General features: G+C 74.1%; 183 protein-coding genes, 2 tRNA genes and 3 pseudogenes. 96 read left to right on the top strand and 92 right to left on the bottom strand.

Annotated features, from left to right (window positions below):
* Both H505_RS47755 and H505_RS0117075 read right to left on the bottom strand, forming a co-directional pair.
* A pseudogene (locus H505_RS47755) lies at nucleotides 1–2,172 on the bottom strand (hypothetical protein); the annotation flags it as partial.
* A 403-nt stretch (nucleotides 2,173–2,575) separates the two neighbouring features.
* Nucleotides 2,576–3,103: a hypothetical protein gene (locus H505_RS0117075; RefSeq protein WP_026402968.1), complete on the bottom strand. Its 528-nt coding sequence runs from the start codon at nucleotides 3,101–3,103 to the stop codon at nucleotides 2,576–2,578.
* On the opposite strand from H505_RS0117075, the gene H505_RS0117070 reads away from it, so the two are divergent.
* Together H505_RS0117070 and H505_RS42425 are read left to right on the top strand one after the other, a co-directional pair.
* Nucleotides 3,091–3,468: a hypothetical protein gene (locus H505_RS0117070; protein ID WP_026402967.1), complete on the top strand. Its 378-nt coding sequence runs from the start codon at nucleotides 3,091–3,093 to the stop codon at nucleotides 3,466–3,468. The genes H505_RS0117075 and H505_RS0117070 overlap by 13 nt on opposite strands.
* Before the next feature lie 67 nt (nucleotides 3,469–3,535).
* Complete coding sequence (locus tag H505_RS42425) at nucleotides 3,536–3,925, top strand: NUDIX domain-containing protein (RefSeq protein WP_169528835.1); 390 nt, start codon at nucleotides 3,536–3,538, stop codon at nucleotides 3,923–3,925.
* 214 nt (nucleotides 3,926–4,139) lie between these two features.
* Here H505_RS42425 and H505_RS0117060 read toward each other — a convergent pair.
* A tRNA-Pro gene (locus tag H505_RS0117060) sits at nucleotides 4,140–4,213 on the bottom strand.
* An 81-nt stretch (nucleotides 4,214–4,294) separates the two neighbouring features.
* A complete protein-coding gene (locus H505_RS0117055) occupies nucleotides 4,295–5,215 on the bottom strand; it encodes a metallophosphoesterase (protein ID WP_051300789.1) in 921 nt (306 codons plus the stop codon).
* A gap of 69 nt (nucleotides 5,216–5,284) precedes the next feature.
* Between H505_RS0117055 and H505_RS0117050 the strand changes: the two genes are divergently transcribed.
* Nucleotides 5,285–5,737, top strand: a complete 453-nt coding sequence (locus H505_RS0117050; RefSeq protein ID WP_026402965.1) for a GatB/YqeY domain-containing protein — start codon at nucleotides 5,285–5,287, stop codon at nucleotides 5,735–5,737.
* A 33-nt stretch (nucleotides 5,738–5,770) separates the two neighbouring features.
* Here the strand turns inward: H505_RS0117050 and H505_RS42420 are convergent, their stop codons facing one another.
* Nucleotides 5,771–8,044 (bottom strand): transglycosylase domain-containing protein, encoded by a 2,274-nt coding sequence (locus H505_RS42420; RefSeq protein ID WP_051300788.1) that lies wholly within the window; start codon nucleotides 8,042–8,044, stop codon nucleotides 5,771–5,773.
* 318 nt (nucleotides 8,045–8,362) lie between these two features.
* Between H505_RS42420 and H505_RS0117040 the strand changes: the two genes are divergently transcribed.
* Nucleotides 8,363–8,674: a WhiB family transcriptional regulator gene (locus tag H505_RS0117040; protein WP_026402964.1), complete on the top strand. Its 312-nt coding sequence runs from the start codon at nucleotides 8,363–8,365 to the stop codon at nucleotides 8,672–8,674.
* Nucleotides 8,675–9,018: 344 nt separating this feature from the next.
* On the opposite strand, the gene H505_RS0117035 is transcribed toward H505_RS0117040, so the two are convergent.
* From H505_RS0117035 to bagA, 3 genes are all read right to left on the bottom strand, one after another.
* Nucleotides 9,019–9,978: a DUF1152 domain-containing protein gene (locus H505_RS0117035; RefSeq protein WP_026402963.1), complete on the bottom strand. Its 960-nt coding sequence runs from the start codon at nucleotides 9,976–9,978 to the stop codon at nucleotides 9,019–9,021.
* A 73-nt stretch (nucleotides 9,979–10,051) separates the two neighbouring features.
* Complete coding sequence (gene bagB / locus H505_RS0117030) at nucleotides 10,052–11,206, bottom strand: ATPase BagB (RefSeq protein ID WP_026402962.1); 1,155 nt, start codon at nucleotides 11,204–11,206, stop codon at nucleotides 10,052–10,054.
* Between the two features lie 175 nt (nucleotides 11,207–11,381).
* Nucleotides 11,382–12,377 (bottom strand): ATPase BagA, encoded by a 996-nt coding sequence (gene bagA, locus H505_RS0117025; RefSeq protein ID WP_026402961.1) that lies wholly within the window; start codon nucleotides 12,375–12,377, stop codon nucleotides 11,382–11,384.
* A 256-nt stretch (nucleotides 12,378–12,633) separates the two neighbouring features.
* Here bagA and H505_RS42415 point away from each other — a divergent pair, with 256 nt between their 5' ends.
* The gene (locus H505_RS42415; protein WP_084550364.1) at nucleotides 12,634–13,683 is read left to right on the top strand and encodes a slipin family protein; all 1,050 of its coding nucleotides are present in this window, start codon (nucleotides 12,634–12,636) and stop codon (nucleotides 13,681–13,683) included.
* On the opposite strand, the gene H505_RS42410 is transcribed toward H505_RS42415, so the two are convergent.
* Nucleotides 13,599–14,471 carry an AraC family transcriptional regulator gene (locus H505_RS42410; protein WP_064743652.1) on the bottom strand — a complete coding sequence of 291 codons (873 nt, stop codon included), beginning with the start codon at nucleotides 14,469–14,471 and terminating at the stop codon, nucleotides 13,599–13,601. The two genes, H505_RS42415 and H505_RS42410, sit on opposite strands and share 85 nt — an antisense overlap.
* Before the next feature lie 73 nt (nucleotides 14,472–14,544).
* Here H505_RS42410 and H505_RS0117010 point away from each other — a divergent pair, with 73 nt between their 5' ends.
* From H505_RS0117010 to H505_RS0116990, 5 genes are all read left to right on the top strand, one after another.
* Nucleotides 14,545–14,922 (top strand): DUF4345 family protein, encoded by a 378-nt coding sequence (locus H505_RS0117010; RefSeq protein WP_034518221.1) that lies wholly within the window; start codon nucleotides 14,545–14,547, stop codon nucleotides 14,920–14,922.
* Nucleotides 14,923–14,996: 74 nt separating this feature from the next.
* Nucleotides 14,997–15,155 carry a Sp36 family protein gene (gene sp36 / locus H505_RS49875; protein WP_021591512.1) on the top strand — a complete coding sequence of 53 codons (159 nt, stop codon included), beginning with the start codon at nucleotides 14,997–14,999 and terminating at the stop codon, nucleotides 15,153–15,155.
* Nucleotides 15,156–15,189: 34 nt separating this feature from the next.
* The gene (locus H505_RS0117000) at nucleotides 15,190–15,651 is read left to right on the top strand and encodes a RidA family protein (protein WP_026402959.1); all 462 of its coding nucleotides are present in this window, start codon (nucleotides 15,190–15,192) and stop codon (nucleotides 15,649–15,651) included.
* A gap of 146 nt (nucleotides 15,652–15,797) precedes the next feature.
* Nucleotides 15,798–16,634 (top strand): NUDIX hydrolase, encoded by an 837-nt coding sequence (locus H505_RS0116995; protein ID WP_026402958.1) that lies wholly within the window; start codon nucleotides 15,798–15,800, stop codon nucleotides 16,632–16,634.
* 166 nt (nucleotides 16,635–16,800) lie between these two features.
* Nucleotides 16,801–17,583, top strand: a complete 783-nt coding sequence (locus H505_RS0116990) for an MBL fold metallo-hydrolase (protein ID WP_425248257.1) — start codon at nucleotides 16,801–16,803, stop codon at nucleotides 17,581–17,583.
* Nucleotides 17,584–17,707: 124 nt separating this feature from the next.
* Here the strand turns inward: H505_RS0116990 and H505_RS0116985 are convergent, their stop codons facing one another.
* Nucleotides 17,708–18,424: a Crp/Fnr family transcriptional regulator gene (locus H505_RS0116985; RefSeq protein ID WP_051300786.1), complete on the bottom strand. Its 717-nt coding sequence runs from the start codon at nucleotides 18,422–18,424 to the stop codon at nucleotides 17,708–17,710.
* A gap of 329 nt (nucleotides 18,425–18,753) precedes the next feature.
* On the opposite strand from H505_RS0116985, the gene nth reads away from it, so the two are divergent.
* From nth to H505_RS0116970, 3 genes are all read left to right on the top strand, one after another.
* Nucleotides 18,754–19,410, top strand: coding sequence for an endonuclease III (gene nth, locus H505_RS0116980; protein ID WP_425248256.1), 657 nt, complete (start codon nucleotides 18,754–18,756; stop codon nucleotides 19,408–19,410).
* 64 nt (nucleotides 19,411–19,474) lie between these two features.
* Complete coding sequence (locus tag H505_RS0116975) at nucleotides 19,475–20,131, top strand: NUDIX hydrolase (RefSeq protein WP_034518219.1); 657 nt, start codon at nucleotides 19,475–19,477, stop codon at nucleotides 20,129–20,131.
* 234 nt (nucleotides 20,132–20,365) lie between these two features.
* The gene (locus H505_RS0116970) at nucleotides 20,366–21,547 is read left to right on the top strand and encodes a MarP family serine protease (RefSeq protein ID WP_026402953.1); all 1,182 of its coding nucleotides are present in this window, start codon (nucleotides 20,366–20,368) and stop codon (nucleotides 21,545–21,547) included.
* A 24-nt stretch (nucleotides 21,548–21,571) separates the two neighbouring features.
* Here the strand turns inward: H505_RS0116970 and H505_RS42405 are convergent, their stop codons facing one another.
* The 5 genes from H505_RS42405 to acs all read right to left on the bottom strand — a co-directional run bounded on the left by H505_RS42405 (nucleotide 21,572) and on the right by acs (nucleotide 27,226).
* Nucleotides 21,572–22,021, bottom strand: a complete 450-nt coding sequence (locus H505_RS42405) for a DUF309 domain-containing protein (protein WP_034518216.1) — start codon at nucleotides 22,019–22,021, stop codon at nucleotides 21,572–21,574.
* A gap of 72 nt (nucleotides 22,022–22,093) precedes the next feature.
* Nucleotides 22,094–23,017 carry an alpha/beta fold hydrolase gene (locus tag H505_RS0116960; protein ID WP_026402952.1) on the bottom strand — a complete coding sequence of 308 codons (924 nt, stop codon included), beginning with the start codon at nucleotides 23,015–23,017 and terminating at the stop codon, nucleotides 22,094–22,096.
* A 28-nt stretch (nucleotides 23,018–23,045) separates the two neighbouring features.
* The gene (locus tag H505_RS0116955) at nucleotides 23,046–23,477 is read right to left on the bottom strand and encodes a phage holin family protein (protein WP_026402951.1); all 432 of its coding nucleotides are present in this window, start codon (nucleotides 23,475–23,477) and stop codon (nucleotides 23,046–23,048) included.
* A 148-nt stretch (nucleotides 23,478–23,625) separates the two neighbouring features.
* Complete coding sequence (gene nhaA, locus H505_RS42400) at nucleotides 23,626–24,927, bottom strand: Na+/H+ antiporter NhaA (RefSeq protein ID WP_245592545.1); 1,302 nt, start codon at nucleotides 24,925–24,927, stop codon at nucleotides 23,626–23,628.
* A gap of 331 nt (nucleotides 24,928–25,258) precedes the next feature.
* Complete coding sequence (gene acs, locus H505_RS0116945) at nucleotides 25,259–27,226, bottom strand: acetate--CoA ligase (RefSeq protein WP_026402950.1); 1,968 nt, start codon at nucleotides 27,224–27,226, stop codon at nucleotides 25,259–25,261.
* A 264-nt stretch (nucleotides 27,227–27,490) separates the two neighbouring features.
* On the opposite strand from acs, the gene H505_RS0116940 reads away from it, so the two are divergent.
* The 12 genes from H505_RS0116940 to H505_RS0116885 all read left to right on the top strand — a co-directional run bounded on the left by H505_RS0116940 (nucleotide 27,491) and on the right by H505_RS0116885 (nucleotide 37,864).
* On the top strand, nucleotides 27,491–28,282 hold the full coding sequence (locus H505_RS0116940) for a Fic family protein (RefSeq protein WP_026402949.1): 792 nt from the start codon (nucleotides 27,491–27,493) through the stop codon (nucleotides 28,280–28,282).
* Between the two features lie 79 nt (nucleotides 28,283–28,361).
* Nucleotides 28,362–28,976: a pentapeptide repeat-containing protein gene (locus H505_RS0116935; protein ID WP_026402948.1), complete on the top strand. Its 615-nt coding sequence runs from the start codon at nucleotides 28,362–28,364 to the stop codon at nucleotides 28,974–28,976.
* Between the two features lie 891 nt (nucleotides 28,977–29,867).
* A complete protein-coding gene (gene ssd, locus H505_RS0116930) occupies nucleotides 29,868–30,944 on the top strand; it encodes a septum site-determining protein Ssd (protein WP_026402947.1) in 1,077 nt (358 codons plus the stop codon).
* Nucleotides 30,941–32,092 (top strand): TadA family conjugal transfer-associated ATPase, encoded by a 1,152-nt coding sequence (locus tag H505_RS0116925; protein WP_026402946.1) that lies wholly within the window; start codon nucleotides 30,941–30,943, stop codon nucleotides 32,090–32,092. Before ssd ends, H505_RS0116925 begins: the two co-directional genes overlap by 4 nt.
* Nucleotides 32,089–32,775 (top strand): type II secretion system F family protein, encoded by a 687-nt coding sequence (locus tag H505_RS0116920; RefSeq protein WP_026402945.1) that lies wholly within the window; start codon nucleotides 32,089–32,091, stop codon nucleotides 32,773–32,775. The genes H505_RS0116925 and H505_RS0116920 overlap by 4 nt, the downstream gene beginning before the upstream one ends.
* Nucleotides 32,776–33,567, top strand: a complete 792-nt coding sequence (locus H505_RS0116915) for a type II secretion system F family protein (RefSeq protein ID WP_084550353.1) — start codon at nucleotides 32,776–32,778, stop codon at nucleotides 33,565–33,567.
* A gap of 78 nt (nucleotides 33,568–33,645) precedes the next feature.
* A complete protein-coding gene (locus H505_RS42395; RefSeq protein WP_034518214.1) occupies nucleotides 33,646–33,825 on the top strand; it encodes a DUF4244 domain-containing protein in 180 nt (59 codons plus the stop codon).
* 11 nt (nucleotides 33,826–33,836) lie between these two features.
* Nucleotides 33,837–34,196: a TadE family type IV pilus minor pilin gene (locus tag H505_RS0116905; protein ID WP_026402943.1), complete on the top strand. Its 360-nt coding sequence runs from the start codon at nucleotides 33,837–33,839 to the stop codon at nucleotides 34,194–34,196.
* A gap of 250 nt (nucleotides 34,197–34,446) precedes the next feature.
* Nucleotides 34,447–34,881 (top strand): Rv3654c family TadE-like protein, encoded by a 435-nt coding sequence (locus tag H505_RS52725; protein WP_051300785.1) that lies wholly within the window; start codon nucleotides 34,447–34,449, stop codon nucleotides 34,879–34,881.
* 228 nt (nucleotides 34,882–35,109) lie between these two features.
* A complete protein-coding gene (locus tag H505_RS47750; RefSeq protein ID WP_026402941.1) occupies nucleotides 35,110–36,369 on the top strand; it encodes a hypothetical protein in 1,260 nt (419 codons plus the stop codon).
* A 78-nt stretch (nucleotides 36,370–36,447) separates the two neighbouring features.
* Nucleotides 36,448–36,816: a hypothetical protein gene (locus tag H505_RS0116890; protein ID WP_026402940.1), complete on the top strand. Its 369-nt coding sequence runs from the start codon at nucleotides 36,448–36,450 to the stop codon at nucleotides 36,814–36,816.
* 199 nt (nucleotides 36,817–37,015) lie between these two features.
* Nucleotides 37,016–37,864: a phosphotransferase family protein gene (locus H505_RS0116885; protein ID WP_026402939.1), complete on the top strand. Its 849-nt coding sequence runs from the start codon at nucleotides 37,016–37,018 to the stop codon at nucleotides 37,862–37,864.
* A 19-nt stretch (nucleotides 37,865–37,883) separates the two neighbouring features.
* On the opposite strand, the gene H505_RS0116880 is transcribed toward H505_RS0116885, so the two are convergent.
* A complete protein-coding gene (locus tag H505_RS0116880; RefSeq protein ID WP_084550350.1) occupies nucleotides 37,884–40,169 on the bottom strand; it encodes a DEAD/DEAH box helicase in 2,286 nt (761 codons plus the stop codon).
* 239 nt (nucleotides 40,170–40,408) lie between these two features.
* Here H505_RS0116880 and H505_RS0116875 point away from each other — a divergent pair, with 239 nt between their 5' ends.
* The 4 genes from H505_RS0116875 to H505_RS0116855 all read left to right on the top strand — a co-directional run bounded on the left by H505_RS0116875 (nucleotide 40,409) and on the right by H505_RS0116855 (nucleotide 45,000).
* Nucleotides 40,409–40,762, top strand: a complete 354-nt coding sequence (locus H505_RS0116875; RefSeq protein ID WP_026402937.1) for an STAS domain-containing protein — start codon at nucleotides 40,409–40,411, stop codon at nucleotides 40,760–40,762.
* Nucleotides 40,763–40,773: 11 nt separating this feature from the next.
* Entirely contained in the window at nucleotides 40,774–41,211 is a 438-nt protein-coding gene (locus H505_RS0116870; RefSeq protein WP_026402936.1) for an ATP-binding protein, read from the top strand.
* A gap of 530 nt (nucleotides 41,212–41,741) precedes the next feature.
* Nucleotides 41,742–44,168, top strand: a complete 2,427-nt coding sequence (locus H505_RS42385; protein WP_051300784.1) for a sodium-translocating pyrophosphatase — start codon at nucleotides 41,742–41,744, stop codon at nucleotides 44,166–44,168.
* 361 nt (nucleotides 44,169–44,529) lie between these two features.
* Complete coding sequence (locus tag H505_RS0116855; RefSeq protein ID WP_026402935.1) at nucleotides 44,530–45,000, top strand: SixA phosphatase family protein; 471 nt, start codon at nucleotides 44,530–44,532, stop codon at nucleotides 44,998–45,000.
* A gap of 16 nt (nucleotides 45,001–45,016) precedes the next feature.
* Here the strand turns inward: H505_RS0116855 and H505_RS0116850 are convergent, their stop codons facing one another.
* The 5 genes from H505_RS0116850 to H505_RS49870 form a co-directional block, all read right to left on the bottom strand.
* Complete coding sequence (locus tag H505_RS0116850) at nucleotides 45,017–47,266, bottom strand: FUSC family protein (protein WP_026402934.1); 2,250 nt, start codon at nucleotides 47,264–47,266, stop codon at nucleotides 45,017–45,019.
* Between the two features lie 156 nt (nucleotides 47,267–47,422).
* Nucleotides 47,423–48,622, bottom strand: coding sequence for a phosphoserine phosphatase SerB (gene serB, locus H505_RS0116845; protein ID WP_026402933.1), 1,200 nt, complete (start codon nucleotides 48,620–48,622; stop codon nucleotides 47,423–47,425).
* Nucleotides 48,623–48,687: 65 nt separating this feature from the next.
* A complete protein-coding gene (locus H505_RS0116840) occupies nucleotides 48,688–49,719 on the bottom strand; it encodes an S-adenosylmethionine:tRNA ribosyltransferase-isomerase (protein ID WP_026402932.1) in 1,032 nt (343 codons plus the stop codon).
* Nucleotides 49,716–51,086, bottom strand: coding sequence for an MFS transporter (locus H505_RS42380; protein WP_051300783.1), 1,371 nt, complete (start codon nucleotides 51,084–51,086; stop codon nucleotides 49,716–49,718). The genes H505_RS0116840 and H505_RS42380 overlap by 4 nt, the downstream gene beginning before the upstream one ends.
* Nucleotides 51,083–51,223, bottom strand: a complete 141-nt coding sequence (locus H505_RS49870; RefSeq protein ID WP_157433024.1) for a hypothetical protein — start codon at nucleotides 51,221–51,223, stop codon at nucleotides 51,083–51,085. Before H505_RS49870 ends, H505_RS42380 begins: the two co-directional genes overlap by 4 nt.
* Nucleotides 51,224–51,482: 259 nt before the next feature.
* Here H505_RS49870 and H505_RS0116830 point away from each other — a divergent pair, with 259 nt between their 5' ends.
* From H505_RS0116830 to H505_RS0116810, 5 genes are all read left to right on the top strand, one after another.
* On the top strand, nucleotides 51,483–52,622 hold the full coding sequence (locus H505_RS0116830; RefSeq protein WP_026402931.1) for a GAF domain-containing sensor histidine kinase: 1,140 nt from the start codon (nucleotides 51,483–51,485) through the stop codon (nucleotides 52,620–52,622).
* Nucleotides 52,619–53,296: a response regulator gene (locus H505_RS0116825; RefSeq protein ID WP_026402930.1), complete on the top strand. Its 678-nt coding sequence runs from the start codon at nucleotides 52,619–52,621 to the stop codon at nucleotides 53,294–53,296. Before H505_RS0116830 ends, H505_RS0116825 begins: the two co-directional genes overlap by 4 nt.
* A gap of 36 nt (nucleotides 53,297–53,332) precedes the next feature.
* Nucleotides 53,333–54,118: a PP2C family protein-serine/threonine phosphatase gene (locus H505_RS0116820; RefSeq protein ID WP_026402929.1), complete on the top strand. Its 786-nt coding sequence runs from the start codon at nucleotides 53,333–53,335 to the stop codon at nucleotides 54,116–54,118.
* A 434-nt stretch (nucleotides 54,119–54,552) separates the two neighbouring features.
* On the top strand, nucleotides 54,553–54,879 hold the full coding sequence (locus H505_RS42375; RefSeq protein WP_034518211.1) for a DUF2752 domain-containing protein: 327 nt from the start codon (nucleotides 54,553–54,555) through the stop codon (nucleotides 54,877–54,879).
* A gap of 88 nt (nucleotides 54,880–54,967) precedes the next feature.
* Nucleotides 54,968–55,714 (top strand): RDD family protein, encoded by a 747-nt coding sequence (locus tag H505_RS0116810; RefSeq protein ID WP_026402927.1) that lies wholly within the window; start codon nucleotides 54,968–54,970, stop codon nucleotides 55,712–55,714.
* Nucleotides 55,715–55,816: 102 nt separating this feature from the next.
* Here H505_RS0116810 and H505_RS0116805 read toward each other — a convergent pair whose 3' ends face one another.
* Nucleotides 55,817–56,572 (bottom strand): hypothetical protein, encoded by a 756-nt coding sequence (locus tag H505_RS0116805; protein ID WP_026402926.1) that lies wholly within the window; start codon nucleotides 56,570–56,572, stop codon nucleotides 55,817–55,819.
* A gap of 235 nt (nucleotides 56,573–56,807) precedes the next feature.
* Between H505_RS0116805 and H505_RS0116800 the strand changes: the two genes are divergently transcribed.
* From H505_RS0116800 to H505_RS0116785, 4 genes are all read left to right on the top strand, one after another.
* Nucleotides 56,808–57,308, top strand: coding sequence for a hypothetical protein (locus tag H505_RS0116800; protein WP_026402925.1), 501 nt, complete (start codon nucleotides 56,808–56,810; stop codon nucleotides 57,306–57,308).
* 144 nt (nucleotides 57,309–57,452) lie between these two features.
* Complete coding sequence (locus tag H505_RS0116795) at nucleotides 57,453–58,241, top strand: ABC transporter ATP-binding protein (RefSeq protein WP_026402924.1); 789 nt, start codon at nucleotides 57,453–57,455, stop codon at nucleotides 58,239–58,241.
* 161 nt (nucleotides 58,242–58,402) lie between these two features.
* Nucleotides 58,403–59,182 (top strand): sulfite exporter TauE/SafE family protein, encoded by a 780-nt coding sequence (locus tag H505_RS0116790; RefSeq protein ID WP_026402923.1) that lies wholly within the window; start codon nucleotides 58,403–58,405, stop codon nucleotides 59,180–59,182.
* 102 nt (nucleotides 59,183–59,284) lie between these two features.
* Nucleotides 59,285–59,533, top strand: a complete 249-nt coding sequence (locus H505_RS0116785) for a hypothetical protein (RefSeq protein WP_026402922.1) — start codon at nucleotides 59,285–59,287, stop codon at nucleotides 59,531–59,533.
* A gap of 48 nt (nucleotides 59,534–59,581) precedes the next feature.
* On the opposite strand, the gene H505_RS0116780 is transcribed toward H505_RS0116785, so the two are convergent.
* The 4 genes from H505_RS0116780 to H505_RS0116765 form a co-directional block, all read right to left on the bottom strand.
* Nucleotides 59,582–60,502: a Rieske (2Fe-2S) protein gene (locus H505_RS0116780; protein ID WP_026402921.1), complete on the bottom strand. Its 921-nt coding sequence runs from the start codon at nucleotides 60,500–60,502 to the stop codon at nucleotides 59,582–59,584.
* Between the two features lie 224 nt (nucleotides 60,503–60,726).
* Nucleotides 60,727–61,509 (bottom strand): ABC transporter permease, encoded by a 783-nt coding sequence (locus H505_RS0116775; RefSeq protein ID WP_026402920.1) that lies wholly within the window; start codon nucleotides 61,507–61,509, stop codon nucleotides 60,727–60,729.
* Nucleotides 61,506–62,453, bottom strand: coding sequence for a daunorubicin resistance protein DrrA family ABC transporter ATP-binding protein (locus H505_RS0116770; protein WP_026402919.1), 948 nt, complete (start codon nucleotides 62,451–62,453; stop codon nucleotides 61,506–61,508). The genes H505_RS0116775 and H505_RS0116770 overlap by 4 nt, the downstream gene beginning before the upstream one ends.
* Before the next feature lie 34 nt (nucleotides 62,454–62,487).
* Complete coding sequence (locus tag H505_RS0116765; RefSeq protein ID WP_026402918.1) at nucleotides 62,488–63,153, bottom strand: DUF4097 family beta strand repeat-containing protein; 666 nt, start codon at nucleotides 63,151–63,153, stop codon at nucleotides 62,488–62,490.
* Between the two features lie 242 nt (nucleotides 63,154–63,395).
* On the opposite strand from H505_RS0116765, the gene H505_RS42370 reads away from it, so the two are divergent.
* The gene (locus H505_RS42370) at nucleotides 63,396–64,184 is read left to right on the top strand and encodes a GbsR/MarR family transcriptional regulator (protein WP_051300781.1); all 789 of its coding nucleotides are present in this window, start codon (nucleotides 63,396–63,398) and stop codon (nucleotides 64,182–64,184) included.
* A 24-nt stretch (nucleotides 64,185–64,208) separates the two neighbouring features.
* Here the strand turns inward: H505_RS42370 and H505_RS0116755 are convergent, their stop codons facing one another.
* Entirely contained in the window at nucleotides 64,209–66,443 is a 2,235-nt protein-coding gene (locus H505_RS0116755; protein ID WP_026402917.1) for a molybdopterin oxidoreductase family protein, read from the bottom strand.
* A 125-nt stretch (nucleotides 66,444–66,568) separates the two neighbouring features.
* Between H505_RS0116755 and H505_RS42365 the strand changes: the two genes are divergently transcribed.
* Nucleotides 66,569–67,204: an RNA polymerase sigma factor gene (locus H505_RS42365; RefSeq protein WP_064743651.1), complete on the top strand. Its 636-nt coding sequence runs from the start codon at nucleotides 66,569–66,571 to the stop codon at nucleotides 67,202–67,204.
* Complete coding sequence (locus H505_RS47745) at nucleotides 67,201–68,190, top strand: CU044_5270 family protein (RefSeq protein ID WP_051300780.1); 990 nt, start codon at nucleotides 67,201–67,203, stop codon at nucleotides 68,188–68,190. Before H505_RS42365 ends, H505_RS47745 begins: the two co-directional genes overlap by 4 nt.
* Nucleotides 68,191–68,250: 60 nt before the next feature.
* Here the strand turns inward: H505_RS47745 and H505_RS0116740 are convergent, their stop codons facing one another.
* Together H505_RS0116740 and H505_RS0116735 are read right to left on the bottom strand one after the other, a co-directional pair.
* On the bottom strand, nucleotides 68,251–69,696 hold the full coding sequence (locus H505_RS0116740; protein WP_026402916.1) for a catalase: 1,446 nt from the start codon (nucleotides 69,694–69,696) through the stop codon (nucleotides 68,251–68,253).
* A 74-nt stretch (nucleotides 69,697–69,770) separates the two neighbouring features.
* Nucleotides 69,771–70,205 (bottom strand): Fur family transcriptional regulator, encoded by a 435-nt coding sequence (locus tag H505_RS0116735; protein ID WP_026402915.1) that lies wholly within the window; start codon nucleotides 70,203–70,205, stop codon nucleotides 69,771–69,773.
* 222 nt (nucleotides 70,206–70,427) lie between these two features.
* On the opposite strand from H505_RS0116735, the gene H505_RS42355 reads away from it, so the two are divergent.
* From H505_RS42355 to H505_RS0116720, 3 genes are all read left to right on the top strand, one after another.
* A complete protein-coding gene (locus H505_RS42355) occupies nucleotides 70,428–71,531 on the top strand; it encodes a CapA family protein (protein WP_034518295.1) in 1,104 nt (367 codons plus the stop codon).
* 82 nt (nucleotides 71,532–71,613) lie between these two features.
* Complete coding sequence (locus H505_RS0116725; protein ID WP_026402914.1) at nucleotides 71,614–72,006, top strand: nuclear transport factor 2 family protein; 393 nt, start codon at nucleotides 71,614–71,616, stop codon at nucleotides 72,004–72,006.
* Nucleotides 72,007–72,128: 122 nt separating this feature from the next.
* Nucleotides 72,129–72,710 (top strand): hypothetical protein, encoded by a 582-nt coding sequence (locus H505_RS0116720; protein WP_026402913.1) that lies wholly within the window; start codon nucleotides 72,129–72,131, stop codon nucleotides 72,708–72,710.
* On the opposite strand, the gene H505_RS49865 is transcribed toward H505_RS0116720, so the two are convergent.
* Nucleotides 72,667–73,167, bottom strand: coding sequence for a hypothetical protein (locus tag H505_RS49865; RefSeq protein ID WP_125612411.1), 501 nt, complete (start codon nucleotides 73,165–73,167; stop codon nucleotides 72,667–72,669). The two genes, H505_RS0116720 and H505_RS49865, sit on opposite strands and share 44 nt — an antisense overlap.
* Nucleotides 73,168–73,371: 204 nt before the next feature.
* Between H505_RS49865 and H505_RS42345 the strand changes: the two genes are divergently transcribed.
* The 13 genes from H505_RS42345 to hypE all read left to right on the top strand — a co-directional run bounded on the left by H505_RS42345 (nucleotide 73,372) and on the right by hypE (nucleotide 83,452).
* On the top strand, nucleotides 73,372–74,703 hold the full coding sequence (locus H505_RS42345; RefSeq protein ID WP_245592542.1) for a hypothetical protein: 1,332 nt from the start codon (nucleotides 73,372–73,374) through the stop codon (nucleotides 74,701–74,703).
* Complete coding sequence (locus H505_RS42340; protein ID WP_051300777.1) at nucleotides 74,700–75,275, top strand: hydrogenase maturation protease; 576 nt, start codon at nucleotides 74,700–74,702, stop codon at nucleotides 75,273–75,275. Before H505_RS42345 ends, H505_RS42340 begins: the two co-directional genes overlap by 4 nt.
* Before the next feature lies 1 nt (nucleotide 75,276).
* Nucleotides 75,277–75,654, top strand: a complete 378-nt coding sequence (locus H505_RS0116700; protein ID WP_245592547.1) for a hydrogenase maturation nickel metallochaperone HypA — start codon at nucleotides 75,277–75,279, stop codon at nucleotides 75,652–75,654.
* Nucleotides 75,654–76,214 (top strand): hemerythrin domain-containing protein, encoded by a 561-nt coding sequence (locus H505_RS0116695; RefSeq protein WP_211238483.1) that lies wholly within the window; start codon nucleotides 75,654–75,656, stop codon nucleotides 76,212–76,214. The genes H505_RS0116700 and H505_RS0116695 overlap by 1 nt, the downstream gene beginning before the upstream one ends.
* Complete coding sequence (locus H505_RS0116690) at nucleotides 76,211–77,275, top strand: NADH-quinone oxidoreductase subunit B family protein (RefSeq protein WP_026402910.1); 1,065 nt, start codon at nucleotides 76,211–76,213, stop codon at nucleotides 77,273–77,275. Before H505_RS0116695 ends, H505_RS0116690 begins: the two co-directional genes overlap by 4 nt.
* Before the next feature lie 34 nt (nucleotides 77,276–77,309).
* Nucleotides 77,310–79,115, top strand: coding sequence for a nickel-dependent hydrogenase large subunit (locus H505_RS0116685; protein ID WP_026402909.1), 1,806 nt, complete (start codon nucleotides 77,310–77,312; stop codon nucleotides 79,113–79,115).
* Nucleotides 79,108–79,764, top strand: a complete 657-nt coding sequence (locus H505_RS42335; RefSeq protein ID WP_051300776.1) for a NifU family protein — start codon at nucleotides 79,108–79,110, stop codon at nucleotides 79,762–79,764. Before H505_RS0116685 ends, H505_RS42335 begins: the two co-directional genes overlap by 8 nt.
* Nucleotides 79,761–80,495: a DUF5947 family protein gene (locus H505_RS42330; RefSeq protein WP_051300775.1), complete on the top strand. Its 735-nt coding sequence runs from the start codon at nucleotides 79,761–79,763 to the stop codon at nucleotides 80,493–80,495. Before H505_RS42335 ends, H505_RS42330 begins: the two co-directional genes overlap by 4 nt.
* A gap of 2 nt (nucleotides 80,496–80,497) precedes the next feature.
* On the top strand, nucleotides 80,498–80,707 hold the full coding sequence (locus H505_RS0116670) for a hypothetical protein (RefSeq protein ID WP_026402908.1): 210 nt from the start codon (nucleotides 80,498–80,500) through the stop codon (nucleotides 80,705–80,707).
* A gap of 64 nt (nucleotides 80,708–80,771) precedes the next feature.
* Nucleotides 80,772–80,879, top strand: coding sequence for a DUF6893 family small protein (locus H505_RS52720; protein ID WP_425248255.1), 108 nt, complete (start codon nucleotides 80,772–80,774; stop codon nucleotides 80,877–80,879).
* Nucleotides 80,880–80,910: 31 nt separating this feature from the next.
* Nucleotides 80,911–81,195, top strand: coding sequence for a HypC/HybG/HupF family hydrogenase formation chaperone (locus H505_RS0116660; RefSeq protein ID WP_026402907.1), 285 nt, complete (start codon nucleotides 80,911–80,913; stop codon nucleotides 81,193–81,195).
* 35 nt (nucleotides 81,196–81,230) lie between these two features.
* Nucleotides 81,231–82,361, top strand: coding sequence for a hydrogenase formation protein HypD (gene hypD / locus H505_RS0116655; protein WP_026402906.1), 1,131 nt, complete (start codon nucleotides 81,231–81,233; stop codon nucleotides 82,359–82,361).
* The gene (gene hypE / locus H505_RS0116650; RefSeq protein WP_026402905.1) at nucleotides 82,358–83,452 is read left to right on the top strand and encodes a hydrogenase expression/formation protein HypE; all 1,095 of its coding nucleotides are present in this window, start codon (nucleotides 82,358–82,360) and stop codon (nucleotides 83,450–83,452) included. Before hypD ends, hypE begins: the two co-directional genes overlap by 4 nt.
* A 58-nt stretch (nucleotides 83,453–83,510) precedes the next feature.
* On the opposite strand, the gene hypF is transcribed toward hypE, so the two are convergent.
* The 6 genes from hypF to H505_RS0116620 form a co-directional block, all read right to left on the bottom strand.
* Nucleotides 83,511–85,820 (bottom strand): carbamoyltransferase HypF, encoded by a 2,310-nt coding sequence (gene hypF / locus H505_RS0116645; protein WP_051300774.1) that lies wholly within the window; start codon nucleotides 85,818–85,820, stop codon nucleotides 83,511–83,513.
* On the bottom strand, nucleotides 85,817–86,467 hold the full coding sequence (locus H505_RS0116640) for a D-sedoheptulose-7-phosphate isomerase (protein WP_026402903.1): 651 nt from the start codon (nucleotides 86,465–86,467) through the stop codon (nucleotides 85,817–85,819). The genes hypF and H505_RS0116640 overlap by 4 nt, the downstream gene beginning before the upstream one ends.
* A gap of 10 nt (nucleotides 86,468–86,477) precedes the next feature.
* Nucleotides 86,478–86,699 (bottom strand): HypC/HybG/HupF family hydrogenase formation chaperone, encoded by a 222-nt coding sequence (locus H505_RS0116635; RefSeq protein ID WP_233618003.1) that lies wholly within the window; start codon nucleotides 86,697–86,699, stop codon nucleotides 86,478–86,480.
* The gene (locus H505_RS0116630; protein ID WP_026402901.1) at nucleotides 86,696–87,295 is read right to left on the bottom strand and encodes a D-sedoheptulose-7-phosphate isomerase; all 600 of its coding nucleotides are present in this window, start codon (nucleotides 87,293–87,295) and stop codon (nucleotides 86,696–86,698) included. Before H505_RS0116630 ends, H505_RS0116635 begins: the two co-directional genes overlap by 4 nt.
* On the bottom strand, nucleotides 87,292–87,672 hold the full coding sequence (locus H505_RS42325) for a PadR family transcriptional regulator (RefSeq protein ID WP_051300773.1): 381 nt from the start codon (nucleotides 87,670–87,672) through the stop codon (nucleotides 87,292–87,294). The genes H505_RS0116630 and H505_RS42325 overlap by 4 nt, the downstream gene beginning before the upstream one ends.
* 213 nt (nucleotides 87,673–87,885) lie before the next feature.
* Nucleotides 87,886–88,176: a chorismate mutase gene (locus tag H505_RS0116620; RefSeq protein WP_026402900.1), complete on the bottom strand. Its 291-nt coding sequence runs from the start codon at nucleotides 88,174–88,176 to the stop codon at nucleotides 87,886–87,888.
* A gap of 73 nt (nucleotides 88,177–88,249) precedes the next feature.
* On the opposite strand from H505_RS0116620, the gene H505_RS0116615 reads away from it, so the two are divergent.
* From H505_RS0116615 to H505_RS52395, 5 genes are all read left to right on the top strand, one after another.
* Nucleotides 88,250–88,873 carry a TetR/AcrR family transcriptional regulator gene (locus tag H505_RS0116615; protein WP_026402899.1) on the top strand — a complete coding sequence of 208 codons (624 nt, stop codon included), beginning with the start codon at nucleotides 88,250–88,252 and terminating at the stop codon, nucleotides 88,871–88,873.
* A 51-nt stretch (nucleotides 88,874–88,924) separates the two neighbouring features.
* The gene (locus tag H505_RS0116610) at nucleotides 88,925–89,533 is read left to right on the top strand and encodes an LURP-one-related family protein (protein ID WP_245592541.1); all 609 of its coding nucleotides are present in this window, start codon (nucleotides 88,925–88,927) and stop codon (nucleotides 89,531–89,533) included.
* Between the two features lie 145 nt (nucleotides 89,534–89,678).
* Nucleotides 89,679–90,785, top strand: coding sequence for a ferritin-like domain-containing protein (locus H505_RS0116605; protein ID WP_026402897.1), 1,107 nt, complete (start codon nucleotides 89,679–89,681; stop codon nucleotides 90,783–90,785).
* Between the two features lie 219 nt (nucleotides 90,786–91,004).
* On the top strand, nucleotides 91,005–91,316 hold the full coding sequence (locus tag H505_RS0116600) for a hypothetical protein (protein WP_026402896.1): 312 nt from the start codon (nucleotides 91,005–91,007) through the stop codon (nucleotides 91,314–91,316).
* A 539-nt stretch (nucleotides 91,317–91,855) separates the two neighbouring features.
* On the top strand, nucleotides 91,856–92,509 hold the full coding sequence (locus H505_RS52395) for a septal ring lytic transglycosylase RlpA family protein (RefSeq protein ID WP_157433022.1): 654 nt from the start codon (nucleotides 91,856–91,858) through the stop codon (nucleotides 92,507–92,509).
* A 5-nt stretch (nucleotides 92,510–92,514) separates the two neighbouring features.
* On the opposite strand, the gene H505_RS42315 is transcribed toward H505_RS52395, so the two are convergent.
* Nucleotides 92,515–93,432: an alpha/beta hydrolase gene (locus H505_RS42315; protein ID WP_034518205.1), complete on the bottom strand. Its 918-nt coding sequence runs from the start codon at nucleotides 93,430–93,432 to the stop codon at nucleotides 92,515–92,517.
* A 281-nt stretch (nucleotides 93,433–93,713) separates the two neighbouring features.
* Between H505_RS42315 and H505_RS0116585 the strand changes: the two genes are divergently transcribed.
* Complete coding sequence (locus tag H505_RS0116585) at nucleotides 93,714–94,076, top strand: YkvA family protein (protein ID WP_026402895.1); 363 nt, start codon at nucleotides 93,714–93,716, stop codon at nucleotides 94,074–94,076.
* A gap of 1 nt (nucleotide 94,077) precedes the next feature.
* Here the strand turns inward: H505_RS0116585 and H505_RS0116580 are convergent, their stop codons facing one another.
* Nucleotides 94,078–94,536 (bottom strand): hypothetical protein, encoded by a 459-nt coding sequence (locus H505_RS0116580; RefSeq protein ID WP_026402894.1) that lies wholly within the window; start codon nucleotides 94,534–94,536, stop codon nucleotides 94,078–94,080.
* A complete protein-coding gene (locus tag H505_RS42310) occupies nucleotides 94,533–95,279 on the bottom strand; it encodes an IclR family transcriptional regulator (protein ID WP_034518203.1) in 747 nt (248 codons plus the stop codon). Before H505_RS42310 ends, H505_RS0116580 begins: the two co-directional genes overlap by 4 nt.
* A gap of 1,935 nt (nucleotides 95,280–97,214) precedes the next feature.
* On the opposite strand from H505_RS42310, the gene H505_RS47725 reads away from it, so the two are divergent.
* The 4 genes from H505_RS47725 to H505_RS0116550 all read left to right on the top strand — a co-directional run bounded on the left by H505_RS47725 (nucleotide 97,215) and on the right by H505_RS0116550 (nucleotide 102,576).
* Complete coding sequence (locus tag H505_RS47725) at nucleotides 97,215–97,529, top strand: hypothetical protein (RefSeq protein ID WP_157433021.1); 315 nt, start codon at nucleotides 97,215–97,217, stop codon at nucleotides 97,527–97,529.
* Between the two features lie 102 nt (nucleotides 97,530–97,631).
* The gene (locus H505_RS42300; RefSeq protein WP_034518200.1) at nucleotides 97,632–97,874 is read left to right on the top strand and encodes a TFIIB-type zinc ribbon-containing protein; all 243 of its coding nucleotides are present in this window, start codon (nucleotides 97,632–97,634) and stop codon (nucleotides 97,872–97,874) included.
* Nucleotides 97,875–98,104: 230 nt separating this feature from the next.
* Nucleotides 98,105–99,901, top strand: coding sequence for a fatty acyl-AMP ligase (locus H505_RS0116555; RefSeq protein ID WP_026402891.1), 1,797 nt, complete (start codon nucleotides 98,105–98,107; stop codon nucleotides 99,899–99,901).
* Nucleotides 99,902–99,927: 26 nt separating this feature from the next.
* Entirely contained in the window at nucleotides 99,928–102,576 is a 2,649-nt protein-coding gene (locus tag H505_RS0116550; RefSeq protein ID WP_026402890.1) for an MMPL family transporter, read from the top strand.
* A gap of 11 nt (nucleotides 102,577–102,587) precedes the next feature.
* Here the strand turns inward: H505_RS0116550 and H505_RS0116545 are convergent, their stop codons facing one another.
* Both H505_RS0116545 and H505_RS42295 read right to left on the bottom strand, forming a co-directional pair.
* Nucleotides 102,588–103,820 carry a glycosyltransferase gene (locus tag H505_RS0116545; protein WP_034518198.1) on the bottom strand — a complete coding sequence of 411 codons (1,233 nt, stop codon included), beginning with the start codon at nucleotides 103,818–103,820 and terminating at the stop codon, nucleotides 102,588–102,590.
* A gap of 10 nt (nucleotides 103,821–103,830) precedes the next feature.
* Complete coding sequence (locus H505_RS42295) at nucleotides 103,831–105,864, bottom strand: MFS transporter (protein ID WP_281173445.1); 2,034 nt, start codon at nucleotides 105,862–105,864, stop codon at nucleotides 103,831–103,833.
* A 291-nt stretch (nucleotides 105,865–106,155) separates the two neighbouring features.
* Here H505_RS42295 and H505_RS42290 point away from each other — a divergent pair, with 291 nt between their 5' ends.
* Complete coding sequence (locus H505_RS42290) at nucleotides 106,156–112,719, top strand: type I polyketide synthase (RefSeq protein ID WP_051300772.1); 6,564 nt, start codon at nucleotides 106,156–106,158, stop codon at nucleotides 112,717–112,719.
* Between the two features lie 35 nt (nucleotides 112,720–112,754).
* A complete protein-coding gene (ccrA, locus tag H505_RS0116530; protein ID WP_026402888.1) occupies nucleotides 112,755–114,089 on the top strand; it encodes a crotonyl-CoA carboxylase/reductase in 1,335 nt (444 codons plus the stop codon).
* A gap of 71 nt (nucleotides 114,090–114,160) precedes the next feature.
* On the opposite strand, the gene H505_RS0116525 is transcribed toward ccrA, so the two are convergent.
* Nucleotides 114,161–114,457, bottom strand: a complete 297-nt coding sequence (locus H505_RS0116525) for a helix-turn-helix domain-containing protein (protein ID WP_034518196.1) — start codon at nucleotides 114,455–114,457, stop codon at nucleotides 114,161–114,163.
* 4 nt (nucleotides 114,458–114,461) lie between these two features.
* Entirely contained in the window at nucleotides 114,462–114,785 is a 324-nt protein-coding gene (locus tag H505_RS0116520; RefSeq protein WP_051300794.1) for a type II toxin-antitoxin system RelE/ParE family toxin, read from the bottom strand.
* A 234-nt stretch (nucleotides 114,786–115,019) separates the two neighbouring features.
* Here H505_RS0116520 and H505_RS0116515 point away from each other — a divergent pair, with 234 nt between their 5' ends.
* A complete protein-coding gene (locus H505_RS0116515) occupies nucleotides 115,020–116,339 on the top strand; it encodes a PucR-like N-terminal domain-containing protein (RefSeq protein WP_482146150.1) in 1,320 nt (439 codons plus the stop codon).
* On the opposite strand, the gene H505_RS0116510 is transcribed toward H505_RS0116515, so the two are convergent.
* Nucleotides 116,320–116,547, bottom strand: coding sequence for a hypothetical protein (locus H505_RS0116510; RefSeq protein ID WP_125618665.1), 228 nt, complete (start codon nucleotides 116,545–116,547; stop codon nucleotides 116,320–116,322). The two genes, H505_RS0116515 and H505_RS0116510, sit on opposite strands and share 20 nt — an antisense overlap.
* Before the next feature lie 206 nt (nucleotides 116,548–116,753).
* Between H505_RS0116510 and H505_RS0116505 the strand changes: the two genes are divergently transcribed.
* Both H505_RS0116505 and H505_RS0116500 read left to right on the top strand, forming a co-directional pair.
* Nucleotides 116,754–117,500 carry a GntR family transcriptional regulator gene (locus tag H505_RS0116505; RefSeq protein ID WP_026402883.1) on the top strand — a complete coding sequence of 249 codons (747 nt, stop codon included), beginning with the start codon at nucleotides 116,754–116,756 and terminating at the stop codon, nucleotides 117,498–117,500.
* Between the two features lies 1 nt (nucleotide 117,501).
* A complete protein-coding gene (locus H505_RS0116500; RefSeq protein WP_051300771.1) occupies nucleotides 117,502–118,077 on the top strand; it encodes an NUDIX domain-containing protein in 576 nt (191 codons plus the stop codon).
* A gap of 20 nt (nucleotides 118,078–118,097) precedes the next feature.
* Here the strand turns inward: H505_RS0116500 and H505_RS42285 are convergent, their stop codons facing one another.
* From H505_RS42285 to H505_RS0116475, 5 genes are all read right to left on the bottom strand, one after another.
* A complete protein-coding gene (locus tag H505_RS42285; RefSeq protein ID WP_157433020.1) occupies nucleotides 118,098–118,586 on the bottom strand; it encodes a TetR/AcrR family transcriptional regulator in 489 nt (162 codons plus the stop codon).
* Nucleotides 118,587–118,660: 74 nt separating this feature from the next.
* Complete coding sequence (locus H505_RS42280) at nucleotides 118,661–120,343, bottom strand: DUF4153 domain-containing protein (RefSeq protein ID WP_084550341.1); 1,683 nt, start codon at nucleotides 120,341–120,343, stop codon at nucleotides 118,661–118,663.
* Nucleotides 120,340–121,392 carry a HAMP domain-containing sensor histidine kinase gene (locus H505_RS0116485; protein ID WP_034518194.1) on the bottom strand — a complete coding sequence of 351 codons (1,053 nt, stop codon included), beginning with the start codon at nucleotides 121,390–121,392 and terminating at the stop codon, nucleotides 120,340–120,342. Before H505_RS0116485 ends, H505_RS42280 begins: the two co-directional genes overlap by 4 nt.
* Nucleotides 121,389–122,138, bottom strand: a complete 750-nt coding sequence (locus tag H505_RS0116480) for a response regulator transcription factor (protein WP_026402880.1) — start codon at nucleotides 122,136–122,138, stop codon at nucleotides 121,389–121,391. The genes H505_RS0116485 and H505_RS0116480 overlap by 4 nt, the downstream gene beginning before the upstream one ends.
* Before the next feature lie 94 nt (nucleotides 122,139–122,232).
* Nucleotides 122,233–123,711 carry a glutamate-cysteine ligase family protein gene (locus tag H505_RS0116475; RefSeq protein WP_026402879.1) on the bottom strand — a complete coding sequence of 493 codons (1,479 nt, stop codon included), beginning with the start codon at nucleotides 123,709–123,711 and terminating at the stop codon, nucleotides 122,233–122,235.
* Nucleotides 123,712–123,875: 164 nt separating this feature from the next.
* Between H505_RS0116475 and H505_RS0116470 the strand changes: the two genes are divergently transcribed.
* On the top strand, nucleotides 123,876–125,237 hold the full coding sequence (locus H505_RS0116470; RefSeq protein WP_026402878.1) for a sensor histidine kinase: 1,362 nt from the start codon (nucleotides 123,876–123,878) through the stop codon (nucleotides 125,235–125,237).
* Here the strand turns inward: H505_RS0116470 and H505_RS0116465 are convergent.
* Nucleotides 125,221–126,243 carry an Acg family FMN-binding oxidoreductase gene (locus H505_RS0116465; RefSeq protein WP_026402877.1) on the bottom strand — a complete coding sequence of 341 codons (1,023 nt, stop codon included), beginning with the start codon at nucleotides 126,241–126,243 and terminating at the stop codon, nucleotides 125,221–125,223. The two genes, H505_RS0116470 and H505_RS0116465, sit on opposite strands and share 17 nt — an antisense overlap.
* Nucleotides 126,244–126,399: 156 nt before the next feature.
* On the opposite strand from H505_RS0116465, the gene H505_RS42275 reads away from it, so the two are divergent.
* Nucleotides 126,400–127,029, top strand: coding sequence for a DUF6461 domain-containing protein (locus H505_RS42275; protein ID WP_034518191.1), 630 nt, complete (start codon nucleotides 126,400–126,402; stop codon nucleotides 127,027–127,029).
* On the opposite strand, the gene H505_RS42270 is transcribed toward H505_RS42275, so the two are convergent.
* A complete protein-coding gene (locus tag H505_RS42270; RefSeq protein ID WP_064743650.1) occupies nucleotides 126,974–128,512 on the bottom strand; it encodes an FAD-dependent monooxygenase in 1,539 nt (512 codons plus the stop codon). The genes H505_RS42275 and H505_RS42270 overlap by 56 nt on opposite strands.
* A gap of 50 nt (nucleotides 128,513–128,562) precedes the next feature.
* Here H505_RS42270 and H505_RS0116450 point away from each other — a divergent pair, with 50 nt between their 5' ends.
* Together H505_RS0116450 and H505_RS42265 are read left to right on the top strand one after the other, a co-directional pair.
* Nucleotides 128,563–129,192: a TetR/AcrR family transcriptional regulator C-terminal domain-containing protein gene (locus H505_RS0116450; RefSeq protein WP_026402876.1), complete on the top strand. Its 630-nt coding sequence runs from the start codon at nucleotides 128,563–128,565 to the stop codon at nucleotides 129,190–129,192.
* A 12-nt stretch (nucleotides 129,193–129,204) separates the two neighbouring features.
* On the top strand, nucleotides 129,205–129,822 hold the full coding sequence (locus tag H505_RS42265; protein WP_051300769.1) for a DUF6461 domain-containing protein: 618 nt from the start codon (nucleotides 129,205–129,207) through the stop codon (nucleotides 129,820–129,822).
* Nucleotides 129,823–129,838: 16 nt separating this feature from the next.
* Here H505_RS42265 and H505_RS0116440 read toward each other — a convergent pair whose 3' ends face one another.
* The gene (locus H505_RS0116440; protein WP_034518188.1) at nucleotides 129,839–130,792 is read right to left on the bottom strand and encodes a helix-turn-helix transcriptional regulator; all 954 of its coding nucleotides are present in this window, start codon (nucleotides 130,790–130,792) and stop codon (nucleotides 129,839–129,841) included.
* A 67-nt stretch (nucleotides 130,793–130,859) separates the two neighbouring features.
* On the opposite strand from H505_RS0116440, the gene H505_RS47720 reads away from it, so the two are divergent.
* Both H505_RS47720 and H505_RS0116430 read left to right on the top strand, forming a co-directional pair.
* Nucleotides 130,860–131,066, top strand: a complete 207-nt coding sequence (locus tag H505_RS47720) for a hypothetical protein (RefSeq protein WP_026402874.1) — start codon at nucleotides 130,860–130,862, stop codon at nucleotides 131,064–131,066.
* Nucleotide 131,067: 1 nt separating this feature from the next.
* On the top strand, nucleotides 131,068–131,499 hold the full coding sequence (locus H505_RS0116430) for a VOC family protein (protein ID WP_026402873.1): 432 nt from the start codon (nucleotides 131,068–131,070) through the stop codon (nucleotides 131,497–131,499).
* Between the two features lie 21 nt (nucleotides 131,500–131,520).
* Here the strand turns inward: H505_RS0116430 and H505_RS0116425 are convergent, their stop codons facing one another.
* Both H505_RS0116425 and H505_RS0116420 read right to left on the bottom strand, forming a co-directional pair.
* Nucleotides 131,521–132,393: an alpha/beta fold hydrolase gene (locus tag H505_RS0116425; RefSeq protein WP_026402872.1), complete on the bottom strand. Its 873-nt coding sequence runs from the start codon at nucleotides 132,391–132,393 to the stop codon at nucleotides 131,521–131,523.
* A gap of 38 nt (nucleotides 132,394–132,431) precedes the next feature.
* Entirely contained in the window at nucleotides 132,432–132,971 is a 540-nt protein-coding gene (locus H505_RS0116420) for a dihydrofolate reductase family protein (RefSeq protein ID WP_026402871.1), read from the bottom strand.
* A gap of 109 nt (nucleotides 132,972–133,080) precedes the next feature.
* Between H505_RS0116420 and H505_RS0116415 the strand changes: the two genes are divergently transcribed.
* Nucleotides 133,081–133,734 (top strand): TetR/AcrR family transcriptional regulator, encoded by a 654-nt coding sequence (locus H505_RS0116415; RefSeq protein WP_026402870.1) that lies wholly within the window; start codon nucleotides 133,081–133,083, stop codon nucleotides 133,732–133,734.
* A 30-nt stretch (nucleotides 133,735–133,764) separates the two neighbouring features.
* On the opposite strand, the gene H505_RS0116410 is transcribed toward H505_RS0116415, so the two are convergent.
* The 7 genes from H505_RS0116410 to H505_RS42245 all read right to left on the bottom strand — a co-directional run bounded on the left by H505_RS0116410 (nucleotide 133,765) and on the right by H505_RS42245 (nucleotide 139,378).
* Nucleotides 133,765–134,640 (bottom strand): alpha/beta fold hydrolase, encoded by an 876-nt coding sequence (locus tag H505_RS0116410; protein ID WP_026402869.1) that lies wholly within the window; start codon nucleotides 134,638–134,640, stop codon nucleotides 133,765–133,767.
* Nucleotides 134,637–135,227, bottom strand: a complete 591-nt coding sequence (locus H505_RS0116405) for a DUF1707 SHOCT-like domain-containing protein (RefSeq protein ID WP_026402868.1) — start codon at nucleotides 135,225–135,227, stop codon at nucleotides 134,637–134,639. Before H505_RS0116405 ends, H505_RS0116410 begins: the two co-directional genes overlap by 4 nt.
* 26 nt (nucleotides 135,228–135,253) lie before the next feature.
* Nucleotides 135,254–135,994 carry an MIP/aquaporin family protein gene (locus H505_RS42255; protein ID WP_051300768.1) on the bottom strand — a complete coding sequence of 247 codons (741 nt, stop codon included), beginning with the start codon at nucleotides 135,992–135,994 and terminating at the stop codon, nucleotides 135,254–135,256.
* 356 nt (nucleotides 135,995–136,350) lie between these two features.
* Complete coding sequence (locus H505_RS0116390; protein WP_026402867.1) at nucleotides 136,351–136,899, bottom strand: YceI family protein; 549 nt, start codon at nucleotides 136,897–136,899, stop codon at nucleotides 136,351–136,353.
* A 93-nt stretch (nucleotides 136,900–136,992) separates the two neighbouring features.
* Entirely contained in the window at nucleotides 136,993–138,033 is a 1,041-nt protein-coding gene (locus tag H505_RS47715; protein ID WP_026402866.1) for a hypothetical protein, read from the bottom strand.
* Nucleotides 138,034–138,149: 116 nt separating this feature from the next.
* The gene (locus tag H505_RS0116380; protein WP_026402865.1) at nucleotides 138,150–138,818 is read right to left on the bottom strand and encodes a pentapeptide repeat-containing protein; all 669 of its coding nucleotides are present in this window, start codon (nucleotides 138,816–138,818) and stop codon (nucleotides 138,150–138,152) included.
* The gene (locus H505_RS42245; RefSeq protein WP_051300767.1) at nucleotides 138,740–139,378 is read right to left on the bottom strand and encodes a hypothetical protein; all 639 of its coding nucleotides are present in this window, start codon (nucleotides 139,376–139,378) and stop codon (nucleotides 138,740–138,742) included. The genes H505_RS0116380 and H505_RS42245 overlap by 79 nt, the downstream gene beginning before the upstream one ends.
* A 176-nt stretch (nucleotides 139,379–139,554) precedes the next feature.
* On the opposite strand from H505_RS42245, the gene H505_RS0116370 reads away from it, so the two are divergent.
* Nucleotides 139,555–141,579, top strand: coding sequence for a hypothetical protein (locus tag H505_RS0116370; protein WP_157433019.1), 2,025 nt, complete (start codon nucleotides 139,555–139,557; stop codon nucleotides 141,577–141,579).
* Here H505_RS0116370 and H505_RS0116365 read toward each other — a convergent pair.
* Nucleotides 141,576–142,154, bottom strand: coding sequence for a class I SAM-dependent methyltransferase (locus H505_RS0116365; protein WP_051300766.1), 579 nt, complete (start codon nucleotides 142,152–142,154; stop codon nucleotides 141,576–141,578). The two genes, H505_RS0116370 and H505_RS0116365, sit on opposite strands and share 4 nt — an antisense overlap.
* Nucleotides 142,155–142,368: 214 nt before the next feature.
* On the opposite strand from H505_RS0116365, the gene H505_RS42240 reads away from it, so the two are divergent.
* On the top strand, nucleotides 142,369–144,171 hold the full coding sequence (locus H505_RS42240; protein ID WP_051300765.1) for a protein kinase domain-containing protein: 1,803 nt from the start codon (nucleotides 142,369–142,371) through the stop codon (nucleotides 144,169–144,171).
* Between the two features lie 32 nt (nucleotides 144,172–144,203).
* Here the strand turns inward: H505_RS42240 and sigE are convergent, their stop codons facing one another.
* Entirely contained in the window at nucleotides 144,204–144,770 is a 567-nt protein-coding gene (sigE, locus tag H505_RS42235; protein ID WP_051300764.1) for an RNA polymerase sigma factor SigE, read from the bottom strand.
* Nucleotides 144,771–144,993: 223 nt separating this feature from the next.
* On the opposite strand from sigE, the gene H505_RS0116350 reads away from it, so the two are divergent.
* On the top strand, nucleotides 144,994–146,571 hold the full coding sequence (locus tag H505_RS0116350; RefSeq protein ID WP_026402862.1) for an acyl-CoA synthetase: 1,578 nt from the start codon (nucleotides 144,994–144,996) through the stop codon (nucleotides 146,569–146,571).
* 77 nt (nucleotides 146,572–146,648) lie between these two features.
* On the top strand, nucleotides 146,649–148,199 hold the full coding sequence (locus H505_RS47710) for a serine/threonine-protein kinase (RefSeq protein WP_051300763.1): 1,551 nt from the start codon (nucleotides 146,649–146,651) through the stop codon (nucleotides 148,197–148,199).
* Here H505_RS47710 and rho read toward each other — a convergent pair.
* From rho to H505_RS42215, 3 genes and pseudogenes are all read right to left on the bottom strand, one after another.
* A pseudogene (gene rho / locus H505_RS42225) lies at nucleotides 148,196–149,305 on the bottom strand (transcription termination factor Rho); the annotation flags it as partial. The gene H505_RS47710 and the pseudogene rho overlap by 4 nt on opposite strands.
* Before the next feature lie 426 nt (nucleotides 149,306–149,731).
* Entirely contained in the window at nucleotides 149,732–150,574 is an 843-nt protein-coding gene (locus H505_RS47705) for a hypothetical protein (RefSeq protein ID WP_051300762.1), read from the bottom strand.
* Entirely contained in the window at nucleotides 150,571–152,802 is a 2,232-nt protein-coding gene (locus H505_RS42215) for a PEP/pyruvate-binding domain-containing protein (protein ID WP_157433018.1), read from the bottom strand. The genes H505_RS47705 and H505_RS42215 overlap by 4 nt, the downstream gene beginning before the upstream one ends.
* Before the next feature lie 187 nt (nucleotides 152,803–152,989).
* Between H505_RS42215 and H505_RS0116325 the strand changes: the two genes are divergently transcribed.
* Nucleotides 152,990–153,739, top strand: a complete 750-nt coding sequence (locus tag H505_RS0116325) for an enoyl-CoA hydratase-related protein (RefSeq protein WP_026402861.1) — start codon at nucleotides 152,990–152,992, stop codon at nucleotides 153,737–153,739.
* A 15-nt stretch (nucleotides 153,740–153,754) separates the two neighbouring features.
* Here the strand turns inward: H505_RS0116325 and H505_RS0116320 are convergent, their stop codons facing one another.
* The 3 genes from H505_RS0116320 to H505_RS0116310 form a co-directional block, all read right to left on the bottom strand.
* Nucleotides 153,755–154,399: a LuxR C-terminal-related transcriptional regulator gene (locus H505_RS0116320; protein ID WP_026402860.1), complete on the bottom strand. Its 645-nt coding sequence runs from the start codon at nucleotides 154,397–154,399 to the stop codon at nucleotides 153,755–153,757.
* Nucleotides 154,363–155,679 (bottom strand): sensor histidine kinase, encoded by a 1,317-nt coding sequence (locus tag H505_RS0116315; protein WP_245592539.1) that lies wholly within the window; start codon nucleotides 155,677–155,679, stop codon nucleotides 154,363–154,365. The genes H505_RS0116320 and H505_RS0116315 overlap by 37 nt, the downstream gene beginning before the upstream one ends.
* A gap of 112 nt (nucleotides 155,680–155,791) precedes the next feature.
* Complete coding sequence (locus tag H505_RS0116310; protein WP_026402858.1) at nucleotides 155,792–156,682, bottom strand: helix-turn-helix domain-containing protein; 891 nt, start codon at nucleotides 156,680–156,682, stop codon at nucleotides 155,792–155,794.
* Between the two features lie 150 nt (nucleotides 156,683–156,832).
* Here H505_RS0116310 and H505_RS0116305 point away from each other — a divergent pair, with 150 nt between their 5' ends.
* Complete coding sequence (locus tag H505_RS0116305; protein WP_026402857.1) at nucleotides 156,833–157,630, top strand: aminotransferase class IV family protein; 798 nt, start codon at nucleotides 156,833–156,835, stop codon at nucleotides 157,628–157,630.
* A 3-nt stretch (nucleotides 157,631–157,633) separates the two neighbouring features.
* Here the strand turns inward: H505_RS0116305 and H505_RS0116300 are convergent, their stop codons facing one another.
* From H505_RS0116300 to H505_RS42210, 4 genes are all read right to left on the bottom strand, one after another.
* A complete protein-coding gene (locus tag H505_RS0116300) occupies nucleotides 157,634–158,455 on the bottom strand; it encodes a polysaccharide deacetylase family protein (RefSeq protein WP_026402856.1) in 822 nt (273 codons plus the stop codon).
* Between the two features lie 173 nt (nucleotides 158,456–158,628).
* Complete coding sequence (locus H505_RS0116295; protein ID WP_026402855.1) at nucleotides 158,629–159,033, bottom strand: RidA family protein; 405 nt, start codon at nucleotides 159,031–159,033, stop codon at nucleotides 158,629–158,631.
* Nucleotides 159,030–159,785, bottom strand: coding sequence for an IclR family transcriptional regulator (locus H505_RS0116290; RefSeq protein WP_026402854.1), 756 nt, complete (start codon nucleotides 159,783–159,785; stop codon nucleotides 159,030–159,032). The genes H505_RS0116295 and H505_RS0116290 overlap by 4 nt, the downstream gene beginning before the upstream one ends.
* Nucleotides 159,782–160,780 (bottom strand): sugar kinase, encoded by a 999-nt coding sequence (locus H505_RS42210; RefSeq protein ID WP_211238479.1) that lies wholly within the window; start codon nucleotides 160,778–160,780, stop codon nucleotides 159,782–159,784. The genes H505_RS0116290 and H505_RS42210 overlap by 4 nt, the downstream gene beginning before the upstream one ends.
* Before the next feature lie 98 nt (nucleotides 160,781–160,878).
* Between H505_RS42210 and H505_RS0116280 the strand changes: the two genes are divergently transcribed.
* Genes H505_RS0116280 through H505_RS0116270 form a run of 3 tightly spaced genes read left to right on the top strand, consistent with a single transcriptional unit; the run spans nucleotide 160,879 to nucleotide 165,176 of the window.
* The gene (locus tag H505_RS0116280) at nucleotides 160,879–162,135 is read left to right on the top strand and encodes an amino acid deaminase (protein WP_026402853.1); all 1,257 of its coding nucleotides are present in this window, start codon (nucleotides 160,879–160,881) and stop codon (nucleotides 162,133–162,135) included.
* A complete protein-coding gene (locus H505_RS0116275) occupies nucleotides 162,135–163,721 on the top strand; it encodes an N-acyl-D-amino-acid deacylase family protein (RefSeq protein ID WP_034518181.1) in 1,587 nt (528 codons plus the stop codon). Before H505_RS0116280 ends, H505_RS0116275 begins: the two co-directional genes overlap by 1 nt.
* A gap of 39 nt (nucleotides 163,722–163,760) precedes the next feature.
* Nucleotides 163,761–165,176, top strand: coding sequence for a GntP family permease (locus H505_RS0116270; RefSeq protein ID WP_026402851.1), 1,416 nt, complete (start codon nucleotides 163,761–163,763; stop codon nucleotides 165,174–165,176).
* Between the two features lie 281 nt (nucleotides 165,177–165,457).
* On the opposite strand, the gene H505_RS0116265 is transcribed toward H505_RS0116270, so the two are convergent.
* The 3 genes from H505_RS0116265 to H505_RS0116255 are packed head-to-tail and all read right to left on the bottom strand — an operon-like array spanning nucleotide 165,458 to nucleotide 169,740.
* A complete protein-coding gene (locus tag H505_RS0116265) occupies nucleotides 165,458–166,363 on the bottom strand; it encodes a helix-turn-helix transcriptional regulator (RefSeq protein WP_051300760.1) in 906 nt (301 codons plus the stop codon).
* A 54-nt stretch (nucleotides 166,364–166,417) separates the two neighbouring features.
* The gene (locus H505_RS0116260; protein WP_026402849.1) at nucleotides 166,418–168,061 is read right to left on the bottom strand and encodes an AMP-binding protein; all 1,644 of its coding nucleotides are present in this window, start codon (nucleotides 168,059–168,061) and stop codon (nucleotides 166,418–166,420) included.
* Complete coding sequence (locus H505_RS0116255; protein ID WP_026402848.1) at nucleotides 168,058–169,740, bottom strand: AMP-binding protein; 1,683 nt, start codon at nucleotides 169,738–169,740, stop codon at nucleotides 168,058–168,060. The genes H505_RS0116260 and H505_RS0116255 overlap by 4 nt, the downstream gene beginning before the upstream one ends.
* 232 nt (nucleotides 169,741–169,972) lie before the next feature.
* On the opposite strand from H505_RS0116255, the gene H505_RS0116250 reads away from it, so the two are divergent.
* The gene (locus H505_RS0116250) at nucleotides 169,973–170,386 is read left to right on the top strand and encodes a VOC family protein (protein ID WP_026402847.1); all 414 of its coding nucleotides are present in this window, start codon (nucleotides 169,973–169,975) and stop codon (nucleotides 170,384–170,386) included.
* 20 nt (nucleotides 170,387–170,406) lie between these two features.
* Here the strand turns inward: H505_RS0116250 and H505_RS0116245 are convergent, their stop codons facing one another.
* The 7 genes from H505_RS0116245 to H505_RS0116215 form a co-directional block, all read right to left on the bottom strand.
* The gene (locus tag H505_RS0116245) at nucleotides 170,407–171,102 is read right to left on the bottom strand and encodes a GNAT family N-acetyltransferase (RefSeq protein ID WP_026402846.1); all 696 of its coding nucleotides are present in this window, start codon (nucleotides 171,100–171,102) and stop codon (nucleotides 170,407–170,409) included.
* Between the two features lie 72 nt (nucleotides 171,103–171,174).
* Nucleotides 171,175–173,070, bottom strand: coding sequence for a sugar phosphate isomerase/epimerase and 4-hydroxyphenylpyruvate domain-containing protein (locus tag H505_RS0116240; RefSeq protein ID WP_026402845.1), 1,896 nt, complete (start codon nucleotides 173,068–173,070; stop codon nucleotides 171,175–171,177).
* Between the two features lie 32 nt (nucleotides 173,071–173,102).
* The gene (aroQ, locus tag H505_RS42205) at nucleotides 173,103–173,573 is read right to left on the bottom strand and encodes a type II 3-dehydroquinate dehydratase (protein WP_051300759.1); all 471 of its coding nucleotides are present in this window, start codon (nucleotides 173,571–173,573) and stop codon (nucleotides 173,103–173,105) included.
* Between the two features lie 29 nt (nucleotides 173,574–173,602).
* Entirely contained in the window at nucleotides 173,603–174,619 is a 1,017-nt protein-coding gene (locus H505_RS0116230) for a DctP family TRAP transporter solute-binding subunit (RefSeq protein WP_026402844.1), read from the bottom strand.
* Between the two features lie 64 nt (nucleotides 174,620–174,683).
* A complete protein-coding gene (locus H505_RS0116225) occupies nucleotides 174,684–175,958 on the bottom strand; it encodes a TRAP transporter large permease (RefSeq protein ID WP_026402843.1) in 1,275 nt (424 codons plus the stop codon).
* On the bottom strand, nucleotides 175,955–176,536 hold the full coding sequence (locus H505_RS42200) for a TRAP transporter small permease (protein ID WP_064743649.1): 582 nt from the start codon (nucleotides 176,534–176,536) through the stop codon (nucleotides 175,955–175,957). Before H505_RS42200 ends, H505_RS0116225 begins: the two co-directional genes overlap by 4 nt.
* Complete coding sequence (locus H505_RS0116215; protein WP_026402842.1) at nucleotides 176,533–177,531, bottom strand: zinc-dependent alcohol dehydrogenase; 999 nt, start codon at nucleotides 177,529–177,531, stop codon at nucleotides 176,533–176,535. The genes H505_RS42200 and H505_RS0116215 overlap by 4 nt, the downstream gene beginning before the upstream one ends.
* Before the next feature lie 180 nt (nucleotides 177,532–177,711).
* Between H505_RS0116215 and H505_RS0116210 the strand changes: the two genes are divergently transcribed.
* The 3 genes from H505_RS0116210 (at nucleotide 177,712) to H505_RS0116195 (ending at nucleotide 180,666) form a co-directional block, all read left to right on the top strand.
* Nucleotides 177,712–178,719 carry a LacI family DNA-binding transcriptional regulator gene (locus H505_RS0116210; RefSeq protein ID WP_026402841.1) on the top strand — a complete coding sequence of 336 codons (1,008 nt, stop codon included), beginning with the start codon at nucleotides 177,712–177,714 and terminating at the stop codon, nucleotides 178,717–178,719.
* Between the two features lie 193 nt (nucleotides 178,720–178,912).
* On the top strand, nucleotides 178,913–179,476 hold the full coding sequence (locus H505_RS0116200; protein ID WP_026402840.1) for an RNA polymerase sigma factor: 564 nt from the start codon (nucleotides 178,913–178,915) through the stop codon (nucleotides 179,474–179,476).
* A gap of 2 nt (nucleotides 179,477–179,478) precedes the next feature.
* The gene (locus H505_RS0116195; RefSeq protein ID WP_026402839.1) at nucleotides 179,479–180,666 is read left to right on the top strand and encodes a CU044_5270 family protein; all 1,188 of its coding nucleotides are present in this window, start codon (nucleotides 179,479–179,481) and stop codon (nucleotides 180,664–180,666) included.
* A gap of 123 nt (nucleotides 180,667–180,789) precedes the next feature.
* Here the strand turns inward: H505_RS0116195 and H505_RS49860 are convergent, their stop codons facing one another.
* From H505_RS49860 to H505_RS0116175, 4 genes are all read right to left on the bottom strand, one after another.
* Nucleotides 180,790–181,851, bottom strand: a complete 1,062-nt coding sequence (locus H505_RS49860) for a trypsin-like serine peptidase (RefSeq protein ID WP_026402838.1) — start codon at nucleotides 181,849–181,851, stop codon at nucleotides 180,790–180,792.
* Nucleotides 181,852–181,983: 132 nt separating this feature from the next.
* On the bottom strand, nucleotides 181,984–183,012 hold the full coding sequence (locus H505_RS42195; RefSeq protein ID WP_051300758.1) for an AraC family transcriptional regulator: 1,029 nt from the start codon (nucleotides 183,010–183,012) through the stop codon (nucleotides 181,984–181,986).
* Between the two features lie 168 nt (nucleotides 183,013–183,180).
* Nucleotides 183,181–184,812, bottom strand: a complete 1,632-nt coding sequence (locus H505_RS0116180; protein WP_084550318.1) for a 3-hydroxyacyl-CoA dehydrogenase — start codon at nucleotides 184,810–184,812, stop codon at nucleotides 183,181–183,183.
* Between the two features lie 82 nt (nucleotides 184,813–184,894).
* Complete coding sequence (locus tag H505_RS0116175; RefSeq protein ID WP_157433017.1) at nucleotides 184,895–185,116, bottom strand: hypothetical protein; 222 nt, start codon at nucleotides 185,114–185,116, stop codon at nucleotides 184,895–184,897.
* A 179-nt stretch (nucleotides 185,117–185,295) separates the two neighbouring features.
* Between H505_RS0116175 and H505_RS0116170 the strand changes: the two genes are divergently transcribed.
* Nucleotides 185,296–186,504, top strand: a complete 1,209-nt coding sequence (locus H505_RS0116170) for an acetyl-CoA C-acetyltransferase (RefSeq protein ID WP_026402835.1) — start codon at nucleotides 185,296–185,298, stop codon at nucleotides 186,502–186,504.
* Nucleotides 186,505–186,547: 43 nt separating this feature from the next.
* On the opposite strand, the gene H505_RS0116165 is transcribed toward H505_RS0116170, so the two are convergent.
* Nucleotides 186,548–187,174, bottom strand: coding sequence for a TIGR03086 family metal-binding protein (locus tag H505_RS0116165; protein ID WP_026402834.1), 627 nt, complete (start codon nucleotides 187,172–187,174; stop codon nucleotides 186,548–186,550).
* A 386-nt stretch (nucleotides 187,175–187,560) separates the two neighbouring features.
* Between H505_RS0116165 and H505_RS0116160 the strand changes: the two genes are divergently transcribed.
* Nucleotides 187,561–189,708: a (Fe-S)-binding protein gene (locus tag H505_RS0116160; protein WP_026402833.1), complete on the top strand. Its 2,148-nt coding sequence runs from the start codon at nucleotides 187,561–187,563 to the stop codon at nucleotides 189,706–189,708.
* A 129-nt stretch (nucleotides 189,709–189,837) separates the two neighbouring features.
* Complete coding sequence (locus H505_RS0116155; protein ID WP_026402832.1) at nucleotides 189,838–190,596, top strand: ZIP family metal transporter; 759 nt, start codon at nucleotides 189,838–189,840, stop codon at nucleotides 190,594–190,596.
* Between the two features lie 99 nt (nucleotides 190,597–190,695).
* Here the strand turns inward: H505_RS0116155 and H505_RS0116150 are convergent, their stop codons facing one another.
* The 4 genes and pseudogenes from H505_RS0116150 to dcd form a co-directional block, all read right to left on the bottom strand.
* Nucleotides 190,696–191,544, bottom strand: coding sequence for a glycine betaine ABC transporter substrate-binding protein (locus H505_RS0116150; RefSeq protein WP_233617514.1), 849 nt, complete (start codon nucleotides 191,542–191,544; stop codon nucleotides 190,696–190,698).
* Nucleotides 191,545–191,615: 71 nt separating this feature from the next.
* Nucleotides 191,616–192,344 (bottom strand): annotated as a pseudogene (locus tag H505_RS0116145) (ABC transporter permease); the annotation flags it as partial.
* Between the two features lie 143 nt (nucleotides 192,345–192,487).
* Nucleotides 192,488–193,705 carry a quaternary amine ABC transporter ATP-binding protein gene (locus H505_RS42190; protein ID WP_267898533.1) on the bottom strand — a complete coding sequence of 406 codons (1,218 nt, stop codon included), beginning with the start codon at nucleotides 193,703–193,705 and terminating at the stop codon, nucleotides 192,488–192,490.
* A gap of 232 nt (nucleotides 193,706–193,937) precedes the next feature.
* Entirely contained in the window at nucleotides 193,938–194,513 is a 576-nt protein-coding gene (dcd, locus tag H505_RS0116135) for a dCTP deaminase (RefSeq protein WP_026402829.1), read from the bottom strand.
* A gap of 78 nt (nucleotides 194,514–194,591) precedes the next feature.
* On the opposite strand from dcd, the gene H505_RS0116130 reads away from it, so the two are divergent.
* Nucleotides 194,592–194,665 (top strand) — tRNA-Gly (locus H505_RS0116130).
* The last annotated feature ends 376 nt before the right edge of the window (nucleotides 194,666–195,041 follow it).

Below are 195,041 nucleotides of genomic sequence, written 5' to 3'. Positions count from 1 at the left end.
CCCACCGGCACCCCGACCGCCCGGTCCCCGACCGGCCTCGCCGCCGCCGCGACCGCCGCCGCCCGGCGCCTGCCGTCCGTTCCCGGGCCGCGACGACGACGGGTCGCCGCCGCCCGGACGGGAGTCCGACGGGCGCGAGCCCTCCGGCCGTCCACCGGACGGACGCGACGGCCCGACCCGCGTGGGCGTACGGGGACGGTCCAGCACCCGTCCGGGCAGGTCCGGACGGACGGACGGGCGGCGCGGCTCGTCCGTCCCGGGCCCGCTCGGCCCCGGCCGGACCGCCGGGACGAACGGCGGCACGCGGAACGGATCGTCCTCGGGCTCGTCACCGGGCTCGTCCGCCGGCTCCTCGGGAGTCTCGGGCGGCTCGGGATCCCCGGGCAGAACCGGCGCGTCGGGCCGCTCGGGGTCGCCCGGAAGGCCGGGGTTCTCGGGAGTCCGGGGCGTCTCGGGCGGCTCCGGGGCACCGGGCAGGTCCGGCTCGGGGTCGGCGGGCAGGCCGGGGTTCTCGGGCGTCCGCGGCGTCTCGGGCGGCTCGGGATCCCCGGGCAGAGTCGGCACCCAGGGCTGCTCGGGCGGAGTCGGCACCCAGGGCTGATCGGGCGCGCCCGGCCCGTCCGGACCACCCGGCTGACCGGGCGAGGCGGGCCCTCCGGGGAAGTCCGGCCGCACGGGCGGGTTCACCGGCTCGTCACGCTGGGGAACCTCAGGCCGCGGAAGGTCGCGCTGGGGAAACTCCGGCGGACGGCCACCGTCCTGCGGCGCATCCTCAGGCTGAGGGACGAACGGAGGAGCCACCGGGTCAGGCAGCACAATCGGCTGCCAAGACCCGAACCGGTCCGGCGAACCCTGGCCACTCTGCTCGCCCTGCCCGTCCACACCGCCCCGGCCGCCGTTCTCCCCGGGCTCTCCTTGCCCCTGCTGCTGCCCCTCTTCCTGTCCCTGTCCCTCCTGGCCTTCCTGGCCTTCCTGTCCCCCTTGCTCCTCCTGCTGCCTTTGCTGGCTGTTGTCGTTCTGCAACTCCTTAAGACCGGGCCAGAGCTTTTCTTCGATCTCCTTCGCCCCCTGCAAACGCGACTTCGCTTTGTTCAGGAGGCGTTCCAGCTTGGCGACCGAGTCCGCATCGCCCCGCCGTCTGGCGTCGCTCAGCTTCTTTCGGAGGTCCTCGACGGCTTCCAAGGACGTCTGCAGTTCGTGCCGGTTCCCACGCGGCGTTTCGAGCCACGCCTGATAGGACGCGTAGCCGATTTCGAGGGCGCCCTTGACGTAGGTGAAGGCAGTCTCCCACTTCGGGTCGAGAATGCCGTTGTTGCCGGACTTCTGGTTCTTGTCCCAGGAGCGCTCGAGCGTCTTCTCGACGCCCTTCTTCCAGACGTATCCGGGCTCCGTCGGAGCCTGACTGGACGAGATCCACATCAGGAACCGAGTCCTCAAGTACAGGATCCAGTCTTCAAGATCGCTCGCCGGACCGTACCGTCTCGGACGGTCGCCTCCCTCGCCCGCGGCGGTTTGCCCGTTGGTGCCCGACTGCGGGGCGTCCGGCCTGGAGGGACGCGTCGGCTGCGGCGCCCAAGGCGTGTTCGGCACCTCCCAGGGCGGCGGGGTCCCGGGTGCATCCGGCCCCGCCGGTGCGCCGGGCCCGGCCGGTTGGCCGGTGCCTCCGGTCGGCGGCATCGGCGAGTTCGGCCTCGGCGCCGTCGGGCGCGGCTTTGGGTCTGGTGCCGGACGTGGGTCCGTCGGTGGCCGGACGACCCGGTCCGGCGGGACGAACGGGGGCCGGTCGGGGGCGCCGTCGTCCGTTCGCTTCGCCGCTCGGCGCGGCCCGGTCCGCCGGCTCTCCGGCCGCTGCTTCGGCGTCTCGGGCCGCGCCGCCTCCGGCGCGCTCCGCCGCGGCCGCTGCACATACGGCCCGCCGTAGCGCTCCCGCATCTCCTCGATCTGCTGCCGGATGTCCGCCGGATCGACCCCCGGCACCTTCTTCCGGGTGCCGTTCGAATCGCAGTCCAGCCGGTTGTAGTAGTTGCCGTAGGGCGGGCAGTACCGCCACGGCTCCGAGCCCACCGCCGCATGCGCGGGCGCGGCCGTCATCGCGTCGTAGGCGAGTCCGCCCGCGGTGGCGAGGAACAGTCCCCCCGCCAGCGTGAGCCCCGCTCGCATCGAGTGCTTCATGGACGCCACACCAGCCGTCCGGCCAGGTGTCCGGCAACAGACCGGACACCCCGAACACCCCCACCAGCCCGGCATCACCCAACGTTCACCTGCCCGACACCACCCCGCCACCCACCCCCACCCGCAGCCCCCACCACCGAAGGCCGCCACCCGAACCCCACCCCCGGCATCCGCCGGACAGAGCCCTGACCTGCCCGGACACCCCCGGACACCCGACCAGAACCACACCCGGCAACGAGCCGAGCACCACACACTCAGCCACACCGCCCCCGCCAGCAGCCGACCGGACCGCCCCGTTCACCCCACCCTTCAGCAACTCGGTCCTCAGCCACGGAGAGCACACCGCCGGCGCCCGAGTTCCGCGACCACTACAACGCGGCGTCCCGGCAAAACCTCGACTCGCTCAAGAGAAGGCGTTCTCGTCAGGGTAGAGACGGCCCCACCGCGGCCAACACTTCCGCAGGACCGGCGGACTGTCCTGGTGGCGAGGCCAAAGCCGCAACCGATAGGAGTCGTTGATCACCGTTCCACGGTCCCCGAATCCGCGTCCAGAGACCCGCATGCGGTATAGCCCGGGCGGCAACGACGTACTGGCACTCCTCACGCTGCCATTAGAAGGTTCGAACACGATGCCGCCTCCTGGCGCGTCGAAGTCGATATCAACCTCGTGGTCCCAGTCGGCAGTGTCGGCCGAAGACGGTTCGCCACCCCACATCTCGACCCGCATCGGCGTTTCCCAGTTCCACTGCCCCGGCGTGAGCAGGTCGATGCACCCACGGGAGGAACCTACATAGCGTTTGGCGTCCAATGCGTCGTCTAAGGCATCGTGGAAGACGTTTAGTTCCTCGGGATCGTCAGGCCACTCGATGTGGGAGTAGATGTAAATCTGACCATAGTCGGCGGCGACCACGAGGTCCTGTGCGCTCGTCATCTCAGCGGCAGCTCGCCTTCGTCTTCACCATCGACCCGCACACCGCCGGGTTCTCACGAGACGATCTCCTCCACACCCTCCGGCAATACGGATACGGCGAGATCACCACCTGCGACGCGATGCGGCCGTTGCACACCTACCCCGTCTTCGCCGCGCCCAGATCACCGGTCACCACCTACCGGACCTCCTGCATCCGCTGCGAACCACACGTCGCGGAACACCTGGCCGCCACCTCACTACGGATCCACGTTCCCGCCGACGACGGGCCGGAAGGACGCGCGTACATCGATGCCGCGATCGACACCCTTGACCGAGTCCTGAACTCCCTGTCCTCGCCGACCGGCCGGAATACCCTGCCAGGGTGACCACCGCATCAGGCCTCGACATCCAGCAGTTGCACGCCGACGCCGACCGCGGGGGCACGCCAAACTCGTGGTCGGTGCCATCGTCCACACCGATGGGCGAGTGCTCATCCTGCGCCGTTCCGCCGAGGACGCCTTCATGGCCGGCATCGAAGAACTCCCCTCCGGCGGCGTCGAGCCGGGCGAGGACCTCCTCGCCGCACTCGAACGCGAACTCGCCGAAGAGATCGGCTGGACCGGACCACTCACCCTCGACCCGGGCTTCGTCGCCCACTTCGACTACATCTCCGGCTCCGGCCGCAAAGCCCGCCAGTACACGTTCGGCCTCGCCCACCACGGTCGGCCCATCACCCTTAGCAGCGAACACACCGCCCACCGATGGCTCCATCCCGCCGACCTGAACGATTTCGAAGTCACCCATGAGACCGCTCGAACAATCCGGGACTGGGCTGCCCTATGACGTCGGCCATCGCGACGAGGTGTACCTGGCCGCAAGCCGCAAGCTGACCGAACAGCTCAAGTAGGCCGCAGAGGGGCTTATAAATGTCTCTCGGTGCTGGTCCGGGACGGACTGTGTCGGCGAGTAGGGGTAAGTCTCGCGGACGAATGACGGATAAAAGATCTTGAGGCCGGTCTCCTGGGTGGAGATCCGGCCTCTGATCTGGCGGTTTCTGTCGGGGTGGCGGGATTTGAACCCACGACCTCTTCGTCCCGAACGAAGCGCGCTGCCAAGCTGCGCTACACCCCGGTTGGTGGCTGCCCGGGAGTCGTACGTTTCTCCCGGCGCCTAGACCACTCTAGCGGATGCGGAGGGGTGGTGCGTCCGCTTTTAGCGGGGGACGAGGGTGAGGAGGGAGGCTTCGGGAGGGCAGCAGAAGCGGATGGGGGCCTTCGGGGAGGTGCCGAGGCCGGCGGAGACGTGGAGCCAGGAGCCGCGGTGGCGGTGCAGGCCCTTGACGCGGGGGCGGTCGATGCCGCAGTTGGTGGCGAGGGCGCCGTAGAAGGGGACGCAGACCTGGCCGCCGTGGGTGTGGCCGGCGAGGAGGAGGTCGTAGCCGTCGGCGGTGAAGCGGTCGAGGTTGCGGGGTTCGGGGGAGTGCATGACGCCGAGGTGGACGTCGGCCTGGGGGTCGACGGGGCCGGCGATCTTGTCGTAGCGGTCGAGGTCGATGTGGGAGTCGTTGATGCCGCCGAACTCGATGTCGAGCTCGCCGACCTTGAGGCGGCCGATGCGGTTGTTGAGGTCGAGCCAGCCGGCGGCCTGGAGGGACGAGCCGAGTTCGCGGTACGGGAGGTCGGGTTCGCGCTTCTTCTTGGCGTAGTCGGACTTGCTCGTGCGCCAGACGTAGCGGAGGGGGTTCCTGAGGACCGGGGAGAAGAGGTCGTTCGAGCCGTAGACGAAGACGCCGGGACGTTCGAGGAGGGGGCCGAGGGCGTCGAGGAAGGCGGGGATGGCGTCGCGGTGGGAGAGGGTGTCGCCGGTGTTGACGACGAGGTCGGGTTCGAGGGCCTCGAGGGAGCGGACCCAGCGGATGAGACGGGAGCGGCCCGGGGTGAGGTGCGCGTCGGAGATGTGCAGGATCTTCACCGGGGGGCGGCCGGGGGCGAGGACGGGGACGTCGAAGCGGCGCAGGCGGAACCAGTTCCGCTCGATCACCGAGGCGTACCCGAAGGTCGCGGCGCCCGCGCCCGCGAGGGTGAGGGGCACGGAGTACTTCTTTTGCACGGCTCTCCCTTCTCTGGTTTCCATGCTTCCAGACATGGGCGGCGCGCGGTAATCCCGATGAGAAGGCAGGTGCGGGGCGGGCAGAATGTGACCATGACCCTGAAGGAGAAGCTGGAGACCGACCTGTCCGCGGCGATCAAGGGGCGCGACGATGTGCGGACGCGCACGCTGCGGATGGCGCTCACGGCGGTGAAGAACGAGGAGGTCGCCGGCAAGCAGGCGCGGGTGCTGTCGGACGACGACGTCGTCAAGGTGCTCACGCGGGAGGCGAAGAAGCGCCGGGAGGCGGCGGCCGCGTTCGAGGACGCGGGGCGGACGGAGTCCGCGCGGGCCGAGCGGGACGAGGGCGTCGTGCTGGAGGAGTACCTGCCCGCGCAGCTGGGGGACGAGGAGCTCGCGGCGCTGGTCGCGGACGCGATCGCCGAGTCGGGGGCCGCAGGGCCGCGGGCGATGGGGCAGGTCATGAAGATCGTGAACCCGAAGGTGGCCGGGCGGGCCGAGGGGGGCAGGGTCGCCGCCGAGGTGAAGCGGCAGCTCGCCGAATGAGAAGGGGCCCGGCGGATGCCGGGCCCCCTTTTTTCAGTCGCGTCTGCCGTTGCTCACGTAGAGGATCACCGTGCTGCCGGGGGCGGCCTCGGTGTCCGCGGCGGGCGACGAGGAGACGACCGTGTTGCGGGGGCGGTCCGAGGTCGCGGGGGCGATCTGGACCTTGAAGCCCGCGTCCTCCAGGGCCTTGCGGGCGTTGTTCAGCGGCTGGTTCGCGACGTTCGGGACCTGGGTGGTGTCGCCGAAGTGGCGGGACGGGGTGCTGAAGCCGGGGGCGGGCTCGCCCTGCAGGGCCTCGCTCATGCTGCGCTGCCAGATGGCGCCGGGGGTGTCGGCGCCGTAGACGCCGTAGACCTTGTACTGCCAGGGGCCGCGGAAGTCCCAGTAGGCGACGGCGGCGGCGAGGTTCGGGGTGTAGCCGGCGAAGTCGGCGCAGGTGTGGGCCTCGCAGGTGCCGGTCTTCGCGGCGGACGGACGTCCGATGTTGCGGCCCTTCGGGGTGCCCTTGCTCATGTTCGCGTTGAGGATCGAGTTGACCTTGTCGGCGACGTCCTGCTCGACGACCTGCTTGCACTCGTGCTTCGGCAGCTCGACGCGCTTGCCGGTGTGGTCGACGATCTCGGTGACGGCGAGCGGCGCGCAGTACTTGCCGCGGGCGGCGAACCCGGCGTACGCGGCGGCGAGGTGCACCATGTCGACGTCGTTGACGCCGAGGACCTGGGACGGGACGGGCAGGAGCGGCTGACCGTTGCCCTGCTTCATGCCGAACCGCTCGGCCATCTTGACGGAGTTGCAGAGGCCGACGCGCTTCTCGAGCTGGGCGTAGAAGGTGTTGACGGAGCCCCAGGTTCCGGTCTTGAGGTTGAAGGTGCCCGCCTGGCTGTCGCCCGCGTTGGAGACGGACGGCCAGGTGCCGCCGCCGAGGAGCTCACCGTTGTACTTCTTGCCCTGGTACGTCCCGTAGTAGGGGCATGCCTTGAAGCCGCTGATCGACATCGTCTCGGGCGACTTGATGCTGGTGTTGACCGGGATGCCCTGTTCGAGGGCGGTGGCGAGGGTGAAGACCTTGAAGGTCGAGCCGGCGGAGACGCCGGTGCCGCCGCCGTGCCGGGTGTCGGCCGGGAGGTTGATGGTGGTCTTGCCCTTGCCGGGGCCGAAGTGCTTGCTCAGGCCGATGGCGCGGACCTTGCCGGTGCCGGGCTCGACCATGGCCTCGGCGCCGACGCGGTTGCCCTCGGGGTCGACGATCTCCCGCAGGGCCTTGTCGACGGCGCGCTGCTTGTCCATGTCGAGGGTGGTGCGGACGGTGTAGCCGCCGCGGTTGAGCTTGTTGACGATGGACTGCTGCTCCTTCGCGTCCATCTCCCAGTACTTGCCGTCGGCGAGGGTGTTGAGGACGTCGTACTTCGCGTACTCGCAGAAGTACGGGGCCTGGCTCGTCTGGCAGCCGCCGACGGGCTCGGTGGGGTTCAGCTCGACCGGCTTGGCGGCGGCCTGGTCGGCCTGGGCCTTGGTGATGTGCCCCAGCTCGGCCATCCGCTGCAGGACGACGTCGCGCCGGGCGCGCGCGTCCTTCGGGTTGCGGTGCGGCTCGTAGGCGGTGGGGTTCTGGGTGATGCCGGCGAGCAGGGCGGCCTCGCCGAGGGTCAGCTTGGACGCCGGCTTGCTGAAGTAGCGCTTGGACGCGGCCTGCACGCCGTACGCGCCGCCGCCGAAGTAGGCGATGTTGAGGTAGCCCTCGAGGATCTGGTCCTTGGACATCGTCTTCTCGACCTCGAGCGCGTAGCGCAGCTCGCGGATCTTGCGGCCGACGGTGGGGGCGGTGACCTCCTTGTACTCCTCCTGCGTCTGTGCGCTGTCGACCAGCAGGTTCTTCACGTACTGCTGGGTGAGGGTGGAGCCGCCCTGCGTGGTGGTGGAGCCGACGTTCGAGGCCAGTGCGCGCATCGTGCCCTCGATGTCCATGGCGCCGTGCTCGTAGAACCGGGAGTCCTCGATGTCGATCATCGCCTGCCGCATGATGGGGGCGATCTGGTCGAGCCGGACGGACTCGCGGTACTTGTCGAAGAAGGTGGCGAACGGCTTGCCGTCGGCGTCGTACAGCACGGTCTTCTCGGACGGCGGCGAGGTGTTGAGCTCGCTGTCCATCTCCTGGAAGTTGTTCGCCGCGTCGCGCGCGGTGATGCCCGCGCTCCCGACGCCCGGCAAGGCGACCAGGGCGACCAGTACGCCCGCGACGATGCCCGTTCCCAGCAGCTTGATCAGCGTGGTGAGGGCCTTACCCCGATCCGAATTCGCAACGCGCACGCGCTCTAGGGTACGCGGGACGACAGGTGCATACGGGACACGGCCGCCGCGGGTTCGGTGTCCGGCACGAGAAGTTCCGCCCGTTCTGTGGTCATCGTGACAACCTGGGCGGTGTCTCGCGCGTCAACTAGAGGTAACTAGTCCGTTCCGGCGGTATGGCCCTGGAGGGCTATATCGAGAATGGGCCCATCGGGGACTGTTGAAACGTCCCTCGCTTCCGTAAGTTCTTCCCCACGGCTTTCGTTTGGCGGCCTGACGTCCGCGCCCGTCCGGCCATGGAGCGCAAATCGACACAGACCCTAGGGGAGTGGGGCCAAGATGTGGATCACGGATTGGACCGCCCGCGCCGCCTGCCGTAACGCGGACCCGGACGCTCTGTTCGTGCAGGGTGCGGCGCAGAACCGGGCCAAGCTCATCTGCCGCGGTTGCCCGGTGCGGACGGAGTGCCTTGCGGACGCGTTGGACAACCGGATCGAGTTCGGTGTCTGGGGTGGGATGACCGAGCGCGAGCGACGGGCGCTGCTGCGGCGGCGGCCGGACGTGCGGTCGTGGCGCGACCTGCTGGAGACCGCCAAGGAGGAGTACGAGCGGTCGGCGGACGCCGACGAGGAAGAGCTCGTCGCGAGCTGACGGCCCGTCGGGCGGCCCCGGATCCGGTGCGGATCCGGGCCATGCGGCATTGCAACGGACACGGCGGCGGGCCCGCACCGATCATCGGTGCGGGCCCGCCGCCGTGCACGTCCCGATCGGGTCCGTTCCCCGCGTGATGCGGTGAACTGCTATTTCGGACGACCGAAATTGAACGGTCGGGAACGGCGGGTGCGCGCCATCCGGCGATCGCCGCGCCCGGTCGTGTTCGCGCATGTCGCTGCGTTTGCCGGATGGCCTCGGGTGCGTGCGATGAACGGTCGGCTCGTCCGTCCGGTGGCGCCTTTTCGGTCGCCGAAGTGCATTGCGGACGACCGTTCCGTTCGTCAGTGCGGGTACTGGAGCGGCGGTCGGAAGCGCGGCAGGTCCGCGCGGAAGTCCGCGATGACGGAGTGGATCTGCCGCATCAGCGAGGTGCCCTCCAGCCGGTCGAGGTACAGGGAGCGGCGGGCGAGGCCGTCCAGGTCGACGGCGAAGTACATCGCCATCAGCGGGTTGATGAACAGCTCCCCGCCCCGGGTGCGGTCGGTGAAGCGGACGTCGCCGAACAACCCCCGGACGGCCGCGGCGATCGACCCGTTCACGATGCTGGGACGCGACGGCGTCGACGCCTGCGCGTGGTCCACGGCGTCCAGGTAGAGGGCCGCCTCCCGGCTGTCGAACGGGATGGACACGGCGCCCAAGTACGCGCCGTCCCGGGAGAGGGCCGCGAGGTTCTCCAGAACCTGCGCGTGGTTCACGCCGTGGTAGGCGTCCACACCGAACCCCAGGCAGACGACGAGTTTCTCTGCGACGTCCAGGCCGTGCACCGCCGCGAGGCTCGCCATGTCCTCCTCGGGCGTGCCGAGCCCCGCCTCGTCGCCGCGCATCAGGATGTCGGTGCCGCCGTCCACCAGGACGATCGCGTCCAGCTCCAGCTTCTCGACCAGGTGCGCGTAGGCGGCGCGCAGCGGCCGCACGCCGACCTTGGGGAACGCGTGGACGGTCGAGGGGAGCCCGTGGCGGTCGAGCCAGCGGGCCAGGGCGCCCTCGGGGAAGTACGGGTCGCGGCCGGGGGTGGCGGGCGTGACGGTTGCGACGTCGGCCTCGGCCCAGGCGTCCAGCGGCAGGCCGTCCAGGGAGCTGAACGACAGGTTCGCGAGATGCACCTCCTTGCCGTCGTCCCAGAGGGCGAGGGCGAGGGGCAGCCCGGCGTAGACGTCGAAGCCGCCTCCCGCGCCGGCCACCAGAATGCGGCGCGCGTCGCGGAGGCGCGTGAACAGCGGAGGTTCCTTGAGGGAGAACACGCCGCGAACCTAGACGAACGAGACACCCTCCGGCCCCCGGTTTTCGATCGGGCGCCGGCGTCGCGGAACGGGGTCAGGCGGCGGACTCGTGGTCGCGGGCCGCCAGGTCCTCGCCGACGAGGCGCAGGCCGTCCAGGTCGTGGACGTCCTCGGCCTGCGCGGGCACGGCCGTCACCGGGACGGCCGGGTGCGTGGAGGCGAAGTTCTCGCGGAGGCGCTCCTCGCGGGCCGCGAGCTGCATGCGGTCGGAGTGCAGCCGCAGCAGCGCCGCCGTGAGCGCGTGGTCGCCGCGCTCCTCGAGCGTCTCGGCGGCGGCGAGGCTGCGGGCGGCCGACAGCCCGTCCGCGGCGGACTCGTGCACCCGGTTGACGACGAGGCCCGCGAGCGGCATCCGCTCCTCGGCCAGCCGCTCGATGAAGTAGGACGCCTCGCGCAGCGCGTCCGGCTCCGGCGCGGCCACGACGAGGAACGCGGTGCCGGGCGTCTGCAGCAGCTGGAAGGTCTTCTCGGCGCGCTCCTGGAACCCGCCGAACACCGTGTCGAACGCGGCGACGAACGTCTGGACGTCGCGGAGCAGCTGGACGCCGATGACCTTGTTGACGACCCCGGTGAACATGCCGAACCCGGCGCTGATCACCTTGACGCCGAAGCGGCCGCCGGTCTTCGCGGGCGCCGCGAGCATCTTCATGAACCGGCCGTCGAGGAACCGGCCCATCCGCTCGGGCGCGTCGAGGAAGTCGAGCGCGTTCCGCGACGGCGGGGTGTCGACGATGATGAGGTCCCAGGCGCCGGACCGGTGGAGCTGGCCGAGCTTCTCCATCGCCATGTACTCCTGCGTGCCCGACAGGCTCGAGGAGAGCGACTGGTAGAAGGGGTTGGCGAGGATCTGCTTCGCGCGGTCGGGATCGGCGTGCGCCTCGACGATCTCGTCGAACGTCCGCTTCATGTCGAGCATCATGGCGTGCAGCTCGCCGTCGCCGTCGATCTCGATCTTGCGGGGGTTGTTGTCGAGCTCGCTGAGGCCCATCGACTGGGCGAGCCGCCGCGCCGGGTCGACGGTGAGGACGACGACGTCGCGCCCGCGCTCGGCGGCGCGGACACCGAGCGCCGCGGCGGTCGTGGTCTTGCCGACGCCGCCGGACCCGCAGCAGACGATGATCTTGGTGCGCGGGTCGTCCAGCAGCCGGTCGACGTCCAGCGCGGGCGGGGTCTTGGCGGTCGGGCTCATCGTCGGCTCGTCTCCCTCATCCCGCTCATGCCGTGCTCTCCGTGGCCACGCCCCCCGGTGGGCGGCATGAGCTCGCTCCGCAGGCTCCGCTCCCTCATGCCGTGTTGTCTGTGGGGGGACGACCCCCCACGCCCCCCGGTGGGCGGCATGAGCTCGCTCCGCAGGCTCCGCTCCCTCATGCCGCGCCCTGTTCTCGCAGCGCCGCCGCCAGGTCGTACAGGCCGGCGAGGTCCATGCCGTCGGACAGCAGCGGGAGCGTGTAGCGGGGCCGGTCGATGGACTCCAGGCGCTCCTTCTCGCGGCGCTGCAGGGCGGTGCGGCGGGCGTGCTCGCCGGCCTCGGCGGCCAGCACCCCGGCGACGGCCTCGGCGTCGCGCTCCAGGCCGGCGGCCTTCACCCCGCGGACGATCTCGTCGATGTCGAGCTCGCCGGCGGCGGCGCGGGACCGGTCGTCCTCGGACAGGACGGGCGTGTGCTCCATGTTCACGATGACCGCACCGATCGGGAGGCCGACCGCCTCGAGGTCGCGGATGCCGTCCATCGTCTCCTGGACGGGCATCTCCTCCAGCAGCGTGACGAAGTGGACGGCCGTCTCGGGGCTGCGCACGACCTTCATCACGGTGTCGGCGTGGTTGCGGACGGGCCCGACCTTCGCGAGCCCGGACACCTCGTCGTTGACGTTGAGGAACTTGGTGATGCGGCCGGTGGGCGGGGCGTCCATGACGACGGCGTCGTAGATGAACGAGCCGTCCTTCTTGCGGCGGCGCACGGACTCGCTCGTCTTGCCGGTGAGGATGACGTCGCGCAGGCCGGGGGCGATCGTGGTGACGAAGTCGACGATGCCGAGCCGGGTCATGGCCTTCCCGGCGCGCTTGAGGTTGTAGAACATTTCGAGGTACTCGATGAGCGCCTCTTCGGTGTCGACGGCGAGCGCGTGGACGTCCCCGCCGCCCGGCGCGACGGCGACGCGGCGCTCCTCGTACGGGAGCGGCGGGCAGTCGAAGAGCTGGGCGATGCCCTGCCGGCCCTCGACCTCGACGAGCAGCACCCGGCGGCCGCCGGCGGCCAGCGCCAGGGCGAGTGCGGCGGCCACGGTGGTCTTGCCGGTGCCGCCCTTGCCGGTGACGACGTGCAGGCGCACCCCGTCCCAGTCGGTGTCTCTCGCGCTCACCCGATCGACCATATCGTTCGTCCGCCGCGAGCTTTAGAGGCCGTCGCGTCTCATGCAAGTGATCCCTGACACGATGTGCCCCCCGCTCGGGATTCGCGTGCGAACCGTTGTGTTCCGGCGTGCCCACGGGGTTAGCTGGGAAACGTGACACCGGCTCCCGGGCCGGCTCGTCCGGACGGGTGCGCCCGCACCCGGCGGTCCGGACGGCGTCGCGGGCTCCCGGGGGGCGGCCCCGCGGGAGAGAGGTGCCCGAAAGATGGAAGCGATCATCCTTATTGTGCTCCTGGGCATCGCCGTGGTCGGGCTGATGGTGGCGGGCTCGGCGATCCGGGTGGTGCAGCAGTTCGAGCACGGCATCGTGTTCAGGTTCGGCCAGGTGCAGCGCGGCGGGCAGTTGCGGCCCGGGGCGGTGCGGGCGCCGGGGCTGACGGCGATCGTCCCGGTGGTCGAACGGATGCAGAAGGTCAGCCGCCAGACGATCACGATGGACGTGCCCGCCCAGGAGGGCATCACCGAGGACAACGTGAGCGTCCGCGTGGACGCCGTCGTCTACTTCCGGGTGATCGACCCGGTGAAGGCGATCGTGAACGTCCAGAACTACGGGTACGCCGTGTCCCAGGTCGCGCAGACGTCGCTGCGGTCGGTCATCGGGCAGGCGGACATGCAGGAGCTGCTCGGCGAGCGGCAGAAGATCAACGCCAAGCTGCGGTCGATCATCGACGAGATCACGCAGGACCCGTGGGGCATCCTCATCGAGCGGGTCGAGATCAAGGACGTGTCGCTGCCGGAGGGCATGAAGCGGTCGATGGCGCGGCAGGCCGAGGCGGAGCGGGAGCGGCGGGCGCGGATCATCGCCGCGGACGGCGAGTTCCAGGCGTCCAAGCGGCTCGCCGCCGCCGCGGAGATCATGTCGCAGGACCCGGCGGCGCTCCAGCTGCGGCTGCTGCAGACGGTCGTCGACGTGTCCGCCGAGAAGAACAGCACGCTGATCATGCCGCTCCCGGTGGAGGTCCTGCGGTTCTTCGACAAGATGACGAGCGACGCGAAGAAGACCGTCGAGGAGGAGCCGCGGGAGAAGCCGGACCTCGGCGAGCGGCTCGCGAAGGCCGAGCAGGAGCTCGCGAAGGCCGCCGAGGCGTCGTCCCCGGCGCTGGAGTCGCCCGAGGACGTCCCGCCCGTGATCGGACTGGACGAACCGGGCCGCGCGCGCACGGAAGGGCGTCAGGGCATCGCGGGCGGCGAGCCGGGCGCGACGCCCGCGACGGGGGCGCCGGAGGGCGAGCGGCGCGACCCGCCGCTCGACTGAGCCGTCGGTGCGGCGGGCGGTGCGTCGCCGCGGACGATGTCCGGTCCGACGGCGAGCAGCGCCGACGGCGTGAGGCCGAACGTGGCGTGGAAGGTGCTGCTGAGGTGGGACGGGCTGGAGAAGCCCGCGTCGACGGCGGCCCGGGTGAGGTCGTGGCCCTCGGCCAGCAGCGCGGCGGCCCGCAGCATGCGCGCCCAGATCCGGTAGCGGCGGAAGCTCGTGCCCGTCTGCGCCTTGAACAGGTGCAGGAACCGGGAGACGGACAGGCCCGCTTCCGCGGCCAGCTCGCGTGCCGTCAGGGCGGACTCCGGGGCGTCGAGGAGCCGCCGGGTGGCCGCGCGGACGCGTTCGTCCGATCCCGTTGGGGACGGGGCAGGGGCGGCGCGGGCGAGCCAGAGTGCGCCGTCCGCCGGGTTCCGTTCGTCCAGTCGGTGGGCCAAGCGCACTAGGTCCGCCTCCTGCCGGTGGGTGTGAGCCAGGACGTCGCCTTGGGGCATCTCCGTCCGGCACGCATCGGCGTACGGGGAGGCGGGGTCGAGGTAGCAGAACACCATGCGCTCCCCGTGGGCGATGAGGCGGTGCGGGAGGCGCGGCGGGACGAGGACGCTGCGCGCGGTCAGGTCCGGTCGTCCGGGGACGTGGACGGTGACGGGCGCGTCCACGCCCACGGCGAGGCAGGCGACCGAACCCGAGTGGACCCCGAGGCCGAGCGAGGGGCCCGCGTACAGGGCCTGTCCCGGCCACAGCCAGAGCCCGGCGCGGGAGCACGTTCGTGAAAGCGCGGGCACGGGACGGCGGCACATCCTTTCGGCGACGGGTCCTCGGACCGGGCCCGGAGCCTAGCCGAGTGGAGGTCCCGCCGTGCCCGCCGCCGTTTCCACCGCAGTGATCGTGGTCGTCGCCCTGTTCTTCCTCGGGATGGGCGTGTACGGGCTGGCCGCCCCGGGGGCGCTGATCCGGCCGTTCGGGATCGCGCTGCCGTCCGGGACGGCGCGGGCGGAGGTGCGCGCGGTGTACGGCGGGTTCGGCGTCGCGACGGGGGCGCTGCTGGTCGCGGCGGCGGCCGATGCGGGCGGCGTCCGGTCCGGGGCGGTGCTCGCGGTCGCGTGCGCGCTCGCCGGGATGGCCGGCGGACGGCTCGTCGCGCGGGCGTTCGACCGCTTCGGCGGCTTCTATCCCGGCTGGTTCTACTTCTGGGTCGAGGCGGTCGCCGCGGCCGGGCTCGTCGCGGCGCGCTGAACGGCCCGCCGGGCGGCCCGTGCGGCGGTGGGTTCGCGGGGCCCCGGTGCAAGCAGATCGCTAGGGTGATTGCCATGAAGAAGTGGGAGTACGCGACCGTTCCGCTGCTGGTGCACGCCACCAAGCAGATTCTCGACAACTGGGGCCAGGACGGGTGGGAGCTCGTCACCGTGCTGCCGGGCCCGAACCCGGAGAACCTGGTGGCCTACTTCAAGCGGGAAGTGCAGTCCTAAGCCCGTACGCGGGCGAGTCGAGGAGGGAGTGGCGATGAGCACACCCGAGGAGCGGATCACCGAGCTCGGGCTGGAGCTGCCGGAGGTCGTGCCGCCGGTCGCGTCGTACCTGCCGACGGCGCGGACGGGCTCGCTCGTCTACACGGCGGGGCAGATCCCGCTGGTGAAGGGGGAGCTGGGCGCCACCGGCAAGGTCGGCGCGGAGGTGAGCGCCGAGGAGGCGAAGGCGCAGGCGCGGATCTGCGCGCTGAACGCGATCGCGGCGCTCAAGGCCGAGGTGGGCGAGCTGTCGCGGATCACGCGGATCGTGAAGGTCGTCGGGTTCGTCGCGAGCGCGCCCGACTTCTACGGCCAGCCGGACGTGGTGAACGGTGCGAGCGACCTGCTGGGCGAGGTGTTCGGCGACGCCGGACGGCACGCGCGCAGCGCGGTGGGCGTCGCGGCGCTGCCCCGCAACGTGCCCGTCGAGGTCGAGCTGATCGCCGAGGTCGCCTGACGGACGTCCGGACGCCGGACGGGCCCGTCGGGGAGAACGCTGCTCTCCTCACCCGGATGCTGACTTCGGGTTGACGGAACGGCATTCGGTATGTCCGAATTGGCCGCCATGAGGATCACACGGCCGGCGAGGCGACGGTGAACGGGCTGAAGCTGCCCGCGGAGTTCGTGGGGCGCATCGAGGACATCGAGGCCGGACGGGCCGCGCCCCCGCCCGCGCGGGACGCGGCGACGGTCGTGGTGCTGCGCGACCACGACCGGCACGGCCTCCAGGCGTTCATGCTGCGCCGGGTGCGGTCCATGGCGTTCGCGCCCGGCGCCTACGTGTTCCCCGGCGGGTCGGTCGACCCGCGCGACGGCGAGGCGTCGCTCGCGTGGTCGGGCCCGCCGCCGTCCGCGTGGGCGGCGGCGTTCGGCGCGACCGAGACGGTGGCGCGCGAGCTGGTGTGCGCGGCCGTCCGGGAGACGTTCGAGGAGACGCTGGTGCTGCTCGCGGGCCCGACGCCGGACACGGTCGTCGACGACACCCGCGGGGACGCGTGGGAGGCGGACCGGCAGGCGCTGCTGGATCGTTCCCGGTCGTTCGGCGGGTTCCTCGACAAGCGGGGCCTGGTGCTGCGGTCGGACCTGCTGCGCCCGTGGGCGCACTGGATCACGCCGAAGATCGAGCCGAAGCGCTACGACACCCGGTTCTTCGTGGCGGCGATCCCGGACGGGCAGCGCGCGCGCGACGTCAGCACGGAGGCCGACCAGGTGGCGTGGGTGCGTCCGGCGGAGGCCGTGGAGCGCGGGTGGGCCGGCGAGTGGATGATGCTGCCGCCGACCCTGGCGACGCTCACCGAGCTGGCCGAGTACGAGACGGTCGCGGACGTCCTGGCGGCCGAACGCTCGATCAACGTGTACGAGCCGACGGCGGAGATCGTCGACGGGGAGGCGTTCCTGGTGCTGCCCGAGGACGTCGCGCACTTCTACCCGACCGGGTGACGGGGCCGTCGTGGGCGGCCGGGCGCCGTGGTCGGGCGCGGCCCGCGCGCGGCTGACGCGGGCCGCCGCGCTACGGCTCGCGGGGACGTCCGCGCTGCGGCGCCTGGACCGGCTCGGGTGGAACCCGGCCGGTCGTCCCGCCCGCGTCTCAGGCAGGATGGGCGACATGACCGAGATCGACGGTATGGGAACCGAACGAGCGTTCTGCGTGCTCGCGCCGAATCCGTCCTCGATGACCCTCGACGGCACGAACACGTGGCTCGTCCGCGACCCGGACTCCGCCGAGGTCGTCGTGATCGATCCGGGGCCGAAGGACGACGTCCACCTGCGGCGCGTCGTGCGCACGGTCGAGTCGTGGGGGGCGAGGGTCGGGCTGGTCGTGCTCACGCACGGGCACCCGGACCACTCCGCCGGGGCCGAGCGGTTCGCCGAGCTGGCGGGCGGCGTGAACGTCCGGGCCCTCGACCCCCGGCACCGCCTCGGCGACGAGGGGATCGTCGAGGGGGACGTCATCACGACCGGCGGCGTCGAACTCCACGTGCTGGAGACGCCCGGGCACAGCCACGACTCGCTGACGTTCTGGCTGCCCGCGGACGGGGCCGTCCTGACCGGCGACACGGTCCTCGGGTACGGGACGACCGTCGTGGAGGGGCGGCTCGGGGACTACCTGGGCTCCCTCGACCGGCTGCGGACGTTCTGCGCGGACCGGGAGGCGGCGACGATCCTGCCGGGGCACGGCCCGAAGCTGGACGATCCGCTGGCGGCCCTCGACCACTACATCGACCACCGGCGCGAGCGGCTCGCGCAGGTCGAGGCGGCCGTGGCGGCGGGCGCCCGGACGGCGCGCGACGTCGTGGAGGTCGTGTACGCGGACGTCGACAGGACGCTGTGGCCCGCGGCGGAATGGTCCGTGCAGGCGCAGCTCGACTACCTGGACGAGCGGCGCTGACGCGGCGCGCGGACCCGGTGCGGCGCGCGGGCCGAGAACGGCCCGCAGGGCGCGGACGGCGGGCGGGCCGCCGGACGCGACCGGCCGGTCGCCGCGGTCGTCCGCCGCGGACCGGCCGGTCCCCTCACTTGGAGCGCTTGCGCAGCCGCTCGATGTCGAGGATGACCACCGCGCGGGCCTCGATCCGCAGCCAGTTGCGCTGCGCGAAGTCGGCGAGGGCCTTGTTGACGGTCTCGCGGGACGCGCCGACGAGCTGCGCCAGCTCCTCCTGCGTCAGGTCGTGGTGCACGTGCAGGCCCGCCTCGGACGGCTGCCCGAAGCGCTCGGCGAGGTCCAGCAGGGCCTTGGCGACGCGGCCGGGGACGTCGGTGAACACCAGGTCGGCCATGACGTCGTTGGTCTTGCGGAGCCGCTGGGCCAGCGCGCGCAGCAGCTGCACGGCGACCTCGGCGTGCCCGGTCAGCCACGGGCGGAGCTGGTCGTGGCCGAGCCCGGCCAGCCGGCACTCGGTCACCGCTATGGCGCTGGCGGTGCGCGGGCGGGGGTCGAACAGCGACAGCTCGCCGAACATCTCGCTGGGGCCGAGGACGCTCAGCAGGTTCTCCCGGCCGTCCGGCGCCGTGCGGGTCAGCTTGATCTTGCCCTCCACGACGACGTACAGGCGGTCGCCCGTCTCGCCCTCGTTGAACAGCGTCTGGCCGCGGGCGAGCCGCACCTCGGTCACGTTGGCGCGCAGCGCCTTGGCCCCCTGCTCATCGAGTGCCTCGAAGAGCGGGGCTCTGCTCAGAACGTCCACGTCGCGGTCGGTCACGCTTCTCCTCCTCGAAACACCAACATGCATAGTGTGACGTACGTCCCACCGCGTACGTGAAGGCAGGGCCACGGCGCGCCGTAACGCGGGGGCGTCACTTCGCGGGATCGTCACCACGACCCTGTTCGCCCAGTGTACGGACACCCGGGTGAATGCCATCACACCGGTCTCATCGCACTTAAACGGGCGTGCGGGTGCCGCCCGTCCGGCCGTCCGGGGCCTACCCTGGCGGCATGGCGACGAAAGCGGCCCGACCCTCCGGCGGACGGTCCTCGGACGCCCGCGCCCGGCCGCGGCCCCGGCGCGCCGGGCGGCGCGGGCCGGAGACCCGCCTCGGACTGGTGCGCCGGGCGCGGCGGATGAACAGGATCCTCACGGAAACCTACCCGGACGCGCACTGTGAGCTGAACTTCGGGACGCCCTTCCAGCTCCTGGTCGCCACGGTCCTGTCCGCCCAGACCACCGACAAGCGGGTGAACCTGACCACCCCGGCGCTCTTCGCCAAGTACCCGACGCCCGAGGACCTCGCCGCCGCCGACCCCGAGGACGTCGAGGCCCTGCTGCGGCCCACGGGGTTCTTCCGCGCCAAGACGAAGTCGGTGATGGGGCTGTCCGCGGCGCTCGTCGAGCGGTTCGGCGGCGAGGTCCCCGGACGCCTGGACGACCTCGTCACGCTCCCCGGCGTCGGCCGCAAGACCGCGAACGTCGTGCTCGGCAACGCGTTCGACGTCCCGGGCATCACCGTCGACACGCACTTCGGGCGGCTCGTCCGCCGGTTCGCGTGGACGGAGGAGACCGACCCCGACAAGGTCGAGCGGGAGATCGGCGGGCTGTTCCCGCGCAAGGACTGGACGATGCTGTCGCACCGGCTGATCTGGCACGGGCGCCGCATCTGCCACGCGCGCCGCCCCGCCTGCGGCGCCTGCCCGCTCGCCGACCTGTGCCCGGCGTTCGGCGAGGGCCCCACGGACGTCGAGACGGCCGAGGCGCTCGTCAAGCCCGGCCCGTTCTCGTGACCGCCCCGCCCGCGCCCGGGGGGCGGGCGGGAAGCAAAACGGCCGACACGGAGTTGAGATCAACGTGACCGAGATCGCCTCCTGCCCCGACTGGCTCGACCGTTTCCGCGCCAACGCGGTGCGGCTGCCGGTGCCGCCGCGGTTCCGGCCGGCCCCGGACGCCCGCGCCGCCGCCGTGCTGATCCTGTTCGGCGAGGGACCGGACGGCCCGGACGTGCTGCTCACCGAGCGGGCCGCGACCCTCAACAAGCACGCCGGCCAGCCCGCCTTCCCCGGCGGCCGCATCGACCCCGAGGACGACGGCCCGGTCGCGGCGGCGCTGCGCGAGGCGTGGGAGGAGGCGGGCGTCGAGCCGTCCGGCGTGGACGTGCTCTGCACGCTCCCGGAGCTGTACCTGTCGCGCAGCCGGCACCGCGTCACGCCCGTCGCCGGCTGGTGGCGCGAACCGTCCCAGATCGCCCCCGGGCATCCCGGCGAGGTCGCGACCGTCGCGCGGGTGCCCATCGCCGAGCTCGTCGACCCGGCGAACCGGCTGACCGTCCGGCACCCGTCCGGGCTGAAGCTCGGGCCCGCATTCAAGGTCGGCGGGATGCTGGTGTGGGGGTTCACCGCGGCGCTGCTCGGCGAGGTGCTGGCGGCGGGCGGCTGGGACCGCCCGTGGGACGCCGGCCGCGTCGAGGACCTGCCGCAGGACGTCCTCGACCTCGCCTCCCGCGGCTGACCTGCGCCGCCGCGCACGGCCGCGGGCCGCGGCGCCCGCGCCGTCCGTCCGCGCCGTCCGTCCGCGCCGTCCGTCCGCCGAGCCGCAGGTCAGCGGGCCGCGGCCGGGAGGGGCACGGTCGGTGATCGTTCCGTATCGCCCCAGGTGGTCACGCGGGGCGGGGGAAACTGGTCCGGCGAGGGGACGTGAGAAGGCGACCTCGGGCTATACGGTGAAGCGGTGCTGGACGACCATATGCTCGATCTGATCCTCCTCGGGCTCGTCGTGCTGTTCGGCGTCTCGGGCTACCGGCAGGGTTTCATCGTGAGCCTGCTGAGCTTCGCGGGCTTCGTCGGCGGCGGCGTCGCGGGGGTGCTGATCGCTCCCCCGATCGCGGAGTCCGCGGTGGACGGGGCGGCGCAGCAGGCGCTGCTCGCGATCGTCGTCGCGTTCCTGTCCGCGACGTTCGGGCAGCTCATCGCGTCGTCCGCGGGGGCCGTGCTCCGCAACCGGGTCACCGGGCTGAACGCCCGCACCGCGGACGCGGTCGGCGGCACGTTCGTCAGCTCGCTGTCGCTGCTGATCGTCGCGTGGTTCTTCGGCAGCCTGGTCGCGAACTCGGAGTTCAAGCCGGTCCGCACCCAGGTGAAGGGCTCGTCGATCATCAACGGGATCGACGAGGTGATGCCCGGCCAGGCGCACACCTGGTTCACCTCGTTCCAGGGCTTCGTGAAGAACAGCGAGTTCCCGCAGGTCTTCAACGGGCTCGGCGGCGAGTCGGTGGTCGAGGTCCCGCCGCCGGACGACGCGGTCCTGGCGACCGGCGGGCTGCGGGACGCCCGCAACAGCATCGTCAAGATCGTCAGCACGGCGCCGCAGTGCCAGCGCCGCATCGAGGGCACCGGGTTCGTGTTCGCGCCCGACCACATCATGACGAACGCGCACGTCGTCGCGGGCGCGCGCGGGCCGTCCACCGTGGCGAACCGCACCGGCGAGACCGCGAAGGGCGAGGTCGTCCTGTACAACCCGAGCCGCGACATCGCCGTCCTGTACGTCCCGGGCCTGGACGCGCGCCCGCTCGACTTCGAGATGGAGGCCGAGGTGCGCGACAGCGCGATCATCGCGGGCTTCCCGAAGAACGAGCCGTTCAGCGCGAGCGCCGCCCGGATCCGCGCCCGGCAGACCGCCAAGGGGCCCGACATCTACCACACCGGCCAGGTCGCCCGGGAGATCTACGCGATCCGCGGCAAGGTCGAGCCGGGCAACTCGGGCGGCCCGCTGCTGTCCGCCGACGGAAGCGTCTACGGCGTCATCTTCGCCGCGGCGCTCGACACCCCCTCCACCGGCTACGCGCTCACCGCCGAAGAGGTCGCGGAGGACGCGCGCACGGGCGCGCGCGCCACCCGGCCGGTCTCCACCCAGAGCTGCTCCGACTGAACCCGTGAGCGCCCTACTGGGGCGTCACAGGGTGAGCTTGAGTTCGACCGGGCCGTCTTCGGGCGTGTCCACGAGCGCGCGAGCGCGCCGCACGACGCCTTGGACGTCGATCGCGTGCGGGGGGTCGGCGGCGTACGGCTCCAGCCGGTCCGCGGCGCGGCTCAGCAGGGCCCGCGCGCCCCGCGCGTTGCCGCGGCGCAGGTGGGTGACCCCCACGGCGACCTGGGCCAGCCCCCGCCACAGCTCCCGCTCCGGGTCCGGGGCGTCCTTCCAGGCGGCCTCCAGCACCTCGTGGGCGTGGAAGGGGCGGTCGTCGTCCAGGAGCCGCTGCGCCTCCCGCAGAGCCTCCGACGGCCGCATGCTGAGGTCGTCCGGCATGGTGGGGATCCCGGTCGCGCCGTGCGGCAGCGGACGCCCGTACGCGTCGCGGGGCCGCGCGTTGCGCGGGCGTCCCGATTCGTCCCGATCCCGCATGCCTCCACCGTACGCGCGCGTCTCGCACGTCCGGACGTCCGGGGCCGCGCGGCGCCCGGGGCACGGGGGCGGTCAGCGGTCGGGTTCCGGGTCGGCGAGCCAGCCGAGCAGGTGCGCGTCGAACTCCTCGGGCCGCTCCTGGTGGGGGAAGTGCCCCGCGCCCTCGATGAGCCGCCACCGGTACGGCGCCGCCACGTACTGCCCGGACCCCTGGGCGCTCTCCGGGAGGATGCACTTGTCCAGGGCGCCGTGCAGCTGGAGCGTCGGGGCCTGTACGGGGGCGCGCATACGGTGCGCGTAGCGGATGCCGTCCGGACGGGCCTGCGACCGCAGGAACCACCGGTGGTACTCGAGCGCGCTGTGCGCCACCCCGGGGATCTGCGCGGCCCGCCGGACGAGCCGTTCCGTCTGCGTGTCCGGCCAGTTCGGCCCGGACCACTCGTGCAGCAGCCGGCCGACGAGCGCGGCGTCGTCCCGCACCAGGCGGCGCTCCGGCAGGACCGGGAGCTGGAAGCCGAACGAGTGCCGCGCCGCCCACCCCTGCTCGCGCGGGCTCTCCCGGAGCGACCGCCGCAGCCGCAGCGGATGCGGGGCGCCGGCGACCGCGAGCCGCTGCACGATCTTCGGGTGGTAGACGGCCATCGTCCAGGCGAGCAGCCCGCCCCAGTCGTGCCCCACCACGATCGCGTTCGCCTCGCCCAGCGCCCGGACCAGCCCGGCGGCGTCCCCGGCCAGCGTCACCAGGTCGTACCCGCGCGGCGGCTTGTCGCTGCCGCCGTAGCCGCGCAGGTCGATCGCCGCCGCGCGGTAGCCCGCCGCCGGCAGCGACACGAGCTGGTCGCGCCACGACCACCAGAACTCGGGGAAGCCGTGCAGCAGGAGGACCAGCGGCCCCTCCCCGGCCTCGGCGACGTGGAACCGCGTCCCGCCCGCGCTGATCGCGCGGTGGGTCCACGGGCCGTCGACCTCGATCAGTGACGCGTCGTGCCCGGGCATGGCCCGTCCCCCTGCCTGCCTGCCCCGCTCAGTCCGTCAGCGCGGGGGTGTCGGAGCCGCCGCGATGGCGCAGCGCTCCGGGTGTGTCCTTCAACGTGCGGCGCGTCCGCTTCGCTCCCTCGATCTTGCCGATGAGGCGCTTGGCGATGAGGCCCAGCACGACGGCGAGCAGACCGTACAGGCCCGCGACGATCAGGAACGCCAGCCACGGCCAGATGTCCAGCTCGATCAGCCCGAACGCCAGCGAGATCGACAGCAGGATCACGATGATCCCGCCCATCACCGCGGCGATGACGAGCATCACGCCGCTGACCGCGCCCTTCTTCGCGTCCGACTTGAGCTCCATCTTGGCCAGCTCCATCTCCGCCCTGACCAGGTCGGACACGTTGCTGGACGCCAGCGCGACGAGATCGCCGAGGGACTTGTCCTCGACGCGCTCGCCCGGCGTTGCCTCGGACATATCGCTCTCTCCTTCCAGCGCCCCCGACTGCCACGGCGTCCCAGCCTGGCAGCCGGACGGCGCGTCCGGCCACCCGGTGTCACCGCGTCGTCCCGGCCGGTCGGCCCGGCCGGACGGCCCGGCGAGCGGGTCCGGCCGGTCGGCCCGGTCAGTCGGAGAGCTGCGCGCGGGCGCGCGTCCTCCTCCGGAAGACGACGGTGGCGGCCGCCGAGGCGAGCACGCTCGCGATCAGGACCGCAGTCGTCACTCTCTCCAATTGTGACGGGTCGGTATAGGCCAAACCGCCGATCAGCAGTGAAACGGTGAATCCCACCCCGGCGAGCATCGCGACGCCCGCGATCTCCCGCCAGTGCAGTTCCGCCCCCAGCGTCGCCAGGCCGAACCGCACGGCCAGCCAGGCCCCGCCGAAGACACCGATGAACTTACCGACCACCAGACCGACGATCACGCCCAGGGCGATCCGATCGGTGAACACGTCCCCGAGCGCGGACACGCTGAGCGTCACGCCCGCCGACAGGAACGCGAACACCGGCACCGCGAACCCCGCCGAGAACGGGCGCAGGAAGTGGTCGGCGCGCTCCGCGTTCGTCGGACGTCCGTCCGGGGACTCCCGCGGGCTGGTGAGCATCCCGAGCGCCACCCCGGCGACCGTCGCGTGCACGCCGCTGCGCAGGACGCAGTACCAGGCGAGGAGGGCCAGCGGCGCGTACAGCCACGGCGACCGGACGCCCCGGGCCTGCAGCGTCCCGAACACCGCGATCAGCGCGACGCCGAGGGCGAGCCAGCCCCAGTCCAGCGCGTCGCTGTAGAACAGCGCGATGATCGTGATGGCGATGAGGTCGTCCACGACGGCGAGGGTCAGCAGGAACGCGCGCAGCGGCGCCGGGCACGCCGAGAACGTCACCGCGAGCACGGCGAGCGCGAACGCGATGTCGGTCGCCGTCGGGATCGCCCAGCCCCGCGAGGCGCCGTCCGCGCCCGCGCTGACGATCAGGAAGAGGACCGCGGGGAGCACGACGCCGGCGGTCGCGGCGAGCACCGGGAGCGCGGCGTCGCGCGGGTTGCGCAGCTCGCCGTGCGTGAGCTCCTCGCGGAGCTCCAGGCCGGCGAGGTAGAAGAAGACCGCCAGCAGCCCGCCGGACGCCCAGTGCGCCACGTCCATGTGCCCGATGTTCAGCCAGTGCGGGCTGATCTCGAACTTCTGCAAGTCGTAGTAGGCGTCCGACCAGGGCGTGTTGGCCCAGACGAGCGCTGCCACGGCGGCCAGGAGCATGATGACGCCGCCGACCGTCTCCAGGCGCAGCGCTTTGGCGACCTGCCCGCCGTAGCGGACGGTGGGGCGGAACGGCCAGACCGCGGCCACCGGACGGCGCGAGCCGTCGGTGCCCTCGGTGCCGTTGGAGCGGGCGGAGCCGGTGGTGCGGTCGGGGCGCGTGGACGGGCGCGGCAAAAGGACTCCCGGAGCGGTGGACGGCATGATGAGAGCCGTCCCGCGGGGATGTCACGGGCCGGACCCTGCCGACCAGACTTCCCGGCACACCTTCCTGCACCTTACCCGCAAGATCTCCGACGAATCATCGTGAATCTGTGCGAAATCGCCCACATTCGACCATCGGGTCGACCTTGGGCGGAATCATCCGCGCCGGGCCGATCCGGGGCGAAGGGCGGAACAACCGGTGCGAAGGGCGGACGCGCGAGCGCGGGACGGACGAACGGGGCGCGGGTGCCCGCGCCTCGCTCGTCCGTCCGTCCGTGCGTCGGTCAGACCCTCCGGGAAGGGGTCAGTCGTCGGACTTGGCGCTCGGCAGCTTCTCGGAGATCAGGTCCATGACCGTGCTGTCGGCGAGCGTCGTGACGTCCCCGATGCTGCGGTTCTCGGCGACGTCCCGCAGCAGCCGCCGCATGATCTTCCCGGACCGCGTCTTCGGCAGCTCCGGCACGATCATGATCTGGCGCGGCTTGGCGATCGGCCCGAGCGTCTTCGCCACGTGGTCGCGGAGCTCCTTCAGGAACTCCTCGCCCTCGACGTCGCCGCCCGCGCTGCCGCGCGGGATCACGAACGACACGATCGCCTGCCCGGTCACCGGGTCCGTCGCGCCGACGACCGCCGCCTCCGCGACCTTCGGGTGCGACACCAGCGCCGACTCCACCTCGGTCGTCGAGATGTTGTGCCCCGACACCAGCATCACGTCGTCGACCCGGCCGAGCAGCCAGATGTCGCCGTCCTCGTCCTTCTTGGCGCCGTCGCCCGCGAAATACAGGCCCTCGAACCGCGACCAGTACGTCTTCACGTACCGCTCGTCGTCGCCCCAGATCGTGCGGAGCATCGACGGCCACGGCTCCTTCACCACCAGGAAGCCCCCGCCCCCGTTCGGGACGGAGTCGCCCTGGTCGTCCACGACGTCCGCGGCGATCCCCGGCAGCGGCCGCATCGCCGCGCCCGGCTTGCCCTCGGTCACCCCCGGCAGCGGGCTGATCATGATGCCGCCCGTCTCGGTCTGCCACCAGGTGTCCACGACCGGCGCCCGGCCGGCGCCGATGTGCTCCCGGTACCAGACGTACGCCTCCGGGTTGATCGGCTCGCCCACGCTGCCGATCACCCGCAGCGACGACAGGTCGTGCGCCGCCGGGATGTCGTCGCCCCACTTCATGAACGTCCGGATCGCCGTCGGCGCCGTGTAGAAGATCGACACCTTGTACTTGGCGATGAGCTCCCACCAGCGGCCCTGGTGCGGCGTGTCGGGCGTCCCCTCGTACATCACGCTCGTCGCGCCGTTCGCCAGCGGCCCGTACACGATGTACGAGTGCCCGGTCACCCAGCCGATGTCGGCCGAGCACCAGTACACGTCCGTGTCCGGCTTCAGGTCGAACACCGCGTAGTGCGTGTACGCCGTCTGCGTCAGGTACCCGCCCGTCGTGTGCAGGATCCCCTTCGGCTTACCCGTCGTCCCCGACGTGTACAGGATGTACAGCGGGTGCTCGGCGTCCACCGGCTCCGGCGCGTGCTCGTCGCTCTGCCGCTCCACGACGTCGTGCCACCACACGTCCCGCTCGTGGGCCGCGACCTCCTCGCCCGTCCGCCGGACGACCAGCACGTGCTCGATCGACGGCGTGTCGGCGACGGCCTCGTCCACCGTCGCCTTCAGCGCGGACGGCTTGCCGCGCCGGTACCCGCCGTCCGAGGTGATGACGACCTTCGCCCGCGCGTCGTCGATGCGGGTGCGCAGCGCGTCCGCCGAGAACCCGCCGAACACGACCGAGTGCGTCGCGCCGATCCGCGCGCACGCCAGCATCGAGATCGGCAGCTCGGGGATCATCGGCAGGTAGATCGCGACCCGGTCGCCCTTGCGGACGCCGAGCTCCAGCAGCGCGTTCGCGGCCTTGCTCACCTCGCGCTGCAGGTCGGCGTACGTGAGGGTGCGGGTGTCGCCCGGCTCGCCCTCCCAGTGGAAGGCGACCTTGCCGCCGTTCCCGGCCTCCACGTGCCGGTCGACGCAGTTGTACGCGACGTTCAGCTCGCCGCCCACGAACCACTTCGCGAACGGCGGATTGCTCCAGTCGAGGACCTGGTCCCACGGCTTGGACCACGACAGCCGCTCCGCCTGCCGGGCCCAGAAGCCCTGCGGGTCGGCGGCCGCCTCCTCGTAGGCGTCGGCCTTGACGTTCGCCGACTCGGCGAGATCGGCCGGGGGGGCGAAGCGCCGCGTCTCCTGCAACAGGTTCGACAGTGTCTCTTGGCTCTGGCTCAACGCAGTACTCCTCGCTTGCTGAGACGGGTCGCCCGGTATGCCCACTCCACCAGGAAGGTCCCGCTCTCACAAGCCGTGTTCCCGTGTGTCGAGGGCGCGGGCCCCGGACGCGCCCGCCCCCGATGCTCGCAGTGACGATCGACACACCCCACCTTCCCAGGTGGGGCGCCCCGGAACCGTACGCTCCCCGCGGGCCCCCGGCCCGCGCCGGGGGCGCCCCGGGGCGGCGTCCGGGCGGCGGCGGCCACCGCATAAGGTCGGGCCGTGACCGATGCCCTCGCACAAGTAGCGAACCTCCCCGGCGTGACCGACGCCGTGAACGACGCGCGCAAAGCCGTCGACCGGCTGCTCGGTCACCGGATCCTGCGCCGCCGCAGCGCCGACGTCTCCACCGAATCCGCGCTGCGCGGCGCGCGCGCGACGGCCGTCCTCGAGGGCGCCGCCGTCGACCTCGAGGTCCTGCGCACGACCGACGACCCCGGCGACCCGCTCGTCCACGGCGCGCTGCGCGTGTCCGCCGAACTGGGCTCGCTCGCCGAGACGTGGCGGCACGCGCCCCGGCAGGTCCTCGCGCGCCTGCACGTCCTCGCCGCCGCCGACGCGGTGGACGCCGCCGACCTCGGCCGCCCGCGCTCCGACGGCCGTCCGGTCACCGACGTCCTCGGGCTGGGCGACCCGCCGTCCCCCGCCGAGGTCGCGGCGCGCCTCGACGCGCTCAGCGGGCTGCTCACCGGGACGACGAAGGCGCCGGCGCTCGTCGTCGCGGCGGTCGTCCACGGCGAGCTGCTCACGCTGCGGCCGTTCGGCTGGGGCGACGGCCTCGTCGCCCGCGCCGCACAGCGGCTCACGCTCGTCGCGCGAGGCCTCGACCCGAAGTCGCTCGCCGCGCCCGAGGTCGGCCACCTCGAACTCGGCGACGAGTACCCGGACGCCCTGCGCGCCTACGCGTCCGGCACCCCGGACGGCATGACCGCCTGGATCCGGCACTGCTCGGCCGCCGTGGCCGCCGCCGCCCGCGACTCCCAGGCGATCTGCGAAGCGCTGATGCGCGGCTGATGTCCGTCGCGGGTGCGGGCGCGGTCGCGGGTTCGGGTGCGCCCGCGGGTGTGTCGGAGGCGCGTGTGAAGCTGGCTCAATGGCCGATCGCAAGGACGGACGTCCGGCCGCGCCCACGGAGAGCACGATCAGGGGCGCCGACTGGGACTCGCGCGACCTGACGGGCGAGGAACACGAACGCGTCCTGTTCCTGGACGTCGACATGACCGAGGCCCACGGGACGGGCGCGAGTTTCGTCGACTGCACTTTCCGGGGCGTCCGCTTCAATGTCTCCGCTCACACGGACACCGCGTTCATCAACTGCACGTTCGTTCGTTGCGGTTTCTTCGACTCGACGTTCGACGGCTGCAAACTTCTCGGCAGCATGTTCGACGGCTGTACGTACGACCTCATGAAGGTGCAGGGCGGCGACTGGTCGTTCACCGGCCTGCCGGGTGCCGACCTGCGTCGCGCGTCCTTCACGGACGTGCGTCTGCGGGAGGCCGATCTCACGGGTGCGCGCTGTACCGGGGCGACCCTTCGCGGTGTCGATCTTTCCGGTGCGTGGCTCCGGGCCGCGGACCTGTCCCGGTGTGATCTCCGCGGCAGCGACATTTCGACCGTCGATCCCCGGACGGTCGAGTTGGCGGGCGCGCGGATCGACCCGCACCAGGCGGTCGTGATCGCCGAATCGCTCGGCCTCGACGTCCGCTGAGGTTCCGGAACGCTCGTCCGCACCGTTCCCCGACACGACGAGCGGCGCCTCAGCGCGAGGCGCCGCCGCCAGTCACGTCACACCGGGTTACCAAGCGTGCACCTCGTATCCGTCGGATCGGGTCAAGCCCGTCTCGACGCGCCTCCCGCGGCTGGTCGCGCGTGGGTGCCCGGCTGCCGTGCCCGGACAGATGTCCGTACTTCTGGTGTACGCCCTGTTTGCCCAGTTGGCAAGGCCCATTCGGGAAAATGGCGACTACGCGCCACAACGGCGACGGCCCGCCCGTCGCCGTCCTCCTCGCCTGACATCCGCCATTCCGGACTAACCACAACTATCACCCAGAAAACCGAAATCGATCACGGACGGTGATGATTGCTTTTTGGTTGCGGTGTTCGAAGGATCTTTGCCGTTCCGGTACGCTCCCACTTCCGCCACGTTGCACGCCGCGCGTGCGACGGGACGGTGCCGCGCGGTCGCGGCCGCCCGCCCGGATGGTGTGATCGTTGTAGTCAGATGAGAAAAAACATCATCCGACGGGCGAGTTTGCGACTCGACGGAACTCTCGACGGTCGGGCAGCATATGTTGTATCCGCCTAGACTGGTGATGCAGCGACTTTGCCCGCCCTATAGGACGGGCTTACGTCCGGTTTAGCCTGATCTCCCCTGAGTCTTTCTTGGGAAAGCGGATCGGCTCTACCCCCCCGGAGCCGGATCCGTTCGGCGACCCCCGCTCTCCCCCCCCCGGCGGGGGTCGCCCAATCTCCCGCGGGCGGGCGTGCGGCACCCCTCGGGCCGCCGCCCGCCCGCGAAGTTATCCACAGCCCCGCGAATCCGTGCCGCTCCTCCGGACGCCGCCGCAAGGTGGAGACCTCCGGACCCGAAGGAGCCTCCATGAACCTCGCGGCACTGATCGTCACCGGCGATCCCGGCACCGCCGACGCCCTGCTGCGGCTCGCCGCCGCGGCCGACGCCCACGCGGAGGTCGCCCACGACGTCGGCGAGGCGCGCCACGCCTGGTCGTGGCCCGCGCTCGTCCTCGTCGGCGCCGACGCCGCCGGCGACGTCGCGGCGAGCGGCCTGCCCCGCCGCGCCGGCGTCGTCCTCGTCGCCTCCGCCGCCACCGCCGACGCCTACCGGATGGCCGTCCAGGCCGGCGCCCAGGACGTCGCCGTCCTCCCCGACCACGAAGACTGGCTGATCGGCGCGTTCGCCACCGCCGCCGAACCCGACGCGAACCGCGCCGCCGTCGTCTGCGTCGTCGGCGCCCGCGGCGGCGCGGGCGCCAGCGTCCTCGCCGCCACCCTCGCGGTCACCGCCGCCGGCACCGGCCTGCGCACCCTCCTCGCCGACGCCGACCCCCTCGGCGGCGGCATCGACCTCCTCCTCGGCCTCGAGGAGCACGAAGGCGTCCGCTGGCCCGACCTCGCCGAGCGGCGCGGCCGGCTCGGCACCGCCGCCCTCCGCGACACCCTCCCCGGCGACGGCGACCTGTCCGTCCTCTCCTGGCGCCGCGGCGAACCCGTCCCGCTCACCGGCGAGGCGACCGCGTCCCTCCTGGAAGCGGCGGTCCGCGGCTTCGACCTCGTCGTGGCCGACGTCCCCCGCTACCCCGGCGACCTCGGCCGGGCGGCCCTGCGCGCCGCCGACGCCGCCTACCTGCTCGTCCCGGCCGAGGTCCGCGCCACCGTCGCCGCCGACGGCGTCGCCGCCGCGCTCCGCCGCGAGACCGCCGACCTCCGCCTCGTCGTCCAGGGCCCGTCCCCCGGCGGCCTGACCGCCGACGCCGTCGCCCGAGCCCTCGACCTCCCGTCCGCCGGCGCCTTCGAACGCGACCGCCGCCTCCCGGCCGCCATCGACGAAGGCGAACTCGCCGCCGTGACCCGCCGCGGCCCCCTCACCGACTTCTGCCGCGACCTCCTCGACGACCTGGCCGTCCAGCCCTCCGCGTACCGCGAGGAGGCGGCATGACCCGGCTGTCGGACGCGGTGCGCGGGCGGCTGGCGGACACGGGCGCCGAACCGACGGCCGGCCGCGTCGCCGCCGCCCTCCGCGCCGAGGAGCGCCTCCTCGGCGACCGGGAGGTCCTCGCCCTCACCGACGAGCTCCGCGCGGAGTTCGTCGGCGCCGGCCCCCTCGAACCGCTCCTGCGCTCCCCGGACGTCACCGACGTCCTCGTCAACGGACCCGACGAGGTCTGGGCCGACGCCGGCGGCGGGCTCGTCCGCACCGACGTCCGGTTCCCCGGCGAGCCCGCGCTGCGGCGCCTCGCGCAGCGGCTCACCGCGGCGGCCGGCCGCCGCCTCGACGACGCCGCGCCCTACGCCGACGCCCGGCTGCCCGGCGGCGTCCGGCTGCACGCCGTCCTGCCGCCCGTCGCGCCCGGCGGCACCTGCCTGTCCCTGCGGCTCCCCCGCCGCCGCGCGTTCACCCTCGACGAGCTCGTCGCCGCCGCGACCGTCCCGCCCGAGGGCGCCGCCCTGCTGGCCGCCGTCGTGGCCGCCCGCGCGGCGTTCCTCGTCACGGGCGGCACCGGCACCGGCAAGACGACGCTGCTGAGCACCCTGCTCGGCTCCGCCGGCCCGTCCGAACGGCTCCTCCTCGTCGAAGACTCCGCCGAGCTGCGCCCCGACCACCCGCACGTCGTCCGGCTGGAAGCCCGCCCGCCCAACATGGAAGGCGCCGGGGGCATCACCCTGAACGACCTGGTCCGCCAAGCCCTCCGCATGCGCCCCGACCGCCTCGTCGTCGGGGAGGTGCGGGGCCCGGAGGTCGTGTACCTCCTCCAGGCGCTCAACACCGGCCACGAGGGCGGCTGCGGCACCCTGCATGCCAACACGCCCGCCGACGTCCCCGCGCGCCTCGAGGCGCTCGCGTGCGCCGCCGGGCTCACCCGCGAAGCCGTCCACAGCCAGCTCGCCGCCGCCCTCGACGTCGTCGTCCACCTCGCCCGCGCCCCCGCGGGCGCCCGCCGGGTCGCGGAGGTCGGCGTCTTCCAGCGCGCGCCCGACGGGCTCGTCGCCGTCCACCCCGCCGTCTCGTTCACCCCCGCGGGCGAGACGGTGCACCATCTCGGCGCGGCGGCCCTGGCGGCCCGGCTCCACCCGCACTGGCCATGACGGCCGCGCTCGCGGCCCTGTGCGTCTCCGCCGCGGTCTGGACGCTCGCGGCACCGCCCCGCGCGGCCGGACGCGTCCGCGACGTCCTCGATTCCCGCGCACCCCGGCCCGCCCTCACTACCCACCTGAGGACCCTCCGTGAACGCCGCACCCGCACCCGCCGATGGCGCACCTCGGTCATCGAGCTCTGCGACGGCATGGCCGCCGAACTGGCCGCCGGCAGAGCCCCCGAGGACGCCTTCGGCGCGTCCGCGGCCGTCCTCGACCCGCCCATCGCGAAGGAGCTGCTCGAATGCCGCGACCTGGCGACACTCGCGACCGTCCCCGGCGCCGAGGGCCTGCGCCTCCTCGACGCGTGCTGGCGCGTCGGCTCCGAGCGCGGCGGCACGCTGGCGACCGTCCTGGACGGCCTGGCCGCGGCCCTCCGCGACGAGGAGGCCCAGCGCCAGGACGTCTCCGTCCAGCTCGCGGGCCCCCGCGCCACCGCCCGCCTGCTCGCCGTGCTGCCGCTGCTCGGCATCGCCATGGCGGCGGCCCTCGGCGCACGCCCCCTGTCCTTCCTCTGCGGCTCGCTCCCCGGCCTCGCCTGCCTGGTCGCCGGCGTCGCCCTCAACGCCGCCGGCCTCGCCTGGACGGTGCGCCTGGCCAGGAACGCCGAGTCGCCCCGACCCCCGGGACGCTGAATGCTCACAGCGCTGGCGGCCGTGCTCTGCGCGGCGACGGCCGTCCACCTCCGCACGCGACGCGCCTCCGGCCGGAGGCTCGCCCGATGCTTCCGCACCCCGCGAAAGACCGGCGCCCGCCCGAACGACGCCCGCCCGGACGGCGCCCGCCCGGACGGCGCCCGCCCGGACGGCGCCCGCCCGACCGGCGTACTGCTCCGCCGCACCGCGGCGGCCGCCGCGGGCGTCCTCACCGTCCTCCTGTTCGGCCTCCCCCTCGGCCCCCTGCTGACCGCTCCGGCCGCCGCGGCCGCCTGGTACGCGTGCACCCGCCTGGACGGCGCCGACCGCGCCCGCCGCCGGGCACGGCTCGTCGCCGACCTCCCCGTCGCCGTCGACCTCCTCGCCGCCTGCCTGCGCGGCGGCACCCCCTGGCAGGACGCGGTGGACGCCGTCGCGGGCGCCGTCGGCGGCCCCCTGGGCGACGAACTCGACCGGGTGTCGGCGCAGATCCGCCTCGGCGCCGACCCGGCCGCCGCCTGGCTCGCCCTCACCGGCGAACCGGCTTTGGCTCCCCTGGCCCGCGCCGCCGTCCGCGCGACGTCCCACGGCGCCGCGCTGGCGCCGTCCCTCGCCCGGCTCGCCCGGGACCAGCGGCGCACGGCCCGCACCGCGGCCGCCGCACGCGCCCGGGCCGCGGGCGTCCGCGTCCTCGCCCCGCTGGGCCTGTGCTTCCTGCCCGCGTTCGTCCTCCTCGGCGTCGTTCCCGCCGTGGCCGGCATCGCCTCGACGATCCTCGTCCCCGCGCCATGAGTTATCCACAGCCCCCGCTTCCCCTGACGCCCTCCCACCCCATGCCGGAACCTGAAGACAACCGACACGGAGGACCCCATGAACCCGATGCAGCGCTGGAAGAACAAAGAGGACGCGGGCATGTCCACCGCCGAGTACGCCGTGGGCACGATCGCCGCGGCGGCCTTCGCGGGCCTGCTCTTCAAGATCGTGACCGGTTCGGAGGTCCAGGAACTTCTCTTAGCGATCGTCGAACGGGCCCTCCGACTCGCCGACTGAGGGACCGGGGCATGGCCACGGCGGAGATCGCCGTGGCCCTCCCCGCCCTGGTCTTGGTCACGGCGATCGTCCTGTGGGCGATGGCGGCCGTCTCGACCCAGCTCGCGTGCAACGACGCCGCCCGAACGGGCGCGCGCGCCGCCGCCCGAGGCGAATCTCTCGCCGCAGTCCGAGCGCTGGTCGCCGAGGCCGTCCCCGAGGGCTCGACGGTGACGGTCACCCGCGACGAGGCCACCGTCCACGTCGCCGTGTCGACCCCCGTCGAGCCCCCGGCGGCCGCCCGCCTCCCCGCCCTCGTCGTCCACGCCCACGCCGCGGCCGCCACCGAACCAGGCACCCCACCCCCACCGACCCCGCCCACCACCCCGTGACCACCTGCCCTCACCCCGACCACCCTCGCCGGCACCGCCGGTCCACCCGCCCCCGCAACCGACCCAAGTTCCCGACCGCGCCCCACCATGCGCCCGACCGCGACCGGCCGGGCGCGACCGCCGTCGAGGCCGGTCCCGGCCCCGCCCCACACGAGGCCAAGCCGAGCTGATCCGCCGTCTGAACCGAAAGGCATGCCGTGTTCGAAACCGCCACGACCGGACTCACCGCAAAGTTGATTTTGGAGGGCTCATGTTGGGTGCCGGTGACGGCGTGGGGGTGGGTGGTGAAGGGGTGTGCGGGGGGTTGTTGAGGTGGGGTGGTGGGGCGGGTGAGCGGGGGGTGGGGACGGTGTGGGTGGTCGCCTTTATGGCGGTCATCTGGGTGGGCGGGGTGGCCGCGCTGGCGGTGGGCGGGGTGCGGGCGGCGCGGCATCGGGGGGACGCGGCGGCGGATCTCGCGGCGCTCGCGGGGGCGGCGCACGTGGCGAGCGGGCGTGCGGCCGCGTGCGGGCGGGCGCGGGACATCGCGGCGGCGTCGGGGGCGCGGCTGCGGACGTGCACGGTCCGGGGAGACGTCGTGGAGGTGCGGGTGGTCGTGAGAGTGAAGGGACCAGGGAAGATCGGTGATCTACAAATCGTTTCGCGGGCCAGGGCTGGCCCCGTGGGGGATATGGGCGTAACCTGACGCGACCCAGTTCGTTGAACTGAACGTCAATAGGTCGCGACCGGAGCCACTGCCATCTCACTTGTCACCCATCTGTGACTTTCGTTACCGGTTGGTACGTTACGCTGCCGTAAGCCCCCGCTCATGACTCGGCACAGTGAGCCCCGCGACCCGGACGCAGTCGAAGGGATTGACGCCGTGACCATCATTCGCAGGATCGGTGCGATCGCGCTTGCGACCCCTCTTGCGATGAGCATCCCGGTCATCGCCGCGCCGCCCGCCTCCGCCGAGTCGGTGGTGGTCGCCCCCAAGGACGGCGCCGTCATCACGAGCGGAACCGAGATCACCGCCGAGGCGAACGCCGACCTCAAGCTGGCTAAGGTCGAGCTGCGGGTGAGCGGCCCCGGCGTCGGGGACAAGCTGCTGGACGAGCACTCGCTCGCGGCGGGTGAGCTCTCCGGGACGTTCCCGATCGCGCACAACGGGGCTTACAAGGTCTACCTCACCCACTGGACCGGCGAGCTCGCGGCCAGCAACTTCACCGTGAAGGTGCCCCCGGCGACGCCCTCGGGGGTGTCCGCGGGCGTGTCCGGCGGCAAGCTCGTCGTGAAGTGGGGCATGGGCTCCGAAGCCGACCTGGAGGGCTACACGCTCAGCGGGTCGGGCGTGAAGCCCGCGGCCGGATCGGTGGGCACCTTCTGCAGCGGCGGCCAGTGCTCCGCGAGCCTGCCGCTGACCCAGGAGAACGGCACCTTCGCCGTCGAGGTTCGCGCCAAGCGGTCGGACGGCGCGGGCGGCTCGGTGTACTCGGAGGCCGCGAGCGCGAGCGACGTCGTCGCCGCGGCGAACGTCCCGTCCGCCGGTGGCGGATCGACGTCGCTGCCCGCCACCGGATCGGTGCCGAGCGCCACGACCCCGCTGACGCCGTTCAACGAGCAGTCGCCGATCACGCTGCCGTCCGTCCAGCCCGACGGCGCGACCCCGGGCCTGGTCTACCCGGCGCCGGAGATCGCGGGCGACGCGCCGGTCGCGCAGAACATCGCGTCCACCGACCGGTTGCAGTGGGGCCAGAGCATCGGCATCGCGCTGGTGCTGCTGGTCGTCGCGGCGCACCTGGGCACGTGGACGCGGAGCCTGCGCGTCGCGTCGGCCGCGACGAGCGCCCGCGGGACGGCGGCGCGGATCGCGCGGGCCGGCACCGGGCGCAAGCGGGTCGCCAAGGCGCGGGAGCAGATCGCGCGCGCCGAGGCCGTCGCGAAGACCGGTCCCGCGAAGCCGAAGACGGCCAAGCCCGGCTCCGCCAAGGCCGCACCGGCGAAGGCGCCCGCCGCCAAGGCCGACTCCGCGAAGGGTTCCGCCGCGAAGGCGCCCGCCGCGCCGGGGGCGACGGCCACGATGCCGGCCCGGCCCGGGGCCCGGCGTGCGCCCGCCCGCAAGGGCGGCGACGTCAAGGGGCGGCGCCGTCCGGCGGGCGTCGAGGTGAAGGTGGCGCGCTCGCGGCGCAAGTGATCGGCGGGGGTGGCGACCGAAATGTCCGCGGTCTAGGCTGCGGTGCCAGTCGGACTCCCGGAGAGGAGAACCTCCCGCATGATCTTCCTGGGGCTGGTCCTGGTGCTGGCCGCCGTGCTCGCGGCGGTGGCGGTGGTGCTGGACAACACGGGCGAGGCCGGGCTCACGGCGTTCGGTGACTCGGTGCCCGGAGTGACCGAGGAATGGCACGTGTTCATGGCCGGTGCCGTGGTCGCCGTGGTGTTCATGGCCGGTGTGATGGTGGCGGCGTTCGGGTTCAAGCACGCGATCGAGATGCGCAGGGAACTGCGGGACCTCCGGGACGAGCACGAGGAGTCCCTGCAGACCCTCGAGATGGAGCGGCGGAAGCTCCAGCAGGCGCTGGCGCAGGCCCGGCGCGGCATGGGCGACGAGCCGTCCATCCCGGCCCAGCGCGTCGCCCCGTAGGCCGTACCGCCGGGCGGCCGGCCTGTGCGTCCCTTGAGGGCGGGCGTTGCTGTGAGTATTCGGGGTCGCGCGTCGCTCCGCGCGTCGTTCTGTCGGCGGCCGGCCTGTGCGTCCCTTGAGGGCGGGCGTTGCCGTGAGTATTCGGGTCGCGCGTCGTTCTGTCGGGCATGCTGGCCTGTGTGTGCTGGGGGGCGTTGCCGTGGACGTTCGGGTGGCGCATCGCGCTTTGCTGCGCAGGCTGCTGCCTGAGGATGAGCTTGAGGCTCTCGCCGTGCGCCGGGGGCAGTTCCACCACGTTGTCGTCGGCTCGGCTCGCGTGGTGTGCCTGCCGCGTACGCGGGCGGCGGCGGCGCGGCTGCCGGCGCGGGCGGCCGGGCTCCGCACGCTCGGCGGGCTCAACCTGGGCTTTCGCACACCTGAGCCGCTGCTCGAAGGCGGCGCCGACGGGGTGCCGTTCCTCGTGCTCGACCGCATCCCCGGGGAACCGCTGGACGGTGCCGCGCTGCGCGACCCGCGCGCGGCCGATGCCGTCGCGGCGCAGTACGCCGCGCTGCTGGCCGGGCTGCGCCGCGCCGGTGCCGACGCGAAGGTGCGCGCGGCGCTGCCTCGGGAGCCGGACGACCGGTGGCGCCGGTTCGGGGACGGCGTGCGCGCGGAGCTGTTCGGGTTCATGTCGGACGACGGGCGCAGGCGGGCCGAACGGGAACTCGGGGCGCTCGACGGGCCGCCGCAGGACGGACGGGCGGTGGTGCACGGCGATCTCGGTGCGGAGAACGTCCTGTGGGAGTGGCGGGACGGGCTGCCGCGCCTCGCCGGAGTGCTCGACTGGGACGACGTCGCGCTCGGCGACCCCGCCGAGGACCTCGCGGCGCTCGCCGCCGGGCACGGGGACGACCTCCTGCGACGGCTGCTCGGCCCGGGGAGCGAGGAGGGGCTCGCCTCACGGGTCGCCGCGATCCGTGCGACCTTCGCCCTCCAGCAGGCCCTCGCCGCCGTCCGCGACGGAGACGAGGAGGAACTGGCGGACGGGCTGAGCGGCTACCGCTAGCACGGTCGGGTCTTCCGGGTCAGGGGGCGCCCTTCAGGAGGGCGTCCAGGAGGACGAGGGCGCCTTCCTTGTCGAGGGGGTCGTTGCCGTTGCCGCACTTCGGGGACTGGATGCAGGACGGGCAGCCGGTGGAGCACTCGCAGGAGTCGATCGCGTCGCGGGTGGCGCGGAGCCAGGACGCGGCGTCGGCGTAGCCGCGCTCGGCGAAGCCGGCGCCGCCCTCGTGGCCGTCGTAGACGAACACGGTGAGCAGGCCGGTGTCGGGGTGCAGGGCGGTGGAGACGCCGCCGATGTCCCAGCGGTCGCAGGTGGCGAACAGCGGCAGGAGGCCGATGGACGCGTGCTCGGCGGCGTGCGCGGAGCCGGGGAGGTCGAGGTCGAGGTGAGCGGTCTGCTCCTCCGACAGCGTCCACCAGACGGCGCGGGTGCGGAGGGTGCGCGGGGGCAGGTCGAGGGGCTTCTCGCCGAGCATCTCGCCGGTCTGCAGGCGGCGCATCTGGTACGCGACGACCTGCCGGGTGACGTCGACGGTGCCGAAGTTGAGGGTCGCCTCGCCCCACGCGGACGAGCGGAGCCGCTCGACGATGCCGATGTCGGTGACGTCCCGCGCGGTGGTGGAGTAGTCGGGTTCCGCGGGCTCGACGAGGGCGACGGAGTCGTCGAGGTCGAGGGTCCGGACGATGAAGGACTCGCCCTGGTGCACGTAGACGGCGCCGTCGTGGACGGTCGTGTGCGCGGACGCCTCGTCGACCGTGCCGAGGAGGCGCCCCGTGGACGCCTCGACGACCTGGACGGGCGCGCCGCCGGCGCCGCGGATGTCGGCGAGTTCGACGGCCTTGTCGCGGCGCGTCCAGTACCAGCCGGCGGGGCGGCGGCGGAGGAACCCGCGGCGGACGAGGTCGGGGAGGAGGTCGGCGGTGGCGGGGCCGAACAGTTCGGCGTCGGCCTCGGTGAGGGGGAGTTCGGCGGCGGCGGAGCAGAGGTGGGGTTCGAGGACGTACGGGTTGTCGGGGTCGAGGACGGTCGCCTCGACGGGGGTGCCGAAGATCGCCTCGGGGTGGTGCACGAGGAACGTGTCGAGGGGGTCGTCGCGGGCGACGAGGATCGACAGGGATGCCTGGCCGGAGCGGCCCGCGCGTCCGGCCTGCTGCCAGAGGGACGCGCGGGTGCCGGGCCAGCCGCACACCACGACGGCGTCGAGCCCGGAGACGTCCACGCCGAGTTCGAGCGCGTTGGTGCTGGCAAGGCCGACGAGGTCGCGGGAGCGGAGGGCGGCTTCGAGGGCGCGCCGCTCCTCGGGGAGGTATCCGGCGCGGTAGGCGGCGACCCGGTCGGGGAGGTCGGGGGACACGTCGGCGAGGGCGCGTTTGGCGCCGAGGGCGACGGATTCGGCGCCGCGGCGGGAGCGGACGAACGCGAGGGTCTGCACGCCCTCGACGACGAGGTCGGCGAGGAGGTCGCCGGTCTCGGCGGTGGCGGTGCGGCGGACGGGGGCGCCGCGCTCGCCGCGCAGGTCGGTGAGCGGCGGCTCCCAGAGCGCGAACGTCGCGGGGCCGCGGGGGGACGCGTCGTCCTGCACGGCGACGACGTCCAGTCCGGTGAGGCGGGACGCGGTGGTGGCGGGGTCGGACGTGGTGGCGGACGCGAGGACGAACGTGGGGGACGCGTGGTAGCGGGCGCAGACGCGGCGGAGGCGGCGGAGGATCTGCGCGACGTGCGAGCCGAAGACGCCGCGGTAGCCGTGGGCCTCGTCGACGACGACGTAGCGGAGGCGGCGCAGGAACGACGACCAGCGGGAGTGGGACGGCAGGATCGACCGGTGCAGCATGTCGGGGTTCGTCAGCACGTAGTTGGCGTGCTGCCGGACCCAGGTGCGGTCCTCGCGGGGGGTGTCGCCGTCGTAGGCGGCGGCGCGGACGCGGGTGAGCCGCAGGGCGCGCAGGGAGCGGAGCTGGTCGGCGGCGAGGGCCTTGGTGGGCGAGAGGTAGAGGGTGGTGCCCTCGCGGTCGTCGTCGTAGATCGCGGCGACGGAGGGCAGCAGGTAGGCCAGGGATTTCCCGGACGCCGTCCCTGTGGCGATGATCACAGACCGTCCGGCGCGCGCGTGCTCGGCGGCGGCGGCCTGGTGCTCCCAGGGGGCGTCGACGCCCGCGGCGGCGAGGCGCTCCACGAGGAGCGGCGGAGCCCAGGACGGCCAGGGCGTGCGGCGGCCCTCACGTGCGGGGACGCGCTCGACGTGCGTGATGCGGTCCCGGCGCGTGGGGTCGGCCAGCAGCCGGTCCAGGGGAGATCTGTGCGCGCCCATCAGGTTTTCAGTTTGCCAGCCTGGGCAAAACAACGGGAACGCCCCGGCGCCGGTGGCCGATCCCCCCTGCCCTCGCAGCGGATCAGCAGGTCAGACGGGAGGCGCTGACTTTCGCCCGAGTGGGCGATAACGTGCGTACGCCGTGCCGGAGCGTGGTTGAATCACGGCGATGTCCCGCATGACCGGCCCCCGGCCGGGGATGTCGGGACCGGATTGTGCTGCACGGTGCTGGAGGATCTGTGGACCTGAAGGTGAACGACTACACCACCGACGATGGCCTCACCGTCATCAACGTGGAGGGCGAGATCGACGTCTACACGGCGCCGAAGCTTCGCGAGAAGCTCATCGATCTGGTCAACAAGGGGAAGTTCCACCTGCTCGTGGACATGGAGAAGGTCGAGTTCCTCGACTCGACGGGCCTCGGCGTCCTGGTCGGCGGGCTGAAGCGGGTGCGCGCGCACGACGGCTCCCTGGAACTGGTGTGCACCCAGGAGCGCATCCTCAAGATCTTCCGGATCACGGGGCTGACCAAGGTCTTCGGCATCCACGACTCGATCGCCGACGCCGAGGAAAAGCGCAAGGGCGCCAAGTAGGCGAAGCGGCTGTGGAGACCGTTGAACTGTCCATCAACGCGCGGCCCGTCCACGTCCGGACCGTCCGGTTGATCGTGACCTCCGTGGCGCGCCTCAACGGGGTCGGCGAGGACATCCTGGACGAGGTGAGGCTCGCGGTCGGCGAGGCGTTCTCGCGGGCCGTGGAGGCGCACGTCCGGCACTGCCCGGACGAGCCGATCCGGCTGGAACTGACCGGCGGGGACCGGCGCTTCGAGGTCACGGTGAGCGACACGGTGCCCGGGGACGATCCGGGCGGGCTGCCGTCGGCGCCGGACGCGGACGACCTCGAGTACGGCTTCGGGGAGGGTGCGGCGGAGCTGGGACTGGCCGTCATCGCCGGGCTCGCCGAAGACGTCGACATCTCCGCGACGCCGAAGGGCGTCCAGATCCGGATGAGCTGGCCGGCGGAGGCCGAAGCGATCGTCTGAGCGCCCCCGGCATCCCGAAGGCCCCGCCCCGGCGGGGCCTTCGCCATGCGCGGCCCGAGCGCCCGGCGGACGGGCGGGGCCGCGGCGGTCTCGGTAATGCGGGGGCGGGGTACCGCTCGGGGATCTTGATATGAGATCGTCTTACCGGAAGATCGCGAATCGCCGGCCATTGCGGGCTGCTGTTAAACGGGGTTGTAGTTCGCCCTGAACCGGGTGGCGCGAGTGGTTCGTGTGCGGGGTGTGCCGGATGTCCGGTGTCAAGGTTGCTTTGGAGTAAGAGGATCCTTGCCCGGGTTGACCTGCGGAGATGTGACGGGATTTCCGGTGAAGGTCAAATTCGAGCGTAAATTCCATTGCACGATGATGACGCTTTCGTTAAGCCTCTTGTGCCCTTCTTGATCAGAAGTCGCGTGCGTAGACTCGCGGCACGCGCGTTGCCGCGAGAGGCGTTCGAAATCACGACTTGCGGGGTAAGCGGTAAAGATCGACTTTGACGGTCGAGATCGCAACGCCCCTGTCGAGGAGGACGGATGTCTGGGCTTTCCGTGTCAAGCCCGGCCGGCGCTGAAGTGGATCTCGGCGGCGGCGACCTGTCCCTGGTCGTCGTCGTCGCGGTGATCGCGCTGCTGGCACTGGCCGTCGCCGCGGGACTGGTACGCGATGTGCTGGCCGCGGGCCAGGGCACCGAGAAGATGCAGGACATCGCGAAGGCGGTGCAGGTGGGCGCGGGCGCCTACCTGAAACGCCAGTTCCGCACGGTCGCGGTGTTCGTGGTGCTGATCCCGCTGGTGCTGCTGCTCCTGCCCGCGGACGGGGCGGGCGAGCGCATCGGCCGGTCGGTGTTCTTCGTCATCGGGGCGCTGTTCTCGGCCGTCACCGGGTTCACCGGCATGTGGCTCGCGGTGCGCGGCAACGTGCGGGTGGCGGCGGCCGCGCGGGAGGAGGGCGGCGAGCGGACGGCGATGCGGATCGCCTTCCGGACGGGCGGCGTCGCCGGGATGTTCACCGTCGGGCTCGGGCTGTTCGGCGCGGCCGTCGTCGTCCTCGCCTACCAGGGCGACGCGCCGCGGGTGCTGGAGGGGTTCGGGTTCGGCGCGGCGCTGCTGGCGATGTTCATGCGGGTCGGCGGCGGGATCTTCACCAAGGCCGCCGACGTCGGCGCCGACCTGGTGGGGAAGGTCGAGCAGGGCATCCCGGAGGACGATCCGCGCAACGCGGCGACGATCGCGGACAACGTCGGCGACAACGTCGGGGACTGCGCGGGCATGGCGGCCGACCTGTTCGAGTCGTACGCGGTGATGCTGGTGGCGGCGCTGATCCTCGGCACGACGGCGTTCGGCACGCAGGGGCTGGTGTTCCCGCTGCTCGTCCCGATGATCGGGGTGGTCACGGCGGTGATCGGCATTTTCGCGGTGGCGCCGCGGGCGGGCGACCGGTCCGGGATGACGGCGATCAACCGGGGCTTCTTCATCTCCGCGCTGATCTCGGCGGTGCTGGTCGCGATCGCCGCGTTCACGTACCTGCCGGGGTCGTTCGCCGAGCTGGACGGCGTCACGAACACCGAGATCGCGGCGATGGACGCCGACCCGCGCTGGATCGCGCTCGGCGCCGTCCTCATCGGGATCGTGCTGGCCAGCGCGATCCAGCTGCTGACCGGGTACTTCACGGAGACGCACCGCAAGCCCGTCAAGGAGGTCACGGGCAGCGCCCGGACGGGCCCGGCGACGGTGATCCTGTCGGGGATCTCGCTGGGGCTGGAGTCGGCGGTCTACACGGCGCTGGTGATCGGCGGCGCGGTCTACGGGGCGTTCCTGCTCGGCTTCGGCAACACGACGGTCGCGCTGTTCGCGGTCGCGATGGCGGGGACGGGCCTGCTGACGACGGTCGGCGTGATCGTCTCGATGGACACGTTCGGCCCGGTGTCGGACAACGCGCAGGGCATCGCGGAGATGTCCGGGGACGTCCAGGGCGAGGCGGCGGGCGTGCTGGAGCGGCTCGACGCGGTCGGCAACACCACGAAGGCGATCACGAAGGGCATCGCGATCGCGACGGCGGTGCTGGCGGCGACGGCGCTGTTCGGGTCGTACCGGGAGACGGTGGTGTCGGCGCTGGACGACGCGTCGCGGGACGCCCGGGACGCGCTCGGCGACTTCCAGGCGTTCAGCCTGTCGATCGACAGCCCGAACGTCCTGATCGGGCTGATCATCGGCGCCGCGGTGGTGTTCCTGTTCTCCGGCCTCGCGATCATGGCGGTCGGACGGGCGGCGGGGCGGGTGGTCGTCGAGGTGCGCGACCAGTTCCGCACCAAGCCCGGCATCATGGACTTCAGCGAGAAGCCCGACTACGACCGCGTCGTGGACATCTGCACGCGGGACGCGCAGCGGGAGCTGGCCACCCCGGGCCTGCTGGCGATCATGACGCCGATCGCGGTCGGGTTCGCGCTCGGGTACGCGCCGCTGGGCGCGTTCCTGGGCGGCGCGATCGCGGCCGGGGTGCTGATGGCGGTGTTCCTCGCGAACTCGGGCGGCGCCTGGGACAACGCGAAGAAGCTGGTCGAGGAGGGCGAGCTCGGCGGCAAGGGCGGCGAGGCGCACGAGGCGACGGTGATCGGCGACACCGTCGGCGACCCGTTCAAGGACACCGCGGGCCCCGCCATCAACCCGCTGATCAAGGTGATGAACCTGGTGGCCCTGCTGATCGCGGACGCGGTCGTGACGTACGCGGGCAACGTCCCGCTGCGCGTCGGCGTGACGGTCGGGGCGGTCCTCGTCGTGGTCGCCGCGATCGTGGTCTCCAAGCGGCGGGTCGACCCGATCGCCGAACCGGCCGCCGCGGGCCCCGGGCCGTCCGTCGGCGGCGGCGGCGCCGAGGCCCTCGAGGAGCCGGCGCCCGCGGAGCCGCCGGTCGAGGCCGCTCCGCGCGCGGAGGGCGAGGAGTCACAGGTCAACAAGGCGTGACCGCGCGGCGGGAGGGGGCCGGCCGCCGGGCCGGCCCCCTCCCGTGCGGGTGGTGTCGGGAGCACGGGCGACCGGTCGTACGCTGGACGTGGATGCGGCCCGGCGGTCCGGGCGCATGTGAGGAGACCGGGAGGCGTGGTGGCCGGCGGGAAGTCGACGATGTCAGGGCCCAAGGGGTTCGCCCTTGTGCTCGCCGGGATGCTCGGCATCATGGCGGTGCTGTGGGCGCTCGCCGCCCTCGTTGCTCCCTGACGCGCGCCGCCTGAGGCGCGCCCCTGACACGCGCCCCCTGAGGCGCGGCCCCCGACGCGCGGCCCGTGACGCGCCTCCCTGGCGCGGGGGCCTGCCGTAGGGTGCGGGCATGCCGACCCTGATCGTGCTCCGGCACGCCAAGGCCGAGTCCGGGCTGGACAAGGCCGACATCGACCGCACGCTCGCCGACCGGGGACGCCGCGACGCCGCGGCCACCGGCGATTGGCTGCGCGCGCGCGGACTCGTCCCCGGGTACGTCCTCTGCTCCACGGCCGCGCGCACACGCGAGACCCTGGAGCTCCTGGCGTTCGACGATGCCGAGACGTCGTTCGAGGCGCGCATCTACGGCAACGACCCCGGGACGCTGCTCGACCTCGTGCGGGAAGCCCCCGAGGACGCCGCGACGGTCCTGCTGGTGGGGCACAACCCGTCCGTCCACCTGTTCGTCCACGACCTCGCCGGGGAGTCGCCGGACGCGTTCCCGACGTGCGCGCTCGCGGTCATCGACCTGCCGGGGAGCTGGACGGACGTCCGGGCGGGCGCGGGCACGCTCGGCACCGTGCGCACGCCGAAGGACTGAGCGGGACGGACGGGCGTCAGCGGCGGCCGGTCGCGGCGAACGACGCCTCGATGACCCGCCCGGCGTCGCGGCGCAGCGACCGGATCGCGTAGCGGGTGCCCGACACCTGCAGCAGCGCGTGCCGCAGCGGCGTGAACTCGTCCCGCCCGACGCCCGACTTGATCTCCGCGCGCCGCCGCCGGGTGATCGTCGAGAGGTGGTCGTCGAGGTCGGCGAGCTGCTCGCGGAGCTCCTCGACGGACGCGGCGTCCCCTTCGTCCCGCTGGTCCGGCGGGTCCTCGAGCACCGCCCCGGCCTCTTCGAGCTCGTCGGCGATCCGGTCGAGGATCTCGGGGATCGGGCCGGTGTCGACGGCCTCCACGCGCGACATCCGCGACACCGCGATGAGGTGGTCGCGGACGCGGTGCGCGGCGCGCACGGCGGTGCGGAGCCGCGCGATCAGCTCGGCGTCCGGTACCCGCTCCTGCTCCAGCCGGTCGCGGGTCTCCGCGACGGCCTCCGCGGCCCGCTCCGCGGTGACGATCACGTCGTGCGGCAGCCGCACGTGCTCGCCCGCCAGGACGTCCGCCGTGGACCGGACGAGCGCGGCGTGCGTGTCGGTGAGCCGCCCGAGCTGCACGGGGAGCCGTTCGAGGTGCCCGGCGGGCCACAGCAGCCGGACGGCGAGGTAGGCGAGCAGGGTCCCGGCGACGGTGAGGGCGACGCGCTCCCCCGCGGTGCGCCAGTCGGACGGGACGGAGAAGTAGAGCAGCATCATCGCGAGCGGGGTGCCGAACAGCGCCCAGTACGCGAAGTTGACGGAGCGCATCGCGAACCCGGCGAACGCGAACACCATGACGATCAGCGCGATCGTGAGCTGGCCGGGCGCGAGGGTCAGCAGCACCGCCGCGACGATCGACCCCGCGGCCGTCCCGCCGACCCGCTGGACGAGCCGCTCGACCGTCTCGCCGTAGGTGGCGCGGAGGCTGAGCATCGCGGTCAGCGTCATCCAGTGGCCGTGCGACAGGCCGAGCGCGGCGGCGAGCGCCATCGACAGGACGGCCGTCAGGAAGACGCGGGACACCTGGCGGAACCGCGGCGACCGGGTGGCGACCGCGTTGCGGATCCGCTCCCACGCGCTCAGCGGGTTCGCTTCGGGGATGCGGGGCGGCCCGAACCCGAGCCGCAGCCCGCCCGCGGTGAGGCGCCGCGCGGACGCGACCTCGCCGGCGATGCGGTCGATCGACCGGCGCACCTGCCCGATGAGCGCGACCGCGACGAGGTCCTCCTCGCCCGCGAGGCCGGCGCGGCGGACGCCTTCGGCGGCGCGGCCCATCCGGCGGACGGCTGCGGACTCCTCCCCGCCGAGCGGCGCCTCCCCGGACGTCGCGATCGCGCCCGCGAGCAGCCGCAGCCGGGCGGCGAGCGCGGAGATCGCGGTCTGCGCCTCCATCTTCCACTCGCGGTCCGGCGGGTAGTTGCGGGCGGCCTCCACGACGGCCTGGAGCGTGACGGTCTCGTGCAGGACGCGGGCGAGCGCGTCGATGAGCCGCTCCGGCCGCGTGGGGTCCTCCCGCCCCCGGTCGGACCGGTACAGGCCGAACGTGGTGCGGGCGGCGGTGAGCGACTCGGACGCGGCCCGGCGCCGCTGCTCCCAGTCGGGGAGCCGGGTGACGGCCAGCAGGTCCGGGTTCGTCAGCTCGACGGCGTCCAGCGGGGCGGGGTCGGGCGCGTCGACGTGCTCGGCGACGGCGTCGAGGGCTTCGGCGACCGCGTCGGCGGCGTCGCTCAGCGCGGTGTTCAGCGGACGGAGCCGCCGTGCGGGCCACGGCGCGAGCAGCAGCGCGGTGGTGAACGCGCCGCCGATCAGTTCGAGCAGCCCGACGTCCAGGACGACGTCCGGCTGCCGCGGCCGGATCGCGGCGAGCAGCACGGCGAGCCCGGCGGTCGGCCCGATGCGCGGCACCGCGACGCCGAGCGCGATCAGCGGCGGGACGATCGCGACGGCGAGCCACGTGTTCCCGGCGAGGAACCCGCCGACGGTCGAGCCGACGGCCACCACGACGACGGCGAGCCCCAGATCGCGTGCGCGCGCGCCGTACGGGCCTTCGGGGGTCCGCAGGGCGACCAGGTACGCGCCGAGCGCGACCATCGAGCCCTGCGCGGCGTGCCCGGTGAGCGCGCCCGCGAGCAGCGGCACGGCGACGGCGAGCGCGGCCGCGACCCCGTACCAGGGCGCCGCACTCCCCTCAGCCTGCGCGTACGCTTCGCGCGCACGCTCCCACACCGTTGCCCTCCAAGATCACCGCCCGCACCACCGGCCTACCCTGGTGATCAACGGTACGAACGGTGAACGGCGACTCCGCCCGGTTTCATTCCGCGCAGAGGCCCGCGGTGACCCGGAACACCCCGGTTTCGACCGCCGCGGGCTACAGGGAACGGGTTACAGGGAATCCGCCGCGTCGGCGGCTTCGACTTCCTCGCGGGAGATGCCGAGGAGGAAGACGATCGTGTCCAGGTAGGGGACGTTGACGGCGGTGTCGGCGGCCTCGCGGACGACGGGCTTGGCGTTGTAGGCGATGCCGAGGCCCGCGGCCTGGAGCATGTCGAGGTCGTTGGCGCCGTCGCCGATCGCGACGGTCTGCGCGACGGGCACGCCGGCCTCGCGGGCGAAGCGCTCGAGGGCGGCGGCCTTGCCGGGGCGGTCGATGACGGGGCCGACGACGCGGCCGGTGAGCTTGCCGTTCTCGATCTCGAGGGTGTTCGCGGCCGAGTAGTCGATCCCGAGGTCGTCGACGAGGGCGTCGGTGACCTGGGTGAACCCGCCGCTGACGATCGCGAACTTGTAGTCGAGGCGCTTGAGGGTGCGGACCATGGTGCGGGCGCCGGCGGCGAGCTTGAGCCGGTCGCGGACGTCGTCGATGGCGGCGGCGTCCAGTCCGGCGAGGAGCGCGACGCGCTCGCGGAGGGACCCCTCGAAGTCGAGTTCGCCGCGCATGGCGGCCTCGGTGACCTTGGCGACCTCGGTGAGGCAGCCGGCGTGCTCGGCGAGCAGCTCGATGACCTCGCCCTGGATGAGGGTCGAGTCGACGTCCATGACGATGAGCCGCTTGGCGCGCCGGGACAGCCCGCCGGGCTGGACGGCGACGTCGACCTGGCGCTCGGCGGCCTCGGCGGCGAGACCGGCGCGCAGGGCGTCGGGGTCGGCGCCGGAGACGTCCATCTCGATGCAGGTGACCGGGGTGCTCGCGAGGCGCTCCATGCGGTCGATGTTGGCGCCGTGCGCGGAGATGCGGCCCGCGATCCCGGCCATCGCGGCGGGAGTGAGGGGCGCGCCGAGGACGGTGACGTGCAGGCGTCCGCGCCGCTTCGGGGTGCGCGAGTCGCGGCCCGTGGAGAGTTCGACCTCCATGTCGAGGTCGCTCGCGACGCGTTCGGCGGCGTTCCACACGCCGCCCATGTCGGCGTCGGCGGTGTAGGCGACCAGCACGCCGAGGACGAGCCGGCCGCGGATCACGACCTGCTCGACGTCGACGACGGTGATCGGGAAGTCCGACAGCGTCCGGAACAGGCGCGACGTCACGCCGGGGCGGTCGCGTCCGGTGAGTGTGATGAGCAGCGTGCGCTCGGCTGACCCGTCCATGCTGGGGTCCACGCTACCGGCTCGCGGCGCCGCACCCGGGTGTGACGTCCGCCATGTGAGACGGGTCAGGGCAGGAGCAGGTGGGAATCGCCGAACTCGCGGAACAGGTACCGCTCGTCGAGTGCGGCCCGGTACACGCTGTTCACGAGGCTGTGACCTGCGATGGCGGCGAGCGTCGTCAGGTGTGGTGAGCGGGGCCCGTGCAGGCCGGTGAGGAGCCCGTCCACCGCGCGGACGCCCGATTCGGGGGTGACGACGCGGTCGGTCCATCCCTCGGACGCCTCGACGCGCCCGGACGCGGCGGCCGTCTCGAGCGCCCGGACGGCCGTGGTGCCGACCGCGATGACCCGTCCGCCCTCGGCCCGGACGTGCCGGACGAGCGCGGCGGTCGGGGCGGGGACGGTGTACCGCTCGGCGGGCGGGGGCCCGTGGGCTTCGGGGGGCGCGGCGCCGGCGTGCAGGGTGATCGGGGCGAGCAGGACGCCGCGGGACACCAGGCGCGTGACGAGGGCGGCGGTGAAGGGCCGGGCGGCGCCGGGCATCGCGGCGCCGCCGGACGACGGGTCGTGCGCGAACACGGTCTGGTAGGCGGCGATGGGCTGGTCGTGAGGGACGGCCCCGTAGCGGACGGGCGTGCCGTGGCGGCGCAGGTACGGGACGACGTCGGTGTCGAGGCGGGCGCGCCAGAGGCGGTCGGTGCGGCGGTCGACGAGGGTGAGGGTGGCGCCGCCGGGCAGCGGGATCCACTCGCCGGGCGACCCGCCCGGGTAGGGGCGGGTCGTCGTGCCGGTGAGGCGGCGCAGCTCGACGAGCCAGAGGCGGTCGCCGGCGTCCGGGACGGGGGTGGAGAAGTGGACGCCGATGCGGTCGAGGCGGACGGCGGCGGGCAGCGTCGCGGCGGTGTTGACGACGAGGAGGTCGCCGGGGCGCAGGAGGCCGGGCAGGTCGCGGAAGGCGTGGTGGGACACCTCGCCGGTGGCGCGGCGGCCGACGAGGAGGCGGACGCCGTCGCGGGGCCGGCCGCGCGCCTCGGGCGGCTCGCGTGCTTCGAGGCCGGGGGGCACGGCGAAGTCCTCCGTCTCGGGGCCGGTGGTCATGTCCGGGCCTCCAGGCGGAGCGCGGCGGCGATGCCGAGGGCGGCGACGGCGGCGAGCGCGGTCCCGGCGGCGGTGAGGCCGAGTTCGAGGCGGTCGGGGCCGAACGCGGCGACGAGGGCGCCCGCGGTCCCGACGACGACGGAGGTGCCGAGCATGTCGCCGACCTGCAGCGCGGCGGAGTTCACGCCCTGCTCCTCCTCGCTGGAGCCGGCGAGCAGCAGGACGCTGAGGCTGCCGACCGCGAGGCCCATCCCGGCGCCGCCGATGAGCCAGGCGGGGGCGGCGGCCCAGCCGCCGAGCCGGAGCGCGACGGTGACGGCGGCGATCCCGGCGGTGACGCACACGGCGCCGAGCCGCACGAAGAACGCGCGGGAGCGCTTCGAGCGCCCCTGGTACTGGGACGCCGCGGACCAGCCGAGCGCGGCCACGGTGAGGACGATCCCGGCCTCGGCGGGGCCGAAGCCGTGCAGGGACGTGAGGGCGAGCGGGATGAAGACGTCCGTGCCCATGAACGCGCCGGACAGCAGCCCGCGGGTGAGGATGATGCTCGGCAGGCCGCGGCGCATCCGGAACGTCCCGGCGGGCAGCAGGCGGGGCAGCCCGAACGCGAGCCCGGCGAGCCCCGCGGCGACGGCGGGGACGATCGCCCAGCCGGGCGCGTCGAGGCCGTAGAGGAAGACGGCGGCGCCGACGGCGACGGCGACGGCCGCGACGGCCCGGCCGCCGGGGACGGACGCGCCGGGGGCCCGTTCGGGGCGTTCGGTGCCGCGCAGGGCGCGGACGAGCAGCAGGGTCGGCGGGACCACCAGGGGGATGAGCCCGAGGAACACCCACCGCCAGCCGACGTGCTCGGCGAGGACGCCGCCGACGGCGGGGCCGACCAGCGCGGGCAGCACCCACGCCGCCGACTCGGCCGCGAACACGCGGGCCCGCAGCGATTCGGGGTAGATGCGGGCGACCACGACGTACATCGCGACCATCGCCAGTCCGGTGCCGATGCCCTGGACGGCGCGTCCGGCGACGAACACCCACATGGCGGGCGCGGCGCCCGCGACGGCGAGCCCGGCGACGAACGTGCCCAGGCCGATGAGGAACGGGCGCATCGGGCCGGACCGGTCGATCCAGCCGCCCGCGAGGACCGTGGACAGCAGCCCGGCGATCAGCGTGGCGCTGAACCCCCACGCGTACAGGCCGAGGCCGTGCAGGTCGGCGGCGACGGCGGGCATGACGGTCGTGACGGCCATGGACTCGAACGCCAGCAGGGTGACGACGAAGACGATCCCGAACGTGGGCCCGCGGTAGCCGGGGCCGAGCACGCGCGGTTCGTCCCGCGCCTCGGCGCCGTCGGGGTGCAGGGCGGTCGTCATCGGGCGCCCGCCCCGGCGGCGCGCGGGCCGGCGGCGTCCCGCGCGCCGGAGGCGAGGGTCCCGCCGTCCCGGGCGAGGCCGCGGGCGAGGGGCCGGCCGAGCCCTCGGGGGGCTCCGGTGGTCGGTGCGGTGTGCATACCCCGGGACGCTAGGCGTCCGCGCATGTCAGGGGCATCGGGCGCGGGCCCGGCGGGGGCTCGGCACATGGTCGTAGGTCCCCGGTCCGGCGGCCGCGGCGGGGACCCGGCGGGGCGCGGGCGTCCGGACACGGCCGCACCTCCTCCCAGCGGCTGATTCGCGATGCCCGCGCGTGCGAGTACGGTGCTTGTCAGGCGGGCGGCGGGCGCCCGCCCGGACGCGGGCGGGCCGCCGGAGACGGCCGGACGAGAGGGCGGGATGCGCGACGACGACGGGCGGCGCCGCGGCGAGCCGGGGGCGACCCTGCACGCCGTCAGCTCGGCCGTGCTCGCGGTGACCCGGCACCTGTCCGTCCACGAGGTGCTGCAGGTGATCGTCCGGGCGGCGGCGCAGCTCCTGGACGCCCGCTACGCGGCGCTCGGGGTGCCCGACGACGAGGGCTCGTTCGCCGAGTTCGTCGTCGAGGGCGTCTCCGACGACGACTGGGAGCGCATCGGGCCGCTGCCGCGCCAGCACGGGATGCTGGCGGCGATGCTGCGCGACGGCGCGCCGAAGCGGCTCGACGACATCCGCCGCGAGCCCGAGTTCGAGGGCTGGCCGCACGCGCACCCCGTCCTGAAGGACTTCCTCGGTGTCCCCATCCGCGACGGCGACGACGTGCTCGGCATCGTGTTCCTCGCCAACAAGCGCACCCCGGGCGGCTTCACCCGGGAGGACGAGGAGCTGCTGACCCTGTTCGCCGCGCACGCCGCCATCGCGATGACGAACGCCCGGCTGTACGAGCACAACCGGGAGCTGACGGTCGTCGCGGAACGCAACCGGCTGGCGCGCGAGCTGCACGACGCGGTGGCGCAGAAGCTGTTCTCGCTGCGGCTGACGGCGCGGACGGCGGCCGCGCTCGCCGAGCGGGACGCGGCGCGGACCGTCCGGGAGCTGGAGCAGGTGGAGCGGCTCGCGGCGGAGGCGCTCGCCGAACTGCGCGCGGTGATCAACGAGCTGCGCCCGGCGGACCTCGCGGACGGGCTCGTCCCGTCGCTGCGCAAGCACGTGGCGGTGCTCGACCGGGCGCACGAGACGTCCGTCCGGTTCTGCGGCGACGAGGCGGTCGTGCTGCCGGAGGAGCACGAGGCGGTCGCGTTCCGCATCACCCAGGAGGCGCTGTACAACGCGCTGCGGCACGCGGGCGCGCGGGAGGTGCGGGTCCGGCTGGGCACGGAGTGCGGACAGGCGGTGCTGGAGGTCGCGGACGACGGTTCGGGGTTCGACCCGGGCGACGACCCGCAGAACGGGCTGGGGCTCGCGTCGATGCGGGAGCGGGCGGTGTCGATCGGCGGGGAGCTCTCGGTCTCCTCGGCGGCCGGCGCGGGCACGACCGTCCGGCTGGAGGTGCCGCTGTGACGCCGCGGGGGGCGGTGCGGGCGCCGATCCGGGTGCTGATCGCCGACGACCATCCGGTCGTCCGGCAGGGGCTGCGCACGTTCCTCGGCATCCAGGACGACATCGACGTGGTCGGCGAGGCCGCCGACGGCGCGTCGGCCGTGTCACTGGCCGAATCCCTCGAGCCCGATATCGTGCTGATGGACCTCAAGATGCCGGGCGCCGACGGATTGAGCGCGCTGACGGAGCTGCGGGCACGCGGGGTCTCCGCACGGGTCCTGATCCTGACGAGCGTCACGGAGCGCGGGCACGTGCTGCCCGCTGTACAGGCGGGCGCCGCCGGGTACCTCTACAAGGACGTCGACCCGCAGGCGCTCGTCCAGGCGATCCGGGCGGTGCACGACGGGCACGTCCTGTTCGCGCCCGACGCCGCCGAGGCGATGCTGGCGGAGCCGGCGTCGGTGGACGACCGCGGCCTGGCCGCGCTGACCGATCGGGAACGGGAGGTGCTCGTGCACATCGCGCGGGGAAGGTCCAACAGGGAGATCGCCCGCGCGCTCGTGGTCTCGGAGAAGACGGTCAAGACGCACGTCAGTAATCTGCTCATGAAACTGGGAGTCCAGGATCGGACGCAGGCGGCCCTTTACGCGGTCCGGCATGGTGTCGGAACGGTTGGGGAGGGCGCTCGTGACTGATACAACTCCTCTGACAGGATCGTCATCGAAACTGGTATGAACGTAGCAATCAGGTACGCAGCAGGCAGCGACATCGGGTGCAACCGGGAGAACAACGAGGACTCGGGTTACGCCGGTGCGCGGTTGATCGCGGTCGCGGACGGAATGGGCGGTTATGCCGGCGGCGAGGTCGCCAGTTCGACCGTCATCGGGTCGCTGCGCTCGCTGGACGCCGATGCGCGCGGTGACGACCTTGTCGACATGCTGGGCCGCGCCGTGGCCGAGGCCAACGAGAAGCTCCGCATCGTCCGCGAGGAACGTCCGGATCTGAGCCGGATGGGCACCACGCTCACCGCGATGCTCTGGTCGGGTTCGTCGGTCGCGCTCGCGCACATCGGCGATTCGCGCGGTTATCTCCTGCGCGACGGCGAGCTTTTCCAAATGACGCAGGACCACACCATGGACGAGCTCCTCAAGGCGGAGGCCGAGCAGTCCGGGCAGACGCCCGACCCGGCCGAGACGTCGCGGCTCTCGCACGTCCTGTACCGGGTGCTGGACGGCCGGGACGACCGGGAGCCCGACCTGCGGCTGCGCGAGGCGCGGCTCGGCGACCGGTACCTGCTGTGCTCGGACGGCCTCAGCGGGCCCGTCGACGCGCAGACGATCTACGAGGTGCTGTCGGCCGAGGCCGATCCGCAGCGCGCCGTCGACCGGCTCATCGAACTCGCCCGCGAGAACGGCGGCCCCGACAACATCACCGCGGTCGTCGCCGACGTCATCGAGGCCGAGCACGTCACCGAGCCGGACGCCCCGCTGACCGTGGGCGCCGCGGGGAGCGCGTGATTGCGGCGTCTTGGCGCCAGGCCCCGCGGAGGGCCTGACACCAAGACGCCGCAATGCACACCGGCGGTGCAATGCACACCGGCGGCGGCGGTCGGACGCCGATGCCGCGGCCGGCACCCGTGGCCCGAAGTCACGGCGGAACATCAAAGAGCACGCACGTAGATGGCGTTTTGTCCTACTCTTGCCCAGAGGCTGTCGAGAGCGCGGTCCGCGTAACGGTCCCATCGCGGATCGTGGTCGGGGCTTGACCTGCCTCTGGGTGCACCCTGTATACGGGTCACTCACCTTTTGTCATCGACACGGAGGATCCGTTGGGGGGAGCGCCCGGGGCGGCGGTCACCGGCGCATCGCAAGGTGCACTCGGGGGAATCGTCAGCCGGACCCTCACCGCATCGCGGCACGGCCCCGCGGGGACGCTGCTGCGTGTTGCGGCGATGGCCGTCGCGGCCGTCGGCGCGTCATGGATCCACCGTGTCAACGACCCCGGCGTGCTCTGCCCCTTGCGGGCGCTCACCGGCATCCCGTGCCCTCTCTGCGGAGGGACGACCGTGTTCATCGAGCTCGGAGCGGGCCACCCGGCCCGTGCCCTGCTCGCGAACCCGGTGGTCTTCGCGGGCGCGATCGGCTTCGCCGTCGCGCCGCTGGGCCCGGGGCGGCGGTGGTGGGCACTCGCGCCGAGGACCCGCTCATGGGTTCTCGGAATCGCCCTCGTGGGGTCGGAGCTGTGGCAGCTCGTCCGGTTCGGTGTCCTGCCGGTTTGAGCCGGGGTGCGTCCTCGGTCAGACTTGCGGAGCCCATCGGGTCCGGCGGGCGTCACATAACCACAGGGTCAATCAATAAGGAGCAAGTGTGGGTAACCCCTACGACCCGTACGGTCAGCAGCCGGGCTACGGTCAGCAGCCGGGCTACGGTCAGCAGCCGCAGCCCGGGTACGGCCAGCAGCCCCAGCCCGGGTACGGTCAGCCGCCCGCGCAGCCGGGCTACGGCCAGCCCCCGGCGCAGCCGGGTTACGGCCAGCCCCCCGCCCAGCCCGCCGCACAGCCCGGCTACGGCCAGCCCGCCGCGCAGCCGGGGTACGGCCAGCCGCAGCCCGGGTACGGCCAGCCGGCCGCGCAGCCCGGCTACGGGCAGCCCGCGGCGGAAGTCCACCACCACCACTACGGCACCCCCGGCGGCGGCCAGCTCGCCGAGTGGGGCTCGCGCGCCGGCGCCTACCTCATCGACGGCCTGATCATCGGCGCTCCGGTCGCGGTGCTGTACATCCTCGGCATGGTCCTCGCCGCCGCCGGCGACGCCGGTGTGGCGATCGGCGGCCTCCTGATCCTCCTGGGCTACCTCGCCGCGTTCGCGGCGGGCCTGTGGCTCATCTACCAGGAGGGGACCACCGGGCAGACGATCGGCAAGCGGCAGATGAACATCCGCCTCGTCGGTGCGCAGACCGGTCAGCCGATCGGCTTCGGCATGGCCTTCCTGCGGAAGATCTGCCACGCGGCCGACAGCTTCGCGTGCTACGTCGGGTACTTCTGGCCGCTGTTCGACGACCGCAAGCAGACGTTCGCCGACAAGATCTGCAACACCCTCGTCGTCCGCCACTGAGGCGTTCGCGAGCGAGGCTGCACGAACGGGGCGTCCCCACCAGGGGCGTCCCGCTTCCGTTTCCGGGCCCGGACGGCCGCGCGGCCGGGGGCCGGGTCCCGGCTACGGGACGGGGTCGAAGGCGCTGCTGCAGGCGGCCACGAGCGCCCGCCGGACGGCGCCGTCCAGCAGCCGGAGCGCGTCGCCGCGGCGGTGCATCTGGTCGGCGGTGAGGCCCCGCTCGTCCATCCGGCGGGCCAGGTCGACGACGAGGGACAGCCGTCCGGCGAGGGCGGCGACCCGGTGCGCCCGCTGCGGGAAGCCGGGGGCCAGCAGGTGGTCGCCGCGCCCGGGGTCGCGCAGGTCGACGAGCGCGTCGGCGATCTCCGGGGGGACGCCCGCGAAGTCGTCCACGGTCAGCAGCGTCTCGGTGGCGTCGCGCATCGCGAGGGTGAGCCGCCGGTCGGCCTCCGCGAGGGACGGGACGTCCGGCAGGGCCGGCGACGCGCCGAGGGTGGTCCAGCGCACGCCGACGTAGGAGGAGCCGCGCCGGTCTTCGGCGGGGACGAGCCCGATCGCGCGGTCGCCGAGCACCGCGACGACGGCGGCCTCCGCGTCGATCGCGGCGCGGTTGAACTCGGGCGGTCCGGTGAGGCCGAGCGGGTCGCCGGGGGCGGGGAGCGCCAGCCGGAACGCGGTCAGGCCGCCGATGCGCAGGTCGCCGAGGCCGCGGCGGAGCGTCACCTCGGCCGGCTCGCCGCCGAGGATCTGCGGGCCCGCGGCCTTCTCCACCGCGTCGACCGCCTCGTCGAGGCCGACGTTGCCGGTCAGCCAGGCGTTGCCCCACGCCACCAGTGCGGTCGCTACGTCCTTGATCATTGTCGTTCCCAACACGTCCCAATGGGCATGCGATCCACCATAAGCGTTCGCCCGGCCCGTGCCACCGGACGTAAGGCAGGTCTCTCGTCGCGGTCGCCGTCGTTTCGGGAGCCGCGCGCGCCCGGCGGGCCGCGGGTCAAGCCCGCGGCTGAAGATGGGCATTTATCCGTCTTGACGGCATTGTCGCGCGGGCATCTCGGGCAGACACTCCGGACGTGATCGAAGGAGGCCGCCCATGCGGGCCCTGCTGAACTCGCTGAACGAGGACGAACTGGCGCTCGTCCGCGAGACCGACCGCGAACTCGCGACGATGGACGAGAACGGGCTCATCGACCTGCACGAACGGATCCGGCGCGCCCGGAACAAGTACGCGAAGCTGTACCGGCGCACGGCGAGCGCGCGGGTGGAGGAGTACGGCGGCCGCGGGACGGCGCGGCCGAAGAACCTGCGGAACGCGCAGCGCGCCGAGGTGTTCGAGGACGCGCTGGCTCGGGTGAGCTGGCACCTGGCGCGCGCCGCGCGGCGCAGCGCGGGCGAGCTCAAGGCCCGGCGGATCGCCGACGCGAACCCCGCCCGCGCGGCCGCCCCCGGCACCGCGCCCCCGGACGCGCCGCGGATGACCGCGCGGACCACCGCGCGGCGGCGGCCGACGAGCCAGGACGCGGCGGGGCGGCGGCAGGCCGCGGCGAGCCGGGCGAAGGGGGCCCGGCGGCAGGCCCGGCGCGACAGCGGGTGACGCCGGGCGCGCGCCGTCCCGCGGGAGGCGTCCTTCGCGGACGTCCCGCGGAATCTGTGGAAACCCGGGGGCACGCCGGCCCGGTGTATCGCATAGGTTCTTGTGCGGGAAACGGGATCACCGGATTGGAGACGAAGGCGCGCGATGACCGGCGAGGTGCTTCAACTCCGAGGAGTCGGGGTCAGGCGCGAAGGGGCGACCCTCCTTCGCGATGTGACGTGGGACGTGGGCGAGGGCGAACGGTGGGTGATCCTCGGACCGAACGGCGCGGGCAAGACGACGCTGCTGCAGATCGCGGCGTCGCTGCTGCATCCGAGCGAGGGCACCGTCGACGTCCTGGAGGAGCGGCTCGGCCGCACCGACGTGTTCGAGCTGCGCACCCGCATCGGGTTCGCGAGCACGGCGCTGGCGGAGAAGGTGCCGTCCGGTGAGACGGTCGTCGACCTGGTGCTGACCGCGTCGTACGCGATCCTCGGCCGCTGGCAGGAGGAGTACGACAGCACCGACGTCAGCCGCGCCGTCGGGCTGCTGGAGGCGCTCGGCTGCGCCGGGCTGCTGCGGCGCCGGTTCGACACCCTCTCGGAGGGCGAGCGCAAGCGCGTCCAGATCGCCCGCGCCCTGATGCCCGACCCGGAGCTGCTCCTGCTGGACGAGCCCGCCGCGGGCCTCGACCTCGGCGGCCGCGAGGACCTCGTCGCCCGGCTCGGCGGGCTCGCCGACGACCCGGCGGCGCCCACGATGGTGATGGTGACGCACCACCTCGAGGAGGTCCCCGACGGGTTCACGCACGCGCTGCTGCTGCGCGAGGGGGAGATCGTCGCGCGCGGCAAGGTCGACGAGGTGTTCACGCCCGAGCACCTGTCGGACTGCTTCGGGCTGCCGCTCGCCGTGGAGCGCCGCGACGGCCGCTGGTACGCGCGGGCCGCGCGCTGAGGCACGCGCGGGCCGTGTGCTGAGCCGTCCCGTCCGGGGCGGCGGCGCTCGTCCCGGGTGCCGGGTGTGTCCCTGTTCGGGGGCCCGGTGTGCGCTGCTGAGCAGGGGAGTCCCTACGATCGGGGCCTCGTGGAGTCGTCGGGCACGGGGATGGGACGGATTTGAATCTGCTGGAGGCGGCCGCGGTGTTCGCGGCCGGAGTCGCCGCCGGAGGCATCAACACGGTCGTCGGGTCCGGGTCGCTGATCACCTTCCCGACGCTGGTGACGCTCGGGTTCCCGCCGGTGGTCGCGAACGTCTCCAACAACATCGGGCTCGTGCCGGGCTCGACGACGGGCGCCTACGGGTACCGCGCGGAGCTGAAGGGGCAGCGCGGACGGCTGCTGCGGCTGGGCAGCGCGTCCCTGATCGGCGCCGTGATCGGCGGGCTGCTGCTGCTCGGCCTGCCCGCCGAGGCGTTCCAGGTGATCGTGGTCGCGCTGATCGCCGTCGCGCTCGTGCTGGTGGTGGTGCAGCCCCGGTTGCAGGCGTGGGTGAAGCGCCGCCGCGAGGCCGACGGCGGCGACCAGAGTCCGCACGGCGGGCCGCTGCTGTGGGTCGCGGTGCTGCTCGCGGGCATGTACGGCGGCTACTTCGGCGCGGCGCAGGGCATCATCCTGATCGCGATCCTCGGCATCGCGCTGGCCGACGACCTGCAGCGCGTCAACGCGGCCAAGAACGTCCTGTCGGCGATCGTGAACGGGTCGGCGGCCGTCCTGTTCATCACGCTGTCGGTCTTCTCCGACACCGTCATCGACTGGTGGGCGGTGCTGATGATCGCGGCCGGGTCGACCGTCGGCGGGCTGCTCGGCGCGAAGGTGGGGCGCCGGATCCCGCCGCCGGCGCTGCGCGGCGTCATCGTCGCCGTCGGACTCGTCGCGATCGTGAATCTCGTGCGCTGACCTGCGCTTTTCCGAGCCTTCGGTGCCCTTTGGGAGGGTTCGCGGACGCCCCGGGCGGGTATAAGTCGAATATACGTTCGACGATCGCGGAGGTGGGCGCCGATGAAGGGCGACAGGGTGGAGATCGTGATCGACGCCGGGGGCGAGGGGACGCGGACGTACGAGGTCACGGCGACCCGCGCCGGGCGCCGCGTCGAGATCGAGACGCGGCGCGGCGTCGTGGAGGTCAGCGAGGTCACCCGCACCGGCACGCCCGTCCGCACGGCCCGGTTCATGTCCAGCCGCGTGCTGGCCCTCGTCGAGTACCCGATCGCCGACGAGACCCCCGCCGACGGCGACCCTTCGTTCTAGGGGGCTCGTTTCAGGGGCTCGTTCCAGGGGCGCCGCCGGTCCCGGCGGTCAGCCCAGCGGGCGGACCTGGAGGGTGCCGTTCTCGGTCACGCGCGACTCGAACGACGGCTGCCGCCCGGTGGCCGGGCCGTGCACGACCGAGCCGTCCCGCACGCGGAACGTGCTGCCGTGCCAGGGGCAGACGACGCACAGGTCGGCGTTGTCGTCGCTGACGATGCGGCCCTGGTGCAGCGGCCCCGCGAGGTGGCTGCAGCGGTCGGCGAGGACGTGCACCTCGTCGCCGGTGCGCAGCACGAACAGGCTGATGTAGCCGAGGCTGCGGTGGACGGGCCAGCCGTCGGGCAGCTCGTCGGCCTTGCAGAGGTCGTGCCAGCCGAGCGTCACCAGGTGCGCGACCTTGTCGGCATGGCTGGCGCCGGCGGCCTGCCGGAACGCCAGGTGGCCGCCGAGGTAGGTGCCCGCGAACAGCGCCCCCAGCCCCGCGAACCCGAGCGCGCGGCCCGCGTCGTCCCGTCCCCGGTAGCGCGCCGCGTACGACGCCGAGTACAGCGCCGTCGCGATCGTCATGGCGCCCGCGTGGACGAGCCCGACCCGCTGCTGCCCGCGGTGCAGCGCCGACCAGTCGGCGATGCCGGTGAGCACGGTCGGGACCGCGCCGGCGAGACCGACCGCGACCAGCGCCTCGGAGGCCCGCCGGGTGCCCGGCAGCAGGTCCAGCACGGCCGCCGACGTCCAGCACCCCACGGGGACGTCCGTCAGCGGCGGATGCGCCGGATGGCCGAGCTGGACGCCGTGCAGGGCGTCCTTGACCGGTCCGGGCCGCAGCACCCGCTTCACGCCGGTGGAGAGAACGCGGATCGTGCGGTCGAGCGCGCGGGCGTGCTCGATGCCCTCGGTGACGTCGGTGAGCCGTCCCGCCGCCTGCTGCCGGGACGCGCGCCGGAAGATGTTCCCCGCCCGTCGGTTCATGTCCCTCCTCGCGGCCTGTGATCGGGACGCTCGCCCTGAGGTTAGTTGTCGCGTTCTCCTGCGGCCAACCGGGGGCGGCGGGATGTCCGTGCCGTTACCCCGTGGTGAGGACTACCTACCTGGCGCGGGAACCGCTAAACCGTGGCCCGTCCGGTGCGGTGGCCCCGAACGGCTCAGGGCCGTCAGACCGGCGGGTCTGACGGCCCTGTCGGCCGGTTCCAAGGTCACGCCTTGGTGAAGGTGCTGCGGGCCCAGAGGAAGGAGGCGAGGGCGATGGCGGTGCACCAGCCGGCGGCGATGGCGGCGCTGTCGCCGATCGGGGTGCCCAGGAGGAGGCCGCGGAGGGTCTCCATGACGGGGGTGAAGGGCTGGTAGTCGGCGAACCAGCGGATGGCGGCGGGCATGGAGTCGGTGGGGACGAAGCCGCTGCCCAGGAAGGGGAGCAGGACCAGCGGCATGGGCGCGTTGCTGGCCGCTTCGGGGGTCGGCGACTTCATGCCGAGCGCGACCGCCAGCCAGGTGACGGCGAGGACGAACAGGGTGAGCAGTCCGGCCGCGGCGGCCCACTCGGCGGCGGTGGCGTTGGGGCGGAACCCGATGGCGAACGCGACCCCGACCAGGACGGCCGCGCCGAGGAGCTGCTGCACGACGCTGCCCACCACGTGCCCCGTCAGGACGGAGGCGCGGGAGATCCGCATGGTGCGGAACCGGGCGATGATGCCCTCGGTCATGTCGGTGGCGACCATCACGGCCGTGCCGGTGGCGGCGGTCGCGGCGGCCATGAGCAGGATCCCGGGCAGCACGTAGTCGACGTACGCGTCGCGTCCGCCGCCCGCGCCTCCCAGGCCGTTGCCGAGGGTTCCGCCGAGGACGTAGACGAACAGCAGCAGGAGGATGACGGGGGTGATGATGAGCTGGACGGTCATGGCGGGGTAGCGGGCGATGCGCTTGAGCTGGCGGCGGGTCATGGTGGCCGAGTCGCGCAGGGCGAGGGCGGCGGTGCTCATCGGGCGGTCTCCTTCTGGCCGGTCAGGGTGAGGAACACGTCGTCGAGGTCGGGGGTGCGGACGCTCATCGCGGCGACGTCGATGGAGCGTTCGTCCAGCAGGGCGAGCAGCTCGCGGACGGCGCCGACGCTGCCGTCGGAGGGGACCCGGAGGGTGAGCGCCTCCGGGTCGGCGACGGCGGTGCCGAGGACGCTGCGGGCGGCGTCGAGCGGGTCCGGGCCGGCGAAGGAGAGCTCGATGTGGCCGCCGGGGATGAGCCGCTTCAGTTCGGCGGCGGTGCCCTCGGCGATCAGCCGCCCGCCGTCCAGCAGGGCGATGCGGTCGGCGAGCTGGTCGGCTTCCTCCAGGTACTGGGTGGTGAGGAAGATCGTGACGCCGTCCGCGACCAGGCCGCGGACCATCTCCCACATGGAGCGGCGGCTGCGGGGGTCCAGCCCGGTGGTCGGCTCGTCCAGGAAGATCAGCCGGGGGTCGCCGACCAGGGTCATCGCCAGGTCCAGGCGGCGCTGCATGCCGCCGGAGTAGGTGGAGGCGGGCTTGCGCGCCGCGTCCACCAGGTCGAACCGCTCCAGCAGCTCGGCCGCCCGCCGCTTGCCGTCCCGCCGCGGCAGGTGCCGCAGGTCGGCCATGAGCAGCAGGTTCTCCTCCCCGGTCAGCAGCTTGTCCACCGCCGAGTACTGGCCGGTGACCCCGATCGCCCCGCGCACGTCATCGGCCTGCCGGTCCAGGTTGAAGCCCGCGACCCGCACCCGCCCCGCGTCGGCGCGGGCGAGGGTGGACAGGATCTGCACGGTGGTCGTCTTGCCGGCGCCGTTCGGGCCCAGCAGGGAGAACACCGTCCCATCGGGGACGTGCAGGTCGATGCCGTCCAGCACGACCTTCTCGCCGTTCTTGTCTCGGTAGGACTTGCGCAGCCCTTCGGCCGCGATCGCCTGGTTCGTCATGGGGGACACCTCCGGGGTGCTGGTCGGTCGGGGGTCAGAGGCTGCGGGCGGTGATGTCGCCGTGGTCGGTGGTCGCGCGGATCTCGAGCGCGGCGGTGCCGTCGTTCCTGAGGGCGTTGCCGACCCGGCCGCGGCCGGTCCGGGCGTCCAGGGCGGCCGAGACGCCGGCGGCCGCGGCCACCGAGATGTCGCCGGACCGGGTGGACAGCGTGACCGCGCCGCCGGTGGCCTCGGCGATGCGGATGTCGCCGCGCTGGGTGCTGATCTGCGCGGGGCCGTCCAGCCGGACGACCTCGACGTCGCCGTCGAGCGCGGTGAGGCGCACGCCCGCCGCCTCGTCGATCTTGATCCGGCCGTGCGCGCCGTCGAAGGCGACCTCGCCCAGCCGGCCCACCGCCCGGAACTCCGCGGCGGCGGCGCGGGCCTCGACCCGCGAGCCGGCGGGGAGCTTCACCGTGATCTCCACGGCCCCGGACCGGCCGAAGTAGCGGTTCCCGGCCTCCGGGGCCCGCACCCGCAGGACGCCGTCGGCGAACTCGACCGCGGTCTGCTCGGCCGCCGTCACGTCCCGCCCCTTGGCGGGGTCGGCGGGGCGGACCTCGACCTGGGTGTCGCTCCGGTCGGCGGCGATCATCTGCACCCGCCCGGCCGGGACGTCGACGACGGTCGCGATCGGGGCGGGGGTCTGGAACGTGTTCATTCTTGTCTCCTTCAGGGGCTTCGCCTTGCGGCTCGCTGCTTGTTTCCGACAACGCAAAAGCTACGTTGCCTTCACCATCTTGGCAACAAGATCTTTGCATTGAAACAGTGATTTCGCAGGTCAAACGAAAGATTTCGTTGCGTTGGTTGCTGTTCGGAATGCAACGTGTAGCGTCGTTGCATTGCAATAGGGTGTCGGTGAACGCTAGGGTGAGGGCATCGGAACGACGCGAAGGAGGCCGGATGCCGGGAGGCAGGCTCACCCAGCAGGACCGCCAGCAGATCGCGCTCGGGCTGGCCGACGGCCTCGCCTACGCCGAGATCGCCCGCCGGCTCGACCGGCCCACCTCCACGATCACGCGCGAGGTGATGCGCAACGGCGGGCCCGCCGGGTACCGCGCCGACCTGGCCCACCGCGCGACCGAGCGCCGCGCCCGGCAGCGCAGGCCCGCCGCGAGCAGGGGGACCGGGACGGCCGCGCGGGCGGACGGGCGCGACGCGGAGGCCCTGCGGGAGTACGAGGAGAGGTTCACCGACGTCCTCATGGCGTCGGGCCTGTCCAACAAGATGATGGCCCGGGTGCTGGTCTGCCTCTACACCACCGATTCCGGCAGCCTCACCGCCGCCGAACTCGTCGAGCGGCTGCAGGTCAGCCCGGCGTCCATCTCCAAGACGGTCAAGTACCTGGAGAGCCAGGACCTCGTCCGCCGCACGCGGGACGAGGGGCGCCGCGAGCGCTACGTCGTCGACGACGAGATCTGGTACCAGTCGATGGTCGGCAGCGCGCGGTCCCTCATGGCGCTCGTGGAGGTCGCGCGGCAGGGGCCGCCCGTCCTCGGCCCCGACACCCCCGCCGCCGCCCGGCTGGAGAGCATCGCCCGGTTCGTCGACTTCGTCGGCGAGAGCATCCTCCGCGCCGCCGAGCAGGCCCGCGAGGTCCTCTACGTCAACACGGAGAGGACCGCCTCGGCCGGCGCCGACCCCGGCGCCGAGGGCACGGAGGGTACGGAGGGCGGGCGGCCGTCGTCCTGAGCCCGGGCGCCCGCCCGGCGGGGGTCAGCCGACGCGCTCCAGCGTGACCGGCACGCCGTTGAGCACCGCGGTGCCCGACGGCGGGTCGATCTCCCGCTCGTCGGTGACGGCGTTGACGTTGACGCCCGGGTTCCGCCGCGCGACGCCCGTCCGGGTGCCGGGACGGTCGTGGCCCCAGCCGTGCGGGAGGCTGACGACGCCCGGCATGATCGTGTCGGTCGGTTCGGCGACCGCCTCGACCGAGCCCGCCCGCGACGTCACCCGGACGCCGTCGCCCGCGGCGACGCCGAGCCGGGCGGCGTCGTCCGGGTGCAGGTGCAGCGTGCAGGTGTTGGAGCCGCGGACCAGTTCGGGGACGTTGTGCAGCCAGCTGTTGTTGGACCGCAGGTGGCGGCGGCCGATCAGGACGGTGCCGGTGTGCGGTCCGCCGTCCAGCGCGGCGCGGAGCCGGTCGACGTCGGCGGCGAGCGGCGGCGGGCACAGCTCGACCCGCCCGGATTCCGTGCACAGCACCTCGCCGAGGCGGGGTTCGAGGGCGCCGAGGTCGATGCCGTGCGGGTGGTCGGTGCGCAGCCGGTCGAGGGTGAGGCCGCCGGGGACGGCGCCGAACGCGTCGCCGTACGGGCCGAGCCGCAGCATCATGTCCAGCCGCCGCTCGGTCGGGGTGCCGGAGCCGGCGAGCATCGCCCGCATCTCCTCGGGGTCGCGGCCGCGCACCGGCGACCCCGGGTGCGCGGCGGCCTTCGCCAGCGTCGACGCGATGACCGCGTCGTCGAGGGCGGCGACGTCGCCGTCCGCCCCGGACGCGAGCAGCGCGAGCCGCCCGATGATCTCCGCCTCGCTCGGCCGCCCGTCCAGCGGCACCGCGGGCGGCGAGTAGCGGGCGTAGTTCCGGACGGCGAGCGCGGCGAGCGAGATGTCGTAGTGCGGCGTCTGGACGGGCCGGGGCGGCGGCAGGACGACGCTCGCGTGCCGGGTCGTCTCGTTCAGGTACGGGTCGACCGACACCATGAACTCGAGGTCGGCGAACGCGCGGTCGAGCCGCGCGGAGTTCGGCGCGGACAGCGCCGGGTTCCCGCCGATCGTCACCAGCGCCCGCACCCGGCCCTCGCCGGGCGTGTCGATCTCGTCGGCGAGCGTGGCGATCGGCAGTTCGCCGTTCACCTCGGGCAGGCCGTGGACGCGGCTGCGCCACCGCCCGGTCGTGAACGGCTTGCGCCGCCGGTACGCGGGGACGTGCGCGGCCTTCGGGAACATCGCGCCGCCGGGGCGGTCGAGGTTGCCGGTGAGGACGTTGAGGGCGTCGACGAGCCAGCTGTTCAGCGTCCCGAACGCCTGCGTGGTGGTGCCCATGCGCCCGTAGACGGCGGCGCGCGGCGCGGCGGCCAGCTCGCGGGCGGTCCGCCGGACGGTGTCGGCGGGGACGCCGGTGGCGTCCGCGACCCGTTCGGGCGCGAAGTCGGCGGCGAGGGCGCGCAGGTCGTCGAGGCCGTTGACGCGGGGGCCGTCCGGGCCGTCCGGGAGGCCGGTCACGAGGTCCTCGGCGAACAGGGTGTGGACGAGCGCGATGAGGAAGAACGCGTCGGTGCCGGGGCGGATGAACAGGTGCTCGTCGGCGAGCGCGGCCGTCCGGGTGCGGCGCGGGTCGACGACGGTGACCTTGCCGCCGCGCGCCCTGATCGCCTTGAGGCGGCCGGGGAAGTCGGGCGCCGAGCAGATGCTCCCGTTCGATTCGAGGGGGTTCGCGCCCAGCATCAGCAGGTGGTCGGTGCGGTCGAGGTCGGGCACGGGGATCGCGAGGGGGTCGCCGAACAGGTGGCCGCAGGAGACGTGCTTCGGCATCTGGTCGGCGGTGCTCGCCGAGTAGAGGTTCCGCGTGCCGAGGGCCTTGACGAGCGCGCCGACGTACAGCGGCCCGGCGACCGAGTGGGCCGTCGGGTTCCCGAAGTAGACCGCGACGGCGTCGCGGCCGTGCCGCTCGACCACCTCGGCGAGCCCGGCGCGGACCGCCTCGAACGCCTCGTCCCAGCTCACCGCGACGTGCTCGGACCCCTTGCGGACGAGCGGTTCCGCGAGCCGGTCGGGGTCGCCGTCGAGGCTGCCGAGGGTGGCGCCCTTGGGGCAGATGAACCCCTTGCTGAACGGGTCGTGCTCGTCGCCGCGGACGCGGGTGACGCGGCCCGAGCCGTCCAGGGTGAGCTCGAGACCGCAGAGGGCCTCGCAGAGCGGACAGGTGCGGAAAGCCGTGCGGTCGCCCATCGGGACATCCCCTAACCGAACCGGAATCGGTTTCTCATGATGCCGCGTGTTCGGGCGGAGCGCCATGACTCGGGATGTAATCGATGTCCCCGGAACCCCGATCGGTGAGCGGACACAACACGGTTATGAACCCGCACACCCCCACGGACGCCGAGCTGTGGCGGCGCGCCCGCGACGGGGACGAGCACGCCTTCGCGGCGCTGTTCGACCGGCACGCGCGCACCGTCTACAACTACTGCTTCCGCCGGACGGCGAGCTGGTCGGAGGCGGAGGACCTGACCTCCGTCGTCTTCCTGGAGACCTGGCGCCGCCGCGCGCAGGTGGACGCGCCGTCCGGCTCGCTGCTGCCCTGGCTGTACGGCGTGGCGACGAACGTGCTGCGCAACCACCGGCGGAGCCTGCGGCGGCACCGGGACGCCCTCGCGCGCGTCCCCGCGCCCGCGGCGGCCCCCGACGGCGCGGACGCGGCGGCGGAGCGGCTGGACGCCGAACGCCGGATGCGCGCGGTCATGGGCGCGATCGGGAAGCTGCCCCGCGGGCAGCGGGAGGTGCTCGTGCTCTGCGTGTGGGAGGGGCTCGACTACGCGGAGGCCGCGACGGCGCTGGGCGTCCCGGTCGGCACCGTCCGGTCCCGGCTGGCGCGGGCGCGGGCGCGGCTCCGCGCCGACGCCCCGGCCCCGCCGGCCCCGCCGGACCCGCCGGGCCCCGGGGGCGGTGCGGGAGAGCCGTCCGTCCGCAGCCTTCCGGAGGAGGCCACATGACCGACCTCGCACCGCCGCCGCGCCGCGACCTGCCGCCCGACCGGCACGAGCTGCGCCGCGCGCACCTGCTGACCGAGCTGGCCCCGCCGGCCGCCGCACCGCGCCGCGCGTCCCGCGCCCGCGCCGCCGCCACCGCGGTCGCGGCGCTCGGGCTGGCCTTCGGGACGGCCCTCGCGATCGCCGTCGCGCCCGGGACCGGCCCGCGGCCCGGGCCGTCCGGCCCGCCCCCCATGGCGAACGCCGCGGCGGTGGACGTCCTGAACCGGGCGTCCCGCGCCGCCGCCGCCGGGCCCGTCCTGCACCCGCGTCCCGACCAGTTCTTCTACTTCGAGTCGAAGCAGTACCAGGACGGGACGACCGAGCTGCGGCGCGCGTGGTTCCCGGTCGACACCCGCAGCGCCGGGCTGGTCCGCAACTCCGAGACCGAGGACGGCATGTGGGTGTGCGAGGGCAACGAGGCGTGGCAGGAGCGGGAGACCGCGGCGGGCGCCGCCGGGCGGCCCGTTCCGGTCGACCTCGCGAACCCGCCGGCGGACTGCGGCAACCGGGACGTCCGGGTGCGCGGCCTGCCGTCCGACGCCGCGGAGATGCGCCGCTGGCTCTACCGGAACTCCGACGGCGACAACCCGCCGGACGTCCAGGCGTTCGTCACGGTCGGGGACACGATCCGGGAGCGCTACGTCCCGCCGGAGACGCTGTCGGTGCTCTTCGCGGCGGCGGCCCGGATCCCCGGTGTCACCGTGGCCCGCGGCGTGACGGACCCGGCCGGACGGACGGGCGTCGCCGTGGGGGTGACGTGGCGGGGCGTCCGGCACGAGCTCATCTTCGACGCCGGGACGTACGCGTTCCTCGGCGAGCGCCAGGTCGTCGGCACGGCGAGCACCCGGCGCCCGGAGGACGCGCCCGGCGAGCCCGGCGAGGTGCTCTACGCGTCGGCCGAGCTCCGCACGGCGGTGACCGACCGGGCCGGGCAGATCCCGGAATAGCAGGGCAAGGAAAGGGGCGGCCCCGAACGGGGCCGCCCCTGGCTCACTGTCCGGGAAGGGTCAGGAGCCGTTGACGCCGAGGCCCTGCGCGACGCGGTCGCCCAGGTTCTTCTGGACGTTGCGCCAGTACTCGACCACGCGCTTCTTCATGTCGCCCGTGACCTCCGGCGCGTTCGCGTGCAGGAGGATGTTGTGCACCATGTGGTCGCGGTCGGTCTCCCCGAGGACCTTCTCCCACAGGGCGCGCGGCTGCACGAAGTCGTCGTCCTCGCTGTGCAGCCGGTAGGCGCTGCGGACGATCTCGCCCGCGACCTCGTAGCTCTCGCCCTTCCACAGCTCCGGGTCCGCCTGCGGCCCGCCGACCGAGTTCGGCGCGTACACCGGGTCGCCGGAGTTGTAGAACGCCATCGCGCCGTCCTTGTTGTAGCTGTGGACGGGCGAGTGCGGGCGGTTCACCGGAAGGTGCAGGTAGTTCGCGCCGATCCGGTAGCGGTGGGCGTCCGGGTAGGAGAACAGCCGGCCCTGCAGCATCTTGTCGGGGGACGGGCCGATGCCGGGGACGAAGTTGGCGGGCTCGAACGCGGCCTGCTCGATCTCGGCGAAGTAGTTCTCCGGGTTCCGGTTCAGCGTCCACTTCCCGATGGTGATCAGCGGGTAGTCGCCGTGCGGCCACACCTTGGTGAGGTCGAACGGGTTGAACCGGTAGTCGGCCGCGTCCTCGAACGGCATGATCTGCACCTGCACCGTCCAGGACGGGTGGTCGCCGCGCTGGATCGCGGTGTACAGGTCGCGGATGTGGACGTCCGGGTCCTGGGCGTCGGCCTCTTCGGCGGTGAAGTTCTTGATGCCCTGGTCGGTCTTGAAGTGGTACTTCACCCAGAACTTCTCACCGGCGGCGTTGTACCAGAGGAACGTGTGCGAGCCGTACCCGTTCATGTGCCGCCACGACGCGGGCGTCCCGCGGTCGGTCATCAGCCAGGACACCTGGTGCGCCGACTCGGGCGAGAGCGTCCAGAAGTCCCACTGCATGTTGTTGTCGCGCAGGTGGTTGTCGGCGCGGCGCTTCTGCGAGTGGATGAAGTCGGAGAACTTCTGCGGGTCCCGGATGAAGAAGACCGGGGTGTTGTTGCCGACGAGGTCGTAGTTGCCCTCCTCGGTGTAGAACTTGATCGAGAAGCCGCGCGGGTCGCGGCCCGCGTCGGCCGAGCCGAGCTCGCCCGCGACGGAGCTGAACCGCACCAGCGACTCGGTGCGGGCGCCCTTCTGGAAGAGCTTGGCGCGGGTGAACTGGCTGACGTCCTCGGTGATCTCCAGAACGCCGTACGCGCCGCCGCCCTTCGCATGGACGACGCGCTCGGGGACGCGCTCGCGGTTGAAGTGCGCCATCTTCTGGATGAGGTAGTGGTCCTGCAGCAGCAGGGGGCCGTTCGGGCCGACGGACTGGGAGTGCGCGTCGCTGGGCGCGGGGATCCCGGCGTCGGTGGTGGTGGTCGGCCTCTCGGACATGGGCGCGGTTCCTCTCTGGTGCGTGCTGCTCTGTTGCGTGCTGTTCTGGTGCGTCGTGGCGTGGGAAGTCGTGCTCACCGGGGGCCGGGTCGGCAGGCGGGGCACAGGCCCCAGAACGTGACGTCCGCCTCGTCGACGAGGAATCCGGAGTCGTCGACGGGCTCCAGGCAGGGCGGGTGCCCCACGGCGCAGTCGACGTCCCGGACGGTGCCGCACCGGCGGCAGACGAGGTGGTGGTGGTTGTCGCCGATGCGGCCCTCGAACCGGGCGGGGCTGCCGGCCGGCTCGATCCGGCGCACCAGCCCGGCCGCGGTCATCGCGTGCAGGGCCTCGTAGACGGCCTGCAGCGAGACGCGGCCCACGCGCTCGCGGACCCCTGCGGCGACGGCGTCGACGCCGAGGTGGTTCCCGGCGCGGACGGTCTCCAGGATCGCGACCCGGGCCGCCGTCACGCGCAGCCCGGCGCCGCGCAGCTCGGCGGCGGCGTTCGGCGTCTCGGTGGCGGTCATGCGTCCCAACGTACCCTCACAAACACGAATGATTCAAGAAAACGAATCGTACAGGCTTAGTGGGGCCGCGGTCGCGCGACGATGTGTGGGCGTTGTCTCACCTGCATCACCTTTTCGTCGAAACCGCAGGTCGCGGGGCATCGCACTGCCGGCCGCATGGCATGCTCGTCCCGTCACGGGAGCCCGAGCGGAGGCCGGTCCATGAACAAGGTGCGCGGGAACATGCGGCGGAGCAGGATCGCGGCGGCGGCCGCGGCCGGCGGGATGCTCCTCGCCTCGGCGGCGTGCGGGCTGACGGGCGGCGACACGCCCCCGGCCGCGGGCGCCACCTCCCCGGCGGGCTCGACGCCGCCCGCCCCGCCGCCGAGCCCGTCCGAACCGGCGAAGGAGCCGATCGTGCTGGCGTTCGCGGGCGACAGCAACTTCGAGGCCCAGCTCCGCCCCCGCCTCGCGAAGCCGAAGACGGCGTTCGGGCCGACCGCGGCGACCCTCCGCAAGGCCGACCTCGCGATGGTGAACCTGGAGACGGCGATCACCGAGGGCGGGACGAAGGCCCCGAAGACGTACGCGTTCCGCGCCCCCGCCTCGGCGTTCACCGCGCTGAAGGCCGCCGGGGTGGACGTGACGTCCATGGCGAACAACCACGGCATGGACTACGGGGTGTCCGGGCTGCGCGACTCCATGGCGGCGATCAAGAAGAGCCGCTTCCCCACCGTGGGGATCGGGATGAACGCCGCCGAGGCGTACAAGCCGTACCGGACGACGGTGAAGGGCAACAAGATCGCGATCGTCGGCGCCACCCAGGTGCTCGACGACAACCTCATCGAGGCGTGGACGGCGACCGACACCAAGCCCGGACTCGCCTCCGCCAAGAACGTCCCCCGGATGGTGCAGGCGGTGAAGGAGGCCGCGGAGGGCTCCGACCTGGTCATCGTCCACGTGCACTGGGGGCAGGAGCTCAACCCCTGCCCGCTGCCGCGCCAGAAGACGCTCGCCCAGGAGCTCACCGCCGCCGGCGCCGACATCATCGTCGGCGGCCACGCGCACATCCCGCTGGGCGGCGGCTACATGGACAACGGCGCCTACATCCACTACGGCATGGGGAACTTCCTGTTCGCCTCGGCCCGCGGCCAGAGCGCGCGCTCCGGCATCCTGGCGCTGCGCGTCGAGAACGGCAAGGTCACGAAGGACAAGTGGATGCCCGTCAGCATCCAGGGCGGCGTCCCGATCCCGCTCAAGGGCGCCGCGGCGAAGGCCGAGGTGAAGCGCTGGAACGGCCTGCGCGAGTGCACCGGCCTGAACGCGAAGCCGACCGCCGCCCCCTGACCGCAGGGCCCGCGGTCCGGCGGGGCGACCGGTGGGTAGTGTCGCTCGCACCTGGTCAGCGATTCGAGTACGGAGGTGCGGCATGCACGCGTTCCGGAAGGCCGTGGAGGCGGGCGACGTCGACGGCGCGATCGCGCTGCTGGCCGACGACGTCGTGTTCGTCAGCCCGGTCGCGCACAAGCCCTACGAGGGCAAGGCGATCACGGCCGCGATCCTGCGGGGCGTCTTCCGCGTGTTCGAGGACTTCCGGTACGTGGGCGAGCTGGAGGGCGCGGACGGCCGGGAGCACGCGCTCGTGTTCAAGACCCGCGTCGGCGACCGGGACCTGGACGGCTGCGACTTCCTCCGGCTCGACGACCAGGGGAAGATCGCCGAGTTCATGGTGATGGTGCGGCCGCTGTCGGGCGCGAACGCCCTCGCCGAGGCGATGGGCGCCCAGTTCGACCGCATCGAGCGCGAGGCGCTCGGCGGCTGACCCCGCCCGCCCCGGCGGGGCTCCCCCGCACGGGCGAGGGGCCGGGTACCCGCGAGGGACGTGCCCGCAGGGGCGCGGTCGCGAGCATGGAGGCGTCCTGACCAGCACCTCTGGAGGCCGCCATGACCGTCACCGCCCAGCCCGCCGCCCGCCCCGGCGCGGGCGCGCCCGGCCGCCCCGGCACCGCCCGGCCCGTGCCGCGATGGGCCGAACGGGTCGCGCACCTCGTGCCGCTGACCGTCCTGCCGTCCGGGCTGTGGCGGGTCGCGCTCGGCCTCGGCGTGCCGCTCGGCTTCGCCGAGGGCAGCGACATGACGGACTTCCCGCACCCGATCGGCACCCCGTACGTGTTCGCGCTGAGCCTCCTGTCCGAGTGCCTCGCGCTGCTCACGCTCGGCCTGGTGCGGCCGTGGGGCGAGGTGTTCCCCCGGTGGATCCCGCTGGTCGGCGGGCGCCGCGTGCCGGTGGCGTTCGCGGTCGGCGCGGCGTCGCTCGGCGCGGTCGCGGTGACGCTGATCGGGTTCGCGGCGGCCGCGAACTGGTCGGACGCGATGGCGGCGCCGGAGGCCCCGGAGGGCGCCGCGGCCTGGGTGATGACGCTCGCGTACGCGCCGTTCCTCGCCTGGGGGCCGCTGCTCGCGGTCGTCACCGCCCACTACTTCATGCGCCGCGTCCGGGACGGCGCGGCCGGCGGGGACGCGTGACGGCGGTCGGTTCGGGGGCGAGGCGGCCGGCGACGACGACGCCGTACAGCAGGTGGTCGAGCGCGACGAGCGCCCGCCAGACGCCGTGGCGGTGCGGGGAGTGCTCGACGCCGAGGGCGGGACCCACGACCAGCTCGTAGCCGAGCCAGACCGCCAGCCCGTACGCCGGGCCGGACAGGCGGTGGCCGCGGACCCGGTCCGGCAGCAGGCCGAAAAGCGCGCCGCCGCCCGCCCCGTAAACCCAGTGGAACACTTCGGTCAACGCTTCGCGCTGCCGTTCCGGCAGTTTCCTGACCACTACCGGGGCCTGCTCTTCCACAATGGCCGCAGGCGGGCTCGTCTGCCGCGGCACGGCCGCCGCCGTGACGGTGCGCAGCCCCGTCATCGCCATCGCCCCCACCGCGCCGCGGGCGGCCGCCCGCACGGTGTCCCCGTGCCGCTGCCTGCGCCTTCGCATCCCAGCCCCCGCCGATCGCCGCGTTCCGCGCACCGCGATTACAGCACGGCCGCGCGCCGGACCGGTAGGTGACGCCGTCACTTATCGGCGGGCGCCACTTACCTGGACCGGCGGCCCGTTGATAGACCCGAAAAAGGACGCACGGGGCGTTCCGGTAAGGGGAGAGAGGCGATGGCGGCGACCGGTTTCGAAAGCGTTCGGGCGGTGGCCGACGCCATTCTGTACGAGGGCTACCTGCTGTACCCGTACCGCCGCTCGTCCGGCAAGAACCGGGTCCGCTGGCAGTTCGGGGTGCTCGCGCCGCGCTCGTGGGCGGACGCGCACGGGCTCGACGACACGGGCGTCGCCGGGTCCGCCGAGTCGTGGTGGCAGCAGACCGAATGCCTGCTGGAGGCCCCCGGCGACGCCGCGATCACCTGCCGGCTGCGGTTCCTGCGGATCCAGCGCCGGACGGTCGAGCGCCGCCGCCCCGACGGGACGTTCGAGGACGTCGCCGCGCTCGGCCCGCACGTCCCGTTCGACGAGGCGGTCCCGCACGAGTTCGACGTCGCCGCGCCGCTGGCCGACCTGCTCGCGGGCGAGCGGCGGTTCACCGTCCGGGCCCCGGCGGGCGAGGAGCACGAGGACGTCGAGGGCGGCCGGGTCGTCCGGCGCCGCCTCGACGTCGACGCGACCGTGACGATGTCCGCGTCCCGCCGCGACGCGCCGTTCCCGCTGCACCGGCTGCGGATCCGGGTCGAGAACGGGCACACCGCCGACCGGGCCGCCGCGTCCCGCGACGAGGCGCTGCGCTGGTCGATGCTCGCCGCGCACACGATGGTCGCGACCGTCGACGGGGCGTTCGTGTCGCTGCTGGACCCGCCGCGGTGGGCCGAGCACGCCGCCCGCGAGTGCGTGAACGTGCACGCGTTCCCGGTGCTCGCCGGGCCCGAGGGCGAGCGCGGGCTCGTCCTGTCGGCGCCGATCCTGCTGTACGACCACCCGCGGATCGCGCCGGAGAGCCCCGGCGACCTGCACGACGCGACGGAGATCGACGAGATCCTGTCGCTGCGGACGATGACGCTGACCGACGCGGAGAAGCGGGAGGCGCGGGCCACCGACGCCCGCGCCGCCGCGATCCTCGACCGGGTCGACGCGATGCCGGACGAGGTGTTCGAGCGGCTGCACGGCGCCGTCCGGTCCCTGGGCCCGCTCCCGGAGGCGGCGGACGCCCCGGCGGACGATCCGGCGGACGGCGGGACGGTGCTGGTGGACGGCGTCGCGGTCGGGCGCGGCAGCCGGGTGCGGCTGCGGCCGCGGCCGCACGGCACGGACCCGCAGGACCGCTTCCTCGACGGCCGCACCGCGACCGTGGAGGCCGTCCTCACCGACGTCGACGACGCCCGCCACCTCGCGGTCTCCCTGGAGGACGACCCCGCCTCCGAGCTGAACCGCTGGTACGGGCGGTTCCGGTACTTCGCGCCCGATGAGGTGGAGCCCCTCACCGACGAGCCCTTGGCGGACGAGCCGCTCGCGGACGAGGGGAGCGCGCGGTGACGCGGACGCGCCGGGTGCTCGTGGCGGGCATCGGCAACATCTTCCTGGGCGACGACGGCTTCGGCGTCGAGGTCGTCCGGCGGCTGGACGCGCCGGGCCTGCCGGAGAACGTGGACGTCGCCGACTACGGCATCCGCGGTGTCCACCTCGCCTACGAACTGCTCGACGGCCGCCACGACACGCTGATCATGGTGGACGCCGTCCCGCTGGACGGCGCGCGGCCCGGGGAGCTGGCCGTCCTGGACGCGACCGGCGCCGGCGCCGACCCGGACGGCGCGGACGACGACGGCCCGTTCGGCGTGCCCCCGGTGGACGGCCACGGCATGCACCCCCTCGCGGTGCTGCGGCTGCTGCACCGGCTCGGCGGCCGGGTGGAGCGCGTGCTCGTCGTCGGGTGCCGGCCCGCGGACGTCGGGGAGCGGATGGGGCTGTCCGCTCCGGTGACCGCCGCGCTGGACGAGGCCGTCCGGCTGGTGGGGCGGCTCGCCCGCGAGGAGGCCGCGCGGACGTCCGAGCGGCCCGACCACACGGCCCACATCCGCAGGACCGATACGGAGGCGACCAGTGCATGAAATGGGAATGTGCGACGCGATCGTGGACGCCGCGCGCAGGCGCGCCAGGGGGCGCCCGGTGAGCGGCGTCCGGGTGCGCGTCGGCGGCCATCCCGTCGACCCGGACGTCATCGACCAGGGGTTCCGGCTGGCGGCCGAGGGCACCGAGATCGAGGGCGCGGTCATCGACCTGGTCATGGAGCCGCTGTCGGTGCACTGCCGCGACTGCGGCGGCACGACGCCCGTGGGGTCGGCGGCGCAGCTCGCCGCGTGCCCGGTGTGCGGCGGCGTGGACGTCGAGACGCGGGGCCGCGACGACGTGGTCCTGGAGTCGATCACCGTCGCGGCGGACGCGCCGGACGCCGCGCCCGAGCCCGAACCGGAGCGGGGGAGCGCGTGATGGCGATGGACGCGATCGACCTGCTCAAGCACGACCACCGGATGGTCGAGCAGCTCTTCCGCGACTTCCACGCGGCGGCGTCCGCGACGCAGCGCAACGGCGTCGTCGACATCCTCGTGCGCGAGCTGTCCAAGCACGCCGCCGTCGAGGAGCTGATCTTCTACCCGTTCGCGGCGAAGGCGCTGCGGGACGAGTCGCTGGTGCGGCGGCACCTGGACGAGCACATGGCGGTGAAGGAGGCGCTGGCCGAGCTGGACGCCCTGGCGCGGTCGGACGGCCGGGCCGGCGGGCGCGCGGAGGAACTGATCGAGCTGCTCCGCCGCGACGTCGAGGAGCACCTGGAGGACGAGGAGGGCGTGCTGATGCCGCGCCTCCGCGAGGCGGTGGACGAGACGGCGCTGCAGGACCTCGGGCGGACGCTGGAGAAGGCGAAGGGGACGGCGCCGACGCGCCCGCACCCGCACGCCCCGGACCGTCCGCCGGGGCTCACGGTGGCGGCCCCGGTGGCCGCCGCCTACGACCGGATGCGCGACCGGGCGCAAGGGAGGCCACGGACATGACGCAGACGCGCGAGCGGGGCGGGACCACGGCCCCGGACGGGTTCGACGAGATCCACATCCTGTGGATATCCGAGGGGATGAGCTGCGACGGCGACACGGTGTCGGTGACGGCCTCGTCCCAGCCGGCGATCGAGGACGTCGTCAACGGGGTGATCCCGGGCCTGCCGAAGGTGAACCTGCACAACAAGGTGCTGTCGCCGACGCTCGGCGGCGAGGAGTTCCTCGCGGCGTTCCGGGCCGCGGCGCGCGGCGAGCTGGAGCCGTTCATCCTCGTCATCGAGGGGTCGATCCCGAACGAGAAGATCAACGGGGACGGCTACTGGACGTCGTTCGGCAACGACCCGGACACCGGCGAGCCGATGACGCTGAACACGTGGATCGACATGCTCGCGCCCCGCGCGTGGGCGGTCGTCGCGGCCGGGACGTGCGCGACGTACGGCGGGATCCACGCGATGGCGGGCAACCCGACCGGCTGCATGGGCCTCGCCGACTACCTCGGGTGGGACTTCCGGTCGGCGGGGGCGCTGCCGATCGTGAACATCCCCGGCTGCCCGGTGCAGCCGGAGAACTTCATGGAGACCCTGACCTGGGTGCTGTACCACGCGGCGGGCGCCGCGCCGCCGCCCCCGCTGGACGACATGCTGCGCCCGCAGTGGCTGTTCGGCAAGACGGTCCACGAGGGCTGCGACCGCGCCGCGTACTACGAGCAGGCCGACTTCGGCCGGGACTACAACTCGCCGAAGTGCCAGGTGAAGATCGGCTGCTGGGGCCCGGTGGTGAACTGCAACGTCACCAAGCGCGGCTGGATGAACGGGGTCGGCGGCTGCCCGAACGTCGGCGGCATCTGCATCGCCTGCACGATGCCGGGCTTCCCGGACAAGTTCATGCCGTTCATGGACCAGCCGCCCGGCGGCAGCCTCTCCTCGATGCTGATCAGGCCGTACGGGGGCTTCATCCGCCGGATGCGCGGGATCACCAACCGCACCGCGAACCGGGAACCGCGGTGGCACCACAACAAGGACGTGCTGACCAGCGGCTACGACCCGCGCTACCGCCCGTAGCGCCGCCCGCGACACCGGAAAGAGGGAACGACCCATGGCGCACACCGCGCAGACGAAGCCGGCGCCGGCCGGGGCGACGGGATCCGAGCAGCTCGTCGAGATGTCCTGGGACCCGATCACCCGCATCATCGGCAACCTCGGCATCTACACGAAGATCGACTTCGCGAACCGGCGGGTGGCCGAGTGCCACAGCACGTCCTCGCTGTTCCGCGGCTACTCGGTCTTCATGAAGGGCAAGGACCCGCGGGACGCCGGGTTCATCACCTCCCGCATCTGCGGGATCTGCGGCGACAACCACACGACATGCTCGGTGTACGCGCAGAACATGGCGTACGGCATCAAGACCCCGCCGCTGGGCGAGCTGATCCTGAACCTCGGCGAGGCCGCCGAGTACATGTTCGACCACACGATCTTCCAGGACAACCTCGTCTTCGTCGACTACTGCGAGGCGATGGTCAAGGACACGAACCCGAGCGTGCTGCGGCGGGCCCGGGAGACCGAGGCGCCGAACGCCGGGATCCACGGGTACCGGACGATCGGCGACATCATGGCGGCGTTCAACCCGTTCGAGGGCGCCCTCTACAAGGAGGCCCTCAAGGTCAGCCGCGTCACCCGCGAGATGTTCTGCCTGATGGAGGGCCGGCACGTCCACCCGTCCACGGTGTATCCGGGCGGCGTCGGGACGATGCCGGAGCCGAGCCTCTTCACCGACTACCTCAGCCGGCTGATCGGGGTCGTCGACTTCGTGAAGCGGGCCGTCGCGATGAACGACGACGTGTTCGACTTCTTCTACGAGGCCCTGCCCGGCTACGAGGAGGTCGGCCGCCGCCGCGTCCTGCTCGGCTGCTGGGGCGCGTTCCAGAACCCCGAGGTCGTCGACTACAAGTACGAGACCATGGAGCGCTGGGGCCGCGCGATGTACGTGACGCCCGGCATCGTCGTGGACGGCGAGCTGCTGACCACGAACCTCGTCGACATCAACCTCGGCATCCGCATCCTGCTGGGCAGCTCCTACTACGACGACTGGGTGAACGAGGACCCGTTCGTCACCCACGACCCGCTCGGCAACCCGGTCGACATGCGGCACCCCTGGAACCAGACGACGCTCCCGGCGCCGCGGAAGCGCGACTTCGACGACAAGTACAGCTGGGTGATGAGCCCGCGCTGGTTCGACAAGAACACCGGCGACCACCTGGCGCTCGACACCGGCGGCGGCCCGTTCGCCCGGCTCTACACGACGGCGCTCGCGGGGCTCGTCGACACCCCGTACGTGAAGTCGACCGGGCAGAGCGTGCAGATCAGCCTGCCGAAGGGCGAGTCGCTGCCCGAGACGACCCTCGAATGGCGGATCCCGCCGTGGTCGAACGCCATCGAGCGGAACCGCGCGCGCGTGTACTTCGTGGCGTACGCCGCCGCGATGGCCGTCCAGTTCGTCGAGGAGGCGCTGCAGCGCGTCCGGGCGGGCGACACGAAGGTGTTCGAGGACTTCGACGTGCCGGACGAGGCGATCGGCTGCGGCTTCCACGAGGCGGTCCGCGGCGTCCTGTCCCACCACATGGTGATCCAGAAGGGCAAGATCGCGAACTACCACCCGTACCCGCCGACGCCGTGGAACGGCAGCCCGCGCGACAGCTACGGCACGCCCGGCCCGTACGAGGACGCCGTCCAGGACATGCCGATCTTCGAGGAGAACGGCCCGGACGACTTCCGCGGGGTCGACATCATGCGGGCCGTCCGCAGCTTCGACCCGTGCCTGCCCTGCGGCGTCCACATGTACCTCGGCAAGGGGAAGAAGCTCGAGAAGATCCACTCGCCCATGTTCGGCGCGACCCATGGCTGAGCAGCGGCGGGACGGGCGCCCGACCGGGCGACCGGACGACCGGCGGGACGACGGGCGGCTCGGCGAGGGCGACGTCGCCGAGCGGCTCACCCGCATCGAGGCGGCGCTCGCCGCGCTGGAGCGGACGCCCGGCCGGACGGCGGAGAGCGCGCTCGACACGGTCGCGACCCTCGCCGAGGTGTACGGCGAGGCCCTCGCCCGCGTCATGGACCGCGCCGCGCACGACGCCCGGCTCGTCTCCGCGCTCACCGACGACGACCTCGTCGGGCACCTGCTCGCGCTCCACGACGTGCACCCGGCGCCCGTCGAGGAGCGGGTGGCGCGGGCCCTGGCCGACATCCGCGAGCAGCTCGGCTCGCACGGCGCGGACGTCGAGCTGGAACTGGACGGCATCGAGGACGGCGTCGCGCGCGTGCGGCTCCCGGACGAGGCGGGCGGCGGCGGCTGCGGGAGCTGCGGCGGCGGCGCGGACACCGCCGGGAGGGTCGAGGACGCGGTCCGCGACGCGGTGCTCGGCGTCGCGCCCGAACTGTCGGCGATCGAGCCGGTCCGGGCGCCGTCCGGACGTCCCGCCGCGGCCGGTGCGGGGGCGTTCGTGCCGGTCGAGTCGCTGTTCCGCGCCGTGCCGCCGGCGGGAGGGCCCGCATGACCGCGCTCGAACGCCTCGTCGCGCGCGCGGCCGCGCGCCGCGACACCGCCGCCGGGGAGCGCTGCGACCTGTGCGCCGAACCGATCCCGGACGACCACGGCGGCGGGCACGCGCACGTCCTCGACGAGCGCGGGGACGGGCTGCTGTGCGCCTGCCGCGCCTGCGCGCTGCTGTTCGAGCGGGACGCGGCGGGCCGGGACGCCGAGGGCCGCGGCCACTTCCGGCTCGTCCCGGGCCGCCGGGTCCGGCTGCCCGGCGTGCCGGTGGACGGCCTGGGCGTCCCGGTCGGCCTGGCGTTCTTCATCCGCCACGACGCCGCCGGAGACGGCGACGGCGAGGGCGACGGGGGCGGGAGCCGGATCACCGCGCACTACCCGAGCCCGGCCGGCGCCACCCGCTGCGACGTCGACCCGGCCGCCTGGGCCGCGGCCGCCGAACGCTGCGAGCCGCTGCGGTCGATGGCGCCCGAGGTCGAGGCACTGCTCGTCCACACCGGGTCCGCCGGCGCGGGCGCGGCCGGGCGCGGCGGGCTCGCCGAGGAGCGCTGGCTCGTGCCGATCGACGACTGCTACCGCCTCGTCGCCGCCGTCCGGCGGTCCTGGAAGGGGCTGTCCGGCGGCCGCGACGTGTGGCCCGAGATCGGGCGCTTCTTCGCCGACCTCGCCGTCCGCGCGGGTGAGGGGACGGGCGCCCGCGCCGGGGAACACCCCGCCGAGAAGGGAGTGACGTGACCATGTCCGAGATCAGGGTGGGCAAGCCCCACATCAAGACCGACACGCCGTCGCACACCCGGGGCGTGCGCATGGGCAACAAGGAAGGCAACTACCGCAAGCAGCGGGGCCACCACGAGGACGGCACGGCGGACGCGCGCCGCTCGACCGGGGTCAACCCGAAGAAGCACGACGCGATCCTGCCGATCATGCCCAACCTGCCGCCCGGCTGACCACCGGGACCGGCCCGACCGGATCGACCTACCTACCTGACCGACCGACCGAGAAGGAACGAACATGCGCCTGTGGAAGATCGCCGCGGCCGTGGCCGGACTGGCCTGCTTCGCCATGCTGGTGAAGGAGTACCCGGCCGTGAAGCGCTACATCAAGATGGAACGGATGTGAGCCCGGCCGCCGCGGCCGGAGGGCCGGGCTGATGTGCCTGGGCATCCCCGGGGAGATCGTCGAGCTGCCGGCGGACGGGACGGACATCGCGAAGGTCGAGGTCGTCGGGGTGCGCCGCGCCGTGAACGTCGGCCTCCTCGACGACGAGCGGCTCGCGTGCGGCGACTGGGTGCTCGTGCACGTCGGGTTCGCGATGTCGAAGATCGACGAGGCGGAGGCCGCCGCGACGCTGCGGCTGCTGCGCGGGCTCGGCGCGGCGTACGACGACGAACTGGACGCGCTCCGCGGATCGGACATCGATCTCGGCCGGAGCTGAACCGGAACGGCAACCCGAACGGAAAGGCGCGACCATTGCGGTTCGTCGACGAATACCGCGACGCGGAGCAGGCGCGGATGCTGTCCGCGCGCATCGCCGCCCTGTGCGAGCCGGGACGGCTCTACAAGTTCATGGAGGTGTGCGGCGGCCACACCCACACGATCTACAAGCACGGGCTGGAGGACTACCTGCCGGAGACCGTGCAGCTCGTGCACGGGCCCGGATGCCCGGTGTGCGTGATCCCGATGGGGCGGGTGGACGACGCCGTCGCGATCGCCCGCGACCACCCGGACGTGATCCTGGCGTCGTTCGGCGACATGATGCGCGTTCCGGGCGGCACGGGCTCGTTCCTGGACGCGAAGGCGGCGGGCGCCGACATCCGGATGGTGTACTCGCCGCTGGACGCCCTCAAGATCGCGAAGCGGAACCCGGAGCGGCGGGTCGTGTTCATGGCGATCGGGTTCGAGACGACCGCGCCGTCGACCGCGATGACCGTGCTGCGCGCGGAGGCGGAGGACATCCGCAACTTCTCCGTCTTCTGCAACCACGTGACGATCATCCCGGGCATCAAGGCGATCCTGGATTCGCCGGACCTGCGGCTCGACGGGTTCCTCGGCCCCGGCCACGTCTCGACGGTGATCGGCTGCCGCCCGTACGGGTTCATCGCGGGCGAGTACGGCAAGCCGCTCGTGTGCGCGGGGTTCGAGCCGCTCGACGTCCTGCAGTCGGTGCACATGCTGCTGGAGCAGCTCGACGAGGGCCGCAGCGAGGTCGAGAACCAGTACGCCCGGGTCGTCCCGTGGGACGGCAACCCGCGGGCGCTCGCCGCGATCGCGAAGACCATGGAGCTGCGGCCGTACTTCGAGTGGCGCGGCCTCGGGTTCATCTCGCACTCGGCGCTGCGGATGCGCGACGCCTACGCCCGCTTCGACGCCGAGCGGCTGTTCGACCTGCCGGGGGTGCGGGTCGCGGACCCGAAGGCGTGCCAGTGCGGCGAGGTGCTGAAGGGCGTCCTGAAACCGTGGGAGTGCAAGGTGTTCGGGACGGCGTGCACGCCGGAGACGCCGATCGGGACGTGCATGGTGTCGTCCGAAGGGGCGTGCGCCGCGTACTACAACTTCGGCCGGTTCACGCGGGAGCGCGTGCAGGAGGCGAGCCGGGCATGACCGCGGAGACGTCCCGTGAGGAGCTGGTCCTGGAGCGCATCGAGCGCGCGCGCCGGCGCCGCCCCCGCGTGCGGGAGGAACGGGTGACGCTGGCCCACGGCGCCGGGGGCAAGGCCACGCAGACGCTCGTCGACGCCGTGTTCCTGGAGGCGTTCCGCAACCCCGCGCTGGAGGCGCTCGACGACGGCGCCGTCCTGCCCGTGGACGCCGGGCGGCTCGTGTTCACGACCGACGCACACGTCGTCTCGCCCCTGTTCTTCCCGGGCGGCGACATCGGCGAGCTGGCGGTGAACGGGACGGTCAACGACCTCGCCGTGTGCGGGGCGCGGCCGCTGTACCTGTCGGCGGGGTTCGTCCTGGAGGAGGGCTTCCCGGTGGACGACCTGCGCCGCGTCGTCCGGTCGATGGCGGACGCGGCGGCGCGCGCGGGCGTCGCGGTCGTCGCCGGGGACACCAAGGTCGTGGAGCGCGGCAAGGCCGACGGGTGCTTCATCACCACGTCCGGTATCGGCGTCCTCGAAGGCGCGGGCGCGCGCGCAGAGCTGGGCGCGCGGTCCGTCCGCCCGGGTGACGCGGTGCTGGTGTCGGGGCCGATCGGCGACCACGGCGTCACCGTCATGCTGGCGCGCGGCGAACTCGACCTGGAGGCCGACGTCGCGTCCGACACGGCCGCCCTGCACGGGCTCACCGCCGCGCTGCTCGACGCGGTGCCGGGCGGCGTCCGGATGATGCGGGACGCGACGCGCGGCGGGGTCGCGACGGTGCTGAACGAGATCGCGGACGCGTCCGGGTGCGGCGTCGTGCTGGACGAGGCGGCGGTGCCGGTGCGCCCGGCCGTCGCGGGCGCGTGCGAGCTGCTCGGCATCGAGCCGCTGTACGTGGCGTGCGAGGGCCGGTTCGTCGCGGTCGTGGACGGGACGCGCGCGGACGCGGCGCTCGCCGTGCTGCACGGGCACCCGCTCGGCGCGGGCGCCGCGGTCGTCGGGACCGTCCGGGACGACCCGCCCGGCCTGGTGCTGCTCCGGACGGCGTTCGGCGGCACCCGCATCGTCGACACGCTGGTCGGCGACCCGCTCCCCCGCATCTGCTGAATCGCGCGCCCCGCGTCACCCCCGCCCACGCCCCCGGCTCTGCTCGCCCGGGACACGGTCAGGAAGCGGCTGCGTCCCGGGCGAACCCCTCCCGGTCGCGGGCCGCCGCGACGACCGCCTGGCCGAGGGCGACGCCGCCGTCGTTCGGCGGGACGCGCGAGTGCGTCAGCACCCGGAACCCCGAGTCCTCCAGCCCGGACACGACGCGCTCCAGCAGCAGGACGTTCTGGAACACGCCGCCCGACAGGGCGACCGTGTCCAGGCCCGTGCGGTCGCGCAGCATCCGCACCGCGCGGACGGTCGCCCACGCCAGCCCGTTGTGGAAGCGGGCGGCGACCGCGCCGGCGCCCGCCCCCGCGAGGACGTCGTCCACCGCGCCCCGCACCAGGTCCGTGCCCCGGATGACCAGGTCGTCCGTCACGGCCGCCCGGTAGGCGGCGCGCTCGTGCGGGTCGGCGGCCTGCTGCAGCTCGATCGCCGCCTGCCCCTCGTACCCGGCCGTGTCGCGGACCCCGGCGATCGCCGCGACCGCGTCGAACAGCCGTCCCGCGCTCGACGTCGGGGGCGCGTTCGTCCCCGACCGGGCCATCCGGACGACGTCCGCCCACCGGTCCCGGTGCCGCCCGGCGACGGGCAGCCACGGCGCGTGCTCCCCGAACGCCGCCGCCAGGTAGGCCGCCGCCATCCGCCACGGCTCCCGGACGGCCGCCGCCCCGCCCGGCATCGGCACCGCCTCCAGGTGCCCGGCGCGCCGGTAGCCCGCCAGGTCCGCGACGAGCAGCTCGCCGCCCCACAGCGTCCCGTCGTCGCCGAAGCCGAGCCCGTCGAACGCGACGCCGATGACCGGGCCGTCCGCCCCGTTGTCGGCGAGGCACGACGCGATGTGCGCGTGGTGGTGCTGGACGCCGACGAGGTCGACCCCGTCCAGGTCGAGGGCGTACTTGGTCGACAGGTACTCCGGGTGCAGGTCGTGCGCGACGACCTCCGGGCGCACCCCGAACAACCGGCAGAAGTGCTCGATGCCCTCCCGGTACGACGCCAGGGTCTCGTAGTTCTCCAAGTCGCCGATGTGGTGCGAAAGGAAAGCGTGGTGCGCGCGCGCCACGCAGAAGGTGTTCTTCAGTTCCGCGCCGCACGCCAGCACCGGGCGCGGGAACACCACCGGCGTCCGCAGCGGCGCCGGGACGAACCCGCGCGAGCGCCGCACCGGCAGCGCCCGCCCCCGGAACGACCGGACGACCGAGTCGTCCGCCCGCACGTGGATGCGGCGGTCGTGCAGCAGGAACCCCTCCGCGAGGCCCGCGAGCCGCCGCAGCGCCTCGCCGTCGTCCGTCACGATCGGCTCGTCCGCCACGTTCCCGCTGGTCAGCACGATCGGACGGGCGAGCCGCGCGGCGAGCAGATGGTGCAGCGGCGTGTACGGCAGCAGCACGCCCAGCTCCCGGTTCCCCGGCGCGACGGCCGCGGCGACGCGCGCGCCGCGGCGGCGCGGGGCGAGCACGATCGGCCGCGCCGGGGACGCGAGCAGCGCCTCCGCGGCGGCGTCCGCGTGCACCAGCGCGCGGGCGCCCGCCAGGTCGGGCGCCATCACCGCGAACGGCTTGCGCTCCCGGCGCTTGCCCGCCCGCAGCCGCGCCACCGCGTCCTCGCCGTCGGCCAGCGCCGCCAGGTGGTACCCGCCGAGGCCCTTGACCGCCACGATCCGGCCGTCCAGCAGCCACCCCGCCGCCGTCCCGACCGGATCGCCGGGCACCGGCCGCCCGTCCGCGCCGACCGCGCGCAGGTCCGGCCCGCAGTCGGGGCAGCACACGGGCTGGGCGTGGAACCGGCGGTCCCGCTCGTCCCCGTACTCCCGGGCGCACGCGCCGCACATCGCGAACGCGTCCATCGTCGTGCTGCACCGGTCGTACGGGACGTCCCGGACGATCGTGAAGCGCGGGCCGCACCGCGTGCAGTTCGTGAACGCGTACCCCGCCCGCCGCCCGTCCGCGGCGAACGTCTCCGCGAGGCACGCGTCGCAGGTCGCGGCGTCGGGCGAGACGAGCGCGGCGGGCGCCCCGCCCTCGCTCGGCACGATCCGGAAGCCCCGGTCGCCGCGCGGCGGCAGCGGCTCGGCGACGACGCGCTCGACGACCGCGAGCGACGGCGCCGCCCGGCCGCCGAGGTCGCCGACGAACCGGGCCAGCGCCGCCGCGTCCCCCTCGACCTCCGCGAACACCCCGGACGCGTCGTTGCCCACGAACCCCGACAACCCGTACGTCCCGGCCAGCTCGTGCACGAACGGCCGGAACCCGACGCCCTGCACGGTCCCCTCGACGCGGATCCGGAGCCGCCCCCGCCCGTCCGCGCCCTTCTCGCCGAGGCTCACAGCCGGCCGTCCAGCGCCCGCTGCAGCAGCTCCCACAGCACGTGGTACACGGTCGTCTGCGCCTCCTGGATCCGGTGCACCGACGCCGACGGCACCGTGAACAGGTGGTCGACCGTGCCCGCCTCCGCCATCGCGCCGCCGCCGTACCCCGCGAACCCGACCGTCGCCATGCCCGCGCGGCGCGCCTCCGCGAACGCGCCCAGCACGTTCGCCGAACCGCCGCTCGTCGAGAACCCCACCGCGACGTCCCCCGCACGCCCGAACGCGGCGAGCTGCCGCGCGAACACCACCGCGAACCCGACGTCGTTCGCGAGCGCCGTCAGCGCCGCGACGTCCCCGGTCAGGCAGACCGCCGGGACGGGCCGCGCGCCGCGCGGCGGCCGCATGCACAGCTGCACCAGGTCCTGCGCGTCCGTGCAGCTCCCCCCGTTGCCGAACGCGTACAGCCGCCCCCCGCCGATGACCGCCGACGCGACGCGCTTCGCGCACGCGACCAGCTCGTCCGCCAGCGGGCCGGCCAGCTCCTCCCGCAGCGCGACGATCTCCGCCGCCTTCTCCTCCGTCGACCGGCGCACCTCGGCCAGCACCGCGTCGAGGTCCGACCCGTTGTCGTACAGGAACGGGTACAGCGTCTCGATCCCGCTCACGCGCCCTCCCTCACGGCGACGCCTCCACCGCGATCGCCTCCCCCGCGTGCACCAGCACGACGTCCCCCACCCGCGCGTCGACCAGCGCCACGCTGACCTCCTCCGGACCGGCGGCGGTGTCGACGACCGCCAGCCCGTCGCCGAGCAGCTCCCGGACCCGCACCCGCACCGCCGCGTCCGAGCACGTCACGCACACCCCGTCGTGGCACTCCGGCACGCCCCCCGCGCTCACCGGGACGTCTCCCTCCGCAGCGTCCCCGGATGCTCGAAGAACACGTGCACCAGCTCCCACAGCAGGTGGTAGACGGTCACGTGCACCTCCTTCGCGACCAGCGGGTCGTCCGTCCGGGCCCGCAGCACGTGGTCGACCGGCCGGCCGGCGTCGCCGTCCCCGCCGGTCAGCGCGACCGTGAGCAGCCCCATCTCCGCCGCGGCCGCCAGCCCCCGCCGCACGTTCGCGCACCGGCCGTCGGCCGACAGCCCCAGCGCGATGTCGTCCGGCCGGGCCAGCGTCCGCAGTTGCGCCGCGAACACCTCGTCGAACCCCTCCGCCAGCGCGACCGCCGTCAGCGTGGCCGCGTCCCCCGTCAGCGCGAACGCGGGCAGCGCCCGCTTGCCCACCACCACCGGATGCACGAACTCGACCGCCACGTGCTGCGCGTCCGCGCACGGGCCGCCGTTGCCGAACACGATCAGCCGCCCGCCCGCGTGGAACCGCACCGCCATCGCGTGGCAGGCCCGCGCGATCGCCTCCGCGTCGTCCGCGACCGCCCGGCCCGGCTCCGTCCGCCGGTCGAACGCGTCCCGGACGGCCGCCCGCGCCGTCACGTCCACGACACGGCCCGCGGCTCGCGCGCGGCGCCCGGGGCCGCCGCCCGCGCCGCCGAGTTCCAGCGCGCCAGGAACGAGGTGATCACCTCGCCGAGGTGCGCGAGCCGCGGCGCCCACGCCTCCAGGTCGGCGACGCCCTCCGGCGTCAGCTCGTAGCGGCGGCGCGCCGGGCCCGCCTCCGACGGCACCCACGTCGACTCCACCAGCCGCGCCCGCTCCATGCCGCGCAGCACCCGGTACGCGTGGCCCGGCTCCACGTCCGACACCCCGAGGCAGGACAGCCGGTCGATGAGGTCGTAACCGTGCCCGGGCCGCTCGTAGATCAGGAGCAGCAGATAGGGATGCAGGAGGCCGCGCGCCTCGCAACCGTTCATGGACATCTCCTCATGGGACGCCACGCGGGTGATCATGCTCGTGGAGGGGCACTACCCGGGGCCCGGCACGGAAAACCCCAGTGTGATCACATGATCACGCAGTGTGTCCGGCGACGCCCCGCGAAGACGGCGGACGGTGCTCGCCCGACCGTGCTCGCCCCGACCGTGCTCGCCCCGACCGTGCTCGCCCCGACCGTGCTCGCCCGGACGGTGCTAGGCGTCGCGGGAGTCGACTTCGCCGAGTTCGAGTTCGATGAACGCGCCGATCATGGCGCGCCACACCGGTTCGGCGACGTCCGGGGACAGGCCCGCGTCCGCCGCCCGCGACCGGGCCAGCGCCACGACCTGCTCGACGCGGTCGGGCGCGCGCACCGACCGCTCGTCCGTCTTGAACGCGGCGGCGGCGCGCACGAGCGCCTGCCGCTCGGCCAGCAGCCGCACCAGCTCGGCGTCGATGCCGTCGATGCGGTTGCGCACGTCCGCGAGGGACCGGGGGGCGTCCATCCGCCGATCATCGCATGCGGCGCGGGGTCGGCCGGGTGCCCCGGGTGCGGCGGAATGGGGGGACAATGGCAGGGTGACCGAGATCCGCACTCCGCTCCGCCGCCGTCCCGCCCAGCGCCGCAGTGCCGAACGCGTCCAGCGCATGCTGGACGCCTGCGCGGAGATCCTCGACGAGGACGGCTACGACGGGCTCACCACCACGCGGATCGCGCAGCGCGCCGAGGTGGCGATCGGCTCGGTGTACCAGTTCTTCCCCGACAAACGGGCGGTCGCGCAGGCGCTCGCGCAGCGCAACCTGGAGGAGTTCGGGCGGCGCGTCTCGGCGCGACTCGCCGAGGGCGGCTTCACCGAGTGGTCCGACACGGTCGGCGCGATCATCGACATCTTCGTGGAGATGCACCGGACCGTTCCCGGGTTCCGGGTGCTGCGGTTCGGGGACGTCGCCGATGTGCACCTGCTCGACTCCGACGCCGACAACAACGCGGTGGTCGCCGACCGGCTCCGCACGCTCATCGTGGACACGTTCGGCGTGCGCGACACCCCCGAGCTGGCGACGGCGCTGGCCATCGCGGTGGAGGCGGGGGACGCGGTGCTGAAGCTGGCGTTCCGGCGCCGCCCGGACGGCGACCCGGTGATCGTCGCGGAGGCCGAGCGGCTCATCCACGGATATCTCGCCGCGCACATCCGCGAGTCCTGAGCGGGCGCGCCCTGGTATGGCAGACTCCGGGCGAAACAGAAGAAGGAACAGGTGGTTCCGGTGGACGACGAGCGGTTCCAGGCGCAGGCGCGGCTGCTGATCCGGCAGCGGATCCGGCTGATGGTGAACCAGTACGAGGTGCACGCGGAGGCCCCCGGGGGCGGCGAGGGCGAGCTGCTCGCGTTCGCGCAGCAGAAGCGGATGGCGTTCAAGGAGCAGGTCACCCTGTACTCGGACGACTCCAAGACGACGCCGATCCTCGGGTTCAAGGCCCGCAAGCGCATCGACCTGGCCTCGGCGTACGACATCACGGACGCGCAGGGACGGCCGATCGGCGTGTTCCGCAAGGACTTCAAGAAGTCGCTGCTCGCCTCCACCTGGCACCTGGAGCAGCCGGGGCTCGGCGTGGCGACCGGCAGCGAGCGCAACAAGGCGGTCGCGCTGGTGCGGCGGGTCTGGCAGTTCATCCCGTTCGTGGACGCCGTCCCGTTCGCGTGGCCGTACCACTTCGACTTCTACGCGGGCGACCAGGTCGTGTTCTCGGTGGAGAAGAAGATCGGGATCCGGGACCGGTACGTGGTCGACATCCGGGACCCGCGGCTCGACCGGCGCCTGGTCATCGCGCAGGCCGTCGCGCTGGACGCCCTCCAGTCGCGGTAACGGGGGCCGCCCCGGGGCGGCCCGGCTTGGGCCCGGGGTATGGATCTACCCCCGCTTTACATGTTACGAAGGGATGTAAAGCGGTGGGCGGAACCAGACCCCAGCGCCGCGACGGCGCGGCGCGTCCCCCGAGGAGGACCCCCCGGTGAGTTCCTACGACTTCTACACCGAGCCCGTCTCCACGGACACGTGGAACGTCCCCATGGCGGGCGACACCCGCTTCACCTGGGAGTACGACGAAGGCCGCGACCGGCTGCTGAGCCTGTACCAGAAGGGCAAGGACAAGCAGTGGGACGCGCAGAAGCGCATCGACTGGGACCTCGAGGTCGATCCGATCAACGTCGCCGGCCTGCCGGAGAACTTCAACCCGCTCTTCGGCTCCGACATCTGGGACAAGATGACCCAGAAGGAGAAGGACGAGTTCGGCCGGCACCAGAGCTCCTGGCTGTTCAGCCAGTTCCTCCACGGTGAGCAGGGCGCGCTGAACGTGTCCGCGCGGATCGTCCAGAGCGTCCCGGACCTCGACTCGAAGTTCTACGCCGCGACGCAGACGATGGACGAGGCGCGGCACGTCGAGCTGTACGGCAAGTTCGTCCACGAGAAGATCGGGATGTACTACCCGATCAACCAGGACCTCGCGAAGCTGCTCGCGGAGTCGCTGGAGGACAGCCGCTGGGACCTGCCCTACCTCGGCATGCAGGTCCTCATCGAGGGCCTCGCCCTCGCCGCGTTCGGGCTGTACCGCGACATGTCGACGAACCCGCTGGTCAAGCAGCTCCTCGCGTACGTCATGCAGGACGAGGCGCGGCACGTCGCGTTCGGCCGGCTCGCGCTCAAGGACTACTACGCCGAGCTCACCGACAAGGAGCGGGCCGAGCGCGAGGAGTTCGTCGTCGAGGGCTGCTACCTGATGCGCGACCGGTTCAAGGCGCGCGAGGTGTTCGAACAGCTCGAACTGCCGATGGACAAGTGCATGGAGTACGTCGACAACTCCGACATGTACACGCTGTACCAGTCGCTGTTGTTCAGCCGCATCGTCCCGTGCGTCCGGGACGTCGGACTGTGGGGCGACAAGGTGAAGAAGGCGTACGCGGACATGGGCGTCCTCGACAATGCCAAGGCCGACCTCGAAGCGCTGATGCGGCAGGACGAGGAGATCGCCGAGAAGGTCGACGAGGAGCGCTACGCCACCGAACTGGCCGGTCGCAAGCAGGAGGTGGACGAGGCCATCACGCTCGGCGCGTCCGACTGACCGGACGCCGGAGAAAGGCGGGGGCGTTCCCGGAACGCCCCCGCTTCGGGCGTAATGTCAATGATCCCTTTCCGTGGATCATTATGGACTTCCCCAATTCGCCGCCGCATTTCCGCGCGGCCCCTCCCGGGTGTACTAGCGTGCCCGACTGACGGTGCGCCGCACCAGCGGACGCACGAACGTCCAGGGTCGAACACCTGACAATTCCCGGGGGGAACAATGAACCGGTCCGCCACAGGGCTGCTGCGTGCCCGCGTCCTCGCGCCGGCGCTCGCGGCGTCCGCCGTCCTCGCCGCGCCCGCCGCCGCGCAGGCCGCGCCCGCTCCGCGCCCCGCCCCGCCCGCCGCGGGGCACCACCACGCGCCGACGACCGAGGAGCACCTCCTCGGCCGGGCCGGCGAGGTCGTCAAGGGGCTCGGCCGCGACCTCGGGACGACGGAGGGCCGCGTCGTCGAGGTGCTGAAGGCGGACGACGGCGCCGCGAAGCAGCCGTCCGGCGGGGCGAAGCCGCCGGTGCGCGGCCTCCGGTGACCTCCGGCGGCACGGCGGGCGGGGCGTTCCGCGGAACGCCCCGCCCGCCCGTTATAGGGCCGAGATCGACTGTTCCATGCGGAGTAAAGACGATCTTGAAATGGGGTCACCCGGCGAAGTTGATCGACTTCCGAGGGCAAAAGTGCGGGTGACAAAGCCCACAAACATCGGCCTTCGGTCTTGATCTAGGCGGTACGCGACGTACGGTCTTGGACTTGTGCGGCGCCATCGAGATCCAAAGTGAAAAGAGAGAAGCGCCGGACCTGAGCGACGTGACCGGGAACCTGCCCGGCACGGCGCCGCGGGACCGGCGAACTCGCACCGCCGCACGCACCGGACGCCGCAGCATCGGCCGGCAGCCGTCGAGAACGGCGCGGGCGCGGGCGTGCAGCGGCACGCGGAGGGCGCGCGGAACGGGGACGTCGACGTCGCCCGGACGCGCCCGAGGACGGCGGTAGACCGCCGGGCGTCCGGGGTCCTGTCCCCGAACAAAGGAATTGCCCGTGCGTGGCAAGCGTGCTCGTGTACGCATACCTCAGGTGCGCATCCGCACCCTTCTGATCATCTCCGGGGCGGCCGTGGCCGTCCTCACGGCGGGCGCGTTCGCGTTCGTCAAGACCGGCGCCCCGGCGGGCGCGGCCCAGGCGGCGAACGGACTGCCGCAGGCCGAACCGTCCGAATCACCCGAACCATCCGGATCGTCCGCGCCGCCCGGCGGGCAGGCCCCGGGCGCGAAGCCGGCGGAGCCGGCGAAGCCGCGGACGCCGGCGGCGCCGGAGCGGGATGACGAACCCGACGCCGTCGCGGCGCGGATCGCCCCGCCGAAGCCGAAGAAGACCGAGACGTCCAGGTCGAGCGGCTCGGGCGGGTCCAAGGAATCGGGCGGCTCGGGAGGAAAGGTCCTCGACTCCGGCTCCTGCAAGGCGTCCTACTACGGCGAGGGCCAGATGACGGCCAGCGGCGAGCGCTTCGACCCGGGCAAGCTGACGGCGGCGCACAAGACGCTCCCGTTCGGCTCCAAGGTCCGCGTGACCAACAAGAGCAACGGCAAGTCGGTCGTCGTGCGCATCAACGACCGCGGCCCCTACGCGGGCGGGCGCTGCCTCGACCTGTCCGAGGCGGCGATGAAGGACATCGGCGGCACCTCCTCGGGCGTCGTCTCCGTCCGCTACGAGGTGCTGTCCCGCGGGTAGCCGCCCTAGCCGAGGCCGCTCGCGGCCGCGTGCCGCTCCCGCTCCATCCCGTCGCCCCGGGCGTCGCCGGACTCCGCGTCCGCGCCGTCCGGGGCGTCGGTCGTGGCGAGCCGGTCCCGGAACCAGTCCGACAGGGCGCCGTCCACCCGGACGGCCTCGGTGATCGGCGGGCGCGCCTCGGTGCCGGGCTCGGCGGCGAGCGCGTGCCCCATCCGGAACGACACCGTCTCCACCGCCGCGCCGTGCCGCTGCAGCGCGTCCCGCAGCCCGGTCAGCTCCCCGGACGGGACGACGCGGTCCTTCGCGCCGCCGACCAGCAGCAGCTCGGCGTCCCGCGCCGCGATGTCGCCCGCGAGGGCGCCGAGGTCGAGCCGTTCGGCGAGCGCGACGGACGCGTCCGGCCACGACCGGTCGCGGCCCGCGCGCTTCTCCACCGCCCGCGCCGCCCGGGACGGCGCGACGACCGGCGCGACCGCGGCGGCCGCCGCCACGGCGACGTCCCCGCGCGCCACCGCCAGCAGCGCCGCGGCGCCCCCGGTGCTGAACCCCGCGAGCGCGACGGGCCCGTCCGGGACCCCGAGGTCGCGGCGCAGCCCGTCCAGGACCTCCGGCAGCCGCCCCGCCGCCTGCTCGACCGCCGTCCCGTAGAGCCCGATGCCGGACTCGTCGAGGATCGCCGCGCTGCCCAGCCCGCCGGGGAGCTGGGCGGGCAGGTCCAGGTAGGCGCGCCACACCGGCACGCCCGTCAGCGGGATCGACGCGGCCAGCGCCTCCGCCGTCCGCGGCGGGTCGAACCCCGGCCAGACCACCATCAACCGGACCGGGCCGGACGCGACCGCGTCCACGGCCGTCGGGGGCAGCGCGACGTACCGGCCGCCTGCGACGGTGCCGTGCACGGGCCGGTTCGGACGATCGCCGCTCATCTGCTCAGCTCCCTGCGGTGCTCGGCGGGCGGTGCCGGTCGCGTGGGTGAGGGGAGTCGCACCTCCCGTGACCCCATGCTCGCAGTGCGTGGCCGAACGCGCGGCCGAATCACCCGACTTCGACGTCCAGGGTGATGAACACCTCACCGCGATCCCCGGACCATCGGTGAGGCCCGGGTCACAGCGGATCCGGGGGAACAAAACCGTCAGACATCACGTCATAGGTAAACGCGGGCGCCGCGGGGGCGCGCCCGCACCGAAGCCACCCGAGGGGAGCGCCAGTGGACGGAAAGCGCCGCGCCGCCGCCGCCGGCCAGGCATGGCAGATCTACAGCGAGACGCTCGACCCGCAGGCCCCCGGCCTCTGGGAACGTACCCGCGCCGTCCCTCGGATGATCAAGGCCGTGGTCCGCGGCGACTACAAGGGCATGTCGTACCGGACGCTCGGCCTCGTCGCGCTCGGCGTCGTCTACATCCTGTCGCCGATCGACGCGATCCCCGAGGTCCTGCTCGGCATCGGCCTCGTCGACGACGCGGGCGTCGCGCTCTGGCTCGCCGCGTCCCTCGTCAAGGCCGCGGGCGACTACGTCGCCTGGGAGCGCGGCGGCCGCCCCCGCGTCGTCGTCGGCGAACCCGTCGACTGAGTCACGCCCCGACCGGCCCGTCGCCGACCGCCGCGAGCAGCACGATCGGGAACTCCGCGTCGGCCTGCCCCGTCGCGACCGCGAGCCACCGCCCGTCCGGACGCCGCCACACGAGCATGCCGAGCGTGTAGGCGGCGAGCAGGCTCTGCGGATCCCGGCTCTCCGCCTCCCCCATCGCGAACGGCGTCAGATCCACCTTCCGAGGGTCGCCCCAGCGCTCCCGGAGCGCCGCGACCAGCGCGTCGTGCGCCGCCCCGATCTCCTCCTCGGCGGCTTCGACGACCTCCTCGCTCCGGTCGTCCCAGAAGTCCCGGCTGGCCTCCAGGACGCACCAGTGGTATCCAGGCCCGCTCCACCGCTGCCCGCTCCACCGCCGCCCGCCCGCCCTGGTCTCCGCCTCCGGGAAGGGCGCGGCGAGCATCCCGTCGACGACCGCGAGCCGGTCGCCCGTGCCGGTCAATCGACCGGCCCCAGCTCGCGGGCGAACCGCTCGGCGGCGTCCAGCATGATCGGCACGACGTCCGTGACGGTCTCGCGGGTCAGCCGCCCGGACGGGCCCGACACCGACAGCGCCGTTAGCGCGGGCGCGCCCCGCAGCGGAACCGCCACGCACCGCACCCCGACCTCCTGCTCCTCCTCGTCCAGCGCGTACCCCCGCTCCCGGACGCGCGCCAGCTCGGCGATCAGGGACTCCGGGTCGGTGAACGTGCTCGGCGTGTGCGCCGCCATCCCCGTCCGCGCCAGGATCTCCCGCACCTTCGCCTCCGGGAGCTGCGACAGCAGCGCCTTCCCGACGCCCGTGCAGTGCGGCTGCACCCGCCGCCCGACCTCGGTGAACATCCGCATCGAGTGCCGCGACGGCACCTGCGCGACGTACACGGCCTCGTCCCCTTCCAGGACCGCCATGTTCGCCGTCTCCCCGACCTCGTCCACCAGCCGCGACAGCACCGGCCCGGCCCACGAGCCCAGCAGCCGGCCCGCGCCCTCCCCGAGCCTGATCAGCCGCGGCCCCAGCGCGTACCGCTTCGACGGCTCCTGGCGCACGTACCCCCGGTTGACGAGCGTCCGCATCAGCCGGTAGATCGTCGGCATCGGCAGCCCGGACACCTCCGTCAGCTCCGACAGCGCCATCTCGCCGCCCGCGTCCGCCAGATGCTCCAGCAGCTCGAACGCGCGCTCCAGCGACCGCACGGACTCCGCCACGCGGCGCCTCCTCTCCCTCGCGAACCCGGCCCATTCTACGGAAACCCTCTTTCGCCTTGCGAAAGATGATCTGGACGGGAGTGAAGCACGGTACTCCTGGCAATAACCCTCTACGTCCGGCGCCGTGCCGCCGACCCCCCGGGAAACCGACAGAACGAGCGAGAAGGGGAACCGGTGGGGCGGATCAGAACGCGCTGGATCGCGCTCATCGCGGGCACCGCACTGCCGCTGGCGCTCGCCGTCCCCGCCGCCCGCGCGGTCCCGGACGTCCGCCTGCACACCGAGGTCACCGTGCGCGGCGGGACGACCCTCGGCCACCACTACGCGCTGACCTACACCGTCCGCGTCCGCGCCACCGGCGGCACCGCGCACCGCGCCGCCCTCCGCCTCACCACCGGCCGCCCCGCCTTCTGGACCCCCCTCGACTGGAAGTGCGAGACCGCCGGCCTGCGGGAACTGCGCTGCCCCCTCGGCGACGTCGCCGAACGCCCCCACGTGCGCGAGGCGAACCTGCACATCCCCGTCGCGTCCGTCCGCGACCGTATCAACGTCCAGGCCGTCGCCACGGCCGACAACGCCCCACCCGACGCCACCCGAGCCGTCCTGGCCCTCACCCCCGACTGCCAACCCACACCAACCCCCCCACCCGACATGTCCGGCCCGACGAGCGCGCCCGGCGCGCCCGGCGCATCCGGCGCATCCGGCGCGCCCACCTCCGGATCGTCCGCTCCGTCCGCCCCGTCAGCTTCCGCCCCGTCTGCTTCCGGGTCGTCCGGCTCGGGGGCGTCCGCCTCCGCCTCGTCCGCCTCCGCCCCGTCAGCTTCCGGGCCGGCCTCCTCGGGATCGACCGACCCGAGGGCGTCTGCTTCCGGGCCGCCCGCTTCTGGGCCGACCGCCGCCGGGGCGGGGGACGGGTGTGAGGCCGTGGTGCTTCCCGCTCCCAAGGGCGAGACCCCCCATTCCCCTGGCGACACCCCGTCCGGTACCCCGTCGGGACACGACGGGACGAACGTCGGCCCGTCCGGCGCGGAACCCGGCGGCGAGGCCGGAGACGCCGGACCGCCCGGCGGTGACACCACGCCGACCGACAGCCCGTCCGGCACCGGCTCAGGCGGCGGCGAGAGCGGCACGAGTGGGACGTCCGGGAGCGGCACCGGCGGTGGCTCGGGTAAGGGCGGCAGCCAAGACTCGAACGGTGGCTCGGGCGCGGGCGGCGGAACGGGCGCAGGTGGTGGCTCTGGTTCGGGGAACGGTTCGGGCTCGGGTGGCGGTCCGCATTCGGGCGGCGGCTCCCACTCCGGTGAGGGGTCGGGTTCGGGCGGTGGTTCCGGCTCGGGCGGTGGTTCCGGGTCGGCGTCGAGTGGCGGTTCCGGCTCGGGCTCAGGCGGTGGCTCTGGCTCGGGCACGGACGGCGGGCCAGCGGGGAGCGGATCGGGTAACGGCTCGGCCCACGGTGGCGGGGCGGATGGTGGCTCGTCCGGGAGCGGGGCGGGTTCGGGCGGCGGCTCGGGTTCGGGCGGCGGCTCGGGTAGTGGGTCGGGGTCCGGCGACGGCTCGGGTTCAGGTAGCGGATCAGGCTCTGGCGATGGGACGGACGGTGGCTCATCTGGGAGCGGTTCCGGTTCCGGTTCTGGCTCGGGCAATGGCTCGGGTTCGGGTAGCGGTTCGGGTTCCGGCTCGGGCGGTGGCTCGGGCGGTGGCTCGGGCTCGGGTTCGGGTAGCGGTTCGGGCTCTGGCGATGGGGCGGACGGTGGTTCGTCCGGGAGTGGGGCGGGGTCCGGCGGTGGCTCGGGTTCGGGGGGTGGCTCCCACTCCGGTGAGGGGTCGGGATCGGGTAGCGGCTCCGGGAACGGGGCGGGCTCGGGCGGTGGGTCGTCCGGGCAGGGGGCGGCGGGGGGCGTTGACGGGGGCGGGGATGTGCCTTCGGGGGCCGGGGTGCCCAGTGGGGGCGACCGTCCGGGGCCGTCGGTGCCGGAGGAGGCGCTGCCGGTGCTGCCGGTGCTGCCGCTGCCGTCGCTGACGCCCACGGCGCCGGTCGTGCTGCCGCCGCCGAGTGCGCCGTCGGCGGCGGAGCAGGACGAGATGACGCTGCTGTCGCCGGCGGCGCTGGGGCGGGGGAGCGGCCGGGACTGGGCGGTGGTGATCGGGATCGCGGCGGTGGCGGAGCTGGCGCTGCTGTGGGCGGCGGCGTGCGTGGGGCTGTGGCGGCGGCGGTCGGCGTGGGTGCGGGTGGTCCGGGCCGGTGGGTGACGGCAGGTCCTGTGCGATGAACCCGGTCGTGCCAAAACGGGGACGGCGTCATAAGCTGACCCGCTGACGGCCAACACCGTCTTAACGGACAGGGGATCCGGTATGTCAGAAGCGACGATGCAGTGCCCGAAGTGCGCGACGAAGCTCGACACGCACGAACGCAACGGGGTCGTGATCGAGGAATGCCCGGGATGCCAGGGTGTTTTTCTCGACCGCGGCGAACTGGAGCAGTTGATCGACGCCGAGAGCCGTTACCTCGCGGAGTTGCCGGACGGGGAGAATCCGGACACGACGTACCAGGGGCGGCATCGCCGGGGGATCATGCAGCAGATCTTCTCGCGGTGATCGATGGGCCGGGCACAGTGGGTGATCGGGCGTTTCCGTTTGTCATCGCCGTGACAAACGGAGTGTCCGCCAATGTGCCCGGCGGCTAATATCGCGCGATGGCTACCATCGGGTAGCTTCACGGTCATTCGCCGGTAGCCGGACGCCCGCAGAGGCCGTCCGGGCCCACCCTTCGCGGGCGGCGCCCGTTTCGAGCGGCCCGCCCGGCCCGTCCCCCCGGGAGAACTTCCATGGCACTGGGCTCGCTGCTCCCCGAACTCCTGCCCGGCGGCGCCGGGCGCACCCCGCTGATCGAGCGGCTCGCGAGGTGGGCGAGAGAGAAGCCGGACGCCCCCGCCTTCACGTTCGTGGACTACTCGCTGGACCCGTCCGGCGTCCACATCACCTACGACTGGGCCGAGACGGACCGGCGGGCGCGCGCGCTGGCGGTGCGCCTGCGGCAGGCGGCGGAGCCGGGCGACCGGGCTGCGCTGCTGCTGCCGCAGACCCTCGAGTACATGATGGCGATGCTCGGCGCGCTGTACGCGCACGTGGTGGCGGTGCCGCTGTTCTCGCCGGACCTGCCGGGCCACGCGGACCGGCTGATCGGCGCGTACACCGACGCCGAGCCGACGGTGATCGTCACGTCGCGGAACGCGCTGCCGCACGTGGAGAAGTTCCTCGCGGACCACGACGTCCCGCAGCCGAAGGAGATCGTGTTCGCGGAGGAGGTCGACCCGGCGCTGGGCGAGGGCTGGACGGACGAGCCGTTCGGGTTCGACGACCTCGCGTACCTGCAGTACACGTCGGGTTCGACGCGGCGGCCCGCGGGCGTGGAGATCACGCACGGGAACGTGACGGCGAACGCGATCCAGCTCTGGTCGGGCTGGGCGCCGGAGAAGCCGGACCCGGAGCTGGTGAGCTGGCTGCCGCTGTTCCACGACATGGGCTTGATCGCGACGATGGCGCTGCCGCTGGTGCGGGGCGACCACGCGATCTACACCGATCCGGTGTCGTTCATCATGAACCCGCTGCGCTGGATGGAGCTGATCGCCGCGCGGCCCGGCAAGAACGTGTACACGGCGGGCCCGAACTTCGCGTACGAGTACGTGGCGACGTCCGCGACGCCGGAGAAGCTCGAGGGGCTGGACCTGTCGGGGCTGACGACGTGCCTGAACGGCGCGGAGCCGATCCGGACGTCGACGCTGTCGATGTTCGCGGAGGCGCTGGCGCCCGCGGGGCTGCGGCCGGGCGCGCAGGCGCCCGGGTACGGGCTGGCGGAGGCGACGGTGTTCGTGACGGCGGCGGCGGACGACGCGCCGCCGCAGACGATCGCCGTCGACCGGGAGGCGCTGACGGGCGGTGAGCTGCGGCTCGGCGACCCGGACTCGGACCGGACGAGCACGCTCGTGTCGTGCGGGCGGCCGTCGGGGCAGCTCGTCGCGATCGTCGACCCGGACGCGCGGCGGGAGCAGCCGGACGGGCGGGTCGGGGAGATCTGGGTGCACGGCCCGAACACCGCGCCGGGCTACTGGCGGAACTCTGAGCGCAGCCAGGACACGTTCGGCGGCGAGCTCGCGGAGCCGGGGGAGCTGCCGGCGGGGCCGTGGATGAAGACCGGCGACTACGGCGTGGTCCACGAGGGCGAGCTGTACGTGACGGGCCGCATCAAGGACCTGATCATCGTGGACGGCCGCAACCACTACCCGCAGGACATCGAGGTGACCACGCAGGAGGCGCACCCGGCCGTCCGTCCGGACCACGTCGCGGCGTTCGCGCTGACGGGCGCGGACACCGAGCGGCTGGTGGTCGTCGCCGAGCGGAACCGGCGGGTGCCGCTGGGGCGGCTCGACCCGGAGGAGGTCGAGGCGGCGGTGCGCGCGGCGGTGAACGTCGAGCACGAGATGAGCGTGCACGACTTCGTGCTGATCGAGCCGGGCGGCGTGTCCCGGACGTCCAGCGGGAAGATCGCGCGCGCGGCGACCCGGCAGCGCTACCTTGACGGCGTGCTCCCGACGACGGCGGCGAAACTCGCGTCCCGGAAGTAACGGGTCACCTCGACACAAGGAGGACCATGCTCGCGGGGCTGGGGCGGCTCATCCACCGGCGGCGCTGGCTCAGCCTCGTCCTGATCGTGCTGCTCACCGCCGCCGCGGGCGCCTGGGGCATCGGCGTCCTCGGGAAGTTCAAGGAGGGCGGCTTCGAGGACCCGGACGCGTCCTCGACGCTCGTCGCGAGGCTCGGCGCGACGTACTTCGGCAGCACGAACCCCGACGTGATCGTCCTGTACTCCAGCGACACCATGACGGTGGACGACCCGGAGTACATGGCGAGCGTGCTGACGACGGTCGCGCGGCTGCCGAAGGCGCAGGTCAGCGAGCTGATCTCGTACTGGGCGCTGGACGGCGAGGCGGCCGAGTCGTTCGCGTCGCAGGACCGGCGCAAGACGTTCGTCGCGGTGAAGCTGGCGGGCGACACCGGCGCGGAGAAGCTGGAGAACTACGAGCTGATCAAGGACCGGCTGGCCGCGCCGGGCCTCGACTCGCGGCTCGGCGGCAGCGTGCCGCTGGGGCAGGAGTTCGGCTCGCAGGTCGTCGCGGACATCGTCCGCGCGGAGCTGATCACCGCCGGGCCGCTGATCGTCCTGCTGGTGATCCTGTTCGGCGCGATGGTCGCGGCGACGCTGCCGATCGGTGTCGCGGTGTTCTCGATGATCGGCGGCTTCGCGGTCCTGCACGCCGTGACGTACATGACGGACGTGACGTCGTTCGCGCTCGAGGTCGTCACGATGATGGGCGTCGGTCTCGGCATCGACTACTCGCTGTTCATCATCAGCCGGTTCCGTGAGGAACTCGAACGCGGGATGGCGGCGCAGGACATCCCGCCGGGCAAACCGTGGAAGCGGGTAAAGGGCCGGCGCGCGCGCAGGGCGGCCAAGAAGGAGTACAAGCAGACTCTGCGGCCGGTCCGGGAAGCGGCGCTGGCCACGACGATGGCCACGGCCGGACGCACGATCATGGTGTCGGGCGTGACGGTGTCGGCGGCGCTCGCCGGGCTGCTGCTGTTCCCGCAGATGTTCCTGCGGACGATCGGGCTCGCCGGCATCGCGACCGTCATGGTCGCCGTGTTCGGCGCGACGGTCCTGCTCCCGACGCTGCTGGCGCTGCTCGGCACGCGCGTCGAGGGCGGCCGGATGCCGTGGCGGCGCCCGTCCGCCAAGCGCGCGCGGCGCGACCCGGACAGCGGCTTCTGGTTCCGTCTCGGGCACAGCGTCATGAAGCACCCGCTGCCGTACTTCGCGGTGGTGCTCGCCATCCTGGCCGTGATGTTCCAGCCGTTCCTGAACGTCCAGTTCGGCAGCATCGACGCGCGCGTCCTGCCGCAGGAGAGCCCGACCCGCGCGGTCGTCGAGACGATCAAGGCGGAGTTCCCGAACGGGTCCGCCGAGCCGATCGACGTCGTCGTCTCCGGCGACCTCATCCCGCGCAACTGGTCGCCGGCCGAGGGCGACGTGATCCCGCCCTACCTGGACGACTTCCGCAAGGAGCTCGAGGAGCTGCGCGGCGTCGTGTCCGCCGAGTTCAGCGGGTACTCGGGCGAGTACGGGGGCGTGCGGATCTCCGTGACGCACCGGTACGAGCCGATGGACGAGCAGGCGCAGGAGCTGGTCCGGTTGATCCGCTCCATGCACCTCACCAAGGACGGCTACCCGATGCACATCGACGTCGGGGGCAGCACGGCCGCGCAGATGGACCTGATGGACAGCCTCATGGAGTCGCTGCCGAAGATGGCGCTCGCCGTCGGGCTGGCGACGTTCGTGCTGCTGTTCATGTTCTTCGGGTCGATCGTGCTGCCGCTGAAGGCGATCGTGATGAACGTCCTGTCGATCGGCGCGTCGTTCGGCGCGATCGTCTGGGGGTTCCAGTACGGGCACCTGGCGGGCCTGCTGGACTTCACGCCGACCGGCGGCGTCGAGGCCACCAGCATGATCCTCATCCTCGCGGTCGTGTTCGGCCTGTCGATGGACTACGAGGTCTTCCTGCTCAGCCGCATCCGCGAGGAGTGGGACCTCACCCACGACAACCGCACCGCCGTCGCGTCCGGCATGCAGCACACCGGCAGCATCATCACCAGCGCGGCGCTGCTGTTCCTGGTGGTCATCGGCGCGTTCGCGTTCGCCGGGATCACGGTCGTGAAGCTGATCGGCGTCGGCATGTTCGTCGCGGTCGTCGTGGACGCGCTGCTGGTGCGGTCGCTGCTCGTCCCGGCCACGATGCGGTTCATGGGGTCGGCGAACTGGTGGCTGCCGAAGCCGCTGCGGGGCCTGCACGCGAAGATGGACCTGCGGGAGAGCAGCGGCGGCCCGGCGGCCGCCGGGCCGGTCGGGGTGGCGCCGCCGCTGCCGAAGGAGCAGCCCGTCCCGTACACGCTGCACTGGACGAAGCCCGCCGCGCCGTCGAAGCGGTCGCGGAAGGCGGGCAAGTCCGGCCGCCCGAAGCCCGCGCCCGCGCCGGGCGTCCCGCCCGCGCCCGGGGCGGTGCCTCCGCCGGGCACCGGGAACGGGCGCGCCGCCGGGAACGGTGCGGACGGACGGACGGACGGGCGGGGCGCGCCGTGGGCGCCGTGGGCGGACGGGCCGCCGCAGCCGCGGCGCCCGCGCCCACCGCGCGAACGGCGCGAGATCGTCCGCTCGCCCGACGGCACCGGCTGGACCTGGAAGTAGCCGCCCCCGCGTCAGTTCAGGAGCGGCTCTAGGGCTTCGTGCGCGCGCGCGAGACCGTCCTCGGCGCGGATGCGGCGGCCGGCGCGGTCGGCGCGGTCGGCGATGTCCGGGTCCTCGACGGCGGCGCGGATCCGGGCGGCCAGCCGCGGGACGGTGAGGGCGCGGAACGGCAGCGGGGACGGCCCGGCGCCGAGCGCCGCGACCCGCTCGCCCCAGTACGGCTGGTCGCCGAAGAACGGGCAGACGACCGTGGGGGCGCCCGCGCGCAGCCCGGCGGCGGTCGTGCCCGCGCCGCCGTGGTGGACGACCGCGGCCGTGCGGGGGAACAGCCACGAGTGCGGGACGTCGCGGACGGCGAACACGCGGTCGTCCGAGGTGTCCGGGTCGCCCTGGACGATGCCGCGGACGCCCGCGAGGCGCAGCGCCGTCCGGACGATCCGGTCGGTCATCGCGGGGTCCTTCGGGACCATGCTGCCGAAGCCGACGTAGACGGGCGGGGGCCCGTCGTCGAGGAAGTCCGCGAGGTCCTTGGGGGGCGTCCAGGCGGGCTCGTCGAGGAACCAGTAGCCGGTCATGGCGAGGCTGTCCGGCCAGTCGCGGGGGCGGGGGACGACGGTGGGGCTGAAGCACGCGAGGGCCGGGCGGTCGTCGGCCGCGTTGCGCAGCGGCAGCGGGGGCAGCCCGAGGGACCGCTCCCGCCACGGGTTGATGAAGGGGCGCGACAGCAGCCAGGAGAGCTGGTCGACGGCGTGGTAGCTCGCCCGGTTGGCGTACGGGCCGAGCAGGCGCGCGCGCGGGACGAACGGGTGCGGGAACGCGCCGGTGGCGCGGCTCGGCTGGAAGTGGATCATCGCCCAGGGGATGCCGAGGTGCTCGCCGATGTGCCGGGGGAGCGCGCCGAGCGTCGGCCCGAGGACGAGGTCGGCGTCCTTGCGCGCGACGTCGAGGCACTCGGCGAGGAGCCGTTCGGCCATCGGCCCGAGGATCCGCCGGAAGCCGCCGAGGAACTTCACCGGGTTGCGGCCGCCCGCGAGCAGCTCCTGCCCGGCGTCCGACTCGAGGATCTCGGTGGGGTCGGCGGTCAGCGGCGCGAAGCCGAGCCCGGCGCGCTCGGCGAGCGGGGCGTAGCGGGCGCTCGCGACGAGGGTGACGCGGTGGCCGTGCGCGCGGAGGGCGCGGCCGAGGGCGGCGCAGGGCTGGACGTCCCCGCGCGAGCCCGCGCCGTAGATCACGATGCTGCTCACGTGCGGCTCCTCACCAGGCGTCGTCGCGGGGGCCGGGCGGCGGCGGGGCGGGCGGCCCGGCCGGCGGCTCCTCGTCGGGGGTGTACGGCCGGTACCAGCCCGCGGGCGGCGGCGGCGTGCGGCGGGCGCCCGCCGGGTCGTCGGGGCCGAGCGAGACGCCGTCCCGCACGGTGCCGGGCCGGTCGTACCAGACGTCGTCCGCCGGAACGGACGGGACGGACGGCGCGGGCTCCGCGGGCGGGGCGGCGGCGCCCGGCGGCGGGGGCCAGGCCGACGGCGCGGACGCCCGCTCCGGCGGCGCGGGGGTCTGCTCCGGCGGCGCGGGGGCGGGCGCGGGGGCCGGGGCGGGGTCGTCCCAGTCGTTCCACCAGTGGGGCCCGGGGGTGGGGTCGGGCATGCTCTCGTCCTTCCAGGGGGCGGCGAGCCGGGCGTCGGGGGCGTCGCCGCCGGACGGGACGTCGCGCGGTTCGGCGGCCGCCCGCGCGGCGGCGCCCGCGACGGGGCGGTCCTCCGCGGCGGGGGCCCCGGCGCCGACGGGGATCGGGTCGGGGGCGGTGGCGCGGGCGGGGGACGGGACCGGGGGCGGCGCGGCGGCGGTCCGGGTGCGGCGGCGGCGCGGCGGCGGGTCGGCGACGAGCGGGCGCTGCTTGCCGTGCTTGGGGCCGAGCCAGCCGCGCCGGCTGGGCAGGGTGAGGCCGCCGATGAGCCCGCCGACCAGGACGAGCGCCGCGCCGAGGATCAGCCCGGACGAGGTGCCCGCGCGGAACGTCTCGAGTTCGGCGGCGCCCGCGCCCTCGGCGGGGACGCTGTGGATGAGCAGCCCGACGATCGCGATGCCGAACGCGCCGGACGCCTCCCGGATCACGTTGATGACGCCGCTCGCGACGCCCGCCCGCTCCTCGGGGACGGCCTTCAGCACGTACATGACGAGCGGCATGCCGAGGGCGGCGCCGACGCCGACGAGCATGACGCCGGGCATCAGGTCGGCGTAGCCGTCGCCGCGCTGGATCGTGGAGAACAGGAACATGCCGAGGGCCATCAGCGCCATCCCGCCGCCGATGGCGGGGCGCGGGCCGATCTTGGCGGCGAGCAGGAACGCGACGGGCGTCAGCACCATGATCGTGATGGCCGGGGGCAGCATGACGAGCCCGGCCTGGGGCGGCGAGAAGTCCAGGAAGCGCTGCAGGAACGTCGCGGAGTAGAACATCATGCCGTTGAAGCCGATGCCGTAGAGCATCTGCGACAGGAGCCCGCCGGTGAAGACGCGGTTGCGGAAGAACCGCATGTCGATCATCGGGTCGGGGGCCCAGCTCTCGACCATGACGAAGCAGACGAGCGCGATGGCGCCGAGGGCGAAGACGGCGAGCACCGACGGGTCGGTCCAGCCGTGCTTGTTGCCGGTCTCCAGCGCGTAGATGAACGCGAACAGCATCGTCGCGGAGATCAGCACGCCGGGCAGGTCGACGCGGGCGTCCTTGTTCTCGCCGTGCCCGGTGAGGGTGAACATGCCGAGCAGGATCACCAGGACGCCGGGCACGATGTTGATGAGGAAGATCCAGCCCCAGTGCCAGTGCTGGACGATGATGCCGCCGATGGTGGGGCCGAGGGCGGTGGCGCTGGACGCGGCGGCGATCCACACGATGTTGCCGATGGAGCGCTGCTTGTCGGTGCGCCCGACGGTGACCATGACCTGGGTGGCGGGCAGCGCGAGCGCGGCGCCGGCGCCCTGCGTGATGCGGGCCAGGATCAGGACGTCCGTGGACTGCGCGAGCCCGCAGACGGCGGACGCCGCGGTGAACACGATCATTCCGGACGTGAACGTGAGCCGCGGGCCGTAGACGTCCGTCAGCCGGCCGCCCGCGATCATCAGGCACGAGAACATCAGGATGTACCCGGTGGCGACCCAGTCCTTGGCCGAGTCCGACATGTCGAGGTCGGCCATGATCGTGGGCAGCGCGTTGAAGACCACCGTGTTGTCCATGGTGATCATGAATGCGCTGACGGCGACGACCGCCAGCGCCCATCGGTATCTGCCCCGGGTCAACGGTGGACGCGGCGCGACCTCCCCCGCGCGCGGGAAATCGGCCGCTACCCCCTAAAATGTGTCGCGACTATTGTTACTTTTGGTTCATTCCTCGTTACCCATCACATCTGTCGGATGGGCGTCTCAACTATCCCATCAGGCCACAATGGTTACTACCGAGTCTTGTCATCGCCGTGACAAGTGGCTGCGGAGAAAAGTGGTCTGGGTGCGCATCGTGAGCCGGGCAGAGTGGGACAAAGTGGGTCCCTCGCTTCGATGAACGATCCCGGTTTCATGGGGGGAACCCACCGCATGTCAAGCAACGATCGTTCCGGAGCCGCGCGGGACATCCCGCAGGATCGGGCTCGGATCAGCGAGGATTCGATTCGCCGGCACCTGATCGAGCAGATCGCGCGTCGCTCCCGGACCACCGCCGACCAGATCGATCCCGACCGCCCGCTCGAGGAGTTCGGGCTCGCCTCCCGCGACGCCGTCGCGATCGCCGGCGAGCTCGAGCAGATGCTCGGCCGGTCGCTCCCCGCCACCCTCGTCTGGGAACACCCGACGATCGACAAGCTCTCCGCGGCCCTCGCGTCCGGCGCCGACCTCGCCGCCGCCGCGAGCGCCGCACCGGCGGCGCCGTCCGGCCCCGCCGCCCCGTCGCCCGCCCCCGCCGCGGACGAGCCGATCGCCGTCGTCGGCATCGGCTGCCGCTTCCCCGGCGGCGACCGCGACCTCACCGGCCCCGCCGACTACTGGCGGTTCCTCACCGGCCGCGGCGACGCGATCCGGGAGGTCCCGGACGGCCGCTGGGACCCGTTCGACGACGGCTCCCCCGAGGTCGGCGACCTGCTCGCCCGGACCACGCGCCTCGGCGGCTTCCTGGACGACGTCGCCGCGTTCGACGCCGCGTTCTTCGGCATCACGCCGCGCGAGGCCGCCGTCATGGACCCGCAGCAGCGGCTCGTCCTCGAAGTCGCCTGGGAGGCGTTCGAGCACGCCGGGATCGGCCCGGCGTCGCTGCGCGGCAGCCGCACCGGCGTGTTCGTCGGCGTGTCCGCGCCCGAGTACGCGGCGTTCACCGCGTCCGACCCGGCCGCCCTGGAGCCGTTCACCGCGACCGGCGCCGCGCTCAGCATCATCGCGAACCGGCTGTCGTACCTGCTGGACCTGCGCGGCCCCAGCATGATCGTCGACACCGCGTGCAGCTCGTCGCTGGTCTCGACGCACCTCGCCGTGCAGGCGCTGCGGCGCGGCGAGGCCGACGTGGCGCTCGCGGGCGGCGTGAACCTGCTGCTGTCCCCGACCGTCACGATGACGTTCGACCTCGCCGGGGGCACCGCCGCCGACGGGCACTGCAAGGCGTTCGACGCGTCCGCCGACGGGATGGTCCGCGCGGAAGGCTGCGGCGCGGTCGTGCTGAAGCGGCTGTCGGACGCGCTCCGCGACGGCGACCGCGTCCTCGCGGTCGTCCGGGGCAGCGGCGTCAACTCCGACGGCCGCTCCAACGGGCTCGTCGCCCCCAACTCCGAGGCCCAGCGCGCGCTCCTGCGCGACGTGTACGCGTCCGCCGGGATCGACACCCGCGAGGTCGACTACGTCGAGGCGCACGGCACCGGCACGTTCCTCGGCGACCCGATCGAGGCGAAGGCCGTCGGCGAGGTCCTCGGCGCGGGCCGCGCCCCGGACGAGCCCCTGCTGCTCGGCTCGGCGAAGTCGAACCTCGGGCACATGGAGTCCGCCGCGGGCGTCGCCGGGCTGATCAAGGCGGTCCTCGCGCTGCACCACGGGACCATCCCGCCGAGCGCGCACTACCGCGAGCCGAACCCGCACATCCCGTTCGACGACCTGCGGCTGCGCGTCGTCGACGAGGAGACGCCGTGGCCCGACCGCGGCCGCCCCGCCCGCGCGGGCGTGTCCGGATTCGGGTTCGGCGGGACGAACGCGCACGTCGTCCTCGAAGCGGCGCCGGCGCCCGAACCGCGCGTCCAGCCCGCGGCCGTCCGCACGTTCCCGCTCTCCGACACCGCCGACGACCGCGTCCGCGACCACGCGTCCGCCCTCGCGTCCTGGCTCCGCGACACCGACGCCGGCGCCGCCGCCGCGCTCCCCGACCTCGCCCGCACCCTGCACGGCCGCGCCGGACGCGGCCGGGCCCGCGCCGCCGTCGCCGCCCGCGACCGCGCCGGGCTCGTCGACGGGCTCACCGCGCTCGCCGAGGGACGCCCCCACCCGGGCGTCGTCACCGGCTCGGCGCTCGGCACGCCCGGCCGTCCCGTCTGGGTGTTCTCCGGGTACGGGGCGCAGCGCGCGGGCATGGCGCGGCGGCTCCTGGAGGAGGAGCCCGCGTTCGCCGAGGCCATCGACGACCTCGACGGGCTGTTCGCCGAGGAGGGCGGCCCCGCCCTGTGGGACCTCCTCGAATCCGGCGCGGAACCGGGCGGCCCGGCCGAGACCATGCCCGTCCTGTTCGCGATCCAGCTCGGCCTCGCCCGCATGTGGGCGTCCTACGGCGTGACGCCCGCCGCGGTCATCGGCCACTCGATGGGCGAGGTCGCCGCGGCCGTCGTCGCCGGGGCGCTCACCCCGCAGGACGGCGTCCGCGTCATCTGCCGCCGGTCCCGCCTCCTCACCCGCCTCGTCGGCGGCGGCGCGATGGCCGTGCTCGGCGCGTCCGCCGCCGAGGTCGGGCGCCTCGCCGGCGACCTGCCCGAGGTGTACGCGGCCGTCCACTCGTCGCCGAAGCAGACGGTCGTCACCGGCGACGCCGGCCAGGTCGCCGAGATCGTCGCGCGTGCCGAGGCCGAAGGGCGCCTCGCCCGCATGGTGAAGGCCGAGGGCGCGGGCCACTCCCCGCAGGTCGACCCGCTGATCCCCGAACTGCGGGAGCTGCTCGCCGGCGTCGGCGCCGAACGGGGCACGCCCCTCGCCGACGGGATCGTCCTCTACACCACCGCCCTGGACGACCCGCGCGCCGTCTCCGCCGCCGACGCGACGCTCGACGCCGGGTACTGGGCCGCGAACCTGCGCAACCCCGTCCGGCTGACCGACGCCGTCGCCGCCGCGTCCGAGGACGGGCACCGCACGTTCGTCGAGGTCAACGCGCACCCGATCCTCGCGCACGCCGTCGGCGAGACCCTCGACGGCAGCGGCGCGCTCGTCACCTGCACCCTCAAGCGGGCGCCGAAGGGCCAGGAGACCGACGACACCGTCACCTTCCACGCGCAGCTCGCCCGCCTCGCCGCGCACGGCCTCGCCGTCGCCGCGCCCGCCGACGGCGCGATCACCGACGTCCCGTCCTCGCCGTGGCGGCACGAGCGGCACTGGGTCGACCTGTCCGCGCGCGCCGACCGGGGCCGCGACGAGCACCCGCTGCTCGGCGCGCACGTCGAACTGCCCGGCGAGGACCGGCACGCCTGGCGCGCCGACGTGGGCCTCGCCGCCCGCCCGTGGCTCGCCGGCCTCGCCGTCCACGGGCTGCCCGTGCTGCCGGTCGCCGCGTACGCCGAGATGGCCCTCGCCGCCGGCGCGAGCGCCCTCGGCACCGGCGCCGTCCGCGTCAACAGCCTGTGGATCGAGCGGCCCCTCGCGCTCGCCGAACACACCACCGTCACCACCACCTGGACCGAGGACGAGCAGCGCGTCGAGATCCACGCCCGCACGCCCGCCGGGACCTGGACCCGGCTGGCCAGCGCGGACGTCGGCGAGGACGACCGCCCGCCCGCCGCCGAACCCGCCGCGGACACCGGCGGCCTGCCCGAGGTGCCCGCCGCCGAGCGCGGCAGCCGCCACTACCGCCTGCACCCCGAGGTCCTCGACCGGTGCCTCGCCGTCCTGTCCGCCGAGGCCGCCGCCCTCGCGGGCGACGGCGTCTGGCTCGCCGAGACCATCGGCGGCCTGCGCGTGCACGGCCCGACGCACCGCGGCGGCCGCGTCCGCGCGACCGCCCGGCACGGCGAGGACGGCGTGCTCGGCACGGTCGTCCTGCACGGCCCCGGCGGCGAAGTGCTCCTCGAGGCCACCGGCATCGTGCTCCGCCGCACCGAGCGCCCCGACGTCCCCGTCCCCCTGCACGACAAGCTCGTCGAGGTCGTCTGGGACGAGACCGCGGCGCCCGGCCCGGCCCCCGAGGACGGCGGCGCGTGGCTGCTGCTCTCCGACGAGGACGACGCGCTCGCCGCGGCCGTCGCCGCCGGGCTCGAGGAGCGCGGCCGCACCGTCATCCGGCACCGGCCCACCGCGGCGCCGCCCGACGACCACCCGATGGACGAGCACCGGGTCGCGGGCGTCGTGCTGGTGCCGTCCGCCGGGCTCGTCGACGAGGACCTCGTGCTCGCCGTCGCGCGGATCAGCCGCACCCTCCCCGACGGCCCCCGCTTCTACGTCGCGACCCGCACCGCCGTCCCCGTCCTGGACGGCGAGGCCGGCGAGCCCGCGCACGGGTTCGTCCGCGCGCTCACCCGCGTCCTGGCGTTCGAGCGGACGGTCCAGCGCGCGACGCACGTCGACGTCGACCGGCCCGCCGACCTCGTCGCCGAACTGCTCGCGGACGGCGACGCCCGCGAGGTCGCGTGGCGCGGCGGCGCCCGGTACGTCGCGCGGCTCGCGCCCGGCGCGGTGCCCGAGCCGCCCGCGAAGCGCAAGCGGATCGTCCGGCGCGGCGGCGCGTACGTGATCACCGGCGGGTACGGCGGGATCGGCCTGGTCACCGCGCGGCTGCTCGCCGAACGGGGCGCGGGGCGGATCGTGCTGTCCGGCCGCCGCGGACCGGACGACGCCGCCGAGAAGGTCATCGCGCGGCTGCGCGAGAGCGGCGTCGACGTGGGGATCGTCCTCGGCGACATCGCGGCGCCCGGCACCGCCGAGCGGCTGGTGCGGGTCGCGCAGGAGGGCGGCGTGCGGCTGCGCGGCGTCGTGCACGGCGCCGGCGCCATCGACGACCGGCTGATCGCCGACCTCGGACCGGACGATCTCCACAGGGTGTGGACGGCGAAGGTGGAGGGCGCCCGGCGGCTCAGCGAGGCCACCTGGGACCTCGACCTCGACTGGCTCGTCATGCACTCGTCCGCCGCCGCGCTGCTCGGCTCGCCGGGGCAGGGCGCGTACGCCGCCGCGAACGCCGCGATCGACGCCCTCACCGCGTACCGGCGGGCGCACGGCCGCCCCGGCACCACCGTCAACTGGGGCACCTGGTCCCAGGTCGGCGGCGCCGCCGACCTCGCCGTCGCGGTCATCGAGCCGATCAGCCCCGAGGAGGGCGCCGAAGCGCTCGAAGCCCTGCTCGTGCACGACCGTCCGGCGACGGGCGTCCTGCGGTTCGACCCCGCGACCGCGGTCGGGCTGTTCCCCGAGATCCGCACCATGCCGTACTTCGCGGCGCTCACCGAGGCCGCCAGCGGCGCGGACGACGACACCGGCGACTGGCCGGGCATCGACGCCCTCAAGGAGCTGCCGCCCGCCGAGGCCCGCAAGGCCATCGCCGCGCAGGTCCGGTACCGGATCGCGTCCGTGCTCGGCTTCGAGCCGCAGCGCCTCGACCCCGCGGTGCCGCTCACCGACCTCGGGCTCGACTCGCTCGTCGCCGTCCGGATCAAGAGCGGCGTCGAGCACGACCTCGGCCTCACCGTCCCCGCGTCCGTGCTGCTGCAGGGCGCCAGCGTCAACGTGTTCGAGGAGTGGGCGGCCGGCGAGCTCGGCCTCGCCGGCGCGCCCGCCCCCGCGCAGGCCGCCGCGAACGCCGAACCCGGCTACGTGATGCCCCGCGACGCCGCCGAACGCCTCGCCGTCCGCATCTTCGAGGACGTCCTCGAAGTCGACCGGGCCGGCGTCACCGCGGACTTCTTCGCCGACCTCGGCGGGACGGACGCGCACGCCGACCGGCTCGTCGCGACGATCGCGAAGGAACTCGGCCGGGAGGTCACCCGCGGCGAACTGCTCGCGACACCCACCGCCGAGCACGTCGCGGAGTTCATCCGCGCCGCCGACGAGGAGGCCGCACGGCAGACCGTCCGTCCGCTGAAGGCATCCGGGACGCGGCGCCCGCTCTTCATCGCCCACCCGGCGGGCGGCACCACCGCCTGCTACCGGCAGCTCGTCGACCTGCTCGGCGACGACCAGCCGGTGTACGGCCTCGAACGGTTCGAGGACGCTCCGTCCGTCGAGGAGCGCGCCGCCCGGTACGTCGCGCACCTGCTGGAGGCGCAGCCCGAGGGCGCGTTCCGGCTCGGCGGCTGGTCGTTCGGCGGCGTCCTCGCCTACGAGACGGCGCGGCGGCTCCGCGCCGCCGGACGCGACGTCGAGTTCGTCGCCCTGTTCGACGCGGGACTCCCCCTCGCCGTGGACGACGAGTCCGACACGCTCGCGCGCCGGTTCGCGGCGTTCGCCGACTACATCAACGAGACGTACGGCCTGGACGTCGCCCTCACCTACGAGGAGCTGTCCGGGCTGGACGAAGAGGCGCAGTTCGCGCTGGTCATGGAGCGGGCGGCGCCGCTGGTGGATCACATTCCGCCGGCCGCGCTGACCCATCAGCTCACGTCCCACCAGGACACCCGATCCCTGGAGGCGTACCGGCCGGGGCCCTACGACGGCCGCGTCATCCTGTACTACGCGCCCGAGGAGACGCCCTGGGCCGTCCGGGACGCCCGCTACGTGCTCGACGGGACGAACGGTTTCGGCGGGCTCTGCTCCGACCTGGAGAAGGTGACGATCCCGGGCGTGCACCACCTCAACCTGCTGGATCCCCCCGGCGTGCGGACGCTCGCCGCGGACCTGGAGGACCGGCTCGCCGGGCGCAGGCCCGGCGCGGTCCCGCGCAGTGAACCGCCGGAGGCCGCGGGCGCGGCCGCGCGCCGCCGGCCCACCCCGGCCCGCTGAGGGCCTGCCCCACCCCGTCGTTACGGAGGACACCCATGGCTCAGCCCGGCTCGTCCCACCCGCTCCTCGACGCCGTCCGCGGCGGCGCCAGCGGTCCCGAGCTGCAGGAGATCGACCTTCCGACCCGCTTCCGCGCAGCCTTCACCCGCAAGGACGAGGTGGGGATCTTCGAAGGCGAGACCGACAAGGACGTGCGCCGCTCGCTGCACGTCGACGAGGTCGAGATGCCCGAACTCGCCCCCGACGAGTGCGTCGTCGCGGTGATGTCCGCGGCGATCAACTTCAACACCGTCTGGTCGGCGATCTTCGAGCCGGTCCCGACGTTCGCGTTCCTGGAGAAGTTCGGCCGCCAGGGCTGGTACGGCGCCCGGCACGACCTCCCGTACCACATCCTCGGCTCGGACGGCTCCGGCGTGGTCGTCCGCACCGGCGAGGGCGTCCGGAACTGGAAGGCCGGCGACAAGGTCGTCCTGTCCCCGTTCTTCGTGGACGAGGAGGACCACGGCTCCTACGACGACGGCATGATGAGCGAGAGCCAGCTCGCGTGGGGCTTCGAGACGAACTTCGGGTCGCTCGGCGAGTACTGCATCGTCAAGGCGAACCAGCTCATCCGCAAGCCGAAGCACCTCACCTGGGAGGAGGCGGGCTCGAACACCCTGTGCGCGGCCACCGCGTACCGGATGCTCGTCGGCCCGCACGGGGCGCGGATGAAGCAGGGCGACGTCGTCCTGATCTGGGGCGCGACGGGCGGGCTCGGCTCGTACGCGACGCAGCTCGTCCGCAACGGCGGCGGCATCCCGGTCGCGGTCGTGTCGTCGCCGGAGAAGGCGGACATCGTCCGGGCGCAGGGCTGCGAGCACATCATCGACCGCAGCGAGCTGAACCTCGGCGAGCAGGGCCTGCGGAACCCGAAGGCGGGCCGCGTCCTCGGCGAGGCGATCCGCTCCCTCGTCGGCGAGGACCCGGGGATCGTGTTCGAGTACCTCGGCCGCGAGACGTTCGGCGCGTCCGTCTACGTGGCCCGCCGCGGCGGCAAGATCGTGACGTGCGGCTCGTCGACCGGCTACCGGCACGAGTACGACAACCGCTTCCTGTGGATGCGGCTGAAGAGCATCATCGGCTCGCACGGCTTCAACTACCACGAGGCCGTCGAGATCAACCGGCTCATCTCGCTCGGCATGATCCACCCGACCCTGTCGAAGGTGTACGGCCTCGACGAGGCCGGCGAGGCGACCCGCGCCGTCCAGACGAACGCGCACGTCGGGAAGGTCGCGGTCCTGTGCGGCGCGACCGCCGAGGGCCAGGGCGTCGACGACCCGGCGATGCGCGAGCGCATCGGCGAGCACAACCTGAACCGCTTCCGCCGCTGACACGCCCCGCCCCGGGCGGCGCCCCCTCCCCCCAGGCGCCGCCCGGCCTCCCCTCCCGCGCGACCGCGTTCTCAGGCGGCGTCGGTGAACTGCACGGTCAGCTTCGCTCCGAGCGCATGGGCGATGCGGTCGAGCACTCCGATGGTCGGCGTGGGCCCGCCAGCTTCCAGCCGGGAGAGGGCGGGCTGCGTCATGCCGGCCCTCCTGGCGAGTTCGGCCTGCGACCAGCCCATGGCCTGGCGCCGTTCCCTGACGGCGTTTCCCAGTTCGAAGGCGATGCGGGCCTCCTCCCGTCCGGCGCGGACCTCGTCGTTGTCGCGGCCCGCGCCCGGCACCCAGCGCGCATGGGGGCTCTGCTGCTCTCCCATTGCCTCACACCTCCCTGATGTAGTCCGTCCGTGCATGGCCGTGCTCGTCCTGGCACACCTTCATGGCCCGCACCGCACGCTCGATCTCCGCGACTTCGCGGTCCTGCGTCTTGTAGAACACCGTGAGCAGGATGACTCGCCTCCCTGGCGCGAGCCAGTAAGTGATGCGCACCTGACGTGGATGCAAGTGGATGCGGAGCTCCCGCAGCCCGCCGCCCAGATGCCGCGACCACGGCTCGCCCAGCGTTTCGGCGTTCTCTGCGAGGATTTCGACGAACTGTTCGACGCGGCCGTACTCGCGGTCGGTGAGCGAATCCAGCCATGTCATGATCTCCGGCTCGATCTCGACGTTGTAGAGGCCTATGCATTGGACGCTATATGCATCGGATGCTATCAAACGCGTGTTTACGCAAGGTGATCCCACGTGGACGCAGCGGAGATGTGAGATGTCGTCGGGAGGGGCGGCCGGTTCTGGTCGGATGTCGACCTAGACTTTCGCCCTGACCGGTCCACGGGTCATGATTTGCCCCACACTGGTCTCATAAGTAGGTAATTACCCCGTGTGTGTGGCGCGGAACGCAGGGGAACCGAGCGGCGGGGAGGGTACGTGTCGGACGACGGTTCGAGCGCCACCGGGCGACCTTGGGCGGATCTGCCCAGGGAGTTGGCCGATCACATGCGGCCGCACCTCGACGAGGTGGCGGACGACATGATGCAGGAGATCCAGACGCGGGTCCGCGAGTACGACCGGCCGGGCGACGGGGCCTACTCGGGCACCCTGCGGCAGGCCGTGGAGCGCGTGCTGCACTACTTCGTGGACCGGGTGGCGGATCCGGACCACGAGCCCGCGTCCGTGACCGACTTCTTCCGCGCGATCGGGCGCGGCGAGGCCGGCGAGGGCCGCAGCCTCGACGCCATGCAGACCGCGATGCGGGTGGGCGGCATGATCGCGTGGCGCCGGATCACCGAGGGCGCCGACGCGCTGCGCGTCCAGCCCCGCACGCTGGGCGCGGTCGGCGAGGCGCTGATGCTGTTCCAGGACGAGCTGGCGCACGCGGCGGCGGAGGGCTTCTCCCAGGCCAAGGCCGAGGTGGCCGGGGAGATGCAGCGGCGCCGCAAGCGGCTGCTCGACCTGCTGTTCGCCGACCCGCCGGCCGGGGCGGAGGCCGTCGCGGACCTCGCGGCGGCCGCGCACTGGCCGCTGCCGCGGACGGTCGCGGCGGTCGCGCTGGGCCGCCAGGTCCGCGACGACCGCGGGACGGCGTTCCCGCCCGACGTGCTCGCCGACCTGACCCGCCGCACCCCCAGCCTGATCATCCCGGACCCGGACGGCCCCGGCCGCGCGAAGCTCGTCGACCGGGCGCTCGCCGGGACCCCGGCCGTCGTCGGCCCGACCGTCCCGGTCATGGAGGCGGGCCGCTCGTTCCAGTGGGCCCGCAAGACGCTGTGCCTGGTGCAGCGCGGCGTCATCGAGGGCGACGGGGTGGTGCGCAGCGTGGAGCACATGTCCACGCTGATCCTGTTCCAGGACGAGGGGCTCACCACGGCGCTCGCGGACCTGCGGCTCGCGCCGCTGGCGCACCTGCGGCCGAGCCAGCAGGACCGGCTCGCCGAGACGCTGCTGGCGTGGCTGCAGTCGGGCCGCAACGCCAACGAGGTCGCGATGCGCCTGCACGTGCACCCGCAGACCGTCCGGTACCGGCTGCGGCAGCTCGAGGAGCTGTTCGGCGACCAGCTCCTGGACCCGGACCTGCGGTTCGACCTCGAGATCGTGCTGCGCGCCCGCGCGCTGCTGGCGGCGGGGCCGGGCGAGCACCTGATCCCGTCCGCGAAGGCGGCCGTGGGGGACAGCGGCGAGGTCGTCAGCTTCCGGCGGACCTGACCCGCAGCCGCTCGGCGGTGGCGACCCGCTCCGCCAGCCGGGTCTGCGCGTCGCACAGCAGCCACAGCTCGCCCTCGTCGAGGGCGACGATCTCCTCCAGGCAGCCGTTCAGCAACTGGTAGTCCGTCAAGGGCGTCACCCGGGTGGCGCGCAGGCCACGGTCCGAGCGTTCGCTGTGCCAGCCGGGCATGCACATGGACACCGACATCACCGCGGACTCCTTGGTCGGCCTATGGTAGGACTACCGTAGGCGGCCGGGGGCCGTGTCACAACGTGTTCGGCAGAACACGGACAGAGATTGTCGCGGTGCCCGGCGCGGCTCGGGAGCGAGGTGAGCCTGACGGTACCGGCCCCGGGCCCGGACGCGGTATGAGATCGTGAGATCGACGTACGCAGTTCGGAGCAGGATCGGGTATGCCGCGACCCCCCACGAAGGCGCAAGCGATCACCAGTGCGCTGGCCGCCCGGATCGTCGAGGGCGAGCTCGACCCGGGCGCGTGGCTGCCCTCCGAGCGCGAACTCGCCCGCGAGTTCGGCGCCGACCGCTCCACCGTCCGCCGGGCGCTGCGGATGCTCGCCGGGCAGGGCCTCGTCCGCGTGGAGCACGGCTCCGGGGTGCAGGTCCGCACCGCCGGGCGGATCCGCCGCGCGGCGTCCGACATCACCCGCCAGGTCGGCGGCTGGCGCGGCTTCCACGTGTCCGCGCAGAGCACCGGCACCCCCTTCACCCGGACGGACGTCGCGGAGGTCGCCGCGGACGAGCGGCTCGCGCGGCGCCTCGCGGTGCCCGCCGGGACGCGGCTGCTGCGGCGCGCCCGCGTCCAGGGCGTGGAGGGCGAGCCGCCCGTGCAGACGGCCACGACCTGGGTGCCGCTCGACGTGGTGGAGCGGGTCCCGGTCCTGCGGGAGGTCGACACCGGGCCCGGCGGGATCTACTCGCGGCTGGAGGAGGCGGGGCTCGCGATCGTGTTCGAGGAGACGGTCACCTGCCGGCTGCCGCGCGCGGAGGAGCAGGAGGTGCTGGAGATCGGCCCGGAGCAGCCGGTGCTGACGCTGTGGCGCCGCGCGCACGACCAGGACGGCCGCGTGGTCGAGGTGACCCACCGGGTGGTGGCGGGCCACCGGCACGAACTCATCTACCGATACGGGGCGGGAGTCTGACATGTCCGACCTCCAGGAGGGCGACGGGGCGGACGGCGGGCGCCCCGCCGTGCGCCGGATCGCGTCGCGCGTCGTGTACGAGAACCCGTGGATGGTCGTCCGCGAGGACGAGATCGAGCGGCTCGACGGCTCGCGCGGCATCTACGGCGTCGTCGACAAGCCCGACTTCGTGCTGGTCGTCCCGGAGGAGAACGGCGGCTTCCACATGGTGGAGGAGTACCGCTACCCGATCGGGCGCCGGACGTGGAACTTCCCGCAGGGCTCGGCGCCCGGCCGCGCGCACGTCGAGCCCCTGGAGCTGGCCCGCCGGGAGCTGGCCGAGGAGACCGGGTTCACCGCCGGACGGCTGCGCCGCATCGGCTACCTGAACTGCGCGCACGGCACGAGCGGCCAGGGCTTCACGGTCTTCCACGCGACCGACCTGACGCCCGGCGAGCCGGACCGGGAGGTCGAGGAGCAGGACATGCGGCAGCGGTGGGTGTCGCGCGCCGAGTTCCGCGAACTCGTCGCGACCGGCCGGATCACCGACGACTCCACCCTCGCCGCCTACGCCCTGCTCGCCATCGCGGCCGGCTGACGCCGGACGCCCGCGGCGGGTCAGCGGGCGGGCCGCAGCGCCGTGCCGAGGACCGCGCGGATGCGGTCGGGGTCGGCCTCGCCGTCGCCGAGGAGGACGGCCGTGCACAGGCCGTCGGCCAGCGCCACGAACGCCGTGACCGCGTCGGGGTCGTCGGTGCGGGTCCGGGCGAGTTCCGCGACGTTGTCGCGCCAGCTCCGGGCGGCGGGGCGCAGGGCGGGCCGGCGGGCCGCCAGGGTCGACAGCTCCCGTTCGGCGAGCGCGCGCTCCCGGCCGTCCCCGCCCGATTCGGCGATGAGCCGGGCGAGGCCGCCGACCGGGTCGTCCGCGGACTCGATGAGGCTGCGGATGCGGCGGGTGTACTCGTCGGTGACGCCGGTCAGGGCGGCGATCAGCAGGTCGTCCAGGGTCGCGAAGTAGTAGAGGGTGAGGCTGGTGGTGATCCCGGCCTCCTTGGCGACGGCGCGGTGGGTGACGCCGGCGGCGCCGTCGCGGCGGACGACCGCCAATTGTTGGACGGAAAAGGGGCGCCGTCCCCCCGGAACGGCGCCCCTTCGCCTTCGCGGCCTTCCGGCCCGGCCTCCTAGTCCCCCGGCGCCGGCGTGCGGGTCAGGTTGTCAGGGGTCGACAGCCGATAGCAGATGACGGGGTCGTTCGCGTCGCGGACCACCGGGCTGCGGTCGAGGAGGTCGCGGGCGCGGGCGCGGGACAGGTTCGCGGCCGTCGCCGGCTCGTCCTCCGCCAGGTCCCCGGCGACCTGCCGCAGGGCGCACGACCGCAGCGGCTCCGGGAGGCGGTCCAGCGCCGGGACGGCGTCGGCCGACAGGTTCCCCAGGTACAGCACGTCGATCTTGCCGGTGGCCGCGAACCGGTCGACGTTCCGCTCCGCGATGAACGCGTCCGGGTTGAGCGCCGCGAGCGCGAGCAGCGCGGCGGCGCCGCTGCCCGCGACCGCGCGGGGCAGCAGCGACCGGCGGTACCCGAACACCGCGCCGACCCCGCCGAGCACCACGACCAGCCCGAGCCACATCTCGAACGCGTGCACCCACAGCCGCATCCGCGTCCAGCCGAACGCCTCCTCGTACAGGTACAGGCGCCGCAGCGCGACCGCGACGACCACCAGCGTCAGCGCGCACAGCAGCCCCAGCAGGACCCGGACGCTCACCCGGTCGGCGCGCGCGGCCGACGGGGCCCACGTCATCGCCAGCGCGATGACGGCGATCACGAGGACCGTCACCACCACGAGCTGGAAGAAGCCCTGCCGCGCGTACTCGGCGTAGGTGAGGCCGGTCTCCGCGAGCAGCGCGTCCTTGTCGGCGGCGAGGAACACCCGGGCCTGGACGGCGCAGAAGGCGAGGAACAGCAGGTCGAGCGCGGCGATCGGGACGATCCACGACCAGCGCCCGGCCGGGGCGGGGCGCGCCGGGGTGAGCATGTGCAGCGGCGGCGGCGCCTGCGCGAGGTGGACGCCCGCGAGCGCGGCGAGCATCGTGGCGACGAACGCGAACGTGTAGACGAACGTGCTGCCGCCCGAGATGTCCGGGATGAGGCCGGCCGCGAGGTCGCCGAACGCCGCGTCCGCCCCCGCGAAGAGCGCGCCGAACACCAGCAGCAGCCCGGCCGCGATCAGCCCGGTGCGGATCACGGGCCAGGTCACGCCGCGTCCCGACGACGCCGCCCGGCTCACGCCGCGCGCCGCCCACGGCAGCATGCGCAGGGCGGCGAACGGGTAGGCACCACCGCCGCCGATCAGCTCGACCCACGACCGTCCGCCCGTCGCCGCGTACGAGGCGACCGGCATGGCGAGCAGCAGCGCGAGCACCGTGATCCAGTCGGCGTCGCGCACCGCGGCCACCCCGACCAGGGCGAGCGCGAGCAGCGCGAACGCGGCCGCGGTGAGGTTGGCGCGGCGGACGCCCCGGCGCCGGCGCGTCGCGGGCGCCACCAGCCGTCCGGCCCGCTGCGCGGCGGCGGCCGCGACGGCCGCGACGGTCGCGGCGACGATCGGCAGGCCCACGCCGTAGGAGTTCTCCAGCATCATCGGGCCGAGCGTCAGCGCGCCGACCGCGCCCGCCCCGGCCGCCGCCGCGACGAACGCGGGGCGCAGCGGCTCCGGCTGCTTCCAGCGCCGGTACATCCGCTGCGTCTTCGTCGGCTTCAGGAAGTACGGCGGCGGCACGGGCCCGTACACGCGCTGCGGCCGCGGCGGGCCGGCGGGCGGCGGGCCCGGGGGCTTCTTCTGCAAGGACACCGGCGTATCGGTCATGCGGAACCTCCGGGGTTCGGGGGGATGACGACGCGGATGCGGCAGCCGGCGGGGACGTCGAGGACGGTGATCTCGCCGCCGTGCAGGTCGGTCGCCCAGCGGGCGATGGCGAGACCGAGCCCGGTGCCGCCACCGGGCGTGCCCGCGCGCGGGCCGGACGCGGCGCCGCGCGAGAAGCGTTCGAACACCCGCGCCCGCTCCTCGGGCGGGATGCCGGGGCCCCGGTCGGCGACCTCCACGACGAGGCCGCCGGACGGGCCCGCGGCGCGGGCGGTGAGCGTGACGGGCGTGCCCGCCGGACCGTGCCGGGCGGCGTTGTCCAGCAGGTTCGCGACGATCTGGTGCAGCCGGTCGCGGTCCGCGACGGCCTGCAGGCCGGGCGGGACGTCCGTCTCGAACACGGCCTCGGGGTGCCCCGCGGCGGCCTCCGCGACGACGTCGTCGACGAACGCGGCGGCGTCCATCCGGTCCGGTTCGAGCGGCGTCGCGCCCGCCTCCGCGCGGGACAGTTCGAGGAGCTGCGTGACGAGCCGGCCGAGCCGCTCGGTCTGGTCGAGCGCCGACTCCAGCACCTCGGGCGACGCGGGGGTGACGCCGTCCGCGACGTTCTCCAGGACGGCCCGCAGCGCGCTGATCGGGGTGCGCAGCTCGTGCGAGACGTTCGCGACGAACTCGCGGCGCTGCCGCTCGACCTCCGCGAGGTCGGCGGCCATCCGGTTGAACGCCTCCGCCAGCTCCCCGACCTCGTCGCGGGACGTCGTCCGCACCCGGCGGCTGTAGTCGCCGCGGGCCATCGCGCGCGCCGCCGCCGTCATGGCGCGCAGCGGCGCGGTCATGCCGTGCGCGATGAGCTGGATGACGCCGAGCGAGATCAGCACCGTCACCGGCAGCGTTTCCCGCGCCCGGAAGCCCAGGCGGTAGCCCCACAGGACGGTCAGCACCGCGACGCACGTGGTCACGACGACCACGACGCCGAACTTGACCCGGATGGAGCGCAGCGGGTCCAGCGGCCGGGGCAGCCGCGCCCACAGCCGCCGCACCGTGCTCATGTCGCGTCCTCCAGGCCGTACCCGACGCCGTGCACCGTGCGGATGAGGCCCTGCCCCAGCTTGCGGCGCAGCGCTTTGACGTGGCTGTCGACGACCCTGGTTCCGGACGCGTCCGTCCAGTCCCACACCTGTTCGAGCAGCACGGCGCGGGTCAGGACGGTGCCGCGGTTGCGCACCAGGCACGCGAGCAGGTCGAACTCGATCGGGGTGAGGTGGACCTCGCGACCGTCCCGGCGGACGCGCCGCGCCTCCGGGTCGATCTCCAGGTCCCCGACCCGCAGCGGCTCCGCCCGGCGCGCGCCGCCCGCCGGTCCGCCGTCGCCGCGCGGCTCCGGCTCCGGCGCCGGGCGCTCGACGCGGCGCAGCACCGCGCGGATGCGGGCGACCAGCTCGCGCATGCTGAACGGCTTGGTCACGTAGTCGTCGGCGCCGACGCCGAGGCCGACGAGCAGGTCCGTCTCGTCGTCGCGGGCGGTCAGCATCAGCACCGGGACGGGACGGTCGGCCTGCACGCGGCGGCACACTTCCAGGCCGTCGAAGCCCGGAAGCATGACGTCGAGGACGATCAGGTCCGGCCGCCAGTCCCGGGCGCGCTCGACGGCGGCGGGGCCGTCGGCGGCGGTCGCCACCGCGAACCCCTCCGCCGCGAGGCGGTCCGCGACCGCGCGGGCGATCGTCGGTTCGTCCTCGACGACGAGGACGCGCTGCGCGGGGGCGTCCGTCCCGCGGTTGCCGTGGTGCGTCACGGCACCCGACTCTAGAAGCCCGCTATGGAGGCCCTGGGGGCGAAATGTGCGGATCCTGTGAAGATGGCGGGCCCGACGCCCCGCTCAGGGCCGGCTACGCCCCGACCGGCCACGTGTGGACGGGCTCGTTGCCCCGCATGTGCGCCGCGTACGCGCGCGTCATCATCCGCAGCGCGTCGTGCCGCGACGTCCCGGACCGCTCGATCTCCTCCACGGTCGCGACCTGCCAGGCGGCGCCCGTCCGTCCGGTCACGCACCGGCGCTCGATGATGCCGAGCAGCCGGTCGCGGCGCGCCGGGTCGACGCCCCACCGGTCGAGGCCCTCGTAGGCGAGCGGCAGCAGCCGCCGCAGCACCAGCTCGGCGGCCGGGACATTGCCCATCCCCGGCCAGTACATCGTGGCGTCCATGCCGTCCCGGGCCGCGCGGTGCAGGTTCTCCTCCGCGGTGTTGAACGACATCCGCGTCCACACCGGCCGGTCCTCCTCCGCCAGCATCCGCACCACGCCGTAGTAGAACGCGCCGTTCGCCACCACGTCCGCCGCGGACGGCCCCGCCGGGAGCACCCGGTTCTCCACCCGCAGGTGCGGGCGGCCCTTGAACACCGCGTAGATCGGACGGTTCCAGCGGTAGACCGTTCCGTTGTGCAAGGTCAGCTCGCCCAGCTGGGGGACGCCGCCCTCGTCCAGTACGGCGAGCGGGTCCTCGTCGTCGCACAGCGGCAGCAGCGCGGGGAAGTACCGGGTGTTCTCCTCGAACAGGTCGAACACCGACGTGATCCAGCGCTCCCCGAACCACACCCGCGGCCGGACGCCCTGCGCCTTCAGCTCGTCCGGGCGGGTGTCCGTCGACTGCTCGAACAGCCGGATCCGGGACTCCTGCCACAACCGGTGGCCGAACAGGAACGGCGAGTTCGCCGCCGTCGCCACCTGCGGGCCCGCCACCGCCTGCGCCGCGTTCCAGTAGGCGCCGAACTGGTCCGGGCTGACCTGCAGATGGAACTGGACGCTCGTGCACGCGGCCTCCGGGGTGATGTTGTCCGCGTGCATCCGCAGCGGCTCCGCCCCGTCGATCGCGATGTCGAACTCCTCGCCGCGCGCCGCGAAGATCTGGTCGTTCAGCATCTTGTACCGCGCGTTGGCCGACAGCGTCTCCTCACCGATGTCGCTGCTCCGCAGCGTCGGCAGGATGCCGATCATCACGAGCCGGCCGCCGACCTCCTGCGCCCGCCCGTCCGCGTGCAGCAGGTGGTCGAAGACCTCCGACTCCAGCTCGCCGGCGCCCTCCCCGCCCAGCTCCCGCGGCGGGATGTTGATCTCCAGGTTGAACTGGCCCAGCTCGGTCGCCCACGCGGGGTCGGCGATCGCCTTCAGCACGTCCGCGTTGCGCATCAGCGGGTCGCCGACCGCGTCGATCAGGTTGAGCTCGATCTCCAGCCCGATGTGCGGGCGCCGGAAGTCGAACTGGGACTCGCCCAGCATGCGCGCCAGGACGTCCAGGCACCTGAGTACCTTCTCCCTGTACCGCCGCCGATCCTCGCCGCTGATGTTGGCCGAGGCCACGTCCCTGCCCATGTGTCCGTCCCTGGTGCTCTGGGGGGAACCGTCATAAAACGGGATGTCCCCCTTAGCAGGGGTGAAAACTTGTCGCCGACGTTTCGGGCCGCCGATTCGTGACCGCTCGGTAGCATGCGGGTCAAGCCCCGGTCACGTGACACTCTGTGATGATGGGAGTGCCCTTGCGGATGCGCCCCCGGTCGATCAGGACCCGGGACACCGTCGTCGCCGCCGTGATCGCCGCCCTCGTGTTCGGCGCGTCCGCCGTCGGAGTCGACGTCGCCGTGCGCACGACCGTCCACGCCGAACTCCTCCAGCGGACGCAGGCGGACGCGCGCCGCGTCAGCGGCGGCCTCCGCGACGGCACCCTCCCCGCCCCCATCCCGGACACCCGCGGCGACATCGTGCTGCAAGTGGTCGAACCGGGCGGACGCGTCCGGAACGCCAACGCGGCCGCTACGGACGGTCCGCCGGTGAGCACACTCTGGCCGTCCAGTCACATGCGGGTCCGCGACTACACCGAATGCCGCGGCTCCTGGCCGAACCGCGACTGCTCCGTCGTCGAGGCCATCCGCGTCAGCACCGCCCCCGACTCCCCGGTCGTCTACGCCGCCCACCCCCTCCCCGCCCACCTGCACAACGGCCTCCTCGAAGCGGGGCTCGCCCTCGGCGTCCTCGCCCTCGCCGCCCTGGCCGCCTGGGTCACCTGGCGCGTCGTCGGCCGCACCCTCGGGCCCGTCGAGGCCATCCGCGCGCAGCTCGCCGAGATCAGCGCCACCGACCTGTCCCGCCGCGTCCCCCAGCCGTCCGGCCGGGACGAGATCGCCCAGCTCGCCCGCACCGCCAACGCCACCCTCGACCGGCTCGAGAAGGCGGTGGCCCGGCAGCGGCAGTTCGCCTCCGACGCCTCCCACGAGCTGCGCACCCCCATCGCCGGCCTCCGCGCCAACCTCGAGGACGCCGCCGCGCACCCGGACGACAACGACCTGCGGGCCGTCGTGAAGTCCGCCCTGCGCGACACCGACCGCCTCGAGTCGATCGTCACCGACCTCCTGCTCCTCGCCCGCATCGGCACCGGCGGGACCGTCGCCCACGAACCGGTCGACCTCGCGGAGCTCGCCGCCGCCGAGCTCCGCCGCCGCACGTCCGCGCACGAGGTCGCCACCGACCTCGCGCCAGGCGTCGCCGTCTCGGCCGTCCGCGTGCAGCTCGTCCGGCTGCTCGGCAACCTCCTCGACAACGCCGAGCGCTACGCCGACACCCGCGTCACCGTCGAGGTGGGCCGCGCCGACGGGTGGGCGCTCCTCACCGTCGCCGACGACGGCCCCGGCATCCCGCCGTCCGACCGCGAACGCGTCTTCGAGCGCTTCACCCGCCTCGACACCGCCCGCAGCCGCGGCGCCGGCGGCACCGGCCTCGGCCTCGCCATCGCCCGCGAGATCGCGCACGCCCACCGCGGCACCCTCACCGTCGCCGCCGCCGGCACGGGCGCCCGCCTCACCCTCCGCCTCCCCCTCGCCGACCGGGTCACGCCTCCTCGGTGAGGACGTCCTCGACGGGACGGCGGACCGAGTGCGGCGCACCGCCCTCGGGCACGCCGAGCCGCAGCAGCATCTGCGGGTGCCCGCCGTCGCAGAACCGCAGCCGCAGCACGGTGCGCAGCTCGGGGACCTGCAGCGACTGGGTGTGGAACGCGGCGGCCAGGCCGTACCCGGCGGCGCGCAGCAGCATCCGCTGGAGCGCCTGCCCCGCGCGGAGGCGGTCCACGGCCGTGTCGCCGGGCGTCGTCAGCAGCACCGCGTCCCCCGCCCGGGCCGTCCCGCCGCCGTCCGCGGGTTCGGCGCCCCAGTCCCGGCCGCCCGCGAAGTCCCGGGAGGGGAAGTGCGGGGCGGTCCGCGGAGCGTGCCGGGGGTAGGCGGCGGGCGGGACGCCGTCCCGGCGCGGCGCACCGGGCGGCGGCGCCCAGCGGGCGATCTCCGCCGCGTAGTCGGGCAGCCGCCGCTGGATCTGCTCCGCGGCGTTGGACAGGGCGGCGACGGCCGTCTCGTCTCCCGTGTCGCCGAGCCGGACGAGCCCGGCGCCCTCCTGTCCCGCCGCGTGCCGCAGCGCCGCGACCGCCTCCGCGGGCACCGGTTCGGGCCCGAACCCGCCGCGGTGGCTGCGGCGGCGCCGGACCTGCGCGTGCTCCCGCACCACCTCGTCGCCCGCGGGCCCCGCGCCGGGTTCCACGTCGATCTCGGCCAGCAGGGTCGGACGGCCCGGGACGGGCAGCGGCCGCACCAGGAACCCGTAGCCCCGCACCCGCAGCGCCAGCCGCAGGGTGTACAGGGCGGCGCCGCAGCTGATCAGCAGCTCGCGGCCCGCCGGGTCGACGACGTCCAGCCGGCGGCCGGCGTCCGCGTGCAGGCTGATCCGCGTCCCGCGCACCCCGAACCGCCACGGCTGCGTGTTGTGCACCGACGGCGCCCACACCGCGTCCTCGACGGCGTCCCGGACGTCGGTCGGCACGCCGCCGGACCCGGCGGGTGCGCGCGTGTTCCTCGTCTGCATGATCACTGTCCCCTCTCCGGCGGAAGCCCACCATCCGGGGGACGGCCCCCGGTAGGGCCGAAGGTCCGTCGCGGACGGGACGTTCGGCGCGCCGCGCGCCCCGGGGGCGTCCCACGTTCGTGAGAAGCTGCCTGTTCGTTCCCGAAGGAGGACGAGATGGCCGACCCCCTCGCCCCGTTCCACTGGCTCGACGAGCACGGCGGCGCCCTCGACGACATCTTCTGCGTGTCGTTCCTCCGCGGCGTCGCCCCCGCGGAGGTCCTGCGCCGCTTCGGCCCGGACGGGACGGTCGGCCGGGAGATGTCGTTCGGGGACCTGTCGGACACGGTCGCGGAGTTCCTCTCGACGACCAGCGGCGGTTCCGGCGGGCACGTGGGGGTGCTCGAGGCGAGCGGCTGGAGCGTCGCCGTGGAGCTGTGGGGCTGGTTCGGCGCCCAGGACGCGGGCGGCCTCTCGGACGGCTGCGAGGTGGTCGCGGTCTCCCGGCACGACTACGCCGAGGACGCCTTCTGCTACGCCGTCGACGGGGAGGTCGTGACCGGTTTCGTCCCGCACAGCCCCGCCCGGCGCTGGGGCCGCGACCCCGACCGGCTCAACCCGCTCCTCCGCGAGCTCGACCTGCCCACCGACCCCCTGGACGACGACGAGTGGGAGGCGTCCTGGGACCGCCTGTTCGAGCACAAGATCGCCCGCGTGTTCGCGCTGGCCGCGAAGCTGACCGGCGTCCCCTTCACCCGCCCCCTCCTCGACTTCCCGCTCCTGGTCGGCCCGACGACCCGGCGCTGACGCGGCCGCCGGACGGACGCGCCTCGCCGGGTCCCGCGAAGCGCCCGGCCACGGCGGCCGCCAGGCCGTCGGGGTCGGCGGTGTCGGCGGCCCACGCGACGTGCCCGTCCGGCCGGACGAGCGCGGCCCGGACGCCCGCCCACTCCGCGCCGGCGCCGGCCGCCGGGCCGGAGTGGACCGTCAGCCGGTGCGCGTCCGCGGGCGGCGGCGCGTCGCCCGCCAGGTCGAGGAGGACGTGGCGGCCCGCGTGCAGCAGCGTGAAGAGGGTCGTGCCGGCGAGCGCCAGGTCGGGGGCGCGGCGCCCGGTCAGCGGGTGCGCGCCGGGCGGGGCGGGGTAGGCGACGCCGAGGCCCGTCAGCCGCAGGGCGAGCGCGTCCGCCAGGTCCGGGACGGCGGCGACGAGTCCGCCGAGCAGGGCCCGCAGCGCCTGCCCGTCGGAGTCGAAGGCGGTCATCAGCGCGGTCTGCGCGCGGGTCGCGAGGAGCAGGTCGGCGCCGACCGGGTGCCGTTCGGCGTGGTAGCCGTCCAGGAGGCGGCCGTCCGGGGCGTCGCCGCGGACGGTCGCGGCGAGCCGCCAGCCGAGGTTCGCGGCGTCCTGCAGGCCCACGTTCAGGCCGACGCCCCCGGCGGGGAAGTGCATGTGGGCGGCGTCGCCCGCGAGCAGGACGCGTCCCGCGCGGTACCGGTCGGCCTGCCGCGCCGCGTTGCCGAAGGTCGACAGCCAGTGCGGGTCGCGCATGCCGAGGTCGCCGCCGGCGATCCGGGCGACCTTGGCGCGCAGCCCGTCCAGGGTCGGGTCGCCCGGCCAGTCGGCGCCCAGCCATGCGGGGTCGGTGCCGACGACCCGGTGCAGCGTCTCCGTCAGCGGCACCACCATGACCCCGCCCGCCGGGCCGGAGACGCTGAGCGCCCCGCCCGGCGGGGGATCGTCCAGGACGACGTCGGCCAGCCAGCCCCACGCGGTCGCGGGGGTGCCGGGGAAGCCGATGCCGGCCGCGTCCCGCACCGTGCTGCGCGTCCCGTCGCAGCCGACGGCGTACCGGGCGTCGAGGACGTACGGCCCGGCGGGGCCGGCGGCCTCGATCCGCACCCGCTCGCCGTCCTGGGTGAGGCGGACGGCCCGGTGGCGGCGCAGCACCCGCGCGCCCATGGCGACGGCGTGCTCTTCGAGGAGCTCCTCGGTGCGGGCCTGCGGGAGCGCGAGCGTGAACGGGAAGGGGGTGTCGAGCCCGCCGAACGGCAGCCGCTCGTCGAGGGCGCCGAAGTGCCCGCCGGGGATGCGGCGGCCGTCCGCCAGGAAGCGGTCCGCGATGCCGCGGGACGCGAGGAGCTCCAGCGTGCGCGGGTGGACGGTCAGCGCCTTCGACCGCGCGTCGCGTTCGGCGCGCGCCTCCAGCACCGTGACGTCCGCTCCGCCGAGCCTCAGTTCCGCGGCCAGCCACAGCCCGACCGGCCCGCCGCCGACGATGACGACCTGTTCCACGCGTACCTCCTTGGTCACTGACCAACAACGGTCCCCAGTACACTAGGTCGGTGACCAAGACGCAAGGGGGCGACGGCCGGCGCGACCCGCTCGGACCCGGCGAGGTCGTCCGCGCCGCCCTGGACCTGCTGGACGAGCGGGGCGCCGCGGGCGTCTCCGTCCGCGGCGTCGCCGACCGGCTCGGCGTCCGCATGAACACCGTCCTGTGGCACGTCCGGAGCAAGGCGCGGCTGCTGGAGCTGATGGCGGACGCGATCGTCGCCGGCGCGCCCCTCGACGGCCTGCCCGCCCGCGGGGACGAGCGCGCCCGCGGGCTCGCGCACCGGTACCGCCGCGCCCTGCTCGCCCACCGCGACGGCGCCGCCGTCGTCGCGGGCACGTACGCCGCGGAACCCGCGACGCTCCGCTTCGGGGACGCCCTGATCGGCGCGCTCCTCGACGGCGGCCGCCCGGAGCGCGAGGCGGCCTGGACCGCCTGGAGCCTCATCTACTTCACGCTCGGCCTCGCCCAGGAGGAGCAGGCCGCCCCGGACGCCCTGGCGTCCGAACTCGGTGAACGCGTCGACCCGGAGCGGCACCCGGCCCTGGCGCGGGTGCTCCCCCACTTCGCCTCCACGGCCTTCGACGACCGCTTCGACCACGGCGTCTCGCTGATCCTGCGCACCCCGCCCCCTTCGTGAGACGGTGGCGGAATGACCGATCCGCTCGCCCCGTTCCGCTGGCTCGACGCCCCGGAGGACGGGCTGGACGAGGTCTTCTGCGTGGCGCTCTTCCCCGGGCTGACCCCGTCCGAGGTGCTGCACCGGTTCGCTCCCGGCGAGGCCGGCCGGGAGGTCGCCTTCGCCGAGCTGTGGGACGTCGGGGACGAACCGGCGCTGGAGGCCGAGGGCGGGCAGGTCGGCGTCGTCCAGGCGAGCGGCGGCAGCGCGGCCGTCGAGATCGGCGGCCGGACCGCCGTCCTGCCGGAGTGCTCCGCCCGCCTGTCGCGCGGCTGCGAGCTGGTCGCCGTGGCCCGGCACGATCACGCCGAGGACCGGTTCGTCTACGCCGTCGACGGTGAGGTGGTCTGCGGATTCGTCCCGCCCCTGCCGAAGGACGGGTGGGGGAGCGACCCGCACCGCATCGACGCGGCGCTGCGCGGCCTCGGCATCCCGACCGACCCCGGCGGCGACCGGCGCGCCGAGTTCGCGCGCCTGCACCCGGACAAGCTTCCCCGGACCTTCGCGCTCGCCGCCGAGCTCACCGGCATCCCGTTCACCCGCGAGCTCACCGCCTTCCCGTTCCTGACCGCCCCCATCACCGTCCGCTGACCCCGCCCGAGGGGCGTCAGCCGGGTCCGGCCAGGGCGGCGAGGCGGCGGGCGAGGCGGGCGGCGGCGGCGCGGAGCTCCGGGGGGTCGAGCACCTCCGCGTCGAACCCGAGCCGGACGATGTGGAGGGCGAGCCGGTCGAGGTCGTCGCCGCCCGCGACGAGGACGCACCGGCCGCCGCCCTCGTCCTCGACGCGGCCGACCTGCGGCGGGATCAGCTCCCGGACGCGGTCGGCCGCCGCGTGCACCCGGACGCGCGCGACGTACCGGTAGGGCCGCTCGGTGACGGAACGCTGCACGTACGCGACCGGGTCGGGATGCTCGCGCGGCCGGAACCGCCAGGTCGTCGCCGCGACGCCGCCCATCCGGTCGAGCCGGAAGGTGCGCCAGCCGTCCCGGTCGACGTCCCAGGCCATCAGGTACCAGCGGCGGCTGGTGGCGACCATCCGCACCGGCTCGACCGTCCGTTCGCGGTCGCCGCCGCCCCGGCCCGCGTACCGGAACCGCACCCGGACGGTGTCGCGGCACGCCCGCGCGAGCGTGACGAGCAGGTCCGGGTCGACCTCGACGCCGGGGCCGACGAGGGTGTCGGTGGCGCCGCGCACCGCGCCGACCTCGGCGCGCAGCCGCGGCGGCATGACCTGGTCGAGCTTGGCGAGGGCCCGCAGCGCGGCGTCGCCCGTCCCGGCGACCGTGCCGCCGGACGCGAGCCGCAGCGACACCGCCGTCGCGATCGCCTCCTCGTCGTCGAGCAGCAGCGGCGGCAGCCGGGCGCCCGCGCCGAGCCGGTAGCCGCCGCCGACGCCCGCCGCCGCGTGCACGGGGTAGCCGAGCGCCCGCAGCCGCTCGACGTCCCGGCGCACCGAGCGGTCGGTGACGCCCAGTTCGGCGGCGAGTTCGGCGGCCGTCCAGGACGGGCGGCGCTGCAGGAGAGCGAGCAGCCGCAGCACCCGCTCGGTCGTCCCCTCCACGGTCACGCGGCCATCGTCGCACGATCGCGGAACGTACCTGTCCGCGATTGGGGGAAGACTCGGGGCCATGACGTGGAATTCCCTGCTCAGAGAGCAGCTCACCTGGCACCGGGACCACCGGTTGCGGGCGCGCCTCGACGGGCTCACCGATGACGAGTACTTCCGGGAGCCGGTGCCCGGCTGCTGGAACCTGCGGCCGCAAGGCGCCGGCCACCTGTCCGAGGTGTCCCTGCTCCGCGACCTCTACCTCCACACTCGTCGGGAGGCGAGCTGATATGGACGTCCAGATCACTTTCGACTGCGCCGACCCGGCCGCGCTCGCCGCCTTCTGGGCGGAGGCCCTCGGCTACCGGGTGCAGGAGCCGCCGGCGGGCTTCGCCACGTGGGACCAGGCCCTGGAGGCGTGGGGCGTGCCGCCCGAGAGGCGCAACGACGCGTCCGCGGCGGTCGACCCCGCGGGCACCGGTCCGCGGCTGTTCTTCCAGCGGGTGCCGGAGCCCAAGCGGGTCAAGAACCGCATGCACCTGGACGTCCGGGCCGCCCCGGGGCTCGAAGGCGAGGCGCGCATGGCCGCCCTGGAGGACGCGGCCGCGCGCCTCGTCGCCCGCGGCGCGACCCGGCTGGAGCGGCACGAACCCGAGCCGCCGATGGGCTTCGGCCACATCGTGATGGCCGACCCCGAGGGCAACGAGTTCTGCCTCGACTGACGCCCGTCCCGCCGCCGCGGGTCAGGCCGGGACGGCGCGGACGAGTTCGGCGTGGATGATGTCGGCGCAGGCGGCGGCGTCGACGGCGAGGCCCTGGTGGTCGCCGGGGAAGGCCAGCGGCTCGACACCGAGCCGGTCGGCCAGGACGCGGGACGACAGCGCGGGGACGCCGTCGCCCGAGGCCGCGCCGACACCGACGGCGACCGGCACCCGGGCGGCGCGCAGCGCGTCGAGGTCGGGCGTGAAGCGCAGCACCGGCAGCAGCACGTGGGACAGGAAGAAGTCGAGGTTGCCCTGGATGCGGCCCATCATCTCCAGCGCCTCGGGCGGCATCTGGGAGGGGTCGGGCATCGCCGGGGGCGCGGCGTTCTCCCCGTCGACGGTGGTGATGAACTTGCCCATCGCCGCGCCGGCGCCGTGCTCGCGGTAGGTGTCGTGCACGTCCTGGAAGGCGGCCCGCCACCGGTCGCGGTCGGGCAGCAGTTCGGGCAGCGGCGGCTCGTGCACGATCAGGGACCGGACCTGTCCGGGGTGGCGGGCGGCCAGGGCCAGGGCGGTGAGGGCGCCGCCGCTGTTGCCCAGCACGTGGGCGGGCCCGCCGCCGAGGGCGGCCAGCAGGCGGTGGGCGTCGTCGGCGAAGACCGCGACGCCGGTGTCGGCGGGCGGTCCGGTCAGCGTGCTGCGGGACAGTCCGCGCTGGTCGTAGGTGACCACGGTGTAGCGGTCGGCCAGCGCGGCCGCCACGGCGGTCAGCGCGCCGGCGTCGGCGGGCCCGCCGGGGATCATCAGCAGCAGCGGCCCGGCGCCCCGGACCTCGTAGTGCAGGCGCGCACCGGGCACCTCGAGCGTCTTGGTCTCGGCTTCGGTCCGGACGAGGGGCTGGACGTCGTTCATGGCGTGCTCCGTTTTCGTTCGATCGGGTGGGGGGTAGGTCAGGCGGGACGGTAGGTCAGGTCGAGGACGCCGTTGGCGAAGGCGGCCGACCGGGCCAGCTCCAGCGGGATCGGCGGGGCGCCTTCGGGGAACAGGCGCATGCCGGTGCCGACGACCAGCGGGTGGACCAGCAGCCGCAGCTCGTCCAGCAGGCCGGCCGCCAGGAGGGTGCGCACCAGGCTGATGCTGCCCGCCACGGTGATCGTGCCGCCGGGCCCGTCCTTGAGCTTCCCGACCGCCGCGGCCGGGTCGCCCTCGATCAGGACGGAGTTGCGCCAGGCGACCTCCCGCAGGGTCGTGGACGCCACAACCTTGCGGATGCCGTTGATCGCCTCGGCCAGCCCGCCGGTCTGGTGCGGCCACACCGCGGCGAACGCCTCGTAGGTGACCCGGCCCAGCAGCAGCGTGTCGGCCTCGGCGTACATCCCGCCGACCGCCTCGCTCATCTCCGGGCCGAGGTACGGGAAGTGCCACTTCTCCGGCGCCTCCACCACGCCGTCCAGCGAGACGAACAGTCCGGCCACGATCTTCCGACGCAATTCCCCACCTCCTGAGCAGGTGAAACGCTATGTGGATGCCGTCCACATCGGGGTGTGGAGGGATCATGGCATACTTAAGTGGACGCTGTCCACTTGAGAGGTTGCGGTCATGTCCGAGCGCTCCGGCAAGCCCACCCGCGACACCTACCGCCACGGCAATCTGCGCCAGGCGCTCCTGGAGGCGGGCACCGAGCTGGCCCGTGCCGGGGGCCCGGACGCGATAGCCCTGCGCGAGGTGACCCGGCGGGCCGGGGTCGCCCCCAACGCCGCCTACCGGCACTTCCCGAACCGCGACGCCCTGGTACAGGCGGTGTCCCTCCAGGCCATGGGCGAGCTGGCCCGCGCCATGGAAGAGGACCTCGCCGCACTGGATCCGGTCGACGACGCGGCCCGGGGCGCCCGTGCGCGCTTCCGCGCCGTCGGCACCGGCTACCTGCGCTTCGCCCGCGCCGAACCCGGGCTGTTCCGCGCCGCCTTCTACGTCCCCGACGACATGGCCCGGGCGGAGGCCGCCGCCTCCGCGGGCCAGAGCGGTCTGACCCCGTTCCAACTGCTCGGCGCCGCCCTGGACGAGCTGGCCGCCTGCGGCCTCATGCCGCCGGAACGCCGCCCGGGAGCCGAGTTCCTGGTCTGGTCGTGCGTGCACGGCCTGGCGGTCCTGCTCATCGACGGCCCCCTGCGCGGGCTCTCCGACGAACTCGCCGGCCCGGCCGTGCACGACCTGATCGACCTCGTCGAGAAAGGTCTGCGACCGGACCCCTAGAGCCGGTCCGGGCCGCGCCGCCGCGGGCGGCTAGCGTGCGGCGGCCGTCCGGTCGAGGAGCCGGGTGAGGACGTCCGCGGGGTGCGTCCACAGGAGCGCGCCGCCGATCCCCGGGACGACGCGGCGGTGCGCGCCGGGGATCCGGGACGCGAGGAACGCCCCGTTGTCGGGCGAATGGGACGTGTCGTGCTCGCCGTACCAGAGGTCGACCGGGACGGCGATGTCCGCGAGGGCGAACGGCCAGCGCCCCATGGCCAGGACCGTGTCGCGCGCGTACCCGGCCGCCGCGCCCTGCGCGAAGCCCTCCGCCAGGGCCCGGCGGTAGGCCGCCGCGAAGCCGGGCTCGGTGTAGACGGCCAGGTCGCATTCCGGGGCGCCGCCCGTCACCATGCCCCACATGGCGTCCGCGCCGAAGCCCGCGAAGCGCGCTTCGGCGGCGGCCGGGTCCGCCGCGACGGCCTCGACGAGCCCGCGCAGTTCGGCGGGGAGCCCGGCGGCGAACTCGGGTGCGGCCACCTCGTCCGAGCCGGAGACGACGGCCAGCCCGGAGACAGCGCCCGCGGCCGCGCAGGCCAGCGCGAACGGGGCGCCCTGCGAGTTCCCCACCATCGCCGGGCGGCCCAGCCCGCGCCGCTCCGCGAGTTCCCGCACGTCGGCGGCGAAGTCGGCGAACGTCCGTCCGGGGGCGGGCGTCGACGCGCCGAGGCCCGGACGGTCCAGGGAGACCAGCCGGACGCCGAGGCCGTCCACGGCGCCCGCACCGAACCCGAGCCGGCGGCTCGTGGCCGCGCCCGGGGACAGCAGCACGGGGACGCCGTCCGGCGGGCCCCACTCGGCCCAGCCGAACGTCCGCCCGTCCGGCAGCCGGGTCTCGCCGGTGCGGGCGGGGTCGGCGACGTACGTCATCGCGGCGGGTTCCTTTCCAGCTTCCGGCGCTCCCACCGGTTGGGGTGGCGGACGACGACGCCGCCGAGGCCGCCGGTGCCGCTGAGGCGCACGAGCGGCGTGCCGGGGAGCCGGTCGGGGGTGGTCTTGTCCCGCAGCCCGCCGAGGCCGCCGTCCACCCCGCCGCTGTCGACCGCCCACCCGTCGGGGACGACGATGACGACGCCGGCCGTCTGGCCGTCCACGTCCACGAGGACCTCCGGCAGCGGGCACCGCGTCCGGGTGAAGTCGATCTTGACGCCGCCCATGCCGCCGTGCGCGGTGATGCGCGGCGGCACCTCCCAGCGCCCGGTCCGCGCGGCCCCGTGCATCCCGCCCTTGAGGACGAGCGGAGCGGCCGCGACGACGGGCGGCAGGTCCGCGGTGAGCGGTGCGAGGTCGGCGTGGGTGCGGGCGGTCAGCGCCGCCTCCAGCCGGGTCTCGAGCTCGTCGAGCTCGATCCGGCCCTCGGCCGCCGCCTCGCGCAGCCGCTCCACGGCGGCGTCCCGCTCGGCGTGGGAGACCCGCAGGTCGGCGCGAGGGGAGCGATCCGGGACGTCTGCGGTCATGGGCCGATCATACGGGCGATCGGCACCTACCGGTCTGCGTCCGGGGGCGGCAGCGGGGTCTCCTTGGCGGGTCGCTGCAGGAGGGCGTGCCCGGCCGCCGCGACGGCGGCGCCGACGAGCGGCGCGACGATGAACAGCCACACCTGCTCCAGGGCCGTCCCGCCCGCGACGAGCGCGGGCCCCAGGCTGCGCGCCGGGTTCACCGACGTCCCCGTGATCGGGATGCCGACGAGGTGCACGGTCGTCAGCGCGAGGCCGATCGCGACGCCGCTGACGGCCGGGATGGCGGTCGTGCTCGTCATGGCGAGCACGGCGAACACGAACAGCGCGGTCAGCACGACCTCGGCGAGGAACGCGCCGCCCGCGTCGATCCCGATGAGGCTGGCCTCGCCCCACCCGTCCGCGCCCAGCCCGGTCTCGGACCGGACGTACGCGGGCGAGTTCGCGAACGTCCCCCACAGCAGCAGCGCGCCGAGGATCCCGCCGGCGAACTGGGCGATCCAGTAACCGACGGCCTCGACCGGGGTCATCCGCCCGGCGAGGAGCACGCCCAGCGTGACGGCCGGGTTGACGTGGCAGCCCGAGACCGGCCCGATCGCGTACACCAGCACGAGGAGCACGAACCCGAACGCCAGCGCCGTCGCCACGACGCCCGCCGCGGGGCTCGCGCCGGCCAGGGCGAACCCGAACGACAGCGTCGCCACGCCCACCGCGAAGTAGACGAGGAGCAGCGTCCCCACGAGCTCCGCCGCGAATTTCCGCGCCACGTTCCGACCTCCCCCGATGCGTGCCGCCGACGGGGGTACCCCCGCCCGCGCAAGATCAACTCGACGCCGCGAGGCTTGGCCGCCGCTTGGCCGGCCGTTGGGACCCCGTGCGTCCGGGGCGGCGCCCAAGGGGGCGTTCACCGACTCGAGGAGGTCGCGGCGTGACCGAAGAGTTCGTCCATACCGGCCATCCCCGGAACCAGATCGTGGAGTTCGGCGGACTCCTCGTGCTCGACGCGCTGCCGTCGCGGGAGAGCCGGGACCTGCGGGAGCGCGCCGCGGGTCACGCCCGCCGAACGGGAAAGGGGCCGTCCACCCGGTGGGTGGACGGCCCCTCGCCGCGCGGGAGGCGCGGGTCAGGCGCGGACGGCCTGGATCTCGAGCTGGATGTCGACCTTGTCGCCCAGGAGGGCCTTGTCGCCGCTCAGCGGCACGTTGAACTCGATGCCCCAGTCGCGGCGGTTGATCTGCGTGGTGGCGGAGAAACCGGCGCGGGTGCCGCCCCACGGGTCCTCGCCGACGCCGTGGTACTCGACCTCGAGGGTCACCGGGCGGGTGACGCCGCGGATCGTCAGCTCGCCGTCGACGTAGTGGTCGCCGCCCTCGGAGCGGACGCCCTTGGTGGCGAACGTCATCGTGGGGTGGTTCTCGACGTCGAGCACGTCGGACGAGCGGACGTGGCCGTCCCGGTCGGCGTTGCGGGTGTCGATCGACGCCATCGTGATCTCGGCGGTCGCGGTCGTCTCCGACAGCTCCTCGGCGACCTGGACGGCGCCGGAGAACTCGGTGAACGAGCCGCGCACCTTGGTCATGAGGTGGCGGATCGTGAACGTGACCTCGGAGTGGCTCGGGTCGATGTTCCAGGTACCGGCGGTCAGCTCGGGCGCGACGGCGGCGATGCTCATGAAGTGCTCCTAGTGCTTGAAAGTTCAACGACCTGTTCGCAGGTTAGTTGAGTGTTCAAACACTGTCAAACCCCGTGATTGTTCCCGGGATGCTCAGGAATGTCCGCCGGAGCGCAGGGCGCCCAGGAACCGGGCGTTCGACTCCACCGCGCGGGCGGTCAGCTCCTCGCGGGCCAGCCGGACCGCCTCCAGCCCCGCGTCGCGGGCGAGGTCGGGGTGCCCGGCGAGGCCCGCGGGCGCGTCCGGCGGGAGGGCGGCGTCGGCCGCCCGGAGGCACTGCTCCCACTCGCGGTGCGCGCGGACGGCGTCGTCGACGGGCTCCAGGTACGCGGAGACCTGCGCGATCACCTCCGCGTCGGCCCGCCGCGCCGCGGCGACGGCCGCGGCCTTCGGCCGCAGCGCCTCCCGCACCCGGTCGGTGGCGGCGTTCGCCGCGAGGTCGTCGATCTCGGCGACCAGCGGCGCCCGGTCGCGCATCCGGGCCGCCATCGCCCACTCGGCCTCGTGCAGCGCGGCCAGCACGGGCGCGGCGTCGAACGCGGGGGCGAGCAGCCGCCCGGCCTCCGCGACGCGCTCCCGCGCCTGCCGGACGTCCGCGAGCCGCGCGCGCTCGACGGGCCCGAGGTCCGCGGGGTCGATCGCGCGGTCCCGTCCGACCACGTGCGTGACGCCGCGGGTGCCGAAGGCGAGGAAGATCGCGTACGCGAACCCGTGCAGGATCCCGAACGGGGCCGTCACCGTCCCGAACGCCTCCGCCAGGGCGATCGCCCACACCGCCCAGACGCCGAAGAAGCACCCGATCAGCGCCGCGCTCTGCGCCCCCGTCGCCCGCCGGTCCGACGCGCCGGCCGGGACGTACGCGAACGCCGCGGCGATCCCGGCGGCCGCCGCCCAGCCCGTCCCGCCCGCCCGCCGCGCCGCCTCGACGGCGGCCACCGCGCCCACCAGCACGAGCGCGCCCACCAGCACGCGCTGCCGCAGGAACCGGTACGAACCGGGCGCGGTGCCGGGCCGGTCGAGGAGGAGCGCCCCCTCGCCCGCCCGCAGCCGCGCCAGCGTCCCGGCGGGCAGCAGCGGGTCGAACACCATCCCGTCGGGCACGGTGCCGTGGCACCGGATCCCGTCCCGTCCCATGCGTCCTCCCGCCCCGGCGGCGTCCAGGGCGGGATCGCATCATGCGCGGGTGTGCACCCGGGCAACGGCCGGTGAAGCCCGTCCGTCCACAGGGTGTGGACACGCCCGGACGGCGGTCAGTCGGCGATCGTGATGCCGAGGGCGGCGGCGAGGGACGGCAGCACGCTGCGGGCGTCGGACGGCGCCAGCACCGCGCCGTCGAGGCTCTCCACGCCCGCGACGTCCCACAGGTCGCAGCCGGTGAAGCGGGCGCCGGTCAGCGTGGCGCCGTCGAACCGGGCGCCCGCCATCCGGCAGTCCTCGAACCGGACGCCCGGCAGGTCGGCGCCCTGGAAGTTCGCCTCCCGCAGGTCGCAGTCCCGGAACACGACGTTCTTGAACCTGCTGAACCGGTAGTCGCTGAGGTCGGCGCGGCACTCCTCGAACAGGACGTCCCGGAAGCCGCAGTCCGTCCACGACGTGCCGGTCAGCCGCGAGCGGACCAACCGCGCGCTGAACGCCCGGGAGTCGAACAGCCGCAGGTTCGCGAGGTCGCAGCCGGTGAGCGCGACGTCCGCGAAACCCGCGCGCCGCAGCGTCCCGGCGGCCAGCCGCGTGTCGGTGAACCGGCACCGCTCGAAGTCGACCCCCTCCACGTCGTGCCCCACGAGGTCGACCGCGCCCCAGGCGAGCGCGATGTAGGTGCGGTCGTCCCGCAGCTCGTCGTTCAGGGGGTCGGCGGGGGCGAGGGACGCCGGGATCCGGGGTGCCTTCGGTTCCTTCGGCACGGTGGTACGCGACGGCATGGCCGCGACCCTACCCGCCGCCGCGCCGCCCGGTACCCGATGTACAGCACGGCGACCGCGGCCAGGAGGGGGACGCCCGCGAGCCCCGAGGCGGCGCGGACGCGGTCGAGGGCCGCACCCGACGCGCGTCCGGCCAGCAGCAGCCCGCAGCCCCAGCACGCGGCCGCCGCCAGGTTGGCGGGCGCGAACACCCGGTAGGGGACGGACGCGTCCGCCGCCATCCGCGGGAACACCGTCCGCAGGCCCCCGGTGCAGTGCGCGGCGAACGCCGCGGCCCGCGGCCGCGCCCCGATCCGCTCTGCCGCGGACGCGTAGCGGGACCCGAGGAGGCGCGGCACGAGGCGGGTGACGCGGCCGGCGGCCGGGCCCCGGCGCCCGCGCGCGTAGCCGTAGTGGGCGCCCGCGGCGGTGGCGAGCACGACCGTCCCGCACACGGCCGCGAAGGACCGGCCGCCGTGGGCGGGGTGGGTGAGGAACCCGGCGGTCAGGACGGTCGCCGCGCCCGGCAGCAGCAGCCCGGCGAGCAGCCCCGACTCGGCCGCGAGCAGCAGCGCCAGCACGGCGAGCAGCGCCGGGAGGGGGAGCTCGGCGAGGCGGTCGAGGAGGCCGGTGATGGGCGCGGCTCCTTCCGGAGGGGCGTACCCGAGCGTACGGCGCGCCGCACCTCCCGCGCCCGCATTGGCCGGTACCGGGCGGGACGCGGGTGCGGCGCGGGCGGTGCGCCCAAGATGAAGGCATGCGGCGACGGGGGTTGGTGTGGTGCGGGGCGGCCGTCCTGTTCGCGGGCCTCGCCGTGCTCTTCGGACTGGACGCGCCGCCCTCCCTGGGCGAGCAGGCCGACCGGTGGGGCAGCGTCACCGGCGCGTCCGCGGGCGTCTTCTCCGCCGTCATGGCGTTCCTCGCCTGGCGGCAGAGCCGGCCCGCCCCGGAGGATCCGGCGGTACTGCTGGACCGGGCGCTCGACCAGCTCACCGAGGCCGTCGACCGGCAGTGGCGGGACGAGGCCGCCACCCGCAGGATCGGCGACAACGACCGGCTGCTGACGCTGCGCTGGACGGTGCGCGGCCCGGCCCCGTCGTCCACCGCGTCCGACGTCCGCTACCTGCGCGGGCCCGACCACGTCGTGGCCGCCTACCGCGCGACCGGCACCCGGCGGCTCGTCCTCCTCGGCGGCGTCGGCAGCGGCAAGTCCGCCCTGGCCGTGCTGCTGACCCGCGGGCTCGCCGCCGAGCGCGCCGCGGCGCGGGCGGCGGGCGCGGCCGACCCGGGGCCGGCACCGGTGTACTTCTCGATCGCGTCCTGGAACCCGGAGGTGGACGGGCTGCGCACCTGGCTGGCGCGGCGCCTCGCCGACGACTACCCGTTCCTGCGCGGCCGCGACCTGGGCAAGGACGTCCCGGCGCGGCTCGTGCGCGGACGCCGCCTGGTGCTCGTCCTGGACGGGTTCGACGAGATCCAGCCGGAGCGGCGCGCCCGCGCCCTGCAGAAGATCGAGGAGGCGGACCTCACCGACCTGGTCCTCACCTGCCGCCCCGGCGAGTACGAGGAGGCGAGGACGGCGAGCGGCGCGACCGTGGCGGGCGCCGCGCACGCCGCGATCGAGCCCCTCACCGTGCACGACCTGGACCTCGACTTCTTCGCCCACGGCTACGCCCCCGCGCAGGCGCAGCGCTGGGTGCCCGTCCTGGAGCGCGTCCGCGCCCGGCCGCGGGGGCGGCTCGCGCAGGCCCTGCGGAGGCCGCTGACCGCGGCGCTCGCCCGCGACATCTACCGGGACCCCGCCCGGGACCCGGCCGAGCTGATCCGCCCGAACGCGTTCCCGACCGTCGAGGCGATCGAGCGGTACCTCGTCCGGGAGCTGGTCCCCGCGCTGTTCCGGCCGCCCCCGGACGGCGGGGGCGGCCGCTGGGACGCCGAGCGGGCGGAGCGCTGGCTGCGCCTCCTCGCCCGCGAACTCCCCTCCCCGGACCGGCAGATCTCCTGGTGGGAGCTGTCGCGGCTGGCGCGGACCGCGGACCGGGCGCTGTCGGCGGTGTTCAGCGCGGCCGTCATCGGTCCCGCGCTCGGCCTCGGCTTCGGACTGCTGTGGGGGCCGTGGGCGGGGCTGGCCATCGGCGCCGCGGGCGCGCTCCTGATGGCGTTCGCGGCGGCCCGGACGCTGCCCCCGCCCTCGGGCCTGTACCTGGGGCGGATCCGGAAGCTGTGGGCGCCGCTGATGGGCGGGCTGGAGGTCGGCGCCGTCGCGGTCGTGGTCTGCAGCATCCGGGAGGGCCTCGCGTTCGGCGTCCCCGCCGGCCTGTTCCTCGGCATCCCGGTCGGGTTCGTCTACGCGTGGGCCGCGCCGGACGCGACCGTCCGCCCGGTCACGCCCCGCCTGCTGCTGTACCAGGACATCCGGGTCGCGGCCGTCTTCGGGCTGACCTACGGCGTCACCACCGGCGGCGTGGTCGGGTACGCCGTCGACCCGCTGTACGGGGCGGCGTTCGGCCTGTTCTGCGGGCTGTCGGGCGCCTTCTTCTACGGGCCGGTGTGGCTGCTGGCGTTCCGGGTCGACAACGTCGGCGTCATCGCGTGGACGCACTACACCTTCGCGCGGCTCGTCCTCGTCCCGCGCGGGCGGCTGCCCTGGCGCACCCTGGCGTTCCTGGAGGAGGCGCACCGGCGGGGCGCGTTGCGGCAGGCCGGGGCGGTGTACGAGTTCCGCCACCGCGACGTCGCGGAGGCCCTGGCGGCCGGCGACGGACCGGCGTCCCCGGCCTAGCGCCCGAGCGGGCGGCGCGCCCGGTAGACCACGGCGGGCGGCACGTTGGCCCACACGACCGGACTGACGGACACGTCCGCGAAGGTGTCCGCCAGCAGGGCCGCCAGCCGCCGCGCGGCCGGGACCCGCAGCGCGTGGACGTAGGCGTACGTGGTGAAGCACCCGCCGTCGGACAGCGCGTCCCGGACGGCCCGCATGGTCGCGCGCTGCCGCTCGTCCGGCAGCACCGCCCACGGGAGGGAGCTGACGACCGCGTCCGCGCGCCCGTCCGCGACCGCCGCGCCGAGGTCGGCGGCGTCCGCGCACACGACCTCGACGTCCGGCCACCGCGCCGCCACGAGCCGGGCGAGCCGCGGGTTGATCTCCACCGCGACGTGCCGCGCGGGCCGCCGCCGCCGGATCCGCGCCGTGACGGCGCCCGTCCCCGGCCCGAGCTCGACGACGGTGCCGCCCGCGGGCACGGCGCCCGCGAGGACGTCCGCGAGACCGCGGCCGCTGGGCGCGACGGCCCCGGTCCGCAGGGGGTTCCGGACGAACTCGCGCAGCAGGACGACGGTCTCCGGCAGGTCTCTCATGCGCCCGAGTCTCGCGGGGATCCCGCCGCCGCGATAGGTCCGCCGGGTGAGGACGGCGGTACGCGTCGGCGGTACGCGGCGGCGGGTTCCGCGGCGGCGGTGCGGATCGCCGGGTTCCGTCCGTCCGCATCAGCGTTTTCGGCCGTGCCGCAGGTGGGAGGAAGCCGGTGCGCTGTGCCATGGTGCCGCCTTGGGCGCCGTTCGGGAGGTATGCGTGGGCGACTGGCGGGTCTCCGGGTTCACCGAGGTGATGGAGCTCGGTCGCGGCGGGCAGGGGCGCGTGGTGCTGGCCCGGCACGCGACCGCGGGCACCCCGGTCGCGATCAAGTACGTGGCGGCGGCGGACCGGGAGCCGCTGCGGCACGAGGCGCGGATGCTCGGGACGGTCGACAGCCCGCACGTGGCGCGGCTGTACCGGCTGGTGGAGAGCGACGAGGGCGTCGCGCTGGTCATGGAGGCGGTCGAGGGCGTCACGCTGCGGGAGGTGCTGGCCCGGCACGGGGAGCTGGCGCCGGAGGCGGCCCTCGCCGTGCTGAAGGGGTCGCTGTTGGGGCTCGCGGCGGCGCACGCGGTCGGCGTGGTGCACCGCGACTACAAGCCGTCGAACGTGATGGTCCCGGCGGACGGGCGCAGCAAGCTGATCGACTTCGGGGTGGCGGTGGCGTCCGGGGCCGCGTCGGCGTCGGGCACGCCCGCGTACATGGCGCCCGAGCAGTGGCGCGGCGAGGCGGTGTCGCCCGCGACGGACGTGTACGCGGCGACGTGCGTGTTCTTCGAGTGCGTGACGGGGCGGCGCCCGTTCGCGGGCGCGGGCGGGCACCTGTCGGAGGAGCCGCCGGCCGAGGACGTCGCCGAGCCGCTGCGCCCGCTGGTCGCGGCGGGGCTCGCCAAGGACGCGGCCGGACGGCCGGTGAGCGCGTCGGCGTTCGTCGAGGAGCTGGAGCGGGTCGCGGGCGAGGCGTACGGGGACGGCTGGGAGGACCGGGGCGTGCGCGTCCTGGCCGGTGCGGCGGTCGCGCTCGCGTCGCTGTTCCCGCTGGCGGCCGCCGGGCTCGGGGCGGGCGGCGCCGCGGGCGGCGCGGTCGCGGGCGGCGGCGCGGCCGGTGCGGCCGGTGCGGCGGGCGCGGCGGGCGGCGGTGCGGCGGCCGGGGGCGCGGCGGGCGGTTCGGCGGGGTCGGCCGCGTCGGCGTCGGCCGGGTTCCTCGCGAAGGTCGGCGGCGCGAAGGCCGTCGCGGCGGCGGGGGGCGCGGCGGCGGTCGTCGCGGCGGGCGGCGGCGTCGCGGTGTGGCAGGCGGGGGACGACGGCCCGCCGCCGCGCGCGTTCAACGCCGGGGAGGTGACGCCCGCGTCCGCGACGATCGGCGAACCGGCCCTCAACCTGGCCGAGTCGACCGTCCGGTTCATGCAGGTCAGCGGGCATTCGGATCCGGCCGTCCAGCAGCGGATCAACGCGGCGCTGCGGGCGCCGGTCGACCAGTCCGTCGCGGACTACCGCCGCTTCCTGGAGCAGGCGGGCGGGCTGTCGAACCAGGCGGTGCCGGGGCCGCCGCAGCCGATCGAGATGCGCTCGGACGTCGTGTACCGGGGGCCGCGGCTGCTGTCCGTCCGGTACCTGGTGAGCGTCCCGGTGTTCGCGGGCGGCGGCCGGCACATCACGCCGAAGGCCGTCAACGTCGAGCTCGCGACGGGCCGCCTGCTCGGGCCGGACCAGATCTTCACCGCGGCGGCGCTGCGGGAACCGAAGCTGGCGGGGCTGTCGCGGCGGTTCCCGCCGCCGCCCGAGACGCCGGACTGCGGCTACCGGACGCTGTCGGAGCGGACCGGGTTCCCGGCGGTCCATCCGCTCTCCGGGGTGTCGTTCTCGCTCACCAAGGACCGCGTGGAGACGGTCTTCACGCCGGACGAGCAATGCCTCGCGTTCGGGTTCTTCAAGACGAGGTCCGTCCCCTACACGCAGGTCGAGGACGTGATCCGGCCGGAGGTCCTCGACCTCGCGACCGCGACGACCCCGCCCTGACCGGCCCCTCCCGGGCCGGGCGGCCGCCGGGGTCAGGCCCCGGCGACGGCCTCGGGGACGGCTTCGGCGGCGGCTCCGGGGACCTCGGCGGGACGGCGGTGCTCCAGCGCGACGCGCAGCTGGGCGCGGCCCCGGTGGATCCGCGAGCGGACGGTGCCGAGCTTGACGTTCAGCGTCGCCGCGATCTCCTCGTAGGTGAGGCCCTCGATGTCGCACAGCACGACGGCGGCGCGGTACTCGGGGGCGAGCCCGTCGAGGGCCCGCTGGATGTCGGCGTCGAGGTGCCGTTCGTCGTACGCCTGCGCGGGGCTCGGCTCGCGGCCCTGCAGCCGCTCGGCGGCGTCGTCGGCGAGCGCGTCGAAGCGGATGCGCTGCTTGCGGCGGGCCCGGTCGAGGAACAGGTTCGTCGTGATCCGGTGCAGCCAGCCCTCGAAGGTGCCCGGACTGTACGAGGACAGCGAACGGAACACCCGGATGAAGACGTCCTGGGTCAGGTCTTCGGCGTCGTGCCGGTTGCCGGTCAGGCGGTACGCCAGCCGGAACACCCTTGTGGAGTGCTCGGTGACGATCTCCTCCCATGTCGGAGGCGTCCACGCCATTGCGCCTGGGCTCACCACTACCCCCGTCTGATGCTGAATCGTTACGACCAAGCATGCCGGTACCCGGATAAGAGGCGTGTAAGGACGAACGGCGTGGCCGGATCCGGGCGCGTTTTGTGATCCATCTCTCCGGACCCGTTGGCCTGGGTCATTGAGTACTTACCGGCAACCCGAGCATGATTCGGAACGACCTTCTCACCCACCCCGAAAGGCGAGGACGGCCATGGCGCGAAGCTACAACCTGGCGGATCTGCTCGAGATCCTTGCGGAGGCGGGGCCGGACCGCCCGGCGCTGGTGGCCGGGGACGAACGCCGCACGTTCGCCGGACTGAGCGCGCGGGCGAGCCGGGTCGGCCACCACCTCGCCGACGCCGGGGTGCGGGCCGGCGAGCACGTCGCGATCCTCGCCTACAACCGGGCCGAGTGGGTCGAGGCGATGCTCGGCGTGTTCAAGATCAGCGCGGTGCCGATCCCGGTGAACTACCGGTACGTCGCGGGCGAACTGCGGCACGTCCTGTCCGACTCCGACTCGGTCGCGCTCATCGGCGAGCGGTCGCTGCTGGGGCGCGTCCAGGAGGTCCGCGCCGACCTGCCGAAGCTGCGCCACGTCGTCGTCCTGGAGGACGGCGGGACGGACGACGTCCCCGGCGCCGTCGAGTACGAGGCGGCGCTCGCCGCGGCCGACCCGTCCGACGACTTCCCGGCCCGCTCCAACGACGACCGGTACATCATGTACACGGGCGGCACCACGGGGTACCCGAAGGGCGTCGAGTGGCGCTGCGAGGACATCTTCTTCGGCGCCCTGGGCGGCGGCAACGTCCTCGGCGACCCCGTCTCCAGCCCCGAGCAGCTCGCCGAGAACGCTCAGCAGGACGGGATGGCCGTGCTCGACTGCGCGCCCGTCATGCACGGCGCCGGGCAGTGGGTCGCGTTCATGGGGCTGTTCAACAGCGCGAAGGTCGTCCTCTACACCGACCACGCGTTCGACGCCGACAAGGCGCTGCGGCTGGTCGCCGAGGAGCGGGCCAACGTGCTGATGCTGGTCGGCGACGTGATGGCGCGGCCGGTCGCGAAGGCCCTCGCCGCCGGGAACCACGACACGTCGTCGCTGCTCGCCGTCGCGTCAGGCGGGGCGCCGCTCACCGAGGGCGCCAAGGCCGCCCTCCAGGAGCACCTGCCGAACGTGATGTTCCTCGACAACTACGGCGCCTCGGAGACCGGCGCGTGCGGCCCGTCCGTCGGCGGCAAGGAGGGCACCGCCCGGTTCATGATGAAGCCCGGCATCACGGTCCTCGACGACGATTTGAAGGTCGTGGCGCCCGGCGAGATCGGGAAGCTGGCGCGCAGCGGGCACATCCCGCTCGGCTACTACAACGACCCGGAGAAGACCGCCTCGACGTTCTTCACCGACGCCGACGGCACCCGCTGGTCCGTCCCCGGCGACTTCGCGAGCCTGGAGGAGGACGGCACGATCGTCCTGCTCGGCCGCGGCTCACTGGTGATCAACACCGGCGGGGAGAAGGTGTACCCGGAGGAGGTCGAGGTCGCGCTCAAGGACCACCCGGACGTCTACGACGCGGTCGTCGTCGGGCTCGCCGACGAGCGGTTCGGGCAGGTCGTCGCCGCCGTCGTGGCGCCCCGCCCCGGCGCGGAGGTCACCCTGGACGAGCTGACCGAGCACTGCCGGGGCCGCCTCGCCGGGTACAAGCTGCCGCGCCGGCTGACGGTCGTGGACGAGGTGCAGCGCACGGCCGTCGGCAAGTCCGACTACAAGTGGGCCAGGAGCGTGCTGACCGCCTGACCCCGGGGCCGGACGGTCAAGGATTCATGGGGCCGCGCGGGGCGTGGCTTGGGTGCGTTCCCGCGCATAACCTCCCCATGACCGAGGACCGCCCGGTGCCGCTCGCGCGGCGGTACCGCCTGCTCTCGATGGTCGGCCGCGGCGGCATGGGCACGGTGTGGCGCGCCCGCGACGAACTCCTCGGCCGGGACGTCGCGGTCAAGGAGCTGCGCGTGCCCGCCCGCGCCACCGGCGCCGAGCGCGCGGCGCTGCGCCGCCGGCTGCTCACCGAGGCCCGCGCCACCGCCGCGCTCCGGCATCCCGGCGTCGTCGCCGTCCACGACGTCCTCGTCGAGCGCGGGCGCCCGTGGATCGTCATGGAGTTCCACGAGTCGCGGTCGCTCGCCCGGCTGATCGACGAGCGCGGCCCGCTCGGCGTGCGGCGCACCGCCGAGATCGGCGCGGCCGTCCTGTCGGTGCTGCGCGCCGCGCACGCCGCCGGGATCCTGCACCGCGACGTCAAGCCCGCGAACGTGCTGGTCCGCGACGACGGCCGCGTGCTGCTCACCGACTTCGGCCTCGCCCTGCACACCGACCGCCCGCACGGCGAGGACGTCCGGGACGAGCCGGACGCGCGGGACGTCCGGGACGCGGTGGGCGCCTGGGTGGCGGCCGGCGGCGGGGCGGCCGGCGGCGGGGCGGTCGCGGGGATCGAGGGGTCGCCCGCGTACCTGCCGCCCGAGCGGGTCAACGGCCTGCCGGGCGGGCCCGCGTCCGACCTGTGGTCGCTCGGCGCGACCCTGTACGCGGCCGTCGAGGGCGAGTCCCCGTTCCTGCGGTCGCACGCGCTCGGGTCGATGGTCGCGGTGCTGCTCGGCGACTACCCGCGGCCCGCGCGGGCGGGGGCGCTCGCCCCGGTCATCGAGGGGCTGCTCCGGCACGACCCGGACGACCGGCTCCCGGCGGACGAGGCCGCGCGGCTGCTGGACGCGGCGGCACGGCCGGACGTCCCGCTCGTCCCGCGCCCGCGCGCGCCCTGGCGATCGGGTGAACCCGCGCGGCGGCCGCGTCCCCGCCCCGGCGCGGTCGCGAGCGTCGCGGCGCTCGCCGTCGTCGCGGCGGGGCTCGGCACGTGGACGGCGCGGTGGGCGGCGGCGGGCAGGGGCGACGCGCCCGTCCCGGCGGCGGACCCGTTCGTCGAGCTGGCGCTCTACCGGGAGGTGGACGCCTACACGGTGCGGGTCCCGGCGGCCTGGCGGGTGGAGCGGCGCGGCGCGGTGATGCGGTGGCGGGACGGCGCGTCCGGGCGCGGGCTGCGCATCGCCCCGGCGTCCGGCGACCCCCTCGCGGGGCTGCGGGCGGCGGAGCGGGCGCTCGTCGCGGACGGGCGGCGCCCCGGGTACGTCCGGGTGCGGCTGGGGTCCGGGCCGGGACCCCGCGGCGGCGCCGAATGGGAGTTCACCTGGCAGGGCGCGGGCGGCGGGCGGCACGCGCTGTGCACTCGCACGGCCGGGTACGAGCTGTGCTTCTCCGCGCCCGAGTCGCGGTGGCTGCCGGACCACCGCCTCTTCGACCGGATCCTCGCCTCGTTCCGCCCGGACGGCGATACGGCGGAACCTGCGGAACCCGCGGACTCCGCGGAGCGCTAGAGCGTCTGCTGGAGGCGGAGCAGGAACTCGGCGTTCGACGACGTGCCCTTCATCTTCTCCAGCAGGTGCTCGACGGCCTGCTGCCGGTCGAGGCCGGACAGGGCGCGGCGCAGCCGCCACGTCAGCTCGAGCTCCTGCGGCGACATGAGCAGCTCGTCGCGGCGCGTCCCGGACGCCTCCACGTCGACGGCCGGGAAGATCCGGCGGTCGGCCAGGCCGCGGTCGAGCTTGAGCTCCATGTTGCCGGTGCCCTTGTACTCCTCGAACAGGACGTCGTCCATGCGCGACCCGGTCTCCACGAGCGCGGTCGCGAGGATCGTCAGGGACCCGCCTTCCTCGATGTTGCGGGCGGCCCCGAAGAACTTCTTCGGCGGGTAGATCGCGGTGGTCGCGACACCGCCCGCCAGGATGCGGCTGCTGGACGGCGCGGCCAGGTTGTAGGCGCGGCCCAGCCGGGTGATCGAGTCGAGCAGCATGACGACGTCGTGGCCCTGCTCGACGAGCCGCTTGGCGCGCTCGACGGCCAGTTCGGCGAGCGCCGTGTGGTCCTGCGCGGGCCGGTCGAACGTCGAGTGCAGCACCTCGCCCTCGACCGTCCGCTGGAGGTCGGTGACCTCCTCGGGACGCTCGTCGATCAGCACGACCATCAGGTGCGCCTCGGGGTTGCCGCGGGCGATGCCGTTCGCGAGCGCCTGCAGCATCATCGTCTTGCCGACCTTCGGCGGCGACACGATCAGCCCGCGCTGGCCCTTCCCGATCGGCGCGACGAGGTCGATGATCCGGGTGGCGAGCGGGCCGGTGTCGAGCCGCAGCCGCTCGTCCGGGAACAGCGGGGTCAGCGCGCCGAAGTCGGGACGTCCGGCGGCCTCGGCGGGCGGGCGCCCGTTGACGGTCTCCACGCCCGCCATCGCGCGGAACTTGTCGCGGCCCGACTTCGGCGGCCGGGCCGTGCCCGCCACGATGTCGCCGGGCCGCAGGTGGTGCGCCTTGACCTGGGCGAGGGAGACGTGCACGTCCTCGGGCCCCGCGAGGTAGCCGGAGGTGCGCACGAACGCGTGCTTGTCCTGGACGGCGAGGATGCCGCTGAACGGGACGAGCGGTTCGTCACCGGCCGGGCGCCGCTGCCCGCCCTTGCGGGCGGACTGCGCGGGCACGGCGTGCCCGCGCGGGCTGCTCGTGCCGGGGGTGCGGCCGGTGCTCAGGGTGGAAATGGACATTCGTGTCCCTTCTCCGGCAAATGCGGACGAAAAACCGCGCGCCGGGGGTCGAAGCCCCGCGTACGGCGGCGGCTTCCGCGGCGCGTACGCGAGAGGAAATGTGAGAAGCAGCTCGGTTCACCGGGCTGACGTCGGCTCCCTAGGTGCGGCGGTCCGGGCGAGTCGCGACCGGACGGTCGATCACCGGGCGCTCAGATGGCCCGGGCGGGGAAGAAAACGCCTCCGCCGCCTGCCTGCGGCGAACATTGGACGCTGCTTCGACATTACAGCACGTACGGCCGTTTCCGCATTCCCGGGGCCGCCCGAATTCACCGCTCACCCCGGCTGCACCGACACCACCCGGAACGTCGCCCGGTCGACCAGCCCGTCCTGGAGGCACCCCCGCATCCGCCGCAGCCCGTGCTCGCCCAGCGCGGGACGCACCACGATCGCGTACCGGCCCTCGCCCAGCGGGACCGCGCCGCCGCCCTCCGCGTACGGCCGCGTCGAACCCCGGCAGTACTCCCACAGCCGGTCGACCAGCGCGTCCACGGACACCGCGCCGGTGTCGCCCCGCGTGTCCGCCTCGACGACGAGGGTGCTCGCGGCCGCCGCGACCGGACCGTCCGGCCGGTCCTGCGTCAGCTCCGCCAGCCAGGTGACGGCGAACCCCGCGACGAGCGCCCCCGCGAGCCCGAGGGCGACCGCGCGGCCGCGTCCGTCCGGCCGCGGCTCCGGCGCGCCCGCGAGGACGCCGCCGCCCGGCGGCGCCAGCCCCCGCGGGAGCCCCGCGTCGCGGCCGAACGCCCCCGACACCCGCTCGACCAGCGCGGCCAGCCCCGACACGATGATCCCCGCGCCCAGCAGGACCGGGATGAACACCCGGTACCGGTCGTCCTCCTCCAGCCACCGGAACCGCGGCGCGTCCGCCCCGCCCTCCGCGTACCGGCCCCGCGGGACGGGCGCCGGCTCGGCCCGCAGCTCCGCGAGCCCCCGCTCGATCCGCGCGAGCCGCCGCGCGCCCGCCGCCGCGATCCCCACCACCAGCGCGATCAGCAGCAGCACCCCGGACATCAGCGCCCGCTGCCACTCCCACCGCACCAGGTAGACGACCACGTACGCGGCCGTCGAGAAGACCGTCACGGCCAGCACCAGCCACCCGAGCCGCCGCGCCGTCATGCGACCGACTCCTCGTCCGCGCGGTCCAGCGTCTCGACGCGCCCGGTGTCGCCGTCCACCAGCAGCCGGGTGCCGGACGGGAACCGGTCGACCGCCCCGCGCAGCCCCACGACCGTCGGCACCCCCATCTCCCGCGCGAGGATCGCCAGGTGCGACAGCGGGCTGCCGGTCTCGGCGACGAGCCCCGCGAGCGCCGGCAGCCGCGGCGCCAGCGACGGCGCGAGCGTCCGGACCACCAGCACCGCGCCGGGCGGCGGCTCCTCCGGGCCCGCGTGCACGAGCCCCGCGCCGCGCCCGCCGCCCGCGGGCCGCGCCCCGTCCCCCGGCGGCGGCGCCTCCGCGACGATCCGCTCCCCGGCCAGCCGGAACGCCGCCGGCAGCGGCGCCGTCCGCGGCGGCGCCGGGCGCCGCTCCAGGTCGGCGGGCAGCGCCCCGCCGCGGAGCGCCGACACCAGCTCGTCGAACCGCAGCGCCCGCACCAGCCCGGGCCGCGCGAGCGCCCCGCCGTCCGCGAAGCGGACCCCGGCCGTCCACGCGAGCCGGGCCCCGAGCTCCTGCACCCACCGGATGCGCATCCGCAGCGCCTCCCGAGGCGGCAGCACCGGACCGTCGGCGCCCGCCCCGGACCGACCACGCGCGCCGAAGGCGCTCGCGGCGTCGCGGGACCCCCGCGTCCCGCCTTCGGCACGCGCGCCGGCGTCGCGGGGCGCGCGGGTCGCGGTTGCGGCGTGCGTGCCGGTGGTGGGGTCGTCTTCTCGGGGGTCTGGGGCCCGTCGTCCGGGTTTCGGACGTGCGCCGGTGTCGTGGGGTGGGCGGGGCGTGGGTGCGGTGGGGTCGGTGGGTGGGGGGAGGGACGGGGTGGGAGGTATCGCGGGCGGGGTGAGGGTGAGGACGCCCGGTTCGGACGCGACGATGCGTGCGTCGGCGTGGCCCCGGGCGCGGCCCCGCGCCAGTGCGGCCAGGCCGTGGCCCGCGGCCGTCGCGCCGCCGTCGCCCGTCCCGGGCGCGGTGAGCGTCCCGGCGAGGGCTTCGAGGCCGTGCAGGGCGGTGAGGGTCGCGCGCGTCCAGTGGAGCGCGGCGGCCAGTTCGGCGTCGGTGAGTTCGTGCAGGGACGGGACGGCCGCCAGATCGGCGTCGACGCCCGCGGCGATGTCGGCGGCGAGGGCGGGGAGTTCGGCGCGGAGCCGGCCGACGCGCCATGCGGCGCGCAGGCGGCGCAGCGGCGGCAGCGGGTTCAGCGGGTCGAGGCGCCGGCGGCGGGCCGGTTCGGCGCCGAGGCGGCGCAGGTCGGCGGCGGCGCGGCCGCCGACGGCGCGGACGGTCGGGGCGCGGCGCAGCGCCCGCCGGGAGACGGCGCCCGCGGTGGCGAGGGCCTCGCCGAGGCCCCGGTCGAGGGGGACGAGCCAGAGGTCCTCCTCCAGGGGCGACAGCGGGTCGGGGAGGGTCTCGGCGACCGGGCCGGGGCCGAGGAGGACGGCGCCGCGCGGGGGGAGCGGGGCGAGCGCCGTCACCGGGCGGCTCTGCAGCAGCCACAGGCGGCCGTCGTGCCCGAACGCGAACTCGACGTCCTGCGGGCCGCCGAACACGTGCGCCGTCCGCGCGGCCAGCCGGGCGAGGCGGCGGAGCTGGAGCGGCGTGAGCGGGCCGCCGTCGCGGTCGGCGCCGACGAGGCGGCCGCGGCGGGTCAGGTCGTAGCGGGTGCCGTCGACCTCGCCGCCGACGAGCGCCTGCGGCCCGCCCGGCGCCGCCGACACGATCACCCGGTCGGTGCGCCCGTCGACCGGGTCGGCGCCGAACATCACCCCGCCGGACGCGGCGTCGAGCTCGGGCTGGACGAGCACCGCCATCGTCCCCGGGCCCGTCGCGGACGCGGCGACCTCGTCGACCGCGCGCCGGAAGTCCGCCCACCCGGCGACGCCGAGGACGGACGTGAACCGGCCCGCCATCGAGGAGACCTCGCCGTCCTCCAGCGTGGACGACGACCGCACCACCAGGGCGCGCTCGCCGTCGCGGCTCAGCCGCGCCCACGCCGCCCGCAGGTCGCGGGTGTCGGCGTACCGCTCGTGCCGGTCCACGCACGGCACGGGGATCACGAACCCGGGGAGGACGGGCAGGTCGTGCCCCGCGGCCCGCGCGAGGTTCGCCGCCTTGGCGCCGGCCCGGTCGGGCACGGTCGCCAGCGGATCGTCCAGGCCGATCGTCCAGAAGGCGCGTGTGCTCTGCTGCACCACGGACTCCGTTTCCTCAAAGCCGCCCAGTTACAAGAATCCGCTGAGCGGCGGCGGAATTCCTCCCTCACAGGGGGTGTCTCGAAATCCGTCTGGAGTGTGTGGCGCGGGCGTAAGGAAGTCCTTCTGTAGGTGGAGGGCGACCCTGGTACGGGCGAGGGTCGGGGGTCCCCTTTACGATGCTCGGGTGCTGCACTGCAAGGTCGCCGGGGGCGTCGGGACGATCACGATCGACCGTCCGGGCAAGCGGAACGCGATGTCGGCCGACATGTGGCGCGAGCTGCCCCGGATCCTCGACGGGCTCGCCGCGGACGCGTCCGTCCGGGCGGTGGTGCTGACGGGCGCGGGCGGGAACTTCTGCGCGGGCGCCGACATCGGGGAGCTCGACGCCATCCACCGGGACGACGACACGCACCTGTCGACGGTCGCGGAGCGGGCGCTCGCGGCGTTCGGGAAGCCGACGATCGCGGCGATCGAGGGCGTGTGCGTCGGCGGCGGCTGCCAGCTCGCGGCGGCGTGCGACCTGCGGTTCGCGGCGGCGGGCGCCCGGTTCGGGATCACCCCGGCGCGGCTCGGCATCGTCTACCCGGCGGCCGCCACGGAGCGGCTCGTCGGGCTGGTCGGCCCGGCGGCGGCGAAGCACCTGCTGTTCTCGGCGGAGCTGATCGGCGCGGACGACGCCCTGCGCATCGGCTTCCTCAACGAGGTGGTCCCCGACCTGCCCGCGCGGATCGCGGACTTCACCGCGACGCTCGCGTCCCGGTCCCTGCTGACGCAGTGCGCCACGAAGGACATCGTGGACGCGGTCGCCGCGGGCGGCGACGTCCGCGGCCGGGCCGCCCGCTGGCTCGCGGAGATGGACGGCAGCGGCGAGCTGCGGGAGGGCGTCGCGGCGTTCCTGGAGCGCCGCGCCCCCGAGTTCCCCTGGACGCCCTAGCGGTTCAGGTGGGCCCTAGCGGTTGAGGTAGGCGAGGACGGCCAGGACGCGGCGGTTGTCGTCGGCGGTCACCGGCAGGTCGAGCTTCGCGAAGATGTTCGCGGTGTGCTTGGTGACGGCCCGTTCGGTGACGACGAGGCGTTCGGCGATGGCGGCGTTCGAGCGGCCCTCCGCCATCAGTTCGAGCACCTCGGTCTCGCGGGGCGTCAGCCGGGCGAGGGGCGTGCCGCGGGTGCCGCCCGCGATGAGCCGCGACACGACCTCCGGGTCCATCGCGGTGCCGCCCGCCGCGACCCGCCGGACCGCGTCGACGAACTGGGCGGCGTCGAACACCCGGTCCTTCAGCAGGTAGCCGATCCCGCCGCCGCCGTCCGCCAGCAGCTCCCGCGCGTACAGCTGCTCGACGTACTGCGACAGCACCAGCACCGGCAGGCCCGGGACGTGCCGGCGGGCCTCCAGCGCCGCCTGCAGGCCCTCGTCGGTGAACGACGGCGGCAGCCGCACGTCGACCACCGCCACGTCGGGGCGGTGGTCGAGCAGTGCCCTGCGCAAGGACGGCCCGTTGTCGACGGCCGCGGCGATCTCGAAGTCGTGCGCCTCCAGCAGGCTGACCAGGCCCTCCCTCAGGAGGGCGAGGTCTTCGGCGAGGACAACGCGCACGGCAGCTCCAGGGTCACGATCGTCGGTCCGCCCGCGGGGGAGTTGAGGGCGAGGACGCCGTCGAATGTACCGATCCGCCGCTCGACGCCGCGCAGCCCGGTGCCGCCGTCGAGGGACGCGCCGCCGCGCCCGTCGTCGGTGACGGAGATCCGCAGCATGCCGTCCTCGTGCCGCACGTCGATCCACAGCCGCGTCCCGCCGGAGTGCTTCGCGGCGTTGGTGAGGATCTCCGACACCGCGAAGTACGCGGCGGACTCCACCGGCGGCTCGGGCCGCCCGTCGAGGTCCACGGCGACCTCGGCGCGCATCGGGTGGTCGAGGGCGAGCGCCTTGACGGCGTCGCCGATGCCGCGGTCGGCGAGGACGGGCGGGTGGATGCCGCGGACCAGGTCCCGCAGCTCGTGCAGGGCCTTCGCGGACGACTCGCGGGTCTGCGCCAGCAGCATCCGCGCCTTCTCCGGGTCCCGGTCGAGGAGGTGCTCGATCGCGCCGAGGCTCATCCCCATCGCGACGAGCCGCGCCTGCGCCCCGTCGTGCAGGTCCCGCTCGATCCGCCGCAGCTCCGCCGCGGACGCGTCCGCGGCCTCCGACCGCGACTCCGTCAGGTGCCGGACCCGCAGCGCCAGCCGCGACTTCTCCGTCGGCCCGAGCAGCGTCTGCGCCCACCGCCCGTACACGCCGAGCATCCGCGGGCCCAGCAGGAGCCCGGCGGCGATGAACACGGTCGCGAGGGCGACGGTCGTCGCACGCGCGCCGGCGTCCGTCCCGTACCCGGTCGTGACGTGGACCCACGCGTACCAGTCGCTGCCGCCGGCGTCCGCGATCACTCCGCCCGCGAATCCGGCGAGGAGGCAGCCCCAGATCCCGTACAGGATCAGCCAGCCGGGCAGCGCGGCGGTGAAGAACACGACGGCCGGGTCGGCGAGGAGCCACAGGTAGTCGCGCCACGTCGCGGGGTCCTGAACCCGGGCGGTGAACAGCCGCACCCGCCCCTTGATCCCGTCCTCGCCCGGCGGGGGGTCGGGCAGGTACGGGCGGTCGATGCGGACGCCCGTCCACCGTTCGACGAGCCGCCGGTACACGTCCGCCGTCCGGCGCGCGAGGTCCACCGCGGACGGGAACAGCAGCACCCCGATCGCGAACGAGACCATCGAGAAGGCCGTGAGGAACCAGGCCCCCACGAAGAACGCGGGGACGCCCAGGAGCCCCAGCCGGAACCCTCGCCACGGAGCGCGCGCGTGGGCCTGCCACCGCGTCTCTCCGACCAGTTGACCGTTCACCGGTTCCTCCGTCCGCCTCGGCATCGTCACCGAGTCAAGTCTCCGGCGGACGCCTCCATGGCACAGTGTGCCCGGACACCGGACAGGGGGTGTACTCAAGTACACCCCCCGGCTAGGACGCTCCGCCGCCCCAGCTCGCGAGGAACCGCAGGTGGTCGGCGGCGGCGGACCCCGGCGGGGCGTGGTGGACGGTCAGCGTCTGCTCGGAGCCGTCGGGCAGCCGGAACGTCTCGAACGCGAGGTCGAGGCCGCCGACCAGCGGATGCCGCAGCCGCCGCGTCCCGTGGGCGCGCTCCTCGACGTGGTGCCGCGCCCACAGGCGCGCGAAGTCCGCGCTGTGCAGCGACAGCTCCCCGACGAGCGCCGCCAGCCGCGGGTCGTCCGGGTGGCAGGTCGCGTCCCGCCGCAGGGCGCCGACGGCGTCGGCCGCCTCCGCCTCCGGGTCCGCGAACGGGGGGTCGGGCCGCAGGAACACCAGGCGGGCCAGGTTGCCGCCGGCGAAGTCGCCGAACAGGGCCGCGGCGGGCGCGTTCCACGCGAGGACGTCCGTGCGGCGTCCCGTCACGTACGCGGGCGTCCCGTCCAGGGCGGCGAGCATGGCCCGCAGCCCGGGCCGCACCTCCTCGGCCTCCGCCTCGCCGCCGTGGTGGCGGCACCGGGCCAGGTGGTTCAGGTGGGTGCGCTCGGTCGCGGTGAGCCGCAGCGCGCGGGCGAGCGCGTCCAGCACCTCCGCGGACGCGTTGTGGGCGCGGCCCTGCTCCAGCCGGGTGAGGTACGCGACCGACACCCCGGCGAGCTGCGCGAGCTCCTCCCGCCGCAGGCCCGGCACCCGCCGGTGCCGCCCGAACTCCGGCAGCCCGACCGCCTCCGGCGTCAGCCGCCCGCGCCGGCTCCGCAGGAACTCGCCGAGCTCGACATGCGGATCCAGCGAAGCGGACGCGGACGGCTGCGCGGGCGCCGCGTCGGGGGTGTCGAACTCCTGCGTGGCCTGACGATCGTCCATGGCGTCCATTGTCGCCGGTCGCGCGCCCGGCTGCCTGACCCTGCCAGTGGCAGGACCGGCGGTCGCACGACGGACGGGGCACTGGCCGCGCCCGTCCGGCGGCGGCAGAGTCGTCCCCGACAGCAGCCGCGAGACATGGGGGGAACGACGATGAGCGAGTACGTGGCGCACCTGGACGGACGGACGGCGACCGCGGCGGAGCTGAACCCGCTGGCGTTCGCCGGATACGCGCACTTCACCGCGATGCAGGTGCGCGGCGGCGGCGTCCGGGGCCTCGACCTGCACCTGGAGCGGCTCCGGAACGCGTCGGTCGAGATGTTCGGACGGGCGGTACCGGACGAACGCGTCCGCGAGCTGCTTCGCACGGCGCTCGCGGACGGCCCGGCGGACGTGTCGCTGACGGCGACCGTGTTCGGTGCGGCGGGCGAGTTCACCGCCGCCGACGCCGAGCCCCGCGTGCTCGTCCGCACCGGGCCGCCCGCGTCCGGACCGGAGGGCCCGCTGGCGCTCGCCGCCGTCGAGCACGAGCGGGACCTCCCGGCGGTGAAGCACGTCGGCGAGGTCGGCAAGACCTACCACCTGCGGCGGGCCGCCGCGCGGGGCTTCGACGACGCCGCGTTCGTCGACCGCCGGGGACGGTTCAGCGAAGGCACGATCTGGAACCTCGCCTTCTGGGACGGTTCGGCGGTCGTGTGGCCGGACGCCGCGATGCTGACCGGGACGACGATGGGCATCGTCCGCCGCAGGCTCGACGCGCTCGGCGTCCCGCAGCGGGTCGCCGCGGTGACCCCCGCCGACGTCCCGTCCCTCGCCGGGGCCGTCGTCATGAACTCGTGGACACCGGGCGTCGCGGTGCACCGCATCGAGGACGCCGCGCTCCCCGAGGCCCGCGACTTCCTCGCGCTCCTCCACCGGGCGTACGGGGACGAACCGCTCACGTCCCCCTGACGGTCAGAGCGTCGCGAAGGTCAGGCCGCGCCGCTTCAGCACCGGGATCGCCTTCCGCAGCCCCTTGATCGTCTGCGCGCGGTCGCCGCCGCCGTCGTGGCACAGCAGGATGTCGCCGTCCCCGGCCTCCAGCAGGCGGTCGCGGACGCGGCCGGCGCCGGGGCGTGACCAGTCCCGGGGGTCGATGGACCAGTCGATGGGCAGCATCCCGTACTCGGCGATCACGTCCATGACCCGCTCGGTCCAGTTCCCGCCCGGCGCGCGGAAGTAGCCGGGCAGGACGCCCGTCGCGTCCGCGATGCGGTCGTGGGCCTCCACGACCTCCTCGCGGACCTCGCGCGCCGACAGGCCGCCCATGCTCAGCGGATGGTGCATCGTGTGGTTGCAGATCTGGTGGCCCGCGTCGGCGATCCGCCGCGTCAGCGCCCGGTGCTCGGCGACCTGCTCGCCGATGATGAAGAACGTCGCGCGGACGTCGTGCTCGGCGAGCAGGTCGAGCATCCGCGGCGTCCACTCGGGGTGCGGCCCGTCGTCGATGGTCAGCGCGATCGTCTTCGCGGGCGGCGGCGGCGACAGCTGCGTCAGCTCCCGCACCGGGTCCTCCAGCGCCGCCAGCCGCCCGGGCGTCCAGCTCGCGGGACGCAGCGTCGGGTGCGGGGTCGGCGCCGGATCCACGGCCGGGCTCGCCGGGACGACGTCCGCCTGCGCCGTCCGGTAACCGTGCCGGGGGCGCACCTCGTCGGCCGCGAGGGCGAGGCCCGCGACGGCCCCCAGCAGCCAGAGGGCCCGACGGCGGGACGTCCCGGTCGTCTCGTCGTCCACCACGCGTCCAACGGTATCGGCGGACGGGACCGCTGTGATCATTTTCGTGGTGAAAGGGGAAGATGGACCCCGTGACGAGCGCGGCACCGGAGATCGGCCCCGCGCTCGGGCCGTTCTGCCGCGTCTTTGCCGGCGAAGGGGACGTCGACGGCGCGACGAACCGGGCCTGCCGGGCGTTAGTCGACGCAGGCGAGGGCGTCGATCTCCACCAGCATGGACGGGTGGGGGAGTTCGACCGCGACGGTGGTGCGGCAGGGGAGGACGCCGCTCGGGCAGTTGGCCTTGACGAACTCGCCGTACGCCTCGTTCATGGCGGGGAAGTCGTCGCGGGTCTTGAGGTAGACGCGGAACATGAGGACGTCCTCGACGCTCGCGCCGCCGGCTTCGAGGACGGCCTTGAGGTTCTCGAGGACGCGCGTGGTCTGGGCCTTCACGTCGCCCTCGTGGACGTACTCGCCGGTCTCGGGGTCCTGGGGGCCCTGGCCCGACACCTGGAGGAGCGGGCCCTTGCGGACGCCCTGGGAGAAGGCCCAGGCGGCGGCCGGGGCGCCCGTCGTGGTGATCTGCGTCTTGTCGCTCATTCCGGGTTTCCTTCCGTGTGTCCGTAATCGGTGGAGATGGCGCGGGCGGTGGCGAGGAGGTCGGGGAGCAGGGCGAGGACGCCGTCCCGGTCGAGGACGACCTCGGGCACGGAGATCGAGACGGCGGCGACGACGCGGCCGGACGCGTCGCGGACGGGGGCGCCGACGCAGCGGATGAACGTCTCGTGCTCGGCGTCGTCCATGGCGTGGCCCTGCTCGGCGACGCGGTCGAGTTCGGCGAGCAGCTCGCCGGGGCCGGTGATCGTGTGCTCGGTGAAGCGCGTGTACTCGAGCGATTCGGCGATGCGGCGGCGGCGGGGCGCGGGGAGGTCGGCGAGGAGGACCTTCGCGATCGCGGTGGCGTGCAGCGGCATCGGCAGCCCGACGCGCGAGTACATGCGGATCGCGTGCCGGGAGTCGTACTTGGCGAGGTAGATGACGTCGTCGCCGTCCAGGACGCCGAGGTGGATCGTCTGCCCGGTGGACTCGTTGAGCCGCGCGAGGTGCGGGGCGGCGACGTCGCGGATGCCGTGCTGCTCGAGGGACGCGCGGGCGAGCGCGAACATGCGGGAGCCGAGGTGGAAGCGGTGGTCGCCGTCGCGGTGGACGAACCGCTCCGCTTCGAGCGTCCGCAGGAGGCGCATGACGGTCGTCTTGTGGACGCCCGCGGTCGCGGCGAGTTCGTCCAGGTTGCGGGGGCCGTCGCCGAGTTCGATCAGGATGCCGAGCGCGCGCGCGAGACTCTGGCTCATGGGGTCGTCTCCTCCACCGGGCGGGTGATGCCCGAGGCGCGCACGGTGGTGCCCGCCCACGCGTCCGGGGACGCGGAGAGGAGGGCCTCCACGAGGTCCGGCGGGGGCGGGGGCCCGTGGTCGCCGGGCACGACGAGCGTGGCGGCGGCGGTGAGGTGGCCGAGCCGGAGGCGGCGCCGCGGGCCGTACCCCCGAAGGGTAGCGGCCAGGTATCCGGCGGCGAAGGCGTCCCCGGCGCCGACCGGCTCGACGACCTCGACGCGCAGCGCGGGCTCGGTGACCGCGCCCTCGCGGGTGACGGCGACCGCCCGGTGCGCGTCGTCCTTGACGACGAGCGTGGACGGTCCGGGGAGCAGCGCGCGGAGCGCGTCCGGGTCGGAGGTGCCGAGGACGGCGGCGGCCTCGTCGGCGCCGAGCATGACGATGTCGGCGGCGTCGAGGAGTTCGCGCAGGACGGACGGGTCGCGGTGCCGCCAGAGCGCGGGGCGCCAGTTCAGGTCGAAGCTGACGAGGTGGTCGCGGGGGCGGGCGAGGAGCGCGCGGGCGAGGGCGAGCGCGGAGTCCGAGAGGGCCGCGGTGATGCCGGACAGGTGGACGAGCCGCGCGCCGGCGATCAGCGGCCCGGTGACGGGGTCGTCGAGCATGCCGGGGCCGATCGCCGAGCCCGCGGAGCCGTCCCGGTAGTAGTGCAGGACGCTGCCGGACGGTCCGGCCTCCTTGACGTACAGGCCGGTGGGGCGCTCGGGGTCGACGGCGGCGCCGCGGACGTCGACGCCGGAGGCGGCGAGCTCGCGGACGACGCGGCGGCCGAACCCGTCGTCGCCGACGCGGCCGGCCCAGGCGGCGGGCACGCCGAGGGCGACGAGGCCGCGGGCGACGTTGGCTTCGGCGCCGCCGCAGGACTGGCGGAACGCGGGGACGTCCTCGAGGGGTCCCGGCCGCTCGGGCAGCAGGACCGCCATCGTCTCGCCCACGCAGACGGCCGTCGGTTCCATCGCCCTCTCCACTGTTGACCGGTTCCGGGCGGTGATGTTACAACCACTGCAGCACATAATGCAATGTACGTTGCATACAGTGCAATGAGGGAGGTCAGATGGCGGAGAGCATCGACGGTGCGGCGGTGGACGCGCTCGGGGACGAGCGGCTCGACTGGCGCTTCAAGGCGGTACCCGCGTCCGCGGACGGCATGTCGGTCGCGGACGTGCGCGCCGACCCGCTCCCGCTCGACGCGTTCGGCACGCCGCTGCTGACCCTCGACGCCGGCGCCCTCGACCACAACGTCGCCGCGATGGCGGCCTGGACCCGCGACGCCGGGGTGGACCTCGCCCCGCACGGCAAGACGACGATGGCCCCGGCGCTGTGGCGGCGGCAGCTCGACGCGGGCGCGTGGGGCATCACGCTCGCGAACCTCCCGCAGCTCCGGGTGGCGCGCGCGTTCGGCGTCCGGCGGCTGATGCTCGCCAACGCGCTCGTCGACCCGGCCGGGCTCGCGTGGCTCGGCGCGCAGCTCGACGCCGACCCCGCGTTCGCGTTCCTGTCGTGGGCCGACTCGGTCCGGACGGTCGAGCTGATGGACGCGGCGCTGCGGGCGGCGCGCGTGAGCCGCCCGGTGGATGTCGTCGTGGAGCTCGGCGGCCCGGACGGACGCACGGGCGCCCGGGACGTCGCCGAGGCGCGGGCGGTCGCGGACGCGGTCCGCCGCGCGCCCACCCTGCGGCTCGCCGGGGCGGGCGGCTACGAGGGCGCGTTCGCGCACGACGCGTCCGACGGCAGCCGCGCCGCCGTGGACGCCTACCTGCGCCGCGTCGCGGACCTGCACCGCCGCCTCGACTACGAGACGGACGAGCCGGTCGTGACGGCCGGCGGCAGCGCCTACTTCGACCAGGTCGTCGAGGTGCTCGGGCCGCTGCACGGCCGGACCGTCCTGCGGTCGGGCGCCTACGTGATCCACGACGACGGCTTCTACCGGGGCATCTCGCCCTTCGCGCGCGGGACGTCCGGGGCGGGCCTGCGGTCCGCGATGCACGGCTGGGCGCGCGTCGTGTCCCGCCCCGAACCGGCCCTCGCGCTCCTCGACGCCGGCAAGCGCGACGTCCCGTACGACGAGGGGATGCCCGAACCGCAGCGCGTCCGCGGCAAGGGCGCCGCGCCGGTGGCCGGGGCGCGCGTCACCGCCGTCAACGACCAGCACGGCTTCCTGCGGGACGCGGCCGTCGAGGTCGGCGACGTCGTCCGGCTCGGCCTCTCGCACCCGTGCACCGCGTTCGACAAGTGGACGCTGATCCCCGTCGTGGACGACGCGGACGCCGAGCATCCGCGCGTCGTCGACCTCGTCAGGACGTGGTTCTGATGACGGTCGTGAGGGGCGCGACGGTCGTGGACGGCACCGGCGCGCCGGGCCGCGTCGCCGACGTGCGGATCGCGGACGGCCGCATCGCCGAGATCGGCGACCGGCTGACCGGCCCCGGCCGGACGATCGACGCCGCCGGGCTCGTCCTCGCGCCCGGCTTCATCGACATGCACGCCCACTCGGACCTGGCGCTGCTCACCGAACCCGACCACGTCGCCAAGGTGAGCCAGGGCGTCACGCTGGAGGTCCTCGGGCAGGACGGCCTGTCGTACGCGCCCGCCGACGACACGACGCTCCCGCAGATCCGCCGCACCATCGCCGGCTGGAACGGCGACCCGGACGGCTTCGACTGGTCGTGGCGGAGCGTCGGCGGGTACCTCGACCGGCTCGACGCCGGTATCGCCGTCAACGCCTGCTACCTGGTCCCGCAGGGCGCCGTCCGGATGCTGGCGATGGGCTGGGACGACCGCGCGCCCACGCCCGCGGAGCTCGACCGGCAGCGCGAGCTGGTCGCGGACGGCATGCGCGAGGGCGCCGTCGGGATGTCCAGCGGCCTCACCTACACGCCCGGCATGTACGCGGACGGCGACGAACTCGCCGAGCTGCTCCGCGTCGTGGCGTCCCTCGGCGGGTTCTACGCCCCGCACCACCGCTCGTACGGGGCGGGCGCGCTGGAGGCGTACGCCGAGATGGTGGAGCTGTCGCGCCGCACCGGCTGCGCCCTGCACCTCGCCCACGCCACCATGAACTTCGGCGTCAACAAGGGCCGCGCCGGGGAGCTGCTCGGGCTGCTCGACGCCGCCGTCGCCGACGGCTGCGACATCAGCCTCGACACCTACCCCTACCTCCCCGGCTCCACCACGCTCGCCGCGCTGCTGCCGAGCTGGGCGTCGGCGGGCGGCCCGGACGCGCTGCGCGCCCGGCTCACCGACCCGGACGAGCGCGCCCGGATCCGGCACGCGATGGAGGTCGAGGGCTCCGACGGCTGCCACGGCGTCCCGTCCGAATGGGAGACGATCGAAATCTCCGGCTCCCCGGACCCGCGGGTCGTCGGGCGGACGATCGCCGGCCTCGCCGCCGAGACCGGGCGCGCGGCGTTCGACGTCTACTGCGAGCGGCTCCTCGCGGACGACCTCGCGACGACGATCCTGCAGCACGTCGGGCACGAGGAGAACGTCCAGGCGATCATGCGGCACCCGTGCCACACCGGCGGGTCCGACGGCCTGCTGGCGGCGGCGAAGCCGCACCCGCGCGCGTGGGGCACGTTCCCCCGCTACCTCGGCCGCTACGTCCGCGAGCTGGGCGTCCTGTCGCTGGAGGAGTGCGTCGCGCACCTCACCGGCCGGGCCGCCCGGCGGCTGCGGCTGGCCGACCGCGGGCTCGTCCGGCCCGGGTACCACGCCGACCTCGTGCTGTTCGACCCGGCGACGGTCCGCGACACCGCCACGTTCGACGAGCCGCGGCGGCGTCCCGACGGCGTCCCGTACGTGTTCGTCGGCGGGACCGCGGTCATCGACGACGGCGCCCGCACCGGCGCGCTCCCCGGGCGGTCGCTGCGCCGCGCCCCGGACGGCGCGACCCGCTGAACCCCCCGCCACCCCTCGCCCACCCCCGGAAAGGTCACCATGGTCCACTGGCTGCAACATGAGACGGGCGGCCTGCTGCTGCTGTGCGCCCTGTCCATCGCGGTCCTGCTCTTCCTGATCATCAAGGTCAAGCTGGAACCGTTCATCGCCCTCGTCGTCTCCGGTCTCGCGCTCGCGCTCGTCGCGGGGCTGAGCGTCGAGCAGATCGTCGGGACGGCGCTGAAGTCCGGCGACTCGATCCTGGAGACGGGGTTCGGCGGGCTGCTCGGGCACATCGCGCCGATCGTCGGGCTCGGCACGATCCTCGGCGCCGTCCTGGAACGGTCCGGCGGCGCGGACGTGCTGACGCGGCGGCTCCTCGGGCTCGTCGGCGAACGCTTCGCCCCCCTCGCCATGGGCCTGGCCGGCCTCATCTTCGGCATCCCCGTCTTTTTCGATGTAGGCATTTTTGTCCTGGCACCTCTGATCTACATCACGGCGAAGCGGGGCGGGCGGTCGCTCGTCCTGTACGCGATGCCGCTGCTCGCCGGGCTGTCGATGACGCACGCCTTCCTGCCGCCGCACCCGGGCCCGGTCGCCGCGGCCGGGCTGCTCGGCGTCCCGCTCGGCTGGCTGATCGTCTTCGGCCTGATCTGCGGCATCCCCGCGTTCCTGGTCGCGGGCGTCGCGTGGGGCGCCTGGATCGGCAAGCGCGTCATCGTCGAGGTCCCCGACGAGTTCGTCGTCGGGGAGAAGAAGGGCCCGGAGGCCGGCGAGGACGGCGGGACGCCCGCGAAGGCCCAGACGGAGCCGTCGCTCGGCGCCGTGCTGCTCATCATCGCCGTCCCGCTCCTGCTGATCCTGCTCGCCACGTTCGGCACCGTGTGGTGGGAGGACGCGGCCGTCCTGCCCGTCCTCACCTTCCTCGGGAACCCGGTCGTCGCGCTCACCATCGCCGTGCTCCTCGCGATGTACCTGCTCGGCATCCGGCGCGGCATCACGGGCGCCGAACTGCGCGACACCGCGACCGCGTCGCTGCGTCCCGTCGGCATGATCCTGCTGGTCATCGGCGGCGGCGCGTTCTTCGGCAAGGTCGTGTCGGAGACCGGCGTCGGGGAGGCCCTCGCCGGGACGCTGTCGGACGCGGGGCTGCCCACGATCGTGCTCGCCTACCTGATCGCGTGCGGGCTGCGCATCGCGCAGGGCTCCGCGACCGTCGCGATCGTCACCGCCGGCGGCATCGTCGCGCCGCTCGTGGAGAGCGGCGGCCACTCGCAGGCGGGCATCGCGCTGATCGCCATCGCGATCTCCGCGGGTTCGATCATCGCGTCGCACGTCAACGACGGCGGCTTCTGGATCATCTCCCGGTACTTCAACATGTCGGTCCGCGACACCCTGAAGACCTGGACCGTCCTGGAGACGATCCTGTCCGTCGTCGGCTTCGCGATGGCGCTGCTCGTCAGCGCGTTCGTCTAGCCGCCGGACGCCGGAGCCCGTCCGGCTCCCGAAATCGGTGCATTTCCCGGACACGCCAGGTCATGGAGGTGTTACCGTTGCGAACGCATCGGGGGCCGGACGTCCGCGCCGCGCACGCGGCGGGACGACCGGGCGATCACGGCCCGGCGCAGCCGCGCGGTGACGATCCGTCGAGCGGGACGACCGCGGGGGCCGAACCGCGGCGACGGGCGTGCACCCGCGCGTCCTGACCCCGTCGCCGGGCCCGATCGAACACACCCGTCCGGCACCCGTCCGGGCGGTCAGGGCAGCAGCCCGGCGCGCCGCGCCGCCGCCACCGCCTCCATGCGGGTGTGGCTGTCGAGCTTGCGCATCGCCGACCGCAGGTAGCTCTTCACCGTCTCCGGCACCAGCCCGAGCCGCGTCGCCGCCTCCGCGTTCGTGCAGCCCATCGCCACGTACGACAGGACGTCCAGCTCGCGGGGCGACAGCACCGGCCGCGGCGCCCGCCCCGCGTCGGCGTCCGCCGCCGGCTCGGCCAGGCCCGCCGCGGCGAGCCGCAGCGTCGCCTCCCGCAGCCGGTCCCGGGTGACCGGATCGTCCACCCGCTCGGCCAGCGCCCGCAGCTCCGCGTGCACCGCGCGGACCTCCTCCCAGCGGGCCGCCGAATCCTCCTCGCCCGGCCGCAGCCGCGTCAGCGCCTCGTCCGCCCGGTCCCGGACGGCGAGGTCCTGCTCGACGTCGCGGGCGGTCTGCATCGCCGCGCCCACCACCCGGTCGGCCAGCCCCAGCGGCTCCCGCAGCGCCCCGTACAGGACGCCCCGGACGCGGCGCCGCACCACGATCGGCACCGCCACGATCGACAGCAGCCCCTCGCGGCCCACCGGCCGGTCGTAGTCGTGGCTGATCGTCGCCGCGCGCGGGTAGTCGCTCACCCACGCGGGGCGGCCCAGCGCCATCGCCTTGCCGCCCAGCCCGTAGCCGTGCCGCACGACGAGCCCGTTCAGCGAGTCGGTGCGGCCGCCGACCAGTTCGGTGATGCGCAGCCGGTCCCGGCCGGTCAGCGCGCCGCCGAACACCATCGGCAGGCCCGTCGCGCGGTGCAGCGCCAGCACCGCCGCCCGCACCGCGCCCGCGTCGCCGCCCCGCGCCGGGTCCGGTCCCGGGACCGGGCCCGCGGGACGCCCTTCCGATGACCGCGCCTCCATGTGTCGAGCATGCACCGGAAGGGGCCGTCCCGTAACCCTGATGACGCTGATCGTTCAGGCGTGTCGCACGGCCGCGGCGTCGCCGAGGCCCAGGATGTCGACGGCTTCCGCCCGCATCTGGACCTTCCGCACCTTTCCGGTGACCGTCATGGGGAACTCGTCCACGATGTGCACGTACCGGGGGATCTTGTACCGGGCGAGCTTTCCGTCGCAGAACTTCCGGAGCGCCTCGGCGGTCAGCGGCGGCGCGCCGTCCCGCAGCCGCACCCACGCCATCAGCTCCTCCCCGTACCGCTCGTCCGGGACGCCGATGACCTGCGCGTCCACGATGTCGGGATGGGTGTAGAGGAACTCCTCGATCTCCCGCGGGTACACGTTCTCGCCGCCCCGGATCACCATGTCCTTGATCCGGCCGGTGATGTTGACGTACCCCTCGTCGTCCATCACCGCGAGGTCGCCGGTGTGCATCCAGCGCGCCGCGTCGATCACCTCGGCCGTCTTCTCCGGCTCCTCCCAGTAGCCGAGCATGACCGAGTAGCCGCGCGTGCACAGCTCACCGGGCGTCCCGCGCGGGACCGTCGCGCCCGACGCCGGGTCGACGACCTTGACCTCCAGGTGCGGGTGGACGGTCCCGACCGTGGACACGCGGCGGTCCAGCGTGTCGTCCGCCCGGGTCTGCGTCGACACCGGCGACGTCTCCGTCATCCCGTAGCAGATCGCGACCTCCGCCATCCCCAGCCCCTCGATGACCTGCTTCATCACCTCCACCGGGCACGGCGACCCCGCCATGATCCCGGTGCGCAGGCCCGACAGGTCCGCCGAGTTCAGCGACGGCTCGTTCAGCACCGCGATGAACATCGTCGGCACCCCGTACAGGGACGTGCACCGCTCCGACGCCGCCGCCTGGATGGTCGCGCGCGCGTCGAACGCGGGCGCCGGGATCACGACGCAGGCGCCGTGGCTCGTCGCCGCCAGGTTCCCCATCACCATGCCGAAGCAGTGGTAGAACGGCACCGGCACGCAGACGCGGTCCTCCTCGTCGTAGCCGCACAGCTCGCCGACGAAGTAGCCGTTGTTGAGGATGTTGTGGTGCGACAGCGTCGCGCCCTTCGGGAACCCGGTCGTCCCCGACGTGTACTGGATGTTGATCGGGTCGTCGGCGCTGAGCGTCGCGCCGATCTCCGCGAGCACCGCGGCGTCCGCCGCCCGCCCGGTCTCCAGCAGCCCGTCCCACTCCGCGGTGCCGATCAGCAGCACGTCCGTCAGCCGCTTGCAGCGCGGCCGCACCTGGTCGATCATCCCGGCGTAGTCGGACGTCTTGAACACCGGCGTCGCGACCAGCGTGCGGACGCCCGCCTGGTTCAGGACGAACTCCAGTTCGTGCACCCGGTAGGACGGGTTGATGTTCACGAGGATCGCGCCGAGCTTCGCCGTCGCGTACTGCACGAGCATCCACTCGGCGCAGTTCGGCGCCCAGATCCCGACCCGGTCGCCCTTGCGGATCCCGCGCGCGTGCAGGCCGAGCGCGACCGCGTCGACGTCGGCGGCGAACCGCGCGTACGTCCAGCGCCGGTCGGTCGCGTACTCGACCACCGCGTCCCGGTCGGGATGCAGGGCGACGGTCCGGTCCAGGTTCGTGCCGATGGTGTCGCCGAGCAGCGGCGCCTTCGACGCGCCGGACGCGTACGAGAGCGTCATCGCAGGTCCTCCTCACGGAACTCGCCCTCGGGCCGGTCGTCGGCGCCGGGATGCTTGTCGATCTCGCTCGTCCGCAGTTCCACGCGACGGATCTTGCCGGAGATCGTCTTCGGAAGCTCGCCGAATTCCAGCAGGCGGACCCGCTTGTACGGGGACAGCTGCGCCCGGCTGTGCTCGAAGATCGCCTTCGCGGTCGCGGCGTCCGGCGCCCAGCCCGCCGCGAGCGTCACGTACGCCTTCGGCACCGCGAGCCGCACCGGGTCGGGCGACGGCACCACGGCGGCCTCCGCGACGGCCTCGTGCTCGATCAGCACGCTCTCCAGCTCGAACGGGGAGATCTTGTAGTCGGACGCCTTGAACACGTCGTCGGCCCGCCCGACGTAGGTGATGTAGCCGTCCGCGTCGCGGGAGCCGATGTCGCCCGTGTGGTAGTAGCCGTCCGCCATCGCCTCGGCCGTCCGGTCCTCGTCGCCGTGGTACCCGACCATCAGCCCGAGCGGCCGGTCCTCCAGCTCCAGGCAGATCTCGCCCTCGTCGCCGGGCTTGCCCGTCACCGGGTCGATCAGCGCCACCCGGTAGCCCGGCACCGGCCGCCCCATCGACCCCGGCTTCACCGGCTGCCCCGGCGTGTTCGCGATCTGCACGGTCGTCTCCGTCTGCCCGAAGCCGTCCCGGATGGTGCGGCCCCACGCGTCCTTCACCCGCTCGATCACCTCGGGGTTCAGCGGCTCGCCCGCCGCCACCACCTCGCGCGGCGGGGTGCCCAGCCGGCCCAGGTCGGCCTGGATCAGCATCCGCCACACGGTCGGCGGCGCGCAGAAGCTCGTGACGCCGCACCGCTCGATCGTGTCGAGCAGCCGGTCCGCGTCGAACCGCGTGTAGTTGAAGATGAACACGCACGCCTCGGCGTCCCACGGCGCGAAGATGTTGCTCCACGCGTGCTTCGCCCACCCGGGCGACGAGATGTTCAGGTGGACGTCGCCCGGCCGCAGGCCGATCCAGTACATCGTCGACAGGTGCCCCGCCGGGTACGACGCGTGCGTGTGCTCGACGAGCTTCGGCTTCGCGGTCGTCCCGGACGTGAAGTACAGCAGGAGCGTGTCGCCCGACATCGTCTGCCCGTACGGGACGAACTCCTCGGCGAGCCCGTACGCGTCCGCGTACGGAACCCACCCGTCGACGGGCGCGCCCACCGCGATCCGCGTGAAGTCGCCCTCCAGCCCGGCGAACTTCCCGGCGTGCTCCGCGCCCGCCACCACGTGCTTCGCCGCGCCGCGCGTCACCCGGTCCTGCAGGTCGGCGGGCCCGAGCAGCGGCGTGCAGGGGATCATCACCGCGCCGAGCTTCATCGCGGCGAGCACCGTCTCCCACAGCTCGACCTGGTTGCCGAGCATCAGGATCACCCGGTCGCCGCGCCGCACCCCGTTCTCGCGCAGCAGGTTCGCGACCTGGTTCGACCGCCGCGACAGGTCGGCGAACGAGAACTTCGCCTCCGTCCCGTCCTCCTCGACGATCCACAGCGCGGGCCGGTCGTTCCCCTCGGCGATCCGGTCGAACCAGTCGACGGCCCAGTTGAAGCCGGTCAGCACCGGCCACCGGAACCGCTCGTACGCCACCGCGTAGTCGTCGCGGTTCTCGAGCAGGAAGTCGCGCGCCCCGCGGAACTCGACTGCCGGCATGTGGTCTCTCCTCGTGGCCGGACGAACACCTCGGGAGCATCGTTGGCCAACCGGCGTGACCCACGCCACCCCCGAACGGGGGTACTCCTCCCCCGCCCGCGGCGTCCGGGCCACCGGATCGATCAGGAATCGAGAAGCGCCCGCTCCCTGCGCGTTCGTAGCGTGAGCCGTGGACGGCGGTCGGGAAGACCGCTCCGACACGACCGGCAACACGACCAGCAAGGAGACGGACATGAAGGCGCACGTGAGCTCGATCCTCCTCGGCGTCCGCGACATGGAGGCGTCCAAGCGGTTCTACACCGAGGGCCTCGGCTGGAAGATCAAGGACGACTGGGGCGTCTCGGTGTTCTTCGAGTCCGACGGGGCGTCGCCCGTCGGCTTCTACGGCCGCGACGGCCTGGCCGAGCAGGTCGGCACGAGCCCCGAGGGCAGCGGCTTCAGCGGGCTCGTCCTCACCTACGTCGTCCGCAGCGAGGCCCGGGTCGACGAGGTGATGGCGGAGGCCGAGAAGGCCGGCGCCACGGTCCTCAAGCCCGCCGGTCCGCTGCCGTGGGGCGGCTACGGCGGCACCTTCGCCGACCCGGACGGCTACATCTGGAGCCTCGGCTACAGCGACCAGGGCACCGACCAGCCCTACGCCGAGTAGCCCCGGCGGCCCGGCGGCGGTCAGGGGACGCGGAACCCGCGGAAGGTGACGGGCTTGCGGACCGCGAACCCCAGCCGCTCGTAGAGCGTGACCGCACCCGTGTTCGCGGCGGCCACGTGCAGGAAGGGACGTTCGCCGCGCGCCGCGGCGCGCGCGACGAGCGCCCGCACCAGCCGCGCGGCAAGGCCGCGCCCGCGCGCCTCGGGGGCGGTGCAGACGGCGCTGATCTCGGTCCAGCCCGGCGGCCGGAGCCGCTCGCCCGCCATCGCCGCCAGCCCGCCGTCCCCCTGGACGCCGACGTACGCGCCCAGTTCGCGGGTGCGCGGCCAGAACGGCCCCGGCCGGGTCCGTTCGGCGAGGTCGAGCATCTCGGGCACGCGGTCCGCGCCCAGCACGACGACGTCCGCGCCGGGCCCGTCCTCCGGGGGAGGCCCGTCCCAGACCATCTGCAGCCCGTCGAGGACGAAGACCGGCTCCCAGTCCGGCGGCGGGACCGCCGGACTGCTGAACATGTCGGCGAGTCCGCCGCGGCCGAGCAGCCGGGCGAGGTCGTCCCACTCCGCGGCGTCCGGGTCGGCGGACACCGCGGCGAACGTCGCGACGTCCGGCACGTAGGCGGCGGCCCGGCCGAGCCGGCGGGCGAGGTGCGCGTGGCGGCCGCGCAGCGACGCGCCCACCGGGTCGTCGAGTGCGGCGTCGCCGCGGTCTGCCGGCATGTCGCGCCTTCCGTTCCGTCCGTTCCGCGCAGGAGGCTACTGCGCGGCCGCCACCGGACGGACGGGCCCCGATCACCGCGCCCGGGCGCGGGCGGCGCGGTGGGCCGCGCGGTGGGCCGCCATGCGGACGGGCGCGTTCGCGGCGCCGTACCCGGTGTAGCCGGGCGAGCGCTGGACGAACTCGAAGAAGACCCGCGACCCGAGGATCGGCGTGCAGAGGTGGAAGTACTCCGCGTCGCCGTCCCGGTCGTAGAAGACGTCGTTCTCGCGGAGGGCGCGGAGCAGGTCCGGGGCGAGCGGCATCCGGGCGTCCAGGTCGTCGTGGTAGTTGCCCGGGACGGGGAGGATCGGGGCGCCGCGCTCGCGCAGGGCCCGCGCGGTGCGGAAGACGTCGCCGGTCGCGAATGCCACGTGCTGGGGGTCGGGGACGGCCGGGGCCCAGGCGCCGCGGCGCAGCAGCGTGCCGTCGAGGACGAGCCGCAGCCGGCGGGCCGGGTCGGTGACGGCCCGGCTGCGGACGAGCCCGAACGGCGCGGCGAGCTCGGCGTCGTGTTCGGGCGCGAGACCGAGCAGCGACCGGTAGAAGAGCGCGGCCTCGTCGAACGCGTCGAAGGGCTGGGCGAGGGCGAGGTGGTCGATCGCGGTGACGCCGGTCCGGGCCTCCCCGGGCGCCCCGGAGAGGATGAAGTCGCCGCGCCAGCCGTCCGGGGCGCCCGTCCGGCAGAAGAAGACGGCGGTGCCGTCGGGGGCGGCCACCGAGGTCAGGTCGGCCTCGGCCGCGCCGCGCGTCCGCGGCAGGACGGGCGCGAGCAGCGCGGTGGCGCGCGCCGCCGCACGCTCCGGGTCGGCGGTCTCGACGGCGAAAGCGCCGATCGCGGCGCCGCCCGCGTCCGGCGGGCCGGCGGCGTTGAGCAGCACCCGGGCCCCGCCCTGCCGCCACAGCTGCACCGGCTTCGACCGGTGCTGCCCGACGTGCGCGAACCCGGTCGCGGCGAGCGTCCGGGCCACCTCGGTCCCGGCCTCGGCGTCGACCGCCAGCTCCACGAAGGCGAAGCCCTCCGGGGCGGGCGCCGCCGGGGGCGCGGCCCGGACCCGGGCGGCGGGCGCGGATCCGTGCCGGACGAGCGGCTCCCCGTGCGGCTCCCCGTGCGGCTCCTCGCGCGCGAGCGACTCCTCCAGGACGATCAGCGAGCGCATCGCGTCGACGGCGGCGCGGTCGGGCGGCGCCTGCCGGAAGACGTCGTTGAAGACCTCCAGCGACAGCGGACCGGTGTAGCCCGCCGCGAGCACCCGCGCGGTGAAGCCGGTGAGGTCGAAGGAGCCCTGCCCCGGGAAGAGCCGGTGGTGGCGGCTCCACTGCAGCACGTCCATGCGCAGGTGCGGGGCGTCGGCGAGCTGGAGGAAGAAGAGCTTCCCGGCGGGGAACCCCGCGATGCCCGCGATGTCGCCGCCGCGCGACAGGACGTGGAAGCTGTCGAGGCACAGCCCCAGCGCGGGGTGGTCGGCGCGCAGGACGAGGTCCGCCGAGTGCTCCCACGTACGCACGAACCTGCCCCAGGCCAGCGCCTCGTAGGCGACCCGGACCCCGTGCTCGGCGGCGAGGTCGGCGAGGGCGCGCAGGTGCCGCGCGGCCAGCGCGTCGTCGTCCACGGCCTCGGGCGCGACCGACGAGCACACCAGGACGGTGCCCGCGCCGAGCCGCCGCGCCAGCGCGAACTTGTGCGCGGCGCGGCGCAGGTTCCGCCGGTGCAGGTCCGGCGGGACGGCCTCGAAGTCGCGGAACGGCTGGTAGAGCTCGACGGCCAGGCCGAACTCGGCGCAGCGCTCCGCGACCCGCTCGGGCGGGAGCGGGCAGCCGAGCAGGTCGTTTTCGAAGATCTCGACGCCGTCGAACCCGGCGGCCGCGGCGGCGCTCAGCTTGTCCTCCAGCGTGCCCGACAGGCACACCGTCGCGATCGATCGTCGCACGGCGGGTCCCTCCCTTCCCGGGGGCGGCCGGTTCACGGTCCGCCGGGCCGGCCGTCGCCGCCGGCGGGGTCGGCGGCGCGGCGGGCCGCGAGCCACCGCAGCGCCAGGAGGTACCCGTCGATGCCGCAGCCCGCGATCACCGCGGCGGCGACCGGCGAGATGTACGAGTGCCGCCGGAACGGCTCGCGGGCGTGCACGTTCGTCAGGTGCACCTCGACGAGCGGTGCCGTCAGCATCGCGCAGGCGTCGCGCAGCGCGACGGACGTGTGCGTCCACGCCGCCGGGTTGAGCACGACGGCCGCGCCGTCGTCGGCGGCCTCGTGGATCCAGCCGAGCATCTCGTGCTCGGCGTCGGTCTGCCGCACCGCCGCCTTGATGCCCAGCTCGCCGGCCGCCGCGCGGCAGGTCTCGACGAGCCGGGCATAGGTGGCGGTGCCGTACTTGTCCGGTTCCCGTACCCCGAGCCTGCCGAGGTTGGGGCCGTTCAGCACGCGAACCTGCACGGATGGGTCCTTCCTTGGGTCGGCGGAGGTCAGGGCGCGGCGGGGGCGGAGGCGCGGACCGCCTTGTACAGCTCGGCCTGCTCGCCCTCCAGGTGCTCGGTGAAGTACGCCCCGGCCTTCGCGGCGAACGCGGCGCGGTCGACGTCCTCGACGACCGCGGGCTTCCCCGCGCTCCGCCACTCGGCGAGGATCTTCTTCTCGTCCTCCTCGATGCATTCCCGGTTCGCGGCGCGGGTGTCGGAGACGGCCTTCTGCAGCGCCCGCCGCTGCTCGGCCGAGAGCTCTCGCCAGCGGTCGTCGTTGATGACGATGAGCTGGGAGCCGGTCTGGTGGCCGGAGAGGCTGACGTGGCTCTGGACCTCCGCGAGGCTCATCGACGCGATCGTCGGGATCGGATTCTCCTGGCCGTCGATGATCCCGCGCTGGAGGCTGAGGTAGAGCTCCTCGAACGCGACCGCGGTGGGGGCCGCACCGACGGCCTTGGCATTCTCCAGGTAGATCTCGGAGTCGGGGAACCGCATTCGCAGGCCCTTGAGGTCGCCGGGTTCGCGGATCGCCGAGTTGGCGGTGAAGTGCCGCATCCCGAAGAACCAGACGTCCAGGACGCGGGCCCCGGTCGCGGTGACGAAGTCCTTCTTCAGCTCGGTGCCGTGCTCGCCGTCGAAGAAGGCGAACAGGTGGTCGGGGCCGTCGAACGCGTACGCCATGTCCAGGACGCCGACGGGGGCGAAGCTCCCGGCGAGCGCGGCCGACCCCTGCACGTCCATGTCGAGGTCGCCGCTCTTGACGGACGTGAAGCGCGTGGCGTCGTTGCCGAGCTGGCTGTTGGCGAACGTCTCGATCTTCACGCCGATGTCCCGGCCGTTGACCGCGTCGGCGACGGCCTGGATCCCGCAGCGGGTGTGCGGGTGGTCGTCGGTGTAGCTGTTGGCGAACGACAGCGTGACGGTTCCGTCGCCGCCTCCGCCGTTCATCGCACTGCAACCGGCCGACAGGACGGCCGCGGCGGCCAGGACCGGCAGCGCCTTTCCGGGTGTCTTGAGCATGTGCCTGCTCCTCAACGGGGGTGGGGGTGGGGTGGGGGCGTCGGGGCGGGGCGGGGAGCGGCCGCTACAAACCGAACAGGTCGGGCAGGAAGGTGACGGTCCCGGGGACGAACGTCACCAGCATCAGGACGGCCAGCAGCGGGATCAGGAACGGCAGGGTGCCGCGGAACACCTCGTGGACCGGCACCCCCGAGACCGGGCTCATCACGTAGAGCACCGCGCCGATCGGCGGCGTGAGCAGTCCGATCATCAGGTTCATGATGACGACCACGCCGAAGTGCATGGGGTCGACGCCGAACTCGGCGGCGATCGGCAGCAGGATCGGCACCGTGATCACCAGGACCGAGATGCCCTCCAGGACGGCGCCGAGCACGATCATCAGGAGGTTGACCAGCAGCAGGAACACGAGGGCGTTGTCGGTGAGGCCCAGCATGGCGTCCGCGACCGCCTGGGGCACCCGCTCCCGGGCGAGGATCCAGCCGAGCAGCCCGGACGCGCCGACGATCAGGGTGATGGACGCCGTGATCTCCGCGGTCTCCCGGGCGATGCCGAACAGGTCGCGCCGGCCGATGCGGCGGTAGGCGGCGCCGAGCACGAGCACGTAGGCCGCCGCCGCGGCGGCCGCCTCGGTGGGGGTGAAGACACCGCCGAGGATGCCGCCGAGGATGATCACCGGGGCGCCCAGCGGGCCGAGGACGCGCCGCCCCGCGGCGCGCAGCCGCCGCCACGAGAACGCCTCGCCGCGCAGGTCGTCCCGCTTGCGCAGCACGACGTACACCATGATCGCCATGCCCGCCGCCATGAGGAGCGCGGGACCGATCGAGGCCGCGAACAGCGCTCCGGTCGAGACGCCGGCGATGCCCGCGTACACCACCGCCGGGATGCTCGGCGGCATGACCGGCCCGAGCAGGGCGGAGGAGGCGCTGAGGCCGACGGCGAACCGCGGCGGGTAGCCCTTGCGGACCATGTGCGGGATCTCGACCTTGCCGAGGCCGGCGGCGTCGGCGAGCGCCGAGCCGCTCATCCAGGAGAAGCCCAGGCTCACCCCGATGTTGACGTAGCCGAGGCTGCCCCGGACCCGTCCGGCCGCGGCGAGCGCGAACTCGAACAGCCGGTCGCCGAGCCCCGCGCGGTTCGCCACGACGCCGACGAGGATGAACAGCGGGACGGCCAGCAGCGGGAAGCTGTTGAGCGCCTCGGTCGTCTGCCGGACGCTGAGGCCCGCGGAGTAGCCCTCCAGGGACACGTACGTCAGGCAGGGGCCGAGCAGCGCGAACGCCACGGGGACGCGCAGCAGCAGGAGCGCGGCGATGGCGGCGGCGAGCAGCGTCATGCTCATGTCGGCCGCCCCTCCTCTCGGGGGTCGGGACCGGCCTGCGCGTCCCCGGCGCCGTGCCCGGACGTCCCGTCCGCCTCGGGCTCCGGCCGGAAGACGGCGACGACCGCGCGGACGGCGGTGAGGGCCAGCCCGATGAGCGGGATGACGTAGAAGAGGCGCATCGGCATGCCGAGCGCGGGCGAGGTCTGCGCGTCGCCGGACGTGACCAGCACCCACGCCTCGTAGAGCAGGTTGAGGCACACGATCGCGACGGTGGCGTTGGCGACGGCGCCGACGGCGCGCAGCAGCCGGGGCCCGGCCACGATGTCGATCACCTTGAGGGCGACGTGGCCGTCCCGGGCCATCAGGTGGCCCGCCATCGCGAAGGTGAGCCAGACGAACGCGAACCGCGCGAGTTCGCCCGTCCAGACCCAGCCGCCGCCGGGCAGGTAGCGCTGCACGGCCTGGAGGAGCATCAGCCCGCCGATGAGCGCGAGCAGGAGACCGGCGGTGGCGACCTCGGCGAACGACAGCGCCCGCAGGACGCGGCCGGGACGCCGTCCGGGAGGCCGGTCGGGCGGCGCGGGGGTGTCGGTCATGGGCGGTCCTCTCCCCAGCCGGACAGGTCGATCCAGGACTTGCCGGGGGCCGTGCGGGCCTCGGCGAAGGCGCGCTCCGCCTGCTCCGGCGGCACGCCGGGCCGCAGCACGCCCGCGAGGCGGGGGGCCGCGCCGGCGACCGCCGCGACGGTCGCGGCGAAGTCGTCCGGGTGGTCGTAGATGAGCGAGCCCCGCACCTGGAGCTGCCGCCGGGTGAGCTCCATCGTCGACAGCCCGAACGGCTCGTCGCTCATCCCGATCACCATGACGGTCCCGCCGGTCGCGACCCGGCGGGCCGACGTCTCCCAGGAGGCGGGGACCCCGGCGGTGTCGAACACGAACGGGAAGGCGCGTCCGCCGCCGGGCGCGACGGGGCGGGCCCCGATCCGCTCGGCGAACGCGACCCGGTCGGCCCGGGAGTCGGTGACGGACACCCGCGCACCGGCCTCCAGCAGCGTCAGGCAGGTGAAGAGCCCCTGCGATCCGGCGCCGACGACCAGGCACGGGGTGCCGGGCGCGACGCCGGCGCGGCGGACCGCGGACCGGGCCACCGCGTACGGCTCGACGCACGCCAGGATCTCCGGGCCGACCGGGGACGGCAGCGGCCAGGCGAACCGCGCGGGGACGGCGACCCGCTCGGCGAGGACGCCCGGCACCGTGATGCCGGGGCTGCGCCTGCGCTCGCAGCCGGAGGTCATGCCGCGCAGGCACGGCGGGCAGGCGAAGCAGCAGTAGTTGGGTTCGATCACCACCTGCTGCCCGGCCCGCCGGTCGGCGACGGCCGCGCCGACGGCGACGATCCGACCGCCGCCCTCGTGGCCCAGCACCCAGGGCCGGCCGGGGGTGGGGCGGGTGCCGTCGTGGACGGCGAGGTCCGATCCGCACAGGCCGACCGCGGTCATCTCGACGACCACGTCGTGCGGACCGGGTTCCGGATCCGGCCGGGAGCCGACGACCTCGGCGCGCCGGGGTTCCGTCAGGACGATCGCCCGCATGTCATCCGTTCTTCGCTGCCGGGCGGCACGGCCGTGTGACCTCCGCCACAGGGGGAGATGTGCGGTTTGACAGTAAATTCGTGGTCAGCGCTATGGCAAGCGGTTGCCAAAACTTTCCATCACGGCGAGACTGGTGCGGGCGGCGGGGGCCGCACGGCGGCGGTCGAGCGGAGGGCGACGATGGCGGAGGGCAGGCCGGCGCGGCCGACGATCTACGACGTGGCGCGGGAGGCCGGGGTGTCGCCGTCCACGGTGTCGCGGGCGATGTCCAATCCGGGACGCGTCAACGCCGCTACCGCGGCCCGGGTCGCCGACGTGGCCGCCCGGCTCGGCTACCGCACGAACACGCTGGCCCGGGCGCTGCCCTCCGGCCGGACCGACACTCTCGCCCTGTTCGTCTCCGATATCACCAACCCCCACTTCTTCGGGGTGATCCGGGGCGCCGAGCACCAGGCGCGCGCCGCGGGCTGCACCCTCATCGTGGGCGACACCGAGGAGTCGCCCGAGGTCGAGGCGCGCAACATCGAGCGGCTCGGCCCGTCCGTCGACGGCTTCGTGATCGCGGCGAGCCGGATGTCGGACGAGGAGATCGCGAAGCTCGCGGCCGGGCACCGCCTCACGCTGGTCAGCCGGCAGGTCGCGGGCGTGCCGAGCGTCATCGTCGAGCACGCCGAGGGCACCCGCCAGATCGTCGAGCATCTCGCGTCGCTGGGGCACCGCTCGATCGCCTTCCTCGCCGGGCCGCCCCGCTCCTGGCTGGGCGCGCGGCGCTGGGAGGCGCTCGCGGCGGCGGCCGCGCGGCACGGCATCGCCGCCCGGCGGATCGGCCCGTTCGCGCCCACCGTCGCGGGCGGCGCCGCCGCGGCCGACGCCGCGCTCGGGACGGGCGCGACCGCGGCCGTCGCGCACAACGACCTGCTCGCCATCGGCGTGCTGCGCCGGTGCGCCGAGCGCGGCGTCGCCGTGCCCGCGGACCTCAGCGTCGTCGGCTACGACGACATCTTCGGCGCGGACTTCTGCTCGCCGCCGCTGACCACCCTCGCCGGCCAGTTCGAGGAGTCCGGCCGCACCGCCGTCGACATGCTGCTGGCCGTGCGCGACCGCGACGGGGTCCGCCCCGCCCGCGACCAGGTCGTCCTGGCCTCCCACCTCGCCATCCGCCGCTCCACCGGCCCCGCCCCGCACTGACCCGGGGTCCGCCGGCGGCGGGTGCGATGCTGGCGGGCGCGCTGGTCGGCGCGCTGTTCGCCGCGCTCGTCCTCCGCCCGTCCGGCGGAAAGCGAAAGCGGGGCGCGGGACCGGCGGAGTACGGGTGACGACCATCCCCCCGGAGGTGTGACATGCCCGACGATCCCCGCCCGCGGACCCCGCGGACGGTCCCGTGACCGCCGCGCCCGAGATCGACGACGCCGCGCTCGTCACCGCGTCCCTCGACCACCCCGACCGGTTCACCGACGTCTACGACCGGCACTTCCCGGTGATCCACCGGTACGTCGCCGGACGCCTCGGCGCGCAGGCCGCCGAGGACGTCGTCGCCGAGACGTTCCTCGCCGCGTTCCGCCGCCGGGCCGCGTTCGACCCCGCGAAGGGCGACGTCCGGCCCTGGCTGTTCGGCATCGCGACGAACCTCGTCGCGCAGCACCGGCGGGCCGAGACCCGCCGGTACCGGGCGCTGGCCCGGCTCGGCGCCGAACCGGACGCGGGCGGCCACGAGGACCGCGTCGCGACCGCCGTGTCGGCCGCGCGGATGCGGCCGGGCCTCGCCCGCGCCCTGGCCGGACTGTCCCGCAAGGAGCGCGACGTCGTGCTGCTCGTCGCGCTCGCGGACCTGTCCCACCAGGAGGTCGCGGCCGTGCTCGGCATCCCGTTCGGCACGGTCGGGTCCCGGTTGAGCCGGGCGCGCAAGAAGCTTCGGGCGGCCCTCGCCCCGACGCAAGGAGACTGACCATGGACGAGATGAAGGCGATCGCCGAGATGCTGAACGAGCCCCCCAACCAGCGGACCGAGGACGAGGGGCGGCGCCGCCTCCGCCGCGAGATCGCGGACCCGTCGGCGGGCCGCCGCGCGCGGACCCGGTTCGGCTGGCCCCTCAAGGCCGGCCTGGGCATCGTCGCGGCCGGCGCCGCCGCGGCCGTCGCGGTCTCCGCCGTCGGGACGGGGACGGCGCCCGCCGAGAGCCCGGAAGCGGGCGCCCCGCAGGGCGAAATCGACCTCGGCCGGCAGGCCGTCCTGGTGGCGGCGGAGAACGCGGCGAAGCAGGAGACGGGCAAGTACTTCTTCACCGACCACGTGTCCGGGCAGTCGTACGTCGTGCCGGCCGAGACCGGCGCGTACGCCATCGACGGCGCGCGCTCCGCGACCTTCGTCGCGGCCGGGCTCGAACCGGGCGACGACGTGACGTTCTACGAGCAGTTCCCCGGGCCCCGCATGTGGAGCCCGCAGGACGGGGCGGCGTGGAAGAAGGCCGGCAGCCCGTCGAAGATCAAGGTGTGGTCGAGCGACAAGTGGCTCACCTTCGACATGGCGGAGAAGGCGCCGTGGAAGCTCGACGGCACCAACACGCAGCAGGAGTGGCTCGGCAAGTACACCCTCGAGAAGCTGCGGAACCTGCCGACCGACCCGGAGAAGCTCGCCGCGGAGGTGTTCGACGGGACGACCCCGGAGGCGGGGCGGATCGACGCGAGCGGGGGCAAGCTCCCCGCGCACATGAAGACCGAGGAGTTCGTCGCCGCCTCGAAGATCCGGGCGGTCGGGTGGCGGCTCAGCGACCTGCCGGTCCCCCCGAAGGTGCGGGCCGCGCTGATGAAGGCGCTGATGGCCCAGCCCGGGGTGCGGGCCGTCGGCGAGACCACCGACCCGCTGGGCCGCAAGGGCGTCGCGCTGACGTCCGGGAGCCGCTCCTACGAGGTCACCGGTGAGTTCGGCACGCCGCCCGAGCAGCAGGGGACCTACAGCAGCCGCCAGGAAATCGTCTTCGACAAGGCGACCGGGAACGCGCTGGCCATGCAGGAAGTGCTGACCGAGCCGGGCGGCCCCTACAAGGACCGCAAGCCCGGCTTCATCATCAACTACACCGCCATCCGCGACACGGGCTGGAGCGACACCGAGCCGACCCCGCCGCGGAACGCCTCCTGAGGCCGGACGGGCCGGCCCCGGAACCGGGGGGGCCGGGACCGGCCCGTCCGTCCGGCGCACGCACCGGCCGCGGCCCGCCGGTGCGTGCGCCGCCGCCGTCAGTCGGTGCGGACGGTGTCGCCGTCAGTCGGTGTGGACGGCGTCGCGGACGTTGATGGCCGCCGTCCCGAGCGTCGGGCCGTACTCCCACGGGTCGTTCCCGTAGTGCCAGGCGTTGTGCCCGATGATGTAGCCCCAGCCGCGCGAGAGCGGCATCTCGGTGATCCACGGCCCGCCGCTGGACCCGCCGCCCATGTCGCAGCCGATCCGCTTGTAGAGGGCGTCCGTCGCGGCGTAGCCGACGCAGAACCGCAGCTTGTTGGAGCTGATCCCCGAGCGGGCCGGGTGCGTGTTCTGCGGGTAGCCGAACGCGCGCGTGTCGTGGAACGTCGTCTCGTTGTAGGTCTCGCCGAACCGGTAGCCCTGGTAGCCGACCACGTCGCCGACCCGGCGGCCGTTGTTGAGGTTCAGCGCGATCGCGGCCATGTCGTACCGGTGGTTCTTGCCGTCGAAGTAGCCGTTCGGCGCGGCCCACGACCGGCCCGTCCACGTGCCGAACGGGCGCTTGCCGTCATGGAAGTCCGGGACGAACGCGAAGTTCGAGTACCAGTTCTTGCTGCCGTCGGTGACGCAGTGCCCGGCCGTCCAGATCGTGTTGCGGTTGGACGAGTTGATCGTGGCGGCCGAGCAGTAGTAGCCGGAGCCGTTGCGCGTGTAGTAGAGCTTCCCGACCGTCTGGGCGGGCATCCGCCCGTGGTCCGCCCAGACCTTCGAGGTGGAGAAGTAGGTCAGCGCCTTGGTGTCGAAGGCCGGACCGCCGGCGCCGGACGCCGCGGGCATGCGGCCCTCGCCGACCTCCGGCTCGGCCGCCGGCGGCTCCGCGGCGGCGGCCTGCGCGGACGCGGCGGCCTCGGCGGGGGACACCGCGGGGGCCGGCGTCGGCTCCGCGGCGGCCATCCGCTCGGGCGTCCAGTACTCCTCGACCTGCGCGGCCGACCGCGCCGCGCCCGCGCCCGCCGCCGTGCCGGTCGCGGGGTCCCAGGGGCTCGCGGCGGGCGCCTCCGGGCGCGTGTCGGCGGCCGCGGCGGGGGCCGCGGCCGCCAGCGCGAGCAGGGCCGTTCCGAGAACGGTGAAACGTCGTGTCATCACATGTTGATCTTCGGCACGATCGGGGGAGAAGTCCTTGCCCGTCCGTCGACGGTTCCTTGACGATGCGTCCACGGGGCGTCCACGGGGCGTCCACGGGTGTCCGGGGGACGACGGCGGGTGCAGGAGCGGCTACGCCTGCGAACCGAGGGCGCGGTGCCGGTAGTCGCTGGGCGGCAGCCCGAACGCGTCGCGGAACGCCCGGGAGAACGCCGAATGGTGTGTGAACCCCCACATGGCGGCGATGCGGTGGACCGGGACGGCGCGCAGCGCGGGATCGGCCAGCGCCAGCCGGGCGCCCTCGAGCCGCCGCAGCCGGATCCAGGCGGCGACCGTGCGGCCCTCCGCGCTGAACAGCCGGTGCAGGTAGCTGACGGAGATGTGGTGCGCGGCGGCGACGGCGGCCGGGGTCAGCTCCGGGTCCTGCAGATGCCGGTCGATGAACGCGTGCGCCCGCAGCAGCAGCGTCCGCCGGCGCACCTCGGGCGACGCGCCCCCGCCCTCCCCGTCGTCCTCCCCGTCCTCCCCGTGCTCCTCCTCGTCCGCGTCGACCGCGTGGTCGAGCAGCGCCGAGGCCAGGTCGGCCAGGACGGTCGCGAGGCGCGGGCCGTCGGACGCGCGGTAGGCGCCGGGGTCCGCGAGGATGGCCGCCAGCGTCCCCGCCAGCAGCCCGCCGACGCCGTCGCGCCCCGGCAGCGGCGGCCCGATCGCCCGGCCGAGCCGGTCCGCGGGGACCGACAGCAGCCGCTTCGGGACGACCACGCCGACCGCTTCGAACGGGCCCGGACCGCCGGCCGCGCGGACCGTGGCGGGGCGGGACGCGTCGTGCGCCGACCACTGCGCGGGCCCGTACCGGAACACCCGGCCGCCGCAGGCGACCTCGACGTGCCCGCGCAGCACCAGCGACAGGTACAGCGCCCCGGGGTCGGGCCGCCGGACGCGGCGCGGCGTCCGGCGGGCGCCCGCCGGGCTCGTCGCGGTCGCGTGGACCGTCACCGCGTCCGGGCCCGTGCCGAGGCGCAGCGCGCGCCCGCCCGTGCCGGGCCGGTCGCGGCCGCCGCCCGGCTCCCCCGGGACCGGGGACCGGCCCGCCGGCTCCCGCCCGCGGCCGATCCGGTCCGCGCGGGCCGCGTCCGCCGTCCGGAACACCGTCTCGAACAACCGAACCTCCGTGTCGCCGCCTCCCGCGCCGGGCGGGCCGGCACGGGAAGATCATCGCGACTCAGAGACTCGGGAGCCAGCGGGTACCGGACGCCGAACGCGCGGCGGCCCGCGGCCGAACGGCGGGCGAACTCTCGCCGCCGGCCGTCCGCCCCGGGCGGCGGCCCGTCAGGAGAGCAGGTCGGCGGGGCGGGTGCCGGTTTCGGTCAGGGGGAGGCCGAGGCCCGCCCGCTCCGTCAGCCACGTGGACGGCCGGTAGCGCGGGTCGCCCGTGCCGAGCGACAGCCCCTCCAGGATGTCGAGGACGGTCTCGGCGCCCACGTGGTCGCCCCACTCCAGCGGCCCGCGCGGGTAGCCGAGGCCGAGCCGGACGGCCGTGTCGATGTCCGCGGGGCGGGCGAGGCCCTGCTCGGCGATCCCGCACGCGACGTTCACGACCGACGCCAGCAGCCGCTGCGCGACCGGCGCCGGGCCGTCCCGGACGACGCTCACCGGGCGTCCCGTCGCCGCGAGCGCCGCGACGGCCGACCGTCCCGCGGCCCGGTCGACGGCGGGGTGCACGCCGAGCGTGAGCCGCGTGAAGAACCCGCCGAGCGGGTCGACGCTCAGCGTCCGCTCCGGCGGCAGGCCCTCCCGGACCGCGACCGCGCCGCCCGGCTCGCCGTACGGCGTCACCAGCACGACCGCCCGGTCCGACGGCCCGTCCCCGGACTCCACCTCGACGTCCGCCGCCGCCAGCAGCGCGCCCAGCGTCTCCCGGGCGCCCGGCTCGCCGCCGCCCGCCGCGTCCTCGTGGATCCACACGGGGCGCCGCTCCGCGTCCGCGGGCGGCGTGATCTCCGCGGGCTCCCGCTTCGCGCCGCCGTCCGGGTACGCGTAGAAGCCCTCACCGGTCTTGCGGCCGAGCAGCCCCGCCTCCAGCCGGGCCCGGCCCACCCGCGACGGGCGCAGCCGCGGCTCGGTGTAGAAGCCCGTCCACACCGACTCCATCACCGGGTGCGAGACGTCCATGCCGGTCAGGTCGAGCAGCTCGCACGGCCCCATCTTGAGGCCCAGGACGTCCCGGGCGATCCGGTCGACGTCGACCGGCTCGGCGGCGCCCTCCGCCAGGATCTGCAGCGCCTCGGTCACCAGTCCGCGGCCCGCGTGGTTCACGAGGAAGCCGGGCGCGTCCGGCGCCCGCACCGGCTCGTGGCCCAGCCGCCGGACGAGCGCCGCGAGCGCGTCCGGGATCCACCCGGCCGTCCGCGCGCCGGGGATGACCTCGACCAGCCGCATCAGCGGCACCGGGTTGAAGAAGTGCAGGCCCGCGAGCCGCGACGGGTCCGCGAGGGCCGCCCCGATCGCCGTCACCGGCAGCGAGCTGGTGTTGGTGGCCAGCACGGTCTTCGGCGGGCACGCCTTCTCCAGCGCGGCGAACAGCTCGCGCTTGGTGTCCATGTCCTCGCGGACGGCCTCCACGACGAGGTCGCACTCGCCGAGCGGCGTCAGCGGCTCGCCCACCGGCCGCAGCCGCTCCTTCGCGGCCGCCGCGTCCGCCGCGGTCATCCGGCCCTTCGCGACGAGCCGGTCGAACATCCCGGAGACGTGCTCGACGGCGTCCCGGACCGCCTCCGGCCGGACGTCCGCGAGTTCGACGGTCACGCCGCCCGCCGCGGCGAGCTGCGCGATGCCGCGCCCCATCGCCCCGGCGCCGATCACCCGGAGCGTCCGCACGTCCCGCGCCCACCGCTCCGCCGCGCCGTCCCGTCCCGCGCCGTCCGGCTCCGCGCCGTCCCGTCCCGCGCCGCCGTGCACCATGCCGTCTCCTCGCACCCGTCCGTCCGCAGGACGATGCTACGGGTGCGCCCGGTGCCGGATCCGTCCCGGTGCGTCCGGCGGGTCAGTAGCCGCCGTCGTCGTCGTCCTGCTGCTCGTCGTCGTTCCTGTCGTCCTGCTCCTGCTCGTTGTCGCCGTCCTCGCCGCCGCCCCCGCCGCAGCCCGCCGTCACGGCGGCGGTGGCGCCCAGGACCCCGGCCACCGCGACCGCCGGCAGCGACGCGGGCGCCAGCGCCGTCACCACGGCGAGCAGCGCCTTGAGCAGTTTCATCGGCAACCCGGCCATCGAGCCCCCCACATCCGGTCGGACACGTCCGGTCGGACGCGCCACGGGGGTGCTACCCCGGGCGCGGCCGGTCTCACGCGCCCGGACCTCCACTGGGCGGAAGCCCCGCGGCCGTCCGGGCGGAATGACCCCATAACCTGCAGAGTGCGCCGCCACTTGTCGAGTTGAGGAGCGTGCCCATGCGCGAAGCGGTCATCTGCGAGCCGCTGCGGACCCCCATCGGCCGGTTCGGCGGGGTGCTGAAGCCGGTCTCCCCGGCCGAACTGGCCGCCACCGTCATCCGGGCGCTCGTGGCGCGCACCGGCCTGCCCGGCGACGCGGTCGACGAGGTGATCCTCGGGCAGTGCAACCCCAACGCCGACGCGCCCGCCATCGGCCGCGTCGCCGCGCTCGACGCCGGGCTGCCCGTCGAGGTCGGCGGCACCCAGCTCGACCGCCGCTGCGGCTCCGGGCTCCAGGCCGTCCTGGACGCCGCCATGCAGGTCCAGACGGGCGTCAGCGACGTCGTCATCGCGGGCGGCACCGAGAGCATGAGCAACGCGCCCTTCTACACGACCAAGGCGCGCTGGGGCGTGCGCGGCCCGTCCATCGACCTGCACGACGCGCTCGCCCAGGGGCGGGTCACCGCGGGCGGCGTCCGCCACCCCGTGCCCGGCGGCATGCTGGAGACCGCCGAGAACCTGCGGCGCGAGTACGGCATCGGCCGGGAGGAGCAGGACGAGCTGGCCGTGCGGTCGCACGCGCGGGCCGTCGCCGCCCAGCGGGACGGACGGTTCGCCGACGAGATCGTCCCCGTCACGATCCGGGGGCGGAAGGGCGACACGGTCGTCGACACCGACGAGCACCCGCGCCCCGACACGTCCGCGGAGAGCCTCGCGAAGCTGCGTCCGGTCCTCGGCAAGGACGACCCGGAGGCCACCGTCACGGCCGGGAACGCCAGCGGGCAGAACGACGCGGCGGCCGCGTGCGTCGTCACGACGCCCGAGCGCGCCGCCGAGCTCGGGCTGCGCCCGCTCGTCCGGCTGGTGTCCTGGGGGCGCGCGGGCGTGCCGCCCCGCACGATGGGCATCGGGCCGGTTCCGGCCACCGCGAAGGCGCTGGCCGCCGCCGGGCTGACCCTCGCCGACATCGACCTCATCGAGCTGAACGAGGCGTTCGCCGCGCAGGTCCTCGCCGTCGCCCGCGAGTGGGGGCTCAAGGACGGCGACTGGGACCGCGTCAACGTCAACGGGTCCGGGATCTCCCTCGGCCACCCCGTCGGCGCGACCGGCGCCCGCATCCTGGCCACCCTCGCCCGCGAGATGGACCGCCGCGAGGCCCGCTACGGCCTGGAGACGATGTGCATCGGCGGCGGCCAGGGCCTCGCCGCCGTGTTCGAACGGGTCTGACCCCGGGTCCCTCCCGGACCGCCCCGGACCCCGGTGCCCGCGTTCAGGGCGCCGGGGTCCGCCGCACGGGGGAGCCGTGGGGCGGCGTCCAGGCCGGGTCCCTTCCGGTCAGCGCGATCAGCCGGTCGAGCGGCCCGGCGTCCGCCGGCACCGCGACCGCCGGGCCGAACAGCCCCTCGATCCCCGCGCCGCCGCTCTCCTCGACGGACGGCCCGACGAACGCGAGGCACGCCTCCACCTCGTCCGTCCCGGCGTCGTAGGGCTGGCCGGTGGCGCGCGCGACGTCCCAGCCGTGCACGACGATCTCGTTCAGCGCGACGCTCGCGGCGACGTCGCCCGGCATCTCGATGCCCCCGGCCTCCGTCGTCCCCTCGCGGGCCCCGGGGACGCGCCAGGCCGCGGCGAGCGCGTCCAGCGCCGCGGGGATCCGCACCCGCCAGTCGGGCGCCAGGTTCGCGGCGGCGGCGGACGGCGGCGGGGAGCCGCCCTCGGGACGGTCCTTGGCGGCGGCCATCGCGAACGCGATCGACAGGCCGTGGACGTGGTCGAGCAGCGCGGCGAGGTCCATGTCCGGGCAGGGCGTCGGCATGGCCAGCGCGGAGTCGGGGATCGCGGCGAGCAGCCCGGCCAGGCGGCGGGCCGCGGGGCCGTGGTCGGCGGTCGGCGTCATCGTGCATCCTCCGTGGACGGCGGGGAGACCGGCCGGTCGTGTCCCGGTCTTCAGGATGCGGACCGCCGGACGGCGCGGAACTCATCGATAGTCGGAGCGGAGGATCGCGCGTGCGCGAGGGCCGCGCCGCGGGCAGGGCGGGAACGGCGGTGGGCTGTGCGCGCGCACAGGGCGGTTGTGGCGGGGACAGCGGGTACCGCTTCGACCGTGGGCGCCGTGTACCGGGCGGGGGGCCGCCGGGTACGCTCCGTCCTGGTCTGCGACGGTGCCGACCAGCGTGTGTGACGCATAAGCTACTACCGAGTAGTATTCGGGACCCGGATGAGGTGCAGTCTGTCACGAGCCCTACGCTGACTGCCATCGCCCGTACCCAGGAGGACGGAACAGTGTACTGGATCACGTTGATCATCGGGCTCGCCGGACTGGCGGTCACGCTGGCGCTCGCGGGGCGGCGGGTGCTGTTCCTGTACAAGACCGCCAAGGTCGGGCAGCCCGACCCGGAGCGGACGCTTCAGGTCAAGCGCGAGCCCAAGAAGGCAGTCGAGGGCCAGGCCGTCGAGGTCCTGGGGCAGCGCAAGCTGCTGAAGTGGACGATCGCCGGCGCCGCGCACTTCGCGGTCATGTGGGCGTTCTTCCTGCTCGCCACCGTCTACCTCGAAGCGGCCGTGCAGCTCCTGTTCGGGCTCGAGGCGCACATCCCGTTCCTGCAGACGTGGGGCCCCATCGGGTTCGTCCAGGACACCATCGCCCTCGCGTGCTTCGCGGGCCTGGCCGTCTTCACCGCCATCCGCGTCAAGAACTCGCCCAAGCGCATCGGCCGCCAGTCCCGGTTCAAGGGCTCGCACCTGTCCGGCGCCTGGATCACGCTGTTCATGATCTTCAACGTGATCTGGACGATGTTCTTCTTCCGGGGCGTCGAGGTCGCGCGCGGCAACTTCGGCTACAGCGGCGCCGCGTACTTCTCCCACCTGACCGGGAACCTGTTCGACGGCATGTCGGACGACACCCTGCACGTGCTGGAAGCCGTCGGCCTGCTGGCGCACATCGGCGTCGCGTTCATCTTCCTGGTGTTCGTCGTCAACTCCAAGCACCTGCACATCTTCCTGGCGCCGCTGAACGTCATGTTCAAGCGCCGCCCGGACGGCCTGGGCGCCGCGCAGCCGATGATGTCGGGCGGCAAGCCGCTCGACTTCGAGGAGGCCGACCCCGACGAGGACGTCTTCGGCCGCGGCAAGATCGAGGACTTCACCTGGAAGGGCTTCCTCGACATGGCGACCTGCACCGAGTGCGGTCGCTGCCAGTCGCAGTGCCCCGCCTGGAACACCGGCAAGCCGCTGTCGCCCAAGATGGTCATCCTGGAGCTGCGCGACCACGCCCTGGCCAAGGCCCCCTACATGCTCGCCTCCGAGGAGGAGCGCGAGAAGTTCACCGACGAGCAGAAGCTCGCCATGCAGGTGGACAAGGAGCTCGTCGCCGACGACGGCGTCATCCACCCGGACGTCCTGTGGTCCTGCACCAACTGCGGCGCGTGCGTCGAGCAGTGCCCGGTCGACATCGAGCACATCGACCACATCCTGGACATGCGCCGCTTCCAGGTGATGATCGAGTCCTCGTTCCCGTCCGAGGCCGGCGTCATGCTGAAGAACCTCGAGAACAAGGGCAACCCGTGGGGCATGTCCGAGATGAAGCGCCTCGAGTGGATCGAGGAGCTCGACTTCGAGGTCGAGGTCGTCGACGACAAGGTCTCCGAGGACACCGAGTACCTGTTCTGGGTCGGCTGCGCCGGCGCCCTGGAGGACCGGGCCAAGAAGACCACCAAGGCCGTCGCCGAGCTGCTGCACATCGCGGGCGTCAAGTTCGCCGTGCTCGGCCCGATGGAAGCCTGCACCGGTGACCCGGCCCGCCGCCTGGGCATGGAGTTCGTGTTCCAGATGCTCGGCCAGCAGAACGTCGAGACCCTGAACGACGCGGGCGTCAAGAAGATCGTCGCGACCTGCCCGCACTGCTTCAACACCCTGGCCAACGAGTACCCGCAGATCGGCGGGAACTACGAGGTCGTCCACCACACCCAGCTGCTCGCGCACCTGGTCGAGGAGGGCAAGCTCACCCCGGTCGCCCCGATCGAGGAGAACATCACCTACCACGACCCCTGCTTCCTGGGCCGCCACAACAAGGTCTACAAGCAGCCGCGCGACATCATGGCGACCGTCCCCGGCGTCAAGACCCAGGAGATGCACCGGCACAAGGACCGCGGCTTCTGCTGCGGCGCCGGCGGCGCCCGGATGTGGATGGAAGAGCGCATCGGCAAGCGCATCAACACCGAGCGCGTCGACGAGGCGCTGGAGACCAACCCCGACACCGTCTCCACCGCGTGCCCGTTCTGCCTCGTCATGCTCGGCGACGCCATCAACGAGAAGAAGAACGAGGGCGCGGCCAAGGAGTCCCTGGAAGTCGTGGACGTCTCCCAGCTCCTGATCCGCTCCATCAAGGGCGAGGGCAGCGCCCCCGAGAAGGAGCCCGTCGCGGCCGAGTGACCCGCAAGCCGCACGCGGCCCCGTCCCCGGTTCGTCCGGGGGCGGGGCCGTTCGCATGGACCGGAAGGTCAAGCGTTCTGGGGCGCGCCATGAACAGGTAGGAAGATCCACGCGGGTAGAGACCGGCTCATGGCCGTCCTCGTCTCCGTGCTCGCGTTCGCCATGACGCTCGCGGGCGGGCTCGCGGCCATGCGCGTCCGCGACCACCGGCACCTCGTCCTCGGCCTCGCCGGCGGCCTCATGCTCGGCGTCGTCGCGTTCGACCTCATCCCCGAGTCCCTCGACCTCGCGGACGCCCACCCCCTCGGCGTCCCCGCCCCCATGATCGGGTTCGCCGCCGGATTCCTGCTGCTGCACGTCGTCGAGCAGGCCGTCGCGATCCACCGCGCCCACGAGGACGAGTACGCCCCGCACGTCCACGCCCACGGGCACGGCCCCGGGCACGGCCCCGGCTCCCGGGCGGGCCTGCTCGCCGCCCTCGCGCTCGTCCTGCACAGCCTCGTCGACGGCATCAGCATCGGGCTCGGCTTCCAGTCCGGCCGGGACGTCGGCGTCGCCGTCACCCTCGCCGTCATCACCCACGACTTCGCCGACGGCTTCAACACCTTCACCGCCGCGTCGCTGCGCCGCACCGACCGCCGCCCCGCCCTCGCGCTCCTGCTCGCCGACGCCCTCGCCCCCATCGCCGGCGCCGCGCTCACCACCCTCGGCACCGTCCCCGACGCCGTCCTCGGCCCCTACCTCGGGCTGTTCGCCGGGGTCCTGCTCTACCTCGCCGCCGCCGAGATCCTCCCCGAGGCCCACAGCCGCCACCCCCGCGTCCTCACCCTCTGCGCGACCGGCCTCGGCCTCCTCGCCGTCCTGCTCGTCGCCGGGATCGCCCACTGAACGCCCGGCAACGGCAGAGGGCCGTCCGGTTCGCACCGGACGGCCCTCTGACACCCCTCGTAACGTCCCAGGTCGGGAGGGACGTTCAGCGGCGCGCGATCAGCCCGTCATGGACGTCGCGAAGTTCGGGTTCGCCTTCAGCCACTCGTCCACGGCCTGCTCGGGCTTGCCCTTGTACTTGTTCTCCAGGAGGTCTTCGAGCGACCCCAGCTGCTGGTCGTCCATCTTGAACTTCTTCAGCCAGCCGGCGACCTCCGCCTGGTCCTCGCCGAAGCCCTCACGCGCGACGGTGAAGATGCCGTCGGGCTTGCCCATGGCGCCCTTCGGGTCCTCCAGGTCGCGGATCGGGAACTTCGCGTACGCCCAGTGCGGCCGCCACAGCGTGACGACGATGTTCTCCTTGGCGTCGATCGCCTTCTGGAGCTCGGTGAGCATCGCCGGCGTCGACGACGTCTTCACCTTCCACTCGTCGTCCAGCCCGTACGCCGGGAGCATCTCCTTCGAGGACACCCGGAACAGGCCCGAGCTCTGCTCGATGCCGACGATCGTCCCGTCGTACTCCCCGTGCTTGCCCTTCAGGTCCTCCAGGGACTTCAGCGGCGAGTACTCCGGCACGGCGATCGTCAGCGGCGCCGAGTCGTACCACGACCCGACCTTCTCCAGCTTGTCGCCGTACTGCTCCCAGTAGTCCTCGTGCGTGCCCGGCAGCCAGGCGTCGAGGAACAGGTCCACGTCGCCCTGCGCCATGCCCGTGTACAGCGGCCCGGTGTCGAGCGTCTTGACCTCGACCTCGTAGCCCTTGTCCGTGAGCAGCTTGTCCCACAGGTGCGTGGCGGCCTCGCCCTCGGCCCAGCCCGAGACCATGCCGATCGTGATCTTCTTGTCGTCCCCGCCGCCGGAGTCCCCCGACCCGCACGCGGCGGTGCCGAAAGCGAGCGTCAGAGCCATCGCCCCGACCGCAAGACCCTTGAATTTCAGGCGCATGCCCGTCCTTTCCTTGTGTTGCGTACCTGACCGGTCTAGATCCCGACCGCCGCGGCGCGCGAGACGCTCGAGCGGTCGCCCAGGGCACCGGTCAGCCGGTCCAGGAAAATGGCGAGCACGACGACGGCGATGCCGCCCTCGAACCCGGCGGCGACGTCCACGCGCTGGATCCCGCCCAGCACCACCTCGCCGAGGCCGCCCGCGCCGACCATGCCCGCGATCACGACCATGGACAGCGACAGCATGATCAACTGGTTGACGCCCGCCATGATCGACGGCATCGCGAGCGGGATCTGGATCCGGGTGAGGATCCGGCCCGACGGCGTCCCGAACGCCTCGCCGGCCTCGACCATCTCCGGGTCGACGCCGCGGATGCCCAGCTCGGTCAGCCGGACGCCCGGCGGCATCGCGAAGATCACCGTCGCGACCATGCCCGGCACCGGCCCGATGCTGAAGAAGAAGATCGCCGGGATCAGGTAGACGAACGCCGGCATCGTCTGCATCAGGTCCAGCACCGGCCGCAACGCCCGGCTCACCATGTCGTTGCGCGCCGCCGCGATGCCGAGCGGGATCGAGATGACCACCGCCACCACCGCCGACACCAGCACCAGCGCCAGCGTGTCCATCGCCGGCTCCCACAGCTCGATGCTGTCGATCAGCATGAACCCGAGCAGCGCGAACAGGCCGACCTTCCAGCCCGCCACGAACAGCCCGATGAGCGCCAGGATCGCGATCAGCACCAGCGGCGGCAGCGCCAGCAGCCCGTCCGCGAGGCCCTCCACGGTCGCCTCGCCGACCGTCACGATGCCGTCGAACAGCCAGCCCAGATTGTCGTTGCACCAGTCGACGACCGTCGAGAACCACTCGCCGACCTCGAGACGCGGCAGCTCCACCGCCATGCCCGTACTCACGCCTGCTCCTTGCTCAGCGCGGGCTCGGGCGCCACGACGTCCTGCACCACCGCGTCGTCCACCTGCGTGTTGATCGCGCCGAGCGCCGCCAGCAGCGTCACCCGCGGGATCACGCCCAGCAGCGTCCCGTCCTCATCGGCCACCGGCACCGGCAGGTCGCTCTCCGCGCACCGCGCGAACAGCTCCGCCACCGGGGTGTCCGGCGACACCGGCTCCGGATCCTCCGCGTCGATCAGGCCGTCGAGCTTGTCGACGCCGTCCTGCACCGCGTCGGCCACCTTCGCCGCCCGCACCCGGCCCCGCAGCTTGCGGTCCTTCGTCACCACGAACGCGGCGGACGTCTGGTGCTCGCGCATCGTCCGCAGCGCCGTCCGCGGACCCGTCGTCGCGAGCACCGTGACCAGCGGCTTCTCCATGACCGACGACGCGGTCAGCACCCTGGTACGGTCCACGTCCGCGACGAACTGGGCGACGTAGTCGTTCGCCGGATCGGTCAGGATCTCCTCGGCGGTGCCGATCTGGACGATCCGCCCCTCGCGCATCACCGCGATGCGGTCGCCGATCCGCATGGCCTCGTTCAGGTCGTGCGTGATGAACACGATCGTCTTGCCGAACCGCGACTGCAGGTCCAGCAGCAGATCCTGGACCTCCCGCCGGATCAGCGGGTCGAGGGCGCTGAACGCCTCGTCCATCAGAATGATGTCGGTGCCCGACGCCAAAGCCCGGGCGAGCCCGACGCGCTGCTTCATCCCGCCCGACAACTGCCCCGGAAGCTTGCTCTCCCAGCCCTCCAGGCCGACCAACTTCAGGAACTCGCGGGCGGTCTTCTCACGTTCTTCCTTCGCGACACCACGAACCTCGAGCCCGTACGCGGCGTTCGCCAGAACCGTTCGGTGAGGGAAGAGCGCGAAGTGCTGGAACACCATGCTGACCTTGTTCTGCCGCGCGGCCCGCAGGGCCTTCGGCGACAGTTTGGCGATGTCCTCGCCGTCGATCTCGATGCTGCCCGCCGTCGCCGGCAGCAGCCCGTTCAGCATCCGGATCAACGTGGACTTCCCGGAGCCCGACAGCCCCATGACCACGAAGATCTCGCCCTGCTCCACCTCGAACGTCGCGTCGACCACAGCGGGCGTGACGCCGAGCTTGCGGACCTCCTCAAGGCCCGCGCCGTTCTTGATCCTCCGTTGAGCCTCGGCCGCCTTGCGGCCGAACAACTTTGTGACGCCTTCCGCGCGGAGTATGGACACGATCTCCTTCCGGGTTCCCACGTCCAACCGGCGCGGAAACGGGTCGCCTACACGTCCAGGCGCCCGGACTCGACGAGACTCACGTAAAGAGACTGTCAAGCGAACGCCAACACTCTGCGTCGCCCGAAACTACCTGCTGAGGGAACATGTTTCATCTTTTGGTGAGTTCAGTCACGTTAGGGTCACAAAACAGACACGTTCACACCTTTGTGCGGTGGAAGTTCAGGTACGACCGCGACGGCGTCGGCCCCCGCTGGTCCTGGTAGCGCGACCCGTACTCCCGCGACCCGTACGGATACTCGGCCGGCGAACTCGTCCGGAACAGACACATCTGCCCGATCTTCATCCCGGGCCACAGCTTGATCGGCAGCGTCGCCACGTTCGACAGCTCCAACGTCACGTGACCGCTGAACCCCGGGTCGATCCACCCCGCCGTCGAGTGCGTCAGCAGCCCGAGCCGTCCGAGCGAGCTCTTCCCCTCGAGCCGCGCCGCCAGATCGTCCGGCAGCCCGAACACCTCGAACGTCGACGCGAGCACGAACTCCCCGGGGTGCAGCACGAACGCCTCGTCCGACTCCACCTCCACCGGCCGCGTCAGGTCCGGTTGCTCCATCGCCGGGTCGATGTGCGGGTACTTGTGGTTCTCGAACACCCGGAAGTACCGGTCCAGCCGCACGTCCACACTGGACGGCTGAACCATGCTCGGCTCGTACGGGTCGATCTTGACCCGCCCGGACTCGAGCTCGGACCTGATATCGCGATCGGAGAGCAGCACGCGAAAAAGCTACCCGGTCCACACACCCCCCGCCGATCCGGTACGATGGCGCAAGCATGGACGGCAACCCCGTCCCACGCGGGTGTAGTTCAATGGTAGAACTTCAGCTTCCCAAGCTGACAGCGCGGGTTCGATTCCCGTCACCCGCTCCACAGTCTCCGCAGGTCAGAGCCCTGCAGCACGCGTAGCGATCACGCCTTCAAGATCGCACGTCAACCAGATGTCAATCAGTCTCCGTGCGACCATGCGAGACTGTGGCCCACGCCACACCACCTCGCGGCATGTGCAGCGACCCGGCGATGAACAGTGGCGCAGGCCCCCCCAAGCCTTCTCAATGAGGTCTCAAGCGCAGCTGGACCGCTATAAATGCGGCACCTCACAGGGCCGCTAAGGCACAAACGGTGCGTGCAGCCGTCCCCACTGATGCGTTGTGATCTCTCGTATGGGCGACGAGAGCACGAGATGACGACCCACCAGCGGCGGTTCGGCGTCACGTTGCGAACGTTCGCAGGGTCGATGAGGACGCAA

This window comes from Actinomadura rifamycini DSM 43936 (assembly GCF_000425065.1).
Classification (GTDB): Bacteria; Actinomycetota; Actinomycetes; order Streptosporangiales; family Streptosporangiaceae; genus Spirillospora; species Spirillospora rifamycini.
The sequence above is the reverse complement of the archived record's forward strand: the minus strand, read 5'-3'. Positions and strand labels throughout refer to the sequence as shown.

Coding starts and splice junctions, on each gene's coding strand:
- H505_RS0117075 (WP_026402968.1), bottom strand. CDS start 3,103: ATGACGAGCGCACAGGACCTCGTGGTCGCCGCCGACTATGGTCAGATT.
- H505_RS0117055 (WP_051300789.1), bottom strand. CDS start 5,215: ATGGAAACCAGAGAAGGGAGAGCCGTGCAAAAGAAGTACTCCGTGCCC.
- H505_RS0117050 (WP_026402965.1), top strand. CDS start 5,285: ATGACCCTGAAGGAGAAGCTGGAGACCGACCTGTCCGCGGCGATCAAG.
- H505_RS0117040 (WP_026402964.1), top strand. CDS start 8,363: ATGTGGATCACGGATTGGACCGCCCGCGCCGCCTGCCGTAACGCGGAC.
- bagB (WP_026402962.1), bottom strand. CDS start 11,206: ATGAGCCCGACCGCCAAGACCCCGCCCGCGCTGGACGTCGACCGGCTG.
- H505_RS42415 (WP_084550364.1), top strand. CDS start 12,634: ATGGAAGCGATCATCCTTATTGTGCTCCTGGGCATCGCCGTGGTCGGG.
- sp36 (WP_021591512.1), top strand. CDS start 14,997: ATGAAGAAGTGGGAGTACGCGACCGTTCCGCTGCTGGTGCACGCCACC.
- H505_RS0117000 (WP_026402959.1), top strand. CDS start 15,190: ATGAGCACACCCGAGGAGCGGATCACCGAGCTCGGGCTGGAGCTGCCG.
- H505_RS0116990 (WP_425248257.1), top strand. CDS start 16,801: ATGACCGAGATCGACGGTATGGGAACCGAACGAGCGTTCTGCGTGCTC.
- H505_RS0116985 (WP_051300786.1), bottom strand. CDS start 18,424: ATGCATGTTGGTGTTTCGAGGAGGAGAAGCGTGACCGACCGCGACGTG.
- nth (WP_425248256.1), top strand. CDS start 18,754: ATGAACAGGATCCTCACGGAAACCTACCCGGACGCGCACTGTGAGCTG.
- H505_RS0116970 (WP_026402953.1), top strand. CDS start 20,366: ATGCTCGATCTGATCCTCCTCGGGCTCGTCGTGCTGTTCGGCGTCTCG.
- H505_RS42405 (WP_034518216.1), bottom strand. CDS start 22,021: ATGCGGGATCGGGACGAATCGGGACGCCCGCGCAACGCGCGGCCCCGC.
- H505_RS0116960 (WP_026402952.1), bottom strand. CDS start 23,017: ATGCCCGGGCACGACGCGTCACTGATCGAGGTCGACGGCCCGTGGACC.
- H505_RS0116955 (WP_026402951.1), bottom strand. CDS start 23,477: ATGTCCGAGGCAACGCCGGGCGAGCGCGTCGAGGACAAGTCCCTCGGC.
- H505_RS0116935 (WP_026402948.1), top strand. CDS start 28,362: ATGGCCGATCGCAAGGACGGACGTCCGGCCGCGCCCACGGAGAGCACG.
- ssd (WP_026402947.1), top strand. CDS start 29,868: ATGAACCTCGCGGCACTGATCGTCACCGGCGATCCCGGCACCGCCGAC.
- H505_RS0116925 (WP_026402946.1), top strand. CDS start 30,941: ATGACCCGGCTGTCGGACGCGGTGCGCGGGCGGCTGGCGGACACGGGC.
- H505_RS0116920 (WP_026402945.1), top strand. CDS start 32,089: ATGACGGCCGCGCTCGCGGCCCTGTGCGTCTCCGCCGCGGTCTGGACG.
- H505_RS0116915 (WP_084550353.1), top strand. CDS start 32,776: ATGCTCACAGCGCTGGCGGCCGTGCTCTGCGCGGCGACGGCCGTCCAC.
- H505_RS42395 (WP_034518214.1), top strand. CDS start 33,646: ATGAACCCGATGCAGCGCTGGAAGAACAAAGAGGACGCGGGCATGTCC.
- H505_RS0116905 (WP_026402943.1), top strand. CDS start 33,837: ATGGCCACGGCGGAGATCGCCGTGGCCCTCCCCGCCCTGGTCTTGGTC.
- H505_RS52725 (WP_051300785.1), top strand. CDS start 34,447: ATGTTGGGTGCCGGTGACGGCGTGGGGGTGGGTGGTGAAGGGGTGTGC.
- H505_RS47750 (WP_026402941.1), top strand. CDS start 35,110: ATGAGCATCCCGGTCATCGCCGCGCCGCCCGCCTCCGCCGAGTCGGTG.
- H505_RS0116890 (WP_026402940.1), top strand. CDS start 36,448: ATGATCTTCCTGGGGCTGGTCCTGGTGCTGGCCGCCGTGCTCGCGGCG.
- H505_RS0116880 (WP_084550350.1), bottom strand. CDS start 40,169: ATGGGCGCGCACAGATCTCCCCTGGACCGGCTGCTGGCCGACCCCACG.
- H505_RS42385 (WP_051300784.1), top strand. CDS start 41,742: ATGTCTGGGCTTTCCGTGTCAAGCCCGGCCGGCGCTGAAGTGGATCTC.
- H505_RS0116855 (WP_026402935.1), top strand. CDS start 44,530: ATGCCGACCCTGATCGTGCTCCGGCACGCCAAGGCCGAGTCCGGGCTG.
- serB (WP_026402933.1), bottom strand. CDS start 48,622: ATGGACGGGTCAGCCGAGCGCACGCTGCTCATCACACTCACCGGACGC.
- H505_RS0116840 (WP_026402932.1), bottom strand. CDS start 49,719: ATGACCACCGGCCCCGAGACGGAGGACTTCGCCGTGCCCCCCGGCCTC.
- H505_RS42380 (WP_051300783.1), bottom strand. CDS start 51,086: ATGACGACCGCCCTGCACCCCGACGGCGCCGAGGCGCGGGACGAACCG.
- H505_RS49870 (WP_157433024.1), bottom strand. CDS start 51,223: ATGCACACCGCACCGACCACCGGAGCCCCCCGAGGGCTCGGCCGGCCC.
- H505_RS0116830 (WP_026402931.1), top strand. CDS start 51,483: ATGCGCGACGACGACGGGCGGCGCCGCGGCGAGCCGGGGGCGACCCTG.
- H505_RS0116820 (WP_026402929.1), top strand. CDS start 53,333: ATGAACGTAGCAATCAGGTACGCAGCAGGCAGCGACATCGGGTGCAAC.
- H505_RS42375 (WP_034518211.1), top strand. CDS start 54,553: ATGGCCGTCGCGGCCGTCGGCGCGTCATGGATCCACCGTGTCAACGAC.
- H505_RS0116805 (WP_026402926.1), bottom strand. CDS start 56,572: ATGATCAAGGACGTAGCGACCGCACTGGTGGCGTGGGGCAACGCCTGG.
- H505_RS0116800 (WP_026402925.1), top strand. CDS start 56,808: ATGCGGGCCCTGCTGAACTCGCTGAACGAGGACGAACTGGCGCTCGTC.
- H505_RS0116795 (WP_026402924.1), top strand. CDS start 57,453: ATGACCGGCGAGGTGCTTCAACTCCGAGGAGTCGGGGTCAGGCGCGAA.
- H505_RS0116785 (WP_026402922.1), top strand. CDS start 59,285: ATGAAGGGCGACAGGGTGGAGATCGTGATCGACGCCGGGGGCGAGGGG.
- H505_RS0116780 (WP_026402921.1), bottom strand. CDS start 60,502: ATGAACCGACGGGCGGGGAACATCTTCCGGCGCGCGTCCCGGCAGCAG.
- H505_RS0116775 (WP_026402920.1), bottom strand. CDS start 61,509: ATGAGCACCGCCGCCCTCGCCCTGCGCGACTCGGCCACCATGACCCGC.
- H505_RS0116770 (WP_026402919.1), bottom strand. CDS start 62,453: ATGACGAACCAGGCGATCGCGGCCGAAGGGCTGCGCAAGTCCTACCGA.
- H505_RS0116765 (WP_026402918.1), bottom strand. CDS start 63,153: ATGAACACGTTCCAGACCCCCGCCCCGATCGCGACCGTCGTCGACGTC.
- H505_RS42370 (WP_051300781.1), top strand. CDS start 63,396: ATGCCGGGAGGCAGGCTCACCCAGCAGGACCGCCAGCAGATCGCGCTC.
- H505_RS0116755 (WP_026402917.1), bottom strand. CDS start 66,443: ATGGGCGACCGCACGGCTTTCCGCACCTGTCCGCTCTGCGAGGCCCTC.
- H505_RS42365 (WP_064743651.1), top strand. CDS start 66,569: ATGAACCCGCACACCCCCACGGACGCCGAGCTGTGGCGGCGCGCCCGC.
- H505_RS47745 (WP_051300780.1), top strand. CDS start 67,201: ATGACCGACCTCGCACCGCCGCCGCGCCGCGACCTGCCGCCCGACCGG.
- H505_RS0116740 (WP_026402916.1), bottom strand. CDS start 69,696: ATGTCCGAGAGGCCGACCACCACCACCGACGCCGGGATCCCCGCGCCC.
- H505_RS0116735 (WP_026402915.1), bottom strand. CDS start 70,205: ATGACCGCCACCGAGACGCCGAACGCCGCCGCCGAGCTGCGCGGCGCC.
- H505_RS42355 (WP_034518295.1), top strand. CDS start 70,428: ATGCGGCGGAGCAGGATCGCGGCGGCGGCCGCGGCCGGCGGGATGCTC.
- H505_RS0116725 (WP_026402914.1), top strand. CDS start 71,614: ATGCACGCGTTCCGGAAGGCCGTGGAGGCGGGCGACGTCGACGGCGCG.
- H505_RS0116720 (WP_026402913.1), top strand. CDS start 72,129: ATGACCGTCACCGCCCAGCCCGCCGCCCGCCCCGGCGCGGGCGCGCCC.
- H505_RS49865 (WP_125612411.1), bottom strand. CDS start 73,167: ATGCGAAGGCGCAGGCAGCGGCACGGGGACACCGTGCGGGCGGCCGCC.
- H505_RS0116700 (WP_245592547.1), top strand. CDS start 75,277: ATGGGAATGTGCGACGCGATCGTGGACGCCGCGCGCAGGCGCGCCAGG.
- H505_RS0116695 (WP_211238483.1), top strand. CDS start 75,654: ATGGCGATGGACGCGATCGACCTGCTCAAGCACGACCACCGGATGGTC.
- H505_RS0116690 (WP_026402910.1), top strand. CDS start 76,211: ATGACGCAGACGCGCGAGCGGGGCGGGACCACGGCCCCGGACGGGTTC.
- H505_RS0116685 (WP_026402909.1), top strand. CDS start 77,310: ATGGCGCACACCGCGCAGACGAAGCCGGCGCCGGCCGGGGCGACGGGA.
- H505_RS42335 (WP_051300776.1), top strand. CDS start 79,108: ATGGCTGAGCAGCGGCGGGACGGGCGCCCGACCGGGCGACCGGACGAC.
- H505_RS42330 (WP_051300775.1), top strand. CDS start 79,761: ATGACCGCGCTCGAACGCCTCGTCGCGCGCGCGGCCGCGCGCCGCGAC.
- H505_RS0116670 (WP_026402908.1), top strand. CDS start 80,498: ATGTCCGAGATCAGGGTGGGCAAGCCCCACATCAAGACCGACACGCCG.
- H505_RS52720 (WP_425248255.1), top strand. CDS start 80,772: ATGCGCCTGTGGAAGATCGCCGCGGCCGTGGCCGGACTGGCCTGCTTC.
- H505_RS0116660 (WP_026402907.1), top strand. CDS start 80,911: ATGTGCCTGGGCATCCCCGGGGAGATCGTCGAGCTGCCGGCGGACGGG.
- hypE (WP_026402905.1), top strand. CDS start 82,358: ATGACCGCGGAGACGTCCCGTGAGGAGCTGGTCCTGGAGCGCATCGAG.
- H505_RS42325 (WP_051300773.1), bottom strand. CDS start 87,672: ATGAACGGTTGCGAGGCGCGCGGCCTCCTGCATCCCTATCTGCTGCTC.
- H505_RS0116620 (WP_026402900.1), bottom strand. CDS start 88,176: ATGGACGCCCCCCGGTCCCTCGCGGACGTGCGCAACCGCATCGACGGC.
- H505_RS0116600 (WP_026402896.1), top strand. CDS start 91,005: ATGAACCGGTCCGCCACAGGGCTGCTGCGTGCCCGCGTCCTCGCGCCG.
- H505_RS42315 (WP_034518205.1), bottom strand. CDS start 93,432: ATGAGCGGCGATCGTCCGAACCGGCCCGTGCACGGCACCGTCGCAGGC.
- H505_RS42300 (WP_034518200.1), top strand. CDS start 97,632: ATGTCAGAAGCGACGATGCAGTGCCCGAAGTGCGCGACGAAGCTCGAC.
- H505_RS0116555 (WP_026402891.1), top strand. CDS start 98,105: ATGGCACTGGGCTCGCTGCTCCCCGAACTCCTGCCCGGCGGCGCCGGG.
- H505_RS0116550 (WP_026402890.1), top strand. CDS start 99,928: ATGCTCGCGGGGCTGGGGCGGCTCATCCACCGGCGGCGCTGGCTCAGC.
- H505_RS42290 (WP_051300772.1), top strand. CDS start 106,156: ATGTCAAGCAACGATCGTTCCGGAGCCGCGCGGGACATCCCGCAGGAT.
- ccrA (WP_026402888.1), top strand. CDS start 112,755: ATGGCTCAGCCCGGCTCGTCCCACCCGCTCCTCGACGCCGTCCGCGGC.
- H505_RS0116525 (WP_034518196.1), bottom strand. CDS start 114,457: ATGGGAGAGCAGCAGAGCCCCCATGCGCGCTGGGTGCCGGGCGCGGGC.
- H505_RS0116520 (WP_051300794.1), bottom strand. CDS start 114,785: ATGACATGGCTGGATTCGCTCACCGACCGCGAGTACGGCCGCGTCGAA.
- H505_RS0116510 (WP_125618665.1), bottom strand. CDS start 116,547: ATGTCGGTGTCCATGTGCATGCCCGGCTGGCACAGCGAACGCTCGGAC.
- H505_RS0116505 (WP_026402883.1), top strand. CDS start 116,754: ATGCCGCGACCCCCCACGAAGGCGCAAGCGATCACCAGTGCGCTGGCC.
- H505_RS0116500 (WP_051300771.1), top strand. CDS start 117,502: ATGTCCGACCTCCAGGAGGGCGACGGGGCGGACGGCGGGCGCCCCGCC.
- H505_RS42280 (WP_084550341.1), bottom strand. CDS start 120,343: ATGACCGATACGCCGGTGTCCTTGCAGAAGAAGCCCCCGGGCCCGCCG.
- H505_RS0116485 (WP_034518194.1), bottom strand. CDS start 121,392: ATGAGCACGGTGCGGCGGCTGTGGGCGCGGCTGCCCCGGCCGCTGGAC.
- H505_RS0116475 (WP_026402879.1), bottom strand. CDS start 123,711: ATGGGCAGGGACGTGGCCTCGGCCAACATCAGCGGCGAGGATCGGCGG.
- H505_RS0116465 (WP_026402877.1), bottom strand. CDS start 126,243: ATGCAGACGAGGAACACGCGCGCACCCGCCGGGTCCGGCGGCGTGCCG.
- H505_RS42275 (WP_034518191.1), top strand. CDS start 126,400: ATGGCCGACCCCCTCGCCCCGTTCCACTGGCTCGACGAGCACGGCGGC.
- H505_RS42265 (WP_051300769.1), top strand. CDS start 129,205: ATGACCGATCCGCTCGCCCCGTTCCGCTGGCTCGACGCCCCGGAGGAC.
- H505_RS47720 (WP_026402874.1), top strand. CDS start 130,860: ATGACGTGGAATTCCCTGCTCAGAGAGCAGCTCACCTGGCACCGGGAC.
- H505_RS0116430 (WP_026402873.1), top strand. CDS start 131,068: ATGGACGTCCAGATCACTTTCGACTGCGCCGACCCGGCCGCGCTCGCC.
- H505_RS0116425 (WP_026402872.1), bottom strand. CDS start 132,393: ATGAACGACGTCCAGCCCCTCGTCCGGACCGAAGCCGAGACCAAGACG.
- H505_RS0116415 (WP_026402870.1), top strand. CDS start 133,081: ATGTCCGAGCGCTCCGGCAAGCCCACCCGCGACACCTACCGCCACGGC.
- H505_RS0116410 (WP_026402869.1), bottom strand. CDS start 134,640: ATGACGTACGTCGCCGACCCCGCCCGCACCGGCGAGACCCGGCTGCCG.
- H505_RS0116405 (WP_026402868.1), bottom strand. CDS start 135,227: ATGACCGCAGACGTCCCGGATCGCTCCCCTCGCGCCGACCTGCGGGTC.
- H505_RS0116390 (WP_026402867.1), bottom strand. CDS start 136,899: ATGAGCATCGCCGCCGTCGCGCCCGAGCTGACCGCCGGTACCTGGAAC.
- H505_RS47715 (WP_026402866.1), bottom strand. CDS start 138,033: ATGGGACGGGACGGGATCCGGTGCCACGGCACCGTGCCCGACGGGATG.
- H505_RS0116380 (WP_026402865.1), bottom strand. CDS start 138,818: ATGCCGTCGCGTACCACCGTGCCGAAGGAACCGAAGGCACCCCGGATC.
- H505_RS0116370 (WP_157433019.1), top strand. CDS start 139,555: ATGCGGCGACGGGGGTTGGTGTGGTGCGGGGCGGCCGTCCTGTTCGCG.
- H505_RS0116365 (WP_051300766.1), bottom strand. CDS start 142,154: ATGAGAGACCTGCCGGAGACCGTCGTCCTGCTGCGCGAGTTCGTCCGG.
- sigE (WP_051300764.1), bottom strand. CDS start 144,770: ATGGCGTGGACGCCTCCGACATGGGAGGAGATCGTCACCGAGCACTCC.
- H505_RS0116350 (WP_026402862.1), top strand. CDS start 144,994: ATGGCGCGAAGCTACAACCTGGCGGATCTGCTCGAGATCCTTGCGGAG.
- H505_RS47710 (WP_051300763.1), top strand. CDS start 146,649: ATGACCGAGGACCGCCCGGTGCCGCTCGCGCGGCGGTACCGCCTGCTC.
- H505_RS47705 (WP_051300762.1), bottom strand. CDS start 150,574: ATGACGGCGCGGCGGCTCGGGTGGCTGGTGCTGGCCGTGACGGTCTTC.
- H505_RS0116310 (WP_026402858.1), bottom strand. CDS start 156,682: ATGGACGATCGTCAGGCCACGCAGGAGTTCGACACCCCCGACGCGGCG.
- H505_RS0116305 (WP_026402857.1), top strand. CDS start 156,833: ATGAGCGAGTACGTGGCGCACCTGGACGGACGGACGGCGACCGCGGCG.
- H505_RS0116295 (WP_026402855.1), bottom strand. CDS start 159,033: ATGAGCGACAAGACGCAGATCACCACGACGGGCGCCCCGGCCGCCGCC.
- H505_RS0116290 (WP_026402854.1), bottom strand. CDS start 159,785: ATGAGCCAGAGTCTCGCGCGCGCGCTCGGCATCCTGATCGAACTCGGC.
- H505_RS42210 (WP_211238479.1), bottom strand. CDS start 160,780: ATGGAACCGACGGCCGTCTGCGTGGGCGAGACGATGGCGGTCCTGCTG.
- H505_RS0116280 (WP_026402853.1), top strand. CDS start 160,879: ATGGCGGAGAGCATCGACGGTGCGGCGGTGGACGCGCTCGGGGACGAG.
- H505_RS0116275 (WP_034518181.1), top strand. CDS start 162,135: ATGACGGTCGTGAGGGGCGCGACGGTCGTGGACGGCACCGGCGCGCCG.
- H505_RS0116270 (WP_026402851.1), top strand. CDS start 163,761: ATGGTCCACTGGCTGCAACATGAGACGGGCGGCCTGCTGCTGCTGTGC.
- H505_RS0116265 (WP_051300760.1), bottom strand. CDS start 166,363: ATGGAGGCGCGGTCATCGGAAGGGCGTCCCGCGGGCCCGGTCCCGGGA.
- H505_RS0116260 (WP_026402849.1), bottom strand. CDS start 168,061: ATGACGCTCTCGTACGCGTCCGGCGCGTCGAAGGCGCCGCTGCTCGGC.
- H505_RS0116255 (WP_026402848.1), bottom strand. CDS start 169,740: ATGCCGGCAGTCGAGTTCCGCGGGGCGCGCGACTTCCTGCTCGAGAAC.
- H505_RS0116250 (WP_026402847.1), top strand. CDS start 169,973: ATGAAGGCGCACGTGAGCTCGATCCTCCTCGGCGTCCGCGACATGGAG.
- H505_RS0116245 (WP_026402846.1), bottom strand. CDS start 171,102: ATGCCGGCAGACCGCGGCGACGCCGCACTCGACGACCCGGTGGGCGCG.
- H505_RS0116230 (WP_026402844.1), bottom strand. CDS start 174,619: ATGCTCAAGACACCCGGAAAGGCGCTGCCGGTCCTGGCCGCCGCGGCC.
- H505_RS0116225 (WP_026402843.1), bottom strand. CDS start 175,958: ATGAGCATGACGCTGCTCGCCGCCGCCATCGCCGCGCTCCTGCTGCTG.
- H505_RS42200 (WP_064743649.1), bottom strand. CDS start 176,536: ATGACCGACACCCCCGCGCCGCCCGACCGGCCTCCCGGACGGCGTCCC.
- H505_RS0116215 (WP_026402842.1), bottom strand. CDS start 177,531: ATGCGGGCGATCGTCCTGACGGAACCCCGGCGCGCCGAGGTCGTCGGC.
- H505_RS0116210 (WP_026402841.1), top strand. CDS start 177,712: ATGGCGGAGGGCAGGCCGGCGCGGCCGACGATCTACGACGTGGCGCGG.
- H505_RS0116195 (WP_026402839.1), top strand. CDS start 179,479: ATGGACGAGATGAAGGCGATCGCCGAGATGCTGAACGAGCCCCCCAAC.
- H505_RS49860 (WP_026402838.1), bottom strand. CDS start 181,851: ATGACACGACGTTTCACCGTTCTCGGAACGGCCCTGCTCGCGCTGGCG.
- H505_RS0116180 (WP_084550318.1), bottom strand. CDS start 184,812: ATGGTGCACGGCGGCGCGGGACGGGACGGCGCGGAGCCGGACGGCGCG.
- H505_RS0116175 (WP_157433017.1), bottom strand. CDS start 185,116: ATGGCCGGGTTGCCGATGAAACTGCTCAAGGCGCTGCTCGCCGTGGTG.
- H505_RS0116170 (WP_026402835.1), top strand. CDS start 185,296: ATGCGCGAAGCGGTCATCTGCGAGCCGCTGCGGACCCCCATCGGCCGG.
- H505_RS0116165 (WP_026402834.1), bottom strand. CDS start 187,174: ATGACGCCGACCGCCGACCACGGCCCCGCGGCCCGCCGCCTGGCCGGG.
- H505_RS0116155 (WP_026402832.1), top strand. CDS start 189,838: ATGGCCGTCCTCGTCTCCGTGCTCGCGTTCGCCATGACGCTCGCGGGC.
- H505_RS0116150 (WP_233617514.1), bottom strand. CDS start 191,544: ATGGCTCTGACGCTCGCTTTCGGCACCGCCGCGTGCGGGTCGGGGGAC.